General features: G+C 62.4%; 223 protein-coding genes, 1 tRNA gene and 4 pseudogenes (1 of these 228 running past the window's edge). 123 read left to right on the plus strand and 105 right to left on the minus strand.

Going from position 1 to position 220436, the window contains the following annotated elements:
• Positions 1 to 867: pseudogene (locus tag QN222_RS02630) on the minus strand (phage portal protein); the annotation flags it as partial.
• A 367-nt stretch (positions 868 to 1234) separates the two neighbouring features.
• On the opposite strand from QN222_RS02630, the gene QN222_RS02635 reads away from it, so the two are divergent.
• From QN222_RS02635 to QN222_RS02645, 3 genes are all read left to right on the plus strand, one after another.
• Complete coding sequence (locus tag QN222_RS02635; RefSeq protein ID WP_283964199.1) at positions 1235 to 1423, plus strand: hypothetical protein; 189 nt, start codon at positions 1235 to 1237, stop codon at positions 1421 to 1423.
• A 259-nt stretch (positions 1424 to 1682) separates the two neighbouring features.
• Positions 1683 to 1844, plus strand: a complete 162-nt coding sequence (locus QN222_RS02640) for a Thivi_2564 family membrane protein (protein ID WP_153437503.1) — start codon at positions 1683 to 1685, stop codon at positions 1842 to 1844.
• Positions 1845 to 2244: 400 nt separating this feature from the next.
• Positions 2245 to 2424, plus strand: coding sequence for a hypothetical protein (locus tag QN222_RS02645; RefSeq protein ID WP_283964198.1), 180 nt, complete (start codon positions 2245 to 2247; stop codon positions 2422 to 2424).
• A gap of 769 nt (positions 2425 to 3193) precedes the next feature.
• Here QN222_RS02645 and QN222_RS02650 read toward each other — a convergent pair.
• Entirely contained in the window at positions 3194 to 4636 is a 1443-nt protein-coding gene (locus QN222_RS02650; RefSeq protein WP_283964197.1) for a terminase family protein, read from the minus strand.
• Positions 4637 to 4711: 75 nt separating this feature from the next.
• Between QN222_RS02650 and QN222_RS02655 the strand changes: the two genes are divergently transcribed.
• Both QN222_RS02655 and QN222_RS02660 read left to right on the plus strand, forming a co-directional pair.
• Positions 4712 to 4957, plus strand: coding sequence for a hypothetical protein (locus tag QN222_RS02655; RefSeq protein WP_283964196.1), 246 nt, complete (start codon positions 4712 to 4714; stop codon positions 4955 to 4957).
• 705 nt (positions 4958 to 5662) lie between these two features.
• Positions 5663 to 6004 carry a GFA family protein gene (locus QN222_RS02660; protein ID WP_283964195.1) on the plus strand — a complete coding sequence of 114 codons (342 nt, stop codon included), beginning with the start codon at positions 5663 to 5665 and terminating at the stop codon, positions 6002 to 6004.
• A gap of 73 nt (positions 6005 to 6077) precedes the next feature.
• Here QN222_RS02660 and QN222_RS02665 read toward each other — a convergent pair whose 3' ends face one another.
• Positions 6078 to 6233 (minus strand): DUF3309 family protein, encoded by a 156-nt coding sequence (locus tag QN222_RS02665; RefSeq protein WP_283964194.1) that lies wholly within the window; start codon positions 6231 to 6233, stop codon positions 6078 to 6080.
• 337 nt (positions 6234 to 6570) lie between these two features.
• Between QN222_RS02665 and QN222_RS02670 the strand changes: the two genes are divergently transcribed.
• Positions 6571 to 6975, plus strand: coding sequence for a hypothetical protein (locus tag QN222_RS02670; RefSeq protein ID WP_283964193.1), 405 nt, complete (start codon positions 6571 to 6573; stop codon positions 6973 to 6975).
• A 97-nt stretch (positions 6976 to 7072) separates the two neighbouring features.
• Here the strand turns inward: QN222_RS02670 and QN222_RS02675 are convergent, their stop codons facing one another.
• Positions 7073 to 7504 (minus strand): hypothetical protein, encoded by a 432-nt coding sequence (locus tag QN222_RS02675; RefSeq protein WP_284005211.1) that lies wholly within the window; start codon positions 7502 to 7504, stop codon positions 7073 to 7075.
• A 184-nt stretch (positions 7505 to 7688) separates the two neighbouring features.
• Between QN222_RS02675 and QN222_RS02680 the strand changes: the two genes are divergently transcribed.
• The gene (locus QN222_RS02680) at positions 7689 to 8105 is read left to right on the plus strand and encodes a hypothetical protein (RefSeq protein WP_283964191.1); all 417 of its coding nucleotides are present in this window, start codon (positions 7689 to 7691) and stop codon (positions 8103 to 8105) included.
• Positions 8106 to 8258: 153 nt separating this feature from the next.
• Here QN222_RS02680 and QN222_RS02685 read toward each other — a convergent pair whose 3' ends face one another.
• Positions 8259 to 8849: a hypothetical protein gene (locus tag QN222_RS02685; protein ID WP_283964190.1), complete on the minus strand. Its 591-nt coding sequence runs from the start codon at positions 8847 to 8849 to the stop codon at positions 8259 to 8261.
• A 1243-nt stretch (positions 8850 to 10092) separates the two neighbouring features.
• On the opposite strand from QN222_RS02685, the gene QN222_RS02690 reads away from it, so the two are divergent.
• Together QN222_RS02690 and QN222_RS02695 are read left to right on the plus strand one after the other, a co-directional pair.
• Positions 10093 to 10290 (plus strand): hypothetical protein, encoded by a 198-nt coding sequence (locus tag QN222_RS02690; RefSeq protein WP_283965032.1) that lies wholly within the window; start codon positions 10093 to 10095, stop codon positions 10288 to 10290.
• A gap of 233 nt (positions 10291 to 10523) precedes the next feature.
• Positions 10524 to 12122 carry a calcium-binding protein gene (locus QN222_RS02695; protein WP_283965031.1) on the plus strand — a complete coding sequence of 533 codons (1599 nt, stop codon included), beginning with the start codon at positions 10524 to 10526 and terminating at the stop codon, positions 12120 to 12122.
• Between the two features lie 362 nt (positions 12123 to 12484).
• On the opposite strand, the gene QN222_RS02700 is transcribed toward QN222_RS02695, so the two are convergent.
• Positions 12485 to 12745 (minus strand): hypothetical protein, encoded by a 261-nt coding sequence (locus QN222_RS02700; protein ID WP_283965030.1) that lies wholly within the window; start codon positions 12743 to 12745, stop codon positions 12485 to 12487.
• A 665-nt stretch (positions 12746 to 13410) separates the two neighbouring features.
• On the opposite strand from QN222_RS02700, the gene QN222_RS02705 reads away from it, so the two are divergent.
• On the plus strand, positions 13411 to 13590 hold the full coding sequence (locus QN222_RS02705; RefSeq protein WP_283965029.1) for a hypothetical protein: 180 nt from the start codon (positions 13411 to 13413) through the stop codon (positions 13588 to 13590).
• Between the two features lie 27 nt (positions 13591 to 13617).
• Here QN222_RS02705 and QN222_RS02710 read toward each other — a convergent pair whose 3' ends face one another.
• Complete coding sequence (locus QN222_RS02710) at positions 13618 to 15348, minus strand: adenylate/guanylate cyclase domain-containing protein (RefSeq protein ID WP_283965028.1); 1731 nt, start codon at positions 15346 to 15348, stop codon at positions 13618 to 13620.
• A 294-nt stretch (positions 15349 to 15642) separates the two neighbouring features.
• On the opposite strand from QN222_RS02710, the gene QN222_RS02715 reads away from it, so the two are divergent.
• The 6 genes from QN222_RS02715 to QN222_RS02740 all read left to right on the plus strand — a co-directional run bounded on the left by QN222_RS02715 (position 15643) and on the right by QN222_RS02740 (position 21519).
• Positions 15643 to 16317, plus strand: a complete 675-nt coding sequence (locus QN222_RS02715; RefSeq protein WP_283965027.1) for a L,D-transpeptidase — start codon at positions 15643 to 15645, stop codon at positions 16315 to 16317.
• Between the two features lie 29 nt (positions 16318 to 16346).
• Positions 16347 to 16883: an OmpA family protein gene (locus tag QN222_RS02720; RefSeq protein ID WP_283965026.1), complete on the plus strand. Its 537-nt coding sequence runs from the start codon at positions 16347 to 16349 to the stop codon at positions 16881 to 16883.
• Positions 16884 to 17067: 184 nt separating this feature from the next.
• Positions 17068 to 18069, plus strand: coding sequence for a LacI family DNA-binding transcriptional regulator (locus tag QN222_RS02725; RefSeq protein ID WP_283965025.1), 1002 nt, complete (start codon positions 17068 to 17070; stop codon positions 18067 to 18069).
• Positions 18070 to 18247: 178 nt separating this feature from the next.
• The gene (locus QN222_RS02730; protein ID WP_283965024.1) at positions 18248 to 19282 is read left to right on the plus strand and encodes a sterol desaturase family protein; all 1035 of its coding nucleotides are present in this window, start codon (positions 18248 to 18250) and stop codon (positions 19280 to 19282) included.
• Positions 19279 to 19590: a MocE family 2Fe-2S type ferredoxin gene (locus QN222_RS02735; protein WP_283965023.1), complete on the plus strand. Its 312-nt coding sequence runs from the start codon at positions 19279 to 19281 to the stop codon at positions 19588 to 19590. Before QN222_RS02730 ends, QN222_RS02735 begins: the two co-directional genes overlap by 4 nt.
• 198 nt (positions 19591 to 19788) lie before the next feature.
• The gene (locus QN222_RS02740; protein WP_283965022.1) at positions 19789 to 21519 is read left to right on the plus strand and encodes a Na/Pi symporter; all 1731 of its coding nucleotides are present in this window, start codon (positions 19789 to 19791) and stop codon (positions 21517 to 21519) included.
• Positions 21520 to 21699: 180 nt separating this feature from the next.
• Here the strand turns inward: QN222_RS02740 and QN222_RS02745 are convergent, their stop codons facing one another.
• The 4 genes from QN222_RS02745 to QN222_RS02760 form a co-directional block, all read right to left on the minus strand.
• Entirely contained in the window at positions 21700 to 22335 is a 636-nt protein-coding gene (locus QN222_RS02745) for a DUF924 family protein (protein WP_283965021.1), read from the minus strand.
• Positions 22336 to 22425: 90 nt separating this feature from the next.
• Positions 22426 to 23673 carry an MFS transporter gene (locus tag QN222_RS02750; RefSeq protein ID WP_283965020.1) on the minus strand — a complete coding sequence of 416 codons (1248 nt, stop codon included), beginning with the start codon at positions 23671 to 23673 and terminating at the stop codon, positions 22426 to 22428.
• Positions 23674 to 23903: 230 nt separating this feature from the next.
• Positions 23904 to 25130, minus strand: a complete 1227-nt coding sequence (gene chrA / locus QN222_RS02755; RefSeq protein ID WP_283965019.1) for a chromate efflux transporter — start codon at positions 25128 to 25130, stop codon at positions 23904 to 23906.
• A complete protein-coding gene (locus tag QN222_RS02760; RefSeq protein ID WP_283965018.1) occupies positions 25127 to 25702 on the minus strand; it encodes a Crp/Fnr family transcriptional regulator in 576 nt (191 codons plus the stop codon). The genes chrA and QN222_RS02760 overlap by 4 nt, the downstream gene beginning before the upstream one ends.
• A gap of 70 nt (positions 25703 to 25772) precedes the next feature.
• Here QN222_RS02760 and QN222_RS02765 point away from each other — a divergent pair, with 70 nt between their 5' ends.
• Together QN222_RS02765 and QN222_RS02770 are read left to right on the plus strand one after the other, a co-directional pair.
• Positions 25773 to 26303, plus strand: coding sequence for a hypothetical protein (locus QN222_RS02765; RefSeq protein ID WP_283965017.1), 531 nt, complete (start codon positions 25773 to 25775; stop codon positions 26301 to 26303).
• Positions 26304 to 26567: 264 nt separating this feature from the next.
• Positions 26568 to 26978 (plus strand): cupin domain-containing protein, encoded by a 411-nt coding sequence (locus QN222_RS02770; protein WP_283965016.1) that lies wholly within the window; start codon positions 26568 to 26570, stop codon positions 26976 to 26978.
• Positions 26979 to 27083: 105 nt separating this feature from the next.
• Here QN222_RS02770 and QN222_RS02775 read toward each other — a convergent pair whose 3' ends face one another.
• Positions 27084 to 27911: a dienelactone hydrolase family protein gene (locus QN222_RS02775; protein ID WP_284005212.1), complete on the minus strand. Its 828-nt coding sequence runs from the start codon at positions 27909 to 27911 to the stop codon at positions 27084 to 27086.
• Between the two features lie 429 nt (positions 27912 to 28340).
• On the opposite strand from QN222_RS02775, the gene QN222_RS02780 reads away from it, so the two are divergent.
• The 3 genes from QN222_RS02780 to QN222_RS02790 all read left to right on the plus strand — a co-directional run bounded on the left by QN222_RS02780 (position 28341) and on the right by QN222_RS02790 (position 29781).
• Complete coding sequence (locus tag QN222_RS02780) at positions 28341 to 28685, plus strand: hypothetical protein (protein ID WP_283965747.1); 345 nt, start codon at positions 28341 to 28343, stop codon at positions 28683 to 28685.
• A 192-nt stretch (positions 28686 to 28877) separates the two neighbouring features.
• On the plus strand, positions 28878 to 29318 hold the full coding sequence (locus tag QN222_RS02785; RefSeq protein ID WP_283965748.1) for a DUF411 domain-containing protein: 441 nt from the start codon (positions 28878 to 28880) through the stop codon (positions 29316 to 29318).
• 250 nt (positions 29319 to 29568) lie between these two features.
• Positions 29569 to 29781 (plus strand): GDCCVxC domain-containing (seleno)protein, encoded by a 213-nt coding sequence (locus QN222_RS02790; protein WP_283965749.1) that lies wholly within the window; start codon positions 29569 to 29571, stop codon positions 29779 to 29781.
• A 22-nt stretch (positions 29782 to 29803) separates the two neighbouring features.
• Here the strand turns inward: QN222_RS02790 and QN222_RS02795 are convergent, their stop codons facing one another.
• The 4 genes from QN222_RS02795 to QN222_RS02810 all read right to left on the minus strand — a co-directional run bounded on the left by QN222_RS02795 (position 29804) and on the right by QN222_RS02810 (position 33145).
• Complete coding sequence (locus QN222_RS02795; protein ID WP_283965750.1) at positions 29804 to 30133, minus strand: hypothetical protein; 330 nt, start codon at positions 30131 to 30133, stop codon at positions 29804 to 29806.
• A gap of 198 nt (positions 30134 to 30331) precedes the next feature.
• The gene (locus QN222_RS02800) at positions 30332 to 30943 is read right to left on the minus strand and encodes a class I SAM-dependent methyltransferase (RefSeq protein WP_283965751.1); all 612 of its coding nucleotides are present in this window, start codon (positions 30941 to 30943) and stop codon (positions 30332 to 30334) included.
• Between the two features lie 136 nt (positions 30944 to 31079).
• Complete coding sequence (locus QN222_RS02805) at positions 31080 to 31484, minus strand: VOC family protein (protein WP_283965752.1); 405 nt, start codon at positions 31482 to 31484, stop codon at positions 31080 to 31082.
• A gap of 335 nt (positions 31485 to 31819) precedes the next feature.
• Positions 31820 to 33145 carry an MFS transporter gene (locus QN222_RS02810; protein ID WP_283965753.1) on the minus strand — a complete coding sequence of 442 codons (1326 nt, stop codon included), beginning with the start codon at positions 33143 to 33145 and terminating at the stop codon, positions 31820 to 31822.
• Between the two features lie 350 nt (positions 33146 to 33495).
• On the opposite strand from QN222_RS02810, the gene QN222_RS02815 reads away from it, so the two are divergent.
• The 3 genes from QN222_RS02815 (at position 33496) to QN222_RS02825 (ending at position 35369) form a co-directional block, all read left to right on the plus strand.
• Positions 33496 to 33966, plus strand: coding sequence for a cupin domain-containing protein (locus tag QN222_RS02815; protein WP_283965754.1), 471 nt, complete (start codon positions 33496 to 33498; stop codon positions 33964 to 33966).
• A gap of 252 nt (positions 33967 to 34218) precedes the next feature.
• Positions 34219 to 34608 carry an ester cyclase gene (locus QN222_RS02820; RefSeq protein ID WP_283965755.1) on the plus strand — a complete coding sequence of 130 codons (390 nt, stop codon included), beginning with the start codon at positions 34219 to 34221 and terminating at the stop codon, positions 34606 to 34608.
• A 344-nt stretch (positions 34609 to 34952) separates the two neighbouring features.
• Positions 34953 to 35369 carry a DUF1801 domain-containing protein gene (locus QN222_RS02825; protein WP_283965756.1) on the plus strand — a complete coding sequence of 139 codons (417 nt, stop codon included), beginning with the start codon at positions 34953 to 34955 and terminating at the stop codon, positions 35367 to 35369.
• A gap of 82 nt (positions 35370 to 35451) precedes the next feature.
• Here the strand turns inward: QN222_RS02825 and QN222_RS02830 are convergent, their stop codons facing one another.
• Entirely contained in the window at positions 35452 to 36078 is a 627-nt protein-coding gene (locus tag QN222_RS02830) for a TetR/AcrR family transcriptional regulator (RefSeq protein ID WP_284005214.1), read from the minus strand.
• A gap of 107 nt (positions 36079 to 36185) precedes the next feature.
• Here QN222_RS02830 and QN222_RS02835 point away from each other — a divergent pair, with 107 nt between their 5' ends.
• Positions 36186 to 36824 carry a glutathione S-transferase family protein gene (locus QN222_RS02835; RefSeq protein WP_283964276.1) on the plus strand — a complete coding sequence of 213 codons (639 nt, stop codon included), beginning with the start codon at positions 36186 to 36188 and terminating at the stop codon, positions 36822 to 36824.
• A 20-nt stretch (positions 36825 to 36844) separates the two neighbouring features.
• On the plus strand, positions 36845 to 37246 hold the full coding sequence (locus QN222_RS02840; RefSeq protein ID WP_283964277.1) for a nuclear transport factor 2 family protein: 402 nt from the start codon (positions 36845 to 36847) through the stop codon (positions 37244 to 37246).
• Between the two features lie 80 nt (positions 37247 to 37326).
• On the opposite strand, the gene QN222_RS02845 is transcribed toward QN222_RS02840, so the two are convergent.
• Positions 37327 to 38367 (minus strand): NAD(P)H-binding protein, encoded by a 1041-nt coding sequence (locus QN222_RS02845; protein ID WP_283964278.1) that lies wholly within the window; start codon positions 38365 to 38367, stop codon positions 37327 to 37329.
• Positions 38368 to 38468: 101 nt separating this feature from the next.
• Between QN222_RS02845 and QN222_RS02850 the strand changes: the two genes are divergently transcribed.
• Positions 38469 to 39062 (plus strand): helix-turn-helix domain-containing protein, encoded by a 594-nt coding sequence (locus QN222_RS02850; protein WP_283964279.1) that lies wholly within the window; start codon positions 38469 to 38471, stop codon positions 39060 to 39062.
• 33 nt (positions 39063 to 39095) lie between these two features.
• On the opposite strand, the gene QN222_RS02855 is transcribed toward QN222_RS02850, so the two are convergent.
• On the minus strand, positions 39096 to 39704 hold the full coding sequence (locus QN222_RS02855) for a LysE/ArgO family amino acid transporter (protein WP_283964280.1): 609 nt from the start codon (positions 39702 to 39704) through the stop codon (positions 39096 to 39098).
• A gap of 100 nt (positions 39705 to 39804) precedes the next feature.
• Here QN222_RS02855 and QN222_RS02860 point away from each other — a divergent pair, with 100 nt between their 5' ends.
• On the plus strand, positions 39805 to 40704 hold the full coding sequence (locus tag QN222_RS02860; protein ID WP_283964281.1) for a LysR family transcriptional regulator ArgP: 900 nt from the start codon (positions 39805 to 39807) through the stop codon (positions 40702 to 40704).
• A 194-nt stretch (positions 40705 to 40898) separates the two neighbouring features.
• Here the strand turns inward: QN222_RS02860 and QN222_RS02865 are convergent, their stop codons facing one another.
• Positions 40899 to 41300: a hypothetical protein gene (locus QN222_RS02865; protein WP_283964282.1), complete on the minus strand. Its 402-nt coding sequence runs from the start codon at positions 41298 to 41300 to the stop codon at positions 40899 to 40901.
• Positions 41301 to 41783: 483 nt separating this feature from the next.
• Positions 41784 to 42431: a TetR/AcrR family transcriptional regulator gene (locus QN222_RS02870; RefSeq protein WP_283964283.1), complete on the minus strand. Its 648-nt coding sequence runs from the start codon at positions 42429 to 42431 to the stop codon at positions 41784 to 41786.
• A 200-nt stretch (positions 42432 to 42631) separates the two neighbouring features.
• On the opposite strand from QN222_RS02870, the gene QN222_RS02875 reads away from it, so the two are divergent.
• Together QN222_RS02875 and QN222_RS02880 are read left to right on the plus strand one after the other, a co-directional pair.
• Positions 42632 to 43525, plus strand: a complete 894-nt coding sequence (locus QN222_RS02875; RefSeq protein WP_136509800.1) for an NAD(P)/FAD-dependent oxidoreductase — start codon at positions 42632 to 42634, stop codon at positions 43523 to 43525.
• 21 nt (positions 43526 to 43546) lie between these two features.
• Positions 43547 to 44020 (plus strand): isoprenylcysteine carboxylmethyltransferase family protein, encoded by a 474-nt coding sequence (locus QN222_RS02880; protein WP_283964284.1) that lies wholly within the window; start codon positions 43547 to 43549, stop codon positions 44018 to 44020.
• Positions 44021 to 44391: 371 nt separating this feature from the next.
• Here QN222_RS02880 and QN222_RS02885 read toward each other — a convergent pair whose 3' ends face one another.
• Positions 44392 to 44940, minus strand: coding sequence for a dihydrofolate reductase family protein (locus QN222_RS02885; RefSeq protein WP_283964285.1), 549 nt, complete (start codon positions 44938 to 44940; stop codon positions 44392 to 44394).
• Positions 44941 to 45222: 282 nt separating this feature from the next.
• Complete coding sequence (locus QN222_RS02890; protein WP_283964286.1) at positions 45223 to 45696, minus strand: VOC family protein; 474 nt, start codon at positions 45694 to 45696, stop codon at positions 45223 to 45225.
• Between the two features lie 579 nt (positions 45697 to 46275).
• Between QN222_RS02890 and QN222_RS02895 the strand changes: the two genes are divergently transcribed.
• From QN222_RS02895 to QN222_RS02905, 3 genes are all read left to right on the plus strand, one after another.
• Entirely contained in the window at positions 46276 to 46926 is a 651-nt protein-coding gene (locus tag QN222_RS02895; RefSeq protein WP_283964287.1) for a glutathione S-transferase family protein, read from the plus strand.
• Between the two features lie 52 nt (positions 46927 to 46978).
• On the plus strand, positions 46979 to 47362 hold the full coding sequence (locus tag QN222_RS02900) for an SgcJ/EcaC family oxidoreductase (protein WP_283964288.1): 384 nt from the start codon (positions 46979 to 46981) through the stop codon (positions 47360 to 47362).
• 89 nt (positions 47363 to 47451) lie between these two features.
• On the plus strand, positions 47452 to 47718 hold the full coding sequence (locus QN222_RS02905) for a DUF2277 domain-containing protein (protein ID WP_283964289.1): 267 nt from the start codon (positions 47452 to 47454) through the stop codon (positions 47716 to 47718).
• A gap of 39 nt (positions 47719 to 47757) precedes the next feature.
• Here the strand turns inward: QN222_RS02905 and QN222_RS02910 are convergent, their stop codons facing one another.
• Complete coding sequence (locus QN222_RS02910; protein WP_283964290.1) at positions 47758 to 47949, minus strand: DUF6494 family protein; 192 nt, start codon at positions 47947 to 47949, stop codon at positions 47758 to 47760.
• A gap of 430 nt (positions 47950 to 48379) precedes the next feature.
• On the opposite strand from QN222_RS02910, the gene QN222_RS02915 reads away from it, so the two are divergent.
• From QN222_RS02915 to QN222_RS02925, 3 genes are all read left to right on the plus strand, one after another.
• A complete protein-coding gene (locus tag QN222_RS02915; protein WP_283964291.1) occupies positions 48380 to 49180 on the plus strand; it encodes a class I SAM-dependent methyltransferase in 801 nt (266 codons plus the stop codon).
• Positions 49181 to 49420: 240 nt separating this feature from the next.
• Entirely contained in the window at positions 49421 to 49888 is a 468-nt protein-coding gene (locus QN222_RS02920) for a truncated hemoglobin (protein WP_283964292.1), read from the plus strand.
• A 274-nt stretch (positions 49889 to 50162) separates the two neighbouring features.
• On the plus strand, positions 50163 to 51905 hold the full coding sequence (locus tag QN222_RS02925; RefSeq protein ID WP_283964293.1) for an adenylate/guanylate cyclase domain-containing protein: 1743 nt from the start codon (positions 50163 to 50165) through the stop codon (positions 51903 to 51905).
• Between the two features lie 308 nt (positions 51906 to 52213).
• Here QN222_RS02925 and QN222_RS02930 read toward each other — a convergent pair whose 3' ends face one another.
• Positions 52214 to 52687 carry a BA14K family protein gene (locus QN222_RS02930; RefSeq protein WP_283964294.1) on the minus strand — a complete coding sequence of 158 codons (474 nt, stop codon included), beginning with the start codon at positions 52685 to 52687 and terminating at the stop codon, positions 52214 to 52216.
• 444 nt (positions 52688 to 53131) lie between these two features.
• On the opposite strand from QN222_RS02930, the gene QN222_RS02935 reads away from it, so the two are divergent.
• Positions 53132 to 53638, plus strand: a complete 507-nt coding sequence (locus tag QN222_RS02935) for a hypothetical protein (RefSeq protein ID WP_283964295.1) — start codon at positions 53132 to 53134, stop codon at positions 53636 to 53638.
• A 114-nt stretch (positions 53639 to 53752) separates the two neighbouring features.
• On the opposite strand, the gene QN222_RS02940 is transcribed toward QN222_RS02935, so the two are convergent.
• Positions 53753 to 54247, minus strand: coding sequence for a BA14K family protein (locus QN222_RS02940; protein WP_283964296.1), 495 nt, complete (start codon positions 54245 to 54247; stop codon positions 53753 to 53755).
• A gap of 415 nt (positions 54248 to 54662) precedes the next feature.
• Between QN222_RS02940 and QN222_RS02945 the strand changes: the two genes are divergently transcribed.
• Both QN222_RS02945 and QN222_RS02950 read left to right on the plus strand, forming a co-directional pair.
• Positions 54663 to 55217, plus strand: a complete 555-nt coding sequence (locus QN222_RS02945; protein WP_283964297.1) for a murein L,D-transpeptidase family protein — start codon at positions 54663 to 54665, stop codon at positions 55215 to 55217.
• 267 nt (positions 55218 to 55484) lie between these two features.
• Positions 55485 to 55790 (plus strand): hypothetical protein, encoded by a 306-nt coding sequence (locus QN222_RS02950; protein WP_283964298.1) that lies wholly within the window; start codon positions 55485 to 55487, stop codon positions 55788 to 55790.
• A gap of 47 nt (positions 55791 to 55837) precedes the next feature.
• Here the strand turns inward: QN222_RS02950 and QN222_RS02955 are convergent, their stop codons facing one another.
• The 6 genes from QN222_RS02955 to QN222_RS02980 all read right to left on the minus strand — a co-directional run bounded on the left by QN222_RS02955 (position 55838) and on the right by QN222_RS02980 (position 62690).
• The gene (locus QN222_RS02955) at positions 55838 to 56581 is read right to left on the minus strand and encodes a DUF1194 domain-containing protein (RefSeq protein ID WP_283964299.1); all 744 of its coding nucleotides are present in this window, start codon (positions 56579 to 56581) and stop codon (positions 55838 to 55840) included.
• Positions 56517 to 57731, minus strand: coding sequence for a septal ring lytic transglycosylase RlpA family protein (locus tag QN222_RS02960; protein ID WP_283964300.1), 1215 nt, complete (start codon positions 57729 to 57731; stop codon positions 56517 to 56519). Before QN222_RS02960 ends, QN222_RS02955 begins: the two co-directional genes overlap by 65 nt.
• Positions 57732 to 58901: 1170 nt before the next feature.
• The gene (locus QN222_RS02965; protein ID WP_283964301.1) at positions 58902 to 59516 is read right to left on the minus strand and encodes a hypothetical protein; all 615 of its coding nucleotides are present in this window, start codon (positions 59514 to 59516) and stop codon (positions 58902 to 58904) included.
• 249 nt (positions 59517 to 59765) lie between these two features.
• The gene (locus tag QN222_RS02970) at positions 59766 to 60281 is read right to left on the minus strand and encodes a helix-turn-helix domain-containing protein (RefSeq protein ID WP_283964302.1); all 516 of its coding nucleotides are present in this window, start codon (positions 60279 to 60281) and stop codon (positions 59766 to 59768) included.
• 1016 nt (positions 60282 to 61297) lie between these two features.
• Positions 61298 to 61753, minus strand: a complete 456-nt coding sequence (locus QN222_RS02975; RefSeq protein ID WP_283964303.1) for a hypothetical protein — start codon at positions 61751 to 61753, stop codon at positions 61298 to 61300.
• Complete coding sequence (locus tag QN222_RS02980) at positions 61722 to 62690, minus strand: hypothetical protein (RefSeq protein WP_284005215.1); 969 nt, start codon at positions 62688 to 62690, stop codon at positions 61722 to 61724. The genes QN222_RS02975 and QN222_RS02980 overlap by 32 nt, the downstream gene beginning before the upstream one ends.
• Before the next feature lie 960 nt (positions 62691 to 63650).
• Between QN222_RS02980 and QN222_RS02985 the strand changes: the two genes are divergently transcribed.
• The gene (locus QN222_RS02985; RefSeq protein WP_283964306.1) at positions 63651 to 64334 is read left to right on the plus strand and encodes a helix-turn-helix transcriptional regulator; all 684 of its coding nucleotides are present in this window, start codon (positions 63651 to 63653) and stop codon (positions 64332 to 64334) included.
• Positions 64335 to 64551: 217 nt separating this feature from the next.
• Here QN222_RS02985 and QN222_RS02990 read toward each other — a convergent pair whose 3' ends face one another.
• Positions 64552 to 64692: a hypothetical protein gene (locus QN222_RS02990; RefSeq protein ID WP_284005217.1), complete on the minus strand. Its 141-nt coding sequence runs from the start codon at positions 64690 to 64692 to the stop codon at positions 64552 to 64554.
• Positions 64693 to 64922: 230 nt separating this feature from the next.
• Between QN222_RS02990 and QN222_RS02995 the strand changes: the two genes are divergently transcribed.
• Entirely contained in the window at positions 64923 to 65237 is a 315-nt protein-coding gene (locus QN222_RS02995; RefSeq protein ID WP_283965464.1) for a hypothetical protein, read from the plus strand.
• Here the strand turns inward: QN222_RS02995 and QN222_RS03000 are convergent.
• On the minus strand, positions 65234 to 65419 hold the full coding sequence (locus tag QN222_RS03000) for a hypothetical protein (RefSeq protein ID WP_283965463.1): 186 nt from the start codon (positions 65417 to 65419) through the stop codon (positions 65234 to 65236). The two genes, QN222_RS02995 and QN222_RS03000, sit on opposite strands and share 4 nt — an antisense overlap.
• Positions 65420 to 65478: 59 nt before the next feature.
• On the opposite strand from QN222_RS03000, the gene QN222_RS03005 reads away from it, so the two are divergent.
• Together QN222_RS03005 and QN222_RS03010 are read left to right on the plus strand one after the other, a co-directional pair.
• Positions 65479 to 65721, plus strand: a complete 243-nt coding sequence (locus tag QN222_RS03005; protein WP_283965462.1) for a hypothetical protein — start codon at positions 65479 to 65481, stop codon at positions 65719 to 65721.
• 450 nt (positions 65722 to 66171) lie between these two features.
• On the plus strand, positions 66172 to 66630 hold the full coding sequence (locus tag QN222_RS03010; RefSeq protein WP_283965461.1) for a pyridoxamine 5'-phosphate oxidase family protein: 459 nt from the start codon (positions 66172 to 66174) through the stop codon (positions 66628 to 66630).
• Positions 66631 to 66681: 51 nt separating this feature from the next.
• On the opposite strand, the gene greA is transcribed toward QN222_RS03010, so the two are convergent.
• Positions 66682 to 67164, minus strand: coding sequence for a transcription elongation factor GreA (gene greA, locus QN222_RS03015; protein WP_283965460.1), 483 nt, complete (start codon positions 67162 to 67164; stop codon positions 66682 to 66684).
• A gap of 393 nt (positions 67165 to 67557) precedes the next feature.
• Between greA and QN222_RS03020 the strand changes: the two genes are divergently transcribed.
• Both QN222_RS03020 and QN222_RS03025 read left to right on the plus strand, forming a co-directional pair.
• Positions 67558 to 68400 carry an oxaloacetate decarboxylase gene (locus QN222_RS03020; protein ID WP_180943120.1) on the plus strand — a complete coding sequence of 281 codons (843 nt, stop codon included), beginning with the start codon at positions 67558 to 67560 and terminating at the stop codon, positions 68398 to 68400.
• Positions 68401 to 68589: 189 nt separating this feature from the next.
• Positions 68590 to 68943 (plus strand): DUF2200 domain-containing protein, encoded by a 354-nt coding sequence (locus QN222_RS03025; protein ID WP_180938104.1) that lies wholly within the window; start codon positions 68590 to 68592, stop codon positions 68941 to 68943.
• A 312-nt stretch (positions 68944 to 69255) separates the two neighbouring features.
• Here the strand turns inward: QN222_RS03025 and QN222_RS03030 are convergent, their stop codons facing one another.
• The gene (locus tag QN222_RS03030; RefSeq protein WP_284005218.1) at positions 69256 to 70491 is read right to left on the minus strand and encodes an alpha/beta hydrolase; all 1236 of its coding nucleotides are present in this window, start codon (positions 70489 to 70491) and stop codon (positions 69256 to 69258) included.
• A 753-nt stretch (positions 70492 to 71244) separates the two neighbouring features.
• Here QN222_RS03030 and QN222_RS03035 point away from each other — a divergent pair.
• The 6 genes from QN222_RS03035 (at position 71245) to QN222_RS03060 (ending at position 80530) form a co-directional block, all read left to right on the plus strand.
• Positions 71245 to 75237, plus strand: coding sequence for a DUF5801 repeats-in-toxin domain-containing protein (locus QN222_RS03035; RefSeq protein ID WP_283965458.1), 3993 nt, complete (start codon positions 71245 to 71247; stop codon positions 75235 to 75237).
• A gap of 70 nt (positions 75238 to 75307) precedes the next feature.
• Entirely contained in the window at positions 75308 to 77086 is a 1779-nt protein-coding gene (locus QN222_RS03040) for a type I secretion system permease/ATPase (RefSeq protein WP_284005220.1), read from the plus strand.
• A 3-nt stretch (positions 77087 to 77089) separates the two neighbouring features.
• Entirely contained in the window at positions 77090 to 78631 is a 1542-nt protein-coding gene (locus tag QN222_RS03045; protein WP_283965349.1) for an HlyD family type I secretion periplasmic adaptor subunit, read from the plus strand.
• Between the two features lie 103 nt (positions 78632 to 78734).
• Complete coding sequence (locus QN222_RS03050; protein WP_283965350.1) at positions 78735 to 79478, plus strand: SAM-dependent chlorinase/fluorinase; 744 nt, start codon at positions 78735 to 78737, stop codon at positions 79476 to 79478.
• Positions 79475 to 79816 (plus strand): 4a-hydroxytetrahydrobiopterin dehydratase, encoded by a 342-nt coding sequence (locus QN222_RS03055; protein WP_283965351.1) that lies wholly within the window; start codon positions 79475 to 79477, stop codon positions 79814 to 79816. The genes QN222_RS03050 and QN222_RS03055 overlap by 4 nt, the downstream gene beginning before the upstream one ends.
• Before the next feature lie 405 nt (positions 79817 to 80221).
• The gene (locus QN222_RS03060) at positions 80222 to 80530 is read left to right on the plus strand and encodes an EthD family reductase (protein ID WP_283965352.1); all 309 of its coding nucleotides are present in this window, start codon (positions 80222 to 80224) and stop codon (positions 80528 to 80530) included.
• Positions 80531 to 80749: 219 nt separating this feature from the next.
• On the opposite strand, the gene QN222_RS03065 is transcribed toward QN222_RS03060, so the two are convergent.
• The gene (locus QN222_RS03065; protein ID WP_283965353.1) at positions 80750 to 81541 is read right to left on the minus strand and encodes a thioredoxin family protein; all 792 of its coding nucleotides are present in this window, start codon (positions 81539 to 81541) and stop codon (positions 80750 to 80752) included.
• Positions 81542 to 81906: 365 nt separating this feature from the next.
• Between QN222_RS03065 and QN222_RS03070 the strand changes: the two genes are divergently transcribed.
• Positions 81907 to 82125 carry a hypothetical protein gene (locus QN222_RS03070; RefSeq protein ID WP_283965354.1) on the plus strand — a complete coding sequence of 73 codons (219 nt, stop codon included), beginning with the start codon at positions 81907 to 81909 and terminating at the stop codon, positions 82123 to 82125.
• A gap of 591 nt (positions 82126 to 82716) precedes the next feature.
• Here the strand turns inward: QN222_RS03070 and QN222_RS03075 are convergent.
• The gene (locus QN222_RS03075; protein ID WP_283965355.1) at positions 82717 to 83124 is read right to left on the minus strand and encodes a DUF1236 domain-containing protein; all 408 of its coding nucleotides are present in this window, start codon (positions 83122 to 83124) and stop codon (positions 82717 to 82719) included.
• Positions 83125 to 83542: 418 nt separating this feature from the next.
• Between QN222_RS03075 and QN222_RS03080 the strand changes: the two genes are divergently transcribed.
• Entirely contained in the window at positions 83543 to 83917 is a 375-nt protein-coding gene (locus tag QN222_RS03080) for a hypothetical protein (protein WP_283965356.1), read from the plus strand.
• Positions 83918 to 84021: 104 nt separating this feature from the next.
• Here the strand turns inward: QN222_RS03080 and QN222_RS03085 are convergent, their stop codons facing one another.
• Positions 84022 to 84258: a hypothetical protein gene (locus QN222_RS03085; protein ID WP_283965357.1), complete on the minus strand. Its 237-nt coding sequence runs from the start codon at positions 84256 to 84258 to the stop codon at positions 84022 to 84024.
• A gap of 121 nt (positions 84259 to 84379) precedes the next feature.
• Between QN222_RS03085 and QN222_RS03090 the strand changes: the two genes are divergently transcribed.
• The 5 genes from QN222_RS03090 to arsH are packed head-to-tail and all read left to right on the plus strand — an operon-like array spanning position 84380 to position 87095.
• Positions 84380 to 84739 carry a metalloregulator ArsR/SmtB family transcription factor gene (locus QN222_RS03090; RefSeq protein WP_283965358.1) on the plus strand — a complete coding sequence of 120 codons (360 nt, stop codon included), beginning with the start codon at positions 84380 to 84382 and terminating at the stop codon, positions 84737 to 84739.
• A 19-nt stretch (positions 84740 to 84758) separates the two neighbouring features.
• A complete protein-coding gene (locus QN222_RS03095) occupies positions 84759 to 85268 on the plus strand; it encodes an arsenate reductase ArsC (protein ID WP_283965359.1) in 510 nt (169 codons plus the stop codon).
• A gap of 3 nt (positions 85269 to 85271) precedes the next feature.
• Complete coding sequence (locus QN222_RS03100) at positions 85272 to 85967, plus strand: MIP/aquaporin family protein (RefSeq protein WP_283965360.1); 696 nt, start codon at positions 85272 to 85274, stop codon at positions 85965 to 85967.
• 2 nt (positions 85968 to 85969) lie between these two features.
• Positions 85970 to 86395, plus strand: coding sequence for an arsenate reductase (glutaredoxin) (gene arsC, locus QN222_RS03105; RefSeq protein WP_283965365.1), 426 nt, complete (start codon positions 85970 to 85972; stop codon positions 86393 to 86395).
• Positions 86352 to 87095 (plus strand): arsenical resistance protein ArsH, encoded by a 744-nt coding sequence (gene arsH / locus QN222_RS03110; RefSeq protein WP_283965361.1) that lies wholly within the window; start codon positions 86352 to 86354, stop codon positions 87093 to 87095. Before arsC ends, arsH begins: the two co-directional genes overlap by 44 nt.
• 9 nt (positions 87096 to 87104) lie before the next feature.
• Here the strand turns inward: arsH and arsK are convergent, their stop codons facing one another.
• Positions 87105 to 88307 carry an arsenite efflux MFS transporter ArsK gene (gene arsK, locus QN222_RS03115; protein ID WP_283965366.1) on the minus strand — a complete coding sequence of 401 codons (1203 nt, stop codon included), beginning with the start codon at positions 88305 to 88307 and terminating at the stop codon, positions 87105 to 87107.
• 1 nt (position 88308) lies between these two features.
• Entirely contained in the window at positions 88309 to 88677 is a 369-nt protein-coding gene (locus QN222_RS03120; RefSeq protein ID WP_283965362.1) for a metalloregulator ArsR/SmtB family transcription factor, read from the minus strand.
• 42 nt (positions 88678 to 88719) lie between these two features.
• Between QN222_RS03120 and QN222_RS03125 the strand changes: the two genes are divergently transcribed.
• Together QN222_RS03125 and QN222_RS03130 are read left to right on the plus strand one after the other, a co-directional pair.
• A complete protein-coding gene (locus QN222_RS03125) occupies positions 88720 to 89244 on the plus strand; it encodes a DUF6428 family protein (protein WP_283965363.1) in 525 nt (174 codons plus the stop codon).
• Between the two features lie 53 nt (positions 89245 to 89297).
• Positions 89298 to 90263 (plus strand): C45 family autoproteolytic acyltransferase/hydolase, encoded by a 966-nt coding sequence (locus QN222_RS03130; RefSeq protein WP_283965364.1) that lies wholly within the window; start codon positions 89298 to 89300, stop codon positions 90261 to 90263.
• A gap of 600 nt (positions 90264 to 90863) precedes the next feature.
• Here QN222_RS03130 and QN222_RS03135 read toward each other — a convergent pair.
• Positions 90864 to 91067 (minus strand): hypothetical protein, encoded by a 204-nt coding sequence (locus QN222_RS03135; RefSeq protein WP_283962876.1) that lies wholly within the window; start codon positions 91065 to 91067, stop codon positions 90864 to 90866.
• Positions 91068 to 91225: 158 nt separating this feature from the next.
• Between QN222_RS03135 and QN222_RS03140 the strand changes: the two genes are divergently transcribed.
• On the plus strand, positions 91226 to 91786 hold the full coding sequence (locus tag QN222_RS03140) for a hypothetical protein (protein ID WP_283962877.1): 561 nt from the start codon (positions 91226 to 91228) through the stop codon (positions 91784 to 91786).
• A gap of 366 nt (positions 91787 to 92152) precedes the next feature.
• On the opposite strand, the gene QN222_RS03145 is transcribed toward QN222_RS03140, so the two are convergent.
• The 3 genes from QN222_RS03145 to QN222_RS03155 form a co-directional block, all read right to left on the minus strand.
• The gene (locus QN222_RS03145) at positions 92153 to 93349 is read right to left on the minus strand and encodes an Ig-like domain-containing protein (protein ID WP_283962878.1); all 1197 of its coding nucleotides are present in this window, start codon (positions 93347 to 93349) and stop codon (positions 92153 to 92155) included.
• Positions 93350 to 94042: 693 nt separating this feature from the next.
• Positions 94043 to 94258, minus strand: coding sequence for a hypothetical protein (locus tag QN222_RS03150; protein WP_283962879.1), 216 nt, complete (start codon positions 94256 to 94258; stop codon positions 94043 to 94045).
• Positions 94259 to 94400: 142 nt separating this feature from the next.
• Positions 94401 to 95390: a L,D-transpeptidase gene (locus QN222_RS03155; protein WP_283962880.1), complete on the minus strand. Its 990-nt coding sequence runs from the start codon at positions 95388 to 95390 to the stop codon at positions 94401 to 94403.
• A gap of 214 nt (positions 95391 to 95604) precedes the next feature.
• Between QN222_RS03155 and QN222_RS03160 the strand changes: the two genes are divergently transcribed.
• Positions 95605 to 96714 carry an adenylate/guanylate cyclase domain-containing protein gene (locus QN222_RS03160; protein ID WP_283962881.1) on the plus strand — a complete coding sequence of 370 codons (1110 nt, stop codon included), beginning with the start codon at positions 95605 to 95607 and terminating at the stop codon, positions 96712 to 96714.
• Positions 96715 to 96917: 203 nt separating this feature from the next.
• On the opposite strand, the gene QN222_RS03165 is transcribed toward QN222_RS03160, so the two are convergent.
• Together QN222_RS03165 and QN222_RS03170 are read right to left on the minus strand one after the other, a co-directional pair.
• The gene (locus QN222_RS03165; protein ID WP_283962882.1) at positions 96918 to 98666 is read right to left on the minus strand and encodes an adenylate/guanylate cyclase domain-containing protein; all 1749 of its coding nucleotides are present in this window, start codon (positions 98664 to 98666) and stop codon (positions 96918 to 96920) included.
• 208 nt (positions 98667 to 98874) lie between these two features.
• Positions 98875 to 99789, minus strand: coding sequence for a LysR family transcriptional regulator (locus QN222_RS03170; protein ID WP_283962883.1), 915 nt, complete (start codon positions 99787 to 99789; stop codon positions 98875 to 98877).
• 125 nt (positions 99790 to 99914) lie between these two features.
• Between QN222_RS03170 and QN222_RS03175 the strand changes: the two genes are divergently transcribed.
• On the plus strand, positions 99915 to 100754 hold the full coding sequence (locus tag QN222_RS03175; protein ID WP_283962884.1) for an alpha/beta hydrolase: 840 nt from the start codon (positions 99915 to 99917) through the stop codon (positions 100752 to 100754).
• A gap of 349 nt (positions 100755 to 101103) precedes the next feature.
• On the plus strand, positions 101104 to 101394 hold the full coding sequence (locus tag QN222_RS03180) for a GIY-YIG nuclease family protein (RefSeq protein WP_283962923.1): 291 nt from the start codon (positions 101104 to 101106) through the stop codon (positions 101392 to 101394).
• Between the two features lie 315 nt (positions 101395 to 101709).
• Here QN222_RS03180 and QN222_RS03185 read toward each other — a convergent pair whose 3' ends face one another.
• The gene (locus tag QN222_RS03185; RefSeq protein WP_283962885.1) at positions 101710 to 102594 is read right to left on the minus strand and encodes an NmrA/HSCARG family protein; all 885 of its coding nucleotides are present in this window, start codon (positions 102592 to 102594) and stop codon (positions 101710 to 101712) included.
• A 98-nt stretch (positions 102595 to 102692) separates the two neighbouring features.
• On the opposite strand from QN222_RS03185, the gene QN222_RS03190 reads away from it, so the two are divergent.
• From QN222_RS03190 to QN222_RS03205, 4 genes are all read left to right on the plus strand, one after another.
• Entirely contained in the window at positions 102693 to 103619 is a 927-nt protein-coding gene (locus tag QN222_RS03190) for a LysR family transcriptional regulator (RefSeq protein WP_283962886.1), read from the plus strand.
• A 135-nt stretch (positions 103620 to 103754) separates the two neighbouring features.
• Positions 103755 to 103952, plus strand: coding sequence for a hypothetical protein (locus tag QN222_RS03195; RefSeq protein WP_283962887.1), 198 nt, complete (start codon positions 103755 to 103757; stop codon positions 103950 to 103952).
• Positions 103953 to 104157: 205 nt separating this feature from the next.
• On the plus strand, positions 104158 to 105621 hold the full coding sequence (locus QN222_RS03200; protein ID WP_283962888.1) for an amidohydrolase family protein: 1464 nt from the start codon (positions 104158 to 104160) through the stop codon (positions 105619 to 105621).
• 448 nt (positions 105622 to 106069) lie between these two features.
• Positions 106070 to 106642, plus strand: coding sequence for a hypothetical protein (locus QN222_RS03205; protein ID WP_283962889.1), 573 nt, complete (start codon positions 106070 to 106072; stop codon positions 106640 to 106642).
• 79 nt (positions 106643 to 106721) lie between these two features.
• Here the strand turns inward: QN222_RS03205 and QN222_RS03210 are convergent, their stop codons facing one another.
• A complete protein-coding gene (locus QN222_RS03210; protein WP_283962890.1) occupies positions 106722 to 107057 on the minus strand; it encodes a hypothetical protein in 336 nt (111 codons plus the stop codon).
• Between the two features lie 444 nt (positions 107058 to 107501).
• Between QN222_RS03210 and QN222_RS30350 the strand changes: the two genes are divergently transcribed.
• The 7 genes from QN222_RS30350 to QN222_RS03240 all read left to right on the plus strand — a co-directional run bounded on the left by QN222_RS30350 (position 107502) and on the right by QN222_RS03240 (position 115232).
• The gene (locus QN222_RS30350; protein ID WP_369291915.1) at positions 107502 to 107894 is read left to right on the plus strand and encodes a DUF2946 family protein; all 393 of its coding nucleotides are present in this window, start codon (positions 107502 to 107504) and stop codon (positions 107892 to 107894) included.
• A gap of 278 nt (positions 107895 to 108172) precedes the next feature.
• Positions 108173 to 108703, plus strand: coding sequence for a YcnI family protein (locus tag QN222_RS03215; protein ID WP_283962891.1), 531 nt, complete (start codon positions 108173 to 108175; stop codon positions 108701 to 108703).
• 61 nt (positions 108704 to 108764) lie between these two features.
• Complete coding sequence (locus QN222_RS03220) at positions 108765 to 110375, plus strand: copper resistance CopC/CopD family protein (RefSeq protein ID WP_283962892.1); 1611 nt, start codon at positions 108765 to 108767, stop codon at positions 110373 to 110375.
• A gap of 296 nt (positions 110376 to 110671) precedes the next feature.
• A complete protein-coding gene (locus QN222_RS03225) occupies positions 110672 to 112879 on the plus strand; it encodes a DUF3604 domain-containing protein (protein WP_283962893.1) in 2208 nt (735 codons plus the stop codon).
• Positions 112880 to 112902: 23 nt separating this feature from the next.
• Positions 112903 to 113880 (plus strand): peptidyl-prolyl cis-trans isomerase, encoded by a 978-nt coding sequence (locus QN222_RS03230; RefSeq protein ID WP_283962894.1) that lies wholly within the window; start codon positions 112903 to 112905, stop codon positions 113878 to 113880.
• Positions 113877 to 114902: a HupE/UreJ family protein gene (locus QN222_RS03235; RefSeq protein ID WP_283962895.1), complete on the plus strand. Its 1026-nt coding sequence runs from the start codon at positions 113877 to 113879 to the stop codon at positions 114900 to 114902. Before QN222_RS03230 ends, QN222_RS03235 begins: the two co-directional genes overlap by 4 nt.
• A 78-nt stretch (positions 114903 to 114980) precedes the next feature.
• Positions 114981 to 115232 carry a hypothetical protein gene (locus tag QN222_RS03240; protein ID WP_283962896.1) on the plus strand — a complete coding sequence of 84 codons (252 nt, stop codon included), beginning with the start codon at positions 114981 to 114983 and terminating at the stop codon, positions 115230 to 115232.
• Between the two features lie 313 nt (positions 115233 to 115545).
• On the opposite strand, the gene QN222_RS03245 is transcribed toward QN222_RS03240, so the two are convergent.
• The gene (locus QN222_RS03245; RefSeq protein ID WP_283962897.1) at positions 115546 to 116949 is read right to left on the minus strand and encodes a DUF1254 domain-containing protein; all 1404 of its coding nucleotides are present in this window, start codon (positions 116947 to 116949) and stop codon (positions 115546 to 115548) included.
• 507 nt (positions 116950 to 117456) lie between these two features.
• On the opposite strand from QN222_RS03245, the gene QN222_RS03250 reads away from it, so the two are divergent.
• A complete protein-coding gene (locus QN222_RS03250) occupies positions 117457 to 118533 on the plus strand; it encodes a D-alanine--D-alanine ligase family protein (protein ID WP_283962898.1) in 1077 nt (358 codons plus the stop codon).
• Between the two features lie 31 nt (positions 118534 to 118564).
• Here QN222_RS03250 and QN222_RS03255 read toward each other — a convergent pair whose 3' ends face one another.
• A complete protein-coding gene (locus QN222_RS03255; RefSeq protein WP_283962899.1) occupies positions 118565 to 119473 on the minus strand; it encodes an AraC family transcriptional regulator in 909 nt (302 codons plus the stop codon).
• 97 nt (positions 119474 to 119570) lie between these two features.
• Between QN222_RS03255 and QN222_RS03260 the strand changes: the two genes are divergently transcribed.
• A complete protein-coding gene (locus QN222_RS03260) occupies positions 119571 to 120323 on the plus strand; it encodes an SDR family oxidoreductase (protein ID WP_283962900.1) in 753 nt (250 codons plus the stop codon).
• 130 nt (positions 120324 to 120453) lie between these two features.
• Here the strand turns inward: QN222_RS03260 and QN222_RS03265 are convergent, their stop codons facing one another.
• From QN222_RS03265 to QN222_RS03275, 3 genes are all read right to left on the minus strand, one after another.
• Positions 120454 to 120891 carry a VOC family protein gene (locus QN222_RS03265; protein WP_283962901.1) on the minus strand — a complete coding sequence of 146 codons (438 nt, stop codon included), beginning with the start codon at positions 120889 to 120891 and terminating at the stop codon, positions 120454 to 120456.
• 263 nt (positions 120892 to 121154) lie between these two features.
• Complete coding sequence (locus QN222_RS03270) at positions 121155 to 121655, minus strand: DUF1801 domain-containing protein (protein WP_283962902.1); 501 nt, start codon at positions 121653 to 121655, stop codon at positions 121155 to 121157.
• A 139-nt stretch (positions 121656 to 121794) separates the two neighbouring features.
• Positions 121795 to 122691, minus strand: a complete 897-nt coding sequence (locus QN222_RS03275) for a LysR family transcriptional regulator (protein WP_283962903.1) — start codon at positions 122689 to 122691, stop codon at positions 121795 to 121797.
• A 370-nt stretch (positions 122692 to 123061) separates the two neighbouring features.
• On the opposite strand from QN222_RS03275, the gene QN222_RS03280 reads away from it, so the two are divergent.
• Positions 123062 to 123469, plus strand: coding sequence for a RidA family protein (locus QN222_RS03280; protein WP_283962904.1), 408 nt, complete (start codon positions 123062 to 123064; stop codon positions 123467 to 123469).
• 190 nt (positions 123470 to 123659) lie between these two features.
• Positions 123660 to 124241, plus strand: coding sequence for a dienelactone hydrolase family protein (locus QN222_RS03285; RefSeq protein ID WP_283962905.1), 582 nt, complete (start codon positions 123660 to 123662; stop codon positions 124239 to 124241).
• Between the two features lie 178 nt (positions 124242 to 124419).
• On the opposite strand, the gene QN222_RS03290 is transcribed toward QN222_RS03285, so the two are convergent.
• Together QN222_RS03290 and QN222_RS03295 are read right to left on the minus strand one after the other, a co-directional pair.
• Positions 124420 to 124653 carry a hypothetical protein gene (locus QN222_RS03290; RefSeq protein ID WP_283962906.1) on the minus strand — a complete coding sequence of 78 codons (234 nt, stop codon included), beginning with the start codon at positions 124651 to 124653 and terminating at the stop codon, positions 124420 to 124422.
• Between the two features lie 118 nt (positions 124654 to 124771).
• On the minus strand, positions 124772 to 126211 hold the full coding sequence (locus QN222_RS03295) for a mechanosensitive ion channel family protein (RefSeq protein ID WP_283962907.1): 1440 nt from the start codon (positions 126209 to 126211) through the stop codon (positions 124772 to 124774).
• A 178-nt stretch (positions 126212 to 126389) separates the two neighbouring features.
• Between QN222_RS03295 and QN222_RS03300 the strand changes: the two genes are divergently transcribed.
• Positions 126390 to 127253: a cycloisomerase gene (locus tag QN222_RS03300; protein WP_283962908.1), complete on the plus strand. Its 864-nt coding sequence runs from the start codon at positions 126390 to 126392 to the stop codon at positions 127251 to 127253.
• A 77-nt stretch (positions 127254 to 127330) separates the two neighbouring features.
• On the opposite strand, the gene QN222_RS03305 is transcribed toward QN222_RS03300, so the two are convergent.
• From QN222_RS03305 to QN222_RS03325, 5 genes are all read right to left on the minus strand, one after another.
• Positions 127331 to 127750 carry a low affinity iron permease family protein gene (locus tag QN222_RS03305; protein WP_283962909.1) on the minus strand — a complete coding sequence of 140 codons (420 nt, stop codon included), beginning with the start codon at positions 127748 to 127750 and terminating at the stop codon, positions 127331 to 127333.
• Positions 127751 to 127803: 53 nt separating this feature from the next.
• The gene (locus tag QN222_RS03310; RefSeq protein ID WP_283962910.1) at positions 127804 to 128163 is read right to left on the minus strand and encodes a hypothetical protein; all 360 of its coding nucleotides are present in this window, start codon (positions 128161 to 128163) and stop codon (positions 127804 to 127806) included.
• Positions 128164 to 128386: 223 nt separating this feature from the next.
• On the minus strand, positions 128387 to 129340 hold the full coding sequence (locus QN222_RS03315) for a DMT family transporter (RefSeq protein WP_283962911.1): 954 nt from the start codon (positions 129338 to 129340) through the stop codon (positions 128387 to 128389).
• Positions 129341 to 129507: 167 nt separating this feature from the next.
• Positions 129508 to 129918: a VOC family protein gene (locus QN222_RS03320; RefSeq protein ID WP_283962912.1), complete on the minus strand. Its 411-nt coding sequence runs from the start codon at positions 129916 to 129918 to the stop codon at positions 129508 to 129510.
• A 197-nt stretch (positions 129919 to 130115) separates the two neighbouring features.
• Positions 130116 to 131522, minus strand: coding sequence for a PLP-dependent aminotransferase family protein (locus tag QN222_RS03325; RefSeq protein ID WP_283962924.1), 1407 nt, complete (start codon positions 131520 to 131522; stop codon positions 130116 to 130118).
• Between the two features lie 117 nt (positions 131523 to 131639).
• On the opposite strand from QN222_RS03325, the gene QN222_RS03330 reads away from it, so the two are divergent.
• From QN222_RS03330 to QN222_RS03370, 9 genes are all read left to right on the plus strand, one after another.
• Entirely contained in the window at positions 131640 to 132056 is a 417-nt protein-coding gene (locus QN222_RS03330) for a cupin domain-containing protein (RefSeq protein WP_283962913.1), read from the plus strand.
• Positions 132057 to 132097: 41 nt separating this feature from the next.
• Complete coding sequence (locus QN222_RS03335; protein WP_283962914.1) at positions 132098 to 132553, plus strand: carboxymuconolactone decarboxylase family protein; 456 nt, start codon at positions 132098 to 132100, stop codon at positions 132551 to 132553.
• A gap of 362 nt (positions 132554 to 132915) precedes the next feature.
• The gene (locus tag QN222_RS03340; RefSeq protein ID WP_283962915.1) at positions 132916 to 133827 is read left to right on the plus strand and encodes an NAD(P)-dependent oxidoreductase; all 912 of its coding nucleotides are present in this window, start codon (positions 132916 to 132918) and stop codon (positions 133825 to 133827) included.
• 286 nt (positions 133828 to 134113) lie between these two features.
• Entirely contained in the window at positions 134114 to 134578 is a 465-nt protein-coding gene (locus QN222_RS03345; RefSeq protein ID WP_151613259.1) for a DUF6130 family protein, read from the plus strand.
• 203 nt (positions 134579 to 134781) lie between these two features.
• A complete protein-coding gene (locus QN222_RS03350) occupies positions 134782 to 136245 on the plus strand; it encodes an amidase family protein (protein ID WP_283962916.1) in 1464 nt (487 codons plus the stop codon).
• 45 nt (positions 136246 to 136290) lie between these two features.
• Complete coding sequence (gene msrB, locus QN222_RS03355; RefSeq protein WP_283962917.1) at positions 136291 to 136734, plus strand: peptide-methionine (R)-S-oxide reductase MsrB; 444 nt, start codon at positions 136291 to 136293, stop codon at positions 136732 to 136734.
• A complete protein-coding gene (gene msrA / locus QN222_RS03360; protein ID WP_283962918.1) occupies positions 136735 to 137241 on the plus strand; it encodes a peptide-methionine (S)-S-oxide reductase MsrA in 507 nt (168 codons plus the stop codon).
• A gap of 612 nt (positions 137242 to 137853) precedes the next feature.
• Entirely contained in the window at positions 137854 to 139083 is a 1230-nt protein-coding gene (locus QN222_RS03365) for a bifunctional alpha/beta hydrolase/OsmC family protein (protein WP_283962919.1), read from the plus strand.
• A gap of 180 nt (positions 139084 to 139263) precedes the next feature.
• Complete coding sequence (locus QN222_RS03370) at positions 139264 to 140073, plus strand: DUF1194 domain-containing protein (protein WP_283962925.1); 810 nt, start codon at positions 139264 to 139266, stop codon at positions 140071 to 140073.
• On the opposite strand, the gene QN222_RS03375 is transcribed toward QN222_RS03370, so the two are convergent.
• The 4 genes from QN222_RS03375 to QN222_RS03390 all read right to left on the minus strand — a co-directional run bounded on the left by QN222_RS03375 (position 140074) and on the right by QN222_RS03390 (position 145341).
• The gene (locus QN222_RS03375) at positions 140074 to 140454 is read right to left on the minus strand and encodes a YkvA family protein (RefSeq protein WP_283962920.1); all 381 of its coding nucleotides are present in this window, start codon (positions 140452 to 140454) and stop codon (positions 140074 to 140076) included.
• A gap of 104 nt (positions 140455 to 140558) precedes the next feature.
• Positions 140559 to 142613 (minus strand): SMc04171 family calcium-binding repeat protein, encoded by a 2055-nt coding sequence (locus QN222_RS03380; RefSeq protein ID WP_284005222.1) that lies wholly within the window; start codon positions 142611 to 142613, stop codon positions 140559 to 140561.
• 369 nt (positions 142614 to 142982) lie between these two features.
• Positions 142983 to 143390: a DoxX family protein gene (locus tag QN222_RS03385; protein ID WP_283962922.1), complete on the minus strand. Its 408-nt coding sequence runs from the start codon at positions 143388 to 143390 to the stop codon at positions 142983 to 142985.
• 355 nt (positions 143391 to 143745) lie between these two features.
• Positions 143746 to 145341, minus strand: a complete 1596-nt coding sequence (locus QN222_RS03390; RefSeq protein WP_284005224.1) for a winged helix-turn-helix domain-containing protein — start codon at positions 145339 to 145341, stop codon at positions 143746 to 143748.
• A 602-nt stretch (positions 145342 to 145943) separates the two neighbouring features.
• Here QN222_RS03390 and QN222_RS03395 point away from each other — a divergent pair.
• The 5 genes and pseudogenes from QN222_RS03395 (at position 145944) to QN222_RS03415 (ending at position 151865) form a co-directional block, all read left to right on the plus strand.
• Positions 145944 to 146696: pseudogene (locus QN222_RS03395) on the plus strand (SDR family oxidoreductase).
• A gap of 502 nt (positions 146697 to 147198) precedes the next feature.
• Positions 147199 to 148011 carry a methyltransferase domain-containing protein gene (locus QN222_RS03400; RefSeq protein ID WP_283965853.1) on the plus strand — a complete coding sequence of 271 codons (813 nt, stop codon included), beginning with the start codon at positions 147199 to 147201 and terminating at the stop codon, positions 148009 to 148011.
• Between the two features lie 138 nt (positions 148012 to 148149).
• Complete coding sequence (locus QN222_RS03405; protein ID WP_283965854.1) at positions 148150 to 149823, plus strand: arylsulfatase; 1674 nt, start codon at positions 148150 to 148152, stop codon at positions 149821 to 149823.
• A 177-nt stretch (positions 149824 to 150000) separates the two neighbouring features.
• The gene (locus tag QN222_RS03410; protein WP_284005225.1) at positions 150001 to 151536 is read left to right on the plus strand and encodes a winged helix-turn-helix domain-containing protein; all 1536 of its coding nucleotides are present in this window, start codon (positions 150001 to 150003) and stop codon (positions 151534 to 151536) included.
• A 122-nt stretch (positions 151537 to 151658) separates the two neighbouring features.
• Complete coding sequence (locus tag QN222_RS03415; RefSeq protein ID WP_283965704.1) at positions 151659 to 151865, plus strand: hypothetical protein; 207 nt, start codon at positions 151659 to 151661, stop codon at positions 151863 to 151865.
• Positions 151866 to 152004: 139 nt separating this feature from the next.
• On the opposite strand, the gene QN222_RS03420 is transcribed toward QN222_RS03415, so the two are convergent.
• Positions 152005 to 153174, minus strand: coding sequence for an aldose epimerase family protein (locus QN222_RS03420; protein WP_283965705.1), 1170 nt, complete (start codon positions 153172 to 153174; stop codon positions 152005 to 152007).
• Between the two features lie 156 nt (positions 153175 to 153330).
• Here QN222_RS03420 and QN222_RS03425 point away from each other — a divergent pair, with 156 nt between their 5' ends.
• Entirely contained in the window at positions 153331 to 154122 is a 792-nt protein-coding gene (locus QN222_RS03425) for a phosphotransferase (RefSeq protein WP_283965706.1), read from the plus strand.
• A gap of 215 nt (positions 154123 to 154337) precedes the next feature.
• Here the strand turns inward: QN222_RS03425 and QN222_RS03430 are convergent, their stop codons facing one another.
• The 4 genes from QN222_RS03430 to QN222_RS03445 form a co-directional block, all read right to left on the minus strand.
• Positions 154338 to 155600 carry an ATP-binding protein gene (locus QN222_RS03430; RefSeq protein ID WP_283965707.1) on the minus strand — a complete coding sequence of 421 codons (1263 nt, stop codon included), beginning with the start codon at positions 155598 to 155600 and terminating at the stop codon, positions 154338 to 154340.
• 240 nt (positions 155601 to 155840) lie between these two features.
• Positions 155841 to 156539, minus strand: coding sequence for a response regulator transcription factor (locus QN222_RS03435; RefSeq protein ID WP_283965708.1), 699 nt, complete (start codon positions 156537 to 156539; stop codon positions 155841 to 155843).
• Positions 156540 to 156576: 37 nt separating this feature from the next.
• The gene (locus tag QN222_RS03440) at positions 156577 to 157128 is read right to left on the minus strand and encodes a Spy/CpxP family protein refolding chaperone (protein WP_283965709.1); all 552 of its coding nucleotides are present in this window, start codon (positions 157126 to 157128) and stop codon (positions 156577 to 156579) included.
• A gap of 192 nt (positions 157129 to 157320) precedes the next feature.
• Positions 157321 to 158223: a LysR family transcriptional regulator gene (locus QN222_RS03445; RefSeq protein WP_283965710.1), complete on the minus strand. Its 903-nt coding sequence runs from the start codon at positions 158221 to 158223 to the stop codon at positions 157321 to 157323.
• Positions 158224 to 158376: 153 nt separating this feature from the next.
• Between QN222_RS03445 and QN222_RS03450 the strand changes: the two genes are divergently transcribed.
• Positions 158377 to 159807 (plus strand): MFS transporter, encoded by a 1431-nt coding sequence (locus QN222_RS03450; RefSeq protein WP_284005244.1) that lies wholly within the window; start codon positions 158377 to 158379, stop codon positions 159805 to 159807.
• Positions 159808 to 160100: 293 nt separating this feature from the next.
• Here QN222_RS03450 and QN222_RS03455 read toward each other — a convergent pair whose 3' ends face one another.
• On the minus strand, positions 160101 to 161531 hold the full coding sequence (locus tag QN222_RS03455; protein ID WP_283965126.1) for a PLP-dependent aminotransferase family protein: 1431 nt from the start codon (positions 161529 to 161531) through the stop codon (positions 160101 to 160103).
• A 104-nt stretch (positions 161532 to 161635) separates the two neighbouring features.
• Here QN222_RS03455 and QN222_RS03460 point away from each other — a divergent pair, with 104 nt between their 5' ends.
• The 3 genes from QN222_RS03460 to QN222_RS03470 are packed head-to-tail and all read left to right on the plus strand — an operon-like array spanning position 161636 to position 164624.
• Entirely contained in the window at positions 161636 to 162499 is an 864-nt protein-coding gene (locus QN222_RS03460; RefSeq protein ID WP_283965125.1) for a DMT family transporter, read from the plus strand.
• Between the two features lie 44 nt (positions 162500 to 162543).
• Positions 162544 to 163176 (plus strand): FMN-binding negative transcriptional regulator, encoded by a 633-nt coding sequence (locus QN222_RS03465; protein WP_283965124.1) that lies wholly within the window; start codon positions 162544 to 162546, stop codon positions 163174 to 163176.
• 59 nt (positions 163177 to 163235) lie between these two features.
• The gene (locus QN222_RS03470; RefSeq protein WP_283965123.1) at positions 163236 to 164624 is read left to right on the plus strand and encodes a M20 family metallopeptidase; all 1389 of its coding nucleotides are present in this window, start codon (positions 163236 to 163238) and stop codon (positions 164622 to 164624) included.
• Between the two features lie 121 nt (positions 164625 to 164745).
• On the opposite strand, the gene QN222_RS03475 is transcribed toward QN222_RS03470, so the two are convergent.
• Positions 164746 to 164892, minus strand: a complete 147-nt coding sequence (locus QN222_RS03475; protein ID WP_283965122.1) for a hypothetical protein — start codon at positions 164890 to 164892, stop codon at positions 164746 to 164748.
• A gap of 546 nt (positions 164893 to 165438) precedes the next feature.
• Here QN222_RS03475 and QN222_RS03480 point away from each other — a divergent pair.
• On the plus strand, positions 165439 to 165639 hold the full coding sequence (locus QN222_RS03480) for a hypothetical protein (RefSeq protein ID WP_283965121.1): 201 nt from the start codon (positions 165439 to 165441) through the stop codon (positions 165637 to 165639).
• A 104-nt stretch (positions 165640 to 165743) separates the two neighbouring features.
• Here the strand turns inward: QN222_RS03480 and QN222_RS03485 are convergent, their stop codons facing one another.
• Positions 165744 to 166373 carry a TerC family protein gene (locus QN222_RS03485; RefSeq protein WP_283965120.1) on the minus strand — a complete coding sequence of 210 codons (630 nt, stop codon included), beginning with the start codon at positions 166371 to 166373 and terminating at the stop codon, positions 165744 to 165746.
• 324 nt (positions 166374 to 166697) lie between these two features.
• Between QN222_RS03485 and QN222_RS03490 the strand changes: the two genes are divergently transcribed.
• The 5 genes from QN222_RS03490 (at position 166698) to QN222_RS03510 (ending at position 171084) form a co-directional block, all read left to right on the plus strand.
• Complete coding sequence (locus QN222_RS03490; RefSeq protein WP_283965119.1) at positions 166698 to 167468, plus strand: Stf0 family sulfotransferase; 771 nt, start codon at positions 166698 to 166700, stop codon at positions 167466 to 167468.
• A gap of 211 nt (positions 167469 to 167679) precedes the next feature.
• Positions 167680 to 168264 (plus strand): acyltransferase, encoded by a 585-nt coding sequence (locus QN222_RS03495; RefSeq protein WP_283965118.1) that lies wholly within the window; start codon positions 167680 to 167682, stop codon positions 168262 to 168264.
• A gap of 10 nt (positions 168265 to 168274) precedes the next feature.
• A complete protein-coding gene (locus QN222_RS03500; protein WP_283965117.1) occupies positions 168275 to 169045 on the plus strand; it encodes a Stf0 family sulfotransferase in 771 nt (256 codons plus the stop codon).
• A 375-nt stretch (positions 169046 to 169420) separates the two neighbouring features.
• Positions 169421 to 170035 carry an SGNH hydrolase domain-containing protein gene (locus tag QN222_RS03505; protein ID WP_283965116.1) on the plus strand — a complete coding sequence of 205 codons (615 nt, stop codon included), beginning with the start codon at positions 169421 to 169423 and terminating at the stop codon, positions 170033 to 170035.
• 71 nt (positions 170036 to 170106) lie between these two features.
• Complete coding sequence (locus QN222_RS03510; protein ID WP_283965128.1) at positions 170107 to 171084, plus strand: glycosyltransferase family 2 protein; 978 nt, start codon at positions 170107 to 170109, stop codon at positions 171082 to 171084.
• A 124-nt stretch (positions 171085 to 171208) separates the two neighbouring features.
• Here the strand turns inward: QN222_RS03510 and QN222_RS03515 are convergent, their stop codons facing one another.
• Complete coding sequence (locus QN222_RS03515) at positions 171209 to 172027, minus strand: polysaccharide pyruvyl transferase family protein (protein ID WP_283965115.1); 819 nt, start codon at positions 172025 to 172027, stop codon at positions 171209 to 171211.
• A gap of 224 nt (positions 172028 to 172251) precedes the next feature.
• Here QN222_RS03515 and QN222_RS03520 point away from each other — a divergent pair, with 224 nt between their 5' ends.
• The 4 genes from QN222_RS03520 (at position 172252) to QN222_RS30365 (ending at position 174526) form a co-directional block, all read left to right on the plus strand.
• Positions 172252 to 172377, plus strand: a complete 126-nt coding sequence (locus tag QN222_RS03520; RefSeq protein WP_283965114.1) for a hypothetical protein — start codon at positions 172252 to 172254, stop codon at positions 172375 to 172377.
• 155 nt (positions 172378 to 172532) lie between these two features.
• Entirely contained in the window at positions 172533 to 173270 is a 738-nt protein-coding gene (locus QN222_RS03525) for a glycosyltransferase (RefSeq protein ID WP_283965113.1), read from the plus strand.
• Positions 173271 to 173632: 362 nt separating this feature from the next.
• Positions 173633 to 174124 (plus strand): hypothetical protein, encoded by a 492-nt coding sequence (locus QN222_RS03530; protein ID WP_283965112.1) that lies wholly within the window; start codon positions 173633 to 173635, stop codon positions 174122 to 174124.
• 75 nt (positions 174125 to 174199) lie between these two features.
• Positions 174200 to 174526 carry a DUF2750 domain-containing protein gene (locus QN222_RS30365; protein WP_369291916.1) on the plus strand — a complete coding sequence of 109 codons (327 nt, stop codon included), beginning with the start codon at positions 174200 to 174202 and terminating at the stop codon, positions 174524 to 174526.
• Between the two features lie 6 nt (positions 174527 to 174532).
• Here the strand turns inward: QN222_RS30365 and QN222_RS03535 are convergent, their stop codons facing one another.
• The 8 genes from QN222_RS03535 to QN222_RS03570 all read right to left on the minus strand — a co-directional run bounded on the left by QN222_RS03535 (position 174533) and on the right by QN222_RS03570 (position 181391).
• Positions 174533 to 175324: a DUF1194 domain-containing protein gene (locus QN222_RS03535; RefSeq protein WP_283965111.1), complete on the minus strand. Its 792-nt coding sequence runs from the start codon at positions 175322 to 175324 to the stop codon at positions 174533 to 174535.
• A gap of 480 nt (positions 175325 to 175804) precedes the next feature.
• A complete protein-coding gene (locus tag QN222_RS03540; protein WP_283965127.1) occupies positions 175805 to 176539 on the minus strand; it encodes a pentapeptide repeat-containing protein in 735 nt (244 codons plus the stop codon).
• A 326-nt stretch (positions 176540 to 176865) separates the two neighbouring features.
• Positions 176866 to 177900, minus strand: a complete 1035-nt coding sequence (locus tag QN222_RS03545; RefSeq protein ID WP_283965953.1) for a Tim44 domain-containing protein — start codon at positions 177898 to 177900, stop codon at positions 176866 to 176868.
• Between the two features lie 308 nt (positions 177901 to 178208).
• Entirely contained in the window at positions 178209 to 179327 is a 1119-nt protein-coding gene (locus QN222_RS03550; RefSeq protein ID WP_283965950.1) for a GSCFA domain-containing protein, read from the minus strand.
• A 155-nt stretch (positions 179328 to 179482) separates the two neighbouring features.
• Positions 179483 to 179839: a hypothetical protein gene (locus QN222_RS03555; protein WP_283965951.1), complete on the minus strand. Its 357-nt coding sequence runs from the start codon at positions 179837 to 179839 to the stop codon at positions 179483 to 179485.
• A 132-nt stretch (positions 179840 to 179971) separates the two neighbouring features.
• Positions 179972 to 180727: a hypothetical protein gene (locus QN222_RS03560; protein WP_283965952.1), complete on the minus strand. Its 756-nt coding sequence runs from the start codon at positions 180725 to 180727 to the stop codon at positions 179972 to 179974.
• 290 nt (positions 180728 to 181017) lie between these two features.
• A complete protein-coding gene (locus QN222_RS03565; RefSeq protein WP_284005227.1) occupies positions 181018 to 181329 on the minus strand; it encodes a hypothetical protein in 312 nt (103 codons plus the stop codon).
• Positions 181316 to 181391 (minus strand) — tRNA-Lys (locus QN222_RS03570). Before QN222_RS03570 ends, QN222_RS03565 begins: the two co-directional genes overlap by 14 nt.
• Before the next feature lie 261 nt (positions 181392 to 181652).
• On the opposite strand from QN222_RS03570, the pseudogene QN222_RS03575 reads away from it, so the two are divergent.
• Positions 181653 to 181775: pseudogene (locus QN222_RS03575) on the plus strand (OsmC family peroxiredoxin); the annotation flags it as partial.
• A 146-nt stretch (positions 181776 to 181921) separates the two neighbouring features.
• Here the strand turns inward: QN222_RS03575 and QN222_RS03580 are convergent.
• The 3 genes from QN222_RS03580 to QN222_RS03590 all read right to left on the minus strand — a co-directional run bounded on the left by QN222_RS03580 (position 181922) and on the right by QN222_RS03590 (position 185493).
• Positions 181922 to 182731 (minus strand): endonuclease/exonuclease/phosphatase family protein, encoded by an 810-nt coding sequence (locus QN222_RS03580; RefSeq protein ID WP_283965955.1) that lies wholly within the window; start codon positions 182729 to 182731, stop codon positions 181922 to 181924.
• A 55-nt stretch (positions 182732 to 182786) separates the two neighbouring features.
• Positions 182787 to 183698 (minus strand): PhzF family phenazine biosynthesis protein, encoded by a 912-nt coding sequence (locus QN222_RS03585; RefSeq protein ID WP_283965956.1) that lies wholly within the window; start codon positions 183696 to 183698, stop codon positions 182787 to 182789.
• 238 nt (positions 183699 to 183936) lie between these two features.
• Positions 183937 to 185493, minus strand: coding sequence for an FAD-dependent monooxygenase (locus tag QN222_RS03590; protein WP_284005228.1), 1557 nt, complete (start codon positions 185491 to 185493; stop codon positions 183937 to 183939).
• A 273-nt stretch (positions 185494 to 185766) separates the two neighbouring features.
• Between QN222_RS03590 and QN222_RS03595 the strand changes: the two genes are divergently transcribed.
• The gene (locus QN222_RS03595) at positions 185767 to 186594 is read left to right on the plus strand and encodes a nickel-binding protein (protein ID WP_283963285.1); all 828 of its coding nucleotides are present in this window, start codon (positions 185767 to 185769) and stop codon (positions 186592 to 186594) included.
• Positions 186595 to 186631: 37 nt separating this feature from the next.
• On the opposite strand, the gene QN222_RS03600 is transcribed toward QN222_RS03595, so the two are convergent.
• The 3 genes and pseudogenes from QN222_RS03600 to QN222_RS03610 form a co-directional block, all read right to left on the minus strand.
• Positions 186632 to 187255, minus strand: coding sequence for a hypothetical protein (locus tag QN222_RS03600; RefSeq protein WP_283963286.1), 624 nt, complete (start codon positions 187253 to 187255; stop codon positions 186632 to 186634).
• A 99-nt stretch (positions 187256 to 187354) separates the two neighbouring features.
• Positions 187355 to 188146, minus strand: a complete 792-nt coding sequence (locus QN222_RS03605) for a hypothetical protein (RefSeq protein WP_283963287.1) — start codon at positions 188144 to 188146, stop codon at positions 187355 to 187357.
• A 214-nt stretch (positions 188147 to 188360) separates the two neighbouring features.
• Positions 188361 to 189133: pseudogene (locus QN222_RS03610) on the minus strand (DUF3604 domain-containing protein); the annotation flags it as partial.
• Between the two features lie 14 nt (positions 189134 to 189147).
• Here QN222_RS03610 and QN222_RS03615 point away from each other — a divergent pair.
• Complete coding sequence (locus tag QN222_RS03615) at positions 189148 to 189642, plus strand: peptidylprolyl isomerase (protein WP_283963288.1); 495 nt, start codon at positions 189148 to 189150, stop codon at positions 189640 to 189642.
• 283 nt (positions 189643 to 189925) lie between these two features.
• Here QN222_RS03615 and QN222_RS03620 read toward each other — a convergent pair whose 3' ends face one another.
• Positions 189926 to 190852, minus strand: coding sequence for a LysR family transcriptional regulator (locus QN222_RS03620; protein WP_283963289.1), 927 nt, complete (start codon positions 190850 to 190852; stop codon positions 189926 to 189928).
• Between the two features lie 102 nt (positions 190853 to 190954).
• On the opposite strand from QN222_RS03620, the gene QN222_RS03625 reads away from it, so the two are divergent.
• Complete coding sequence (locus tag QN222_RS03625; RefSeq protein WP_283963290.1) at positions 190955 to 191944, plus strand: zinc-dependent alcohol dehydrogenase family protein; 990 nt, start codon at positions 190955 to 190957, stop codon at positions 191942 to 191944.
• A gap of 17 nt (positions 191945 to 191961) precedes the next feature.
• Here QN222_RS03625 and QN222_RS03630 read toward each other — a convergent pair whose 3' ends face one another.
• From QN222_RS03630 to QN222_RS03640, 3 genes are all read right to left on the minus strand, one after another.
• Complete coding sequence (locus tag QN222_RS03630) at positions 191962 to 192390, minus strand: GFA family protein (RefSeq protein ID WP_283963291.1); 429 nt, start codon at positions 192388 to 192390, stop codon at positions 191962 to 191964.
• A 119-nt stretch (positions 192391 to 192509) separates the two neighbouring features.
• Positions 192510 to 193568 carry an AI-2E family transporter gene (locus tag QN222_RS03635; RefSeq protein ID WP_283963292.1) on the minus strand — a complete coding sequence of 353 codons (1059 nt, stop codon included), beginning with the start codon at positions 193566 to 193568 and terminating at the stop codon, positions 192510 to 192512.
• A gap of 148 nt (positions 193569 to 193716) precedes the next feature.
• Positions 193717 to 195159 carry an amidohydrolase family protein gene (locus QN222_RS03640; RefSeq protein ID WP_283963293.1) on the minus strand — a complete coding sequence of 481 codons (1443 nt, stop codon included), beginning with the start codon at positions 195157 to 195159 and terminating at the stop codon, positions 193717 to 193719.
• 270 nt (positions 195160 to 195429) lie between these two features.
• On the opposite strand from QN222_RS03640, the gene QN222_RS03645 reads away from it, so the two are divergent.
• Entirely contained in the window at positions 195430 to 195927 is a 498-nt protein-coding gene (locus QN222_RS03645; RefSeq protein WP_283963294.1) for a MarR family transcriptional regulator, read from the plus strand.
• A gap of 235 nt (positions 195928 to 196162) precedes the next feature.
• Positions 196163 to 196333, plus strand: coding sequence for a hypothetical protein (locus tag QN222_RS03650; protein ID WP_283963295.1), 171 nt, complete (start codon positions 196163 to 196165; stop codon positions 196331 to 196333).
• A 762-nt stretch (positions 196334 to 197095) separates the two neighbouring features.
• On the opposite strand, the gene QN222_RS03655 is transcribed toward QN222_RS03650, so the two are convergent.
• The 3 genes from QN222_RS03655 to QN222_RS03665 form a co-directional block, all read right to left on the minus strand.
• Positions 197096 to 198025, minus strand: a complete 930-nt coding sequence (locus QN222_RS03655; RefSeq protein ID WP_283963296.1) for a DMT family transporter — start codon at positions 198023 to 198025, stop codon at positions 197096 to 197098.
• A 74-nt stretch (positions 198026 to 198099) separates the two neighbouring features.
• Positions 198100 to 198675 (minus strand): TetR/AcrR family transcriptional regulator, encoded by a 576-nt coding sequence (locus QN222_RS03660; protein WP_283963297.1) that lies wholly within the window; start codon positions 198673 to 198675, stop codon positions 198100 to 198102.
• A gap of 162 nt (positions 198676 to 198837) precedes the next feature.
• Complete coding sequence (locus QN222_RS03665) at positions 198838 to 199740, minus strand: arginase family protein (protein WP_283963298.1); 903 nt, start codon at positions 199738 to 199740, stop codon at positions 198838 to 198840.
• A gap of 114 nt (positions 199741 to 199854) precedes the next feature.
• On the opposite strand from QN222_RS03665, the gene QN222_RS03670 reads away from it, so the two are divergent.
• The 3 genes from QN222_RS03670 (at position 199855) to QN222_RS03680 (ending at position 203476) form a co-directional block, all read left to right on the plus strand.
• Positions 199855 to 200787 (plus strand): LysR family transcriptional regulator, encoded by a 933-nt coding sequence (locus tag QN222_RS03670; protein WP_283963299.1) that lies wholly within the window; start codon positions 199855 to 199857, stop codon positions 200785 to 200787.
• 117 nt (positions 200788 to 200904) lie between these two features.
• The gene (locus QN222_RS03675) at positions 200905 to 201855 is read left to right on the plus strand and encodes an NAD(P)/FAD-dependent oxidoreductase (RefSeq protein WP_283963300.1); all 951 of its coding nucleotides are present in this window, start codon (positions 200905 to 200907) and stop codon (positions 201853 to 201855) included.
• A gap of 376 nt (positions 201856 to 202231) precedes the next feature.
• Positions 202232 to 203476: a tetratricopeptide repeat protein gene (locus tag QN222_RS03680; RefSeq protein WP_283963301.1), complete on the plus strand. Its 1245-nt coding sequence runs from the start codon at positions 202232 to 202234 to the stop codon at positions 203474 to 203476.
• A 235-nt stretch (positions 203477 to 203711) separates the two neighbouring features.
• Here the strand turns inward: QN222_RS03680 and QN222_RS03685 are convergent, their stop codons facing one another.
• Together QN222_RS03685 and QN222_RS03690 are read right to left on the minus strand one after the other, a co-directional pair.
• Positions 203712 to 204740: a DUF3095 family protein gene (locus tag QN222_RS03685; protein WP_283963302.1), complete on the minus strand. Its 1029-nt coding sequence runs from the start codon at positions 204738 to 204740 to the stop codon at positions 203712 to 203714.
• Between the two features lie 176 nt (positions 204741 to 204916).
• Positions 204917 to 205312 carry an Ohr family peroxiredoxin gene (locus QN222_RS03690; RefSeq protein ID WP_180938211.1) on the minus strand — a complete coding sequence of 132 codons (396 nt, stop codon included), beginning with the start codon at positions 205310 to 205312 and terminating at the stop codon, positions 204917 to 204919.
• Between the two features lie 456 nt (positions 205313 to 205768).
• On the opposite strand from QN222_RS03690, the gene QN222_RS03695 reads away from it, so the two are divergent.
• The 3 genes from QN222_RS03695 to QN222_RS03705 all read left to right on the plus strand — a co-directional run bounded on the left by QN222_RS03695 (position 205769) and on the right by QN222_RS03705 (position 210335).
• Entirely contained in the window at positions 205769 to 208210 is a 2442-nt protein-coding gene (locus QN222_RS03695; protein ID WP_283963303.1) for a phosphoketolase family protein, read from the plus strand.
• Between the two features lie 30 nt (positions 208211 to 208240).
• Positions 208241 to 209560 (plus strand): glucoamylase family protein, encoded by a 1320-nt coding sequence (locus QN222_RS03700; RefSeq protein WP_283963304.1) that lies wholly within the window; start codon positions 208241 to 208243, stop codon positions 209558 to 209560.
• Between the two features lie 172 nt (positions 209561 to 209732).
• Positions 209733 to 210335: a sulfotransferase family protein gene (locus QN222_RS03705; protein ID WP_283963305.1), complete on the plus strand. Its 603-nt coding sequence runs from the start codon at positions 209733 to 209735 to the stop codon at positions 210333 to 210335.
• Between the two features lie 74 nt (positions 210336 to 210409).
• Here QN222_RS03705 and QN222_RS03710 read toward each other — a convergent pair whose 3' ends face one another.
• The 8 genes from QN222_RS03710 to QN222_RS03745 all read right to left on the minus strand — a co-directional run bounded on the left by QN222_RS03710 (position 210410) and on the right by QN222_RS03745 (position 219237).
• Entirely contained in the window at positions 210410 to 212143 is a 1734-nt protein-coding gene (locus QN222_RS03710) for an adenylate/guanylate cyclase domain-containing protein (protein ID WP_284005230.1), read from the minus strand.
• A gap of 118 nt (positions 212144 to 212261) precedes the next feature.
• The gene (locus tag QN222_RS03715) at positions 212262 to 212996 is read right to left on the minus strand and encodes an NUDIX hydrolase (protein ID WP_283963307.1); all 735 of its coding nucleotides are present in this window, start codon (positions 212994 to 212996) and stop codon (positions 212262 to 212264) included.
• Between the two features lie 2 nt (positions 212997 to 212998).
• The gene (locus QN222_RS03720) at positions 212999 to 214105 is read right to left on the minus strand and encodes an endonuclease/exonuclease/phosphatase family protein (RefSeq protein ID WP_283963308.1); all 1107 of its coding nucleotides are present in this window, start codon (positions 214103 to 214105) and stop codon (positions 212999 to 213001) included.
• Between the two features lie 398 nt (positions 214106 to 214503).
• A complete protein-coding gene (locus QN222_RS03725) occupies positions 214504 to 215208 on the minus strand; it encodes a hypothetical protein (RefSeq protein WP_283963309.1) in 705 nt (234 codons plus the stop codon).
• A gap of 189 nt (positions 215209 to 215397) precedes the next feature.
• Positions 215398 to 216318, minus strand: coding sequence for a 2-dehydropantoate 2-reductase (locus QN222_RS03730; protein WP_283963310.1), 921 nt, complete (start codon positions 216316 to 216318; stop codon positions 215398 to 215400).
• Positions 216319 to 216396: 78 nt separating this feature from the next.
• Positions 216397 to 217176 carry an SDR family oxidoreductase gene (locus QN222_RS03735; protein WP_283963311.1) on the minus strand — a complete coding sequence of 260 codons (780 nt, stop codon included), beginning with the start codon at positions 217174 to 217176 and terminating at the stop codon, positions 216397 to 216399.
• Positions 217177 to 217273: 97 nt separating this feature from the next.
• A complete protein-coding gene (gene gfa / locus QN222_RS03740) occupies positions 217274 to 217849 on the minus strand; it encodes an S-(hydroxymethyl)glutathione synthase (RefSeq protein WP_283963312.1) in 576 nt (191 codons plus the stop codon).
• A gap of 197 nt (positions 217850 to 218046) precedes the next feature.
• Positions 218047 to 219237 (minus strand): ABC transporter substrate-binding protein, encoded by a 1191-nt coding sequence (locus tag QN222_RS03745; protein ID WP_283963313.1) that lies wholly within the window; start codon positions 219235 to 219237, stop codon positions 218047 to 218049.
• A gap of 237 nt (positions 219238 to 219474) precedes the next feature.
• Here QN222_RS03745 and QN222_RS03750 point away from each other — a divergent pair, with 237 nt between their 5' ends.
• Both QN222_RS03750 and QN222_RS03755 read left to right on the plus strand, forming a co-directional pair.
• A complete protein-coding gene (locus QN222_RS03750; RefSeq protein ID WP_283963314.1) occupies positions 219475 to 220119 on the plus strand; it encodes a lysophospholipid acyltransferase family protein in 645 nt (214 codons plus the stop codon).
• Positions 220116 to 220436, plus strand: partial view of a phosphatidate cytidylyltransferase gene (locus QN222_RS03755; RefSeq protein ID WP_283963315.1) — the start only. 630 nt of this gene lie beyond the right edge of the window; the window shows 321 of its 951 coding nt (coding positions 1–321); it begins with the start codon at positions 220116 to 220118; the stop codon falls past the right edge of the window. The genes QN222_RS03750 and QN222_RS03755 overlap by 4 nt, the downstream gene beginning before the upstream one ends.

Genomic DNA, 220436 nt, shown 5'->3' on the forward strand with positions numbered 1-220436 from the left:
CACGTAGAGCTCGTAATAATCCACCTCCTCCAGCGCCTTCGGCACCGCATCCCTTGCGGTGAAGGCATCACGCCTGCGGGTGATCTCCTCGTCGTCGCGGCCGCTGTCGCCGGCCGAGGCCGGCAGGCCTTCGATCAGGTCGCGGTCATGCCCCATGGCGATCAGGTCCGACCGGCGCATGCGCGTGGCAATGCCGGTGATGGGGCTCTCCTCGATCGAGAGCGCGTCCGGATGGATCAGGAATTCTTCGAGCGGCACCGCCGCCAGCCGCGGCGTGCCGCGCTCCACCTTGCGGCGGATCTTCACATTGTAGCTCGGCTGTTCGATCACGCCCTGAGGGGTCTGGATCTTCTCCGTCGTCTGCGACTGCTCCAGCACCTCCACGGCGTCGTCACTGACGATCTGCACCAATGCGGCCTCGTCGAGCCCGGTGTGGGTGGAGACAGCGACCGACACTTTGTTCTCGTACCACCAGCGGATCACACCGTTGCGGAGCTTCAAGGCGTCATGTGCGGCATCCTGCACGGCGTCATAGCCGTCGCTTTCGGGAAAGACGACGTAGTTGATGTAGTCGGTCGCCTGTTCCGCCGCCGCCTCGTCGCCCTCGTTGACGGGGGCGTATTCCACCACCTTGTCGTTGCCGAGGATGGTGCGGATCAGCGACGGCAGCACCTTCTTGATCGCCGCGCGGCAATCGCGCGAAACGACCTTCGAGCGGTTGGCATCCGCCGGCACGTCCTTCATCGTGCCGTCGTAATATTCCATCCCCTTGATGCGATCGACCGCGAGCACATCGCGATAGTCCTCGCAGTCCTTCACCAGTTGGCTGACAAGCTGCGCCAGCCGTTCATCGGTCATTGCGGCCATAGGAGAACCTTTCGGGCAGTAAATTTCTGATTGTCTTTGCTTGGTGTGCGCTCACGGCGCGTTTTCGCCGGCGCTGTAGGTCTTTGAAGCTACGTATCGTGCTTTCCGAAAATCGATTCCGATTTTCCGGCCGATGCGCGAGGCGGAGAGGAAGATGCGTTCAGCAAGGGACACCGGCTCACGCGGTCTCATCGCTGCAGCAGAGACCCCACTCTTCCCTGTGCGGCGAAAACGAAGTCTGCCCGGTTTGCTCTGGGAAGATGGCACGAAACTGGCTCGAAACGCGGCCGGCCTGATAAGCTAAAGTGCGATCGCAGGCCGGATGATGTTATATCTCAATGGACCGCAACATCAGAGAGGCTGATCCATGTGGCTCAAATTGCACGACAACAACGGACCGATCTTCATCAACATGGACAATGTTACGCACTTCCAGCGGGTAGAAGGGCAGCGGCGCACCACGCTCGTCACCTTCGCGCCCAACGGTGGAACCTCCGCGACGCTCCAGGTTCATGAATCACCTGACGACATCATGGAAATGCTTTGGGAAGAGTAACGCAGCTTTGCCAAGTGTCGGCATCGCCCACCGACAGATGGAGAGCGAACGAGAATGCCCCAGTCGCGCAGCGCCCGGCGCACGCGACCGGTCCATGGCAATACGCTCCGGGCTTCCAATGCAAGCGGGGGGCGCAGTGTCCCATCGCTGCGCAGCATCGGCGCAGTCAAACGTTGCCATCTTCGGTAGCAGACCTTCCCTTCCGCAAAACCTCCCATAGTTAAGCCTAATCGGAAGCTTTCATCGGGAGTACGAGGCCATGTCGATCCTCATCAGCATCTTGATCACGTTCCTGGTCGTCATCCTGGTGCTTTATCTCGTCAATCGGCTTCCGTTGGACGCACGTGCAAAACAGATCGTCCAGGCCATCGTGATCATCATCGGCATCCTGTCACTGCTCCGGTATCTGGCGGTCTTTTGATCGCGCCCACGACACGATTCGGCGCGCCGGGACTGTGCCTCGGATGGGGGACGCGCGGCGCTGCAGGCCTGTGCATTTGTATAGCTTGTGAGCCTTTGAAAAACGCGCTCGAATTGACCGGGATCGTACCGAACGTTCTCGACCGACCGACGGGCCGGTCTCGATGGGAACGCCGATTGGTCGCGCTTGCCCGCCGCCAAAAATAGCTACGAACAGACAGTGAACCGCCGGCGGCAGATGCCGCCCATCACCCGTAATCTCCGGCCATGAGCTGAGGAGCATGGTATAATGCCGTCACGTTACTACGCCTCGACCTTTGTTACCCTTGGCCACCCATCGCGCAGGAACCAGTTCCGCCGATGGCACGTTCTCGTATGTGCATAGAGTGGAGTTCGTTACGATGATTGGAAAAGATTATCGAGGGCCGGAATATCACGCTTCGACCGGCTTGCCCGTGGCCATCCTGTTGCTGTCCGTGCTCGGCATATCGGCCTATCTCTTCCTCGCAGGTTCTTTGACCAGCGAGGAGCACGCCGTTGCCAAGGTCTACTTGCCGGCGGCACAGATCCAGACGCGATGACAGGCCGTAGGCGCTTCTGCGTGATTCCTTAAATCGGGATCGATTCAGGGACAAGATCATGCAGAAACTCAAGGCTCTACAGCGGCCATTCCGCGTCCGATTGGACGCACGGCACTGTAGAGGCGAGGCTTTTGCTTCGCAGGTTCGCGAATGCCTCGAAATTCTCACATTTCGATTCCTCATGATGGGGAATGAACAAGACCGGCATCGCCTTTCTGGCGCTTATATTCATCCTTGTCGCTCTCGTTTTAAGTATCCTGGCGTTTAATCCCGAGGCAGTGGCGCCTCCGAGCAGACCGCCAATCGCTCCGAGCAACTAGAACCCAGGAAAGTGGGGCGCGGTTTTCCGTCTGGAATTGCCTGGTTCAAGGCAATTCCGGAAATGTGGGCAACGGTTCTCCATCAAGGCTGCCTACTGCATGTCTCCCAAATCAACCTCGATTTAAGGACAAAGACATGCAGCAATTCAAAGCGCTGCAGCGACCTGCGCGGCCGCTAAGACGCCCGGCGCCGTACGCCCGTTGACTGCCGCTTATGCAAACACCGGCTCAAGTAATTACGAACACCAGAGGAACGCTTGGCGAACGAAGCATGGATGTCTACTCCCTGCGGGCTAGACCCTCGTCCGCCACGCCGAAGGCGGAAATACCTCCTCCGGGTAGGGCTTATTCGGTAATCCGGAGGACCCGCCGCCAGGCATAAGCGGCAGTCGGCCGCGAGCGGCGCACCGCCCTAGCCGGTCTGCGCGGCGAAGGGAACCCCATCCCCCTCAAACAACCTTCCGGTCCGTGAATTTCCACGCCGCGGCATCGGTCTTCACCCGCGCGAACCGCTTCATCATCAGCGCATAGCGCGACGCCGAGAGAAGGTCGTCGCGTTCCTTGACGACCCGGCCGTCCTTGCGGTGGTAGAGGCGGAATTCCTCGAACCAGTCGCTCAGGGTAGAAAACACCTTCCAGCGCCCGGTCTGCATTCGCTGCAGCATGTCGGAAAGCCCGGCTTCCACGCCATTGGTGCCGTCGTCGAAGGTCGCCCGCTCGGCAAGCAGGGCCAGCCCCTGCCCGCGATATTGCGCGGCAAGCTGTTCGCCGCTCCCCTTGTCGTGCTGCAGGCCGTCATGCGGCCAGGCGAAGGGCAGCCACGCCCCCCAGGGTTTTAGCGCCGCCACATGGATGATCGGCGTCGCCTCGCGCTCGCGATAGGTTTTCGTCACATAGAAGATGTCGGCGTCCCGGTCCCAGGCGCAGGCGGCAGCGGCGAACGGATGGTCCCAGCCGAAGTCGAGCCCGCCGATCTGCACCCAGTGCTTCGGGATCTCGAAGGGATCGACGCGGATCGTCTCCTCCGTGACCGGGAAGATGCGCCCCGAACCGAGCGCCGGCACGCCCTTGGTGCGCGCCTCGCGCTCGTGCGCCGGGTAGCTGTCGATGATCCGCTGCCGCTCCTCCGCCGTGTAGTGCTCGGCATCCTCGATCGTCATGGTGATGACCTCGCGATCCGGCGACTTTTCCATCAGGTATCGCGCCACGACGCTGCTCAACCCTTTGAGCGGCGTGAAGGTGACGGCGACCGCGCCGCGCGTCGCATTGGTGCGGCTGATCCCCTCGAAATAGACATCCCCCGGCGGCTCCTCATCGAACCAGACATAGTCGACGGTGTTCGCCTGCCACTTGCCGCGACCCTGCTCGTAGGCCTTGAAGAGCAGCGTCGAGGCGCCTCCCGTGACATGGCGCACCGTCACGCTGTCGAGCGCGCCGGAAGCGCCGGAACGCCGCGTGGTCGCCTGGATCGCCGCCTTCGGAATGAAGCCAGTGCCCCAATCCTCCTCGTTGAGCGGCGGGCCGACCAGCAGCCGCTGCACACCGTCGCGCGTCAGCTCGTAGGATTCCGAGCCGGCCAGCATCACGACCGGCCTGTCGAACCGTCGCCCTCGCCACCAGTCCGGATAGCGCCCCGTCAGGTGCATCGCCGCCTCCGCCGCGCCGGCAAGCGTCTTGCCGAGCTGGTTGCCGGCCATGAACAGCCGTTCGCGCACCGTGGCACCCGCCGCATGGAATTCGCGCTGCTTCGCATAGGGCCGGTAGCCGGCGAGAATATTGGTGCGCCGCCGCCGGTCGAGTTCGGCCATCAGGACCGCCTGTTCTTTGAGCAACGCGTGGAGATCGCACGGTTGTCCGAAGGCGTCCGGTATCGCCGTCGATCGATTTGGCATTTTTTCTCCGCCGGTTCGCGCATTGTTCCATCATTGGCTCTTGCCTTTGACGAGCAGTCGTGGAAATTCCACCGAATGAGAATCAGCCGTACCTTATTGATTACGCTCTGCCTCTCGGCGCTGGCGTCCTCGTGCACCGAGACCGCCGAAGCGCCCGCACCCGTGCGCCGCTCGAAAGTGGCCGCCGCTGTCGTCGATAATTCGCCGCGCCAATGCACGACCCGCCTGACGCAGTGCTACTACGGCACCGGCCCAGCCGGCGAGCCTTGCTCCTGCTGGTCGAGCGAAGGCGCTCCCGACCACGGCATCACCACGAAGTAAACCTGCTGCAATTCAAAGTGCTACAGCGTCTTTTGCGCGTCTGATAAGACGCGCGGCGCTGTAGAGCTCGAACTGTCGCGAAAATTGCCAGGCCGTACTGCGGCCGGCGATCCCGTCACTGCAAAGATATCCAGGGAAACCGGAAACCGCACCGCGCCCCCGCGCGTCTCATCGGACGCACGGCATTTCGGCGCGCGACTGCCGCCATCAACCGGCCGTTAACCATATTTCACGTTACCGGGGGAACATCTCAATCGGCGCCACACGAATATCGTCATCGCACGCTCTGAAGGGACGGACGACAACAACGCGCTTGAAAGGGGATGGAGATGGTCAAAACTGGTCTTGGCGCTTCGATAGCTGCTCTCACCTTCTCCATTGCCGTGTCCGCGGTTCTTCATGTCGCCTTGGCCCAAAATCGAACAGAGGCCACCCCCGCCGTGTCGGCCGAGATAACCTCCTCGATCTCGAAATGAGGTGATTGCCCCGTCCGGGAAGGCCCGACTGGATGGGGCTGACGCGGTTGCCTGCGCGTCACGCGGCGCGATAGCCGCGCTGGGCCTTCGTACTTATCCTGGAAACGTCGCAACCCTCACCCCGGTTCCAATTCCGGGTTCGCTTCACACCCCTCTTGCGACACCCCTCTTGCGCTTCCTTCAGTGCTGGCCAATGCTTGAACGCGCCGGCTCACCGAAGGAGCACACCATGATCGAAGGTCATTGCCATTGCAGGTCGGTACGCATCACCGTCCCCATCCGCCCCGAGACGCTCGGTGATTGCAACTGTTCCATCTGCAGCCGGCTCGGCGCGCTCTGGGGTTATTATCCTGTTGACGACGTCACGGTCAGCGACGAGCAGAAAACGCTTGTCGGCTATGTCCAGGGCGACGCAACGCTCACCATGCATCATTGCGGGCGTTGCGGCTGCACGACCCATTGGTCGCCGCGCGGGCGCAACGCCTCGCGCATGGGTGTCAACATGCGGATGTTCGACCGGGCGGTCTGGGAGGAGATCCCACACCGATTGATCGACGGCGCAAGCTGGTAGAAGGCCCGCACCCCGCTTGTCCGCGCTCGCCGTATGCGGGCGCCCCTATCCCGGGCCTGCTCCGCGAGGCCGCTCAGATCCTTCCCATCAACAGGAGGACGACGAGCACGACCACAAGAACGCCGAGAATGCCGGAAGGGCCATAGCCCCAGGCGTTTGAATAGGGCCAGGCGGGAAAGGCGCCGATCAGAAGCAGAATCAGAATAACGAGAAGTACGGTTCCAAGCATATCGCAATCCTCCGCTTGCATAATTCGATCCGCGGATGAAATTATGCAGCAATGCAAGGTGCCGCTGTGCTATTGGCACGGGTGCGCTGACGCAGCGGGTGGTTTCTCCCTACCGAATTCCCGTAGCTGCAATAAGTTCCGCTGAAACCGCGTGACCGAGCGTCGGGTAAATCTTTTTCACCCCGCCTGCAATGCTGTCCAGTTCCGCCTCGTCCTGCAAATATTTCGATTTGTAACATCGGTAACAGCGCCGGCGCGCCAAAGATCCTTTGATGGCCTCGTTTTCAGGCCCTTGAGAACATGCTAAATTTCCGTCGGCTACAGAGGGGGAGCACCAATGCCACGCATCGCAAATCTTTACTTCAAGACCGCCATCATTTTTCTGATCGCCGGCATCTCGATCGGCCTTCACATGTCGATTTCGGGTAACCACGCGCCGACCGGTGCCCATGCACACGCCAACCTGCTCGGCTGGGTCACCATGGCGCTCTTCGGCGGCTACCACGCGCTCAACCCGCGCAAGGCCGAGAAGCGTCTGGCGATGATCCAGTATGTCGTCTACACCTTCGGCGTCGCGGTGCTGATCCCGTCGCTTTATCTGATGCTTTCCGGAAACGCGGCGATGGAACCGATCGTCGCCATTGCCTCGCTGATCGCCTTCGCCGGCGTGCTGATGTTCGCCGTCATCATCTTCTCGGGCAGCGAGGCCTCGGTTCCCGCCGGCGTCTCACGGGCGCGCTGATGCAATCGGGATGAGGTGGCCTCCACCTCATCCTACCGCAGCGGGACATCTTCCAGAATTCCAAAACTCCCTGCAACGCTTCGAATTTCTGCAGGAATCAACTCTGGTTCGACTTCGATCCGGGGCGCTGTCCGGACGATCGCCGGGTCGCCGCGGACTTCCGCGCCGCCCTGCCCTTCGCCGGCGCATCGATCAGCGGCCGGATCGTCGCGTCGAGCATGCGGATGCGCCGGACAAGCTCTTCGTCCGTCAGTTCGTCCAGCGCGTTGGCATTCGCCGAAAGGTCCTTGGGCAGGATCGAGGCCAGGAGCTTCAGATAGGACTCCGGCTTCTCCTCGCGCAGCCGCGCGATCACGTCGACACCATGCGCCTCGAAATCCGCCTGCACCGCCTCAAGGAAAGCACCGCCGAGCCGCGTGCGCGAGCCCTTCGCCGACGGACCGGCGGATTGGTCCCCATCATCGGCCGGCCCATCTGCTGGATCGTCCGGGCAAAACCCCGGGGCACTTGAAACATCATCTTCCATCACGTCCGTCGCCTCTCTTCCTTCGACTTTTGCATGGTGCGAACAGGCGCAGAAGCCGGCTCGAAGAGAAGCGTGCATCGACTATTTTCGCTACCCATAATTGCGCCAAAATCGCGACTCAGATTGCATCGCAAGCGCCCGCACGCCACGCCAAGCGTGTCACGATCCAGGAAAGCACCCCGGCACCATGCTGAAATTCATTGCCACGACCTTTCTCGCCGCCGCATCAGCCGTTTCAGCCTTCGCAGCCGGGCAGAGCGGCGAGCCGCGCTACCTCATCAAGGCGTGGATTCAGAAATACGACAAGAGCTTCGTACACGCGACCGGCTGGTGCGGCACTGGCTATCTCTGCACACTCAAGGTAGGCGAATACGATATCCGCATCCGCTTCTTCCTATCGGGTGAAAGTTACCGTTTGAGCGTGCGCGCCGCGCCCGACGACCCCGCCGCTTGCTGCGTGTTCGCCAACCGGTCGGAAGAGGTTTTCGTCAGCGGAGGATCGCCTCACGCCGAGAAGCTCTATTTTGAGCTCCCCGACGCGCTCGCGGACAAGGGCCGTGTGGAATTCGGCACGCTCTTCATCGCACTGGAGGATTTGCTATAGCGGCTACTTCATGCCTCCATCGCTCCGAAAGCTACTGCATGTCTTATTGAATCGACCTCGATTTAAGGACAAAGACATGCAGCAATTCAAAGTGCTGGAGCATCCTTTGCGCGTCTGATGAGACGCGCTGCGCTGTCGTGGTAAAGGTCGATCTCACTCCGCCCACTTAAGCAAAGCCTGCTTAAGCGTCATGGACGGGCCTTTGCCGCTGCGGACCTTTCCTTGATCCCACGAGGATTCGGCGCCGTCAACGAAACGCCCAGACGGCTCGCCGAATTTTTCGAACGTTGGCTCGTGCTCTTTGTAGAGGTTCGGCTCATTTTTGTAGGGTTCGTCGAAGACTCCCTTTCGCTCATCATCGTCCAGCCTGTTCTGCGTCGCCTGTATCGACGATATGATGCCATTCAAGGCCGATACGCCATCATTGTTGGAAACCTTCGGCACCAAGTGCTTAAGTTCCGTTTTTGCTTCTTCCAGATTCCTCTGTAAACCGCTCAGCCCCACTCGGGGACCCGCGGCGTATGCATCGTCACTCCAAGGTTCCTTCGAAAGCCTCCCAAGAGGTTTCCGTAGTCCTTCCGGAGAGTAGGCCTGCCGACCGTACAGGGCACCCTGAAGCAGACTCTCGGCATAAGCTCTCGCATCTTCCGGGCTAATGTGCCCGGCATTGGACACGGCCAGCGCCCGGCGCTCAACCTTGCCAGTCGGGGCGCCCGGCCCCAAAGAACGTTTCCAGTCACTCATAAACTTCTCCTTGATTTCCGTCCCGCACCCGCCCGGCCGTCGCGTTGCGCCTCTGGTCAGCGTCGTTCAAGCGTCTTGCGCCTTGCGATCGAGCCGGGCGGCTGCGGGGCGGCCGGTGACGCTGCCATGGCCCGGGCGCCGCGCATCCTTTCGGACGCTTCAAGGTCGCTGTTCCACGAAGGCGCATCACCGGCCGCCTACGGCGCCGCGCCGCGTCGTGGGACGCGCGGCGGCTGCCGTAATTCGTTGTTTGACGATGTTTGATAAGTTCGGGAATCGAAACGGCTGCCGAAGCAGCCGCCGCATCAGGACAAAATTCCTATCCTTGATTTACGGAATAATCCAACTCACCTGCGCGGCGCAAGAGCCGGCAAAGTGAAAAGCTTCCGATCGCCGATTTAGCGACAGCATTTTTCGCCGCCCCCGCCGCCACCGCATCCGTTCAGGCGCTCGCGGTCGGCGGCGGATGTCCATCACCTGCAGCCACCAGGCGCGGACCCATCGAGCCAGTCGGGCGGCGGCGTGCTATCAATCCCGTCACCCTGTGACGAGCACAAGACTGGTGAGTCTAGGGCATCGGCTGAGCGACAGCCGGCCATCCGAGGGACATTCGGCCGTTGATGTTCTTTGTGCGGCCGACCAAGAAGCCCTCATCCCTGTGCTCGTCACAGGGATCCAGCCACGGCGCGTCCGCGCGTGAATGACTCCGCCTCGCCGCAGATGTTGTAGCTGGCGTGGGGCGACCGTGCGCCACGGCTCAACGGACGTTACCGCGCGCGGAGACCTGTCGCTTTTTGCGCCCCTCCACTACCCCCGATCACTTCCACGCGAATCCGAAAATTTGGCTCAAACCCTTGCTATACAAACGTATATTATAATTTCCTTGCATAAGACAGAACCCTCTGCTTCAATCAAACCAGGTCGATGCTCAAGGGGCTTGGGCATGATTGGATTGGTGGCATTTCCGCAAGCAGAACGACGGGGACGAGACATCATCGCGCCTTTAGGCCGGTGGTTGGCCGTTGCGCACGCCGAGGAAAACCATTGCCTGACCTGCCGGTAAAAAAGACGTGAGCGAGGCTAGAAAAACCGGCAGGCCGACAAATATTTATACTGTAAACAGCAAGAAATGACGGTGCGGCGCATATTTTTTAGACTTTGACGAGCCCATGGCTCCCGGGCCGATACCGGGGAACCAGACAAGCCCTCACGCATTTGCCTTCCGACAGAAGGAGTTTCAGTCATGCGTAATCACTGGATCTATGTTGCCATCGGATTTCTTGCCGGCGCTGGCCTGTTTCTCACCACCTCCTGGCAGCAGCGCACGGCGCCAGCCGAAATGCCGACGGTAAAACTCGAAAAGACCGACCGCCTCCAAGGCCCCGCCGTCCAGACCTCGTTCATCATGGATCGCTTCGGCCCCGCGCACTCGGTGGAATAGGCGTCACGCACCTACAGCGCCGCGCGTCTTATTAGACGCGCAAAGGACGCTGTAGCACTTTGAATTGCGCATGTTTTTATCCTTAAATCGGCTACGATTTGAGGAAACATGCAGTATCCCCTGAATCCACAGCGATGTCGCCGGAAACGTCACACCGACTTCCGGCGGCATCGCCATTCGTTGCCTACAACCATGAAACGATCTATGGATTCCCCTACAACGCTGGGGGAATCATGGCGACGATCACTGTGAATAGCGAATACTGGCTGGATATGAGCGGCTACGACTTCAGCTGGCTCTACTACGGCGAATACTACGAATTCGGGACGACGCTCTATCTGGTCGACTACGGCGACGGCGGAGTCGACGCGTTCGGTGGCTACGGCCTCACCTACAGCGGCGCCGTTCCGATCGGCGGCACGGTCACGAGCTATGGCTATTATTACTATGGCGAGACCGCGTGGATTGCCGAAGGTATAAGCATCTCGGCCACGCGCATCGTCAATGTGGCAAGCACCTCTTCGACAGCGGACGACCTCGCCGTGATGGCTGCTGCGCTTGCCGGCAATGATACCATCCGAGGCGGCAACTACGCTGACCTTCTAGCGGGTTTCGGCGGTAACGACCTGATCTACGGTAATGGCGGCGATGACGCGCTCCGCGGCTTCAGCGGCAACGATACGCTTGATGGCGGAGTGGGCAACGACATGTTGCGCGGTGGCAGCGGCGCCGACAGGCTTTATGGCGGAGCCGGCACGGATACCGCCTCGTATATCGACGCGACAGCCGGCGTGACCGCCAATCTTGCGAGTGCAGCGGCCAACACCAACGACGCGAAGGGCGACACCTACTCCTCCATCGAGAACCTGATCGGATCAATCTACAACGACGCGCTCACGGGTAACGCCGGCGCCAACACTCTCGACGGCGACGCGGGTAACGACACGCTGGTCGGTGGCGCCGGTGCCGACAGGCTTTATGGCGGCACCGGTACGGACACTGCCTCCTATGCCGGCGCGTCGCTCGGCGTGGTCGCCAATCTTACAAGCGCTGCGGCAAACACCAACGACGCCAGGGGCGATACCTACTACGCGATCGAGAACCTCGTTGGATCGAGCTACAACGACGCGCTCACCGGCAATACCGGCGCCAACACGCTTGATGGCAGAGCTGGCAACGACACCCTCGACGGCGGGCTCGGCAACGACTCGCTGACGGGCGGCGCCGGTGCGGACAGGCTCTATGGCCGCGGCGGCACGGACACCGCCTCCTATGCCGGCGCGACCGCCGGGGTGGTCGCCAATCTCACCAGTACTGCGGCGAACACCAATGACGCCAAGGGCGACACCTATTCCGAGGTGGAAAGCCTCATCGGCACGAACTACGCGGACAAGCTCTATGGCAACGCGGTTGCCAACGGGCTGACCGGCGGCGCCGGCAACGATGCGCTAACGGGTTATGCCGGCAACGACCTTCTTTACGGCGGCGCGGGCCGCGACCTGCTTTATGGCGGCACCGGTGCGGACCGGTTCATCTTCAAGGGGACGACCGAGACCGCGGGCTCCTCCTTCGACTCGATCTACGATTTCCTTGCAAGCGAGCAGGACAGGATCGATCTTTCCGCCATCGACGCCAGCACGAAACTGGCGGGTAACCAGGCGTTCAGCTTCGTCGGAACGGCGGCCTTCAAGGGCGTGGCGGGCGAGCTTCGCTATGAAAAGCAGGCCTCCGACACCTACATCTACGCCGACGTCAACGGCGACAAGGTTGCCGATCTCAAGATCCACCTCGACGACGCCGTCACGCTGACGAGGGACTATTTCGTCCTGTAAGTTGAGGCGCCATCGCCAGACAGAACCCCGCCCCGGCGGGGTTTTTCATTGCTCGCTGCATGATTTCCTCAAACGCGGCCGAATAGAGCGCCACCCGGTCGACGGCCGGTAGCAGACGGGCCGGTATCACGATCGGAACTCCCGTCACCACGGGCTCGCGAGCGTTTGCCGGCTTCCGCGTGGTCGTGACCTGAACCTTTCCGCTCGCCAAACGTTTCCCTCCCTGCCGAAATAACGCGGAGGACTGGCAATGGTCCCTGCCCAGCGTGCCAAGATGATCGAGTGGATCGCGGTGATTGCCGCATGCGCTCTCGTTGCGGCGTTCATGGTCGCGACGCTGATCCCCTGATCAACGTCCTCATTCAGATAATGCCGGAAAATTTCCGCTGCTCGCGGATGTAGGCGATTGCAGCAGCTTGCAGAGCTCTGCACTCCTCCTCGAACCGGAGCAAGGTTTCATCGTCCTTGTCGGGAGCGCATCGCAGAGCATCGCGCCGCAAGCACGCGCGCTCGTATACCTCACATAAATGCAGAAACACGAGATCCTGCATCATCCAGGGGCTGTCCCTCAACTCCGGGGACGCCAAAAGCAGTCTGGCCATGCCTGCCTTTTGCTGATCCATGCCAAACGCCCGCATTCTTCGACGAGCCGCGAAGTGTTAACTGCCGACGCGGGAAGAAGGTTCCGGAAGCACCCAAATGCACCCGCTCAGGCGGAGGCCTTCTGCCCGCAAGGCGGGACGCTCCAAAGAAGAAAAGAAATCAAATGGATGGTTCCTTGAGACGCCCGGCGCTGCAGTCGATCGTCATTTGACAACCGCCGTGACGATAAAGGCGGCAATGGCGCCGCAAAGCGCTGCATAGGCGCAGGCGCGCAACATTTTCATTCGGCGCGTTCTCTCGCCGGTCCAATCGTAGCCCATCATGTGCTCCGAACCGCTTTACAGCGCCGCGCGTCTCATGACGCAGGAGGGTCGCCGTAATGCTTTGAATTGCCACATGATTCCGCAACCCAGCTTCGACTTGAGGAATCGTCCAGTAACTTGCCGGCTTCTTCTTAAAAAATGGAGAATCAAGGCGTGAAAATCTGCTTGATGCGTACAGTGCATTTCAGACGCGGAAAGACCGCTTCGCCCCGCGTAGCTTCGTCCTAAAATCGGCTGCAGCAATCACGCTTCAGCATTTCGCGACGGGCGCCATGCGGCCCTTCCCGTCTTGCCTTTCACCCGCGAATGCGCAAGTTACATCCAGACGGGCCCCGCCCAACGAAACTTTCGAGGATGCCGCTTTGAACTCCGACAACAAGCCCGATGCCACGATCAAGGTCGAGAAGCGATTGAACGGCCGCTGGGCCTTCGTGCTTACCTTCCGTGGCGTGACCTATCCCGCCGAGGGGCAGTTTGCCTCTGAGCTCCAGGCGCAGGCCGCGGCGCATGCGGCGAAGAAGATCCTCGAGCAGCGCCGCTGACTACCTTGACCCGACACGGCGCAGGCCTCACTCCGGCAGGCCCGCCAGTCGATAACCGTCGACAAAATACCGCCTGAGCTCTTCGTCCCGGAAGGGTTGCGATTCGGCCCACTGCCGTATCGTGAAGTTCGGGTTGTTCATCATGAACAGCTGCGCCTCCGTCCGTGCGTCATCCAGCCGTCCGAGCCGCGCCAGGCTTGCCGCGAGCAGGCGACGCGAAGTCGCCCGGTAAGTTTCCGGGCGACGCAATGTCTGGACCGCCGCCTCGTAGTCGCGGCTCGCATATTGGGCCTGCCCCAGCATCCAATAATACCAGCCCGGCGGGTGAGGATTGAGCCGGAGCGCCTTTCGGACGTGCTCGATAGCATCGCCGGGCCGGCCGGCGAGCACGATCAGGTCCGCCCGCATCGCCCAGGCGTCGGCATGGTTCGGATCGAGCCTCAGGGCGAGGTCGAACTCCGCGTCCGACTCCTCCCAGCGCCGCTCATGCCCGAGAATGATGCCGAGCACCCAGCGGTTCCCAGCGTCATTGGGGTCGAGCTCGACCGCCTTTTGTGCTTCCGCCACGGCTCGCGGCCGGTTGGGGTCGATCGGCTGATCCCAGAACTCCCAGCTCAGCCACAGGTTCAGCGCCAGCAGCCGATGTGCCTCCGCATAGTCCGGATCGCGTGCGATTACCCGCTGCAGCAGGAAGATCGCCTCCCTCGCGCTGCCGGCTGTATGCAGGCCGAGCGAACGCGCCCGGACGCAGAGGTCATAGGCCTCCATGTCCGTCGGCCTGTTTCGCGCCGGCGCGGTCGTCAATCGCCCGACCAGCGCCTCGACTATCTTGCTCGTCACCTCGTCCTGGACCGCAAAAATGTCCTCCAGGCCGCGGTCGAATCGTTCCGCCCACAGGTGGTCTCCCTGCATGGCGTCGATTAACTGGGCATTGATGCGAACGCGTCCGGCGGCGCGGCGGGCGCTGCCTTCCAGGACGTAACGAACGCCAAGCTCGCGGGCGATCCGGCGTACATCCGTGGGCCTGCCCTTGTAGGCGAAGACGGAATTGCTGGCGATGACGAACAGCCCGCTGGCCCTGGAGAGGTCGGTGATCAGGTCTTCGGTCAAGCCGTCGACAAAAACCTCCTGTTCCGGATCGTTGCTCATGTTCGCGAACGGCAGCACGGCAATGGACGGCTTGGTCGGCAGCGGCAACGGTGCCTTGGCGGCGCCATGCAGCCCCCAGCCCGAAGGCTCGATCCGGTAGACCGAAACCGGCTCGACCACATTCTTGATGGCATGCGGGCCAAGCTCGTCGAATTCGCAGTAGAGCCGCCGGCGGACCTGATCGTAGATGCTGCTCGAGACAAAGATCTCTCCCGGACCGGCCATCGCCTCCAACCGCGCGGCTATGATGACGCCATCGCCGTAGAGATCGCCGCCTTCGACGACGACGTCGCCGAGGTTGATACCGATTCTCAGAAGAATTTGCCGGTCGTCGGCCAGTCCCTCGTTGGCTGCCTGCATCCGCCGCTGGAATTCGATTGCACAGGTCACGGCGTTTACTGCGCTCGCGAACTCGACCAGCACGCCGTCGCCCATCGTCTTGACGACGCGGCCGTTGTTCTCGCGGACAAGTGGCTCCAGGATCTGCTTGCGGCGTTCCTTCAACGTCGCCAGCGTACCGCTCTCGTCGAGTTCGACGAGGCGGCTGTAACCGACCACATCGGCGGCCATTATCGCGGCAAGACGCCGTTGGGCGCGTTCTTCAGCCATTTCAAACGCCTTCGCAGAACGCAGTGCCCGGAATTGTAGGACGTCCCCGCGAAATGTCTATCAGGCGAATGGGACGGCGGCTGCTTGTGCTTGCCGGCTACGACGCCGCGCGCCTTATCAGAGGTGCAACAGGCGAACAGACCGGCCCGAGGATCGAGCGGGAGAGCGCAGCGGATCCCCGAGGGAGACCAAAACACCGTTCTACTTGCGAATGCCTAGAAGTTTTATGTTGTAGCAAATGGAAAATCTGATTTACTGCAGCCTCGCTACTTGGCTTTTCGGGGGATATTGCCGATGGGGTGGATGCGCAGGGATATTGTGCTTGGTGGTTTGGCGTCGCTTGGCACCGTGGCGGTCCAGAGACCCACATTCGCAGCGGCGTCTTCCTATTTTTCCGGCACCGCCGTCGACAACGGCGTGACCTTCCGAAGCACCAACTTTGCCAGGATCGACAACAAGTGGCGCCGCCAGGTCGTCAAGTATTTCAGCAGCGAGCCGATTGGCACCGTCGTTGTCGATACCAGGCACCATTTTCTCTACCTGATCATGGAGAACAAGACCGCCATCCGCTATGGCGTCGGCGTCGGCCGCGAGGGCTTCAAATGGTATGGCCGCGCCACGATCGACCGGAAATCGCTCTGGCCACGCTGGACGCCGCCGCCGGAGATGCGTGAGCGCCACCCCGAACTGCCTGAATCGGTCGAGGGCGGTTCGCCAAAGAACCCGCTTGGCCCGCGCGCCATGTACCTGCTTCGCGATGGTGTCGATACCGGCTATCGCCTACACGGTACGCTGGAGCCGGGCAGCATCGGCAGGGATGCCTCCAGCGGCTGCATCCGCATGTTCAACGAAGATGCAATCGATCTTTATCAGCGTTGCCCCATCGGCACCGCGGTGCAAGTCCTGCCGCACATTGCCGACCAGGCTGAAAGTGCTGCTGAGCTCAGCCAAGCAACTCCGGTCGAATGAGGCCCGGTCGAATGAGGAATGCCACCCTGATGTCTGCTTTGACCGGATACACGAGGCTGCTTGCCGCCGCGGCCATGCTCCTGACCCTCGCCGCCTGCGCCACCACTGAAATCGCCGCGCTGGAAGAGCCGGCCGCGGTACCGATGACCGGACAAACCAACGATCCGGCACCCGGTTTCGAGAATGTCGCCGCCGGCAGCGAAGAGGACTTCATCCTGAATGCCGGCCGGCGGACATACTTCACGCTGGACTCGGCCGCGCTCGACTCCGTCGCCATGGCAACGCTGGACAAGCAGGCCATCTGGCTCAACGAGAACCCGCGTTGGCTGGTCAAGCTGCAGGGATTTGCCGACGATTCCGGGTCCGCGTCAAATATGACCACGCTGTCGCAGAAACGCGCCGACGCGGCGATGGCCTATCTCGTCTCGAAGGGCGTAGATCCCAACCGCATGTGGGCCAAGGGTTACGGCAACGACCGCGAGGTGCGTGACTGCACGGACCGCTCCTGCAAGGTGCAGAACCGGCGCGTCGTCTCCAACCTGCGCACCGAGCGCGACGCCCTCTGATCGCAGGATGCCTTGCGGATAGGTCTGTGTTGCCTCCCGCAGCTTTCGCATTGTCGCGCCGCGAAAGCCGTCTGCCCGCGCGAGCCAGACCTCACCCGAGGGGCGCATCGCTGCATGTTTTTGTTCCTGAATCGGATACGATTGAGGGCACTGGGCGCATGAAGCCCGTCCGAGGGACCAGACTGTGAGCAAGCCGAATTATCGGGACATCGCCCGCCAGGCCGGAGTGGGAACGGCAACGGTCGAGCGGGTCCTGAACGGGCGGGGAGGCGTTCGCCCCGAACTGGTCGAGAAGGTAGTGGTTGCCGCGCGCACCTTGAACTATCCGCGCACGCTTCCCGACGCCCACCGGGGCCTGCTGCGCATAGAAGTGCTGATGGTTCGCCCCGAAACGACGTTCTATCGGCGGCTCTCCAAGGCGTTCGAGAGGATTGCCGCGACCATCGATCCTCTGGTGATCGTCCACCGCAGCTTCACCGAAGAGATGAAGCCGGACGAGATCGCAAGGCGCATCCAGTCCACCGACCTGCCGCGTGCCGGCCTTATACTTGCGGTTCCCAACAGCCCGCTGATCAGTGCGGCAGTGGAAGCGGTGGTCGCGCGAGGCGTGCCGGTCGTCCATGTCGTGACCCGAGCGTCCGAGAGCCAGGGGGAATTCGTCGGAATAGACAATTACGCCGCCGGGCGGACCGCCGCTCACTTCATGGCCCGAATGGCGCGGGCGGAAGGTCCGGTCATTGCGCTGTGTCATCCGATCTATCAGGTGCATCGCGATCGCATTCGCGGGTTCTCGGACTACTTTCATGAACACCCCGGCCCCATCGCCTTTGAATGGCTCGGCTTCAGTCGCGACGAAGAGCACTACAGCGCGGAATCATTGTCCATTGCGCTTGAAATGTATCCGCATCTCGTCGGGCTCTATAACGCCGGGGGCGCAAACTCTGCCCTGATAAAGGTACTGCGCCGTCATCCCCGCGGCCGGGACGTGTTGTTCATCGGGCACGAATTGACCGATTACACCAGCACCGCCTTGCGAGAGGGCATCATGGACGTGGTGCTGGATCAGGCTCCTGAGGCACAGGCCCAGCGAGCGCTCGATCTGATGCTGCGCCGCATCGGCCTGACTGCGATCGAACCGGATCACGCTCCCATTCGCTTCATCACCATCACCGCCGAAGCGCTTTGATCTGATTTGATCAAGGAAGGTTTCGGCGTCCGGAAGGCCACCTGATATTTTTCAAGTCAGGGAGGAGAGCCGGAGGGTCGATACGGATCGACACCGGATCACGGCGCGAAAGCGCGCTCTCCTTCATCCTGAAATTTGTGCGGGCGCGAGGACTTCCCTTCCGCCCAGGGAGAGCGCAATGGACGACCTGCAATATGGAACGCGCAACAAGCGCGGCGACTGGGCGCCGAACCAACCGGCTCAAACCGCGCCGCTATTCGCCTTTCCGCCCCGGCTGACGGCAATTCTGAAGTGGCTGCCACACTACTTCTTTCCGTGGAACGTGATCTTCGCAGCGTCGGCCGTGGCCTACTGGGCATGGCTGATCCCGCCGAAGGAAACAATGCAGAATTTCGCCATCGGCTGGATCGCCTGGCTCTACGCGATCAATGCGATTTGCGTCTTTTTCTTCTACGGCGCGTTCGAGCTCCATCTCTACGTCCTGAAGCGGCAGGAGAACCGCTTCAAGTACAACGGAAAGTTCCCGGCCGAGCAGAAGAGCAAGGCATTCTGGTTCGAGAGCCAGAACCTCGACAATATCCTGCGCACATTCCTGTCGGGCGTGACCGTCTGGACCGCGGTCGAGGTGGCGATGCTGTGGGCCTATGCCAATGGCTACGCGCCTTGGCTCGGTTTCGCGGAAAATCCGTGGACGCTTGCCGTGGTCGCGCTGGTGGTGCCGATCATTCACGAGTTTCACTTCTTCTGCATTCACAGGCTCATCCACACCCCCTTCCTCTACAAGTGGGTGCATTCGGTCCACCACAATTCGGTCAACCCCTCGCCCTGGTCTTCGCTGTCGATGCATCCGGTCGAGCACCTGCTCTACTTCGGAACGGCGTTCTATCACCTGGTCCTGCCCTCCAACCCGATCCTCATGCTCTATCAGCTTCACTATGCGGGCTTCGGAGCCATTCCCGGCCATGTCGGCTTCGACAAGGTCGAGATCGGCGAGGACAAGCTGGTCGATAGCCATGCCTATGCTCATTACCTGCACCACAAGTACTTCGAGGTGAACTACGGCGACGCCCTGATCCCGCTCGATAAGTGGTTCGGCACCTGGCACGACGGCTCCCCGGAAGGCGAGGCCCGCATGCAGGAGCGCTATCGCAAGCGCAAGGAAAAACTCGCGGCCCGCAAGGCTCGCGTCGAAGTCGGGGGGACCGCCCAATGAGCTGGATCTCAGCCTGCAAGCTCGACGACATCGAACAGGAAGGCGCCATCCGCTTCGACCATGGCGGGCGCACCTACGCGATCTACCGCGGGCCAGACGACAGTGTCTACTGCACCGCCGGCCTCTGCACGCACGAGGCGATCCATCTCGCGGAGGGACTGGTCATGGATTTCGAGGTCGAATGTCCCAAGCACTCCGGCGCCTTCGATTATCGCACCGGCGAAGCGCTCAGGCTTCCCGCCTGCGAGAACCTGAAAACCTATCCGGCCGAGGTGGTCGACGGAGAAGTTCGCGTGGCCCTCGGCTAATGAGGGCAAAAAAAGCATCCGCCAAAAACAATTGAGCTGCTGTCGTGCACTGTGAATGAACGCACAGAGGACGCTCTGGCGAAAGTCGGCGCAGCGGGAGCCTATCCGCATCGGGCCGGCTGGTGCTATGAGTCAGCATCCTCACGCGTCTGATTAAGACGCGTGGCTCTGGCCCAACCGTTGACGGACGAGGCGTGGATGTCGACAGCAATTGCCATTCTCGGCGGCATCGGGCTGTTCCTGCTCGGGATGACCGTCATGACCGACGGCCTGAAGGCGCTGGCGGGATCCGCGCTGCGCACCGTTCTCGGCAAGGCGGCGGCGACGCCGCTTTCGGGTGCCCTCTGGGGCGCCGTCGTCACGCTGCTGGTGCAGTCGTCGAGTGCGGTGACGATGACGACGATCGGCCTCGTCAGCGCCGGGCTCATGACCTTTCCGCAGGGGCTCGGCCTCGTGTTCGGCGCCAATGTCGGCACGACAGGAACGGGCTGGCTCGTGGCGCTGATCGGTGTGCGCGTCTCGCTTTCGGCCTACGCGCTGCCGATGATCTTCGCTGGCGCGCTGGCCAAGTTGCTGGGCAGCGGCCGGATCGCCGCGTCGGGCGGCGCGCTCGCAGGCTTTGCGCTGGTGCTCTACGGGCTGACGACCCTCCAGCAGGGCATGGGAGGCCTTGCCGAGACCCTGCATCCGTCTGACCTCCCCGCGGTGCTCGGCATGCCGGAGGTCGGGTGGGCCGCGGGATCGGTTGGCCTCATGACCCTGATCATCGTCGGCCTGGCGATGACCGCGGTCATGCAGTCGTCCACCGCCGCCATTGCCGTCACCATTTCGGCTTATTACGCCGGGGCGGTGGGCCTGGAACAGGGCGCGGCACTGATCATCGGGCAGAATATCGGGACCGCGACGAGCTCGGCATTGGCGGCTATCGGTGCAAGCGCGACGGCCAAGCGCCTCGCGCTTGCCTATGTGCTGTTCAAGGTCATAGCGGCGATCATTGCGGTCGTCGCCTTTCCGCTCACGGCGGCGCTGATGAAGGCCGCCCTCGCGTCGGTCGACGGGATGACGCTCCTTGCCGCCTACCACACGGCCTATAACGTCGTGGGGGTGGCGGTGCTCCTGCCGGCGACGCAATCGTTCACCCGCGTCGTGGAGCGGCTCCTGCCCTCGAAGCAGACGGCACTCCAGCGCGCGCTCGATCCCAGCGCGCTTGCCAGTCCCGTGGTCGCGGTCGAGACCGCCCGCCGTGTCGTGGCCGACGTCCTCACGACAACAACCACCTCGGTCTCCGGGGCGCTTTCGGGCGGGGCTCGCCCCCCAGCGCAAGGCACTGCGGCGGCCGCCGCCGCACTCGAGGAGGTGCGCGACTTCCTCTCTGAATTGAAGGAACCGCCCGAGACGGAGGCCGAGCGGCATCGCATGACGAGCACGCTGCACGCGCTCGATCACGCCTCGCGCCTCGTGGAAGTCCTGGCGGACGGCAGCCTCACAGCCCAGCCAGCCGGAGCCCTCCATGACTTCCGCGCCGCCCAACTTTGTACGAAGGCGATGCGTGCGGCGCAGCTGGTCGGCGGCTCGATAACCTCCGAAAGCGCCCTCAGCGCGCAGGCCCCACCCATCGGCTGGAACGTCTCGCCGGAAGTCGCCGCGGCGCTCGCCGAGGTGGAGGACGCAGCGAGCAAGCTTGACGCGCTTCAGCGGGACTATCGCGCCGCCACCCTCGCCTCCGTCGCGCCGGGAAAGTTGACCGCTGCGGAAGCCCTGACGAGGATCGACGCCGCGAGACGGCTCGACCGGATCGTGAACCATGTCTGGCGTTCGGCGGCGCATCTTCTGGGCCGCGGCACGCCCGACAACGCGGAAGCCGGCCCGACCCCGTCGTCCCAACCGGAAAGCACCGCCGCCGGAAGGCACGAGGACGCAGCCAGCTGACGTAGCCGGCGCGCCAATGTTCGCTTCTTGCCTAGAGCGCCGTGCGTTCAAATGAACGCACAAAGGACGCTCTAGCACTTTGATTCTAGAGCATCTTATCCGCCTTCAGCGATGCCACTTGAAAGCGGGATGCTCTACAGCCCCGCGCGCCTTGTCAGACGAGCAAAGTCGGTTGTAGCCTCAGAACGGGCGCAGGTGCGGAAACTGGCCTTCCTTAAGATAGGCCTCTTCCTCGGGGGTCGAGGTTCTGCCGAGCGCCGCGTTGCGGTGCGGGTGGCGGCCGAAGGCTGCGATGACCTTGCGCACCTCCACGGGCTGTTCGGCAGCAAACGCGTAGCCCGCTCGCAGATGCGCCGGCGCCGTGGCGAGAATGTCCTCTGCCAGCGCAATCACCCGATCGAGCCGGTCGAGATGGTCCGGACCTTCGCAATGGCCGAGCGGCAGGTTGTAGAACGTCCTGTACCACGGCGTTTCCAAGGCTTCGTAGTGGCCATTGCCGTGGCCTTCGAGCGTCAGCGCCAGCGCCTTTTCGTCCTGGGCAAAAGCGCGCGGGGATTCCCGCCATAACGAGCGCGGGAACTGGTCGAGCACGACGATCAGCGCCAGCCGGCCCTGCGGATCGTTCGCCCAGTGGTCGAATTCGCCGCCGATCGCCCGTTCTGTGGTCTCGGTGAAGCGGGCGATGATCTCCGCGTCCGCGCCGCCGCGCATCCGCCACAGCCACCAGTCGCGGTGGGTATCCGCATCCACATCGAGGTTCGTTCCCTCGGGAAACCAGAATTCCAGAATGCTGTTCCAGTCGGCGATCTTGTTCATCGCGCCCCCCCGGGAACCGAATTTCGGCCGCCTTCAGGTTGCCGTCAAGGATTTTTGCCGCGGCCGGCCAGCCGGCCGCCTCCCCCGCCGCTACGGCGAGCCCTCCCGCATCAGCGCGGCGACGACCACCCCGGAAAGGAATGTGAGCCCGGCGACCGATGTGATCGCCGCGGCAAGGCCGAAACGGTCGGCGATCAGTCCCGCGGCCAGCGCCCCGATCGCGTAGCCGAGGTCGCGCCAGAAGCGGTAGACGCTGAGCGCGCGGGCGCGCCAGGCGGGATGCGCGGCATCCGAGACGGCGGCGATCAGGCTCGGATAGACCATCGCCGTGCCGAGGCCGAGGAGGAGGCTCGCGGCCAGCCACCATTCGAACGCACGGCTCCAGGCCGTGAGGAACAGCCCGGCGGCCTGCACCCACATGCCGCAGGCGATCAGCCCCTTGCGCCCCCAGCGGTCGCTCAAGGGGCCGGTCGCGATCTGGAGGATGCCCCAGGTCGCCGGGTAGACCGCCTTGAGAACGCCGATCCGCTCGACGCCGAGGCCGAAGGAGGCGAAGAACAGCGGGAAGATCCCCCAGCTCATGCCGTCGTTGAGGTTGTTGACGAGGCCGGCCTGCGAGGCGGCGAAGAGGTTGCGGTCCCGGAAGGAGGTCAGCGTGAAGACTTCGCGGAAACCGATCGAAGGCGGCTGTTCCGGGCGCGACGAAGCCTCGAGGCGCACGTGATCGCGCGTGTCACGAACGGCGAGGAGCGAAAGCAAGGTCCCGAGGACCGCGTAGCCGATGCCGAGATAGATCGGCGCCGGCCTGAGCCCATATTCCGACGCGAGATAACCCGTGGCGAATGCCGTCAGCCCGACGGCGAGATAGCCCGCGAACTCGTTCAACCCCACCGCGAGCCCGCGTGACCTCGGCCCGACCAGATCGACCTTCATGATTACCGTCATCGACCAGGCGAGCCCCTGGTTGATGCCGAGGAGCGCATTGGCGGCAATGATCCACTCCCAGCCTGGTGCTGCGATGAGGATGAACGGAACCGGCAGGCCGAAGAGCCATCCAAGCACGAGCACGCGCTTGCGCCCCCAGTGGTCGGCGAGCTGGCCCGAGACAAGATTGGCAAGGGCCTTCACCACGCCGAAGCTGACGATGAAGGAGACGACGAGCGTCGTCGAGGCAATGTGGAACTCTTCCGCGCCGATCAGCGGCACCACCGTGCGCTCGATCCCGACCATGCCGCCGACGAACGCGTTGATCAGCACGAGCAGCGCGAACTGCGGCCAGTTCTCCGCAAGGCCGAGCCGGATCCCTGGCGTGGTCGTCGCGTCTTTCTTCGTGGTCATGGTCACGCTCCGCTACAGCAAATCTCCTCTCCCCTCATTCCTGTGCCTGTCACAGGAATCCAGCCAGCCCAAGTCCTTGGGCTGAAAAAGACTCTCCCGCCCGCGGACTTGGCCCGCTGCGGGTTCCCTGTGACAAGGACAGAGGCGAGGACGAAAAAGCATCCGCCGAACCATTACGCCACCGCGATCGCCGGTCGGCAACTGCTCGCATGGTCGCGACTGCGGTCCCCTCAGGCAAGCCCGATCAGAACGCCGCCCACCGCGGCGACGACCACCACGATCCAGGGCGGACATTTCCAGGCCATGAGGAGTACAAAGCACGTCAGCGCCAGAGCGAATTCGTGCGGGCCGATGATCGCGCTCTGCCAGACCGGCTGGTAGAGCGCCGCCCCGAGCACGCCCACCACCGCGGCGTTGGCGCCGCGCATCAAGGCCTGCGCAGTCGGCCTTGTGCGAAACGAATCCCAGAATGGAATCGTACCGACCAGCAGCAGAAAGCCTGGCAGGAAGACGGCGACGAGGGCGATGACGGCGCCGAGGAGGCCGTTCGGCTCGGGGCCGAGCACCGTGCCGAGATAGGCGGCGAAGGTGAAGAGCGGCCCCGGCACCGCCTGCGCCGCGCCGTATCCCGCGAGGAACCGGTCGGCCGTCACCCATCCGGGCTGGACGACCTCCACCTGCAGCAGCGGCAGCACCACATGCCCTCCCCCGAAGACGAGCGATCCCGCACGGTAGAAAGCATCGAAGACTGCAAGGCCCTGCGACGAGGTGGCCGCGACCGCCACCGGCAGGCCGAAGAGCAGGCAGAAGAACAGGACGAGCGCCACCCAGCCCGTGGCATGCGAAACGGGGAAGCTGACACGTCCCGAAATCGCCTCGCCCTTCGTCCGGCAGAGCCACAGTCCGGCAAGCCCGCCGGCCAGGATCGCCGCCAGTTGGCCGATCGCGCCGGCAACGAGAACGACGATCAGCACCGCGGCAAGCGCGATGCTCGCGCGTTCCCTGTCCGGGCAGAGGTTCCTCGCCATGCCCCACACCGCCTGCGCCACGATGGCGACGGCGACGACCTTCAGGCCGTGGATGATGCCGGAGGCGATCGGCCCGCCGAAGGAGGCCGCGCCGAGGGCAAACAGCACGAGCAGGATCGCCGAAGGCAGCGTGAAGGCGGCCCACGCGGCGGCCGCACCCAGGGGCCCGCCACGCAGCAGCCCAAGCGCGAAGCCGGCCTGGCTGGAGGCGGGGCCGGGAAGAAACTGGCAGAGCGCCACGAGGTCCGCATAACCCTTCTCATCGATCCAGCGCCGCCGGACGACAAGCTCGTCGCGAAAATAGCCGAGATGCGCAATCGGACCGCCGAAGGAGGTCAAGCCGAGCTTCAGGAAGGCGGCAAAGACCTCGCCGGCACTCCCCTTCCGGTGCGCCGTGCCCTCGCTCGCCTCGATTGCCGTGTCATTCATCGATCGTCGTTCCCGTTCCGAATGGATGCTCGCGAGTCGCGCGAGCGCCGTCTCGACATTTCCCGATAAAGCGCCTCCGGCGAAACGCCAATCTCTTCCGCGAGCGCTCTCCAGTCGCCCTTGACCGGCAACCTGCCATCGTTCCATGTCATCCATGCGTCGAGCCGGGCGCTGACGGTGCGTAGCGCCACGATCTCGGCCCGCTTCCTTGCGCTCTGCAGCTCGCGCGAAAGATGGATCGTCCACGCCCGTGCAAAGGCTGGATCATCGTCCAGCAGTCGTCGGACCTCGGCAACGGGCACGACGAGCGCGCGCGTCGACGTTATTGCCACCGCATCGCAATGATAACGCTCCGAAAACACCGAGGCCTCGGCGAGCACCATGCCCGGTCCCGAGCGCTGCAAAACCGCCGTGTCTCCATCCGCCTGGTAACGCACGAGATGCACACCCCCGTCCGTGACCAGGAACAGGCTCAGCACCCGGTCGTCCCGGTTGAACAGGTGTTCGCCCTTCTCGAAGGACTTCTGCGCCGTGGCCCTCGGACGAAGCTGGCTGATAATTGTTTCGAACATGATAGCTATCATGTCGGACATAGCCACCCAATGGCAAGCTCGGGCCGCCCAACAAAAATAGAGCAAGCACATGAAATTCCTGATTCCGGTATTCCTTGCCGTGGTTCTTCCCCTGCCGGCCGCGGCGCAGTCCGAACACGCCCATATGTCGCCCTATGCCGGAGAGCAGCAGCGCGAGATCAAGAGCCTCTCGCACGAGGACATCGCCGAGCTCAGGGCGGGCGGCGGCTGGGGACTGGCGAAGCCGGCCGAGCTCAACGGCGTGCCGGGACCATCGCATGTCCTCAAGATGAAGCGAGAGCTGGCTTTGACGGCGGACCAGGAGAGATCCGTGCAACGCATCTTCGAGGAGATGCAGAGCGAAGCCGTGGCCGAAGGCAAACACCTTCTCGCCGGTGAAGCGGCGCTGGACGCAGCCTTCCGCGATGGCGGGATCGAGCCGGACCACTTGCGAATGCTGCTTCGCCGGACCGAAGCGAGCCGGGCCAACCTGCGTTACGTCCATCTTTCAGCTCATTTGAAGATGGCTCGAGTGCTCACCAAGGATCAGGTGAAACGCTACAACGAGCTGCGCGGATACGGCGCCCATCCGCAGCCATAGTCAATGCTGCCGATGGCAGGTGACTCCGACGCTTCCTTCGCCGCGTCCCGCCGCCGCGTCGCTCCGCCGCAAACCAACGTATACCTAGTCTCCGGCCACCTATTCATTGATTAGATCGCAGTTGGAGCCCTACTGCATGTTTCCTTAAACCGTCGCCGATTTAAGGACAAAAACATGCAGCGGTTCAAAGTGCTACAGCGTCCTTTTGCGCGTCCAAAGCGACGCACGACGCTGTAGGTTCCGGCCATGTAGAGGAGACACCTGATGTTCAGGCCCATTGCTGCTGCCTTTTCCTTCGCATTGTTCGCGGCCGCGCCCGCCTTTGCCGACGAACCGTACAATGCCAAGATCACGACGATATTCGACCACAAGCTGCCCCATGTTCCGGGCAAGAGCATGCGGGGCGTCCTGGTGGAATACGGACCTGGCGGACACAACCCGTCGCATACGCACGCCAAGACCGCCTTTATTTCTGCGACCGTGATCCAGGGGCGCATCAAGAGCCAGGTCAATGGTGGCGAGGTCAAGATCTACAACACCGGCGAAAACTGGATTGAAGTTCCCGGCGACCACCATCAGGTCAGCGCCAATGCCAGCGACACAGAAGATGCCAAGATCCTGGCAGTCTTCGTCGTGGACACGGACGAAACCGAACTGACGATCCCCGACGATTGATCGGAAACCGGCATCTTGCCGCAGGCTCTGGGGTGCTTCTTGCGCTGTTCGGCAAAACCCCAGAGCGGTATATCGCCCGGGAATGGCGTAGTCATCAGGGCGTCCTTACGCAGTGGTCTCCTTCAGGAAATCCATTGTCCGCTCCCACGCGAGTTTCGCGGCGTCCTTGGAGTAGGTGGAGGAGACGGTGTCGTCCTCAAAGCCGTGTTTGGCACCCTCATAAATGAACGCTTGATAGCTGACCCCTGCCTTCTTCAAGGCTTCCTCGAAAGCACGCCGCTGCGGGTTAACCAGGCGGTCGTCGGCTGCGTAGTTGAGCAACAGGGGGGCGGCAATTTTCGCGACGTTTTCGAGTGGCGGGGCACGCCCGTAGAAAATCACCCCGCTCGTCAGCTCGTTCAATTGGAACATCATTCGGCCGAGGGCGCTGCCGCCCAGTCCGAATCCAATCGCCGCCACCTTGCCATTGCTCCGAGGTTGCCGTGTCAGCCAGCCCAGCGCCGAGCGGGTGTCGGCCAGCCATTCATCCCAGGTGGTCATGCCGACAACCTCGTGAGCAGGCATCGGCTCGGCCGGGGTCCCGCCGTAGCGCGAGGCATAGTCCGGTACTATCACGGCAAAGGATCCCGCTGCCGCCAGGCGCCGTGCGACGTCCTCGAAATGTGGCGTCAAGCCCAGCGCGTCATGGGCTACGATGATGCTGGTGAGCTGCCCCCTGTCGGTTTTCGGCACCGCCACGTAGCTCTGCAACCCGCCCGCGCCGTTGTCGATGGTTAGGAGCTGAACATGAACGCGAGGGTCGTCGGCAGCAACGGCAGGAGCGGCCACGGCCAAGTGAGGCAGCAGACCAATGCCGGCTGGCACCCCGCACAGGGCCAGCAGGATCGTGCGGCGGCTTATAAGGACGCCTTCATGCAAAACCTCGTTTCTCATGACTTCCTCCCCTTTTGTGGGAGTAACATTAGACGCCCGTTTCTTGGGTGCGGCCAGCGCTGAAGAGGCCAAGACTCACGCGGCTCTGCCGTGTCGATGATGCGAGGCATCGCGATCGCCGGTCCGACGCCGCCCTCGTTAATACCGCCCCGGCCGAGTACCTGTCCTCCGCCGAAGCCAGTGCGCGCTTTCGTCACGCAATATTGACAGGGCGCGCCTCTCCCGGACGTGTGCCGCGGCTTGTGTTTCACCGAATTCGGCGCAATTGTCTCTCCTGTCATGCAGCACTGGTCCGTCCGAAGGTTGCGTGCCTCCTGGAAGCGCAGAGCGCTTTTGGGACAACGGCATGCACCAAGACAAATCGTCAGCTTTCTCCTCGCGGTTTTCCTCGCCACGGGCATGGGCCTGTCTTTCGCGCAGGCGAGCGGCGTGGCCGCCAGAATGGCGACGATGCCTGAAATGGCCCAGTCGGACGCGGTCAAGTCGGACGCGGTCAAGTCGAACACCGTGAAGTCGGACACGGTCACATCCGATATGATCATGCCGGATACGGCTCAGCATGGCGACTGCCAGGATTGCCCGGACCAGCCGGACGGCATGAAGGCCATGGCCTGCGGCAATGTCTGTGCTGCCGCCGTCATCGCGCCGCTTCCTCTTGCGGCACTCGTGCCGGACGGCGAGGACCCGACTTCGATCCTCGCCCCCGATCTGTCTCTCGACGGCCGGACCCTGCCCCCCGATCCCGACCCGCCACGAACCTCCGACATCGGCTGATCCCCGGCCGTCGCTCCCCGACCGGCCGGGACGAGCGAACGCGCGCGTTCTTCGTGCCGACACGGTCTCTGAGCCGAGAACGTCGCCTTCGCCGCCGACCGGATGCTGCACGGCCTGTCATCGATCACGAGACGGCCGCGCGGCGCATGAAGCAAACGGAAGATACACAGATTTACCCCATGGAGAATTGAAATGAACCGCATGATCCGCCTCACGAGCCTCGCCGCTCTCATCGCCTTCGCCACGCCGGCACTCGCGCAGTCGCTGGACGCAACACTCTACAAGAGCCCGGAGTGCGGCTGCTGCGAGGGCTATGTCGCCTATCTCCGCGACAACGGCTTCAAGGTCGATGTGAAGGAAACCGACGAACTCGCCGCGATCAGCCACAAGGCCGGCGTGCCGGAAGACATGCAAGGCTGCCACACCACCTTCATCGACGGCTATGTCATCGACGGCCACGTGCCGATCAACGTCGTGCGCAAGCTCCTCAAGGAGAAGCCCGCGATCGCCGGCATCACGCTCCCGGGAATGCCGATGGGTTCTCCCGGCATGTCCGGCACCAAGACGGAAAAATTCGTGATCTATACCGTGCCGAAGGACGGCAAGGCGCCGGAAGTCTACGCGACCGAATGACAATCGCATGTTTCCTGGCGTACCGCGCTTCGTCGGTTGCGGTGCGGCAGGGCTTCTCCTCCGCCTCCTCATTCCTGTGCTTGTCACAGGGATGAGGCGGGTGGGTCACCGCTCAGAGAGATCAATAGACAGATCAAATGGCCTTCAGGGACCGAGGAGAAGCTCCCCGTACCGCAACCGACGAGACAGCAGTAGACTGCTGTCGTGTACTTTCAGAAGACGCGCGTAGATTGAAGCAAGTGGTACCGCGATGAATGCTGTCGTTCTCGAATCCGTGCTGACCTGCCCCGATTGCGGTTTCGCCCGGCGGGAAACCATGCCGACCGATGCCTGCCGGTACTTCTATGAATGCGCCAACTGCAAGACACTGCTGCGCCCCCGCCCCGGAGACTGTTGCGTGTTCTGTTCGTTCGGTTCGGTGAAGTGTCCGCCAGTCCAACAGCAGCTTCGATGCTGCGAGTAGGCTCAAGCCTGTTGCGGGACGGCTATACCGCGAACCGAAGAAGCCTCTTGGTTCCATAGAGCGCCCAACCAAGGCAATGGCCGAGAAAGTAGATCGTCAGAACCGTATAGGTGATCATCACCACGGTGACCGTCGTGCCGGCGTCCAGCCTGTCAAACGGCGATACCTGACGGAGCAGATCGGCCCACCAGCCAAGCTTCGGGCTCCATTCGCAGGCAACCCCGTCACAGGCCGAAACAATAAACGGCAGGGTCATTGCCGACCAGGCGAGGAAAACAAGGCCGGCGCTCTTCCAGTTGTAGCTGCGGCTGCGAAGCAGCCTGTGCACCTGCCGTCCCTTGGCAATAGTCATGGCAATAGCGGCCAGTATATAAATTGATATCTGCATCTCAGCGCCCAAGCCCACCCATGAAGAGCCACCATTAGCGGAGAGATGTTGCTGCGCGGTTCAGTCGAAAGGTAAATGGTTTATGACGAAGCATGTTCGTCTGGCCCGAAACCCGGCACTGAGCGTGTTGCCCCGGCAAGGAGTCACGGCCGGGATGTCCGGTCACTTCGGCCGTGCGCTGCCTTCGTACATGAAGGTCATCGGCTTCGGCCCGCGCATATAGCCGGTATCGACCCGGTCGATCCGAAAGCCGCCATCCTCTATCAGCGACCGGATCGGACGGTTGAGATTGCAGCCGCCGGTGATGCGCCGCCAGATCGGGTTGAGGCAATCCTGGCACCAGCGCACGCCGCGGTCGGGCGAGCGCCCATGCTCGACGAACAGCAGCCTGCCCCCGGATTTCAGCACGCGGCGCATTTCCGAAAGTGCCGTCGCCGCCCCGGGAATGGTGCACAGCGTCCAGGTCGTCACCACGGTGTCGACGCTCCCGTCATCGAGCGGGATCGCCTCGGCGGAGGCTTCGATGAAGTTGACCGGGATCGCGGAATGCGGGACGCGACGTGCCATGGCCGCGAGACTTTGCGAAGGCTCGAGCGCCAGGATTTCCCGGACCGCCGGACGGTAGTGCGGCAGGTTGAGGCCGGATCCGCTGCCGATCTCCAGCACCCGCCCTTCCGCCGCGCCGATCACCCGTTCGCGATAGGGAAGCAGGCGCTCGTTGCGCATGGAGCAATCGCAGAGTTTCGGCAGGATGACGTCGCTGTAGATGCCCATCATTCCCTCCCCGGCTACTGCATGTTGTCCGGAACTCGGTAGCAATTGCGCCCATCAACAGAATGGAGTGGGTCCGCCCGCCTTCAGCGGAGCAAACTACGCCGAGTTCACTATCGCAAACTTTCTTCGCGTTTGTTTATCGTGCTCCATTGATCTCTACGACATTCAAGTCGGGGTCGCGGAGATAGAGTTGCGGGAAACCGGCCAGGCCAGAGCGGGAGACCAGCAGGCATTTCGGATCGCCTTGCGGCAGTTCCTCCGTAAAGCCGAGGGTCTTCAGGCGCTGCATGACGCCCTCGAAATCATCGGTGCGGAAGGCAAAGTGCCAATCGTTGCGGTCGATCGCGGGGCTCTTGCGGAACGTCCCTTCGGGATGGACAACCAGATGCACCTGCAGGTCGCCACAGGCCAGCCAAGCGCCGGCTACAGGAAAATTCGGCCGCGGAATTTCCGTGAGCCCGAATACATCACGATAGAAAGGCAGCGATTTGCTTAGGTCAGCGGTGATGATCGATACATGGTGCAAGGCAAGCAGAGACATTCGTCTTCCCCTAAACCGCGAGCAGTCTTACGGATAACAAAAGCGCCTCTGAAACGCCAGTTGAGCTTTTGCTGGCACCCCGTCCGCCCTGCCGGGCATCTCCACAAGGCGAGAGATTGGCCGGGAGTGCCGTCCTCCCCGACAGCAAACACGCAAACGCCGAAATCGCCTAAAGCCGCGCGCACGGGATAGTTGGCGGAGCGGGACCGCGCTCCTTGCCGATCTCCCCCCTTGTGGGGGAGATCCACCACTCCTGCTCGAGCATCCTCCACACCCACGGCCCCAGCGCCGCACATCCCTTCAGACGCACGACGCCGTGCCATCACTCAGCGACTTCACCCTGCCCTTGGCTCAACCGGCTGCCATATGCTGACCTGCCGCGTCTCGGGCATCAGGATCAGGGCGAGCACGAAGCAGATGGCGGGAACGACGATTGGATAGATCAACGCGTAGCCGACGCTGCCCGTGGCCGCGAAAGCCGCCGAGGTGACGAAGGGCACCAGGCCGCCGCCCCAGCCGTTGCCGATGTGATAGGGCACCGACACCGACGTGTAGCGGATCCTGCCGGGGAAATATTCCGCCAGGAACGCGCCGACCGGCCCATAGACCATCCCGACGTAGCAGACGAGGATGAAGATGATGAAGATCGCGGTCGGATAGTTGATGTTGTCCGGCTGCGTCACCGTTCCAAGCCACAGATACAGCGGATAGTAGGTGATCGCGGCGAGCAACATGCCTCCGAGGATCACCGGCTTGCGGCCGACGATGTCGGAGAGCCATCCGAAGAGGATCAGGCTCGGCGTGGCAAGGAGCAGCGCTGCGCCGACGATGTAGGCCGAGCTCAGCGGGTCCACCTTGGAAACCTGCTGCAGGAAGTAGAGCGCCCAGAACTGGCCGCTGTACCAGACCACCCCCTGCCCGATCAGCACGATGGTGGCGATCCCGACATATTTGGCGTTGGCGCTCAGGAAGGCTTCCTTCCAGGGGTTCTGGGTCATCTGTCCCCTCGCCTTGATCTCCGCGAACACCGGTGTCTCCTGGAGCTGGAGCCGGATGTAGATGGCGATGGCGACCAGCAGGAACGACAGCAGGAACGGCACCCGCCACGCCCATGCCTCGAAGACCTCATTGCCGAAATAGGTGCGCGTGGCGATGACCACCGCCAACGACACGACGATCCCGAGCGTCGGAGAGGTCTGTAGCCAGCCGGTGTAGTAGCCGCGGCTTTCATCGGGCACATGCTCGGCGACATAGGTGATGGCGCCGCCATACTCCCCGCCAAGGCACAGGCCCTGGATCATCCTGAGGCCGAAGAGCAGGAATGCGGCAGTGAGGCCTATCGCCTCGTAGGTCGGGATCAGGCCGATCGCGCCGGTGCCGAGCCCCATGCCGCTCAGCGTAATCAGGAACGTGTATTTGCGGCCGACCCTGTCACCCATCCAGCCGAAGAGAAACGCCCCCAGCGGACGGATCAGGAAGCCTGCGGTAAACAGCGCAATGGTGCTCAGGAGCGCCGCGACCGGGTGCGATGGTTCGAAGAACTTGACCGACAGCACTGCGGCCAGGCTGCCGAAAATATAAAAATCATACCATTCGATGATGTTTCCCACCGACGCGGCGACAATCACGCGGCGGAAATCCGTCGGGACCTGTATAGCCATGTTTCTTCCTCCCGTTTCAACACATGGCCCCCAAAATTTTTCGAGCATCCTAACACAAATCAGGGCAAGTAAAAACCGGTCTTGCTTCGCGAAGGCGGTACGTCCCGAAGTAACGGCATCGTCATTGCAAAGCGTTACTTCGTCTATTAATGGCGCCGGTGCCGGCTTATGGAGAAGTCCAAAACCAACTTCCACGCTGGCCTACAGCGCCGCGCGTCTTATCAGACGCGCAAAGCACGCTGTAGCACTTTGAATTGCTGCGCATCCGGCGAACATCAAGATTAACCACCTCCCCGCGATATGCTATATAGACTGCAACCAACTGGGAGGGAGCCCAACTGGGGGGAGCCATGTCGACTTTCCGAAATGCAGTTGTCTCGTTGCCTGGCAAGGAACGCACGGCAAGAACGCCTTTCGGCGCAAAGGTTGTGATCCATGTCACGGCTGCAGAGACCGGAGGCGCGTTCGCGATGTGGGAAACCTTCACTCCGCCTGGCGGGGGCCCGGCTCCTCATACGCACACACGCGAGACCGAGGTCTTTCGCGTCATACGCGGTCTCTATCGCTTCCAATGCGGTGACGACGAGTTCGACGCCCCTCCGGGTGCCGTCGTCGTTCTGCCACCGCATGTGCCACACGCCTGGCGAAATATAAGCGGCGAGCCGGGCCAGATGTTCGGCACCGTCACGCCAGGTGGTTTCGAGCAGCTGTTCATCGACATCGAGGCTTCCGGTGCAGATACACCCGAGAAGATTGCGGCGATTGAAGCGCGTCTCGGGATCATCAACGACATGACGCTCGCCCTCGGGCTGAGGGCATGACCAACTTCCCTCGCCGATCGGCCTACGAGATCTTCTTTCTCAGCGGCGGGCAGAAGTGGGACGTGGATCCCGTCAGTCTGAAATTCATGATTCCGTCGAAGTTCGCAGACTATGTTTGGAACGGCTTCAGATAGACCTGCCGGCATGACCGGTCTCGGGTTCGAGCACCAGTACCGAAGAGGAGACTGACTTGCCGCCCGGATCACGCAAGCCAGCGAATTGCCCGGCGAACGAATGTGACGAGCAGCGGTGATGACAAGAGCCGAGCTTTCCGACCTCTACCGAGGCTACATTCAGTGCCTGAACGACCAGGATTGGCCGAACCTCGGCAACTTCGTTCGTGACGACGTTCACTACAACGGCAAGCGGATCGGACTCTCAGGCTATCGCAGGATGCTCGAGGGCGATTTCAACGCGATACCCGACCTCCACTTCGACATAGAGCTCCTGGTTTCCGAGCCGCCCCTGATCGCGAGCCGGCTGCGTTTCGACTGCACGCCGAAAGGCGTGCTGTTCGGCCTCCCCGTCAACGGCCGGAAGGTCCGGTTCGCGGAAAATGTCTTCTACGAATTTGTGGAGGGGCGGATCGAAAGGGTCTGGTCGGTCATCGACAAGGCTGCGATTGAGTCTCAACTGAAGTAGCGAAAAGTGTGTAACGATCTTCCGACGCAGACTCCCCTCCCTCATTCCTGTGCTTGTCACAGGAATCCAGCCACGGCGCGTCCGCGCCGTGATTGACTCCTTCTGGCAGCAGCGCAGATGCTGCAATAGCGACGCCTGCGTTGCGCGGAAGAGTCTTTTTAGCCCAAGGACTTGGGCTGGCTGGATTCCTGTGACAAGCACAGGAATGAGGTGGAAGGAGACGCCTTGCCGTAGCACAACCGACGCGCCAGTTGTTGGCCGCTGCCGTGTACTGTGGTTTCAATGAAACAAGTTCGCGTGAAGGCGCGAGGCGAACGACAACAACCACGAAGAAAGGCGACCCGATGGACGGAAAAGCAGAAGACTCTCCCTCTCGGCTGATCGATGCCAGAATCGACGAGCTTGGCGATTGGCGGGGCGAGACGCTCGCCCGGGTTCGGGCACTTATCCGGCAGGCCGATCCCGAAGTCATCGAGGAGTGGAAATGGCGAGGCGTTCCGGTGTGGTCGCATGCCGGCATCATCTGCACCGGCGAGACCTACAAGCAGGTCGTGAAGCTGACCTTCGCCAAGGGCGCTTCGCTGGAGGACCCGGAAAGCCTCTTCAACTCGAGCCTCGAAGGCAACACCCGCCGTGCCATCGATATCCGCGAGGGCGAGAAGATCGATGAAGGGGCGCTGAAGGCGCTGATCCGCGCCGCGGTGGCGCTGAACACGTCGGCAAAGGCCGCCCGTTCGCAGAAGAAACCGAAGAGCGCCTGATCTGTCTGCGCGATGGGCGCAGCCATGATGAGTTGAGACGGGATGCGGGCGGAAAACCGCATACACTTTTCCTCACCCCGCTCTATTCCGCACGTTCGCGGCGCATCTTCCCTGAGATCAGGTCGAGCGCCGCGCCGCTGAGCTTGTCGAGTGCTTCTCGCGGCTCGCCGGCGCGCGCTCGAACGGCGAGCGAATGCATGATGGCCGAGGCCACGGATGCCAGGCCGGCGGCGTCGGCTTCCGGGCCGAGCTCGCCATCGGCAATTGCCTTGCGGATCCGCTCCTCCAGGATGGTATTGAAAGCGGCGAGGCTCTCCTGCAGCACGCGACGGACGGCCGGGCGATGCACGGCCTCGACCGACGCGGTTCCGATAAGCAGGCACCCGCGTGCGGCGTCAGTCGTGGCCATGTAGACGTCCGTCGATTTGCGCAAGACCTCTGCCAATTCCGTCCTGAGCGGCAGCTTGCCGCTCAGGGTTTCTCTTAAAGCATCCACACCGGCGTCGCGGTAACGTTCGAGCGCTGCAAGATAAAGAGCCTCCTTGTCGCCGAATGCTCCGGCGAGGCTCGGCCGCGTCATCTGTGTTGCCGCGCTGAGGTCATCAAGCGATGTCGCGGCGAAACCAGCCGACCAGAAGAGATCGCTCGCCCGCTGAAGTGCCTGTTCCCGATCGTATTGCACCGGCCGCCCGCGTTTCGCATTGGTCATTTTTATTCGAACTCGCATAAAAATATTGACGTTCCCTGAATTATATGCGATCTCGTATAAATGTCGAGCAGCAGTCAGGCCCGACCTATTCGAGATTGGAGGAAGCCATGAAGCTCTATATCCAGCAGGCCGCCTGTTCCCTGTCGCCGCACATCGTCGCGCGGGAACTCGAACTTGATATCGACATCGTCGAAGTCGACCGCGGAACGCACAGGACCAGCGACGGAGAGGACTTTCTTAGCCTCAACCCGAACGGATACGTGCCGGTGCTTATGCTGGACGACGGCGAGATCCTTATGGAAGGCCCGGCTATCGTCCAGCATCTGGCCGACATGAAGCCGTCCGGCGGCCTCGCGCCTCGCGATGCCCGTGAACGCCGGCGCATCCAGTCGCTGTTGAACTTCGTCTCGAGCGAACTCCACAAGCCGATGGTCCAGATGTTCTATCCCGATTATGCCGCGGTGAAGGATGTGCTTCGAAAGCATGTCACGGCACGTCTCGACTGGATATCGACACAATTTGCCGGAGACTTTCTGACCGGCGACAGCTTAAGCGTCGCGGATGTCTATCTCTTCGTCTGCCTCAACTGGTCGCCGTGGCTGGACATCGATCTGTCGCGCTGGCCAGGGCTCGAGGCGTTCATGCGCCGCGTCGGCGCCCGTCCCGCGGTGCGTGAAGCGCTCCGGGCCGAGCGGCTCACCCACCGCGCCAATGGCGTGTTCTTCGTGCCGCGCGAAGCTGCGTGAAGCGGAACAGGGAGGTCATGATGACAAGCGATAGCTTCAAAGACCCGGCCAGCTTCAAAGATCCGGAAAGCCTACGGACCGCCGAAATTCTGGAGCGCTTCAACCGTGTGTTCCTGGACCACGACCCTGCTGCCCTGCAGGATCTCGTTGCCGATGATTGCATCATCGAAAACACCCAGCCGGCACCGGACGGCTCCCGCCATGAGGGCAAGGCAGACTGCATAGAGCTTTGGACGAAAATCGCCACGATGTCCGATGCTTACTTCGAAACCGAAAGCATCATCGCGCACGGCGATCGCGGGGAAATCCGCTGGCGGCTGATCTGGGGGCCGGAGCACCAGGATTCCGTGCGCGGCGTGAACCTCATGCATGTACGCAACGGCCGGATCGTGGAAGCCCAGGGATATGTGAAGGGCGGCTGACCTCCACATAACCAGCGAAACCAAAGTCACGTTCGGTCCCGCCTGTCAGAGAGAGACAGGCGGGATTTCTTTTGGGCGGGTTAGTCCTCCGCGACCGCCAACGACAGATGGTCCGGCGCGAGCGCGTTGAGATAGTCGCGGGCATCGAAAATCGCGCCCGGCGCCTGGGCGCCACTGCCCCGCGCCCTGCCGTCGAGAATGCGCTGGACGGCCTCTGAGATGAGCGGCGCCGAGAAGGCATAGATGTCTCGCCCCTCCGCGGCGATCCGCCGGATCTGCTCGCCCTTTCGCACGGTCGCCTCGACCAGGAAGATCTGCGCGGATCGACCGTTCTCGTCCGCGGGCTCGGGCGCTGGCGTCGCCGGGTCCCGGACGTCACTCAGCGCAGTGCGATTGAGATAGGTGCGGAGCTCGGATGAGCGCGTATGCCGCGCAATCACGACGATCTCCGAAAACGGCAGTTCGACGACCTTCTGCTGCCCGAACGGCTCCGGGAAATTCCAGTCCGCCTCGGCGGCCGGCTGAACCACCGGCACAAGCGCACCGTTGGCAACGATCATGCGCCGGGCCGTGTTCTTCGCGCCCGTTATTCGCGTGCCTTCCGTCGGGTGCCAGCTGTCGAGCGCAATCCCTACCCTGATCTCGTCGGCGCTGTCCCAGTCGCCCATGGCTGTCGTAACGAGCAGGTCGGCAAAGCCGCCGTAAAAGCCCATTGCCGGAACGAAGAGCACGCCGGCATCGCGCGCCGCCTTGTCGAATTTGTCGTAGATCGCCTGCGCGCTCGGCTGCTCGGCCGTCACGTCGAGATAGTGGATCCCCGCACGAAGCGCTGCGGAAGCGACCGCATCGGCGGTGTCGAGAAAGGGCCCGGCACAGTTGATGACCGCGGCCGCGCCCTTGAATGCCTGATCGAGCGATTCCGGGTCGTCTATCGAAGTACCCCGCACCTCGATGCCGCGATCCGCGAACTCGGCCAGCTTCGCCACGTTGCGTGCGACGGCGATCGGAGTGATGCCGCGGCGCAAGAGTTCCGAGACGACGAAACGTCCCGTATGCCCGGCAGCCCCGAATACGGCGACAGCCCGATCCTTCTCCGAAGTTCCTGATGAGTGAACAGTCATCGCCTTCCTCCACGCTACAGACCTGTTTGTTCTATCGCTACAAACAAGTCTGTAGCGTGTCAAGCAGGCTTGTGCTAGGTTACGAAAATCGGAGGTAAGCGATGGCGAAAAGCGCGGCTAGGGCGAATAACCAAGATGCTGTCGACGTGAGGGACAGGATCCTTGAAACGGCGTCGACGCTTTTTTACGCGCGCGGCGTGCGTGCCGTCGGAGTCGACCTCGTGGTCGAGGAGGCCGGCGTCGCCAAGACCAGCCTCTACCGGCATTTCGGCACGAAGGACGATCTCGTCGCCGCCTTCCTCGCACGCGAGGACCAGGATTTCTGGAGCACATGGGACCACGTGGCTGAAAAGCACGAGGATGACGCGCGGGCGGAGCTTGACGCGCATCTGGAGTGGATCGGCGAGCGGGTCGGACGGCCACACTATCGCGGTTGCCCGCAGATCAACGTTGCCGCGGAGTTCCCGGAGGCAGACCACCCGGCGCGGAAGGTCGCGGCAGCCCACAAGCTTGAAATGCGGCGCCGGCTGAAGGGGATCGCGGAGCGGCTCGGGGTCGGCCGCCCGGACGAGCTTGCCGGTCAGCTCGCATTGCTGATCAACGGCGCATTCGTCAGCTCGCAGGTTCTTGAAGCAGGCGAAGCCATTCCGCTCCTGCGGCGAACCGCGGACGCGCTGATTGCCGCCGCTGGGTAAAAAGAAAGGTCGCAGCCACCTTTCGCTACGGCATTACATCCCGCTCAACAGCCTGTAGGCGATCATCCACATGACGGCGGCGATCACGAGATCCAGCACCCGCCATGCCGAGGGCCGCGAGAATATCGGGCGCAGCCACTTGGCGCCGTAGCCAAGCGCAAAGAAGAACAGGAACGAAGCCGACATCGCGCCGGCGGCGAACAGCATTTCCTGCCCCGGAAAGCGGGTCGCAATGGTGCCGAGAAGCACGACCGTATCCAGGTAGACATGCGGATTGAGCCAGGTGAGCGCCAGGCAGGTCGCAAACGTCGGCCAGAACCGCGAAGAGACTTCTTCTCCGACCGTCAGGGCTCCGGAAGATCGAATGGCGGAACGGAGGCTTTTTGCGCCGTACCAGATGAGGAAGGCGGCTCCCCCAAATCGCATGGCCGGATCGAGCCAGGGCAGCATCGCCGCAATCTGCCGGAGGCTGGTAACGCCGAGAAGGATCAGGATGGCATCGGACACGCCGCATGTAAGGCACACGGCGAATACATGCTCGCGCCGCAAGCCCTGGCGCAGAACGAAGGCGTTCTGCGCACCGATTGCGACGATCAGGCTCAAGCCCATCATCAGGCCAGTCATATAAATTGGAAGGTTCATGCTGACGAAATGCTCCGTGAACGAGTCGGCATTTCTCTAGCGGGCGCCACGAAGTTAGTATAATTAAATCAGGTAAACCAGATTAAGAAGAACTAACGAGATGCTCGATTATCCCGCGCTTCACGCCGTTGCAACCGTCGTCCAGACCGGCAGCTTCGAAAAGGCGGCCGCCGCGTTGAACGTGACGCCCTCGGCCGTCTCGCAGCGGGTGAAGCAGCTGGAAGAACGCCTCGGCGTGGTTTTGATCGTCCGGGGAAACCCGTGCACGGCCACCGAGAAGGGAGCGTGGCTCTGCCGCCACATGGAGAATGTCGGCATGCTGGAAGGCGAGTTGATGGAGCATCTGCCGTCGCTTGCCGATCCCGACAAGCCGCGCGAGCAAGTAACGCTGCACATTGCGACCAATGCCGACAGCCTCGGAACCTGGTTCCTGCCAGCCATATCGAATTTCTCCAGGAAATCCCGCTATCTGCTGAACCTTGCCATCGACGACCAGGATCATACAGCCGAATGGCTGCAACGCGGTCGCGTGCTCGCGGCTGTCACCAGCCTCGAGAAGCCGATCTCGGGTTGTCGGCGCACGTCACTCGGAGCGCTCCGCTATCATGCGACGGCAAGCCCCGAGTTCATGGCCAAATACTTCGCCGACGGCGTCACGGCCGAGGCGATCGGGCGCGCGCCCGCCTTGACCTTCAACCAGAAAGACAGGCTGCAAAGCCGCTGGATCCGCCAGGCTCTCGGCCAGGAGCTTGCCCATCCCACCCATTGGCTGCCATCGACGCAGAGTTTCCTCGATGCGAGCCTCGCCGGCATGGGCTGGTGCATGAACCCTGCCCTCCTCGCCGCGGAGCACCTGGCTTCCGGGCGGCTCGTCGAACTCATCCCGGATACCCCGCTCGACGTGCCGCTGTTCTGGCAGATCAACCGCCTCGCCGCCGACCGGCTGACGGACCTGACGCGCGAAGTGGTCGCAACGGCGAAGTCGCGACTGCTTGGGTGAGCGCCTTTGGCCCGAAGTGGACCTCGCACGTCAGGAGGCTGAGGTCCGCATTCGGTGGAATCCGGAAGTCGAGCGGCTGGGGAACTGAAGGGCACAATGCGCCAGAGCGGACATTGCGGATGTGCTCAATAGCTGGAAATCTGCTGCGCTGTTGCGTCTACGGCACTTTCAAGTACCCATACGGGCGCGCGCGTTTAGCCGCTCAAAAACTCTGGGCGGCAATAATCCTGCATAAAATCGAGCTGGCAAGCAAACCATGCGAATGTGGCTCCCGTCGCGACGAACACGAGCGATAGCAGCGCCAGCAACACCGCTGCGATGATAGCGAGGGATGCGCCAAATATGCTCCTGGTCTGGAGAAAGTGAACGACAAGTCCGATTGGACCTGTGAGTGCGACAAGCCATCTGAGCCAATTGGAAATTGAACGGCCGCGCTTCATGGCGTCCAACTGCGCCCACCACAGCATAATAAACGTCATGACCATGGCGTTTACCAAGTTCGTCACATAGCCAGCGCCCACCGGTGTAAGCGGCGTGAGAAAACCCCAAATGATACAATAACTATAGAGGGCGAGGAGCGCTGGATTGACGTACATGCAATAAAAAATACCTTTTTGAGGCGCTGTGAAAGTTGATCGGCTATGGGTCGCGTTTTATCGGAGGGAGGAAAAAGAGAGCGCACCTGTTCAGCAGGCTCTGAGGTTAGTAGCAAAGCAGGCCGGTTCAACCAATCGGGGAAAATACAATTTTCCGCAAGGGCTGTACGAGCTTCTTCAAAAAATCGTTTAAGGGCCAACTTAGCAAGGACGGCGCTGAGGAAAACGTAGAAAAGCTACCCGCCGCGTTGAGAAATGGCGGCCTCTCCTAAAGTTACTGGAGTCCGCATTGCGCCCCATTTCCGCCATTCAGACCACCGTTGCAGCTTCCCGAAAGCTGACGGTCTGCTAAGCCGGCACTAAGGCCTCGAATGGGGTGGTAGCGGTTACGCCGCCTGTCACAGGTCCTGGAACTCCGCCCAAGGCGTTGATGTCAATGCGGGCATCCAAAATATCAAGTACTCCTTCGCGGCCTCGTCTAGGCTATCCGCCCGCGTGGTCGCTGCCACCGTGCGCGGCGATGAACATGGCGACGGCCGACCGGCAATAGGATTCGATCTCGTTATCGTCCTCTGCTCTCGCCTCATCGAAGCGTGCGACAATCAGGAGATCGGAGCCTTTGAAAAGTGCGGCAAACAAGCGGGCGGACCGGAGAGGATCGGGCACGTTCAAAGCCGCCTTCGCGTCCAACTGACGCAACAGGGCCTCGATTTGGGCGGTGATATGGGCGGGGCCGGCTTCGTAATGGATCTTGCTCAACGACTTTTGGTTCGGCGTGTCGGCCATGACCATGGCTTCGACGTTGCGGACGTCCGGGCGCAACAGCGTGCGAAGCAGCGATGATCCCACCGCCATGAGCTGATCTTCGGCCGAGCCGTCGACGCCTTCAAAAAGGGCCTGTGGTATTAACTGCTGGCAGCGGGCCGCAAAGGCCGCTCCAAACAGCGCCTCTTTGTTCTCGAAGTGCCTGTAGATGCTGAGCTTGGATATCTTCGCTCGCTGGGCGACCTTGTCCAATGTCGTCGCTTGAAAGCCCAATTCCGCAAAGAGTTCGCCCGCGGCGTCGACTATGGTTTGGCCGAGCGCCTCATTGGCGGGCCGGCCTCTCCTGCCTCGACTATTTTCGCTCACGATAATTACAGTCCTTGACAGTATCGTTATTCGTGAATTACGATACTACGCAGTCTCGGAAATTCCAAGAGGTGATTTTATCGTGTCCTCCAGATCAGGTTTGCCTTGGCCGCAAGGCGATATCCAATGCGCATCGCTGGACGATATTGCGCGCCAGGCACAGCCTAAGTCCCTCCATCAGCAATACGGAGCCCATCACCATGGATGACGTCATCATCGTCGGCGGCAGCTTTGCCGGTCTCGCCGCCGCCCTGCAGCTCGGCCGTGCCCGTCGGAAGGTCACCGTTCTCGATACAGGCCTGCCGCGCAACCGCTTCGCCGGCCACTCGCATGGCCTGCTCGGCCACGATCACAAGCCACCGCCGGATATCCTAGCCGAGGCGCGGCGGCAGTTGGCGCGTTATCCTGCGATCAATTTGGTCAATGCCCGGGCTGACAGCGTTTCCGGCGCTCTCGACGATTTCTCTGTCGTCACCGGCGGTGGCGAACGCCTTGCGGCGCGCCGCCTGATCCTGAGCTATGGCATCACCGATCAGATGCCCGATGTGCCGGGCTTTGCCGAAAGCTGGGGCACGTCCATCGTGCCCTGTCCCTATTGCGATGGCTTTGAAGTCGCAGGCCAACATTGGGGCCTCGTCTGGTCCGGCCCGCAGTCACACAACCAGGTCAGGCTGTTCCACGATTGGACCGACAGGTTGACGGTCTTCGCCGATGGTCACGACATTCCGCCCGATACCCGGGCCGATCTGGAGCGTCGCAACACACCCATCGTCGACGGCCGGATCACTGAAATCACCCGTCATGGGGGCCATAACCCCACCCTCAAGCTCAATGTCGGCCCCGATGTCGCCGTCGACATTCTGTTCGCGCATCCGCGCAACAAGCCGTCCGCAAGCCTGCATGAATCACTGGGTCTCGCCACGGTCGATACGCCCCTCGGCATCGTCCTCAAGGTCGACGAGCGCCGCGAAACCAGCATGCCCGGCATCTACGCCGCCGGCGACCTCGCCAACCCCCTCATGGCCTCGGTCACCACGGCATCATGGCAAGGCGCGATGGCGGGTATCTTCGCCCAGCAGTCGATGCTGGTTTGAGAGCACAGATTGGAGATGAGCATGGCCGTCGAACCGGACAGCGCGGGTGTGCGCTTCCCTCCGCCCTTCGTCTATCTGGGAGCGCTGCTGTTGGGGCTGGCGGCGGAGCGGTTCGTCACCCTGCGCTCTTTCGGCATCGACTGGCGGTTGCTGGTCGCGACGGGCGCGCTGCTGTTCGTTGCCGGCGCGGCGATGATGCTTTTGGCGGCGGGGCTGTTCCGACGGCTGGGCACCAACATTCCGCCGTCGCAGCCAACGACCCTCATCGCAACAACCGGTCCTTATCGGTGGACCCGCAATCCCATGTATCTCGGCATGGCGCTTATCTATGCCGGGCTTGCGATCGGCTTCGACGGGCCGATCGCCTTCGCCTTGCTCCCGTTGGTGCTGATCGCGATCCAGACGCAGGTGATTGCCCGCGAGGAGCGCTATCTCGAAGCGAAGTTCGGCGACGACTACCGCAGCTACAAGGCCGAGGTTCGCCGCTGGCTCTGACTATTTGGTCACCGCTTGCCGCCACAAATGAGCCGTCGACGCACCGCACGCCGATGTCTGCTTTCGAGAAGCGGTAACCAAGAGCGGACAGACCGCCACCGGCCCCAAAGTGGACGTTCAATGCTCGATCAGAAAATCAGGGAACGGTTCACTGCCTGCTGCACGTCTCCTTAAATCGACTTCGAGGAGATATGCAGCAATTCAAAGTGCGTCAGCAGGTCGTCTTCAATCGGACTCTCGCGGAAATGGGCACTGGCCGCCTACAGCGTCGCGCGTCTTGTCAGACGCGCAAAGGACGCTGTAGCACTTTGAATTGCTGCATGTTCTTGTCCTTTAATCGGCTACGATTAAAGGCGACATGCAGTGGTCGTTCAGTCGCGCGGCACATAGATCAAGTGAACAGTATCGTCATCGATCAATGTGCTCGACACCAGTTGCAGCGGAGGCCTGGCCTCGTGAAAGAAAGGCTTGCCTCTGCCAAGCACGAACGGCCGTACGTGAAGGTGATATTCCTCGATCAGGCCCAGCTTGGTCATAAGGCCGGCCAGTTCCGGACCGGAAACGCTGATGGTGCCGTCTGTGCGGGCAATGATCTCGCGAATCTGCGTTTCAATATCGCCGGAGATGAGCGCGGCGTTCGGGCCGACCTCCGAAAGCGTGCGTGAAACGACCCACTTGGGCAACGCCCGCCAGAGTGCCGCGAACTCTCGCAGCGAAGCATCCCACTCCGCGTGATCATCGTCCCAGTAGCGCATGACCTCGTACATCCGCCGGCCATACACGGCGCCGGCATGGTTGCGAATTGTCTCGATCCAGTAGTCAAAATGCTTCTGGCTTGGCGCAGGCATGACCAGATTTCCGCCAAGATCGTCGACATAGCCATCGATCGAGACGTTCATTCCCAGGATAAGTTTGCCCATGACCGGCCCTTTCTCACAGCGGATCTACAGATTTCCGGTGCCTTCCAGCGCCGCGCGTCCTTGGACGCCAAAATACACGACAGCCCGGTGCTGCGCATTGTCGGTCGTGGTGCCACACCGCTCTCCTCGATCCTTGTTCCTGTGCTTGTCAAAGGAATCCGGCCAGCCAAGTCTCGGCGGGAATGTCCGATCCTCGGGCGCAAGGCGGCCGCATTCCTTGCAGTCGAGCGCCTGCTTCGGGCCGCCAGCCGCCTGGCCGCAATTCGCGCAGGCGATGAAGCGTCAGCCGCGCCGTGCCGCCTCGATCGCGGCGACGTCGATTTTCCCCATGTCCATCATGGCATCGAACGCGCGCTTTGCCTCGGCGCCACCGGCCGCCATCGCTTCAGTCAGCACGCGCGGCGTGATCTGCCAGGAAATCCCCCACTTGTCCTTGCACCAGCCGCACGCGCTCTCCTGGCCGCCGTTGCCGACGATGGCATTCCAGTAGCGGTCGGTCTCCTCCTGATCGTCGGTGGCGATCTGGAACGAGAAGGCTTCGTTATGCTTGAACATCGGCCCCCCATTGAGACCGAGGCAGGAAACGCCCGCAACCGTGAATTCGACCGTCAGCACGTCGCCCTCCTTGCCGGACGGGTAGTCGCTGGGTGCACGGTGCACGGCAGTCACCCTGCTGTCGGGAAAGACCTGTGCGTAGAAGCGAGCGGCATCCTCGGCGTCCTTGTCGAACCAGAGGCAAATCGTATTCTTCGACATTTCCGTGTTCCTTTCGCTTTGAAGCAGCTACCCTGCGAAATAGGCAGCGAACCGTTATTCTCCACCCCGGACGTGGCTGTGTCGCCTACTGCATGTCTCCTTAAATCGACCTCGGTTTAAGGACAAAGACATGCAGCAATTCGAAGTGCTACAGCGACCTTTCCGCGTCTGATAAGACGCGCGGCGCTGTAGTCGCCCCCTGAGGACGGATGAAGCGATCGGTTCCCGACAGGGCGGAGGTGAAATGCTGAAAAGTTTTGCAACGCGTCGGACTCTCACACTCCCCCGGCGTCGCAAATGTGTGGCGGTGTTATCGGGACCGTTCAGTCAAGGCAGCAGAAGCGTCCATCGCACGTGGGCGATCCGCCGACGCCGATAACTTTGACGTCGCCGTCCGCGAGGATTATCTCGAGCATGCGGTGTCGGAATCTCGTTTAGCCAGTCGTCTTCAAGATGGACATGCTACTGCATGTCTCCTTAAATCGACCTCGATTTAAGGACAAAGACATCAGCAATTCAAAGTACTACAGCGACCTTTGCGCGTCCGATAAGACGCGCGGCGCTGTAGGGAGAACAGCGATGACCATCACAATTACCGCCTTTGAACGGTCGCCCGACCGCGGCAAGGGTTTGGCGCGCGACATGCGCGTTCGCTGGGCGCTCGAAGAAGTGGGCCAGCCTTACGAGGTTCGTCTTCTCTCGTTCAAGGCGATGAAGGAAGCCGCCCATCTCGCGCTTCAACCTTTCGGCCAGATTCCGACCTACGAAGAAGGTGATCTCGCCCTGTTCGAGTCGGGGGCGATCGTGCTCCATATCGGGGAGCGCCATGGCGGCCTGCTGCCGGACGATGCGAATGCCCGGGCACGCGCGATCACGTGGATGTTCGCCGCGCTCAACACGGTGGAGCCGCCGATCTTCGACCGCGCCCTCGCCACGATCCTCGAGCGCGACGAGCCCTGGTACGATCAGCGCCTGCGTTTCCTCGAGGACAGCATCCGCAAACGGCTGGCTCACCTTTCCCGCCGCCTTGGCGATGCCGATTGGCTCGACGGCGCCTTCAGCGCCGGTGACCTTCTGATGGTGTCGGTGCTGCTCAGGCTGAAGGGATCGGATATGCTGGACGAACATCCGAACCTTTCCGCCTATGTCGCCCGCGGCGAGGCGCGGCCGGCATACAAGCGCGCTTTCGACGCTCAACTGGCAGTTTTCACCGCCGCATCGACCGGCTGACAAGCTCGGCTCCGGGCTAGGAATTTAAGGAAACATGCAGCAGGAGGTTTGTATGACGGAGGACGAACGAGCGATCCGAAAGGTGGTTGAGACCTGGATGGCCGCGAGCAAAGCCGCCGATCTCGAAACCGTCCTTTCTTTGATGGCCGACGATGTGATCTTCATGGTCCCCGGCCAAGAGCCATTCGGTAGGCAGGCATTCGCTGAGGCCTCGAAAGGAATGGCAGGCATGCGGATGGAGGGCACTTGCGAAATTGTGGAGCTCCAGGTGCTCGGTGATTGGGCATTCATCCGCAGCCACATCGACATGGTGGCCACCCCGCCCGAGGGCGACGGCATCCATCGATCGGGATACACGCTGACGCTGTTACGCAAGGAAGCCGATGGCCAATGGCGGCTGGCGCGGGATGCGAACCTTCTCACCGCAAGAAACTGAGATCAGGCCGGCCTTGGGTCGAGAGCAGAACTGGCCGTTCCATTGGGCCCCATCACGCCGAGAACGAGAGAGATAACCGGGAGCAAGCCATGTGCAGAAACATCAAACCCCTGTTCAATTTCGATCCGCCGGCGACGGACGAGGAAATTCATGATGCGGCGTTGCAGTTCGTGCGCAAACTGAGCGGAACGACCAGACCGTCGAAGCGGAATGAAGCGGCGTTCGATCGCGCGGTGCATTCGATCGCGCATTGCGCCCGCGAACTCATCGATTCGCTGGAGACATCGCAACCGCCCCGCGACCGTGAGGAGGAAGCCGCGAAGGCACGCGCGAGAAGCGCAGCCCGGTTCGCGTGAGCTGCTTGCGGTTCTGCGCCCCGCCGAGCTTCGCCTGCCCTATGGAAGTTCGATCTCGCCGTCCACCACGTGGTTGAGGCCGGTGCCTTCCGCCGTCAGCGTCATGCGGACCTTCAACTTCTTGCCGCCGGTCTGCCCTTCGCGCACGGTCTCCTCGATCTTGCGCTGCGACGTGACGCCGACTTCCTTCAGGAATTTGCGGATCGACATGTTGAAGGCGTCTTCACTCATGGCGGAACTCCTCTCTATCCGGAAGGGATTGTAAGGGAAGGCAAGCGGTCAAGGAAGGAGCACGCACCGTGCGACAGAAAAAGACCCCGAGCCGGGAGGAGGCCTCGGGGTCTCTTGATCGGCCCCTTGGGAGGAGGAGCGGAACCGATCGGTTGGCTCGCGCAGCGGGAGGGGTACTGCGCGCTGTCAATCTGAAGATAGTTCATGCCCCATCATCGAATAGTTCCCTGGGTAACATCGCAGGCTTGCGCCTGTAATGGGCGATTTCTTACGTTCTCTCAAAGATCCGGGTTGGGTGGAAAGCGATCCTAGAGCGCCCTGCGGACGAATTGTTGACATACTGTCGTGGGGCTGCAAGGAAATGTCGGACGCGCATTGATCGTAAGTGCAACCAAGCATAATTTGCCCGTGTTTCAGGAGCGTCTAGGACATGCCCCCCTCCAGGCTTGCCAGGCAATTCGGGCGACAAGCCTTCGGAGAAAATCCGGCCAGCTACCATAGTTCACGTCCCGAATATCCCGACTGGGTTTACCACACCCTTTGCTCACGATGCGGCCTGGGCAGCAACACTCGGACTTTCGAGATCGGCGCAGGCACGGGAACGGCGACACGCCGGCTGCTTGATCTTGGCGCCGATCCGTTGACGGCGATAGAGCCCGACCGTCGCCTCGCCGGCTTCCTGAGGAAGCATAATCCAGACAACGCATTAAACGTACTTGCCGCCGCATTCGAGGAGGCGATCCTTGACGAGGAAGCTTTCGACCTGGGTGTGTGTGCGACCGCGTTTCATTGGCTGGATGAAGACGCGGCTCTCGTGAAGGTCGCGCGCTTACTTCGGCCCGGCGGCTGGTGGGCGGCTGTATGGAACGTGTTTGGCGACGACAGCCTCCCCGATCCGTTTCATGAAGCCACAAAGGAACTGCTAGCGCCACTCTCCAGCCCTTCAGCCGGTGAAAGAGGGATACCATTCGGGCTCGATGCTGCGGCTCGAATGGCAGCCCTGAAGAGCACGAACGCGTTTGACATCGTCGACAATTTGACGAGCCGCTGGTCCCTGGTTCTCGATGCGGACCAGACCGTCGCCTTGTACTCGACCTATTCGAACGTGCTTGCCCTTCCTGATCGCGACACCGTGCTGACCGAGCTCGGTCGTATTGCGCGCGCTGAATTTGGAGGCCGCGTCGTGCGGAACATGATTACGAGCCTCTATATTGCGCGTCGAGCAGGTTAGACCGAGGCATTCTCACTCTGCCTGAATGAACGCATCGGGTCGCGAGCAGTGCGTCGCTCGTCCGCCGAATGCCTTGAACAGCGTGTAATCACGCGCCCTCGCCTCGCCAACAGCTCTTGGCGTGACGTCCGCAATGTCTATATAACGCGGGCCGCAGATGCGGCCGAACTACAGCGCTGCGCGTCTTATCGGACGCGCAGGGGAATTTGAATTGCTGCATGTTGTGCCATAGGTGATCGAATGAACGACGAATTGCAGGCGCGAGCTGCGCACTCCGCAGCGATCCGCGAACGCGCGGAAGCAGAGATGAACGCGATCGGGATCGACCATGCGTTCATTGGTCGGTTGGTCGACACGTTCTATGCCCGTGTGCTGGCGCATCCGGAGCTTGGACCCGTGTTCGACGCAAGGCTTTCGGGGCGCTGGCCGGAGCACATGGAGAAGATGAAAAGCTTCTGGTCTTCGGTTGCCTTCCGCAGCGGCGCCTATGGCGGGAAGCCGGTCCAGGCGCATTTTGGCATCGCCAACATGAAACCGGAGCTTTTCCCGAAATGGCTGGCGCTCTTTGCCGCGACGCTTGACGACATTGCACCGAACAACGACGCGAAGGCCTGGTTCATGACCACGGCAGAGCGCATTGCGCGAAGCTTGACCCTCTCACTCTTCTACAATCCGGCGCTCGACGACCCGGCACTCAAGCGTTCCTGAATTCGGCACTTTTGCCGATGACGGATGTCCCTTTCCGGCACTGAGCGGACCTTGCACCTGAGGTCCGCGTTGGGTGGGGCTTTGCCCTTCACCTCAACCGCCGGAGTGGCATGATCGCGCTGATTGCGCACCAGCGCATTGCGTCGACCGAGGTGGTTTTGAAAGCCGGCTGGCTAAGCTGGATGCCAGTGTCCGGATCAGAAGCAGCTCAATGGACTTCTATCCAAGGCGCAAATACCATAGCCGCAGTTCCACCTCCTCGGTAGAATGCCCGATGGCCGAAGAACGCGTCCAGCGCCGTCTTGCAGCAATCGTCGTCGCGGACGTGGTTGGCTACTCGCGATTGATGGAGGAGGACGAAGTTGCGACACTGGCAGTGCTGAAGGAGCGCCGGGCGACAATTCTCCAGCCTATCGTGCGCGCCCATGGCGGCCGCATCGTCAAAGTGATGGGAGACGGGGTCCTTCTGGAGTTCCCAAGCGCGGTCAACGCCATGTCTGGAGCGATCGAGTTGCAGCGGAAGATGCAGGCCTCAAACGCTGCCATGCCGGAGGCGCGCCGTATCGTCTTGCGCATCGGAATCAATCTCGGTGATGTCGTCATAGACGGCGGTGACGTCTATGGTGACGGCGTCAACATCGCCGCAAGGCTACAAAGCCTCGCCGAGCCGGGTGCCATCTACGTGTCGGCGGGCATCCGCGATCAAGTCAAGCGGAAGCTCGCGCTTGGCTTCGATGATCTCGGGCCGAAATCCCTGAAAAACATCGCCGAAGAAGTTCATGTCTATCGCGTACTCTCCGAGCCCGCAGCCACGAAGGACCACGCAGAAAAGGCGGAGCTACCGCTGCCTGCCAGGCCGTCCATCGCCGTGTTGCCGTTCACCAATCTGAGCGGGGAAGCCGAATACGACCTTTTCACAGACGGATTGACCGAAGACCTTATTACCGACCTCTCAAGAAATGCTGGCCTGTTTGTCATCGCGCGCCATTCGACCTTCGCCTACAAGGGGAAATCGGTCGACGTTCGATTGATCGCGCGCGAGTTGGGCGTTCGCTACCTCGTGGAGGGTAGTGCACGCCGCGCCGCCGGTCGCGTGCGCATCAATGTCCAGCTCATCGACGCCGTTGGCGCAGACCACCTCTGGGCCGAACGCTTCGACCGAAATCTCGAAGACATTTTCGGCGTACAGGACGAAGTCACAGGCAAGATCGTCGAAGCCTTGGTTGGACGCCTGGCGGAATCACCGTCACGCAACCGTCCGAAGAGCCTGGAAGCTTATGACCTTTGTGTCCGTGGGCGAAGTCTGGTCTCAGCGTTCAACAGTTCTCCAGAAGCACTGCGCGAGGCCCAGATACTGTTGAACCAGGCAGTCTCCATTGACCCCGAATATGCGGAGGCATTTCGCTGGCTGGCTTTTGTTCACTGGCAAATATGGGCACAGAGCATCGATCCCACCGAAGAGAACCGCTCGCGAGCCATTGAACTGGCCCGCCAGGCGGTGGCATTGGACGAGAACGACGCCGCCAATCATTGGTTTATCGGATTTTTGTTGGCCAATGAGAAACGCTGGCCCGAGTCCGATGAAGAGTTCGCAGCCGCCTTCACGCTGGAACCAAACAATGCGGATGCCTTGGCCATCTGTTCGGAACTTGCGGCGTTCGCAGGTCGCGCATCGGAAGCGATCGAAATGATGCAGAGGGCGCTTCGACTGAATCCGCACCCGGCTGGGTGGTATTATTGGCAGCTTGGCCTCGCGCATTACGCCGCCCGCCAATATGAAGAAGCCGTTAAGATTTTGCGCATGGAGGCGATCTACCGCAGCCCCTCGCGCCGCATACTGGCGGCTAGCCTTGCCCAGCTCGGGCGCAGAGACGAGGCGATGCGCGAGGCAGCTCTTTTCATGGCGATGACCCCGAAATTCACCATCACCCACTGGGCCGCGGCACAACCCGCCCGCGATCCGGAGACAGTCCAGCGGTTCGTCGAAGGCTATCGCATGGCCGGATTGCCGGAATAGAAGCTAACGTCCAATTCCGTACGCTCTCTTGAATGAGCATCCCACAAAGCTGATCGCAAGGTCCGCTCTTGCGTCGGAAAGCGCCTTCTACAGCGCCGCGCGTCTTATCAGACGCGCAAAGGACGCTGTAGCACTTTGAAGTGCTGCATGTTTTTATCCTTAAATCGGCTACGATTTAAGGAAACATGTAGTAGGCAACGGGAGCCGACGTTAGAGATGGCTCGAGAGCGGAAACTGGCGCTTCCAGGATAACTTCCGCTCCGCGCGCAATTCGGACAACGCGCCGCCCGCCGAGTTCCCCTGCCCGCTCAATTATACGGCGAGTTGCAGGCGCGGCGCGGGCCCTCGTGCGGCTGGAAGGTATTGTCGGTCGAGCGGTAGGAAATGTAGCGCTGGCGGCACCAGCGGGCATGTGCATTGGCGTCGTAGCGGATCACCTGCTGCTGCCGGCGCACGCGTCCGGGGTCGAGCGCGGGCGGCTTCGGCCCGCCGACGGTCGCGCCCGGGCCGATGCCGATATCGTAGCGCTGGCCGCGATAGCGCGCGGCGGCGCCGGAGTTCGGATAACGGTTGACCTGGAAGTCCCGGTACTCCCGCTCGATGAAGAGCTCGTGGCGGGACATGCCCCGATAGCCGCTCCCGTAGTTGTTGCCATAGTTTCCCCTGAGCGGCACGCCCGTGCAGACGCCGATGCACGGCGTCTGGGCCGCGACCGGCGGCACGGCCGAAACTGCGGTCAGGAGCGCAAGTGCGATGGTGGCTGTAATCTTCACGGGCTTCACCTTTCCCTTCCTTCTTGAAGGAACGATTTTCGCGGAAGGATTGATCCCTTCATAATCATACACCATCACACAATGAAAGACGCGCGTTTCGGCAGCCTCTCTCGCATGGACGACCTGCTGCGTGTTTCCCCAAGTCCCACCCAGATCATAAACGTGCTCGATTCCGATAAGTTGCACGCGGGACGCGGGCGGAAAACCGTGCACACTTTTCCTCATCCCGCTCTAAGTTGCGCCGCGGGATGCTGGGCGGAAAACCGTGCACACTTTTCCTCATCCCGCTCTAGGTTGCGCCGCGGGATGCTGGGCGGAAAACCGCGCACACTTTTCCTCATCCCGCTCCAGTTTGGAAGTTTTGAGAACTATTTGGGTGAGCTTAATTACGACGCTGTTCGTATCCCGCAGAATTCAGCCTCTATCAGATCTGCTGTTTTGTTGGAGGCTGCCATGAACGATACTTGCACCCTTGCGCCGGCCTGGCATCAGGCAGCGCGGCCGGAAACGCCCGTGGGGCCGGCGGAAGTGTCGCGTCGGCAGGGCGGCCGGGCGACCCCGCGAGCCGTTGTCGTGACCCGGGACGAGCGGAAACGCCTTCGCCGGGACCTTGAGCCAAAGTCGAAGGCCAATCCCCATTTGGTCGACGATATCGGTCTCGAGCCAGAGGCCGCCGGGCCCTTCGCTGGACATGGAACGGCCAACGGTTTCCTGCGGCTTCTCGGAAGCCTCGGCACCTTGGCCGCCCGATGGAAAATGTCGGGGAGAATGCGGCGAGATGGCTCGGCAATCCCGATCGACGATTTGAGCGAAGGACAGTTGCGTGAACTGGGTATCAGCCGCGTTGCACGGAGGATGCGGTGGCTTGACGGCTGCGAGACGCAGTTCCTCATCGATTTCGAGTACCGCATCGATCCGGACGTCTCACGTGAAAGTGAGCGCTACCGCATGTATCCTTAAATCCCAGCCGATTTAAGGATAAAAACATCCAGCAATTCAAAGTGCTCCAGACGCTACCTCAGCGCGCTCGTTTGAACGCGCTGCACTCCCAGCATATGGGTCACCCATCCGCCGTCAATAGTAAGGCGAGACGCACACCTGGCGCGGACCGTAATAGGGCTGGAACGTGTTGTCGTAAGCCCGATAGGACCGGTAGCGCGCATAGCACCAGTTCGTGTGCGCGTTGCCGCCATAATAGGACTGGCGGTAATAGCGCGGCGCGTAATAGCGCGGGCGATAAGCCGGGGCATAGTAGCCCTCGTCGTAATAGGTCGGGCCGTAATAGCGCGGCTGCGCCAGCAGACCGCCGATGAGCGCACCGGCCGCGAGCCCACCGAGCGCCCAGCCCCAGTCGTCATTATCATTGTGGTGATGATGGCGGTGGCCGCCGTGATAACCGCCCCATCCACGGTTGTAGCCGCCGCGGTAACGCCTGTACTGGACCGGCTGCGCCTCCGGCACTTCGACCTTCGGCATCGCCGGCGCGGCAATGGTGGGAAACGCCATGGCCGGCGGAACGCTCGTCAGCGCCGTCGCCAGCGACAAGGCAATGATTGCTAGCCTCTTCATTGGCTTCACCTTTTCCTCCACAGCGCCGCGCATCAAACGCGATGCGCAAACGACGCTGCGGCACTTTAACCTGCTCGCATATTTTCGTCTTTAATCGGTTTTGATTCAAGGAATTACGCAAGCAGAAGGAAAGCATTCCTTTCAAATAATGGCCGAATCGCGGTGCTGTGAGACCCGCCGCGAAAAAAACATGATTTCTTGCTCGCGGGACGCCCACTCACGCCTTGCTTCCACATGCACTGGTAGAAACGGCCATCCTGTCATGGAAGGAACGCGGCACGCAAGTCGCGTGCCCCCGCGTCTCGGGCGCGCAAGGGACACTGCGGCACTTTGAATTGCTGCATGGTTTCTACCCTTGAATCGGCTAGGATTTAAGGAAACGTGCAATGCTCGACGTTCAGACGGGGCACGCGAAATGACGGTGTTAGGGATCCTGAAGAAAGCACTGCTCGCGGCGGCGCTCGTCCTCGCCGGTGCCGGAGGCTATACGCTCGCGGCAAGGCACAACGGCCCCGGCATCCCGCCGGAAATGGCGGCGCCCGAGTTGCAGGCCAAGGAAGTGGTGGTCGACAAGTCCGCACGCTCGCTCAAGCTCCTGCGCGATGGCACGGTGCTTGGCGAATATAGCGTGTCACTCGGCGGTAATCCTCTCGGCCACAAGGAGCGCGAGGGCGACCGGCGAACGCCGGAGGGCGACTACCGGATCGACTGGCGCAACCCGAATTCCGCCTTCCACCTGAGCCTCCACGTTTCCTACCCCGATGCCGCCGATGAGGCGCGCGCCGCGGCCGCAGGCGAAAGCCCCGGCGGCGACATCATGATCCACGGCCTGCCGAACGGCTGGGGCTTCCTCGGCTCGCTCCACCTCCTTCTCGACTGGACCAACGGCTGCATCGCCGTCACCGACGAGGAAATGCGCGAAATCTGGTCATTGGTCCCCGACGGCACCCCGATCCGCATCGAGGCGTGAGCGGGCGCCACCACGGCAACACTTTTTCCCCTCGCCTGGTCAAGCCGGCGCCAAGCCCACGGAACGCTCCGGGCGATACCGCGTTATTGTTTCAACCGCAGCGTTCGCCGCTCGCATGTTTGCTCGATCTGGAACCGAATTCGGGATAAACATTGAGTGGTCCGAAATGGTGCAGCGGCCTTTGCGCGAAGGCACGCGGGGCGCGCTGCAGAGCGTGCGCTCGATAGCATCCGGTGACCGGATGCTACATGGACACAGGAGTATGCCATGAGCGTTTCTCTTAAAACTATCGTCCTTTCATCCGCCCTCGTTGCAGCAGCCGCGCCGGCCTTTGCCGACGGCTACTACTATGTGGATCGCGCGCCGACAGGCAGCATCTACTACGCCGATCCGACACCGGACGTCGTCTACGTCGATCCCATGCCCACCGGCAGCATCTATTATCAGGGCTATAGTCGTCGGATACCGCCGGCGAACCTCGGCGCAGCCCGCGACCGCTACACCAACGAATACCAGGGTAGCCACCAGAACGATTATTACCTGGGCATCACACCCCCGCCGACAGCTCCCTGAGCGGGTCGTGGCGCGTTGCTAAGTATTGGATGACGCAGGCAGGTGTTTCACCGGTCCGCCGGCCTCCGCGATGCGATCTCATAGCGCGAGGCCGATGCGGTCGCCTTGCTGATTTCATTCTGGAGCTTTTTCCGCAAGGCAACGGCGTAATCATCCGCGGTCGCGGGTTCGAGCGCGAACGAGCCGCTGCCCCCGATCACATTGTCGATGAAATAGCCGAGCAGATGGTAGGCAACACCAGCTTTCGCCTGCGGTATGGCGATCGCGTTGATGATGTAGCCGCTTCTCAGCGCATCTAGCCTGCTCTGTGCGATTGGCGGGCCATCGTTGTTGGTTCCGCTGGCGGAGATGTCGATGACCTTGGTGAGCGCATGGCCGTTGTAGGCATCGAGAAGCATGCTGCCGGCGGCGATCGCCGAAGATATCGATGTCCCGCAATACGTCGAGCAACCGTCGCCGCCGGCCCCATCCCGTCGAATAACCTGGGCGGCCATCACCCCATCGGCGCGATTGCATATCACCGTCCACGGCAGCACCAGCCGCGCCAGCCCCGGGCTCGACCATTCCAGGTAGGCGATGGCGATGCAGCCGTTCAACCCCGTGGCAATGGCGGCGATCACCCTTGGCTCGGAAAGCGCGCGCGCATGCCCCTCGCGCTGCAGCCTTGCGATAGTCCGATCGATCGAGGCCGAGGCATCGACGGCAAACACGATCGCGGCATCGACGTCAGCGGCAAGCACAGGGCCGCAAGGCGCCGCAAGCAGCAGCGACAGGAAAACTAGCGCCCGCATGGTATCTCCCCCCGGGCCTGAGGCGGAATATTTTACGCCTGCGGGTCGCCGTCGCCAAGCGGCGGCGCCTTATGGAGAACACGCCGGTCAGACGCCTGTTGCGATCGACACCCGGCAGAGGGAGAACCTGAAGCTCGCACATGTCGCGCACAGCGTCGTCACTCCCCTGGTCCAGGCAATAGTTGACATCGAGCGTCACCACGTCGCGGACCGTTGCATCGCCGGCCGTGACCATGCCGATGCGGCGGCGAGCCTCAGACATGAAGCCAGCATCCTGATCCGCCGATGCGATCGCGGCATTTCGTGACATCGATCGCGTGTATTCGGACGGCCGTTCAGGCAACATCACGATTTTCTCGGATGTCTGGAACGCGGCCTCGGCGTTGCTCCCCGTCTGATGGGAGGCGCTCGGCCTGTTGCCGGCAAGGTTCGTCTGGGTCGACCAGAGGGACTGACTGTCGCTCCGCACATGGTTCGACTGAGCCACCATCACGCCGGTTGCGACCTGCGGCACCGGATTGACAGCCGGGAAGCGATCACCCTTCCTGGCGTAGGATGCCATGAGATAGGGCATATCGTTTCCGTCCGGGCGGGCGCGGCCCACATATTGCACCCGCACCGAAACCGTGCCGCGGCGCGTCAGGTCCAGCATGTCTGCTGCCTTGCCGGAAAGGTCGATGATGCGCCCCTTATGATAGGGACCGCGGTCGTTGACGCGTACGATGACCGACGAACCGTTCTCAAGATTGGTCACCCGCACGTAGCTCGGCAAAGGAAGGGTCGGATGCGCGGCGGAAAGATGATCCGGAAAGTAGACCTCGCCGTTCGCGGTCAGCCTCCCGCGAAACGCCGAGCTGTACCGCGAAGCGACGCCGTTCCTGTCGTAGTTCGGATCTTCCCTCGGATAGTAGCGCTTGCCTTTCACGACATAGGGCTTGCCGACCACATAACGGCCGCGGCCCCTCGGGCTCTTCTTGCCGTGGGCGACCCGCTGGCTCGCCTTCACGCCGTACAGCTTTTCGAGAGCATATCCCCTGCTGCTGCTCGTGTTCGGCACTTGCGTGGTGGTACAGGTGGCACAGCAGGCGCAAACCATGATGATCGCCAACCATCGTACGCCTTTGACGGCCGTACCTGCATCAATAGCCATCTGCCCAAAGCGACAGCCTTCCGTGCGTCTGCGGCAAGCCTCGACACAAACGCTCATGTAGGCTGGAGCGCCGCGCGTTCAAATGAACGCGCAAAAGACGAATCCGGAGCCTCTTTCTGCCTTAAGTGATTCCACTTGAAAGCACGATGCTCCAGGCGCTCGCAGTCTGCTGTGCATTGGGTCGAAAGACAGACGGAATAGCAGCCGAGGCACGCGTCGATGCATTGCAGCATTCTGGGACCGTGCCACGAAATTCGCTCCATCCGTGAAATGATTGCCAAATCGGCGTGGATGCCAAAAGTTCCCTCGGGATACAGGAATTTTTGCCAACGCCGCCGCCCTTTCATCCCCGGCCCTCTCCTTCCGTCATCCTCAGGCTTGCCCGGAGGATCCAAACACAGGTGGCGACCATCCCTCGCGCGGTAAAGTGGCGGCTCGGTTCTGGATCCTCGGGTCAAGCCCGAGGATGACCAAGCATGGGCGGAGCCGCCGTCAGCCGCCGGAAACTGCCGCGCGACTTTTCAGGACGACATCTCTATATTCGCGCAAGCCCTTCTCGAAGATGAGCGCAATCAGCCCCGCCTCGGCCACGCGAGTTGCAGCTCCGAACTCTCCTCCTCAGGCCTTCTCCTCCCATCCGTCATCCTGAAGCCTTCGCATTCCATCATCTTGGGCCTTCTCCTCGCGTCATCCTCGGGCTTGACCCGAGGATCCAAACACAGGCGACGGGAACCCTCGCGCGGTGCAGTGGCCCTCGATTCTGGATTCTCGGATCAACCGAGGATGACCGAGCATGGGCGGAACCGCCGTCAGTCGTCGGAAACTGCCGCGCGACTTTTCAGGACGACATCTCTATATTCGCGCAAGCCCTTCTTGAAGATGAGCGCAATCAGCCCCGCCTCGATCACGCGAGTTGCAGCTCCGAACTCTCCTCCTCAGGCCTTCTCCTCCCATCCATCATCCTGAAGCCTTCGCATTCCATCATCCTGGCCTTCTCCTCGCGTCATCCTCGGGCTTGACCCGAGGATCCAAACACAGGTGGCGACCATCCCTCGCGGTGAATTGGCCGCTCGGTTCTGGATCCTCGGGTCAAGCCCGAGGATGACCGAGCATGGGCGGAACCGCCGTCAGTCGTCAGAAACTGTCGATTCTAGGATATTATTCCTATTATCACTCAAACGGAGCACCGCCCTCCCCATATTCGCGCAGGCCCTTGTCGAAGAGGAGCGCATTCAGCCCGCGCCTCAGCCATGCGAGTTGCGGCCCCGGCATCAGCCTGAGGCCCTCATAGTCCATGACGCAGACATTGAAGACCGTGGTTTTGACCTGCCGCCCTTCCGCGCACCCGGAAAGCACGCCGTCGAGCCGCATCATCCGGTCGGCGGCCTTCAGCACCGTGCGGGCCCGCTCCTCGGTCGTCTCGCCCGGATGTCCCGCCACGCGGTCGAGCGCCTGGGCGCGCACGCTGGGATAAGGGATGCCGTTCAGGTGATAGTAGCGCGCCATCGCGATCGCATAGTCGTCGCCGGCCTCACGCTGCTCGGCGGTGATGCGCCCGTCGAGGAACAGGCGGCCGAGTGTGTAGCCGGCGAAGGCGCTCGTCGTGTCCAGCCCATGCATGCGCTTGCGCGCGGCGAGCGCCACCGCGATCGCTTGCCTCTCGCTCTCCTTTTTCGACCATTCCGGCCGGATCTTGCCGCAGGCGAAGCGCTCGGCATTCACCTTGCGCGGGCGTCCAAGCTGGGCCTTGCGCTTTGCACGCAGTTTCTGGGCTTTGCTCGTCATTTTCGGGTCCTTTCACAAGCGGGGTAGGAAAAGTGTGTGCGGTTTTCCGTCCACCCCCGCGCCAGCAAAGAAGCGGGGTAGGAAAAGTGTGAAGCGGTCTTCCGTCTGACCCCGCGCCAGCAAAGAAGCGGGGTGGGAAAAGTGTGTGCGGTCGTCGCCCGGTCGCGGTCGGAGAGCATGAATCGATTTCTCCGAAATCGCGCGCAAACGCTTGAAATGCTTGCACCAAACACCAGCGCCATAACCGGCTCAAGCATCCGCCGATCGCCGCTGCACCACACCGAGCACGGTCGTGTGCTTGCGGTGGAAGATGCGGCCGAGCAGCGGCAGCGAGAGGTCCTTGCGGGCGTCGTAGACCGCCCGCATACAGGCGTGCCTAGGTTCGACCAGCCTGCGCTCGCGGCGCACGCTGATGATGTCCTCCCAGGTGACACCGGGGAAGCGTTCGAGCACCACCGCAACGATCTCTTCTACCGGCGGCCGGTCGCCGTCCTCGGCCGCCTCGACCGGCCTTTGCCCGAGCAGCGCCTGTGCCTGGGCAATCAACCGCGCCCCGGCATCGGCAAGTTCCGTCTCGAGCGCCGCGATCCGCCGCGCCTTCGCCGCATTATCGCCCGCGAGCGCCTGAAGCCGCCTTTCGAGCTCCGCCGCCGCGGCCGCCGAAACAACCGCGTTTGCCGGCCTGACCAGCCGCTCGCGCACGGCGCTGTAATGCTGAGTGAGCCGCGCCAGTTGCGACTGCGTCCCTTCCAAATGGTTCGTCACTGCTTACTCCTGTTTTCCCTGCCGGCCTCGTTTCGCGTTTCGGCGCCTCTTGAGGACTCAATCATTTCGCCGGCTAATGTTTTTCAGTTCGGGCTGAACATCATCGGCGCCGTGGATGACTCCGTCTGGCCGCAACACAGACGCCACGAAACCGGCGCCACTATCCCGCTCCAACGCAAGATTCTCCCGCGCCCAAGGACTTGCGCGCGCTGGATTCCTGTGACAGGCACAGGAATGAGGGAGAGCGAGGCTGCGGCTGTGCAAGATCGAGCCAACCGAGGGCGCGGTGGTCGATGCTCCTTGTGTGGCCCCGTCACTCGTCATGTGTGGCACCTGAACTGCGATAGCCTGCACCTGTCTTGCGCGGCCAACCCAGCACGCCCTCATCCCTGTGCTCGTCACAGGGATCCAGCCACGGCGCGTCGGCGCCGTGAATGACTCCGTCCGGGCGCAACACGGACGCCGCGAAGCCGGCGCCGCCATCCCGCTCAACGCAAGATTCTCCCGCGCCCAAGGACTTGGGCGCACTGGATTCCTGTGACAGGCACAGGAATGAGGGAGAGCGAGGCTGACGCTGTGCAAGATCGAGCCAACCGAGGGTGCGGTGGTCGATGCTCCTTGTGTGGCCCCGTCACTCGTCATGTGTGGCACCTGAACTGCGATAGCCTCCACCTGTCTTGTGCGGCCAACCCAGCACTCCCTCATCCCTGTGCTCGTCACAGGGATCCAGCCACGGCGCGCCGGCGCCGTGAATGACTCCGTCCGGGCGCAACACGGACGCTGCGAAAGCGGCGCCACCATCCCGCTCGACGCAAGATTCCCCCGCGCGCAAGGACTTGGGCGCACTGGATTCCTGTGACGAGCACGGGAGGACGGTGCTATGGCTGAGCAAGATCGAGCCGGGGCATGTTCTGCGGTTGCTGCTCTCTGTGCAGCCAACCGGGACTCCGCCACCCCTGTGTTCGTCAAAGACATGAGGTTCCAGGTGTGAGCGGCGGCAGCCGCGCGCACCCCCATCATTGGCCCTGCTCCGGCAGGGGCGGCTCGGCCCGATCCGCGCTTACCTGCCCGCGAAAACGGGCGAGGATCGCCCGTACCCGCGCCTTGCTTTCCGGCGAAGGCTTGGGCCGCGAAAGCGCCTGCAGGGTCTCCGCCGTCGCCCGCGCCCGGGCCATGTCCTCCCTGGCGCCCAGCGCCTCCTTGCGGGCGAAGGCGGCGAGTTCTGCCGGCAATGGCATGAAGGCGGGCTTCGCGGTGGCATATTCGCCGCGCTTCAGTTTCACGATCGCCGCCATCAGCCCGCATGCCGGGACGTTCGAAAGCGCCAGCGTGTATTCGCGCAGGAAATCGGTGGGCGCGATCGCAGCCGGCGCCGCCATGCCGCCGCGCTTCAGCGCGTCCAGGCACTCGGCCACGCGCTCCGGCGGCGCCGGCCTCTGGCTATCGGCGAGCCTGCCAATCTCTTCGTTCAAGTTCGAAAGTCGTACCGGTAAAGTCGTCATTGCCTGCCCGTCCCAATGCCCTATCGAGTTCGCGCTGCACCTCGTCCTGGTGCGCCCTGAAATTGCCCTTCCCGCTCGCATCACCCGGCGGCGCCCGCCCGAAAAAGGCCCGCGGCCGGCCGGCATTGCGGATCCAGTTGCGCCAGGTCGCCTGCCAGTCGAGCTTGCTCGCCTCGCGCCCTGCCTTGGCGCGCCAGTAGTCGCGGAATTTCTCGAACTCGGCCTCCGCCTCCGCCCGGCCAAAGCCATTGCCCGCCGCGAAATCCCAGTCGGGCGCGAAAGCGTCGGGCAGCCGCGTCCCCCGCCGCCTTCCCCCGCTCCGGTTGGCCTCGCCGCGATAGGCCCGCCGATGCCCGGCCTCCCGGTAATCACCGTTGCCATGCCCCATCGGCGGATAGCCATGCCGGCACTCGGCGACCGGGCGCTCAGCTTGCGGAGACGCGCTTGGTCGTGGTTCGGCCGGCAAGATTCCGGCGGCATCGTCCCGCTCATCAGAACGCCAAAGACTTGGCCCAGCGGGACTTTGCCCCGCCTGGCCTGGAGCATTTGAGGCCCGGCGAGTGACGGCCGGCCCGGCGGCTATTGGGTTCGGGGTTGGGTTAATTTCTTTAGGGGGTGCGGGGGACCTTTCTTTATGGGGAAGGGGGGCGTCACGCTCCGTCACGCGGCTGTCACCGGCCGTCGCGTGACGCGGGCAAGCCTCGCCCTGAACTCCCTCCGCTTCCTCCCGCGCCAGCCGTTGCCGGCGGCGCTGCTGGCGGGCGCGGTCGGACGCTCGGCGCCGCTCAAGCGCGTCGAGCGCATGCGCCTCGGCGGTCGAAACCGCCGAAAGGATCATCTCCGGCGTCGCCCCTGCCTCCACCAGCGCCGCCACGATCGCCGAGATCCGCAATGCCGCTTCCCTCATCCTGCCTTCCGCCTCTCACGAACAGCGCCTTGCCGAACGCCGCTACCGTTTGAATTTCCACCTCACCCCTCGGACCGGCGCGCCGCTCCAGGAGATCACAAGAGATCACGCAAGCGCGCACCCGACCCGGGCCTGCACGGAATTCCCGTCGCGGCGCCGATTTCGCTGCGCATCCCATCGATGTTCTCGAATTCCCGCAGGCGCCGAACCGGCCGCAGGACCTCCTCCCTCACCCGCCCGGCCACGGCCGGACGACATTTGGTTCGGGTGCGAAGCCCTGTCGGTTGAGGTCCAGCCGACAGGGCTTCGCGCTGATCGCCGGGGAGGAGAGCGGCGATCAGTTCCTGCGGGGTGCAGGAAAAGTGCGGAGCGGTTTTCCGTTCGCACCCCGCATCCCAAGAACCCCCGGGGTGCAGGAAAAGTGCGAAGCGGTTTTCCGTCCGCACCCCGCATCCCAAGAACCCCGGGGTGCAGGAAAAGTGCGAAGCGGTTTTCCGTTCGCACCCCGCATCCCAAGAACCCCCGGGATGCAGGAAAGGTGCGAAGCGGTTTTCCGTCCGCACCCCGCATCCCCGTCCTCGGGAACGTGCGACGGCGCTTTCCGTTCACACCCGCACCCCGAGAAACTCGGGCGCGCGGATTTGCGAAGCGGACTTCCGCCTCCACCAGCACCTCAAAAACCGGGAAGATCGTGCGTCGCCCTTCTGCTGGCCCCGCCCAGTCCCCCGGGGCATCCAAGGGGATGCCCACAAGACTGATCTAGGGCACGGCCGAAGGCTTGAAAGGCGTAAGCCGGACGAAGGTCGGTAAAATCTTACGCTGCCGCCTCTTCATCCCTGCCTCCGTTGTTCGCGTTTCCATGTCGTCATGAATGACACCATTCGTGTTGCCATGTCAACATGATTTGTGTTATGCATGTCGCTATGTTCCGGACGACGAGCGAGGAATATGTTCCGATCCATGAGCGACAAAGCTGAAAGATTGCGCGAGGCGCGCCGCAAGGCCGGCTATCGGTTTGCCTCCGATGCCGCCAACGCGCTTGGCGTCATCGCCTCGACCTATCGCGCCCACGAAAACGGCCAGAACGACTTCGAACTCGCCGAGGCCAAGTTCTACGGCCGGCGCTTCGATGTCGATCCGCTGTGGCTGCTCGACGGCGATCGGCGGGCGGGCAGCGGCGCCGCGCCCGTGGAGCCCGTGGGCGTCGACGAGCCGAACGGCACGGATATCACCCCGGTCGTCGGCCAGGGCAAAAAGATCCCCGTCTTCGGCCAGGCCGTCGGCGGAGTGGACGGTGAATTCCTAATGAATGGCAATGTGTTGTACGAAGTCATGGCGCCGCCGATCCTCTCGGACATTTCCGGCGCCTATGCGGTCTCGGTTTCCGGCGATTCCATGTATCCGCGCTACGAGGACGGCGAGGTCTGCTTTGTCGACCCCAAACGCCCGGTGAGGCGCGGCGACTATGTGATCGCCCAGATCCGGCTCGAAGAAAACGGCGCGCTGCTCGCCTACGTCAAGAAGTTCGTCCGCCACAACACCGCCGAGCTGGTGCTCGAGCAGTTCAACCCGCCAAAGGAACTCCGCTTCGACGCCAACACCGTCCACTCGGTCCACTACATCGCGCTCGCCGGGAATGCGTGAGCGGGAGTTGGTGCGCGGCTGGGCTGCTCGGGCGCCTTCGCTCCAGCCACGGCGCCTTGGATATCAGACTCCCGCACTCGGCCGTCATCCTCGGGCTTGACCCGAGGCACCGTCATCCTCGGGCTTGACCCGAGGCACCGTCATCCTCGGGCTTGACCCGAGGATCCAAACACAGGCAGCCGATGGCGCCCTGTGAACCAAGTACGGTCGCTCGATTCTAGATCCTCGGGTCAAGCCCGAGGATGACGGAACAAGGGGAAAAGCCCGTCACCTCATCAAGCCAGTTGAGCGGCAGATAGCCGAACAATGCGCGCCTCATTCCGGTGCCCGTCACCAGCGCGCCCAAGTCCTTGGACACAAGAGACTTCCGGTTCCGCATCGTCACTGGACAATCCGTGGCGGCGGCGCGGAAGCCTCCATGCCCCCTCGCCCCGAATCCCGCATCAAACCCGAACCATGTCGGCAACACCAAAACAACACGGTACGTGTTGACACGATCCGTGTCGCGTGGAATGTTGAACTCAACACGAACAACACGCCGATGCCCGGCAGACCGGCCCATCGGAGACCGGGAGAGCGCGCGGCCGCATGTCCATCCTCACGATAAAATCCGGCCTGCACGGCCATATCGACGAACTCTTTGCCGCCGATCTCCGCCGGTCGAGTGACGCCGAGAACCAGCAGGCGCTGAAGACCTTTCTGGCGAGCGTCTATTCCAGCCTCGCCTCGCTCGCCTGGCATCTCGGCGCTGATGGCAACGTCTTCCAGCGCGAGGCCCTGCCCGCCTCCGAGCTCACCGACGACGCCTTCTTCGTGCTCAACCGCGAGCGCGAATTTTCCGGCGGCGGCACCGGCCACGGCCAGCGCCTCGTCGGTACCCACAATCACCGCCAGCAATTCTAGATTCTTTGATGACGCAATTCCGCACGGAAAACCGCTTCACACTTTTCCTGGAATTGCTTCTCAAACACACGCAATTCCGGACGGAAAACCGCTTCGCACTTTTCCTGGAATTGCTTCTCAAACATACGCAATTCCGGACGGAAAACCGCTTCGCACTTTTCCTGGAATTGCTTCTCAAACACACGCAATTCCGCACGGAAAACCGCTTCACACTTTTCCTGGAATTGCTTTGGAGTCCCCAATGCGCGCCGAAACCTATGCCGTCGTCAACCTCGCCGCCCTGAACCTGATCGAGGCGATGAGCGCCGCCTATTACGCGACCGAGGCCGAGGCCGCCGCGCGGCATGCCTTTCGGGTGAGGGAAATGCTGAAGAAGATCGCCGCCGCGCTGGAACAGGAGCACCGGCACGCCACCGTCGAGCCGGCACGCGGTGATGCCACAATCGGCGAGGCGACTAGGGGCGAGGCGGCGGCGGGCGACTAGGGGCGAGGCGACGACCGGCGCGGCGCATCTTCGAGCGACAAGAACCGCCTCCCCTTGCCTGACGCTCATATCGGACCTCCCGGCCGCCCCCGCAAGCCGGGCTGAACACAAGCCGGGCTGAACAGTAGCCGGCCCGAGGACGAGGCCCGCGATCAAGCGCCGCCGCAACCATTGCGCGCCTCTGCCGGGCCCTTCCCCAAAGAGGCCCCGCCCCACCTTGCGGCTTGACACTTGATCGGTATCAAGGCGCAAGCCTGCGGGCGGGCCTAAAAAACCTTCTTCATGGATGGTAGCCTGAGCATTCCCGGCAACGGCCGTCCGGAACCGCCCGCTGCAAGTTTCCTTAAATCCCGACCGATTTGAGGCAAGAAACACGCAGCAATTGAACGTGCTACAGTATCCTTCGCGCGGCCTCACGAGACGCGCGGCGCTGTCGTTCAGGAGGAAGTCATGTTCGTCAGGGAAATGACCGAGCAGGAATCAATCGCGCTCGTCGCCTCGGGCCGCCTCGGCCGGCTCGCCTGCTGCCGGGACGGCCGGCCCTACATCGTTCCGATCCACTACGCGCTTGCCGGCCGATGCCTCTACGGCTTCTCGATGCTCGGGCAGAAGATCGAGTGGATGCGCGACAATCCCTTGGTCTGCGTCGAGATCGACGAGCTTGTGAGCCATGACGAGTGGAAGAGCGTCGTCCTCTCAGGCCGCTACCAGGAATTGCCGGATACCGAGCAATGGCGCCGCGAGCGGCTGCACGCCTGGTCGCTGCTCGAAAAACACGTCAATTGGTGGGAGCCCGGCGGCCTGAAGCCCGGCCCGCAAGAGATCACCGATGCCGCGCCGCCCGTCTTCTATTGCATCGATATCGAGGAGATCACCGGCCGCGCGGCGATGCCGGGCGACCCGACATGACGAAAAGGGCTTGCAGAGCCCTTGCACCCTCCGGGTGGCGACACCAGCGCCCTACGCGATGGCGATGATCTCGAGCTCCTGATCGCCGACGCTCACGACATCGCCCACGGCCCTGCCCCTCAGAATCCTTGCCACCGGGGAAACATAGGAAATCGATCCGGCCTTGGGATCGGCCTCGTCCTCGCCGACGATCCGATAGGTCTGCACCCGCCCGTCATCACGGCTGAAGGTGACCGTGCTGCCAAAGGCGACCGTGTCGGTCGACGTCGGGTCAGCGACAAGCTCAGCCGTGCGAACGCGCTCCGCAAAGTAGCGCAAGTCACGCAAGGGGCTTGCGGCCTGCCGCCGCCGTTCGTTCACATCCTCGATCGCGCCTGTCGCATCATAGGCCTCGCGCGCCTGCTGCAGCTGCATTTCGAGCGCCTTCAACCCCGCTTCCGTCACGAGGTTCGGATGGGGTGAAATCGGACGGTCGGGCAGCAGGGTTTCCGCAGCCGTTTCGGCACTTTCTTCCTTGACGAAGGCAACGCTCAAGATCGGACTCCATTCAGACGCGGTGGGCTCTTGCAGCGGATGGTGCACAGCCCCTGTTGTAGCACCATGGTTGCGGCGACGATCGTCCACCTCTCGGCGGCCGGCGCCAATCAACCTTATACGATGTTTCCGATGGTCAGCGCGACTGGAATAACGCGTCCCTGGACAAGGCAGTGCCGAGCATTGTCTTCGCCCGATGGTCGATGTCCGCCTTGCGCCAGAGCGGAAGTTTGCGGCTGGGTGATCGATGACCGCTGTCGACCCGTTACTGTCGTCGGGGAAGTGCCCATTCAAAAGCCGCTTCGAGCCATTGCGGACAGATAGGCAGAGGGTTGTTCCCATTCTGTTTCAATCCGCTATTCTCACTCACGAAACCATGCGTCGGGGGAAGCGATGCTAGATCAAAACGCCAAGTTCGAGCGCCTGAAGGCACTTCATTACGGAGACAAGGCATTCGTCATCCCCAATCCGTGGGACGCCGGTTCTGCGCGCCTGCTAGCAAGTCTCGGCTTCGAGGCTCTTGCGACCACAAGCGCGGGCTATGCGTTCTCAAAAGGCAAGCTGGACTCCTTTGCCAGCCTCGGCAGGGGCGAGATTCTTGAGAACGCCGCCGAGATCGTCGGCGCGACCGATCTGCCTGTCTCGGCGGACCTTGAAGACGGCTTCGGCGCTGCGCCAGAGACTTGCGCCGAAACCATTCGTTTGGCCTGCGGAGTCGGGCTGGTCGGTGGATCAATCGAGGATGCGACAGGCAATCCCGATGCTCCGATCTACGAGCTTTCCCACGCGGTCGAACGCCTTCGGGCTGCGGCAGAAGCGGCCCGTGGTCTGCCCTTCCTGCTGACGGCACGAGCCGAGAACTACCTTTGGGAAAGGCCCGACCTGGAAGATACGATCAGGCGGCTTCAAGCCTTCTCGGCAGCGGGGGCTGATGTTCTTTACGCCCCGGGTCTGCCTGACATTGAGGCCATCCGGACCGTCTGCGCGGCCGTGGACAAACCCGTCAACGTGGTCATGGGGCTAAAAGGACGAAGCTACTCTGTTGCGGAGCTGTCGGATGCCGGGGTGCGCCGGGTCAGCGTCGGTGGTTCCTTCGCACGGGCCGCGCTCGGCGCGTTGATGCGCTCGGCCGAGGAGGTGAAATCGACCGGTACGTTCACCTATGCCGCCGATGCGCTCCCTGCCGCGATCATCGGCCAGCTCATGTCGCAAGAGAAGCGCGACGACAGGCGATGACTGCATTGTCTCACATAGCCGCCTCTCAGCACCTTCGCAACGGACTTCCGAATCCCACGCAATGCGGACCTCAGCATCCTGACGTGCGAAGTCTGCAATGGGCCAACAGCGGGAGACCTATTTGCAGCTCAATGTCGTAATCGAGCCAACAACGACCTAGCCCGGTAGGTAGCTTTGGGAGCGGAAACAATGGCAAAACACAGGATCTATACAACGAGCTTTGCAAGCGTTTACCCCCACTATGTCGCGAAGGCAGAGAAAAAAGGGCGGACCAAAGCGGAGGTCGATCAGGTCATCTCATGGCTGACCGGGTATGGTCCGAAAGAGTTCGAAGCTCAACTGGCTAGGAAAACCGACTTTGAGACGTTTTTTGCCGACGCGCCCAAAATGAATCCATCGCGAGCCTTGATCAAAGGCGTCGTCTGCGGTGTCCGCGTCGAGGACATAGAAGAGCCAACCATGCGGGAGATTCGCTACCTGGACAAGCTGATCGATGAGCTGGCGCGGGGCAAAGCGATGGACAAGATTCTGCGCGAGAATTGATGCGCCCGCCGATCTCTGTCCGCGTGACGTTCTTGCCGGCAAGGCGGGCACTCGCTTGGTGGAGACGACGCCCGCTACAATGTCAGGACGAGGAAGACCAGGAACGCGATGGGTATGGCGACCAACAAGGTGAGAAGCATCTCCGTGCCAACATTTTCCCAATAGCGCCGGCTCCAGTGTCTGCGAGGACGCCGCATCTCCGTGCCCTCCACTCTTCAGGGCATTCTACTGCGATCTCGACTGGAATTCACCGGCCTGGAGATCCCCGACGAACCGGATGGCCGCTGCGGTGGAGGTGCTTATCATTTCTTCTCAGCGGGAATGCTCGGCAGTGCGGCCGAGAATGCGCCAGAAAGGACGCTCTATTTCGACCAGCGGCCGACCGGGATCATCGGCCTTGAGACCATCCCGAACCAAAGCAGCCAGATCCTTTTGAACCGCAGGGTCGGACAGGAAATAGCTGTGCCCCGCAAAGCCGGAAATTCCCTTGTATTCGATAAAGTCGGCGATGCCCGACAGCTGCGAATTCTTCCACAGCGCGTTCGAGCCCGCCTCCTTGGAATTGATGCTCGCGCTGGTCAGACGCCCGAGTCGGACAACGCTTCCGAACAGCCCGCTTGAAATGGCAAGCGCCTGGTCGTTGGGGGATGAATATACGGTCAGATGCAGCGCACCGATGCGCGGCAACAGGCCGTAGGGGGTCGCCTTTGCTCCGAAGGGCGTATCGGGATCAGATATGAAGCCGAACAATTTTGTTGTGGCAACATCCAGATCGATGTCAGGAGCAAACAGCACGGCATTGGCGATTTTGTAGCGCTCGGCCGGCGAAGACCGCGCGGCATAGGCCTCCATTCCCAGTTGCCCAAGGGCGGACAATAGAACGTCTGCGCCGCGGCTGTGCGCGATGAAGTGGAGGCGTCTGACACCCTTGGTCGCAGAAATGATGCGAACCGCCTTCTTGACATCCGCCACTGCGAACTCGCCGGACTCGCGGTCGATATTGTAACCGTAGAACGCGCCGCCGGATCCGCCCGCCGGCCACGAAAGCGACACGCACACAAACTCCTCAGAAAGGGTGTTGCATATCTGGCCGGTGGCTTTGGCGGCATCGTCGAAACTATTGGCATAACCATGAACAAAGATGACCACTTCCTTGCGTTTCGCGGTCGCCAGCCGCCGGGCCAGCTCGCCCTGCAGCCCCGCGACCGCTCGCGCATGGGCATCTACCGTTGCGCGTGCCCGACGAGGCCCCTCAGGCGTCAGCTCGATTGGGTACGGCGATTGCGGAAATTCGCCGAGCTTGGTCGTACGTGAAACACGCAGCAATTGGTCATGCTGTCCGGCTGCCCCACCGTGGAAACGCGACCGGTCCCGAACAAGCGTGACCGAGCCGAAGCTCAGTGAATGACCCCGAAACGCGCCGTAGGAGAGTTCGCCATCGGCGGAAGCGGCAGGCGCTCGATCCGTGACGTAGAGGAGATCGAGGGGACTATCCTCTTTAACGCTGGGAGCCGCAGCCTCCGTCCCGACCCCCAGGTCGCGGACCATGTCCCTTTCGCTCAAGCAGGCCGAAAGGAGGAAAACGCAGAGTAATGTTAATAATAAAGCTGAGGCCTTTCGCAACAGCCGAGCGAATGAGTCGGAATTCGTCGACTTTATTTCGAAAAGTATCTTCATTTTTATTACAACATTACACTATACCTGCGGAGAATAGAAATTATGCAGAGCGAAAATTTACTATATGCAAAGCAGAGACATCACCTATACATTGGTTTAGCTCGCATTGAATGTTCCATCCTTGGGAGCGATGTCACGCCAACGGGGCGAGACACGACCTGCTCGTATGACATACGCGCCGGCCAATCGCCGAATGCCTACTCCGAAAGCGTTAGTTGCTAATTTAGCTAATCCTTAAGGGTAGCTTGAATAAAGCCTAAAGCAGGCGCTCCATAGTCACGACGCCGCCGCTATCTACCCAGCAAGGGGAGCAGGTAAAAGAGTCGGGGTGCGCTCCTATTCCGAGAGATGGCTGACGACCTCATCCAAGTGAGGGTGCCTTGCGCGGGATCCGCGTGAGGTAATTCAGCAATGGCAGCCGCTAAAAGTACCATCCGCGGATTATTTCAATCGTCACAGCGATTCGATTGCTGGGTTGCAATGATTTGCGGCCAGCAGCCTGCCACTGCCTCTTTCCACGATACATGACCCGTACGCGTGCGCCCCGGCGACTCCAGCGGTTCCCGCGGGAGGACCTGAACAACTGACGACCGTTGAGGCCGCTCTTTATGAGGGAGAAGAACCATGGCTATCACGATCACGCCGACTGGCGCGTTTGCCGTTCTCGATGAAACCGATGGTTTGCAAAACGCGACCGCTACACCGTCGCCCGCGGGCGACGCCGACGACAATGACATTTTGGCGAGCAGCCTGCCGACGGCATTTTCCGGCCGACTGAGCACCCTCGGCCTGACGGTGGACGAGGCCGCGCTCAGCGGCTACAACGGCGCCAACACCGGCAGTAACATCGTCAACGTCACCGGCGCCAACGCGACCAGCGACTTCTCGCTCACCGGCAGCGGTGGAGCCGCGTTCACGGACTACGAGACAGGCGCGACATCCACGTCCAGCAGCGGGTTGTTCGCGGTGGCTGATGACGGGACCGTCACGGAAGTCTTTCTCTTCGCCGATCCGACCAACAACAATATCGTGTACGGCGTGGCCGGCGACAGCGGCGACGATCCCATCGCGTTCGCGATCTATCTCGAAGAGGTCAAGACAGCCGGCATCACCACCGGCGCAAAGATGTGGACGGTGATCGCCGACGGCTACACGCTGGCGCACGGCACCGATGGCAGCAGCGTTGCCGATCATGACGATTTCGTCGACCTGACGAACAAGCTGTTCGTCGCCGCCATCTCGGAGAACGACTTCTCCTTCGCCAACGCGCCTTCCGGCCAGAACCTCTTCATGATGTTCGGAAACACGTCGCAGGCGATCCTTATCACCGGCGTGGATCCGGCCAACGAGTCGGCCGGTCAGAACGTGTCGAGTGGCAGCACCGTCAGCACAAGCCAAGGCGGCGGCCCCACCACGCTCGGCACGGACGGTCAACATATCAAGGCCCAAAAGGCTTTGGTCGTCACCTTCGTCACGGGGGCCAACGCGGACTATATCGCCGGGCCCAACGCCGGCAATAACCCTGGGCAACCTCTCAGCCCAACCGAGGCAAACGACGAGGCCAACATCGACTTCGGCGGCTATGCGCAGGACGTTACGGGCGGCTCGATCACCATCTCGCAGATGAATCCGGGCAGTGCCAACACAACCGCGACCGTGGAGATCCAGGCCTTTCTTACGACAGACGGAACCGGGAACAACTATATCGACAACGACCCGCTCGTGACCGGCGACACTGGGGTCAACATTGAGTCGGTGAGCGTTATCCGCGGAGGGGTCGACATCACCAACACTCTGGACATCGACATCGTGGGCAACTCGGCCACGATAGCGGGCGTGAAGGACGACGATGTCATCCAATATACGACCACTGACGACCACAACCGTGTGCTGGTCCGGAATGACGAGCCGGCAGGCAGCAACGTCTCCTTCGATCTCGGCGGCTTCTCGCTCAGACAGGTCGCGAGTGACGTCGAGGAGATCGGCTCGAAGGTCCGGTTCGAGGATGACGGGCCGGACGCGGTGGCGAAGGACGTGGCGGCGCCGACGGCGACGCTCGACGAGTCGCCACTGGCGCCCAACGGCGACGGAGTGAACTCGGTGACGATCACGGCGGCGACGATCGCCGCGCTCTTCGAGACCCCGGACTTCGGCGAGGACGGCGAGGGCAGCGTGAGCTACACGCTTTCGGGCACCGACGGCGCCAAGACCGGGCTGTGGCTCACCGGCGAGTCCGCGGCGGCCGACGAGATCCTGCTGGTCAAGGTCAGCGACACCCAATGGGAGGGCCGTAAAGGGGGCGGCACGGGCACCCTCGCGTTCACCGTCACGATCAATGGTTCGACCGGCGAAGTGACCGTCACCCGCAGCAGTGCGACACTCGAGCACACGACCGACGGCAGCACTGCGGCGGCGCATGACGACGCGTTGACGATGGCGGCCACCGCTAACCTGTTTGCGGTGCAGCACGTCACCGACGGCGACGGCGACACCGATAGCGCCACTGCCGTCAATCCGTTGACCCTCAAATTCGAGGATGACGGGCCGGATGTGGCGGCGAAGAACGTCGCGGGGCCGACGGCGACGCTCGACGAGTCGCCGCTGCCGCCCAACGGCGACGGCGTGAACTCGGTGACGATCCTGGCGGCAACGATCGCCGCCCTGTTCGAGACCCCGGACTTCGGCGCCGACGGCCAGGGCAGTTTGAGCTACACCTTATCGGGCACCGACAACGCGCAGACCGGGCTGTGGCTCACCGGCGAGTCCGGGGCTGCCAACGAGATCCTTTTGGTCAAGGTGAGCGACACCCAATGGGAAGGCCACAAGGGCGGCGCGGGCGGCACCCTCGCCTTCACCGTCTCGATCAACGGCACCACGGGCGAAGTGACAGTCACCCGCAGCAGCGCGACGCTCGAGCACACGACCGACAGCAGCACAGCGGCGGCGCATGACGACGCGCTGACGATGGCGGCCACCGCCAACCTGTTCGTGGTGCAGCACATCACCGACGGCGATGGCGACACCGACAGCGCCACCTCCGCCAATCCGTTGACGCTCAAGTTCGAGGACGACGGGCCGGACGCCGTGGCAAAGAACGTCGCAGGGCCGACGGCGACGGTCGATGAGTCGCCGCTGCCGGCCAACGGCGACGGCGTGAATACGGCGACGATCGCCGCGGCGACGATCGCTAACCTGTTCGAGGCCCCGGACCACGGCGCCGACGGCGCAGGCAGCGTAACCTACACCCTGTCGGGCACGGCCGGTGCAAGGACCGGGCTGTGGCTGACAGGCGAGTCCGCGGCGGCCGACGAGATCCTGCTGGTCAAGGTCAGTGACACCCAGTGGGAGGGCCGCAAGGGCGGCACGGGCGGCACCCTCGCCTTCACCGTCACGATTGACGGCTCGACCGGCGAAGTGACCCTCACCCGCAGCAGCGCGACACTCGAGCACACGACCGACGGCAGCACTGCGGCGGCGCATGATGACGCGTTGACGATGGCTTCCACCGCCAACCTGTTCGCGGTGCAGCACGTCACCGACGGCGACGGCGACAGCGACACCGCAACCGCGGTCAACCCGCTGACGCTCAAGTTCGAGGACGACGGGCCGACTGTCACCGTCGAGAACTCCAGCGGGACGTACGACGCGGGCGCCCAGGGAACCTGGAACGACAACGATCCCGGCAGCGACGGGTTCGCCTCGCTGAGCGTGAACTTTGACGGCTACGAGATCGACGACGACGGTCCCGTTACCGTCGACGCCGCGCTCACACAGACGGGCAACTTCACTTTCGACGGGTCGATCACCGATGACTTCAACGGCGACGGCACCGACGAGACCGTGGACTTCACTCTGACCTTCGATCCCGACAACGACAGCTATGCGATCGAGGTCACCACACCGCCCGGTTCGGTCAGCACATTCTCGACCGCGAACGGAAGCCTTGATGCGGGCGGGCCGGATCCCGTGCGGACGCTGACGGTCAACAGCACCGACATCGTCTTCTCCGCCGTCAATGCGACGACCAACACCAACGATATCAAGGCCTTCCTTGATGCAACCGAGGCTAACATAGAAGCAAACGCCAACTATCTCAGTTCGGCACAGATGAATGTCAGCACGGCGGGGATCGGTCTCGCCGACAACCTGTTCGAGGGTAACGCCAACGCCGGAATCGACGGTGCAACGACCCAGGGCGGCAAGATCGACGAGAGCTTCGTCGTCGACCCGCACGTTGATGTCAGCAGCATGAAGGTGATCATCAACGACCAGACGAACGGTGGCTACACCCCGGCGAGCGAGGACCTTTTCTATCGGATCTACTTCACCGATGGGACTGTCGGCACTACGACCAAGGTCGTCGCCGGAGACCTCACGGCCGCCGGCAAGGGTCTCGTCTCCTTCACGGTTGGCGATCCCGATGGACCCAACAACATCGACGCAATCCAGCTCGTGATGGGCACGGGCACCATCAAGGTTCCGGTCATAGAGTTCACCACCTCGGAGACGTTCAATCCGGAGTCGCTCCACCTCGACTTCACCGCGACGCTGTTCGACGGTGATGGCGACAGCAGTTCGGACGGGTTCTCGATAGACCTCGACCCCACGGTCGTCTGACGCGATCGCGAGCCCGCTCACGGGCGGGCTCGCATCCTTCCCAAAGGTTTCCAGTCACGGAAGGTAATCGATGCCACACGACTCCAGCACCACCCGGCTCGCGGAGGTCATGGGCGCCATACGCAGGCAGTTCCCGCTGCTGATCGTGCTGAGCTGCCTTCTCAACCTGCTGCTCCTCGCCGCCAGTATCTACATGCTGCAGGTCTATGACCGGGTGCTGTCGAGCGGGTCGCTGGACACGCTCCTGTGGCTGACGCTGATCGCGGTTTTTGCCGTCGTGATCTACGGTGCGCTCGAGCAGGCAAGGCGGGTGGTCCTCGGCCGGGCGGCCGGCTGGCTCGATGGCGAGCTCAACGTACCGATGCTGAGGCGCGCCATGGAAGTGCGGCTCGCCGGAAAGGAGGGCCGCGCCGGCACCCGTGACGTCACCGATCTGCGGACCTTCTATGCGGGCGACGCCGTGCTCGCCTTTCTCGACATGCCCTGGAGCGTGATCTTCCTCGCCTTCATCTGGGCCCTGCACCCGGCACTGGGCGTGGTTGCCACGGCCGGCGCCGTCCTCCTCGTGGGGCTCGCCCTGGCGAACGACGCACTGACACGGGACCGGCAGAAGCGCGTCAGCGCCGTCACCAAGACCCACCAGGAAAATGCCATGCGCTTTGTCGATGCCGGCGAGACGATCTCGCCTCTCGGCATGGCACGGGCAGTGCTCGAGCGCTGGCGCCGCCGCCAGGCCGAGGTGGTGGCCGAGCAGCAGCTATTGTCCGATCGGACGACCACGATCCTTTCGATTTCGCGCAGCCTCCGGCTGATCCTGCAAATCGCCATCCTGGCAGCCGGCGCCTATTTCGTCATTCGCGGCGAGATAACCGCGGGCGCCATGATTGCCGGCTCGATCGTCATGGGCCGGGCGCTCGCCCCGATCGAACGGGCGACCAGCGCCTGGCGCGCTTTCGTCGCCGCGAGGAACGCTCATGCGAACCTCAAGGAGCTCTTCGCCGGCACGTCACGCGATGCGCTTGATTGCATCTCCCTCCCCCGCCCCAAAGGCGGGCTTGCCTTCGAGACCGTGTTCTATGTCCCTCCCGGCTGCCAGGAGCCGGTGCTCAATGCCATCAGCTTCGCGATCGGCCCGGGCGAGAACTGTGCCGTGGTCGGGCCATCGGGCGCCGGCAAATCGACCCTCTGCCGCCTCGCCGTCGGCGCCTGGAAACCGAACAAGGGCCATGTGCGCCTCGACGCGGCAGACGTTTTCGACTGGGATCCGGAGGATCTCGGGCCCCATATCGGCTATTTGCCGCAGCAGGTCGAGCTGTTGCCCGGCACGGTGGCCCAGAACATCGCACGTTTTCGGGAGGTGGATAGCAACGCGCTGATCCGCGCAGCGCAAGTCGCCGGCGTTCACGAACTCATCCTCTCGCTGCCGGACGGCTACGGAACCGAGATCGCGTTGCACTCGCAGCGGATCTCACTCGGCCAGCGGCAGCGCCTCGGTCTTGCGCGCGCCTTGTACGGCGACCCCGCCTTCGTCGTGCTGGACGAGCCGAATGCGAACATGGACGAGGCTGGCGATCGAGCCCTGATCGAAGTGTTGACGACCCTCAAGCAGCTTCGAACAACCGTACTGATCGTCACGCACCGGGCTTCGGTGCTGAAGTGTGCCGACAAGGTCCTGGCGCTTCACAACGGCACCGTTGCAGCCTTCGGCCCGCGCGAGCAAATGGTGCGGCAGGTACAGCCGGCCGGATCGACGGTCACGAGGCCCCTGCCAACTCCATTGCAAGCCGCTCGTCCCGGGGAGCCATCTGAGATCGTTGACCGTGAGAACCGCCTCAAAGCGGGGGAATGAAGCATGTCCGACAAGTTGGAATTGCTTGGCATTCTTGTTGGCCGCATCGAGATGCAGCTATCCCGTACCCTCGACCGGCTGCTGGCGGGCTACGCCGCGGTGGTCGCCGCAATCCATGATCAGTTGGCGCTTGCCGGCATCACATTGAGCGAGACAGCCATTGCATTCATCATCCCGGCGACCGCGGCTATCGCTTTCTTCGTCCTCGCGCGGCTGCTGCGCCCCAGCAGGCGGCCCGGCGCCGAGACGTCCTCGGATCCGCTCTCGGCCGCCACCAGAATGCCGCGACGTCTGGGGCTCCTGGCAATCGTGCTGTTCCTTGCGGTGTTGGGCGGCTGGTCCGTGCTCGCCCCGCTGGCAAGCGCAGCACTCGCCCCCGGCGTCGTCAGCCCGGACGGGTACCGCAAGACCATTCAGCATCTCGAAGGCGGGATCATCCGGTCGATCCACGTCCGCGAAGGTGACATGGTCCGTGCCGGAGATCCGCTGATTACCCTCGATAACACGAAGGCCCGGTCCCAGGACGCGGAAGTCCGGGAGCGACTTCTGCACGCCCTGGCGACCGAGGCCCGACTCGAGGCCGAGCGCACCGACGCTGCCGAAATCAGCTTCCCCGATTTTCTCGTTCACAGCAGTTCCGCGGACCTGCAGCCATTGATGGAGGGGCAGCGGCAATTGTTCGTGAGCCGGCAAGGAGCGCATCAGGGTCGCATCAAGATCCTCCAGGCGCGCATCCGCCAACTCGAGGAGCAGAACGCCGGTCTGCGGGAGGTGATCGCCGCCGAGGCCGATCAGATCGCATTGGTAGACGAAGAGATAATGGCCGCGCAGGAGCTCTTCGACAAGCATCTGGAGCGCAAGCCGCGAATACTGGCGCTCAAGCGTCATCGCGCCGATATCGCCGCCGCGAAGGCGGCCAACCGGGCGAAGATCGCCGAGAACGCGCAAGCCATGGGCGAAACCAATCTGCAACTGCTTACGATCGACGAAGAGCGCCAGGAAAAGCTCGGTTCGGAACTTGCCGAGATGCGCCGGATCCTGGCGGAGCTCAAAAGCCAGCTGCCGTCGCGCGAGGACATACTCCAGCGCACGGTCATCCGCGCTCCCGTTGCAGGCATCGTAATGAATCTCCACGTGACGACGGAGAGCGGCGTGATAGAGCCGGGACAGGCGCTGCTCGACCTCGTTCCGAATGACAGTGGAGTGGTCATCGACGCCCGGGTTCGACCGACCGACATCGAGCGCATCAGGCCCGGCATGTCCGCCCGCGTGATCCTCACGGCCTACCGGCAGCGCAGCCTGCCGCTCATTCATGGCCGGCTGCGCTCGATCTCAGCCGATGCGATCGCCGATGAACGCACGGGCGTGACCTATTTCCTCGCGAAAGTGGCGGTCGCTCCGGCGGATCTCGCAAAGCTCGACGATGTGCACCTCATTCCCGGCATGCCGGCCGAGGTGATGCTGATGGACGGCGAACAGAGCCTGTTCCACTATCTGCTTAACCCGATCCTCGACAGCCGCCGGCGAGGCCTCATCGAAAACTGAGACGCCACCTCGCAGCGACCGTTTTCCAAGGGCCAGCGCTGCTGCATGTTTCCTTGAATCGATTCCGATTTACGGAACCATGCAGGAGGCGCAAGCTGGTCGGATGATCGTGCTGTTTACGGATTTCGGCCTCAGCGGGCCCTATACGGGGCAGATGAAGGCCGTGCTGCATCGGGAAGCGCCAGGCATTCCCGTCATCGACCTCTTCGCCGATGCACCGGCCACCAATCCGGCAGCATCGGCCTATCTGCTGGCGGCCTATGCCGTGTGGTTTCCAGCCGATACGGTCTTTCTCTGCGTCGTCGACCCGGGCGTCGGCGGCAAGCGGCCGGCGGTGGTCGTGGAGGCCGATCAGCGATGGTATGTCGGCCCAGGAAACGGCCTGTTCGAACTGGTCCAGCGGCGCGCCGGAAAGACGCGCTCGTGGGAGATCGACTGGAGGCCTGAACAACTGTCGGCCAGCTTCCACGGGCGCGACCTGTTTGCGCCGGTGGCGGCGATGCTGGCGCGCGGCGAGCCGTCGCCCGCCCGGCCGCGCGACGATTTCGATCGGCGGCCGGACTGGCCGGACGACCTTGCCGAGATCATCTATCTTGATCACTACGGCAATGCCATGACCGGGCTCCGGGCGGCCATGCTGCCGCCCGATGCGAAACTTGCGGTATCCGGCCGAGAGTTGGAGCGGGCCGGAACGTTCAGCGACCGCTTGCAGGGCAGCGCGTTCTGGTACGAGAATTCGAACGGGCTTGCCGAGATCGCGGTGAACCAGGGCCGCGCGGACCGGGAGCTTGGCCTCGCGGTCGGCAGCCCGGTGGAAATCGCCTCTCCAGAAAGGAGGACCTTATGACCGAGAATATCGCTAAGAAGTCCTGCACGCCCTGCCGTGGCGGCATACCGCCGCTGACCAGGGACGAAGCCGCCGGCTATCTTTCGCAGACACCAGGCTGGGATCTCCTGGACGACGGACATCTGATCCGCCGCAAGTTCGAGTTCGACGATTTCAAACAGGCGCTGGCCTTCGTCGACGAAGTCGGCCGGCTGGCGGAGGACGAAGGGCATCACCCCGACGTCTGCTTCGGCTGGGGCCATGCGGAGGTCTCGCTGTGGACCCACAAGATCAAGGGCCTGCACGAGAACGATTTCATCATGGCGGCGAAGATCAACGAGCTGCAGAAGGCATCCTGAGTTTCCGGTGAGGCCGGCCAGTAAAAGTCGGCCTTTTCCGCGACTGCGCCCTTTCGGAAATTGCTGCAGCGTCCGTTGCGCGCCTGACAAGACAGCGCGGCGATGTCGCTCGCCCCAATTTGTGCGAAGACGCGGATCCGCAGGCCGGACGTTACCCCGGCGGCTATCACCCTGACCAGCCGGCGCGCGTCGCCGGGCGGTCGTTGGCGTGGCTCCAGAGTGCTTCACCAGGAAATGCTCCTCTGCGGACCAGTGACGCAAGTAGCACTCACATACCCGGCGGCAACCTGTCCCGCCCGAGAGCCCGCAGAGTGCGACCCCTAAGCCGCCGTTGCCACCACTGAACGTCCCAGTCTAAGTTTGGGCGTCGGAATTTGATTGGCAACCTTCCCAAGGAGGAAACTGATGGCCAAGCTTCTCGTCCTTTACAGAATGCCCAAGGACACTGCGGCTTTCGACCGATACTACCGCTCCACCCACATTCCCCTGGCCAAGAAGCTGCCTGGTCTCAGAAAATACGAAATCAGCAGTGGCGGGGTTTCGACCCCCGCCGGCGCGGCCGATCTCCACCTTGTCGCCACGCTTCATTTCGATTCGATACCCGACATCCAGCGCGCGTTCGCATCACCGGAGGGTCAGGCCGCGGCTGGAGATCTGGCGAACTTCGCAGACGGCGGCGTCGATCTTTATTTCTTTGATTCCGAAGAGGTTTGATTCATTTGCACGACGGCCGGGGCACCTACAGCGCCGCGCGTCTTATCAGACGCGCAAAGGTCGCTGTAGCACTTTGAATTGCTGCATGTCTGTCCTTAAACCGAGGTCGATTTAAGGAGACATGCAGTAGAAACTCCCCGAACCGGTATCGGTCAGCCTTCGGTTGGTCGCCGACCGACAGTCGCTGCCCGGTCGGCCCCTCCGAAGCGGCCTCGCTCGTCACTTCTTCTCCGCGTCCTGCTTGCGCATCGCCGCCTCGCCGGCGTCCGACACCTCGACCCATTTCCTGTCGGGCGCGGCATCGGCGACGTAGCTGTCGTGCCAGTTCCACCACTTGTAGGTCGGCGTCTGGGGATAGCCCTCGGGCGAGTCCTCCCAGACCTCCTGCCGGCCGAGCGGCGTGATGTCGAGGTAGTTCCAGGTGCTGCCCATCTGCTCGTCGCCGCGGTTGTTGATGAAATAGGTGCGGAAGATGCGCTCGCCGTCGCGGTAGAACACGTTGGTGCCGTGCCATTCGTCCACGCCGAAATCGGCGTCGAAGCTGTCGGTGATGGTGAACCACGGCATCTCCCAGCCCATCCGCGCCTTCAGCCGGGCGATTTCCGCCTGGGGTGCGCGCGAGACGAAGACGAGCGTCGTGTCGCGGGCGTTGAGGTGGGCGACGTGGGCCACCTGGTCGGCGACCAGGGAGCAGCCGCGACAGGCGTGCTCGGGCCAGCCGAACACGCCCGGCTCGTAGAAGGCGCGGTAGACGATCAACTGGTGCCGGCCGTCGAAAAGGTCGGCGAGGCTGACCTTGCCGTCAGGCCCCTCGAACACGTAATCCTTCGTCACGGCCATCCACGGCATGCGCCGGCGCTCGGCGGCGAGCGCATCGCGGGCGCGGGTCTGGGCCTTTTCCTTGACGAGCAGCTTCTGCCGGGCCGCCTCCCACGTCTCGGCCGGTACGACCGCTGGCGTGTGCATGGCAGGCTGTCCGTCTCTCCGTCCGTTCTCGGCTGGCGTAGTCATTGCTCTTGAACCTCCTGATCTTGGGGCGAGATCGCCCGTTGTTGTCCGTAGGGACAGTCTGGCTCCGGATCGCGAAGGGTGCGAGTAACAAGTGTGTCACCATTTTGATGGCGCCGATTTGCAACCGCGGCGCGTGCATAAGCGGCCCCCGGCGCCGGTAAGACGGCATTGGCGGGCTTGTCATCGCGCGTTCCGGCCATACCTTTATTAACGCACACAACCGGAAGAACGGCGCGTGTGACACACTGATTAATATTTTTAATAGCCAGCGCCCCGCACGAGAACGCATCATCTGGCCATCCGCGGGAATATTCAGGGCCCCGCTGATGTCATAGCGCTGTCGCGCCAACGGAGGAAGATGCGCTATGCCGATCCGACCCCACATTCCCCTGCACGATGTCGACATGCTCAGCGCGGTGTTCGAGGAGTTGCTGGAGGATCATCAGATACTCCGCGCCAGCACCGTGGCGGAGGGCACCCTAACCCGCCTGATCTTCAACTACGACCTCGGCATTCGCGATCCGGCGCTATTGAAAGTGCTCACCGTGCCTTTCCTGCGCCAGCGCCTCTCAGGAACGCAGTGATCGCAACAGGGATCGCCTCGACCTCCCCTGTCCAAAATCCAGGCAGGAGCGGGATACCTCTGCGCTCTCCGCCCGCCACCTTCATCCCAAGCGGCCATTACCGCACAAATCATGAGAAAAGTCCCGCTGACTATTGGGATGATATAGAGCACTACTAAAGGGAAATTCCTGGAAGCCGGACTGCACATCCCGCACAAGCGGGGTCCCGTGCGCTTTTTCTGCCGAAGGGCCCCCGCTCTAAATCAATTCTGAAATAAATTTAGGTTTGTGTCGGTGCATGCCGCCCGGCACCCTCCCAAAGATTGGGAAGTATCGTCCTCCATCACCCCGTGGTCCATGGACCTTAGTCCCAGCGCGATTGGACAAAGGTCCCATATTCGATTTTGGCATGAACTTGCAGGACGAGCCCGCCAGGGCGGCGGGCTCCGGTTGATGGCTACAGCGCCAACGCGACCTATCAGGCGCGCAAAGGACGCTGTAGCACTTTGGTTCGCTGCATGGTTTCGTCCTTAGATCGGCGACGATTTAAGGGAACATGCAGCAGAGGTTGTCCGGATGATCGCGCCGAACGCGGCGCTTCAGGTCGGTCGGTCAGTTGACGACCTGAACCACGGTGCGCGACCTGGGTTCGACGATCACGCGCTGATTGTTGACGACGGCCACCGAGTATTCCGGAGCGTCCGGGATGGGAGTCAGCACGACCGTCTCGGGAAGAGGCTGGCCGACAACGACCCGTTCCTGAACGACGACCGAAGGCGGCGGTGGCATCTGTTGGACCATGGTAATCACCTTCGGCGGTGGCGGTGCCAGCGCGCCGCCAAGTGCGCCGCCGACAACCGCGCCGACGCCTGCGCCGACCGGGCCGCCGATAATGGCGCCCGTCGCGGCGCCACCGACGATACCCGTAGCGGTGCTGCGATTACCGTCGTTATTGTTCTGAGCGATCGCGGGGCCGCCCAGCAGGGCAGCTGCCGCAGCGATGAGTATGAGTTTTCTCATTGGTCATCTCCTTCGTTGGATGAAGGGTCAACGACCTCCCGGGAAAACTGTTCCAGCCGCAGGACTTAAGTCCGACAGGGGATGCCAAAGGTCCTAGGACGGTTGCGGGCCTTCCGCATGAAACATATGGTGACAACAGAGCGTCGACGTCACCGATAGTCCCCGACACCGCAGTCGGCGCGAAAAGGTCCCAGAGCCACCGCGATTGTCCCTTCTTAACCGCTCTGGGACCCTCTTTTGCCTTACACGACAGCGCCGGCCGCCCTATTGGGCGCCACAAGTAGACGACTGTGGTAACGTTCTATGCAGCAGGCCCTTGAACAGTTGCAGTTCCGAGCCTGTCACAACCGGCGCAAAAATGATAGCTTCCCCGCCGTTCACCCTACAGGAGTGCCCTCCAGCTACAGGAGCGAGAAAGATGTGCGCAGGCGCGATGCTCGATGATGCTGCGACGGGCCCTTTCTGGACGCCGCCATTGCCTGTCGACCGGGACAAGCTCACCCCATCGATCCTGCGCGAGCTCGATCGGCGAGGCGAACGCCAGGCCTTCAAGGGTTACGTGCTGCAAATCTATGACGCACCGGACGGCAAACCGTCCGGCGTGTTCGAAATCGCCTTCTGTGCGAAGACCGGGATGGCATGCGCGGTTTACGAGTCCGAAGCGCCGGATAAGCGCGACGCGAAGCGGCGCGTCGTCGTGATGACGGAGCCTCACTGGCTCGCCGCCGCCACGCCGCGGGATGCCGCCGGGACTTTCTTCCAGTTGCTCGTGGACACCGCCCCGGAGGCTTGAACGCGGCCAGCACCCGAGACTTGCAGCCCCGCACATCCTATCGGTCGCTCAGAGGCGCTGCAGTACGGGCCGTATGTCGGCACGCCTTTATCCTGCCGCGGCATTCATTCGCGCCGCTTGCGCACGGCCAATCCTATCTCCGCAAGCGTTCCGAGCGCGACAGCGAACATGATCCAGTAAAGCCCTTCATCCAGGGCCTCGCCCAACGACGAAACCGTCGTGAACCACGACACGACATCCGGATCCAGATACCCCGTCGAGATGACCAGCCCCAGCACGATCTCCCAGACCCCGGCCACCAGCGTCACGATTGCCACAAGGCGAGCAGCGTATGAAAACACCGTTCCACCTCCTCCCTGTTGTCTCAGAAGAATACAGCGCCGCGCGTAGTTGCTGAACTCCACCCGGCGCTACCATAGCGCCCGGCATTGACTCGACACATAAATCCACTATTCTGGATTTATGGATGAACAACAAACGATCGCCGCGCTTGCGGCACTTGCGCAACCCACGCGCCTGAGGGTGTTCAGACTGCTGGTCGAGCGCGAACCCGACGGCATTGCCGCCGGCGAGCTGGCCAGGCTGGTTGACGTGCCGCAGAACACCATGTCGGCGCATCTTTCGACGCTCGCCCAGGCGGGACTGGTCCGAGGCGAGAGGCAAAGCCGGTCGATCATCTACCGCGTCGATCTCGACCGGTTCCGCGCGGTCGTGCTCTATCTGCTGCAGGACTGCTGCGGCGGCCACGCGAGCCTCTGCGCCCCTTTGATTTCCGATTTGACCCCATGCTGTCCTCCCGGGGAGGAGACGCGCACTCGTTGAGCCAGCTTGGAGAAAGCCGATGATCGACAAAGTCTACAACGTCCTCTTTCTATGCACGGGCAATTCGGCTCGCTCGATCATTGCCGAGACCATTCTCAACCGGCTCGGGATGGGCAGGTTCAAGGGCTATTCGGCAGGATCGCATCCCAAGGGAGAAGTTCACCCGTTCGCCTTGCAACTCCTCAAGGGACTGAATTTCGACACGTCCTTCGCACGCTCCAAGCCATGGGACGAGTTCGCGGCTCCCGATGCGCCGCAGATGGATTTCGTCTTCACCGTCTGCGACAAGGCGGCGGCCGAAGCCTGTCCGGTCTGGCCAGGGCAGCCGATGACCGCCCATTGGGGAGTCCCCGATCCGGCGTCGGCCGTGGGCAACGAGGCCGAGCGGCACTTTGCCTTCGCCGAGAGCTACCGGATGCTCAACAATCGCATTTCGATTTTCACCAGTCTGCCAATGACGAGCCTCGACAGGCTTGCCCTGCAGAGGCGACTTGACGAGATCGGCCGCGACATTCCGAAAGCAGGCTGAAGCATGGCATTCGACCTGAAACGCCGCGTCGCGGCAGAGGCCCTGGGAACGGCCATCCTGGTCGCTACTGTCGTCGGCTCCGGCATCATGGCAGATCGCCTGTCGGACGACGTAGCGGTTTCGCTGCTCGGCAATACCATACCGACGGGAGCGATCCTCGTCGTCCTGATCAGCATTCTCGGGCCGATCTCCGGCGCGCACTTCAATCCGGCAGTGACGCTGGTGTTCGCGGCCAGGCGGGAGATCGAAGCATACGCGGCGGCGCTTTATGTGGTTGGACAGGTTGCGGGCGGCATTGCAGGAACGCTGGTAGCCCATGCCATGTTCGACCTGCAGATGTTCCAGATCTCGGAAACGGTGCGGACCGGCACCGGCCAATGGATCGCCGAGGCTGTCGCCACCTTCGGCCTGGTCTTTACGATCCTCGCCGGACTGCGCTTCCGAGGCGATTCCATCCCTTGGCTCGTCGGCCTTTACATCACGGCAGCCTATTGGTTCACGGCTTCGACATCGTTTGCGAACCCCGCCGTCGCCATCGCCCGCGCCTTCTCCGCCACCTTTTCCGGCATCCGCCCGATGGATGTGCCGGGCTTCATCATCGCCGAAGTCCTCGGCGCGCTCGTCGCCACGGCCGTCGCCGCTTGGATGCTCACCGAGCGATCCTCTATTTCCGCAATAACGCCCAAGGGAGCCCAATGACCATGGACGTCACCATCTACCACAATCCCGCATGTGGGACTTCGCGCAACACCCTGGCGCTGATCCGCCACGCCGGCATCGAACCCACGGTCATCGAATATCTGAAGACGCCGCCGAGCCGGAAGGAGCTTGCCCAAATGATCCGTGATGCCGGCATTTCCGTCCGCGAGGCCATCCGGGAGAACGGAACCCCCTACCAGGAGCTGGGCCTCGACAACCCCGCGCTCTCCGACGACCAGCTTCTGGCCGCGATGCTCGAGCATCCGATCCTCATCAATCGGCCGTTTGTCATTACGCCGATCGGCACGCGGCTGGCGCGGCCGTCCGAAGCCGTGCTCGACATCCTGCCGGCCGACGCCTTCAAGGGGCCGTTTGTCAAGGAAGATGGCGAAGCAGTTCTTGACGCGGAGGGTCGGCGCATTGGCTGATCTTCCCTCCGCTGATCCGCGCCATCTCCGCATGCCGGACATCGATGCGCTGCGGCCGCCATTCTCGACCCATCCGCCGCGGATCCTGATCCTCTACGGGTCGCTCCGCGAGGTGTCGTATTCGAGGCTGCTCGCCGAGGAAGCTGGCCGCCTGCTGGAGCACTTCGGGGCCGAGGTGCGCTTCTTCAACCCCTCCGGGCTGCCGTTGCCGGACGACGCGCCGGCCAGCCATCCCAAGGTACAGGAACTGCGGGAACTCTCCGGATGGTCGGAAGGCCAGGTCTGGGTGAGCCCGGAGCGCCACGGGACGATCACCGGGATCATGAAAGCGCAGATCGACTGGATACCGCTCTCGATCGGCTCGATTCGGCCAACACAGGGCAAGACCCTCGCCGTCATGCAGGTGTCGGGCGGCTCTCAGTCCTTCAATGCGATCAACACGCTCCGCCTGCTCGGCCGCTGGATGCGCATGATCACCATCCCGAACCAGTCCTCGGTGGCCAAGGCCTTCCAGGAGTTCGACGCGAACGGACGCATGAAGCCGTCTTCCTACTACGACCGCGTCGTCGATGTCTGCGAGGAACTCGTGAAGTTCACGCTGCTTACCCGCGACGCCTCGGCGCACCTTACCGACCGCTACAGCGAACGGAAGGAAGACGCCGTCAAACTGGAAAAGCGGGTGGCGCTGAAATCGATCTGACGCGCACGCTCACGACGTTGCGGTGGCCGTGCGCTTGGCGGCAGACGCCACCGCGACAAAGGCCGCCATGCCGACTGCGCCAAGGCACGCATTGGCCATCAAGGCGACGTTGCTTCCGAAACGCTCCATCAACACGGAGAAAACGAACGGTGCCATTGCGCCCGCAGCCAGCCGTGCGGCGGCCATGCGGCCAGTTATCGCTCCGTAGCCCCCCGATCCGAACATCCAGAGTGGCAGGGAGCCCTGCGCGATGCTGTTGATGCCCGACCCAAGGCCAAGACAGATCGCGAAAGCCACGGCCCCGGGCAGCCAGGTTCCGGACAGGCCGAGGATAAGGACGCCGGCGACGATGAGCGCGGCGGACAGCGTCGCGAGCGCAGGTGGCGGCAGGTTTTTGCCGAATGCCATGTTGATCAGCCTGCTCAGGACCTGCGAGGGCCCGAACAGCGACCCGATCACGACCGCTGCCGTCCCGAAGCCGATCGCCCCCAGCATCGGAACCATGTGGGTCAGCATCGCCGAAAGCGTGAACCCCTGCAGGGCAAAAGCCAGTGACACAAGGAGCATGCCGCGTCGCCTGACCTCGACCGGAAGTGCGCCGACAACCACGTGCCCATCCCTGCCGGTGAATTTGGCCGCTTCGGACCTCCTGCTCCACATGATCCAGTAATGAAGCGGAAGGCAGACGATCAGATTCAACGCCGCGTAGGCGATGTAGATTTCCCGCCAGGAGAAATGCTCGTGAAGGCTCGCGGCGATCGGCCAGAAGATTGTCGAGGCGAAACCCCCGATCAGGGTGAGACAGGTGATGCTGCGTGAAGCCGCCATTGGGCGGCTTTCCACGAGCGCCGCGAAAGCCGCCTGGTACTGCACCATGCCGGATGCAACTTCCAAGAGGACGATGGAGAGTGCGAACACCGCGATCGAGGGCGACCAGGCGCACAGCAGGAGGGCGAGCGCCGAGATCGCCGAGCCGATAGTCATGACCATGGCCGCGCCCAACCGATCCATCCATCCCCCGACGAATGGAGCCGAAAGCCCGCCCGCAAACAGCGAGGCGGAAAAGACGCCGAACACCTGCTCGACGCTCAGCCCGAGGTCGCGCGCCATTCCTGGCGCGAGGATGCTGAAGCTGTAGTAGAGCGTGCCGTAGCCGATGATCTGGGTTAATCCGAGCGCGGCGACGATGGCCGCAGGGACGCCGGGCTTCATATCAGACATTCTTGCCTTCGGCCGACGCGGAAGACGGCGCACAGCAACCGTCGTCGGCGCCGGTCAATGGCGCGAGCACGCTGGGGTGCCCGACGCAGCAATCCTCCATCAGGAACTTCACAAGACCGGACAGCGCATCGTAGCTGGCTGTGTAGACGATCGAGCGGGCCTCCCGCCTCTGTGCGATCAATCCAGCCCGCTCCAGCTCCTTCAGGTGGAAGGAGACGTTCGAGGGCGAGACGCCCATCGTCTCCGCGATCGCGCCGGCGGCCATGCCCGCGGGCCCCGCCACGACGAGCGTCCTGACGATCCCCAACCGGGTCTCCTGAGACAATGCGGCGAATGACATCAGGGCTTGACGTTCTTCCATATTTCAAGAATCCTAAAAATGTTGAAACGAGGAATAACCGAAATGACGCTGATCGACAATAGCCCGCATGCGCAAAGCGACATCACACTTGGATCGCTGCTCGAGCGGCTGAAGGAAACCGCGGCGAAACCGCTCGTCTTCGAATATGACGGAAAGATCGTCCGCCCCGGATATCACGTCACGGAAGTAAAGGCCGGCCAGTTCTCCGCCCTCGACTGCGGCGCGAACCCCGAGGCATGGACGGAAATCTTCGTCCAGTTGTGGGACGTCGACGGCGGCGAACGCACGCACATGCCAGCGGGAAAGTTCTCGGCCATCATCAGGAAGGTCTCCGAACACGTCGCCCTCGACGGATCGGCCAGACTGACGTTCGAGGTCAGTGATGGCGTGAGCCCGATGCAGCTTTACTGCGCAGACGAGCCGGTCGAGCGGGACGACGTTCTTTTCATTCGCCTGTCGCCCCGACCCGCGAGTTGCAAGCCCCGCGACCGATGGCTCGCCGAGCAGGCCACACCCTCGCAATCGAGTTGCTGCGGCCCCTCGAACACGTCGAAGTGCTGCGCATAGCCGGGCGGCGCTGTAGCGTTGCCATCAGCGGAATTCGCTCCCTATACTCCGCCATGGAGAAGACCTTCGTCTCAGCACGGGAGGATCGGCCCGGGGAAGACTGGCTTTCCCGGTTCGCGGCGGGTCGGGCGGAAGCAGAAAGCTGGTATTTCGGCCGGGCGGTGACTTCGAGACCCATCGCCCCCAGCGTCAGGGAGTGTCGCGCTGCGCTTGCGCAGCACATGCCCGAGCTCATCCCGCACTATGAGCACGTCTGCGCCCTCGTCGGCGACGACGAGCTCGCCCATCGGGTGCTCAGCCACTACCGTCCCGCGCCGGAGGGCTATGGCTGCAGCCAGGCGGTCTGGCTCGGGGACGAAGGTCCGGCGCTCATCCGCAACTTCGACTATCCGCCCGACATCGTCTCGGATCGCTTCGAACTCACCGCATGGTCGGGCCTCAAGGTGATCGCGAAGGCGCAGCGGCCTTGGGGAGGCTGCGTCGACGGCATGAACGAGGAAGGGCTGGTCGCTAGCGTCACGCTCGGCGGCGGCCGCGTCCAGGGCCGCGGCTTCTCGATCATTCTCATGATCCGCTACGTGCTCGAAACCTGCTTCCGCGTCAGCCAGGCGGTCGACGCCCTTTGCCGCATCCCGGTGGCGCTTGCGCAGAACGTCACCCTGCTCGACCGATCGGGCACCTACGCCACCCTCCTCCTCGGTCCCGGCCAGCGGCCGGTCATCACCCGGCTCAAGGCCTGCGCCAACCATCAGCGCAGCGAACGGGGGTCGCCAAATTCGCTGGCGCGGCAACAGGCGCTCCTGCAGGCGCTCGCGGAACCCTCGATGTCGCTCGAGGGCCTGACCGACCGCTTCCTTCAGCCACCGGTCCATGCGCGAAATCCGCGCTTCCCGACCCTCTACACCGCCGTCTACCGGCCGGAGGAAGGCCGGGTGGATTATGTCTGGCCCGGCAAACGCTGGTCCCAGGGCTTTGCGCATTTTCAGCCGGGCGAGTACACGCATCACTATGGATGCTGAAAGCTCAGCATTCACGGCACCCGCGCGCCATGGCTCTCCGTCAATGCCGTACTCCACGGTCATTCCCATATTCCACCGTCATCCTCGGGCTTGACCCGAGGCACCGTCATCCTCGGGCTTGACCCGAGGATCCAAACACAGGCAGCCAGTGGCGCTCGCGAGACCGGAGTGGCGGCTCGCGTCTGGATCCTCGGGTCAAGCCCGAGGATGACGGACTTGGGGGGAAGGCCGGCGACCGAATGCGCCGCCAACCGGCCTCGAACCGGCGGCGACCTCGCCGCATATGCCGATGTCCGCTCGATCGCTGCACGACACTGGCAACCGTCCCCTTCGACACCAGGATACGACCACCTAATTTTCGCTGTTTGACCCCCTAATTTTTTCACTAATTCAACGGCGCTGCCTCGGTGGCAATATATTAGCGCCTGGAAATATTCTGCCCGCATTCGCCCGCGCCGCGTCCGGCCCCTCCCGAAACGGACGGCCTGCAGGGCGAACTTAGAGAAGCGCCGGCTTCCTGTGGTGATGGGGGCTTTTTCGTATCCTTAAAGCTTCGCAACGGCTCGCAGCGGCGCTGGCATTTCCTCCAGGAGGATCATTTCAAATGTGCAGCAAGGCAAACGATTCCTTGGAGAATTCCTGACGCCATAGCGCCTCGCAGATGCGTGTTCCGACCCACATCCCACGGTCCGCCGCAAGAGGAAAGCGCTCCAGCGAGGCACCGCTGGCGAACAAGAAATATGATTTCGATTCCGAAACGATCATGGCATTGTAGCGCAGCCGCGTAGCAGGTTGCGGCGCCATCCTTCCCTCCCCAGGAAACCGCGGAACCGCCAAAGGACGGGGGTTTGTCATGGACCAGCAGCACCTGCAACGACTCGAACGCAAGGTTTCCGACGCTTCTCTAAAGACGACTTCTGCGCTAGGTTAGCCGGGCCGGCCGCTCACAACAGGAGGTGGCCATGAAATGGCTCTTTACCCTCGCGTCGGTAACGTTAGCGTTCTCATCCCCCGGCCTCGCCGGTGAACTTACGGCGGAAGTTCCCAAGGGAGATCCCGAGTTCATAGCAAAGGCGATGTCCGCTGCCCCGGCGGATATCGGGAAGAATGCCACAATCATTCGGATAGGTGATGGCTTCAAGACCACCGCCATCAGGACCGGAACAAACGGGTGGACTTGCGCCGTCGATATGAGCGGCGAGCCGTGGTGTACCGATCCCGTCGGGCTTGAATGGTTCAGGGCGATTTTCACCAAGGCCGAGCCGCCGGACAAGACCGGCTTCGTCTACATGTTTGCCGGAGACCTGGGCACCAGCAACCATGATCCTTATGCGACTGACAAATCGCATTGGGTTCAGACGGGCCCGCATGTCATGATCGTCGGGAAGGCAGCGCACGAGATGGCGGCCAGTTATCCGCACGAGGTGGACGCCAATCCAGCGCATCCCTACGTGATGTTTCCGGGTACCAAATATCAGCACCTGATGCTCCCTGCCGACATGGGAACAGGCCACGGCCAGTAGCAGCCTCCACCGCCGCGTCCTGGCCGGCCGCGGCGGATTTCCTCGCCCTGCTCAGCCTTCGGCCCGATCACAGCAGCGACGGAAGAACCTGACGACCGGCGCCCGCGATGGTGTTGGCGTAGATGTTCAGGAGTGGCGGCAATATACGAATTTTCCTTCAAGCGGCGAACCGCAGACCGTCGCCTTCAACTTCGTCATGCCCTCATGCAGCTTCCGAAGCGCCGTGATGAAGCCGGGATCGATGGCGCAGGGACCTGCCTGTCGTTCAGGACCTGTGACAAGTACAGGAATGACGGGGGCTCTAGGGAAACCTGCAACAGGCAACGCATGGCCCGACCGGTCGCCGGGCCATGCGGTTGCCGGGCTTCAGGCCCAGTAGTTGTATTCGAGCTGAACGGCGACGGTGGAACCGTTCGCGACCTGCTGGCTGAACGTACCGTTGAAGGCAATCGTACCGTCTGCGAAATCGGTGTCGCTGAGGACCACTGTCTTCGAATAAGGGTTCAGCGTTTCCGTGGTGCTGCTGTTCGAGTCGCTGCCGACGATGCTGAACGAGCCACTGTCGACCGTGCCCCCGAGGCTCTCTCTTATGCTGTTCAGATCGGCATCCCCGCTCACGGTGACGATGCCATCGAAACCGTCCACATCGACAGTGAAAGAGCCCGAAAACGACCGTTCCGTGGTGTCGCCGCCGACTTTCTCGAAGGTGAAGGACTCGGTGCCGGTATAGATGTCCGCAGAACCGGCTATTTCGATCGTCAGCGCGTTGGTGGTGGTGCCGCCCTGGCCATCTTCGATCGTGTAATTGACGACGACGGTGAGCGTCTCGCCGAGCTTCAGATCGATTGCCCCTCCGGGCTGAAGATCCGGGTGCGACGTGTCGACCGTTACGATGTTGTCCACGACCGTGATGTAACCGGGAGGCGTGGTGGACCCGGTGCCGCCGTCAACGGTAAAGCTCAGGCTGCCACCGACGACGGAAAGCGTGTCGCCGTCCGGATCCGAAGCCGTTGCCAGGAGGTCGATCGGAGACGCCGCAACATCTTCGGTCAGCTCCTTCAGGATCGGTTCGGCACTCGGAGGCTGGTTGTCGACGGACCAACCGGCATCGTAGTCGGCCGGCTCGCGCGTGTCCGTGTAGAACTCCCGGGTGTGATAGATCGTGTCGAGCTTCTTGCCGCTCGCCTGCACCGTCGACCAGGTTTCCGTGTCGATCCCGGTGAGGATGGCGGTCAGGTCGATTTCAACGCCGTTGACCAGCATCGTCGGCGCCGGATTCGTGATGCTGGCGCCGTCGACAGCGCCGACCTTGCTCTGGGCGGCGGCGAAGAGGTCCGAAAGCGTGAAATCTCCGGCGATGACCGCGGCCTTTACCGCAAGCGCGTCATCGACCGAAAGGCCGCCCTGATTGGCCAGGAAGCCGATGTAGTCGGCGACGGTTACATCTTGCAGCGCTTCGGTAAGCGCCTCGGTGTAGCTGGACGAGAGCTGTCCCTGCGCGGATTGGCTGAGGCCGGAATCATAGGTTCCGTCCGTCATGAAGCTTGTCGTGAAGAAACTCATGCTACTTGCCCCCTGGCTCCGATGCTGGTGCATCGATCGATGCCTGTATGAGTGTGTTCAAAAAATTCAGTTACCTTTCCCGTCCTCTCGAGCGCCCCCGCGTTCTCTAAGATTTGGGAAATTCGTCGCGACTAATTCGCGTTCTCGAAAGGGTGGAAACCGGCCAATGGCGGCCGGTTTCCCCTCGCTGAAGCCGGAGCCCCTCATCGGGCGAATACTCTACACACGCTTTCGCCCTCCCCGACCAGCGCGTTCAAAATGGCTGGCCCGGCAAACATGTTGAAAATTTATCTTGATTCCCCCTCAGCCGCGCTCACGCTCGCGCGTCGGCTTCCGCAGTAGAATCCCCTATCCCCTTCTACCTCTTACCATATTCCATAGTTTAAGAAACGAATATTTCTGAGTAGTACTTTAATTCGAAAGGAGTAGATTTAAGCCGTCTCGCATTTCAACCATTTGACGGTGAGACAATCTATATCGAAGTGCTTTCCGCTTGTCGTTAGCTCTGCGTCCGGGAAATTATCGCCGCGTACATTATCGCTGTGACGACGGGAACATGGCTGGGGCCGGTCGGCCGCGCGGCGCCAGCAGTTGGTCACCGCGCATTCGTCCCTCCGGACGGCTGACCCGATACGATTGGCTGGGCCTGAGACATACGGAACGTTCCCGGCCCACATCCATCGCTGCGTGGCGCTACCAATTGCCGGGATCCGCCGTGTGGTCGACACTGGCAAACTCGTCGGCCTTTTCCCGGTCCAGCGTCAGACCGGTTGCGGTCCCTGTCTCATCCGCGACTGAATAGTTGAGCGGCGCCGGCGCTTTGGTCAGTTCCTGATACATCAGCAAGGCAGCCTCCTCGGCAGTGTCGGCCTCGAACTCTTGCCTGACGGTGACGGTGAACTTGTGCATGGCCTTGACCTCGCCTGTGCTGGTTGGACCGCTCGCGCTGGTGCCGATGATCCAGTTCTCGCTACTGCATGTTCCTTAAATCCTACCCGATTTAAGGAAACATGCAGTAGGCCGCATAGAGAAGCTGCTGCCGCATCACTCTTCAGTCGGTGAACTCGACGACGACGCCCGGCTTGACCATCGCCGCCAGTTCCTCGGCATCCCAGTTTGTAAGGCGTACGCATCCATGTGACCCCGCCTTGTCGACGAGCGACGGTTCCGGCGTGCCGTGGATCCCGTAGGTTGGTTCGGTCAGGTCGATCCAGACGCTTCCCACTGGGTTGTTGGGGCCGCTGGGCAGCGTCAGGCGCTTGGTGTTATCGCCCTGCTTGAAGTTGAGTTCGGGGTTGTAGACGTAGACGGGCTTTCGACCGACGCCTTTCACCTTGTGCGTGCCGGAAGGCGAAGGCGTCTCATCGCTGCCGATCGTGGCGGGATAGACTGCAATCAGCGAGCCGTCTTCCGCGAACGCCGCGACCTGGCCCGCGCGCCTGCGCGCCTCGATCCGTTTGACCCTGCCCTTGCCCTCCTTCGCGGCGCCGGGCATTGCAACCGACACCGTATCCCCAACGGCAAACGCCGAGCCCGGATTGAGCGCCTTCAAAAGGTCGATGTCCATGTGGAACCGCTCGGACAGCCTCTCCGCGACGCTCGTATAGCCAAGGTGCTTCATCTCGGCCTGCTTGGCGTAGTCTTCGGGGATGCGCTCGACCAGATCCTTGGCATCCTCTTCAGTGACTCGATAGGGCTCGATGGCGGGCTTGTCGTCCGGAAGGCGGCCGATGAGCTCGGGGTCCGGCTTTCCATCGACGGGAAGATGCTGCATGGCCTCGAACCCGGCGATCGCTTTGGTGACGTTCTCGCCATAGTAGCCGTCGATCACGCCGGGGGACGAACCCGCGCGGTCGAGAAGCACCTGGAGATGGACGATGGCGGGTTCCGGTTTGGGCGAGTCCTCGGCCGGCCGTTCCTGCGGGATCGAGGCGAGCGAAGCCTTGTTAATGGTTTCCGGCTGAAGCTCCTCAGCACCGGCGGTGCCGCAGAGACCCAATGTCAACGATGCTGCGAAGAAAGCCATGCTCTTCATGAACATCACAAATCCGCAGCGCCCGAACTTGTTCCACCGCGGGTTCTGGGGAGCGCGGCGCAGCGTCTCCCCGAAAACACGCGCTGGCCCGCCCCTCGCCCTTAAATCCTGGCGGATTTCAGGTTAGAAACATGCGGCAATTCGCAGTGCTCCAGCGCCCTTTGCGCGTCTCAACAAACGCGCGACGCTGGGGCGGACCCGAAGCGAGGACGAAGCCATCATGCCCGAGACCCGCCGCAAGCTGACGACGATCTTTTGCGCCGATGTGCAGGACTATTCGCGCCTGATGGGGGCGGACGAGGAAGGCACGCTCGCGACGCTGAAGCGCTATCGCGATGCCATGGCACGGCTGATCGAGACGCATCACGGCCGCATCGTCAACACCTGGGGCGACGGGCTGATCGCCGAATTCCCGAGCGTGGTCGAGGCGGTGCGCGCCGCGATCGACGTCCAGAACGAACTTGCGGGGCTGAATGCCGAGCGGCCGAGCGACACGCAGATGCTCCTTCGCATCGGCATCAATCTCGGCGACGTCATCGCCGAGGGTGACGACCTCTATGGCGACGGCGTCAACATCGCCGCCCGCCTGCAGGCCACGGCGCCGGCCGGCGGCATCGTCATCTCCAACACCGTCTACGACCAGGTACGCAACAAGGTCGCCGTCAGCTTCGATTTCCTGGGTCAGCTCGAGGTGAAGAACATCGAGGGCGGAGTCGCGAGCTACGCGGTCAGGATCGGTGCCCGCGATGACAGCAGGCAAGACGGCATTCGGGAGAGCGAGCCCGCGCGAGGAGGCACGCGGCAGGCTGGTCCGCCGCAAGACGCCTACGGGAACGGCGCGGCGGCGCCCGGACGCACCCGGGACCGACACCCGACTCCGGGCGCAGCACCGACGCAGCCGCCCGCCGGGGCAGGCGGTACACCCCGGCACGAAGCGTCAGCCGCATCTTCCGCCACCTGGGGCCGCGAACGCGCTCCCGGTGGCAACCGGCCGCAAGCCCCTTCCGGGACGACCTCCGCGGCAACGTTCGGCAACCGCAAACTCGCCGTCATCGCCGTGATCGCCGCCGCCCTCGTGGCGATAAACCTCCTCACCTGGGACGGTGTCCTCTGGGCCGTCTGGCCGCTGCTCGGCCTTGCGATCGTCTATGCCCTCTTCTGGCTGCGCCGGAGAAAGGACATCAACCGCACCCTCGGCCTGCTTGCCATCGCGGCCCTCACCGTCGTCGCCGTCAACCTCCTCACCTTCGACGGAATCTTCTGGGCCGTCTGGCCGCTCCTCGGCCTCGCCATCGCCGCCGCGCTCCGCTGGGTGCTGCGCCGGGGGTGAGCCGGTCACCTTACCCTCCCTCGTCCCTGTGCCGTCACAGGGATCCAGCCACGGCGCGTCGGCGCCGTGAATGACTCCGTCTCGCAGTGCAGATGCTGCGAGAACTGTGCCCGTTTCTAGAGCGTCTTTTGTGCGTTCATTTGAACGCACGGTAGGCTTTCGGCCCCAAAAGGGGACCGAGACTGAATCTCAAAGGGCACCGGTTAGAGAGGCAGCGGTATCTTCTTGAGAGCGTTCGCCAGCGATTGCATTGACGCGGGTCGAAAAGGCCCCATTCGAGTGAAGGCGTTGATTGTGAAAGACGGTGCGAGTTCGATAAGGCGCTTTGCCGCCGCTCGTGCCGCGTCGAAATTGCTCAACTCAACATATGCCGCCGCGAGGTAGGCGTAGGCGACGCTGAAGTTCGGGTTCGCGCCAGCGGCGAGCGCTGCATAGGTGGCGGCCTCCTCGAACCGGCCACTGAACCAGTAGGCCAACGTCAGCGCACAGTACGGGTGATAGTTCAAGGGATCGAACGGACTGAGCCTCAACGCAAGCAGTGCATGCTCGATGGCTCTTTCATTTCGCTGGCTATGGGCATTCACCAAGGCACTGAAGCCGTATGCGAGCGCCGAATTGTGATTGAGCTCCAGCGACCGATCCAGAACAATAATGGCCGCGTCGTAGTCATGCGTGAGATTGGCCTGGACAAAGGCGGCGATGCTTAGGACCTGCGGGTCATCGACGCCAAAGTTGAACGCAGCATTGCAGTGTTCTAGCGCGAGGGATTTATCTCGTTCATCGAGGCCACCGCGAAAGTAACTTTGCTCACGGCACCACGCCGCATAGGCATGTGCAAGTGCATAGTTCGGGTCGCGCTTCAGGGCCTCCTCCAACAGCTGCAGCGCTTTTTGGGTTTCAGCAGGTGAATTCGCATGGGTGTGGGGAAGTGCTTTCAAATACAGATCGTAGGCGTCTAGTGCATCTGGCCGTTTTCGGAGCGCGCGTTCAATTTCAGCGCGGCGCATTGACGGCTCCAACGCACCGACGATGCTCGTTACGAAATGGTCTTGAAGGTCAAACAAGTCCTCGGCGAAGCCCTCGAGCCTATCCGCCCATACATGAGTCGCACCCGTCCCCTCCACAAGCTGTCCCGTGATGCGGATTCGGTTGGCAGATTGTCGGACGCTGCCTTCAAGCACGTAGCGTACGCCCAGATCTCGTGCGACTTGCTTCACATCGACCGACCTGCCTTTGTAGGAAAAGCTCGAGTTACGCGCGATCACGAAGAGGCTGTGAATTTTGGCCAGTTCAGTAATGAGATCGTCGACCAGGCCGTCGGCAAAATAGTCTTGCCGCGGATCGCCGCTCATGTTTTCAAACGGCAACACCGCAATTGACGGTCGTTTCGGCAGAGCAAAGGGCGTGTCGATCAGGTTGGCTGCATTCGGCATCTGCGTCTCTAAATGAAGCTGATAGACGCGGATCGGTCGGGTGATGTTCTTGAGGTGCTGGTCTCCGGTGTCTTCGAACGCGATATCCAGCCGTTCTCGGACAAGATCGCGCACTGCGGCCGACACGGCGATGCCGCCTGGTCTTGCAATCCCCTCCAGCCTTGACGCAACGTTCACGCCGTCGCCGAAAATGTCACCGTTCTCCAGGATGACGTCTCCCAGATTGATGCCGATCCGAAATTCAATGCGGCGATCTGGTGGGATTGGGTCATTACGAACAATCATCGCGCGTTGTATGTCGACAGCGCACGCCACCGCGTCCAGTACACTTTGGAACTCGGCGAGAATGCCATCGCCGATGAGTTTGACCACCCGGCCGCTGTGCTCTGCAATCTTTGGGTTCAGGAGCTCGCCTTGGTGAGTCATCAACGAAGTGAGCGTGCCGGGTTCATCGGCCTCCATGAGCCGACTGAAGCCAACGACGTCAGCGGCGAGGATCGCTGCCAGCCTACGCTCCATAGACGCTCTCCTACGGATTGCATCAGGCAACATACCATAGAAGTAACGAAAAAGCCCCGGTAGGGGAACCCGGGGCTTAAGGTCTTTCGCCCATTGGGAGGGGGCCGGTGTGGGCGAAATGCGGGAAGAAAATTTCCCGTCTGACTTGAGTTTGCCACCGGGCCATCGCATCTCAAAGTAGCGAAAATTAGCCATGCCTTGCGCGTTCTCACCCCACCGCAACCTCCTCCAGCCGCTCGCGCAGGCGCGGTGCCGCAAAATCGAGGAAGCTGCGCATTTTGAACGGCAGTTCGCCTCGTCCCTGATAAAGAATATGGACCGGCAGCGGTGCCGGCTCGAAGGCCTGCAGCACCACCTGAAGCAGGCCCTCGTTCACCGCCCGCGCGGCCTGGTAGGAGAGAACGCGGGTCACGCCGACGCCGGCGATTGCTGCGTCCAGCGCCGCCTCCGCCGTATTGACGCAAAGGCGCGGACGGATCTCCGCGACCTGCTCGCGCGCGTTGCCGCCCTTGCCGAAGGGCCAGGGGTTCGGCGACCCCATCATGTCGAAGGTGACGCAGGGCAGCCGCTCGAGGTCCGCCGGGCTTGCCGGAACGCCATGGCGCTCGAAACAGCCGGGGCTTCCGCAAACCACGCGGCGCACGGAACCGACGCGCCTTGCGACCATCGTGCTGTCGGGCAGCGCGCCGATGCGAACCGCGAGGTCGATATCGTCCTCGAGCAGGTGCACGTTGCGGTCGGACAGCAGCATCCTGACATTGATGTCGGGATAGAGCGCCAGGAACGCGCTGACGACCGGCAGGACATGCAGCCGGCCGAACACGATCGGCGTCGTCACCACGAGTTCGCCCTTCGGCGCGCTCTGCTCGCCCGCCGCCTTCCGCTCCGCATCACCCACCTCTTCGAGGATGCGCTTGCAGGACTGGAAATAGTCATTGCCCGCATCGGTCAACGTCAGCTTGCGCGTGGTGCGCGTCAGCAGCCGGGTTCCGAGGTGGTCCTCGAGTTCGGCGAGCTTTCGGCTAACGCTCGGCAGCGGCATGTTCAGGCGGCGGCCGGCACCGGTGAGGCTGCCCGCCTCCACCGCCGCAACAAGGATCGACATCGCTTCGAAACGGTCCATGATTATCTCAATTTGTGAAACTATGCCTCTTGAACGTAGGCGATTATCGCACCTGCTGGAAGATCATATCTTGCCCGCATCCCTCAACGGCGCCCGGCAAAGTCCGGCCAGCAAGGAGAAAGACGATGACCGAGATCCACTATCGCAGCACCGACGTCGACGGGCTGAAGATCTTCTATCGCGAGGCAGGCGCGCCGGGTGCGCAGAAGCTGCTGCTGCTGCACGGCTTTCCGACGTCGAGCCATATGTTCCGGGACCTGATCCCGCTGCTTGCCGACCGCTACCACATCATTGCGCCCGACCTGCCGGGCTTCGGCCAGTCGGACGACCCGAAGACAAACAGCTTCGACTCGATCGCCGAGACGATCGAGCGTTTCACCGAGATCGTCGGCTTCGAGCGCTTTGCCGTCTACGTCTTCGACTATGGCGCGCCGACCGGCTTCCGCCTCGCCGTCCGCCATCCGGAGCGGATCACCGCAATCATTTCCCAGAACGGCAACGCCTATGTCGAGGGCCTTAGTGAGGACTGGAATCCGATCCGCGCCTATTGGCAGGAGGCCTCGGACGCCAATCGCAACGCACTCCGCATGATGCTGAGCCCGGAGACGACCCTCTGGCAATATACGCACGGCGTGCCGGACGCCACGAAGGTCTCGCCGGATGGCTACACGCTCGACGACCATTACCTCGGCCGCCCCGGCGCCGCCGATGTCCAGCTCGACCTCTTCGGCGACTACAAGAGCAATGTCGCGCTCTATCCGGTGTTCCAGGAGTATTTCCGCACTCACCGGCCGCGCTTCCTGGCGGCCTGGGGCCGCAACGACCCCTTCTTCCTGCCGCCCGGCGCCGAAGCCTTCAAGCGGGACAATCCGGAGGCACAGGTGATCTTCTTCGACACCGGCCACTTCGCATTGGAAACCCACGCCAGGGAAATCGCCGCCGCCATCCGGGACTTTCTCGGCTGACTGCTCGATTCGGTTGGCACAACCCGGCGCTGGCAGGTGCGGAGCAACACCCTCCCGGCACAATGCCGGCCGCTCGATCGCCCCTCTCCCCGGCCGTCTTCAGCGCCGCAGCGTCACCCACGGGCAACAAACTCTCCCTCATTCCTGTGCTTGTCACAGGAATCCAGCCGCGCCGCGTCGGCGGCGCGAAAGACTCGCAGCCACCAGTGTAAGCGAACGTGACGACACCGGACCGTCGCCAAGCGTCCTCCAACACACGACTGTTACAGCCACCCCTGATGTCTCACTTCCCGCCGCCATCGGCAACTTTTGCTTGCTTGTTCAAAACCACTCAATCACCATCAGCAACATGAAAGGCTATGTCTACATCCTCGCGTCGAAACGAAACGGCACGCTTTACACGGGCGTGACGCGCGACCTGGCCGGCCGTCTCTTTGAACACCAGAAGGAACTCACACCCGGCTTCACATCGAAATACGGGGTCAAAACGCTCGTCTGGTTCGAGGAATTCGACCTGTTGACGGCTGCCATCACGCGGGAAAAGACGATCAAGAAATGGCCGCGGCAATGGAAGCTGAATCTGATCGAGGCCACGAACCCGGAATGGCTGGACATTTCACATTACCTGCATGGTCTGTGAGGTCGGGCTTCACGTCGGTGCGCTAATGTACCGACGGCGCCGGAGTCTTCGGCGCCCAAGGACTTGGGCGCGGCTGGATTCTTGTGACGAGCACAGGAATGAGGGAGAGTTTGTTGTCCGTGGCTGTCAACCTCCGGCGCCGTCGGACGCGCCACCCCTCATTCCTGTGACGAGCACAGGAATGAGGGTGAGTGGGGACGGCCGCGCACAACAAACTCAACTGACTTGATGACGGGCGCCGCATCGGTTCATTGCGCTGCCCGTCTCGATACCGACGGCCCGCGCATCGCGCGGCAAAGGTCGCCGCCGAGGAACTCAGCTGGCAGTTGCCCGCTCAAGTGCACTCCAATCGTAGGCGCGCGCCCAGTCCGCAAAGCTCAGCCAGTGAACCTCCGGAAACTCCCGGCGCAGTGCCGCGATGTCGGCGTCGTAGCCGACGCGGTCGAACCATTCGAACATGAGCGCCGCATCCTCGCTTTGCTGGCGAGCCGTGGCGAGCGGGATTTCCTGGTAGTGGATGGGGCGGCCGATCGCCTGCGAGAGGATATCCGCCTGCTCTTCGCCGGTGAGCTCGTCCCCGGCGATATCGAAGCGCGTGCCGAAGACATGCCCGCGCCGCTCGACCAGGGCGGCGACGAAGGCCCCGATGTCCGCCAGCGCCACCAGCTGCAGGAGGCGGCGGGCGGGCATCGCAAAAGCATAGGTGCCCTGGCGCAGCGCACCGATCGACCACGGCGCGACGATATTCTCCATGAAGGCGACCGGCGCGCTGATCGTGTAAGGGATGCCGAGTTCGGCGACATGCTTCTCGACGCGATACTTGCTTTCGAAATGCGGGATGCCCGTCTTCTTGTCGGCATCGGCAACGGACGAATAGATCAGGTGCCCGACGCCGGCAGCCTTCGCCGCATCGGCGGCAATGATCCCCTGGCGGGTCTCCGCCTCCGTCCCGGCCTCGTAGCTGTTGCCCATCAGGTACATGGTATCGACGCCGCTTGCGGCCTTCACGATGGAGGCCGCGTCGCCGAGATCACCGGCCACGACCTCGGCACCGGCAGAGGCCAGTTGCCGCGCGGCATCGCTGTCGGGCTTTCGCGTCAACGCCTTGACGCGGTGTCCCCTCGACAGCAGCGCGTGCGCGACGGCGCCTCCCTGCTGGCCGGTGGCGCCGGTGACGAGAACGTTTCGCTTTGTGGTCATGTGTCTGCTCCTTGGTTTTCAATAGAGCGAAGTTAGGGTCTGCCGCTTTGGTCCATAATGGCCTATAATCGGGAAACTTTGTCCCGGATGCGGATACAATGCTCGACCTTAACGATATCGTGGTCTTCGCTCGCGTCGTCGAAGCCGGCAGTTTCACCGCTGCGGCGCGCCAGCTCGGCATGCCCAAGACAACCGTCAGCCGTCGCATTGCCGCGCTCGAGCGTGAGGTCGGGGTCCGCCTGCTCCAGCGCACGACGCGCAGCCTCAACATGACCGACGCCGGGCGTCTCTATTACGAGCAGAGCAGCCAGGCGCTGAGGACGATAGAGGAAGCCAATCTGCGCCTCGCGGAAGCGAGGGCGGAGCCGTCAGGCACAATTCGCATTTCCGCTCCCGTCGGCTTTGGCGGCCATTTCCTGACCCGCGCCGTGGTCGACTTTCTGGCAATCTATCCGAAAACCAAGGTCGAACTGCGCCTGACCGACGACAATCTCAACCTGGTCGAGCACGGCATAGACCTGGCTTTCCGTACCGGCATCCTCGCGGACTCCACGCTGATCGCCCGCAAGCTGGGATCCACGCACAGGCTGCTCTGCGCCAGTCCCAACTATGTTGCCCGCTCAGGGGTTCCGGACGGACCGGCAGATCTCGCCCGCCATGAGTGCGTCATCGCCGGCCCCTCCGCTGCCAGCGCCCACTGGCTGCTGGACGGGCCGCATGGCCAGGAAACAGTCACCGTGGCTGGACGCTTCGCCGCCAACGAGATGCAGGCGGTCGTTGCCGCGGCGATCGCTGGCTACGGCATCGCCCAGGTGCCGCAGGGGATGGCCGAGGCGCTTGTCACCGAGGGGCGATTGCGCCGCGTTCTCCACGATTACACGACGCCCGCCGGCGGCCTCTATGTCCTTTACCCGAGCAGTCGGCACCTTTCGCCGCTGGTCAAGGCATTCATCGAGCTTGCGGCCGAGCGATGGAGCGCCGCCCGAGCCGGCGAGACGGACAAGGCCGTGGCCGTCTTTACCTAGGCTGTCGTGGGCGTGAGCACGCCGGTCGCTCGAAAGCCCCCCGGCACAAGGTATGCGTGTCCACTTTTGCTCGACCGGGGCGCGCTGACGTTGTATATAGAAATGAGGTGGCTCCACGTGACGGGGAGGTTCGTCATGGCCTTAGAGGAAGAGAAGTCCAACCTGTTTTTCGGCAAGGTCGGCGGATTGATTTTCGTCGTAATCGGTTTCCTCCTGGCGGCGTCAGGCTACCGCTACGGGGCGGCAGGCTATATGACCGCAGGCGTCGTTTTCATCGCGATCGGGATCATGCTGCTGATGGGCAAGGTCCTCCGTCGCAATCAACACAAGTAGACCTACAGCGCGGCCTTTCATTTTCCTTGGATCGCACCGATTTAAGGACAAAAACATGCAGCAATTCAAAATGTTACAGCGCCCTGCGCGCGTCTGATCAGACGCGCGGCGCTGTAACGGGCTTGGCGGATGCTCCTGCGCCCTCAGGTGGAGGAGAAGCCTTGCCGTATCGCCACCGAAGGAAGCATGCAGGAGGGAGAACGGCATGTTTGACTGCTCGGCGGCAACGACGGCGACACCCGGCCACGTTGGATGCCTCTGCCACGGGCCCGAAATCCGATACATCGCCGAGCGCGTCAAACTTCGGTTTTCCCGGCGCGACTTCATGACCGGAATAGCCGCAGCGGCGACCGGCGTCGGCCTCGGAACCACCGCTTCGGCGCAACTGCAGCCGCCTCCCCCGGCAACGGCGCGGCCAATCCTCTTCACCAACATCCGCCTCTTCGATGGCACCTCTCCGACCCTTCGCGAGGGCGTGCGCGTGCTCGTCGAGGGCAACCGGATCAAATCGGTCGAGGATGGCGGGGCGGAGGCACCCGAGGAAGCGATGACGATCGACGGCGCCGGCGGGGTATTGATGCCGGGGCTGATCGACGCCCACACACATTTGACCTTCTCGTCCGTTCCCCTGGCGGTGGCGCTGACCGCCGATCCCAATTATCTGGCGTTGCGCTCGGCCCGGACTGCCGGCGATTACCTGATGCAGGGGTTCACCTCCGCGCGCGATGCCGGTGGACCCGTATTTGCGCTGCAGCGGGCGATCGACGATGGCACGATCGTCGGTCCCCGCATCTGGCCGGCCGGAGCGATGATCTCGCAGACGTCCGGCCACGGAGACTTTCGCACCCGTCACGATCTGCCCCGCGAAGACCGCGACCAGCTGCATTTTTCCGAGCGCAGCGGAGCGGCCGCGATCGCCGATGGGGTCGACGAGGTGCTGCGGCGAACGCGCGAGCAACTCTTCCTCGGCGCCAGCCACATCAAGGTGATGGCGGGCGGCGGCGTCACCTCCGACCATGATCCGCTCGACTCCACGCAATATACCGAAGCCGAGCTCCGCGCGGCAGTCGATGCGGCGGCGGGCTGGAACACTTACGTGACGGTGCACGCCTATACGCCAAAGGCGATCCGGCTGGCGATCGCGGCAGGCGTCAAATGCATCGAGCACGGGCACCTCGCCGACGAGGACACCGCGAGACTAATGGCGGAAAAAGGCATATGGTGGAGCCTTCAGCCTTTCCTGGATGACGAGGACGCCGCACCATTTCCGGAGGGGTCGCCGCAACGCTTTTCCCAGATGCAGGTCATCAGCGGCACGGACACCGCTTACGAACTGGCGAAGAAGCACGGGATCAGGACGGCGTTCGGGACCGACACGCTATTTTCGGAAAGGATCGCGGCCCGCCAGGGAGCGCAGCTCGCCAAGCTCACCCGGTGGCATGCGCCGGCGGAGGTGCTGAGGATGGCAACGGCGGACAATGCCGAACTGCTCGCACTTTCCGGGCCGCGCAGCCCCTACACCGGCAAGCTCGGCGTCATCGAAGCGGACGCGCTCGCCGATCTGCTGGTGGTCGGAGGAGACCCTCTGGCGGACATCTCGCTGATCGCCGACCGGAACAATCTGAAGCTCATCATGAAGGACGGAAAGATCTACAAGAATACGCTTTGACCGATGTCCTTCGTCGTCGGCGATGATGCTTTCCGTCTCAGTTTCCAGAGCTGTAATTTAGGCGACATACAATGTCTGGTAGTGTCTGTCAGCGCGTGCTACCGTCGAAAATGCCAAGAGGGAAATAGGAGGCGATTATGGAAATGGCCTATCCCGTTCGCACAGGTAGACACTTCCAATAGTGTATCGAGGGGAGCGGAATTCCATTCCCAAATCGAGGGAGGAGCGGCCCTCAGGCCGGAGACGGTGCAGTATCAACGAGGTTTGGATCAGGCCAGATTCGCCAAGCTATGTCGCGTCAGGCCGTTGCGATGGTCGACTGGTCCACAGATGTTCTCGGTGTCAGGTAGCAAACGCCACCAGCGCAGGGGGCAGCATTCGGCCCATTGCGGTCATTCCCATGTCACATGCCGCAAATAGGTGACGTCCTGACCTCCGGGAGATTGCGATGATTGCTATACTTGGCATACACGGTTCCGCGCAGCACCCGGAGGTCATTAGCGAATTCACCAATCGGCTTGCGCCACAGCAGCCACGTTGCAGCCCGCGAGGAACATTTGTGGATGGTGAAGGCTTCACTTTCTTCAAAAGGCGATCGGATCGCTCCATACCTCACGAAGAACTTATAGCTCTCGCTAGGAAAAGCATATCTGCCGACGGTTTCGTGGTCGCTTGCGGCCTAAAAGACATGCTCGTTGTCGGGTATTCCAGCGGAGCAATTTTCGGAACCGCACTTCTTGCGCTCGCACCAGAAAATTTCGTTGGAGCTATATTGCTGCGGCCCCAGCCAATCTCAGACGATTTCACTTTTCCAGAATTGTCAGGCAAGCCTGTGCTTATCATTTCGGGTCTGCATGACAACAGGAGAGAGCCACAGCACGCCTCCCAAGTAGCGGACCAGCTTATCGCCGCGAACGCAGTGGTTACCCACCACGCGCTCGATGCGGGCCATGGATGGGCCCCAAACGACGATGATCTTGTGCTCGCTCGTTCGTGGATGGATGAGTACTTCCCAACCTGAGTTTCCCCGTAACCTTCCGAGCGATGACTGCTGTTGGCCCATCTCTGCCATGGGGCCGAGGTGGGCCCTTTGCGCCATATCAGACACTGTCGGTTGCAGTAGTCAGGTCGCGTTCAACATACTGATCAAGATGCCGAAGCCACTTACGCTCGATGGCGGCTTCGATGTCGATATCATTTGCGCGCAGGTACAGGACGAATTGCCCGAACAAATCGGCGGCTTCGTTCTCCAATGCTTCGCGGGTGCCTCCTGATCCATCCGCGTTTGGTTTAGCTCTGCCGGCTGTCAGTTCGCCAAGTTCCTCCGTCAGCTTCAGCAGATACCAGTCCGCGCTACGCGGGATATTGTGCACTCGTGCGTAAAGCTCTCCGACTTGACCTATCCGGTCGCTCAGCTCTTTGAATGTGGCACTCATTCGATCCCCGGCAGCAGTGTAATGACTCAGTCGAGTGACGCTACCAAGGGTTTGCGACACGGCGGTTGCAATGGCCGCAAATGGCGCATTCCGGACGTCCCCACGTTTGGCGGAGATTGGAGGCATTTGCTACGTCAGTTCGGATGTTTTCCGTCGGGCTCCGGTAATCTTCGAGCCGATGGGGACGTGGCGGAGATAGCCTCTGGCGACGTCTTCGGGAGCCAGGCTCGGCGGATGAACATATCGGCGGGTGCTTCGCTCCTCGCCTGGCCGCCTGGGCGGAAGCGCAGGACGCCAGGGGTTCCGTCTCCCGTAGCGACGCCTCTTCTTTTGCATCACGCGTACGTGGCACCCGAATGCCGGCCATTTTCCTCGATCTGTTTGATCGAGAGCATATTCAAGTGAAGTCTCTGCTGGTAGACGGATGATCGATCGGAGCAAATGATGCTGAGGCACCTGCGCAGTAGAAAGAGCATATGGGTGGCGCTTGTCGCCGCCTGCCTGCTCGTTCTGCAGGCTGCGAGCGGAGTTGCGGCCAGCCCCGCACCGATCGGGGTGGATAGTTTCGGAAACCCGCTTTGCATCTCGGACGCGAACTCAGGGCACCACGGCCACGACGAGCAGGCGCCAGCGAACGATCACTCGGGAAAGCAGGACTGCTGCACCCTTGCTTGCGGGATGTTCGCCCATCCGGCTATCCCGGGGAGACAGCTTTACGCTTTTGACGCGCCGTCTGCGGCACTCGTCACTCTCCCTGTAGCAAGGGATGATCCCGACCTACGGCAACCGCTGGAAGAATTTCAGGGAAGCCCCAGGGCGCCTCCGCGCAAGGCGTAAAAATATCTGCACCACGCTGATTTCGCGAACGTATAGTCGCATCAGCGCATCCAATCCAATATGAAGCCGACCAACTGCGCCTGGCATCCGCAGGCGTAAGACGCTCGGCATCTTGTCAGGGCCTACTGCATGATTCCTTCAATCGGGATCGATTTGAGGAAAAATCATGCAGCATTTCAAAGTGTTACAGCGACCTTGGCGCGTCGTTTGGACGCGCGGCGCTGTAGGGCCGCTTAGATAACCGCCGGGCGCAACCGCCGGCGACATGGAGACGAAATATGTTCAAGACGTTCATTACGACCGCAGCCATTCTGGCTCTCGGAACCAGCGCGGCGCTGGCGCATGTCAGCCTGCAGGTCAAGGAAGCGCCTGTCGGCTCGACCTACAAGGCGATCCTGCAGGTGCCGCACGGTTGCGAGGGCAAGCCGACGACGACCGTCCGGGTGCAGATCCCCGAAGGCGTCATTGCGGTCAAGCCACAGCCGAAGGCCGGCTGGACCATCGAGAAGGTCACGGGCGCCTATGCGAAGTCCTATGACAACCACGGCACGCCGACCAGCGAGGGGGTGAAGCAGGTCATCTGGAGCGGTGGAAACCTGGCCGACGACGAGTATGACGAATTCACCCTGCGCGTCTTCCTGACGCCCGATCTCAAGGCCGGCGAAATGCTGTATTTCCCGGTTGTGCAGGAGTGCCCCGGTGGCCTCACCGAGCGTTGGATCGAGATTCCGGCTGCCGGCCAGTCGTCCGACGACCTCGAATTGCCGGCGCCGGGTCTGAAACTGCTTGAAAAAGCCGCTGGACACTGAGCACTTGTGCCAATGAGCCGGCGCTTCGACGCCGGCTCCCTTTCGACCTCAGGATCATCCGGTGAATACGCTCCCGGTCATCAAATTCCCGCCCGGCCTTGGCCGGGTAACGATCGCCGTCCTGGCCTGGCTTTTCCTGGCGACGGCGGCCCTTGCCCATGCGTCGCTGACCGCGACCGCCCCGCGAGACGGTGCCGTCCTTCCCACTGCCCCCGCAACGCTTGCGCTGTCGTTCAGCGAGCCGGTCTCTCCTCTGACACTGAAACTGGTCAAGCCGGATGGCTCCACGGTCGCACTCGAGCGGTTTACCCTCCGGGATCGCACGGTGGAGATCGAGGTACCGCCCGACCTTTCCACAGGCACGCACGTCCTTTCCTGGCGGGTCGTCTCCGAAGACGGACATCCGGTCGGCGGCTCGATCGTCTTTTCCATAGGTTCCCCAAGCAGGTCGGCGTATGCCGGCGAAGCGATCGACTGGCAGGTGCGCGCCGCGCTCTGGACGAGCCGGATAGCGCTTTATGCCGGCCTCTTTTTCGGCATCGGCGGCGTCTTCGCCTTGAGCTGGTTCCTGCAAGGCGCGCGAGCCGGGCTCCGGTTCATTGCGGCAATGCTTGGCATCGGGCTCGCAGGCATCGCTTTGTCCGCAGGCTTTCAGGGACTGGACGCGCTCGGCATGCCGCTCCCGGCCTTGGCCGAGCCTCGGGTGTGGTCGGCCGGGCTTGGAACGAGTTTCGGCAAGACCGTTATCGTGATGGCCGCCGCGCTCGCCCTTGCAGGCGTTGCGCTCGTCTCGCGCCGGCTGCAGCTCGCGCGGTGGATTTCACTCACGGCACTGATCGCGGGTTCGCTGGCGCTCTCCTTGAGCGGCCACGCCAGCGCCGCCGAGCCGCAATGGCTGATGCGCCCGAGCGTCTTCCTGCATGCAATCACGATCGCGCTCTGGGTCGGCGCCCTGGTGCCGATCGCAAGACTGCTCCAGGCCGGCCACGCACATGCGCTCAAGGCCCTACATCGCTTCTCGGTTTTCATTCCCTTCTCGGTCGCGCTTCTCGTGGCGGCGGGCCTCGTGCTGCTGATCGTACAGGTGGGGCATCCCTCGGCACTCCTCGACACGGCCTATGGCAATATCTTTCTGGTCAAGCTCGCTCTTCTCCTCGTTCTTTTCGCTCTGGCAGCAATCAACCGATGGCTGCTGACAGCCCGCGTCGAAGCCGGCGACCAAGGCGCCGCCCGGTATCTCGTGCGCTCGATCGCTGCCGAGACGCTGCTGGTGCTGCTGGTTTTCGGCGTGACGGCTTCGTGGCGTTTCACGCCGCCGCCGCGAGCGCTCGTGACGGTCGCCGCGGAGCCCGCCTCGGTCCACATTCACGGGGAAAAGGCGATGGCGGAAATAACGATCACGCCCGGCCGACCGGGACCGGTCGATGCCTCCGCCCTCGTCATGGACGGCGATTTCTCCGCCCTCGACCCGAAGGAGGTCACCTTCGTCTTTTCCAACCCCTCGGCCGGTGTCGCCGAGATAAAGCGCAAGGCCAGCAAGGCGGCGGACGGAACATGGCGCACCTCCGATCTCCTCCTGCCCCTCCCCGGCCTCTGGAAAATCAGGCTCGACATATTGATCAGCGATTTCGAGATCACCCGGATCGAGGGGGAGATCCAGATCGGGCCGTAGCTGCAAGCTGCCGATATTGGGCCACTTCCAGACCTCTACTGCTAACGCCACAAAGGGCGCGTTTCGACCCTATGCGGACCTCGGTATGCCGCTCATGAATGACGCGGTTTGGCCCAATGCGGCCAATGGTGCTCATTGCGAGCGCTTGGTCTTCGGAGTTCTATTCGGCGGCCGGGGAGTTGGGGCTATTGTCGTTGACTCTTAAATCTGTAACAACTAGCCGCGATACTACTTTTCATACCCATACAGCTCGCATTGCAATTCACCGCAACTTACGCCGAGGAAGGATGCGTTCTATGTGCCGGATGAACAGAAAAACTTTGTTGCTTTCTTCAACAATCCTCGCCTTAGCCGCCACTTCCGTCGCCGCGCAGGAACGCCACGCTTTTTTTGGCCAGACCCACCAGCACACGAGCTGGTCGCTGGACGCGTATATCATCGGTAACACGGTCACCGGCCCCGAAGAAGCCTATCAATACTCCATGGGGCAGCCGATCAAACATCCGGCGGGCTACGACGTGCAGATCAAGACGCCGCTGGATTTCCAGGGAGTCACGGATCATTCGGAGTATGTCGGCGTCGTCCGACTTGCCAACGATCCAACCTCGTCGATCAGCAAACTTCCGGTTGCGGCGAAGCTGAAGGTCACCAAAGACAACGGTCCGATCAAGATCTTTCAATGGATGGCTGGAAGCATCGCCAGCGGCAAGCCGATCTCGGAGCTGTTGGACCCAAAGCTCACCGGTTCGGTGTGGAGCGAGAACACTGCCATCGCCGAAAAATACAACAAGCCAGGGCAATTCACGACCTTCTGTTCATACGAGTGGACGTCGATGCCTAATAACCAGAACATGCATCGGAACGTGTTCTTCAAGGATTGTGCAAAGCTTCCCGAGGCTCCGTTCACCGCGATTGAGTCCGACCATCCGGAGGACCTCTGGACCTGGATGGACGGTCAGCGCAAGGCCGGGAACGATGTGCTCGCCATCTCGCACAACGCCAACCTGTCCAACGGCATCATGTTCCCGACCGATGTGGACAGCAAGGGCAATCCGTTGGATGCGGCCTGGGCACAGCAGCGCATGACCAACGAGCCGCTGACGGAGATCAAACAGGTGAAGGGCGTCTCGGAAACGCATCCCGATCTCTCGCCCAATGATGAGTTCGCCAACTACGAGATCATGAACTACCTCATCGGGCTTGATAACAGCACGTCCAAGCTTCACGGCAGCTACACCCGCGAGGCCTATCAGAACGGCCTGGCGATGCAGGCGACACGTGGATACAACCCGTACAAATTCGGTGTGGTTGGCGCAGGGGATTCGCACAACACCGCCACCGCCTACTCGCAATCGAATTTCTTCGGTGCCCATGGCCTGACCGACGCGACGCCAGCGGCGAGATTGGCCGGGAAGGTCGAATCGGGCATGAACATCCTGCAAACCGGAACGTCGGGGCTCACCGTCGTCTGGGCAGAGGAGAACACCCGCGAGTCGATCTTCGCCGCGATGCAACGCAAAGAGGTCTATGGCACGAGCGGCGTCCGCATCCAGGCAAGGATGTTTGGTGGCTGGGAGTATGACAAGGGACTTCTGGCCGATGCCGACTGGGTGAAGACGGCCTATGCTGGTGGTGTGCCGATGGGCGGTGATCTGCCGGCGGCCGAGGGCAAGGTTCCCTCCTTCGTCGTAGCGGCGGTCAAAGACCCGGCGGACGGAAATCTCGACCGGATACAGATCATCAAGGGATGGACAAAACACGGTCAGATTTTCGAGAAGGTTTTCGACGTCGCCTGGTCTGGTGATCGCCAGCCCGATCCCGTGAGCGGCAAGCTGCCTCCAGTAGGCAGCACCGTCGATATCACCAAGGCAACCTACACGAACGACATCGGTTCGGTGGAACTCAAGGCGGTGTGGGCCGACCCGGACTTCGATCCCGGCCTGCACGCTTTCTACTATGCACGCGTCCTGCAGATTCCGACGCCCCGCTGGAGCACCTACGATGCCGTGAAACTCGGTATCCTGCCGCCAAGCAACGCGCCCGCCACCGTGCAGGAACGCGCCTGGACCACACCGATCTGGTACACGCCAACGCCAGCAGCAATCGCAAGAGGCGAACGAGGCCTGACCGTCGACGACTTGACCAAAGGGGGCTCCACGGCCCTGACCGACGATCAGCTAAAGCAACTCGTCGTCGGCAAGACTTTCAACGTACGTAATACGGTGACGGGCGAGAACCTCCAGGTCTTGTTCGGTGAAAACGGACAGCGCATCGTGACGCAACTCAACGATGGCCCGCCCAAAACGGAAGACCTGCTGCAGGTGATGCACACGCGTATTTCGGGATCGACGGCGGCCTACGAAATCCGTGATGGTCACATCGTCACGACCATCGAAGGGACACCGTTCGAACTGACCGTCTACACTTCCGGCGACAAATACATCGCTGCCCGCAGCAATGAGTTCGGCTACGCAAATTACGAGGTGCAGGCCGTGATGCAGTGAGGAAGGTGTCGGGAGGGGTTGCCATGAAACTGTTTCCGATTGCACCTGAACCCGCTGCTAAACAAGACGATGTCGACGACGTGGTGAAAACCAAGTGGCAAAACGTTCTCCGCGAACCGCTGCTGCACTTCCTCGTCGTCGGTTCCCTGCTGTTCGGCGGCTACCACTTCCTCAATCCCGGAGAGGAAGAGGGGGTAGATACGCGGAAGATCGTCTTGACCAAGGACGATGTGCGGCAACTGGCGATTAGCTGGCTGGCGCAGGGACGGTCGGCTCCCACGCCCGAGCAGATCATGGGTCTGGTGGATCAGAAGGTGACCCAGGAAATCCTGTTCCGCGAAGCCGTGGCCCTTGGGCTCGACCGCGACGACGAGGTGGTGAAACGCAGGCTCGCCCAGAAGATGGACTTCCTTGCCGCCGATGTGGCGGCATTGCAGGAGCCGACCACCGAGCAACTGAACACCTGGTTCACGGTCAACTCGGAGCGCTTCGCCCTGCCTGCACATGCAAGCTTCCGGCATTTGTATTTTTCGCCAGACAAGCATGGCAAGGCAGCCCGCGAGGCTGCGGCGGCCGCGCTCGCGACAGTCGGCGGGCGGCCGCCGGAGAATGTTGCCGCCGTCGGCGACACCTTTATGTTCCAGAACCATTACCGGGACGCCACCCCGGAACAGATGGCGAAGGAGTTCGGGCCAGCATTCTCCGAGGCGTTGTTCCAACTTACACCCGGCAAATGGGAGGGACCTATTCGATCTGGATATGGATGGCACCTCGTCTGGATCGACGCCATGGACCTCGGCCGCATTCCGGCGTTTACGGAGGTCATTCCCAGCGTCAAAGCCGGGTGGATAGAAGACCAATATCGCGAGATAAAGCGCATCGCGTTGGATGAGATGCGGTCCCGATATGTCGTCACCGTGCCTGAGATCAACGCCAGCGACCTCCGAGACCTGCAGGTATCTGCTGGAAGCAGCGCTCAGTTCGAGGTGCCCCCACAATGAGCTTCCGAACCGTGCTGCCATCGCCGCCATGGCGTTTGCTTGGCTGCCTCGCCCTGGCCGTTCTTGCATTGACGTTGAACGCTTCCGCCCACGAGATACGGCCCGCCTACCTCCAGATCGAAGAAACGGGGTCGAGTCGTTACACGGTCACCTGGCGCACGCCCATCCTCTCCGGAATGCGCCTTCCGGTCGTCCTGCGATTTCCGGCGGGCGTGCGCGACGTGACGGCTCCGGCTGTCCGCGCTCTTCCGGATTCGCTTGCCGAAACGCGTCTGATCGAGACGACCGATGGAAGTCTTTCCGGCAAGCGGATCGAGTTTGTCGGGCTCGAAGCGACAATCACCAACGTCTTGGTGCGCGTGCACGTGCGTGGAGGCCCGGCCGCCATCAAGATGGTCCACCCGTCCCAGCCCTGGGTCGAGATTGCCGCTCGGCCGGAACGTCTCCAGGTCGCCCGGTCCTTCATCCATCATGGCATAGAGCATATCCTGTTCGGCTACGATCATTTGCTGTTCGTTTTGGCACTGATGCTGATCGCCCGCGACTGGCGAGCGCTTCTTCTGACCGTCACAGCTTTTACGGTGGCGCATTCGATCACCCTCACGCTGGCAACGCTCGGGGTCGTTCACGTTCCGGGGCCGCCGGTCGAGGCGGCAATCGCCTTCAGCATCCTCCTTCTCGCTTGCGAGGTCATTCGCATCCAACGCGGTCAAACCAGCCTCTCCGCGCAACGTCCCTGGATGGTCGCCTTTGCTTTTGGTCTGTTGCATGGTCTTGGCTTTGCGGGAGCGCTCGCGGACCTGGAGGTTCCGGCAAGTGATATCCCTCTCGCCTTGCTGTTCTTTAATGTGGGTGTGGAGGTCGGACAGTTGATGTTTATCGCGGCGGTGATCGCGGCTGTTCGACTTGTGAGATTGGTACGATATCCAACTTACGTCGGCCGCCATGCGCTTTTAGCTGCGACGTACATGATTGGAGCGTTGGCATCGTTCTGGTTCGTTGAGCGCTTGGCGACATTCTGAGGAAAACTCTTCCCTATCACTGATTGCCGCCTAATGTCGGTTTGTGGAGCAAAGTCGTCGTCCGGCCGACCGGGACCGGTGGAAGCATCCGCCCTCGTCATGGACGGCGACTTCTCCGCCCTCGACCCGAAGGAGGTCACCTTCGTCTTTTCCAACCCCTCGGCCGGTGTCCCCGAGATAAAGCGCAAGGCCAGCAAGGCGGCGGACGGAACATGGCGCACCTCCGACCTCCTCCTGCCCCTCCCCGGCCTCTGGAAAATCAGGCTCGACATATTGATCAGCGATTTCGAGATCACCCGGATCGAGGGGGAGATCCAGATCGCGCCGTAGCCGCAAGCCGCCGATATTGGGTCCACTTCCAGACCTTTACCGTTAACGCCACAAAGCGCGCGTTTCGACCCGTTGCAGACCTTTCGAAGGGCTGACGGAAGGTCCGGACACAGCGACTTTCGGACCTTAGATCATTTCATTGTTTCATTGAAACAGTGAAATGATCTAACTCGTTGAAACTACGCAATTCCGGACGGAAAACCGTTAAACACTTTTCCTGGAACTGCTCTAACACCTCGCCACCCACCTTGTGCGGCTGGGCTCCGAAAATGCGAGGATCATGCTGAGACGGGGAGCGGTCCTCCGCAAAACCTCACTGCGCTCTGGTCATCGGCGGCTGCTTCCATGTGCCGTTGAGCGCCTCTTCCTTCGGCCAGTAGAGGCGCATCGAAATCCAGAACGGACCCTTGGGCGCAGGAAGCCAGTTCGGTTCCTTGTCCTTGCCGGGCGATTCGCGCTGCACATAGAAAGTAAGGCCGCCGTCGGCATCCGTCACGAAGTTCGGCATCATCGGGGAGTTCAGGAGATAGCGATCAACCGGGTTGTCGACGAGCAGGCTCGACGGAAGCTCGTACATGGTGATCGACCAGAACGCATGGACGGGGGGCAACTGGCCGGGCGCGAAGTGAAGGGTATAATCATGGGTACCGTCCAGCTTCTGCCCGTCGGCATCAACTGTATATACCGGGTACATCGCTTCTTCCTTGGCATTGCCGTAAATGCCCATGACGGCGCCTGCCATCCGATAGAGATAGTTGTTCTTCAGGAACTCCCGTGTGCCGAACAGATCACCGGCAGTCACCTCATCCGCATCGATCCGTACCTTCAGCTTTGCGAATTCCTCCCAGGCATCAGCCATCCCACCTTCCACAGCAGATTTCAGTTCCGGCGGCAGCTTGCCGACGTCAAACGTCTTGCCCGCGCCGACACCGACTTTGGCAAAACGTGCCATCAACTCGGTCTCGGAAGGATTTGTGGGGCAGAACTGCAGAATGAAGTTCAGGACGTTGAAAAATTCCGGTGACGTCCTCTGTTCGGCCGGGGTCAGCGGCTTGATGAAATCGATCGCCGGTGCCGCCGCCGGCGCGGGCTGGCCGAGGAAGGCGGAAAGCGGCTCCGCCTTATAGCCGGCCTGGATCTTCTTCACATTGTCGAGGTCGCCGGGACTAAAAAGCTGGGTTCGATAGCCGGCCAGCACGAATTCGGTCTCTGAGCGGATGACTTCTTTCACACCTTGGGGCTTTTCGCCCTTCCAGCCGGGTCCAGCGATCATGAAGCTGCCGCCATCATTGCCGGTAGCGCGGCTGCCGATATAGTCGAAGGAGAACGTGTACGCATCGATAAGCTGGATGCTGAAATAGCGGTCCTTCTCTATCGGCGGGACGGTGAGCACGATCGGTTCCGTGCGCAGGTCCATTCCGACAAACGAATAGGGCGTATCCGAATTGGGAGTCTGGATAGCCGTGTCGGCCGGTGTGTACACGCGGGGGATGTTGACGAGTTCGTTCCACGGCGCCTTGTATTCGGGACTTGTGGTATCCACGAAATAGGCATGCATGATGCGGTAACTGTCCACTATCGGGTAGCCGTAAATGTAGGCTTCCTTGGCGATGGCGCGGGCCTCGGTGGGCGTTACATCCTGGGCTTGAGCGCTGCCATATGCCAAGGCGAGGAAGCCAGCAGCGATTGCGACCGCGATCCTTGTGAATTGTGACATTGGCGTTCTCCTTTAGAAGCAAAGGACACCGCCGACTATCGGACCGTGTTGGACGACATTGTATACGAGGTCGTCATTGTCCCAGTCGACAGTTCGCGGCCGAAGACACCGACACCTTGCAAGCCGCCAATAACAGTGAAATGCAGCAGAGACTCCCCCCGGCAACGGCATCTGTCGGCATCCCTCGCGCCCAAGATGAAGCTAGGTCGCTTCCTCCGAACGCATCTTCACCGGCAGGATAATCGTGTCTCAATTACACCAGTTGCTTACATGCTAATACTCATCCTACACCGGGAGGAGAGGAGTTGAAATAAAAACACAACAGAGACACGGTAGCTCTTGTGAAATGCTTCGGATCGACCAGAAGTCGAATTGCAGGAGGCCCTGGCAGCCCCTGCTGCAGTCCGATGCGCTGACTTGCGGACGGCCCCGCAATCTTCTCCTTAAATCGGTCGCGATTTAAGGAAATGCAGTAGCCATACAAACCCAATTCCGTGGGAGCTTTTCGTGGCCACTTCTTCGAACAGACTGCGCCTTGCCGTGCTCTTCGGCGGGCGCTCCGCCGAGCATGACGTTTCGGTGCTTTCGGCGACCAATGTCATGCGCGCGCTGGAACCCGAAAAATATGACGCCGTTCCCATCTTCATCACCCGCGACGGGCAATGGCTGCTGAGCCGTTTCGAAAATGGCACGCTCTCAAAGCCATCAAGCGGCACGGAGGTCTCGCTCGTGCCGGGCGGCAAGGGACGCATGCTGGCGATCCCGGCCGATGGCGCGCCCCATGCGCTGCCGGAGATCGGTGCTCTCTTCCCGGTGCTGCATGGCCTCCATGGCGAGGACGGTGCCGTGCAGGGGCTTGCCGAGGTAGCCTGCGTGCCGCTCGTCGGCTGCGGCATCCTCGGTTCAGCCACCGCGCTCGACAAGGACATCGCCAAGCGGCTCCTCAACGAGGCGGACCTGCCGACCGCTCGGTCCGTCACCATCCACCAGGGCGCAGCACCCGCCTTTGCCGAGCTTCAACGCGCGCTCGGGCTTCCGCTTTTCATCAAGCCCGCACGCCAAGGCTCCTCCGTCGGCGTCAGCAAGGTTGCGACCGAACAAGACTACGCGACCGCACTCGAGGAGGGGTTCAGGCACGACCGCAAGCTCCTGGCCGAAGAGTTCATCCGCGGCCGCGAGATCGAGTTGAGCGTGCTGGAGGATCCGGAAGGCGGCCTCTTCGTCTCCCGTCCCGGCGAGATCGTGCCGGCCGAAAGCCACGGTTTCTACAGCTACGACGCCAAATATATCGACGAAGACGGCGCGGCGCTGAAAGTGCCGGCGGAGCTGCCGGAAGAGCTCGAAGTCCGCATCCGCGCGACGGCGGCAATGGCCTTCCGGGCGGTCGGCTGCGACGGCATGGCGCGCGTCGATTTCTTCCTGACGCCGGACATGCGCTTCCTCATCAACGAGCTCAACACCATTCCCGGATTCACCGATATCAGCATGTATCCGAAGGCGATGGCCGCAAGCGGCGTCGGCTATGCCGAGCTTATCGACCGGCTGGTCAAGCACGGGCTGGCACGCGCTGGTCTAACCCATTGAAATTGCGCAATTCCGTAACCGCTGTTGAGCCTTAATCGCTGCTTGGGATGCTGCGAGCATATCGAGCGGGTGGCATGCCTGCATATCGCGCAAAGGCAACGCTGAAAGCGCTTGCCGATCCGTAACCCACGCGTTCGGCCACCTGATCCATGCCCAATTCACGGCTGCGCAACAGCTGCTTTGCAAGAGCCATGCGCCAAGCCAATAGATATTCCATTGGAGGTAAGCCGACAATGCGGCTGAACCGGGCAAAGAAAGCCGAGCGGGACAGAGCCGCTTCGGCAGCGAGGTCCGAGACAGTCCAAGGATGTTCTGGGCGCGCATGCAGGGCATGAAGCGCGGCCGCCAAGCGTTCATCGGCAAGGCCGCGGCTCAAGCCCGGCGCGGCTGTCGTTTCCGTGCCGGATCGCAATGCCTCGATCAACAACACCTCCAACAGCCGTTCCAACACGAGTTCGCGCGCCGGCCGCCGTTCGCGCGTTTCCTCGCCCACCAACTGCATCAGCGTGGCAAGCCGGGGTTCGCCACGAACGAGAACCACATCCGGCAAGAGAGAGACAAGCAGGGCCGTATCCGGCGCGCCGAAGCTGCAATGCCCGATCCGCATGCGCAGATCGGCAGGCCCGTTGTGGCGTCCGACACGGAAATGCCCGTCGCGGACCTGCGTCGGGATCATGGTGGAGAGATCGGCCGGCGCATCGATACTCTCGTTGACCAGATCGCGCATCGCCGGCGCAAGGACGAAGTCACCGGCCTGGAGGACGAACGGTGGATGACTGCCGAACTTCACGCGGCAAGTCCCTTCGAGGATCGCGCAATAGAATGGCTCGCCGGTGGCTTCACGATGAATTCGCCAGGAGCCGGCACACTCCACCAATTTCGAAAAGCGGGCGGCAGGCTGTAGCAGCGTGACAATTTCTGCAAGCGGATCGACGGCCATATTCAGGACTAACGCTAAAGGAATGAAGACTATCGCCTATATTAAGTCCCGCATGCGGTCACTACCATAGGCTCATTCATTTTGTACGGAGATGCCTATGCCTACGATCTTGATTACCGGTTGCTCGTCCGGCTTCGGTCTGGAAACCGCGAAACTGTTTCTCGAACGGGGGTGGGACGTGATCGCGACGATGCGTACGCCCAACGCGGAGTTGCTGCCTGCCTCCGATCGCCTGCGGGTGCTAGCACTCGACGTCACCGATCCGGCAAGCATCGCGCAAGCTGTAGACGCGGCAGGCCGTATCGACGTGCTGGTCAACAACGCCGGCTTCGGTGCGCCATCACCGGTCGAATTGACGGCACCCGAGACAGTCCAGGCGCTTTTCCAGACCAATACGATCGGGACGCTGGCGATGGTTCAGGCCGTCTTGCCGCAGATGCGTCAACGGAGGTCAGGCGTTGTCATCAACGTCACGTCTACGGTGACGGTGAAGACGCTGCCGGTGGTCGGGGTGTACCGGGCGAGCAAAGCGGCGGTAAACGCCTTCACCGAGTCCCTTGGGGTGGAGGTGGAGCCATTCGGGATACGCGCGCATATCGTTCTACCGGGACGCTCACCGGAAACGCGCTTCGGGGCCAATGCCCGCCCACACCTGCGCGGTGTGAATGACCCTGACTACGCGTCGCTGATCCAGCAATTCGTGAAGAACGCGCAGGACGACACGGGTCCCGTAACCAATGCGCCCGACGTGGCGGAGGCGGTCTGGAAAGCTGCAACCGATCCGTCCGCCCCGTTGCGTATTCCGGGCGGTGCGGATGCCGAGCTTTGGATGGCCGAGGCAGGTATGTAACCGGAACGGCCGCCGCAGGAAAGGTTCCGTCATCGCGCGCGGCATACATCGAGAGGAATGCGCTGCCGCCTGGCGAAGCGCATTCCCCCCGGCGTTTGTGGACAATCGAACAGGTGGTTCTTCATTGCGCTCAGCCGAGTTCTTGGGCGAGTCCGATGAGAAGCCCTTCAGGCCCACGGATGTAGCAGAGCCGATAGGCGTCCTTGTACTGGACGACTTCGCCTACGAGCTGCGCGCCGCGCGTGCGGAGCCTTTCAAGCGTCTCGTCGATGTGGTCCACCGTGAACATGACGCGGAGGTAGCCCAAGGCGTTGACCGGGGCGTTCCGGTGATCTGCGACGACAGGCGGCGCGAGGAAGCGGGAAAGCTCGAGCCGGCTGTGGCCGTCCGGTGTGCGCATCATGGCGATCTCGACACGCTGATCGCCCAGTCCGGTGACACGCCCGGCCCATTCTCCTTCGATCGTGGCCCGCCCTTCGAGCTCGAGGCCGAGTTCGCGAAAGAAATCAATCGTCACTTCGAGGTCTTCGACGACGATCCCTACGTTGTCCATCCGCTTGAGCGCCATGTTTCCAATCTCCAGGGTGCAGTTTCGATCTACAAGGTGTCTCCTACAGCGCCGTGCGTCCTTCAGGACGCACAAAGGACGCTGTAAGTCTTTGAATCTACGCATCGTGCTTTCCGAAAATCGATTCCGATTTTCGGGCCGATGCGCTAGAGCAATTCCAGGAAAAGTGTGTAACGGTTTTCCGTCCGGAATTGCGTAGTTTCAAAGAGTTAGACCATTTCACTGTTTCAATGAAACAATGAAATGAGCTAAGGCAGTCTGCGCTATGTCATCCAGCCCGGCAGCTCGGATGCCTGCCGGATCCAGCTTGCGACCAGCTCCTCGTCGAGTTGCTCGCCCTCGTGGATGTGGAAATAGCGCGTGTTCTTGTCCTTGGACTCGACCGGAGGCAGAGGACTGAGCGACGCGCCGCGGAAGAACGTCACCTTGATGTACTTCGTGAAGCAATGATAGGCGAGGAACCAGCCCTGGCCCTCGACGCCATAGAAGGGCGAGTTCCATTTGACCGCCTTCTTTACGCCGGGGACCGTGCGCGCGATGAGCGCGTCGAGGCGGCGGCCGGTGTCGCTCTTCCAGCCCGGCATGGCGGCGATATAGGCCTGCACCGGAGCGTCGCCGTCGCCCTTCGGGATCTGCGGGTTGCCGCCTGAAAGCAGGGTCGGCTTCGCATCCTTGGTCGCTGCGGGCTTGCGGGCCGACGGCTTGGCGGCCGACTGGCGCGGCTTGGCGGCCGTCGTTGGCTTGCTGGAGGTCCTCTCGGCCATAACGTTCACTCCACTGATCGACGGAGGTTACTTTAGGGCGCGAACGCAATTTGCCCAGCGCCTTACGGTAAAGCGATCGAGCAATGATCCGAAATTTGCGCCAGTTTTCTCGCCGTGGGTCGGGAGCGAGCCCGATGATTCAGCGCCCAAGCTCATCGACCATGAGGTCGATGAAGCGTCTCACGCGCGGCTCCAGGAGACGCTTGCTGGGATAGATCGTCACGATCTTTGCATCGTCGGTCTCGAGATCGGATAGGACCGGCCGGAGGCGACCCGCAGCCATGTCCGCCGCGACCAGAAAGTCCGGAAGAAACGCGATGCCGAGGCCCGCAATGGCGGCATCCCGGATCGCCTCTCCGCTATCGAGCCTCAGGCGGCTGCGGCCCTGGGCCTTGACCCACGCACCTCCTTCCCCGCGCAAGCGCCAGCTTTGCCGCTGGTTGCGACTGCTGAAGATCAGGCAGTCGTGTGCTGCGAGATCGTCCATCACCAACGGCTCGCCGCGCTCGGCGATGTAGGACGGCGCGGCACAGAGCACCGCCTTGTATCTGGCGACCACCCGCGAGACGAGCCGCGTGTCCGAAGTCGTAACCCCGATCCTGACCGCCAGATCGAAGCCTTCCTCGACGATGTCCGCCACGCGATCGGTGAAGCTCACCTCGACCTGGATCTCGGGCCAGGCCGCAAGGTATTTTCCGATGAGAGGCAGAACCAGAAGCCGCCCGAAGGCATCGGGAACGGTGAGCCGCAGAACCCCGCGTGGCATGCCGCTCTGCCCGGCAACGCTCGCCTCCGCTTCGTCGATCGAGGCGAGAACCTGCAGCCCGCGTTCGTAGAACACCCGCCCTTCCTCCGTGAGGCTCAGCGTTCTCGTCGTGCGGTTCAGGAGGCGCGTACCGAGCCTGTTTTCCAGGCGGATGACGGCCTTTCCCGCCGCCGACCGGGACAGGCCCATAGCCTGCCCTCCGGCGACGAAGCTCCCTCCGTCGACGACGGCCATGAACACCTGAATGTCATTCAGATTCGCACGCTGCATGATGCAACTCCAAAGTCTCGACTACGGCAGAGGCTCATGCTGCCGCGCATGTCTCTAAAGCGCGTCGCGTTCAAACGGCCTCATGCGACGCGCTCTAGCTCTTTGTTTCATGCATGTCGTTGTCTCAAAACCGCTGCACACTTTTGAGCGACATGCATAGTACGACCTGTGGATGCAAGCGATTCAAGCTGTGACGTCGCCGGGCGGGCTTGGCGTCGCGCGTGTCGCTTCTGTGTGGACGTCCATTCGTCAATCAACCGGCTATAAGGACCGACGCCTCGTCGAGGGCTGCGGACCCGCCTGCCAACGGGTTGCTGCCTTCGAGCACGTCGCCGCCGAGGCAAGTCATTACCATAGGAAGGAAGCCGAAATGGCACAGTCACTGACGCGTTTGAATCCGCCTGCCCTGCCCGATGCGGGTGCGCTCGGCTACTCGCAGATCACAACCGTGGAGCCGGGCCGGCTTGCCTTCATTTCCGGGCAGGTCGCCTGGCGCCCAGGCGGCGAGCCGGCGCCGGATGGCCTCGCGGAACAGGCGGAACTCGTCGTCGCCAACGCGAAGGCGGCTCTCGACGCCATAGGCGCCTCGCCGGAAGACCTCGTCATGGTGCGCGTCTACATGGTTGATTTGACGCCCGGGCGCATCGAGGAGCTGATGCCATATCTGAGTGCGTTGTTCGACGGCGCGCAGCCGAGCCTCACGGGCGTCGGTGTCGCCGCTCTGGCCGCGCCCGACTTGCAGCTGGAAATGGAAATGATCGTTCGACTGCCGTCGTGAGCGGCCGCCTCGCATTGGGCAGGTTTGATCGCACCACGCCGCGCTGTCTTTGGCCCGCCGCCTTGAGTGCCCGGGTCTGCCTGTGGTAGCCCTTGGGAAACGAGAATGCGTCCCCGATGGCGCAGTCTTCGCGGCTTAAGCGGTTGATGCGCTGCCGCCTGTTTCCGTCGATTCCGCCCGGAGGCATCTTATGGCCGAGGTCCTGCTGTTTCATCACGCACAGGGGCTGACCCGCGGCGTCCGCGCCTTCGCCGAGGAGCTACGGCAGGCCGGGCACACCGTGCACACGCCGGACCTGTTCGACGGGCGCACGTTCCAGAGCATCCCAGAGGGTCTCGCCTACATCGAAGAGATCGGCTTCGACGAAATGCGCGAGCGCGGCGTCCGCATCGCCGACGACCTGCCCTTCGATCTCGTCTATGCCGGGTTCTCCTTCGGCGTGCTGCCGGCCCAGAAACTCGCACAAACCCGGCCCGGAGCCCGCGGAGCGCTGCTCTTCCACTCCTGCCTGCCGATCAGCGGCACCTGGGCCTTCGGGCCATGGCCGGACGGCGTCCCGGTTGAAATCCACGGCATGGACAACGACCCGATCTTCGTCGGCGAAGGCGACATCGACGCTGCCCGCGAGGTCGTCGAAAAGGCTAAGGACGCCGCGCTTTTCCTCTATCCCGGCGACCAGCACTACTTCGCCGACAGCTCGCTCCCGTCATACGACGCCGACGCCGCCGCGCTGCTGACCCGGCGGGTGCTTGAGTTCCTGAACCGGGTCTGAAGCGCCGGCGCCCTTATCCCGCGTCTCAACTTATTGGAATCGATCGCGCGCGCTCAGCACTATCTGAAAGCGCAGAGATGAATAGTGGCACCTGCGAACGTGCGGCGTCGCCGCCGGGAATGCACATCATGAAAGCACTGAAGGCGACAGGGTCTAACCATTCTCGAAGACGGATCGATCAGGTCTTCCCAACGGCTAGAGTTTTCTCCTGAACCAACCGGTCAAGTTCCATTTTGTGCGCAACGTACGATTGTTCGAATGTCTCAAGGACCTCATGTGCCAAGGAGGCATCCAAACCGTCCCGCTCAAGTTCGGCGACGATTCTGCGCTGGTTCTCGACGTGGCGGGAAGCTTCGGCCAAGTGCCGCTCTGCCTCCGCGAGATGGCGTTCGATGATGGCGAGTTCGTCCATGCTGCATTAACGCACGATCCGGGAAAAGGCTTCATCGGACAGTCGCCTGAGCAAGAACATTGACGAAGCGGTGGCCAGATGCACCGCCGGGACTGCACCGTTCCTGCATCGCGCCAGCCTACCGTCCCAGGAAGCCGTGAACCCTCCGCAGGAAGGCACGCTTACCCTCGGCAGGCCCATGGCCGACCCGCGCATCCCCCGCGAGGCCGCAAAGGTGGCGGGCAAGGTCGGTCTGGAGGTTTGGATTGTCTCGCAACAGGGACTTCACGGCCAGGCTGTCGATCTCATAGGCCTCGACCCCGGTCAGCGCTTCGAATGTTGTCGGTTCGCCGTCGATCGCGTCGGTCTGCCCGAATATCGCGCCGCATCCCAGTCGCGTGACCTCCGCGCCCTGGCGATAGGCCGCGACGGCTCCCGAGCGGACAAGCATCACGCTTGAGCTGCTTTCCGCTCGATCGAGCACGAGCTCTCCGGACCGGTATCGCCGCGCCCGCGCCGCGGCTTCAAGCTTCGCCAGCTCTTCCGGTTTCAGGTCGGCGAAGATCGGGCTGGTCTGAAGCAGGTCCTTCGCCGTCTCCGCGGATGCCGGCTTTGGAACGGCGCTCTCCGTGAGAACGCTGGCCGTTGTTGGCAGGGCGAGCGACAGGTCCATAGCCGCGCATTGCCGGTAGACGAGATCGATGAGTTCGTTTCGGGCAGGAGTCCGGTCGGCGGGATGCCTGACACGGTATTGCAGCTCGACCTCGACCGCCATGGCATCGACGCCCTTGAGAGCGACGATCGGAGCAGGATCGTGAACGATGTAGTTTGCGCCGATCATTGCCCGCCGCATGACCTCGGCGACAAAGGACGGCGGATGTGTCGCCCTCACGCGGAGCGTCAGGACCTGCTGGTGCGTCTCGTCAGGACGGGTGATGTTGGTGAGCCCGACCTTCGCCAGCACGCTGTTCGGCAAGACGACGATGTTGTTGGCCGGCGTCAGGACATGGGTCGAACGCCAGGTGTTCTCGACCACCCGCCCTTCAACGCCATCGGCAAGGATGATCCAGTCACCGATGCCGTAAGGGCGTCCCAGCGTCAAAGCCACGCCGGAAAAAACGTCGTTCAGCGTGCTCTGCAAGGCAAGCCCGAGTATGATCGCGATGACGCCCGAGGTCGCGACCAGTGTTCCGATCGCAATGCCGAACACGAAGGAGAGGATGGAGAGCGTCACCCCGAGATAGACGACGGCGACGAACAGGTCCTGAAGCAGCCGCGCTTCGAGCGGCCTGCCATCCAGCACGATGTAGATGCGGATAAAGCCGATGGTGGACCAGGCCAGATGGACCCACCACAAAATCTTGGCGGCGATGAGGGTACCGCCGACTTCCTGAATCGGCTGAGATTTGAACGGAGAAATGCCGTTTCCGACCATTATCGCCGTCATGGTCAGGAAAAATGCGATCTGAACCACCAGCCGCCCATTCGGACGGCCGCGCCCCTGCAGATGCCAGATAACAATGCTTGTGACACCCAGCGCGATAACCTGGACGAGAGGCGAGACAAGCAGATCGAACATTCGCGGAAATGCCTTCTGAAAGCGGGTCGGGCGGCTCGGCGCTTATGCGTGTCGACGGCGAAGATCGCAACCTATCCTTTTGCAGCACCGGTTGTCGTTCGCGCCTGCATATTGCGGGCAAGAATTCCTGGCAGGATGGCATGAACAAGATGGTTGACGCGAGCAGATGGAGGCGCGCTTGCGGGCGGGTATCATTCTACTTTCGGCCGGATTCACGCTTGCGGCCAGCATCGTGATCGCAGACGTTGCGGCACCCGGGCGACGGGTCGCGGCGGAATCGATACGGGAATTCGCGGTTCCCGAGGCCAACCAGGGGGTCGGCGTGGATGCGGATCACTTCTACGCCGTCGACAACCGCATGATCGCCAAATACGACAAGGCGAGCGGCGAGCGGGTCGCTGTTTTCGAAGATCAAAAGGATGGCCCGATCAAGCACCTCAACAGCGCCGTGGTGGTTGAAGGGGAAATATACGCGGCGCACTCGAACTTTCCCGATTGGCCGGCGGCCAACTCGGTCGAGGTCTTTGACGCAGCAACCATGCAGCACCTCGACACCTATGCCCTCGGAATCGATCGCGGCTTCTTTACATGGCTCGATTATCACGACGGCTCATGGTGGGGAGCATTCGCCAATTACAACCGGAAATTCGGCCACGGTCCTTTCGCCTATGGAAACAAGGACAACACGCAAGTCGTCCGCTTTGACCGGGACTGGCGGATCGCCGAGGCCTGGGTTCTGCCGCATGAAGTGCTTGAGAAGTTCGGGGACATGAGCAATTCGGGCGGATCCTGGGGACCCGGCGGCAGGCTCTATTTGACCGGGCACGATGCCGCTGAGGCGTACGTGATGGAGCGTCCGGAGACCGGCTCTGTCCTGAAATGGATCGCGACGGTGCCGCTGAAGAACACCGGCCAAGGCATTGCCTGGGACCGCTCGACGCCGGATGTGCTCTATGGCATCAGCCGCGGCGAAAGCCCCGCAGATAACCACGTGACGGTGAGCCGCATGGTGCTCGGGCAGCAAACAGCCAGATCTCATTAGCCGGTCGACGGGATCAGCCTGCGGACGGCTCCACGCTTCAGGCGTCATGGCTGCCGGAAGAAGCGGCGCCCGAGAGGCTAGCTGTTCTTCTGCCGCGCGTCTTCGATGTCTTCGGGTTCTGCGTCGTCGATCTCCGCAAGGCCGTCTGGAGCCCGGTGGTCGGAATGAAGCAGTCCGTCCAGTTTTGCGTGGATCGCCTGGGTGTCGCCGTGCTCGGCGCGCTGAATGATCAACGTCATGACCCACACGATAAGCGTCGCCAGGCTGTGCATGTCGAAGGTCTCGGGCTCAAGGATCAGCCACAGCACACCATAGGCTATGACAACCAGAAACGCCGCGGGCCGAGCGGTCGCAGCCGCCAGTACGCTGAGTGAACGTCGTATCGGATCCCGTATCATGGAGAATGCAACGGCCAAAGCCGGTATCGGGTTCCGAAAGATCCGCTTGCGAGCGTGGACAGCGCCGCCGGTGGCGCTACGTGCATGCTCCAACCTCATTCGGCACCACAGCTCCGACCTGGGCGCGTCACGGCGCAGCGACGCTCCCCGTCCTAGCCTTGTTTGATCAGCTCGACGCTGACCTCGCCATCCGCCGTCACCGTGCAGGCGATGGTGGCGGAGCGCGGCTCGATGCCGCCCTGGCGTAGGTAGTCGATCTTGACCGCCAGCGTAGCGGTCCGCGCGCCGCCCTCGCCTGCGCTCACCGGCTCGGTCAGGCTGGTTTCGATGGAAACTGGATTGTATTGCGAGGCCCATTGGGCGATCGCCTCGTTGCAGCGGGTGACGGTCGGCTGGTCAGCCGCCGAAATGCCGTGGCTAACCGGCGTCACCGGTTCCGGCAGCAAGTCGGCCGCGAAGGTTGGGACGGTAAGCAAAAGTATTGCTGCGCTGAGCACTCTGATCCTGTGCATGATCGGTCCCCCTCTTTTCGAGAGCGTGATCGTTCGCACCCGCGGCGCCCCTCGCCCCGGCAGCTCCGATGCTCTCTCCGGCACGATAAACCTTGACCGTGCCGATGGGAACGGCATTGGACAATTCGAGCATTTCTCGCGTCCGCCTGCGGCGCCAGCACCGGAGATGACGGCACAGATGGTGGCGGCACAGTTCCCGGCCGTATCGAGAGTCCGAGAAATGTTAAGCCACTGCCGATTGCCTGCCCGCTCCATGGAAGACCCGGACTGCGGTCAAGACACCGGCGGTCAGAATAGCTATTCCGGCAATCTCCAGCAGCGTTGGCGAACGGCCATGCACGGCAAGGCCGAATAGCGTACCGAAGACTGTTTCCGACACGATCAACTGGGCGGACAGAGCGACAGGCAGCCGCTGCGAGGCAATCGTCCACGCCCATGCAGCGCCGACCGAGGCCAGAAGCGCCAGACCCGTTCCCCACAGGTAGAGAGGAACAGCGACGTCCCAGCCGAGACCAAGCCGCGGTATCTCGAACACGCCCAAGGCAAGACCAACAGGCATGAAGGCAAGCGTCTCGATCCCGCCGCCGGTCATGATAAGTGCGGTCCAGAGGACTGGATCCATGCCTGGACGTTTGGCAAGGGCACTCTCATTGGCAATGCCGAACCACGTCCACAGCAATACGGCGGCGATCGCCAGCGGAATGCCGATCGCGAGTGATCCCGTCGTCGCTACACTAGCCAGATCGAACACACTGACGTTGACGAGGGACAAGCCGACGACAGCCAATGTGAGCGGCAGGATCAGGGAGCTCCAGCCCACGCTTCTCTGGCGCAAGTTGCCGACGATCGCCAGCACGACGGGCACGAATGCCAGAAATGCCGGCGCAATCACGGGACCCGCAAATATGGCCGCGCCGGCGACGGTCAGGAAATAGCCGAGATACCCGATGAAACCAAGCCAGGCTGTCGTCAACAGGTCGCGAAACCTTAGTCCGCGCAGGGCTTTTCTGGTGAATGCCAGAAATCCCAGGCCTAAAACGCCGGAGATCACGAACCGGAACAGCGCAAAGTCGAAAACCGAGTAGTCGCCTATGACGAAGGGGACGACAAAATTCAGCGACCACGCAAAGGCGGCAAAGAGCGCGGCGGCGACGCCGATCATCATGGAGCTCGTCATTGAAGCACCTGGGCTCAAGGATTGTTGCGTGTTTGTGGAGGAGGCAATTGCTCGAACTTTCGATCGAGCAATCGGTCTGTGGAGCAATTCCAGGAAAAGTGTGTAACGGCTTTCCGTCCGGAATTGCGTAGTTTCAAAGAGTTAGATCATTTCAATGATCTAATCTCTTAGGCTTCATCCGGGCCGGCGCGGAAGACGAGCAACTTGTTGCCGTCGAGATCGCGGAAATACGCGCAGTACGGACCATCCTCGTTCGGGCCACGCGGCCCCGGCTTGCCCTCGTCGGTCCCGCCAAGCTTCAAGGCAAGCGCGTGCACCTCATCGACGTGAGCACGAGAGCGGGCGCTGAGCGCAACCATGTTGCCGTTGCCGATCGTGGCGCCTTCGCCATTGAAGGGATTGGTCACGCCGAACTCGAGACCCGTCGTGCCGAAGTAGATTGCCCTGCCGGGCTGTTCCAGGATGCGTCCGACGCCGAACAGGGCGAACAGTTTGTCATAGAAGTTTGCGGCAGTGGCCAGATCGTTGGTCCCTACGACGGCGTGTCCCAACAACTGATGTGCGGCTTTGGCGGCCATGATTTCTTCCTTTGTGCGGTTCGTCTTCGCCGAGGCTTCCTGCCCTTTCGGCTGATGACGCACAAAAGCGCGCTGTTCGTGTCTGGGATGTTTCGCCGCTGCCGCCGTAATGTAGGAGAACGTCAAAACCGACGTATCTCGATACACTCTGGTACGAATAGTCCGGCACGCCAGCCGACCAACTCATTCCCTCTTCGTCACGTGAAGCGTCCGATGATCCCCTGCAGGCGCTCCCAGGATCTTGCGAGCTGCCGTTGCGGAGCCGTCGCGAGGCCCAGAAGCAAACCGGGTTTTGCAGAAGCCGGCGACGCATACCAGACCGAGAGCGGTGCCGGTGCCATTCCGAATGCCAGCGTTTCCCTGGCGATGGCAATGTCCGGCGCGCCGTCCGGCAGCCGCAGCAGCACGGCCAGGCCGGTAACAGTCGCCTCCGCGGCGCCCGGCGTGAGACACTTCAACAAGGCGTCGCGCTGGGCGGCATAGACGCGTTTCGTGCGCCTCAGATGCCGCATGTAGTGGCCTTCGCGCATGAACTCGGCGGTTGCGAGTTGCACCGCCGGCCCCGGAGGCGGCGCGAGGCACGCCGCGACCTCCGCGAAGCGAGGTGCCAGCGCGGGCGGCGCGACGAGGAAACCGAGTCTCAGCGCAGGGCTGATGGTCTTGCTGAAGGAACCGATGTGAATGACGCGCCCGGCGCGGTCTAGCGAGGCGAGCGCGGGTGCGGCGCGGCCATCGAGCTGCAATTCGCTCAAATAGTCGTCCTCGATCACCCAGGCTTCGCTCCGAGCCGCCCAGTCGAGGAGTCGCAGTCGCCTTGCCAGCGAAAGCGCAGGCCCGAGCGGCGCCTGCTGCCCCGGCGTCACCACGACCAGTGCCGCGTCCGGGGCATGGCGCATGCCATGGTCGACATCGATGCCGTCCTGATCGACGGGAATCGGCACGAGCGACAATCGCGCAAGTTCCAGCCCGCGCCGGCTGAACGGAAAACCGGGATCCTCAACCCAGGCCTTGCGCCCCTCGAGGCCGAGCACGCGGAGCGCCAGTCCGAGGCCGTTGGCGTAGCCGCCGGTAATGATGACCTCGGATGGCGAACACTCGATGCGGCGCGCGACAGCGACATAGGCGGCGATTTCCCGCCGCAGTTCCAGTTCGCCGCGCGGGTCCGGATAGATCGCGGGCGCGCTCGATTCCGCGCGGACGGCCTGCGAGCGGATTCTGGCAAAGAGCGTCGCGGGAAAGGTTTCCTGCGCAGGCACGCCCATCTGGAAGATCGCGGGGCCTGCCGTCATCTCCAGATACTGCTCCATGAACGAGCCGGGATCGGGCGGCTGTTCGACCCGGGCGATGGCGGCAGGCTGTTCCGCGACGCGGGTTCCAGCCGCGCGCGAGGCGACGATGAGTTGGGCGGCGGTGAGCTTTTCATACGCCGTTCGCACCGTGCCGCGGGCGACGCCGAGCTGGGCTGCAAGGTCCAGCCAGGACGGCAGACGAGCGCCGGGCGCAAGCACCCCGCTTTCGATCGCGGTGCTGATGCCTTTTCGTATCTGCTCTGCCAGTGGCGTCTTCGCAGACCGGTCGAGCTCCAGTTTCAGCGGCTGGTCCATGCTCTCTTGGTACACGATTTTTGCCGGTTCTTGGTGCTTTTTTTAGAACCAGAAGACCGTCATTTCTAGGCGGCAACGAAGAAACGTCATCATGACCATGAGCAAAGGAGAACCGTCATGACGATACGATCTGTAATTGGCGCTGCCGGCGCCGCCATCGCAATCGCCATCGCAATGCCTGCCGCAGCGCATGACCTCGGCGAAACCGTTACGCCCCATTTCGAGAAGGCGATACCCAACATTCCGGGCAAGACGCTGAGCGCACTGATTGTCGACTATGAGCCGGGTGGGACCTCGCTTCCGCACGACCACGCAAAGTCGGCTTTCATCTTCGCCTACGTAATCTCCGGAGAAATCGCGTCGAAGGTGAACGACGGCCCGACTGAGACCTTCCGCGCCGGCGAGAGCTGGTACGAACCGCCGGGGTCCGCCCATCTCGTCAGCCGCAATGCGAGCAAGACCAAGCCCGCAAAGCTGCTGGCGGTCATCGTCCACGACAGCGGTGAAAAGAACATCACCACCCCCCGCGACTGAACCGGCGTTCAAGAAACGAAACGCCTTTAAGGACAAAACACGTGAGCAAGCGCCTCGACTACAACCAGATCGCACCAGCCGGCGTCAAAGCCCTCGGCGGAGTCTACGGCTATATCATGCAGAGCAGCCTGCCTCCGGTGCTGGTCGATCTGGTCTATCTTCGTATCTCGCAGATCAACAACTGCGCCTACTGCCTCGACATGCACACGCGTGACCTCATCAAGAAAGGCCAGACAATCGAGAAGATCGCGCTGGTGCAGGCTTGGGCGGAAGCCGGCAATCTCTTCGACGAGCGCGAGCGGGCCGCCCTTGCCTGGGCCGAAACGGTGACGCGCGTGGCCGAGACCAACGTGCCGAACGACGCCTACGAAGCCGTGCGTGCGGTGTTCGACGAGCGCGAACTCGTCGATCTCACGATCGCGATCGGTCTGATGAACACCTACAATCGGCTGGCGATCAGTTTCCGCAATACGCCACAGGCTGCGCTGGAAAAGTAACCGGTGCCGCCATCGAGGCGCACCAGATCACCCACGACAAAGTGTCTAACGACTTTCCGTCAGGAACTGCGTTATTTCGATGCGTTAGATGCATTTCGCGGCCTCACCGTACAGCACGCGACCTAGCGTGAGGGGTTTGGCGCATGCCTTTCCGCCCTCATCCCTGTGCTTGTCACAGGGATCCAGCAGCGCCGCGTCCGCGGCGCGGAAGAGTCCCTTCGGCCCAAGGACTTGGGCCGGCTGGATTCCTGTGACAGGCACAGGAATGAGGGGTGGGAGACGCAGCAGTCTACGATGCAGCGGCAGGCTGCTACCGTGTACAGCGGCTCAGCTTGAAATGCCGTCAAACCAAGGAGTTGGCAATGAAAATATTCATCGCAGGTGCTACGGGTGCCGTCGGTTTGCCGCTGGTGCGGGCGCTCTTGACGCTGGGCCACCAGGTCACCGGCATGACGCGGCCCGGTCGGGGGGCGGATCGGCTACGCGAGCTCGGGGCCGGAGTGTCTTTCGCCGATGCGTTTGACCCCAAGGCGGTCCATCGCGCGATCGAGGCGGCAGCGCCGGACGTGGTGGTCGATCAGCTCACCTGGCTTCCGGCCGACCCCGCCGAGATCATCAAGGCCATGCCCAACGATACCCGCCTTCACCGCGAGGGCGGCGCCAATCTGCTCGCCGCGGCAGAGGAACTGGGCGTTCGCCGCTTCATGATGCAGTCTCGCGGGTTCTATCTGGAGGCTCCGGCAGGAGCGCTTGCCGACGAGACCGCCAGGCTGAGGTACGACGCGCCCGGCGAGATCGGTGAAAGCACGCGCACAATCGGCGCCTATGAGGACCGGGTGCTCGCCTCGCCATCGCTTGACGGCGTCGTGCTCCGCTACGGCTTCTTCTACGGCCCCGGTACCTGGTACCGGCCGAACGGGGCCATCGCCGAGCAGGCCCGCAAGGGCGAGTCGGCGATTATCGGCGAAGGAAACGGCGTCTGGTCGTTCGTGCACATCGACGACGCGATCGCCGCGACGGTCGCATCGCTTAACGCCGAGCCGGGCGTCTACAATGTCGTCGACGACGATCCCCTGCCCGTCGTCGAATGGCTGCCCGCCTTCGCCCGCTGGGTCGATGCGCCGGAGCCCAAGCGCGTGAGCGTGGAAGACGCGCTGACAGCGGCGGGCGAGGAAGCGGTCTACTACCATACCCGCCTGACCGGCGCCTCCAACAGCCAGGCGAAGACAAAACTCGGCTTCACGCCACGGCGGCTGCTGTGGAAGGACGCTTGACGCTTTGTCATTCCTGGAAGGCGTCGGTGGTATTGGATCGGCCTTGCTCCTACATAGCGATACAGTTTGCGAGCATCCGAACACATTCAAGATACGAGCATGCGTCAGTCTCGCCCAACGGTTCGGACCGACCCGCGAGCCGTGAGACCGAAGCATGACATGGGATCCTTCGCTCACAACGTGAAAGAGAGCCTCCCGAGACGTCACTATTCGGTCCTTCGCCTGCCGGGCCCATGTTTATGTCCGGCATGAGGAAATGGGTCTCTGAACCAGAGGAACGACTGAAATGATCCTGCTCATCAAGACCCTTGCCGCCGCCACCGCCGCTACCGTGCTCGCAACCGGCGCATTCGCCCAGAGCGCGCGGGAGATCCGCGGCCCTTCACCCTATGTTGCCGTCGAGAACGAACCCGCGCCTAAGCTGATCGTAGACCCCCCGCTTCCTGAAGGGATTGCCCAGGGCGTCTACTGGGCTCAGTACCGGGTGGAGAACCTACGCATCGTGCCGGTGTTTGGGGCGGGCGCCGTCGACGTGTCTCCACGCATCGGACATCTCCACGTTATCGTCGATGACCTGCCGTGGTGGTGGGCGGACGCGAGTGACAACAACACCGTCGATATAGCCAATTTCCCGCCCGGCCCGCACAAGGTGAATATCCGGTTGGTCGACGCCAATCACAACGTGATCCCCGGGCAGGAGGTGACGCACACGTTCACCGTCCCCGACACGGCGGCTCCTCACACGCACTGAGGATCGCTCTCCGATGCGCTGCCGCGCAGTTGACAACTGCGCGGCCCCTGAACGTGACGGCCTCCGGCACGTTGGTCGTCCTACAGCGCCGCGCGTCTTATCGGACGCGCAAAGGACGCTGTAGAACTTTGAATTGCTGCATGTCTTTGTCCTTAAATCGAGGTCGATTTAAGGAGACATGCAGTGGCTAAAGTGAGGTTATCATGCACGAGAACGAAGTCTTCGTTAGAACAGATTCGAAGCCGGCAGCGGAAGGGCTCACCGGGCTTGGCATCGTCGCAGCGGCTGCTGCCGTTCGTAACGGCGATATCTCGTCGGAGTCCTATACGGCCGCTCTCCTTAAGCGCGCCCGGACGCACTCCGATCTAAATGCGTTCATTACGGTAGACGAAGCAGCTGCGCTGGCGGCGGCCAGAAATGCGGACAAGGCACGCGCCGCTGGTTCCACTGCTCCCCTTCTCGGCGTTCCGTTGGCGATAAAGGACAGCTATCTGACTCAAGGACTGCGGACGACGCTTGGAGTGCGGAATCTGGAAGGTTTCGTGCCGGAAAAGGACGCCGAGGTCGTTGCCGCGATAAAGGATGCTGGCGGCATCGTGCTTGGCAAAAATAACCTCGTTGAAATGTCCTACGGCTTGACCGGCAACAACAGCACCTATGGTCAGGTGAAAAACCCCCATAACCGCAATCATGTCTCTGGGGGCTCCTCCAGCGGGGCGGGCGCGTCCGTCGCGGCTCGAATCGTCCCCGCCGCCTTGGGGGGCGATACGGTAGGTTCGATCCGAGTGCCTGCGTCGCTGTGTGGCGTGGTTGGCTTCAAGCCGACGACGGGGCGGTGGCCAGGGAACGGGGTCGCCCCGATCTCTCATACCCTCGATACGACGGGTGTGCTTGCGCGCAATGTCGAAGACTGCGCCCTGATCGATCAAATCGTCACGAAGGCTGAAGCGACCGCAGGCTCCGATCGGTCTGACCTGAAGGGTGTCAGGTTGGCCTATGCGCCTCGGCAATATCTTGATTTGGTCGAACCTGACGTCGAGGCGCATTTCAAAGACGCGGTACGGCGGCTACGCGAGGCTGGCGCCGAGATTATCGAGATTGACCTCGGAGAAGACTTCTCCTCGATCACCGAAAGGGCAACGTGGAACATCTTTTTCCATGAGACGATGGAAGCGGTCTCAGGATTTCTTCATCACAACGGCGTTCCAACTTCGTTCGACGCAATCTATAACGGCTTGAAACCCGGTCTGAGAGAAGCTTGGGGGCACGTCGTCTTGCCGATCGGACGTGGATATATTTCCCGCGAGACATATGAGGCAGCACTGACACGCGATCGTCCGGAAATCCAACGTCGATTCAGCGAAGCCTTTGCCCGCAGCGGGGCTGTCGCACTTCTCTTTCCAACGACACCCTGCACGGCACCATTGATCGAGCAGCAGTCGAAGTTCTCAATCGCGGATCAGGAGGTCAGCGATCTGGTTCTGGCAAAGAACACCGTCGCCGCGAGCCTGGCCGATTTGCCGGGCATCAGCATTCCTACGGGCCTGTCTAAAAACGGGCTTCCGCTAGGGCTCGAGATTGACGGTTCGCACGGGCGTGACAGCAGCCTCCTCGAACTCGCACGTCGTGTGGAAGCGGCCGTCGGGATGCTGCCATCACCTAGCTGAACGATCGGCGCTGCTCGATCAAGATCTAAACAACGGAGACAGGCAATGAGCTATAAGAAGACCGACGAAGCGGTCAGCAAGCTGACACCCGAGCAGTTTCGGGTGACCCAGCAGAACGGCACCGAGCGCCCCTTCACAGGCGAATATAATGACAACAAGCGGCCGGGGATCTATGTCGACATCGTTTCCGGCGAACCGCTGTTCGCCTCGGCCGACAAGTTCGATTCCGGTTGCGGCTGGCCGAGCTTCACCAAGCCGATCGTGTCGGCAAACGTCAAGGAACTGCGGGATGATTCCTATGGTATGATCCGCACCGAGGTGCGCTCTCTGCATGGCGACAGTCATCTCGGCCATGTGTTTCCCGATGGGCCCCGGGACCGGGGCGGCTTACGTTACTGCATCAATTCCGCCTCCCTGCGCTTCATTCCGCGTGAGGAAATGGAGGCGGAGGGCTATGGCGCCTATATCAACCAGGTAGAGGATATCTGAATGACCGAGAGAGCTGTTTTGGCCGGTGGCTGCTTCTGGGGGATGCAGGACTTGATCCGCAAGCTTCCCGGCGTCGTCGAAACCCGCGTCGGCTACACCGGCGGCGACGTGCCGAATGCGACCTACCGCAATCACGGCACCCACGCCGAGGGCATCGAGATCATCTTCGATCCCGAGAAGACCAGCTACAGGCGGATTCTGGAGTTCTTCTTCCAGATCCACGACCCGACCACGAAGAACCGGCAGGGCAACGACATCGGCATGTCCTACCGCTCGGCGATCTATTACACCGACGACGAGCAGAAGCGGATCGCCGAGGACACCATCGCAGACGTCGAGGCCTCGGGCCTGTGGCCGGGCAAGGTTGTGACCGAAGTCGAGCCGGTGGGAGATTTCTGGGAAGCGGAGCCGGAGCACCAGGATTACCTGGAGCGCTTCCCAAACGGCTACACCTGCCACTTCCCCCGCCCCAACTGGGTCTTGCCCCGGCGATCGGCGGCCGAATAACCGGCCGCCTGTCTCCGGCTGCGGAGATTGCTGTTGCGTTCAAGTCAACTCCAATGCCCGGCGGTGACGCCGGGCATTGGACGAGGCATGCGGATGCATTCTTCGCCCTCATCCCTGTGCCTGTCACAGGGATCCAGCCACGGCGCGTCCGCGGCGCGGAAGAGTCTTTTCGGCCCAAGGACTTGGGCCGGCTGGATTCCTGTGACAGGCACAGGAATGAGGAGGTTGGGGGGTAACGGCTGAGCAAACAACGAGAGATGTTCGGGCATCGATGCGCCAGCCACCAACCACCGGCGCTCCGTCATCGAGGCTACATGGATGCACTGCGCACCAACACGCTCCCTCATCCCTGTGCTCGTCACAGGGATCCAGCAGCGCCGCGTCCGCGGCGCGGAAGAGTCTTTTCGGCCCAAGGACTTGGGCCGGCTGGATTCCTGTGACAGGCACAGGAATGAGGATGCGACGAGAAGCCTTGTCGCACAGCAACCGACGAGCCAGCAGCAGGCTGCTGTCGCGTCCTGTAACGCCTGAAAAGAAGCGCAAAGGTGTAGGTACCCGGTCGCCCCGTTGCAGATGTAGAATGGGCATTTCCTTATAGCAAAGGAGCGCACCATGGCCTTCAACACGCAACGGCTCCAGTTTCCCGGTCATTCCGGCGCCACGCTTGCCGCCCGCCTCGATCTGCCCAACGGGCCATTGCGCGCCTACGCGCTTTTTGCCCATTGCTTCACCTGCTCCAAGGATTTTGTAGCAGCACGCCGCGTTGCGGCCGAGCTCGCGCGCGAAGGCGTCGCCGTTCTGCGCTTCGATTTCACAGGGCTCGGATCGAGCGGCGGCGAATTCGCCTCGACGAATTTCTCCTCCAATGTCGCCGACCTGCTTTCGGCCGCCGACTATCTCCGCCAACACTATGAGGCACCCTCGTTGCTGATCGGCCACTCGCTCGGCGGCGCAGCGGTGCTGGCCGTCGCCAGCAGCATTCCCGAAGTGCGCGCCGTAGCCACGATCGGCGCACCGGCCGATGTCGGCCACGTCTTGAAGAACTTCGGAGCAAGCCTCGAGGAAATCGAGACAAGCGGCGCGGCGCAAGTCGATCTTGCCGGGCGCACCTTCCTCATAAGAAAGCAATTTGTCGAGGACGCGCGTGCGCACCGCATCAAGGACGCTGTTGCGGCACTGAAAAAGCCCCTCCTCGTCCTTCACGCGCCGCTCGACCAGACGGTCGGAATCGAGAACGCCACCGAAATCTTCCTCGCGGCCAAACATCCCAAAAGCTTTGTCTCGCTCGACAAGGCCGACCACCTGCTCACCGACCCTGAGGACGCAGCCTTCGCGGGCCGAATGATTTCGGGTTGGCTGACGCGCTATCTCGCCGCCGACACGCCGCAGGGCACGGAGCCGATCGAACATGTCCGTGTGATGGAAACGGGCGAAGGCAAGTTCCAGAACGCGGTTCAAGCCGGCGGCCATCGGCTTTTTGCCGACGAACCCGAAACCGTGGGCGGGCTCGATTCCGGCCCCTCGCCCTATGATTTCCTGGCGATCGCGCTTGGCGCCTGCACCTCGATGACGCTGCGCCTCTATGCCGATCACAAAGGGCTCGCGCTCGGGCGCATCGGCGTCGACGTCTCGCACGCCAAGATCCACGCCAGGGACTGCGAGGAATGCACCGAGTCGGAGCGCAGCGGCAGCGCCAGGATCGACCATTTCGAGCGCGTCATTTCCGTCGGCGGCGAGGTCTCGGAGGAGCTTCGCGCCAAGATCGTCGAGATCGCCGGCAAATGCCCGGTGCATCGCACGCTCGAGGCTGTGGCGAAGATAAAGACCGTCGTGAAGTCATAAGCGCGTCTGATAAAACGCGCAGCGCCGTAGGCGACAGCACGATTGCTTCGGTTGGTGAACTGGTGTGGCTGCCGCTCTCCACGAACGGCATGGCATGTGGTTCCGTTCATCCGGCGGCTAACGCGCCCCGGCTATCCTGTGGTACTCTCCTGCGAGGACATGATGAGGGGGCCTGATGCGATGTTGCGCGTGTTGGCGTTGATCCTGTTTCTTGCCGGAATTGCGATGCAGGCGGCCGCCGCGCCTCCGGACGCGGCGCCTTCGGATGTCGACCTGGAACTGGTACTGGCGGTCGACATGTCGGGCTCGATGGACATGGAGGAGGCACGTGTGCAGCGCCTTGGCTACCTGGGGGCGCTGAGGCACCCGGACTTCATCAACGCCATCAAGGGCGGTTACCTCGGACGGATCGCCATCAGCTATTTTGAATGGGCGGGACTGGTGAACGAAGAGTCGGTGCTGGACTGGCAAGTGATCGCGGACGCCGCGGACGTCGAAGCCTTCACCGCCCGGCTCGAAAGCCGCCCGGTCGGCACGCGGCGCGGCACCTCCATCTCCAACGCCATCCTGTTCGGGACCAACCTGATCGAGTCCAACGCCTATTCCGGGGCGCGCCGTGTCCTTGACCTTTCCGGCGACGGGCAAAACAACACCGGACCGCTGGTAGCACCCGCACGGGCCGCCGCGCTGGAGCGCGGGATCATCATCAACGGATTGGCGATCGTGATCAGGCCCTCCAATTCGGGCGTTCCGCTCGATCAGTATTATTCGGAATGCGTCATCGGCGGCCCTGGCTCCTTCATGATTCCGGTGCACGAGACGGAAGACTTTGCGATCGCCGTTCGCCAGAAGCTGCTCCTGGAGGTGAGCGGCCGCACGCCCCGATGGGCTCCCCGGCTGGCCGCTGCGACACCCCCGGTCGATTGCCTGATCGGCGAGAAGCTCAATCCGAACTTCATCGAGCGGGTGTTTCCGGAACTGAATCGGTAGTCAGATGTCGCCGATCACCATCCAGACGATGAGAGCCGCGAGCAGAAGCCATATCGCGACGATCGCGACCAGCCCGCCTCGACTGGTGGGGCGCTCGGTGCGCTTCGTTGCCTCGACGCGCAATTGCGCCAGAACGTCGTCCGGGATCAGCCTGATGACGGCGATGATGCCGAGCGGGACTATGACAAGGTCGTCGAGATATCCGAGGACCGGAACGAAGTCGGGTATCAGGTCGATCGGCGACAGGGCATAGGCGGCGACCGCTCCGGCGGCAAGCTTCGCATACCAGGGAACGCGCCGGTCACGCGCCGCCAGCCACAGGACGACGACGTCCCGCTTGATGCCTTTTGCCCATTTCTTTGACCGGTCCAGCCACTGCATGTCGCTCCTGCATGCCCTCAAATCCTGGGCGATTCAAGGTTAAAAACATGCAGCAATTCAAAGTGCTACAGCGTCCTTTGATCGTCTCCGCACGGCCACCGGTTTCAGACGATGCCGAATATCACGTCGCCGGCCGTGAGAGCCCGAAGGGAAACGCCTTCGATCAGCAGCCCGTGGGTGTCGGAGCCATTGAAGGCGACGTACACGCCGGAGGCCGTGTCCGTCGAGGCTGCGAGAAAATCGGCGTAATTGCGGATGCCGGTATTTTCCTGCGCGGTATCAGAGAACGCCATCACGTCGCCGCTCCGGGTTTCGAAGTCGCGGATGCGGTCGATGCCCTGTTGATCCGGGCTTTCAGTGGACCAGAGAAACGTGTCCGCGCCGCTGCCGCCGACCAATATGTCGGCCCCGTTTCCGCCGCTCAACAGATCATCCTGGGTCCCGCCATCGAGAAAATCCTCGCCGTCGCCGCCGAACAGCCGATCGTTGTTCGAGTAGCCCCGCAGCTCATCGTTCCCGCCCCGACCTTCGAGAAGATCGTTGCCGCCGAGCGCATCGAAGGCATCGTCACCGTCTGCACCCCGCAACACGTCGTTCCCGATCCCGGTCGAGACCCTGAAGTTTTCGACATTGGCAAAGGTCAAGCCGGTCTGGGTCGCCCCCCGCATGGCGTCGAAATCGGTCGCATCCGGAGAAGCGCCAAGCTTCAATTCGAGCTGGTCGCGCCCGTCGCCGCCATCGACCTCTCCCCTGAAATAAGCGATGAACGAGTCATTGCCGGTCCCCCCGAGCATGACCGATCCATCGCCGAGACTGCCGCCGCCGGGAGTGGCGGCCCGGATCCAGTCGTCGCCGGCGCCGCCATCGAGGATGTCGTTGCCGCCATCGTTGGCGAGCGAGTCCTTGCCGTCGCCGCCGAAGGCAACGTCGTCGCCGACGCCGGTCGATATCGTGTCGTTTCCTTCGCCGCCGTCGATGCGGTCGTTGCCGCCTTCACCATTGAGCCGGTCACCGCCGGTACTGCCTTCGAGGCGGTCGTCGCCAGCGCCGGCATCCACCATCACATAGTCGAGATTACCGCCGATTACCGTGTCATTGCCGCTGCCGAGCCCGATGCTGGCACTCTCGATGCCGCGGAATATCGTGCCCGTGGATGTGCGGCCGATGCTGAAATCGATGGTGGCGTCGCTCAAGCGCACCCTTTCCTCGATCCGGACCCAGTCCTCGCCAAGCCCGCCATCGACCTCGGCGGAATAGAGCGTCGTCGTGATGCCGTCGTTGCCGGCACCGCCGAAAAGGCGGTTTGCGCCGCGCCCGTCGACGATCAAGTCGTCCCCTGCCCCCGCATCGACGAAGTCGTTTCCAGCTTGCGTCTGGATGACGTCTCTGCGGACGGTCCCCTGGATGCGATCGTTTCCGCTTCCCGTCATCAGTACGATCTCTTCGATATCGTAGTGCCGGACGAAAAGATGCCGCTCGTCGACCGTCTGGTATCCGATGATGCCGTGACCGTTCTCGCCGTTGAACACGACCTGGTCCGAAACCGCGGAGAGATCGATCGTCAGTCTATCGTCGCCGGTGCCGCCGAAGACGGTGCTGCCCGTTTCGACGAGGATAAAGCGGTCGTTTCCCTCGCCGCCGTCGAGGCGGTCATGGCCGCCCGTATTGGTGATGGTATCCTGCCCGGCTCCCCCTTCGACGACATCGTCGCCGGCGCCGGTCGAGATGGTGTCGCTGCCCACCGTTCCCCTGATGCGGTCGTTGCCGCTTCCCGCCGTGAGCCTCAACCACTCGGTATCGTGGAAGAAGATGTGCCGTTCGTTGGCGCTGCGGTACCCGATGATGCCGTGACCGCTCTGCCCGTTGAACTCCAGCCGATCGGAAGCCATCGAGAGATCGATGATCAACCCGTCAAAGCCAACCCCTCCGGTCACGGCGCCACCCGTGCCGACGAGGACGATCTGGTCGTCACCCGTGCCGCCATCGAGACGGTCGTAGCCGCTCGAGCTCGTCAGGATATCCCATCCGTCACCACCGTCGACAAAGTCATCGCCGCCGCCGGCATCGATATTGTCCCAGCCGGGAAGTCCCCAGATGTAGTCGGTGTCGTCCGAGCCTTGCAACACATCACCGGAATACGAGCCTTCGATCTTGGCCATGTCGCCATCCTCCGCGCCCTGCTCGCGCTGTAAATATAGTTTGCGAGTGCAAATATAATACAGCGCCGACGCAAAGGTATACATATGAGCGCAACGAAGCAACATTATATTATTTCACCAATTCGAGTAATTTGTTTCGAAAATAATATTAGCATTCGCGCAATACAAATAAGTCGAGCGGCGTGGCGGTAAAATCTGACGCTTGGTTGGCCTGGCGGATGCTTTATTCGCCTCATCCCTGTGCTTGTCACAGCGACGTCCGCAGCGCCGCGGTTGCGGCGCGGAAGAGTCTTTTCAGCCCATGCAGCAATTCGGAGTGCTACAGCGTCCTTTGCGCGTGATAAGCCGCGCGGCGCTGTAGGGCGCCATTCAGGGTGTCGCGAGGCCGCTACCGCGTCGAGCGGCATCCACGCTCCATGGCCCGCCGCCCGCGAAGAAGAAGTAGAGGAAGATGAAGCAGTAGAGGATCGCCGTATCGCCCTCGTTGATCACTGGATAGAAGTTCTGCGGTGCGTGGGCCATGAAATAGGCGACCGCCATATTGCCGGACAGAATGAACGCGACCGGCCGGGTGAAGAGTCCGATCGCCAGCAACATGCCGCCGACCACCTCGATGAGGCCCTGAACTAATAAGAGCCCCGATAGCTGCATTGGCTCCGGAGCAGGCGGGAAATTGAAAAGCTTCTGGGTGCCGTGCTCCAGGAACAGTAGCGCCGTCGTGATCCTCACGACACTTAACCATTGTGGCGCCCACCCTGAGATCCTGTCGAAATTCATCACATCGCCTTCCTCATGACCAACCGGAGGTCCTGGTCCGGTTGGGTGACTCCGCTCGCAGCGCCCACCCCGGGAAGACTATGATGCAGAGCGAGGCGCGAATCCAAGCAAACGCAAGTCACAGTCGCGTGACATCCGCGCAGCGCCAGGACCCGCGCTCTGGACATTCCTCGACACCTACCCCAGGGCCAGGCTCAGCAACGGGTCGAGGTGTTATTTCGTGCCCGGTGGCGCGAAGGGACAGCGTGTCCGCGCAGGCCCGTTCCGGACGTCTTGCTAGGGGACGCCTCAGCTTGGGCGGGCGATGGTGCGGCCTTCCCGAGTGCGATTTACGCGGCCACGCACTGTGCCACCGTCACTCCGGCAGCCCGGCCAACCGCAGCCCATCGGCGAGCCGCGCCAGATCCTCCGGGCGATGGATCGGCATCCAGTCCCGAATGTTGGAGACGCTGAGGGATGGGTCGAGCGCGCGCAGCCGCTGCATTGCCTGCCGTGCCTCCTCGGGGCGCCCGGCAAGCCCGTGGCTTGCCGCCACCACGACGGCCGCGGGGAGCAAGCTCGGCAGGTTCCCCAGCGCCTTCTCCGCCCAGGCCGAGGCGATATCGAAGCGCCCGGCAAAGAAATGTGCCAGCGCCATCCCAACCTGGATCCGGAACATTTCCGGATCCAAGGGACTGAGCCGCACGGCGTGTGCCAGGTGCTCGATTGCGGCGTCGGTTTCACCGCGAAGAGCCCGTAATGTGCCGCCGAGGAACCAGGCCGGGGCGAGGTTCGGATTGAGAAACCTTGCCCTGTCGAGGAAAGCAATGCCGCCGTCGAGGTCACCGGTGAGATGGGCGAGCGCATGCCCGCCTCTCGTCAGCGCCACCGCATCGTCGCGGCCGAGCTCCATCGCAAGCCGCGCCAGCCGCGCACCCTCGGCGATCTCTTGGCTGCGGTCGGTCATCCAGCCATTCACCTTGCGCCAGAAATGGCACCAGGCCGCCATGCCATAGGCGGACGCAAATTCCGGATCGAGCTCGGTCGCCCTGTAGAACAAGGGCAGCGCCGCCTCGATCGCCTCGCGGGTGCCGCTGTGCAGCTTTGCCATGCCGCGCAGGTAATAGTCGTAGGCGTCGAGGCTCTCCGTCGGCTTACGCTTGGCGCGCTCGATCTCCGCCCGCTCGAGCTGCGGCGCGATCGCGCCGACGACGCTTTCGGCGATCTGGTCCTGCAGCTCGAAAATGTCGTCGAGCATGCCTTCGAAGCGCTCCGCCCAGAGATTCGTGCCGGTCGTGGCGTCGATGAGCTGGCCGGTGATGCGCACCTTGTTGCCGGACTTGCGCACGCTCCCCTCCAGCACGTAGCGCACGCCAAGCTCCCGGCCGATTTCCTTCACATCCACCGCCCGGCCCTTGTAGGTAAAGCTCGAATTGCGCGCGATGACGAACAGCCAGCGCATGCGCGACAGGGCAGCAATGACGTCCTCCACCACGCCGTCGGCAAAATATTCCTGCTCGGGATCGCCGCTGAGGTTGAGGAACGGCAGGACGGTGATGGAGGGCTTGTCCGGCAGGACGAGTGCCGGCGGCGGTTCCCTCTGTTCGCTGGAGCCGTGCTCGATGACGCCTCGCCCGTCGGGCTGCCGGACGTCCCCGATCTCGTCGACGCTGATCTCGCCGACGAAGCGAAAGCCCTTGCGGGCGACGGTGCGGACCAGGCGCTGCTCCTCGCCGCTGTCGCCGATTGCCTTGCGAACCGCGTTGATGTGGCTGGTGATGGTCGATTCCGACACGATCCGGCCGCCCCACACAGCGGCGAGCAGGTCGTCCTTGCTGACGACTCGGTCGCGGTTCCTGACGAGATGCAGCAACAAATCGAAGACCTGCGGCCCGACGGCGACGACTTCCGCGCGCAACGTAAGCTCCCGGCGCTCCGGATCGAGCGCGTAGTCTCCAAACACGAACGGCACGTCGGTATCCCTCGGCGAATGCTTCCGTCTCTTGATAGCACGGCAGCGCGTGCTTAGGGCGATTCCGGGAGAAGTGTGTAGCGGTTTTCCGTCCGCAGCTCCGAAGATAAGAGCATCCGGTGCCCATCGAGCGACAGCAGGTAATTGGGTTTCGCGGATGCTCTTTTCGCCCTCATTAAGTCAGTTGAGTCGTGACGCACGGCCGTCCCCCATCCTCCCTCATTCCTGTGCTTGTCACAGGAATCCAGTGCGCCCAAGTCCTTGGGCGCGGGAGAACCGTGCGCGACTGAAGCGGAACCACAACTGTGGCAACATCTGTCTTGCTGCGAGACCGAGTCGTTCACGGCGCGGACGCGCCGTGCCTGGATTCCTGTGACAAGCACAGGAATGAGGGACGGAGGAGAACCTTGCCGTGGCACAACTGACGAGGCGCCGTACGCTGCTGTCGTGTGCTCTGCCATCCGGCAAAGCCGTCTTGGACGAATAACCAAGCTTCCCTCAAGCTCAATTCAAGCCCGCGGCAAGGACTTCCCTTAAGCGCCGAGGCACTCTCCACCCACATCGACGGCAATGGTTGCGGTCGGGAGAAAAGGAGAGAAGCCATGAAGATCGTCGTCATCGGGGGCACCGGCCTCATCGGATCGAAGCTTGTGAAGACCCTCAAGGAGCGCGGCCATGAGGCAATCGCCGCCTCCCCCAATACCGGCGTCAACACCATCACCCGCGAGGGCCTTGCCGAAGCGCTCGACGGCGCCGACATGGTCGTCGATGTGGCGAACGCCCCGGTATGGGAAGACAAGGCCGTGCTCGAGTTCTTCGAAACGTCGGGCCGCAACCTGCTGGTCGTGTAATGAGCCGGCGGCCACCGAGACCTAGTCGCAAGTTCCATCGTCGGCAGCGAGCGGCTTCCGGAGAACGGCTACTTCCGGGCGAAGGTCGCACAGGAGAACCTCATCAAGGCATCCCGCATTTCCTACACCATCCTGCGCGCCACGCAGTTCTTCGAGTTTGTCGGCGGCATTGCCCAGTCGGCCACCGTCGGCGAGGAGATCCGCGTATCGCCGGCGCTGTTCCAGCCGATCGCGTCCGACGACGTGGTGGCGGCGCTCGCCGAAGTCACGCTCGCAGCCCCGGTCAACGGCACCGTCGAAGTCGCCGGTCCAGAGGCGATCCCGCTCGACGAAGTGGTCAGGCGCTTCCTGAAGGCAACTGGGGACACGCGCAAGGTCGTGCCGGACGTCCACGCCCGCTACTTCGGCGCCGTCCTCGACGACCAATCGCTGACACCCGGCCAGAACCCCCGCCTCGGATCGATCCGCTTCGACGACTGGCTCGCCCAGCCAAAGGCTCAGTGAGCGGTCATTCGTGCATGTCGCCCAAACGTGCGCAGCGGTTGTGGGAAAAACAGGGGCTGACCACGTCCGCCACCGAGTGAGCAGGCCCCTCGAAGCAAAGCCCTGGCGGAAGGCTCCCGCCGCCAGGGCTGGTTCAGTGCCGGCGGCAGGGTCCGCTCCGTGCTCGCCTCAAAGCGCGCCTCCGCGAAGCGGCGTCAAACGCGCCGGCATTCGGCCGTCAACGCGCCTTAAAGCGCCGAAAGGCGTGTCGATTACGATGCCCTCCGCAGTTCTCCGCCATACCCCGTATGCCTGTCATCCTCGGGCTTGACCCGAGGATGACAAAGAGTGAAGCCCGAGGATGACAGGGCAAGACGCGCATCTCTCTTGGTCCTACGGCGAGCACAGAAATGAAGATCGGGTGGGCTTACCGCATCGATAACAGAAGCGTGGCGGAGATGATCGCAACACGTCCTCCCGCAACCAAAGCGTGGTATAGTCATGCTTTGCGGGGGGCCGATCCATGTTCACGCAAATGACCTTCAAGGCGCTCGAACATCGCGGCTGGAGCGAGCGCGCCCGGATCTATGATCACTATTCGGGCCGGTTCTGCCGCTTCGGCATAGCAGCGCTGATCGATGCGGCCAGGATCAGCCGCGGCCAGTCGACGCTCGATGTCTGTTGCGGCACCGGAGAGGCAAGCCTGGCGGCCGCCGCGCGCGGCGCGATCGTCACCGGCATCGACTTTTGCGAGGAAATGATCGCGGAGGCGAAAGCGAAGGGCAGCAACGTCAATTTCCAGGTCGGCGATGCCGAGGCGCTCATCTTCGAGGACGCTGCCTTCCATCGCGTCATCAACAATTTCGGAACACTGCATCTCGCCGACCCGGACAAGGCGATCGCCGAGGCCGCGCGGGTGCTGAGGCCCGGCGGCCGCTACGCCTACACCGTCTGGCGCGGCCCAGACGTCTCGCCGCTGTTCCGCATCCTTCCGGAGGTCGTCAGCGCCCACGGCACGCTCGATGTCGACCTGCCGCCTGCGCCGCCCTTGTTCCGTTTCGCCGAGCGGGAGGAAGCGATGCGGGTGCTCTCGGCAGCGGGCTTCACCGACATCACCTTCGCCGGAATACCCGCCACCCTCGACTTCCCGCTCGCCGAGCTTTCCGACTTCTTCCACCACGCCTTTGTCCGCTCGACGATGGTGCTGGAAAGGCAGGAGCCGGCGGCACGGGCCCGGATAGAACAGGCGCTTGGAGAAAGCTTCCAGCCCTTCACCGAGAACGGCGTCGTCCACCTGCCGCTCCCTGCCCTCGTCGTCAGCGCCACGCGCGCCTGAACGACCCTGAACGAGCCCGCAAGCTGCCGCGCGAGAGGCCAGGACCCCCGCGCGTAACTGTTACGTACTTGGCTGCCCGCGATCGTTGCCTCACCATCCACCCGCCTGAATTGCGATCGCCTGACAAGGGAGAAAGCCATGAGCAAGCTCAACGGTAACAACAGCGGTGCCTCGGCACCGGGAAACGACCCCGATGCGCTCGGCGTCAGCCGCCGCGACCTTCTTCTCAGCGGAACGATATTCGCGGCCGCATCCGTTGTTGCCGCCGGGGCGACTACGGGCACCGCAAAGGCGCAGCAGCAGCCTGCGCCCTCTGGCGCCAAGCCGCCGAACATCCTGGTCATCTTCGGCGATGACATAGGCATCCCGCAGATCAGCGCCTACACCATGGGGCTGATGGGCTACCGCACGCCCAACATCGACCGCATCGCTGCCGAGGGCGCGATCTTCACCGATTCCTACGGCCAGCAGAGTTGCACGGCAGGGCGTGCTTCGTTCATCCTGGGGCAGGAACCGTTCCGGACAGGCCTGCTGACGATCGGCATGCCCGGCGATCCGCACGGCATCCAGGACTGGATGCCGACGATCGCCGACGTGGTGAAGACCAAGGGCTATGCGACTGGCCAGTTCGGGAAGAACCACCTGGGCGACCGCGACCAGCACCTGCCGACCAATCATGGCTTCGACGAATTCTTCGGCAACCTCTACCACCTCAACGCAGAAGAGGAGCCGGAAGGCTATTTCTATCCGAAGGATCCCGACTTCAAGAGGAAATACGGCCCCCGTGGCGTTATCCATTCCTATGCGGACGGCAAGGTCGAGGATACTGGGGCGCTCAATACCAAGCGCATGGAGACGGTCGACGAGGAGTTCCTGGCGGCCGCCAAGGACTTCATCGACCGTCAGGCCAAGGCGGACAAGCCGTTCTTTGTCTGGTTCAATTCGACGCGCATGCACGTCTTCACGCACCTGAAGCCGGACTCTTTAGGCAAGACCGGCAAGGGCATTCACGCCGACGGCATGGTCGAGCATGACGGCCATGTCGGACAACTGCTGCAGCAACTCGACGATTTGGGGATCGCCGATAATACGATCGTGCTCTACACCACGGACAACGGCGCCGAGATCGCGCTGTGGCCGGACGGCGCGATGACTGCGTTCCACGGCGAGAAGGGCACCACCTGGGAAGGCGGCATGCGCATTCCGATGATGGTCCGCTGGCCTGGCGTCGTCAAACCCGGAACCCAGATCAACGATCCCGTGACGCTGATGGACTGGATGCCGACATTGGCGACAGCAGTGGGCATCCCCGATCTCAAGGAGCAGATGAAACAGGGCTTCCAGTCCGGGACCAAGAATTTCAAGGTCCATCTGGATGGCTACGACCTCACCCCACTCCTCAAAGGCGAAGCCAAGACACCGCCGCGCGACACGGTCTATTATTTCGACCAGGGCGGCAATCTCAACGCCATCCGCTGGAACGACTGGAAACTGAGTTTCGCCACCGCCAGCCACGGCAATATCGCCACGGCGACACGCGAGGTGCCAAGCTGGGCCCTGATCTCGAACCTGCGAATGGATCCCTATGAGAGGGGCATGGAAGAGGGTGGCGGAGCCACCGACTTCCTCGCCCGGAACATCTGGCTGCTGGTTCCCATCCAGGGAAAGATCAAGGAGTTCTTCGCTGACTTCGACCAATACCCGTGGCAAGCGGGAAGCTCTCTCAACGCCAGCGGCATCAACTACGCGACCTTGCAGCAGCAGGCGGCGCTGAAGCGCCTCAACGAGCTGGAAAGCCTGATGCCGCGGTGAACCGGATCTCCATCCCGCCGACGGCATCTGCCGGCGGCGGGAAGCATTGACGTTGCGTGAACCGCCATACCGGCTTTTCACCGGCCACTGTCTACCCTCGTCGTCAGGGCCGCATTTGCCCTCGGCCGAGTCGGCACCCCGTTTCCGCCCGACGACCGATCGGCTATATTTTCGCGCATGATGGAGTCGCGGCGTGCCTTCGGCCAGTTTGTCCTCGATCCCGCCCGCGGCCGCCTGCTGCGGCATGGCGAATCCGTCGCTCTTGGCCAGCGGGGCCTCGCGCTTCTCGAAGCGCTGCTCGACGCCTCCGGCGGTATCGTCTCCAAGGCGGAGCTGATGGAGCGTGGCTGGCCCGGCACCATCGTGGAAGAAAGCAATCTCACCGTGCAGATCGCCGCACTTCGCAAGGCGCTCGGCCCAGCGCCGGGCGGGCAGGAATGGATCGCGACCGTACCACGCGTCGGCTATCGCCTTGTCCAGCCGCCGACGAGATCCGCCGGCGCGGAGGCCCTCCTGCCGGCCCGCCCTGCCCTCGCGGTCCTGCCATTTACAAACCTCGGCGGCGATCCCGGCCAGGACTATTTCGCCGACGGCGTCGTGGACGACATCATCACGGCGCTCAGCCGTTTCCGAAGCTTTGCGGTGATTTCCCGCAACTCCTTCTATGCCTACAAGGGCAGCGTCACCGATGTGCGCCAAGTGGCGAAAGACCTCGGCGTCGGCTACGTGCTCGAAGGCAGCATAAGGCGCTCGAGCAACCGGCTGAGGATCGCGGCGCAGTTCGTCGATGGCGGCAGCGGCGCGCATCTCTGGGCTGAGACGTTCGACGGCGAGCTCGACGATGTCTTCGAGTTCCAGGACCGGATCACCGAAAGCGTCGCGACGCTGATCGAGCCGCATATCCAGACGGCCGAGATCGAGCGTTCGCGGCGCGAGCGCCCGGGCAGCGTCGCCGCCTACGACATCTACCTGCAGGCGCTGGCAAAGATCTCCACCGAAACGGAGAAGGACAATGCCGAGGCCTATGCGCTGCTCAGGAAAGGCCTCGAACAGGATCCCGACAATGCGCTTCTGCTTGCCCATGCCGCCTGGGCGCTCGAACACCGGCACACCATGGGCTGGCCGCCGCTCGGCCCCGACGATGTAGCCGAATGCTCGGCACTCGCGCGCCGCGGCCTCGAACAGGCGGCCGGCGACGCCATGGTGATGGCGCATTGCGGCGTCGCCCTGCTCCAGACCGCGAGGGACTACGACTGGGGCGTGGCAGTGCTGCAATCGGCGGCCGAGGCCAACCCCAACAACCTGATGGTCGTGGTTCGGGCGGGCATCGGCCATCTTCACTGCGGCAGCCTCGATCAGGCGCTTGCCCATTTCCAGCGGGCGAACCGGTTGACCCCGGGTGATCGCGGCGCGCATTTCTCGCTTTGCGGCATCGCCTATGTCGAGATGATGCGCCGCAACTATCCCGAAGCGCTTGCCTGGGCCGCCCGTGCGCACGCCGGTAACCCGAATTTCGACCCGACCCTCTGGGCGCTGATCGCGGCCAACGCCCATCTCGGCCGCATGGAAGCGGCACATCGCTATCTCGACGAGCTGAGGAAGATCGCCCCCGGCATCACCATCGCCCGAATCCGCGCCGGCCAACCCGCCAAGGACGCCAGAATTACCCCAGTCTTCGAAGGCCTGAGCATAGCCGGCCTCGAGGAAGGCTGACGCGGCAGGTTCGTTGCGTTTCGCAACTTTTCGCAACTTTTTGGCGGCGGCCACAGGACCGGAAGCACTCGGCTGGCCGAAAATCTCCTCACAACCCCGACCGGCGCATGAGGAGAGCGAAAATGATCTCGACCTTGACGATCCTTTCCCTCGACCAGGGCAACATCTATTCGCCGCCGCCCGACCGGGACGATGAGACCACGGAGATTGAAGGTCCGCTGAATACGCCGGCGGCGGAACCGCTGCGTGTCTCCTTGAGAAACAGGATCACAACGCAATTTCAAATTCTTGCGGCGGCTTTCTCACACCTTGGAAGACGTAGCGCGTAGCAGGCGCAGCGCCGCTCGAGACTTTCATCATGGTCCACCGAGCGGCGGCTTTCGAGTGTTTTCCCGCCGTTCATCCCAGTGCCCATCCGGGCGGCAGCGTTGCAGCGCACGCATAGTGTGCCTACAGCACCTCCACCACCTAAGACGCATCGGTGGAGAACTTATGTATCGTTGTCGACTTCAGCGTCTCGCCCGGTTTCAGCACCGTCGTAGGAAAGGACGACTTGTTCGGCGAATCCGGGAAGTGCTGCGTCTCGAGGCAGAAGCCGTCGGTCTGGCGGTATTGCTGACCGGTCGGGCCAACAAGCGTCGAATCGAGGAAGTTGCCGCTGTAGAACTGGACGCCAGGCTCAGTGGTCGAGAGCTCCATGATCCGGCCAGAGCGCGGCTCGTAGACACGCGCGGCCAGCGAAAGCCCAGCACTCGATCGGTTCAGCACGTAGTTGTGATCGTATCCGCGGCCATAGACCATCTGCGGGTCTTTCGAGCGGATACGTGCGCCGATTGGCATTCCTTGGCGGAAGTCGAACGGCGTGCCGGTCACGGAGGCGAGCTCTCCGGTCGGGATCAAGGTCGCATCGACCGGCGTGTAGCGATCGGCGTTGATCGTAAGGATGTGATCGCCAATCCCACCCGCGCCGTCGCCGGCGAGATTGAAGTAGGAGTGACTCGTGAGATTGACTGCGGTCGGTTTGTCCGTCGTCGCCTCGTAGTCGATGCGCAGTTCATTGTCGTTGGTGAGGGTATAGACGACCTGGACCGTGAGCGTGCCGGGATAGCCTTCCTCGCCATCCTTGCTCGTGTAGCTGAGCCGCGCTGCGGCCCCGCTCACGTTGGTCAGCGGCTCGACCGCCCAAACGGCCTTGTCGAAGCCTTTGTTGCCGCCATGCAGGCTATTCGGCCCGTTATTGGCGGCGAGCTGGTACTGGGTGCCATCGAGCGTGAACTTCGCGCCGCCGATGCGATTGCCGTAGCGCCCGATCAAGGCGCCGAAATAGGGGTTCTTGGATTCATAGTCGGCGAGTTCCTTGAAGCCGAGCACGATGTTGTCGAGCTTGCTCCAGCGGTCGGGCACGTTGATTGCCGTGATGATGCCGCCATAGGCGATGAACTTGACGGACGCACCCTTGTCGTTGGTAAGCGTGTAGAGATCGACGGCTTTGCCGTCCTGCGTTTTTCCGAATGGCGTCTTGTCCACAGAGCCGGCTCCGGCGCTTGTTCCCGTCAGCAGCACCGACACTCCGAGCACGGCCGCGCTGAGCACTGATCTATGCCACGTACGCGACATGTTGGGATCGACATATGTCATGGTTTCCTCCCTCGATCCGCGCAAAAAACCAATTCTAAACTCATCGGGCTATCAAGGTAAGCGCGTCTTGGTAGAGGCTGTACAACAGACCGGTGCTTGAAAAGCGCGTGCAGCAAGCGCCCTTTCGCTCAACCGCCCTGCTGCTATCATCCGCGCATGACGAAAGAAACTGATGCCACGCCGCTTACCGGCGGCGAGAGAACCGCTGTCAGCCGACGAGGTGAAGTCGTCATCCGGGAGACCGGCCCCTGGGCCTGTTCCGTCCATTCTCTGCTGCGCCATCTGGAGGATGCCGGCTTCGCGGGCGCGCCCCGCGTCGTCGGAGACGGTTTTGACGAAAAAGGCCGTGAAGTCCTCACCTATGTCGAAGGCGATGTCATCAGCCCGGCCCCGTGGTCGGACGAGGCCATCCACGCGTTGGGCGAACTCGTGCGTCGGCTGCACGACGCGACCGCATCCTTCCGGCCCCCGGCTGATGCCCTCTGGCGCCCCTGGTTTGGCCGGATGGTCGGCACGCCGGACATCATCGGGCACTGCGATGCGGCGCCCTGGAACGTGGTTTCGCGGGACCGGAAACCGGTCGCGCTGATCGACTGGGAGGCGGCGGGGCCTGTCGACCGGCTGACCGAGATCGCCATGGCGGCCTGGAACAACGCGCAGCTCTACGATGACGACGTCGCCGAGATGAACGCCCTGCCCGACGCCGGGCATCGCATGCAGCAAGTGCGCCTCTTTGCCGACGGCTACGGGCTACCGGCCGACGCGCGGCATCGGCTCGGCTACAGGATCATCGAACTTGCGGCCGAGAGCGCTGCCAACGAGGTCGTCGAGCAGCAGATCACGCTGGGGACCGAAATCGCTCCGCGCGTCTGGGGCATCGCCTGGCAGACCCGCAGCGTCGCCTGGCTGATCCGCAACCGTGATGCCCTGGAGAAGGCGTTGCAGTGACGCCGTCAAGGTAGTCACACGATCGGGTTGAAGGCTCGACGTCGCCCGCATTACATCCGGTCGTCACGACTTCCAGGCACAAAACACTCAAACAGTGCCACTCTTCCGGGAGAAGCCACCCGCGACGGCTCGAGCGCCGGCGCCTGTGCGACGACTGCATGTTTCCTTAAATCGCAGGCGATTTAAGGAAACATGCAGTCATTCAAGCGGGCACATCAGTTCGTCTTGTGGGCGGCCCGATTAAGTGGAAGCGTCACGACAAAGCACGCGCCGCCGGTCGATGGGGCTTCGTAGCGGACCGCGCCGCCGTGGCGGTCGGCGATCTGGCGCACCAGCGCCAGCCCCAGGCCCCAGCCGCCCGCGGCCTCGCCGCGCCCTGAGGGCCGGTAGAACGGCTCGAAAACGCGCGTTCTCTCGCTGTCCGGTATGCCCGGGCCGTGGTCGCGGACGCTGAGTTCCACCTCGCTGCCCAACTGCGCGACGGTGGCTGTGACTGGCGGGCCCCCGTGGCGCAGCGCGTTCTGCATGAGATTACGCACGAGCCTGCCGAGCAGGCGCGCATCGCCCGTGACGGTCGCGGCCGTACCGGAGACCTCGACGCCATTGCGCGCCCCTTCTTCCGAGACGAGGGCCAGTAGGTCGACGGGCTCGGGCCCATCGAGCCGCTCGACGTGGTCGAGCCTGCTTGCCAGCAGGATCTCCTCGACAAGCGTGTCCAGCTCGGCGAGATTGCGGACGATCTCCTCCTTGCGGTTTTCGCCCGGCGCCTGCTCATAGAGGTCGATCGCGATCCGCAGGCGTGCAAGCGGCGAGCGCAATTCGTGACTGGCATTGGCGAGCAGGGAGCGGTGTGATTTGATTAATCGCTCGACATGATCGGCGGCCTTGTTGAAGCTCTTCGCCACTGCCGCCACTTCGTCGCTGCCGTCCGCCGGCACGCGCGCCACGAATTCGCCCCTTCCCCAGGCATCCACGCCCACCCGTAACCGCTCCAGCCGTCGCGTCAGGTGGCGCACGACTGGATAGGCGGCGAGCCCGATGACTCCAGCGATCAACGCCAGATAGGCGAGCGGATTACGGCCGGCCGGCCGGATGGGCCGCTCCATGCGGGCGGCCACTGCGCGGCCGTCGGGCAACTCGGCCACCGTGCTGTGAAAATTACCGCTACCGCGGCGCCAAGGCCCCTCGGAAAGCTCGCGCGGCAGCGGCTGGCCGGCGCTCGCGATCAGCCCGCCGCGCGGATCGTAGACCGCTATGTCGGCGTCGAAGGCCCGTGAAAAACGCTCCAGCGTCGCCTCGAGCGATCGCTGGTCCATGTCGGGCGGAATGAGCGCGGCGACGAACCGCGCGCGTTGGCTTTGCCAACTCAACTCCTCCTCTCCCTGCCCCAGCCACACGAAGGCCGCGCTGGCGACGGCGACCGCCGCAAGACTCGCCAGCAGCGTCAGGTAGATTTTCAGGAAGAGCCGGCTGCGCATTTCTCTAGTCTCTGGTTTGAATGCATGTCGTTGTCCCAAAACCGCTGCACACTTTTGGGCGACATGCTTTGTTTGAATCCATGTCGTTGTCCCAAAACCGCTGCACACTTTTGGGCGACATGCATCTTGGTTTCACGCATGTCGTTGTCCCAAAACCGCTGCACACTTTTGGGCGACATGCTTCTTGGTTTCACGCATGTCGTTGTCCCAAAACCGCTGCACACGTTTGGGCGACATGCTTTATCTCTCGTCGTCCTGGAAGCGGGCGAAGACATAGCCGGCACCGCGCACGGTGATGATACGCTTCGGATGCTTGGGATCACTCTCGATCGCCGCCCTGATGCGGGAGATATGGACGTCGATGGAGCGGTCGAAGGCCTCCAACTCCTCGCCCTTGACCGTATCCATCAACTGCTCGCGCGTAAGCGTGCGGCCGGCATTTTCCGCAAGTACCACAAGCAGGTCGAACTGGTAGCTGGTCAGCGCACATGCGCGCCCGTCGATCCTGACGGAGCGGGATCCCGGATCAATCTCCAGCCGACCGAAGCGCAAGATCCGCGAAACCGCCGTGCTGCCGTTGCGGCGGCGAAGGATCGCCTTCAGCCGCGCCAGCAATTCGCGCGGATTGAAGGGCTTGGGCAGATAATCGTCGGCCCCGAGTTCCAGCCCGACGATGCGGTCTGTCTCTTCGCCCTTGGCCGTGAGCATCAGGATCGGCACGTCTGACACCGCACGCATGCGTCGGCAGGTCTCGAAGCCGTCAAGGTCCGGCAGCATGACATCGAGGATCACGGCGTCCGGCGCACGGCGCCCGAGGTCGGCGAGACCCGCCGTGGCCGTCGCGGCGGTGTGGACCGTGTAGCCATTCCCGGAGAGATAGTCGGCAAGCATGGCGGACAGGCGCGTGTCGTCGTCAACGATCAAGACCCTTTCCGCCATTTCTTGCGCTCCTTTCAGCCGCCTAACCGACTCAGTCTTACCACCGCCCGTGGCCTCTGCGCTCCTTCAAATGCTTGACGAGCTTGGCGCGCTGCTCCGGCGTCAGCACTTCGGCAGCGTCGAGGAGCGCAGTCGTCATTTTGCGCGAGGCCTCGTCTATGGTCGCGATGCGCTCGCTGCGCAGCTTCTCGGCCGCGGCGCGATCCAGGGTCGGCGCGCCGAGGAGTTCGATAACTTCCTCACGCGTCTCGCGGAAGTCCCGGAAAGTCGGCCTGATCTCGCCGCGCGCCTTGTCGATAATGTCCCAAAGCTTGTCTTCCTGCTCGGGCGTCGTATCGAGTTCATCAAACATGGAGTCGATCCGGTGTTCCATAAAGCCGCCACCTCCCATATGCGCGTGCATCATGTGACCGCCCATGCCGAACCGGCCCATGCCGAAGCCGAAATCGTCGCTGCGCGCGGCGGCAAAACCGACCGCGCCGACAACAGCGACGGTTGCGAGGCCACCGATCGCGGCGCGCCGCCCCCATCCTTTCGAAGCGGGTTCGCCAGCGGTCGGGCTCACCAAGTTCTTGTCCTCGTTTTCCATAGTCAGTCTCCTTTCACTCCGCAGCACCTGCTGCAATGGAGCAAAGCTAACCGGGCAACGTTTCGAGCGTTCTCGGCGGATGTAAAGAAATGTAAAGCCCGAGCATTAGGTCAAATGCTTGAGCGTGTGTCCGAAGGCGGCGGCGTTGCGTGGAAATCGCCTACTCTTACCTCCGGCGTCCTCGCCCGCCGATCAACCCGCCCCTTGCCTGCCGCAAACCTCGCGCACGCATCCGCGCAGCCAGCGGTGGGCCGGGTCGGCGTCTAGCCGCGGGTGCCAGAGCATCGAAACCGTGATTTCCCGTGTGAACACCGGCAGCGGAAAGCTGTGCATCCCGGCCCTGAGCGCCCCGGTGTGGCGCTCGGGAACGCTGGCAATCATGTCGGAAGCGCGGGCGAGCGCCAGCGCTGCGGCAAAGCCGCCGACAATCGTGACGATTTCGCGTTGGAGCCCGAGCGCCTCCAGCGCTTCGTCGAGCGGCCCCTTGTCGAGACCTCGCCGCGAAACGAGGACATGGCGGCCGGCCGCGTAACGGGCGGCGGTCACCTCGCCCTCACAAAGCGGATGTCCCATGCGCACGACGCCGACGAACTTGTCCCGGAAGAGCGCCTGTGTGCGTACCTCCGGACTGGTCGCCTCCCCCACGACGCCGGTTTCGAGATCGACGGTCGCCTCGCGCAGCGGTCCGCTGCCCCGGTCCGGCTTCGGCACGAAGCAGAGCCGCACGCCGGGCGCCTCCCCGCCGACGCGGGAAATGAGATCCGGCCCGAAATTCTCCACGAAGCCATCGCTGGTCCTCAGAACGAAGGTTCGCGTCAGCCGTTTGAGATCGAGCTTTTCCTGGGGTCTCAGTACCGCTTCCGCCTCCTCGACCAGTCGCCCGACGCGCTCGCTGAGCTCGAGCGCGCGCGGTGTCGGCACCAGGCCGCGCCCGGCCCGGACAAGCAGCGGATCGCCCGTCGCCTCGCGCAGCCGCGCGAGCGCCCGGCTCATCGCCGACGGGCTGAGCCGCAGCCGCTTGGCCGCGCGGGCAACGCTGCCTTCCGAAAGCAGCACGTCGAGAGTGGAAAGGAGGTTGAGGTCGGGCTTCGTCATGGCCCGACTATAGCGGACAGTGACATGGCGTCAAACGCACGAATGAGGTGCAAATGATGCGCGTTCCGCTATGTCATGCGAAAAGCTACCTTCCAGCCAGCCGTTCTAAAGCCGGAAAAGGAGTTCATGCCGATGACAATCACGACGCGACCAATGGAGGCGATCGCCGAAGGGGGCGAACGGACGCCCTCCTTTCGCTGGGCGCTTGCCGCCCTTTCCCTCTCCATGCTGCTCTCTTCGCTCGGCACCAGCATCGCCAATGTCGGCCTGCCGGCTCTGGCCGAAGCGTTCGGCGCCTCATTCCAGGCGGTGCAATGGGTCGTGCTCGCCTATCTTCTCGCCATCACCACGCTCATCGTCAGTGTCGGGCGGCTCGGCGACATGGTCGGCCGCCGCCGTCTGCTCATCGCCGGCATCGCCCTCTTCACCTTTGCTTCCGTGCTTTGCGGCGTCGCGCCCACGCTCTGGATGCTGATCGCGGCGCGGGCCGTGCAGGGCCTCGGCGCCGCGATGATGATGGCGCTTGCGATGGCGCTCGTCGGCGAGACGGTGCCGAAGGCACGGACCGGCAGCGCCATGGGGCTGCTCGGAACGACATCGGCGATCGGCACCGCCCTCGGTCCCTCGCTCGGCGGCCTCCTGATCGCCGGCCTCGGCTGGCGGGCGATCTTCCTCGCCGGCGTGCCGCTCGGCGTCCTCGCATTCTTCCTCGCTTGCCGCAGCCTGCCCGCGGACCGCGAGAGACCCAAGGATCGGACGGGCTTCGACACCACCGGCACCGTGCTGCTGGCGCTGACGCTCGCCGCCTACGCGCTCGCCATGACGATCGGACACGGCAGTTTTGGTCCACTCAACATCGGCCTGCTGTTGGCGGCGATCTTCACCGGTGCCCTCTTCCTGTTTACCGAGACGAGAACGGCTTTCCCCCTGCTCCGCCTCGCAATGTTCCGCGATCCGGTGCTCTCCTCCGGCCTCGCCATGAGCGCGCTCGTCTCGACGGTGATGATGGCGACGCTGGTGGTCGGACCGTTCTATCTTTCCCGCGGGCTCGGGCTCGATGCCGCGCTCGTCGGCCTCGTCATGTCCGCTGGCCCAGTCGTTGCGGCACTTGCCGGCGTCCCCGCCGGCCGCCTTGTCGACCGGCTCGGCGCGCAGTCGACGACCGTCGCGGGGCTCGCCGCGATCGGCGCCGGCGCGTTCCTCCTCTCGCTGCTCCCGGCAGGGTTCGGCATCGCCGGCTATGTCGCGCCGATCATGATCGTTACCGCCGGCTATGCCCTGTTCCAGGCGGCCAACAACACCGGCGTCATGAAGGATGTCGGGCCTGGCGAGCGGGGCATCGTCTCCGGCATGCTCAACCTTTCGCGCAACCTCGGCCTCGTCACCGGCGCCTCCTTCATGGGCGCGGTGTTCGCGCTTGCCTCCGGCACGAGCGAGATCACCGCGGCAGCCCCGGAGGCCGTTGCCGCCGGCATGCGCATCACCTTCTCCGTCGCCGCGGTCCTGATCATCGCCGCACTCGTCGTCGCCGTCATCAGCCGCGCTTTCGCAAGCCGCGCTTCGGTTGCTGGCGATGCAGCATGAAGTCGCTCGGACGGAGGCTCGTCGGCTCCTTGATCACCTAATTTTCGCCATTTGCCCCTAATTTTCAGTATTTCAACGGCGCCGCCTCGGTGGCATTATATTAGCGTCGGGAAATATTCTGCCCGCATTCGCCCGCGCCGCGTCCGGCCCCTCCCGAAACGGACGGCCTGCAGGGCGAACCTAGAGAAGCCCCAGCTTCCCCTAATGGCTGGGGCTTTTTCCTATCCTTGAAACTCAGCAACCGGCTCGAACCGGCGCTGGCCCTCGGACCGGCGCTGGCCCTCGGACCGTCGTTACGGCCGCACCAAAAACGCCGGCGATGCCCGCCTGTCGATTGCGCGCCCGAGCGTCTGAAACACCCGATCGTCCAGGCACTGCGAAACATTGAACCGCATGAACGCCTCAGCGGACTGGGAAAGGCTGAAGGCATTGCCGGGCGCCAGCACCACGTTCTCGGTCAGGGCTTCCTGGGCAATGTCGGCGGCGTCGAGCCCCGCGGGCAGCCGGCACCAGAGAAACATGCCCGACTGCGGCTCCAGCCAAGGCTCGATGCCAAGCTTTCTCAGCCGGGAGCCGGTCTCGGCCATGGCGCGCGAGAGCCGCGAGCGAAGCGCCTCCATGTGCTTGCGATAGCCGCCATCCCTCAGCACGTTGTAGGTGAGCTCAGCCGAAAGGCGTCCGCCGCCGAACGCGGTGGCGATCTTCAGGTCCGCCAGTCCCTCGATCCATTCCGGACGCGCCGCGATGAAGCCGCAGCGCGCCGAGGCCGACAGTGTCTTCGAAAAGCTGCCGATGTGGACGACGCGGCTGAGGCCATCGAAGGCCGCCAGTCTTGGCGCGGGCGTCAGCTCGAAATCCGCAAAGATGTCGTCCTCGACGATGGTGAGGTCGAACTGGTCCGCGAGCTTCAGCACCCGGTGGGCAACGACGGGAGAAAGAACCGCACCGGTCGGATTGTGGATGGCGGAATTGGTGATGTAGAGGCGCGGCCGGTGCTCCGCGACCACCTTGGCGAATGCTTCGATGTCCGGCCCCGTGGGCGTATAGGGCACGCTGACGATCTTGGCGCGGTGGGCGCGCAGCAGCGCGTGGAAATTGAAGTAGCACGGGTCGTCGACAAGCACCGTATCGCCGGTTTCGAGGAAGAAGCGGCACAGGAGATCGATCGCCTGCGTGCCCGACTCCGCCAGCATGATGCAATCGGGCGAGGCTTCGATCCCGCGCTCCATCATGCGCCGCGCAAGCAGTTGCCGGAGCGGAGGAAATCCGAGCGGCGTCCCGTAGTCGGTGAGCGCGGCGTCCTCCGCCCGCGAAAGGCCGCGCAGCCCTTTGCGCAACGCCGCCTCCGGCATCCACGACGGCGGCAGCCAGCCGCAGCCGGGCTTGAGCGTCGCATCGCTGCTTTCGAGCGACTGCCGGGAAACCCATAGCGGGTCGACGGCACGGTCGAGCCGCGGTCCGATCTCCGCCAATGCCAGAGGCACGACCTGCCCGGAAACGTAAAAGCCGGAACCAGGTCTCGACGCAATCACCCCTTCGGCAACCAAGCGCTCGTACGCATCCACCACCGTCGAGGTCGAGACCTGCATGGTCGTGGCGAAGGCGCGGACCGACGGCAGCTTGCTCCCCGGCGTCAGGCTGCGATTGGCGATGCGCTGTCGGATCGCGCCCATCACCGCCGCAACGCGTGTGCCACCACCCTCGGCTGTCGCTGCGATGCCCATCTGTACTGCTCCACGATGCATAACAGTTTTGTCTAACTGTACTGGATTGTCTCTGGCGGCACCAGCCACTTCGGCGGATACCGGCATTGAAAAAGGAGAAGGCTATGGAAAAGACGACGAGCGGATGGATCAACGGGTTTCTCGGCGTGCTGATCTTCAGCGGCTCGCTGCCCGCGACCAGAGCCGCCGTGCTCGATTTCGACCCGGTGTTCCTGACCGTTGCGCGGGCCGGCATCGCGGGCCTGCTTGCCCTGTTCCTTCTTCTTGCCTTCAGGGAAAAGCGGCCCACAACCGACCAGCTCTTCTCCCTGGCAATCGTCTCCCTCGGCGTCGTCGTCGGGTTTCCCCTGCTGACCGCCTTCGCGCTTCAACACGTGACATCGGCGCACTCGATCGTTTTCGTCGGAATGCTGCCGCTCGCGACCGCGACTTTCGGCGTGCTTCGTGGCGGCGAGCGCCCTCGCCCCGCCTTCTGGATGTTTTCCGTCGCGGGAAGCCTGCTGGTTATCGGCTTCGCGCTCGCGCAGGGTCTCTCGGCCTCGCCCGTCGGTGACGCCCTCATGCTCGCTGCAATCGTCGCTTGCGGGCTCGGCTATGCCGAGGGGGCGAAACTGTCGCGCACCCTTGGCGGCTGGCAGGTGATCTCCTGGGCGCTCGTCCTGTCGCTCCCCGTCATGCTCTCGATCGCGCTCGCCCTGATGCCGTCGTCATTCGCTGAGGTGGGTATGCCCGGCTGGCTCGGTCTTGGCTATGTTTCCCTGTTCAGCATGCTGATCGGCTTCATCTTCTGGTACCGCGGCTTGGCGCAGGGCGGCATCGCGGCGGTCGGGCAATTGCAATTGCTGCAGCCGTTTTTCGGACTAGCCCTGGCCGCGACCTTGCTTCATGAAGAGGTGAGCCTCACGATGCTCGTGGTGACGGTCGCGGTCATCCTCTGCGTCGCCGGCGCACGCAAGTTCGCGAAATGAGCGATGCTGTGCTTGAATGCCGCCAGCAATAGGAACCGGACTCGATGTACACACCGCCAGCCTTCAGAGAGGATGATCGCGCCGCACTCCATAGGATGATGCGCGAGGCGCGGCTTTGCCACTTCGTGACGGCCACCGCAGATGGCCTGATCGCGACGCCGTTGCCGTTGATCCTCGATCCGGACGAAGGCGAGCATGGGACGCTGCATGGCCATCTCGCCAGGGCCAATCCGCAATGGAAGGCCCCGCCGATCGGCGATGCCATGGCGATCTTCATGGGGCCGGATGCCTATATCACCCCCTCCTGGTACGCGTCGAAACGCGAGCACGGCAAGGTCGTCCCGACCTGGAACTATGCGGCGGTGCATGCCTATGGACCGGTGGAGTTTTACGACGATGCTGAGCGCTTGCTCGAGGTCGTCACGCGGCTGACCGATCTTCACGAAGGGCCGCGCGCCGATCGGTGGGCCGTCACCAATGCGCCCGAAGCATTCGTTCAAGCACAGCTCAAGGGCATCGTCGGGCTTAGAATGCCGATCACCCGGATCGAGGGCAAAAGCAAGATGAGCCAGAACCGCCCCGCGGCGGACAGAGCCGGCGTTGCCGAGGGCCTGGCAGGCAGCGAACGAATTTCGGACAGGGCCGTCGCAGGTTTGATTCCGACTGACAGCGAATAAGACGCTCCGTAGTCACGGGTAAGCATTCCGCCGCGCTACTTCCGGTGGTATGTTGAGGCATGACCCGCGATGCAGCCATAGCGAGAGCAGAGGCCTACTTCGATTCCGGTGCTTTCCGCGATGATCTCGCGCGTCGCGTCACCATGCCGACGGAGAGCCAGAATCCGGATCGCGCTCCAGTGCTGGCGGACTATATCGAAGCCGAGATCAAGCCGGCCTTCGAAGCACTCGGCTTCGCCTGCCAGACACTGTCCGAGGGCAACTGGCCTTTTCTCTACGCCGAGCGCATCGAGGATCCGGCAAGGCCGACTGTGCTCGGCTACGGTCACGGCGACGTGGTTCGCGGCCTCGAAGATAGCTGGAACGAAGGCCTGTCCCCATGGCGGATGACGGAACACGACGGCCGATGGTACGGACGCGGCGTCGCCGACAACAAGGGGCAGCATTCGATCAACATCGGGGCGATCAAGGCTGTGCTGGAGACGCGCGGCAGACTTGGCTTCAACGCCAAATACCTGATCGAAATGGGGGAAGAGCGGATCTCGCCGGGCCTTCGCGAGCTGGCCGCCACCCACAAGGACTTGTTTCGAGCGGACGTTCTGATCGCCTCGGATGGACCACGTCTCTCAGCCGCGCGGCCAACGGTGTTCCTGGGGTCGCGCGGCGCCGTCAGCTTCGATGTCTGGATAGATGCGCGCGAGGGCAGCCATCACTCCGGCAACTGGGGCGGCCTTCTTTCCGACCCGGCGATTGAGCTTGCGCACGCTCTTGCAAGCATCACCACCCCGACGGGTGAGATTCTGATTCCAGAATGGCGTCCGGAGGGTATCCCCGAGGATGTCCGGCGCGTACTTGCCGATTGCCAGCTGGAACCGAGCGCCGGCGATCCCGACATCGATCCCGATTGGGGCGAACCCGGTTTGACGCCGGCGGAAAAGCTGTTCGCCTGGTGCTCCTTCGCGATCCTCGCCTTCGAAGCGGGGAACCCGAGGACGCCTGTCGGCGCCATTCCGCCGCGGGCCTGGGCGCGGTGCCAGTTGCGCTTCGTCGTTGGCGTCGATGCCGAAGATATCCTTCCGGCGCTCAGACGGCACTTCGACCGCCACGGCTTTTCCCATGTGCGCGTCGCTCAGTCGAACGACGCGGTTTTTCATGCGACACGGTTGGATCCCGGTCATCCATGGGTCAATTGGACGGTGGACTCGATTGTTCGCACCACCGGCAAGAGACCGGCCATCCTGCCGAACCTCGGCGCATCGCTGCCGAACGACATTTTCGCCGATATCCTGGAACTCCCGACCGTGTGGGTCCCGCGTTCCTATCCCGGGTGCTCCCAGCACGCGCCGAACGAGCATCTTCCGCTCGTGATCGCCCGCGAGGGTCTGGCGCTTATGGCCGGGATCTATTGGGATCTCGGCGAAGCGGGCGTGCCGGGACAACATCAGTAGCGGTTGCCGAGTGATGCCAGCCGACTTGGCGTGAAGCGGGCGCGGGTCATTGTGCGCCGTCCGCTGCGACGCCGATTGCTCATGCTGTCACCCGAGGCCGCCCCGTAACCTGATGGCGACATCAAGGTACGCGCATCTGCGGATTGGTTGATGCAGTGGTCTCATTTGATATGCCCGTCGCCGGCTCCAGCCAGTCGACCACAGCTATGGCGAGGGCGAGAGCAATGGCCGGCGCTGCGAGCGCTGCCAGGAACGCGAATCTCTTCATTGCCGGCATCCCGGAAAGGCATGGTACAACAAGATAGGCCGTGGTTGGGGAGGAACTCCTCGCTCGGTTGCAAGAAGGTTTAGGGCACTCATCCACCGAAAGTATCAGACCTAAGTCCGATGCGGCGTGCCAAAGGTCTGATACCCGTTGCCGAGTGTTTCTCCGGGTGCATATTGCGGCACGTAAACGCCTGCGGAATCAACGGCTAGCCCCCGCCGCCGTAGGCGTGAGAGGTCCCAGAGCGATGCTCCCCGCCCCCTTTTGCACCACTCTGGGACCTTCCATGTCTTGCGCTTCAGTGCCGAGCGTCTGTCAGGCGCGCAAAGACGCCGTAGCCCGTCCAATTGCTTCGTCGGTAATCGGGTAACGGCGCTGCAGTTGCTCCCTTCGCATGGGTCGGCCTGGCCTCGCCGGCCCGATGGCCCGAGACGAATGTTCTGACGCACGCCACATTTCGGGCGCATGCTATGAACATCGGTGGCAAATGACACGGGCGCCCACTGGCTGAGAGATACGTGCACTTTCGCCCCAACAGGAGCCGCGGCCATGTCTCCCTCTCGCGACTTTCAAACCGGCCTCATCCTACCGGCCGACATCGAATTTCTTCAGGGCGTTTTCAATTCCACACTGGAGGCGAAAAAACTCCCGTGCACCAGTCCTGAAGCAGAAGCGCTCGCCAAGAGGCTCTTTACCCTCTACCAGGCGGGCGTGAGGAGCCCTGCGGAACTGAGCGCGTTGGTGGCGTAGCCGAGAAGCTCCCTGCCTGACGGCATGATCGCAATGCGCCACAGCGTTTGTGCGTCTGATAAGACGCGCGGGGCCGGTTGCCGGCCCCGCGTGGGTAACGAAGATCAGCCCGCGATCGCCGCGACGACCGGGACGACGTGCGGCCAGACCTCGAGCGATCCGCGATAGATCATGTCGAGCGCGACATAGAGGATGATCGCCAGACCGATGTAGGCGATCCAGTGGTAACGGTTGAGCAGCTTGGCAATGAGGCCCGCGGCAACACCCATCATCGCGATCGAGAGGATGAGGCCGAACACCAGCACCGTCGGATGCTCGCGAGCAGCACCTGCAACCGCAAGCACGTTGTCGAGCGACATGGAGACGTCCGCAACGACGATCTGGATCGCCGCCTGCATGAAGGTCTTCTTATGCGGCTCTCCATTCCCCTCGTCCGCGCCTTCACCCTGGGCGGCACGCAGTTCGCGCCACATCTTCCAGCAGACCCAGAGCAGCAGGATGCCGCCGGCGAGCAGCAGGCCGATGATTTCGAGGAGCTGGACGGTCACACTGGCAAGCGCGATGCGGAGAACGGTCGCGGCGAGAATGCCGACCAGGATCGCCTTCTTGCGCTGCTCGGTCGGAAGCCCGGCGGCGGCAAGGCCGATGACGACGGCGTTATCCCCGGCAAGCACCAGGTCGATGACAATAACCTGCAGAAGCGCCAGCAAGCCGGCAGACGTAAAAATTTCCATGATGTGTTGATCCCCACTGAGCAAAGCGGCTCGGCATCGCTACGGATAAATCATCGATCGATCAAGTGGCGATGCCGGTCTCAATCAAAAAAACTGGAGTGCGCCGCCACGGACGCGCTCGCGCGGCTGGCGCGCGATGCTATTGCCGGGCTTTCCAAGGATGCCAGCAGTGAAGGCCGCTCCCGCGCGCTGTTGCGTGTTTGCGTCGATCAACGACTGCGCACCCGTTTTCTCCAGAGAATCGGACCGGGGCGGCAGAAAATTGCCCAGATTGACCCTTAGCCGCGCATTTCAGGTTTAGTGAGACATAATATAGGGGACCTGATGCGCGGATATTTGATCCTCTCCGAAGCAAGAAGCGGCTCCAGTTGGCTGAGCACTCTCCTCGGTCATTCCGGCGAAATGGGATTGCCGGCCGAGTGGCTGGCCCCGAAGGCCCATCGCCTCGATGTCAACGCCCTGCCTTTCGACGCGTTCTTCGGAGAAATCATCGGGAAATGCTCGACCGCGAACGGAGCGTTCGGCATGAAGATCTTCCCGAACCAGCTTTTCGTCACCCAGGAGCGCTGCGGCCGGGACTTCATCCGCCATTGCCTTTCCGAGCATGAGACGGCGCTGGTCTTCCTTCGGCGCAGGGACACGTTGAGGCAGGCGATTTCCTTCGCGCGGGCGCGGCAGACGCGGGCCTTTGCCGCCCACCACGGAGCAAAGGCGGAGCCGCGCTACGACTTCGAACAGATCGCCCGCTGCTTCTTCTATATCCGGGAAAGCTACAATTTCTGGCAGAGTTACCTGGAGCTCCTGGGCGCGCCGTTCACCGAATTTGCCTACGAGGATCTTGCCGCCGACCCGAACCCTTTCATCGCGCATATCGCGGAACACCTTGGCGTTACCGCTCCGGCGAGGGCCAAAACGACAATGGCCGTTCAACGCGACGGCCTGACGGAGGAATGGATCGCGCGCTTCAACGAAGATTGCCGGTCGGGAAACATGCTCAGGGCCTACGACCGTCGCGAGCACATTGCCGGCAAGATGCGCAACTTCGCGAAACTGGCGTCCGGCAAGCTCGAGCCGCGATATCCGTTCGCGTTTTAGCGGACTACAGCGCCGTGCGCCTTTTCAGACGCACGAAGGACGCTGTAGCACTTTGAATTGCTGTCCTTAATTCGGCTACGATTTAAGGAAACATGCAAGCAGGGCGGCGCGTCCGCGCCGCGATCGACGTGCGGTCGCTTCGACGCACGGCGGATGTTGCGGGCGGCTGGCGTCTCTGCAACACTTGACCGATTGCAGCCGGAGAGCGGGTATGACGCTTGGCGAAATTCGGGCATTGCTGCTTCAGCTCCGCTATTGGGGGCGCCTCGAGATCGGTGGCAAGTTCCGCATCGACGGAGGCATAATAAATCCGAACAGGGGCAAGATCCGCATCGGCCGCAAGGCGGAAATCAAGCGCGGCGCGATCATCGATGCCAATGACGGCTTCGTCACCATCGGCGATCATTTCAGCCTCAACCCGTATTCGATACTTTATGGCTCCGGCGGCCTGACGATCGGCAACTGGGTGCGGATCGCCGCCCATGTGGTCGTGGTCCCGGCCAATCACGGCTTCAGCGATCCCAATGTTCCGATTAAGAAGCAACGCGAGACGAGACTGGGGATCGTCATCGAGGACGACGTCTGGATCGGCGCCGGAACGGTGATCCTTGATGGCGCGCACATTTCCCGGGGGTGTGTGATCGGCGCGGGCAGCGTCGTGAGGGGCCGAACGGACCCGCTCGGCATCTATGCCGGAGTTCCCGCGCGAAAAGTGGGTGTCCGCGGAGAGAAAAGACCCATTGCCGATGCACGCGGAACGCCCCGGAATCCGACGCTATCGCGCAACAAGGACTAGATGAGGATTCATGCGTGGTTATCTCCTTCTGACCGAGGCACGAAGCGGATCGAACTGGCTCGGGTCGCTCATCAATCAGTCGCAGGACATGGGCAGATCCACCGAGTGGCTGTCGCCCAAGCTTCACGGTCTCGATATGGGCGCCCTCTCATGGGACGCCTTCTTCGCGGAAGTCATCCGGAAGTGCTCGACCCCGAACGGCGTGTTCGGCATGAAGATCTTTCCGAACCAGCTTTTCGTGACGCGCGAGCGTTACAGCCGGGATTTCATCCGCCATTGCCTTTGCGAACATGAGACAGCGATCGTCTTTCTCCGACGCAGAGACACGCTGAGGCAGGCGATCTCGTTTGCGCGGGCAAGACAGACACGCGCTTTCGCCGCCCACCACGGGGCAAAGGCCGAGCCGCGCTACGACTTCGAGCAGATCGCCCGGTGCTTCTTCTACATCCGCGAAAGCTACGGTTTCTGGCAGGGCTACCTGGATCTCCTCGGCGTGCCCTTCACCGAATTCGCCTATGAAGACCTCGCGAACGATCCGAGCCCCTTCATCGCGCATATCGCCGGGCAGTTGCGCGTCTCCCCGCCGGCCACGGCTGAGACGACGATGACCGTCCAGCGCGACGACCTGACGGAGGAATGGATCGCGCGCTTCAACGAGGATTGTAGCTCGGGGGATCTGCTCAAGGCTTACGATCGCCGCGAGCACATTCCGGGCAAGATGCGCAATTTCGCGAAACTGGCGACCGGGAAACTCAAGCCGCGCTATCCCTTCGCGTTTTAGATCATTTCATTGTTTCATTGAAACAGTGAAATGATCTAACTCGTTGAAACTACGCAATTCCGGACGGAAAACCGTTACACACTTTTCCTGGAATTGCTCTAGCCGACGGGGCGCGTGCTTCGCGTGCCGCCGCCTGCCACGCAACACGCGTGCTTGCGATGGTTGCGCGAGCTACCATTTTTCCCCAACTTTTCCGAGTTTCCCGAGCGCGCGCCCCGCTCGGGCCATGGCTTCGTTTCCAATGCCGTATTACGGGCGATAACCCCTCGGATACGGATCTCCCCCAGGAATGCAGTACAGACCTATGGTACCTGGCGATATGTCGAAACGCCCTTCCGCGATTGCCGCCGTTTTGGACGGCAACCTGTCTTTGCGATGACCTTGACGGCCGGTACCGCCGCGGTCATCGCGGAGACGGTTTTCCTTCGCGGCAAGGGCCGCACAGGTTCAAGCCCCGAGCTTGTCACGCAAAACTTCCAGTCGACGCTCGCCTGGCTGCGCTCGATCGGGCTCCAGCCCGTTGTCGTAAGTCCGCCTCCGAGGGACGGGCGCAATACCGGACTTTGCGTGGCGCGGGCACGCTTGCTTGGGCTGCCTTCCGGAGATTGCGATCTGCCGGTTGCGGCGGTCGAGGCACATGACAGGGAGGTCCGATCGGTGCTGGCCAGCGTGGCTGCGGACTTTCCCGTCCTGAATTCCACCGATTATCTTTGCGACGCCGTCAATTGCCGGGCGGAAGAGGACGGCGTCGCGATCTATGAGGACGACGGGCATTTTTCGCAGCAGGGCTCCCGGCATATCGGCGGAACGCTGGATTTCTCCCGGGCCTTCGCAGCCGCAGCCGAGCATGGCTGCGAGCAAAAGCCCGGCGACAACCGGTCCGCGCCGCGCGGGAATTGCGGATTTGAGCCGCCACGGGCTGCCGAGTTGAATTCCGGTCATGATCCCGATAAACGCAGCTATCGCAGCGGCACCTGGAGCGGATTTTGAAGGACCTTCACTACCCCTTTCGTCTTCTTGACCATGAGAGCGGGCGGGGCCAGCGAAGCCTTCTCGACCGGATCGTCACCCGGTATGAGACCTTCAAGCTGGCGGCGCGTGAGCGCAAGCGGAAGCGGGACATCGAAATGTCGTGCCTGAACGAGGGCGGCGCTCGGCCGCTCGGCCGCGACGACATTCCGGTCGTCTTCAACACGCACAACGACGTGAAGCTGATGCCGTCCTTTCTCGCTCACTACAGAAGGCTCGGCGTTTCGCGCTTCATCTGCATTGACGATGTGTCGTCCGACGGCACGCGCGAATATCTCAGCTCGCAGCCGGACGTTGACGTCTGGAGTTCGCCGTTGCGCTACCGGGACGCCCGGCGCGGGCGCGAATGGCGCCAGACGCTGTTCGCGCGCTACGGCAAGGACCGGTGGTATCTCAACGTCGATTCGGACGAATTCCTGATCTACGACGATTGCGAACGCCAGCCGCTCCGCAATCTCATCCGTGCGCTTGAAGCGCGCGGCGAGAAGCGCCTCGCTGCGCCCATGCTCGACATGTACCCGGTCGGCCCGCTCGGATCAGCGGCACTCGACAGCACGGATGCACGGATGCCTTGGGAGATCGCCGACCACTTCGATGGCGCCGGATACGAGATCACCTATACCAAGCGGGCGATCAGCATCACCGGCGGGCCGCGCAAGCGGAAGTTCGCGCACGTGCTGGAACTCATGAAATATCCGCTGATCTTCTGGGACAGGGAATGCAACCTCGGGGTCAGCATTCACCAGCCGCTTCCCTGCGAGCGGAATTTTCCGGCGATCTCCGGCGTGTTGCTGCACTTCAAGTTCTTCTCCGACTATAAGGAGAAGATCGAGCACGCGGTGACGGACGGACAATATTTCGACGGCGCCGCCGCCTATCGCAGGATGCTGGACGATCTGCAGAAATCCGGCGATTTCAACTTCCAGAGCCCGGATTCCGTGCGGTTTTCCGGCTCAAGGCAATTGCGCGACCTGGGTTTCATCGCCCCGATCGCGTTCACGTCGGACTAGCCGGCTGAGGCCTGCCTACAGCGCCGCGCGTCTTATCAGACGCGCAGAGGACGCTGTAGCACTTTGAATTGCTGCATGTTTTTATCCTTAAATCGGCGACGATTTAAGAAAACATGCAGTGGCCTCAACGGAATGGAAAGGACCGCAACAAGCAGTCAATCGTCTCGGCGGATGGGACCGCGGGCGCGTTGCCAGCCTTGTCTGCTCCGCCGGCCGTTAGCAGGCTATCGAAATCGACGGGACCGGGGAGAGGCGCGCCGCGAAAGCTGAAGTAATCCGCAAATTTGAAGCCGTCGCCCTTTATCTTGCCGTGGGGCTCCATCCAGATCGAGGGCACGCCATAGGCGTCGGCGACGATGAGGCCGTGGAGGCTGCTGGAGATCACCAGGTCGCTGGCGGAGATCGCCTCGCAAATCTTTTGCGGGTCTCCGAGGAGGTTGAGGACTCTCCAGTGGCTGGGCAGGGACGGTCCGTAGCGCTCCAGAAAGGTCTGGTATGTAACGAAGTGCGGGATGACCACGACTTCCGACGTCGCCGCATTCTTCTTGGGCCAGATCAGCGGCAGCAGGATCGCCGGATCTCCGAGCGCAATGTCGCGGTCGGGTGCAATTCTTGCCTTCGACAGTTCGCCGCGCACCGCGTCAAAGACGAGGCGCTGCGGCCACAGCGCCGGCGTTCCGGTGTCCATGAAACCGGAGCCCCAAACGCGCAGTGTTCGCCAGGGGCGCTTGCGCCAGAACGCGTATTTCTTGCGGTTGTACCGATAATAGGCGTCGATGATGCTGCCGACACCGATGAGTTCGGCCCGTGCCGGTTCGACATAGACCGGCTCGACGGAAAAAAGGTTCTGGAGAATATCGGCCATCAGGTTGTCGCCGAAGTTCTCGATGGTCTTGCCGAAGCTCTCGCCGACGGTGGCGGAGAAGACTTTCACTTTGCGCACGCGAACTCCCATGAGGCCAGATAAAGCGCGCCAAGGCGCGCGCAAACCTCCATTTCAGGATTGCTGATCGAGTCGTGATACCGGAATCTTGATCCCATAGGAAGGCTGAGGCCGAAGAGTGGCACCGACCCGCATGATGCTACCGGAACCTCTGACGTGATCGGGCGCTTCGCTTCCGCATTGCGGGATGCAGATCCATGCCGCTCTGACCGGGAGGGCGCGACATGCCGTTGCGGGATGGCTATGTGATCGTGATCGGGACGAAGCTCGATCATTTTCGGGACGACCCCGATGATTTGGGGCGCTATTATCACGGCAAGCTTTTGGAAATCGTCTGGGCACTGTTGTAGTAGGGAACTGCGATACTTGCGCGAGCCATGCTTTCCCTGTTGCACGCCCTTGTTGAGTTGCTTATATAAGCGGCGCTTGATCATCCGCTGCTCAGCCACACGCCGCCGGCGTTGATAAGCGTGTACGCCACCCGCCTCAACGCAAGGCTGCACCCATGCCGAAAATTGACGTTTGCATCGTCGCCGCCCGGCGCCCCGATCTGCTCGCCGCGACGCTCGAGAGCCTGTCTAAGCGGATGCTCGACCACTTCGAGATCGAAAACATCCATATGAACCTCGATCCGATCTTCGGGGACGACGACGCGCACGCCGCCTGCCTTGAACTGGTCCGGAAACAGTTTCCCGCGGCGATCGTCTTCGAGCCGGAAACCGCGAGCTTCGGCGGCGCCGTCCGGCGGCTCTGGTCGGCTACCAGGGCAGATTTCGTGCTGCACCTCGAAGACGATTGGGTCGCCCTGGCCGATATCGGCGCAAACGTCTTCGCTGCCTTCCGAGATCCCGCGATCGCGCAAGTGTCGTTCCACACCGCCGAGCAGAAATGGGACATCGCCAAGAAGGGCCATTTTCACAAGCGCAACGAATATATGCGGCTGTTCGGCATCAAGATCCCGAAGTTCACCGCCTTCCCGATCTTCACCACCTCGCCGTCGCTTCTCAGAGGTGAGTTCGCGCGGGATTGCGCGCGCCTCATGGACCCGGCGAAGGATCCCGAGAAACAATTCTACTACGGCGTGAACCCGACGCTGGAAAAATACGTCCGCAACAAGAAGAGCTATATTTTCTCTCCCGAGAAGCGCCCCGTCATCAAGGACATCGGCCGCGACTGGCAGAAGGAAAAGAACATCAAGAAGGTCATCCGCGACGCCCATTCGGTCTGGGAGACAATTGGATAGCCTTCCTCTCGCGGAAATGCGCGAGTTTTACGCGCCGCCGACTCAGCGCTTGGGATCGTTCCCGCTTGTGTTTATCAACCCGATGCCGCGTCTCCTCCGTGACACCGCCATTGCAACTCTATCCAGCCACGGCGCGTCGGCGCCGTGATCGAATCGGTCCAACCTGCAACTCCGCCCACCAGTTTGTTCCCTTGGAACGTTCGACAGCACCCGCCGTGACGTCTACTGACTCCCCGCCTTGCGTAACGCCGTCTTTGTACGTCCTGCCGTCCGGGGTTATCGTTACCCGGCGATGCGACTGCATCCTCTGTGGCGGACTGCGCAGCAAGACCTAATCTCCGGCGACGACGCGAGTGCTCACGATGGAAGACGTCAGCGAAAGATCCTACGAACGCTTGGCGCCGTCAGACTTGGAAAGGATCGCAGCCGTCGCGTTTCGCACGCTCAGCGCCATCTTCGATCGTGCGCCGGTCGCTGGGCTTTATCGCGACCGCCTGCTCCTCATCGCGCTGGCCCAGGGCAGTGCGCTGCATTATCTCAACGGCACGAACGGGCTGAAGGACATCGACGTCTGGGCCTTCTTCGCGGCGGGTCTTACCAAGCCGTTTCCGCACCGGAAGCGCTGGTGCGTGGATTTCGGCCCGTCCCGCTTCGGTCGGCACCCGGCCGATCTCGGCTACTCCGGCCGCCGTCTCGACCTCATGGGCCGGTCGATCGCCGCTACCGTCGGCGAGCCGCCCCAACAGTCCGTACAGCGATGGCTCGCTTCGAAAAACCGGTCCGCGATTGAACTTCGCAAGAAGCCGATGTTTTTGCTGTTTCCGGATGCGTTCTTCGGCGAGCGGCTCAATTGAGCAATTCCAGGAAAACTGCGAGTTATGTGGATGCCACATGGTCGCCGGTATGGCCATTGCGAACGTCAGCCGTCAATGCTTTCATGCGGTCATGAGCACCGCGTCCGCAAAAGCCGCGATTTTTTTAGCGAAATCATCGCTCAGGGCATCGTTTGGTCGATTCGAGATGACGGGGGATTCCCCACGTCAACGAGTCCGTTCGGCGTGACGGCAATACCGTTCTGGCCTTTGGAAAGCAGGGCTCAAAAAGTCATCGACAACGTTGGCGCGTATCGCGGCTTCCGAACGTGCCGACTTGAATTGTCAGAATTCATGGAGCGCTGGCTCCTCCCGGAAAAATGCCTAGCGATCTTCCGCCCAAGGTTTCAAGGAGTTGGAACCATTCCTTCAGCAAAGCATTGAAGTGACCTACCGGCCGATCGCGCGCTCCTGCAGTTCCTCGCCGATGAAGCAATTATAGGGTTGACCATACTGGACGGGGCTCAGCCTCGGCTCTTCCTGCCAGCTCACCTTCAGTCCGGAAATCTCGATCACGAGCTTGGCGAGGATCGCCGCCGCAAACTCGTCGATGTGCTTCACCTTCAGGAGAAAGGATCCAGGGCCGCCAATGACGCACTCGCGATAGTAGGCGTCGAGATCCGGGATCGACGTCGTGTCCGGGTCGCTCCGCAGCATGATCGGAAGGCCGTCGATCGTGATCCCCTGTCCGATGGTGTTGTTTCGCGCGAGAGGCGCCGGCGCGCCGGCATTGTTGGGTCCGTCGCCCGATATGTCGATAACGCGTCGCCTCGCCTGAAAGGGGCTTGTCTGGAAAAGCGCGCGGCCGACGGAGAGCGTGTTCGAGATCGAGGTGAAGCCGATGCGCCGCATCGGTTGGCGCTCTAGGGTCTCGGCGAATTCGTGCGCGGTCTCGGCGTCGTAAAGCAGCGTCCACGGCATCACCTGAACCGCCTTGCCGCCCCATTCGACATAGGTGACGGCAATCTTTCCAAGCGGCCCGCCACGCAACGCCGTGATGACCTCCGGACTGCGGAAGGCCTCCACATAGCCGGCCCGCTGGACGCTCAACTCCTCCGGCTCCATCGAATAGGAGACGTCGACCGCAACGACGAGCTCGAGATCGACGGTAACGGGTTCAGCGAGCCCGGGGCCGCCGAGAAGGCAGAGAGCAGCAGCAAGCGGCAATCGGCGTTTCGTCATGGCGGTTACCTACTGCTTGTTTCCTTAATCCTAGCCGATTGACGGATAAAAACATGCAGAAATTCAAGGTGCTACCGCGTCCTTGCGCCTATGATGAGACGCGCGGCGCTGTAGCCCCGATGGGATCCATTTGGATTACAGCACGAGCTTCAAATTTCAGGAAGCAGCAGTTGTCAACGGAACGGCTACGGACCTGCAGAAAAGACGATTTCCATGACGCTACTCACCGCCATTTCATATTCCGCCGTCCTCGCGCTTGACCTGGCTTGACCCGAGGATCCAGCGCCTCGGGAACCGAAAATGGGGTCGATTCTGGATCCCCCAGGCCAAGCCCGAGGAAGGCGGAACAAGAGGAAAGTCCAGCACCAAACAGCGGGCCGGAGGACCCGCCCGAGCCTGCATTCGCGCTCTCCGCCGGCGGAGCGTTCCGCCGCGCTGTGGGCAATCATCTGCCGCGTCCGGCGCGGGAAAAAACGCCCGTCAGTCGTCGTCGGCCGGGCACGGCCATTTGGCGGGAACTGCAAGGCCGGCCGGCAGCTTCGTCGCGGCGTCGCCGCAGGCAAGGTCGACCTGCTCCTGTTCGAGCCCGGTCGCGGCCGAAAGGTCGAGGCCTTCTATCCTGGTCAGGAACAGGAAGGCGCGGTCGAAATCGATCGGCCCTTCGAAGATCGCGCCGCTGAGATCGGCGCGAGAGAGATTGGCCATTGAAAAGCGGGTGCCCGTCAGCACGGCCTCATGGAAGTTGGCGCGCCCGAGCTCGGCTTTCTCGAAATCGGCGCCCGCCAGGCGCGCGCGGCTGAAGTCGGTGCGCTGCAATTCGGAGCTTACGAAGGTTGCACCCTCGGCGGAAATGCCGGAGAAATTGCCGCGGTAGGCCTCGACCCGGGTGAAATTCGCCTTGTCCGCGATAGCGCCGGCGAGCGAGGCGCGCATCAGCGTCGCCTTTTCGAGATTGGCGGAGCGAAGCGTGGCGCCCCTGAGGTCGGTCAGCGTGAAATCGGTGTTGGCCAGGTTGCTCCCCTCCAGATCGCTGCCGCCGAGCATCAGCAGCCGCTTGTTGCAGTCCTGCCAGTCCGTTTCCGGTCCGGCCGAACTCTTGCAGTCCGCTGCCCCGGCGAAGGTCGAAGCCGCCACAGCGAGAAGGAAAGCTGCCGCGCCAAGCAAAAGCGACGATGCGCGCCCCGCCGCTGTCGGATGGTCCGGTGCTCCTCCCATCGGCGAAATCAAACCGGCCGAACCTTCCAGCGTCTTACCAGCGATGTCCATCCCGTTGCTCCAACGCCCGCAGCGAAAAGAATTTTATAGCAATTCAAGGCGTTACGCCGGTCATTGCCCAACAGAAAAGACACGCAATGATCGCCTTCGTCAAGACCGCGCATGCGCCCGGACGCATGTCCCGGGCGGTGGCGGCGCGCCGAGCGCCGGCGCGATTTTACGCTCAAGCCGGGCCGGGCTTAAGCGAATAAGCGATCGACGGTTAACGAAATCGGGAATGCCGGCGCCGCTACAGCGCCGTGCGGTCGGAACGGCGAAGCCAGCCCTCAGGCCTGGACGCCCTGGATAGCCGAGACCTGCCATTCCCCGCCGGGCTTGCGCAGGAAGGTCCAGAGCTCGACCGCCTCGGTGAGCTTGTCGACGTCGCCGCTGACGACGCGGCCGGTCGAGCGGTCGCGCATCACGTCGATGCTCTCGTAGCGCATCGCGACGGTCGCATAGTCCATGCCGTTCTCGCGCCAGGCTTCGGCGACATCGCCCTGCACGAGATGAACGTCGCGAACCTCGTTCTTGACGCCGCTCGTCGCGTTCTCACTGAGTTCCTCGGCAAGATAGGACATTGCCTCCGGCGTGGTCAGTCGACGCAGCGCCGCATAGTCCTCGGCACCATAAGCCGCCTGCACCTCCTTCAGCATCGCCTCGAAGCGGTCGAGGTCGCGCTGGGTGACGCCGATTTCATCCGTTTCGCCGGAGGCGGCTGCGGACGATTGCGCGGAGCCGGAAGCCGCGGTCGCAGTCTGCCCGTTCGAGCTCGCGCCCCTGCCCGCTCCCTCGCCTATGGGCGGAATGCGGAAAGACGGCGCGCCCGAAGAGGCAGCGGCCGACGAGCGGGCCGAGGCGCCTGCGCCCGAATAGGCCGGGCGCTGGTTGCCACGGAAGAACCGCATTGCCAGCGAAACGAGAACGACGATCAGGCCCACCTGCAGGAGAAGGCCGAGGAAGCCGATGCCACCGCCAAGGCCGTGGCCGAGCAGCATGCCGATCAGGCCGCCCATCATCAGGCCGCCGAGCATCGAGCCGCCGAAGCTATTGAAGAAGCCCGGCCTCCGGTTCGTCATCGGGTTTTGCGCCGCGGGGTTGTTCGCGGGATTGGTCGCCGAATTCGGACGCGGCGTCATCGTCCGCTCGATCGGCGCGGCATTGGTCGGCGCCGTGCGCGTGACCGGCGCTGTGGAAAAGGTACGGCTGCCGCGCGAGCCGAAGCCGCCGCCGGCCCGCCGTGCCTCGGCCACGTCGACCACCGTCATCATGACCGTGAGGCCAACCGCGACCATCGCCAGAACTCGTCCAAAACGCTGCATGCCATTCATTCCCGTTGTTTCCTCCCCGCTGTTTCTTTGGCCGGTGTCCCGGCCACGAAAGGCCATATAGCGATTGCGGGCGCCAAGTTTAAGGGCCGCGCGCAGATTTCCATGCCCTACCGACTGCAGCACGGTGAAGCACAACGGTCGCTACAGCACGTCGACTGCTGCATGGTTTCGCCCTGGACCGCCCTGATTCATGTCACTACACCGGCAGCCATCGCCGCCTAGCGTGCCGCCCTTGCGGGCCGGGTCGTCTCTTGGCCCAAACAAGCGCGCTTTCGCATTTGTGGCGTCCAGAATTGCGCCTAGCGGGACTTCGCGCTCGACTTGCGACCGGTAAGACGCCGGACGACCGCGCTGAACCTCGAGGCAAGTCTTGCGTGCGAGAAAAGGGCATGGCCGTCCAGGGTATTGGCCGACTGCAACCGGGCGGCCTTCAGCACCTTCTCGGCCTGCTCGATCGTTAAGTCGGTGTTGCAATAGGTCGCCTGGAACAAATTCATGACCGCCGGCACGATCATGTTCTGCAGGTGCCTGCCGTCTTCGACGAACCGGTTCGGAAACGTTTCGTTCACGATCTCGTAGGCGGGGAAATAGTAGAGGCGGCCCGCCCATTCGTCGCCGCGCTCTCGGACCGTCTCGTCGACGGCGGCCCGGATGATCGCCTTGGACGCCGAGTTGGCCGTCAGGCAGGCGACCGGTCGGAATGTGGCGACCAACGGAATCGGCGACACGGTGACGACGATCTTCGCCTGGGGCACGTGCTTGCCGATCAGGTCGATGATCTCCTGGATGCAGGCCTTCGTCTCGCCGAAGGTGCAAACGCGGAACTTGTGCCGGCTCGGATCGTAGTGCTTCATCGGAACAGCGCGCCAGAAAACGCCGCCGGTCACCTCGTCGTACCAGATCTCCGACAGGCCGAACGTCAAAATGAAAACGTCCGTCTTCAGGAACACGTCCCGGGTGCGCTCTCGGATTTCTTCCGTCAGGTCGAATTCCTCGGCCTTGTAGCCATGCCAGAGGTTTGTCGGCGGCGCTATGCCTTCGAGCGCCCAGCGGAATTGCTGGACAATCGAGTGGACATTGACCAGGCCCTCGCCCATCGACGAGATGTAGATGTCGCGATCTCGGTTCTTGGAGACGTCGAACCCCAGCTTCGCAAGATGCTTGCTGATGTTCTCGGCAAAGCACGATCCGAAGGCGGTAACGTTCGTCGTAGGAGAGATGAACGGCTTCTCCGGCGCCCAGCCCTTCAACAGGAAGCGCCACGCAAAATCATCCTTCACGTGATCGGAGCCATACGGATTGAAGTTGCTCGCACTGCCCCGGAAAAAGGATGACCCCATCTTCTTGGGAGCCTCACCCGCTGGGACGACGGAGACCGTCTCCTGGAAACCGGAATGGTCTATCGCCTTGATCGACATGATTGCCCTCTTGCCACGTGGCCGCGCGTGGAACTTATTAAAGTGGCCTTTGTGAGGCAACAGCCCTTGCGCAAGAATAGTAACGATCCGTATTGCATCTTGGCCGATCGAGGAAGATGGAGATTGGTGGATCCAGGTGGCGTAGGCACTCGACCCTAGCCACGGATAACCCAGGCCCCGAGCACAAGCAGGATAAGCGGCGGGCCTAGCAGCATCCCGCCGAAAAGCAAAGCCGCATTCTCGACCCGCCTGCCGGTTCGAAGTCGGCTGCTGATCTCGTCTGGCACGGCGACGCTGGCGCTTCCGGATGCGGCGGCCTTTTCCCTTATGGCCGTTGCCTCTTTCTCGGCTTTCCAGCCATCCGCGACCACTACCCAGGCCCTGACGAAGATGGAGCCTCCGTCTGTCACGTCACGGCGCCGTCCTTCAACTTCCACGTAGGCGACCAGTGTCAGCACCCAAAGCGCGGAAACGATCAACCACAGGCGAAAGAGGCCACGTAGGATAGTCATCTTGTGCCCTACCAATGAGCCCAAGAATACCAACAGTAGCGACAGATGGCGACTACTCGCATTCGGGAGTGAAGACGCAGGCGCGCATGCTCGGCTCGTCGCTGAAAACATGTCGGAGCGGGACAGAAAAGATCAAGCCGACAGAACATTCACCTCTGCCGCCGCGAGGCGACGATAAAGCCGGCGGCGGCGCACGATTGGCCACCAGTCATAGAGAAAGATTTCGAGAGCCCGCCAATTGGCCACCCAACCGAAAATGACCAGGCTTTCGCTGAACACGCGCGAAAAAGTGGCGGCCTCCGAGGCGTTGTCGACCAGTTTGCTCGCGATGAGACTGACGGCCAGGATCGGAATGCCGATGAACAAGGATCGCCGCCCCTCTCTGAGAAGGTCGCGCAGTTCCCGGCGCGCCTGATTGGCGCGGCTGTTGAAATTGTATCGAACTGCTTGCTGCACGGCATGCGTTTGGTCCGAATTCACGTCCCCAGGCGGCAATTGGACGACAATCTCGATGGGCAGGTTCCCCGGCGCTTCCTGGGCCCATTCGACGATGAACCGCTCGGCATCGTCGTCCAGATCGCGTTCCCGAAATGGCGTTGGATCGAGCGAATTGAAAAGGCGTGCTACCTGATCGACTCGAATTAGGATCGTGTAGCGGTGATCTGGCGTCGGCATGATGCTTTTGTATGCTCCTCCGCTCAACCAGAGCGTCATCCTCCTGCGGGTGCAGTGGCAGCGATGATAGCCGATAGCGCTGCCGCGTTGCAGACGCCAAAACGCAGCCTGATCCGGCAAACGCGAGAAGGCGAGATCGGAAATACACAAGTTGGGAGAACGTCCAGACGCAGCCCCTTCAAACAAGCCAGACAACAGCTCGAATGCCCTCATGGTCCTTGGGACTGGGTCTCGGCATCAGCACACACCTTTCAGCAAGAAAGAGTCGTGTGCTGCGCGCCTGAGCTGGTGCTCGACGGGGTCGGCGTCCTACTTCTCGTCAGTTGTTTTGGGTGTCGTCGTTCACGCTTTGCTTGCCTTTGGCGCGTGCCTGCGCGAACATCCCATGCCGGGCGTTTTTTGGAACTGGCATGAGTTAACCTTGGGAGATGCTCATGGATCTAAGCAAGATGATGCTTAGGTCTTCACTCGTCTCATTCGTGCTTGCTCTGGCGCTGGCGGTATCACCGGTAGCGGTTCCGCCTGACGCAAGCGCTCAAACCAACATCAACATCAACATCGGGATCGGCAGCAGCCTCGATCGAGGTCGAGGAATAACCTGCAGACAGGGGGAACGACTGCTCCGCAATCGCGGCTTCCATGATGTTCGTCGGATCGACTGCCGTGGCAGGTTCTTCATCTATCGCGCTTGGCGCGGCAACACACGCTTCGAGATCGCAGTTCGCCAACGCGACGGCCGCATCGTCGACATGGAGCGCATCGGACGCCGGAGATAGAAAGGATTGGCTTCTTTGAGGTTTTTGGTGGGTGATCACGGGCTCGAACCGTGGACCCGCTGATTAAGAGTCAGCTGCTCTACCAACTGAGCTAATCACCCGTCCAGAACCGCGTCGCTGCGGTCTGGTGGGGCGTATAATGGCGTTCGCCCGGCTTGTCCAGCACCCTTTGCAAAATTTTTGGGAAATTTTTCAACGGCTCACAGCGTAGCGGCGAAGCCGGTGCTGCGGGTGGCGTGCACGACGCCGGCTGGCCTTTTCCCGTCGTCGGGGCGGCGCGGCGCGTGCGCGAAATCGCTCACACTCATCCCCGTCCTGCTCTAGACCGCGTTCAGCGGGCCGGCGTTCTGGAGGAGCAAAAAATGGCGTCCATGACGGTTGAATTGCGCAATATCGAAGGCACGGAGGCGGCGATCGGCTGGGGCAGCAGCCACATGGTCGTGGTCGATCGGCCGGAGGGCAAGGCGGGCGGCCGCGGGCAAGGCCGCCCCGCGCTCCTCCTTGCTGTGACGAACACAGGAATAAGGGCCGGACGCAAAGCCTTACTGCACCGCAACCGAAGCGTAGTGGCCGCTGTCATATACCCGTGCCGCACCCGAAAGGACATGCGGCGCTCTCGCCCGCCGCTCGCCTACCCCACTTCGGCGAGCAGCGCCCGATGGTCGGAAACTTCCTGCTTGTCGACCACGTCGAAGCGGAGCACCTTCACCTCTGGCGTCACCAGCAGGTAGTCGGCGAAGCGGTTGTCCTTTTCATAGTAAGAGGTCCGGGTATCCGTGAAGCCGCGTGACGTCACGAGATCGGTAAGCCCGAGCTTTCCCAGCACGTCGAAGGTCTCGCTTCCCGGCAGGACGTTGAAGTCGCCGCAGACGACCAGCCGCTCGTTCTCGTGCCGGACCCGCTCCACCAGGCGCACCAGTGCCTCCGCCTGTGCCCGGCGTGCCGGCGTGTCCTCTTTGCCGGCAATGTCGCGCAGGCCATGCATATGGGCAACGGTAATGGTGAAGCCGTCCTCGTAGTTCATCAGCCGCAGGCAATGGGCGTTTCGCGCGCGTGGATGCGCGCCCCAGCCGTCGGCCGAAAAGCCGCCATGGACGAAGTCGAGCGCCTGGCCGATGACCGGCAAGGACTTGCGCACGAAGGTCGCGAGCCCGAACTCGGAGAGAACCACATCCTCGCCGTCGGAGAGCTCGCCCCTCGCAGTCGGGCAAAAGAACCCGTCATGCCCCGGAAGCACGGCGGCGATCGCGTCGAAGAGATTGGCGCGCTGCGGCAGTTCGAGCCCGCGATCCCGGTAGACCAGCCAGTCCGCCTTGGAGCCGGCCGTACGCGTCACCTCCTGCAGGCAGAGCACATCCGGGTCGATCTCCGCGAGATAGCGGATCAGCGGCGCATACACCCGGCCGCCCCACGCATTCAGCGAAACTATGCGCAATGCCATGCCCTTTTGCTCCTTCAGCGCACCGATGAGCCCGCGCCTTGCTGTGAGAGGAAAATCAGACCGCCAGCTCGCCGCCAGCGACCTTGACCGCATGCCCGCCGATGCGGGCGGTCGCGATCTTGCGGCCGGCTACGTCGAGATGGAGATGGATGAAGGACGGCCGCCCCATCTCCACCCCCTGCTCTATTAGGATCGGATGGTGCCCGTCGACCAACTCGTCGAAGAGGTTGATGGCGCCGGCAAGGGCAGCGACCGCCGAGCCGGTCGCCGGATCCTCCCGCATCTCGGCATTGAACATGCGGGCGTGGAAGCGCGCCATGTGGTTGACGCCGCCACGGCAGTAGAGATAGGCGCCGGCCAGCCTGCCCTCGGCCAGCGGTGCAAGCTGCTCCCAGCGTTGCGCGTCGAATTCTACCGCCGCCACCGCGCCGACGTCGTGCAGCGGCACCATGACGAAGGGCACGCCTGCGGTCCAGAACGAGATCACGTGGTTCTCGAAGCCGATCTGCGTTGCCTTCAGGCTCAGTGCGTCGGCGATCGCCTGCTTGTCGAAGCGCGCGTCGAGCCGGCCCGGCTTGCGCGGCAGGTCGAACTCGGCAAAGGTCGCCTCCCCCGGCTTCAGCCGCACCGCCGAGCGCACCGGACCCACCCGTTCCTCGAGCACCTGCATCAGGTCGAGCGGCTTGCCGTAGTCGCCATGGCTGGCTTCCGCCAACGCCACGGCGGCGCCGACGGTCGGATGGCCGGCAAAGGGCAGTTCATGCACGGGCGTGAAAATCTTCAGCCGCGCCGAATGGGCCGCACTTCCCGGCCGCTGCACGAACACCGTTTCCGAAAGATTGAATTCCTGGGCAATCGCCTGCATGGCGCCGTCGCTCAGGTCGTCGCCATCGAACACTACGGCGAGAGGATTGCCCTCCAGACGCTTCTCGGTGAAGACATCGTAGATCGCGTAGCGCCGTGTCATTCATCCCCCTCGCCGGTACCGCATGTTTTCCTAAATCGGAACGATTCAAGCAGAAAATCATGCAGAAATTCAAAATGCTACAGTTATGGAGAACCGACCGGCCCTGCGAAGGAAATCACGCGCATTTCAGTATCGTGTCGCACACACGAAGTCATCCGCAGGCATCGCGGCGCTCCACCACAGACCTTGCAATGCCATCGCGCGCGCGGCAAGGCAAAATTGCGCGCGAACAGGCGCCTCACTGCGGTCCGCGCGCCGCTGTATCAATCTTGATGGCGAACTCCTCGATATAGCTTAGCAAAGCTGCCGGGTCTTGCGCTTCAATCGCGACCGCCACGTGGCCGTCCGGGCGCAGCAGATAGGCGGCGTCGCGCGTCAGGCCCACCTCTCCCGCGGCCGGCGTCCAGGCGAAGGCGTGGATCGGAATCCCGGTCGCAGCCAGCGCCGCGCGGAAGGTCGGGCTTGCCGCGCCATAGACGTGGATTTGCCAGTCGAGCGAGCAAAGCGGCGCGAAGTTGTCGCCCGCCGACCCGTCGACATGAACCAGCCCCTCGACGTAGGGCAGCCGATCGCCGCCGCGCACGCGTCCGGCCGCGCCGCGGCTGAGGATGCTATTCCCATAGGCGATGCCGATCTGCGACACCGTCCTGAAGGCAAGCCGCGCGCCCGCCCTGTTCGCGACGAGGAGCGCGATCATCTTCGGCAGGAGGTAGCGCCGCCAGAGGCCGACGAGCGCCGAGCGGCTGGTGATCACCCGGAACACCTGGTCCGTGGTCTTGATCAGCCGCCGGGCAAACACGATCCGCTCCGGTTCGTAGCTGTTGAGCACCCGCGGGTCCCCGCGCCCGCCGAGGACGGCGGCGAGCTTCCAGCCGAGGTTCACCGCATCGCCGATGCCGGTGTTCATGCCCTGCCCGCCGGCCGGGCTGTGGATATGGCCGGCGTCACCGGCAAGGAATACCCGGCCCACGCGAAAATGCTCGGCAACCCGGTGGTGCAGCCGATAGGTCGAGAACCAGTTGACCGCCTTGACGGTGACACCGGTGATCCGCTCGACTTCGGCGCGGATCGTCTCGAAGCCTATCGCCTCGCTCGCCGCATGGTCGCCCGGCACGACGCCGATCAGCCGCACCGAGCCCGACTGGCGCACCGGCAGAACGATCGCGAAGCCGTGCGTATCGAGGCAGACGTTGAGACCGTTCGGAGCATTCCTCGCCTCGACGTCGGCGACATAAAAGCACTGCTCGTAGGTGCCGCCCGGAAAGCCGAGCTTCAGGCCGTGGCGCACCGTGCTGCTTGCGCCGTCCGCGCCACAGAGAAAAGCGGCCCGGATGACCTCGGTCTCGCCGTCCTTCATGACGGTCGCGCTCACGCCCGCGGCATCCTGCTCGAAGCCGACGAGTTCGGCCCGTCGCTCGACGGCAGCGCCTGCCTTTTCAAGATGGTCGATCAGGATGCGCTCGTGGATGTCCTGCGGCAGCGCGAAGGCGAAGGGATAGGGGCTGAGCCCGGCGCCGAAATCTCCGAGCTTCAACGTTGCGGCGGTCCCCGAGGGCGTGCGCACCGCCAGCCGCTCCACTCGGATGCCGGCCGCCAACACGTCGTCGGCGATGCCGAACTGGCGGTAGAATTCGAGCGTGCGCGCCTGCACCGCGATCGCCCGCGAGGTCTCGCCCGGCGCGGCCGCCTTGTCGATGATCTTCAAATCGACGCCGAGCCGCTTCAGCCACAGCGCCAGGACGAGCCCCGTGGGCCCGGCGCCGACGATCAGAACCTCAGTCTCGGAAGTCTTCATCGAACCTACCTTCCAAGGACTTGGGCTGGTTGGCAACTGTGACAAGTATAGAGATGAGGATGGGATGAGATGCCTTGCTGTACCGTAGCCGGCGGGGCAGCAGTAGGCCACTGTCGTGTACCGTGATCAGACGGCAAGGCACGGTGGCACTCCACGCACCCGCAAGCAACGAGTCTCGCCGCGGCTGAGCGACACTCGGGACTTTAGCGATTGCTCAACAATGGGATCACACATAAACTGCAGGCGCGAGATGAGGTAGTAACGGGGGCGATAATGGCCATCTTCATGGACCGGCATGACCTCAAGGGGTACACGGCGGCCGATGTCGCAGAGGCGCATCGCAAGGATCTCGAAATCCAGGACCAGTACGGCGTAAAATTCCTCACCTACTGGTTCGACCAGCAGCGAGGCACCACTTTCTGCCTCGTCGACGCCCCGGACAAGGAAACCGCCCAGTGCGTGCATCGCGAGGCGCATGGCCATGTTGCCGGCGAGATCGTCGAGGTCGCGCTTTCGGCGGTCGAGGCTTTCCTCGGTCGCATCCAGGATCCGGAGCCGCCCGCGGACCATCCGCAGGACAATAGCGACTGCGGGCATCGCGCCATCATGTTCACCGATATTGTCGGCTCCACGGAAATGACGGCGCGCCTCGGCGACCGCATGGCCACTGAACTGGTGAGGGCACACGATTCGATCGTGCGCAGGTGCCTGAACGACCTTGGCGGGCGCGAGGTGAAGCACACCGGCGACGGGATCATGGCGTCCTTCGCGTCGACGAAGCACGCCGTTGAGTGCGCCACCGCGATCCACCGGGATTTCCAGCGCTACAACAGCGGAAACGCCGAACCGATCCACATCCGCATCGGCATCGATAGCGGAGAGCCGGTCGAGGACAGCAACGACCTCTTCGGCACCACCGTACAACTCGCGGCCCGCCTGTGTTCGGCTGCCGCCGCGGACCAGACCCTTGTTTCGGAGAATGTCTACCGCGAGCTTGGCAGCCCTGACGCCTTCAGCGCGATGAAACGTCGGCGGCTCAAAGGCTTTTCCCGGCCCGTTGCCGCATTCGAATGCGCCCCGGCAGGGTCTGGAAAACGATAATTTTGAGCCGAATTGGCTCAAAATTACGTCGCGCGCATTAGTCTGGCGGGCTGCCGCGCGGCGGCCCCTCGATCGCCTTTCCAAGCCGATCCAACTCGAGTGAGTAACAGAACAGTCCGAATAAGACAGCCCCGACCCCAAGCGCCTTGATGAGTGCTTGTCCAAATGGAGGAAACACGGCCAACTCAGGCAAATGCCTGAAGAAAATCGCGGAAAAAAATGCCCCGCCGAACAAGAAACTCAAGCGACCGACAAAAAACAAGAGATGCGCAACAAAGATGTTGTGGAACGGGGCTTTGACATCGACCCAATGCAGCCTTGCCCAATAGCACGCCTGGAGAACAATAGCACCGGCAATTACGGAAATCTGAGTGGATGGAGCTATGTCCTGTTCCTGACCGAGATTGGTTACCAGGTTGTAGAAGATTGGAAATACCAGCCACAACAAGAGAAATGCGGCTACGGATTGAGCGATAAGAAGAAATAGATAGACGAAGGCATTTTGTGACCTGGACATCGGCAAGCGGCCACCCCCAACCTCTTCCTTATAGCCTGTGCGACGATCGCGCCAAAACGCTCGATTGGCAAAGCGATAGCTGCGGCGATGGCCACAGCGGAGGCTGCAATCCTGATGTTGTGCCGCGCAGGCCCTTTGTGGCATTGGAGCGCCGTGCGTTCAAGCGAACGCACAAAGGACGCTCTCGCACGTTGATTCGGGAGCATCTTATCCGCTTCAAGTGATTCCACTTGAAAGCGGGCTCTAGAAGCGCAGCACAAGCCCGAGAATCGGACCCTGCTGTACGACATCGAAGACGAATCCGTCGTTACTATAATCGACGCCCAGGGCCCGATAGCCTGCCACTGCCGAAAATCGATCGCTGAAACGGTAACCTATCGTCGCTGCAACGTCCCAGTCGATGTCGGCTCCGCCAGCACCAACAAGCCCCCACCCGGTCAAATAGATCTCAGGCGTGATCGAATAGGTCGCGCGCAGGCCGCCCACGGCATCCACCCATGTCGCGCCATCGCTGCGCGAAACTCCACCGCGGATACCCCCGTTGAGGGAGACTTCGGTGTCGACTGACCATACCCTGGCACCGCCGACGACCTCCAGACGGCCGGAACTGTCATCGATGAGCGCGTAGCCCGCGCCGAGCAGACCCGCGAATGTCTCTGTTGAGACCTCGACATTCGAAGCCAGAATGCCGAGCGGCGTGCCTTTCTCCCCGGAAATCTTTGCATAGATGAAATCGGCAAAGATGCTGTAACGGTCGTAGCGCGCTTCCGCGATCGCCATGGCGCCAAAGTCAAGATGGTCGAAGATATCGCTGAAACTCGCATCCACCTCGGTCGGCGGCAGCCCGAACACCCCGGCATCCCCCGATATTCCCGCCATCCAGAAATAAGGAGCGATGGTAAAGGTCCATCCCTGCTCGGTCTCAACCTGCTTCGCCGCTGGCGCAACCGGCGAGTAAATGTCGGCAGCAATGGCGCTCCCGGCGTGCAGAACACCTGCGACACAGGTCAGAGCAAAAGCAAAGCCAAGTTTCATCGTTCCCCTCCAATGGATCTTGCTTAAGCAGTCGGCCCCACTACCACTTCCCAGGTTTGATCATGGTCGAACGCACAGATTCTGCCAATTGTTTTCTCGCACCATCGTCCAGATCGGCGCGCGGATAGCGCTTTGCCGTATCACCTCCCGTCGGAGGCGACGGGCTGCGCCAGACAGAGGATCGTTGCCGTGCACTCCTGCCTATTTGCAATAGCTACTGTGCCGGCCTGTACCAGATCGGCGACGTGTAGGCCCGCTCCGTGACGGTCATCGACGTGCCCGGTAACGGCCTCACGCCGAATCGCTTTGCATCATAGGCGGTCCAGCGCGGCGTCGGAATCTCGATCACCCGGCCGTAGTAGAAGGCAGACTGGGTGGCGTCGAACTCCGGGTCCGTCCAGACTGCGATGAGTTCTGGGGCGCCGATCGTGTTGGTCCAGGTCGCGTTCGCCTCGTCCACGGTATTGCCGACCGGTGGAAGCTTGCCGTCGCCGCCCGGCTTGCGATCGCCGGACCAGGCGACGTCATAAATTTTCTCGTGCAGGTTGCCATCCTTGTCGAGCCAACCCTTGACGATCTGGTAGCGGTCGAGGTTCGCCCCGATCGGATCCTTCAACGCGGCAACAAGGAACGTCGGTGCCTTGCCTCCCGGCGCCGCGCGGAGGTCCCCACCCATCGGCACGCCCTTGCTATAACCGACCTGCGCCGGCAGGCGATTCTCGGCATCCTGCTGCACGAAATCCCAGCCGCCGAAGAAGCGCACGATCATGCGGGGCCCGTGGTGGCATAGGTCTCCTTGCGCTCCATCGCGTCCCACAAGGATTCACGGGTATTTTCGCTCGCCCAGACCGCCGCATAGCCGGAGGCGGAAACCTCCCAGTCCATGACTTTCACGCCGGTCTTGGGATTGTCGACAAACGCCTCCATCATCCGGCGCGGGCTCGGCTCCTGCGGCACGGTCTTGCCGAAGAAATTGTCCTCCTCAACCGTCTCGCGAGGAGTTGCGCGGCCTCGTCCTAGATCTCAAGGAAGAGCTGCTGGCCCGCGAGGCGCGGGAACTCGGCCTCGACGCGGACGATACCGTCGTGCGCCGCCGGCTCGCGCAGAAAATGACCTTTCTGATCGAGGGCACCGCGCGGATTGCCGAGCCGACGGAAGGCGAACTGCGGGCGTTCTACGATGCTCATCGGGAGAAGTTCGTCCGGCCGGGCCGGGTTTCCTTCGAGCATATCTTCTTCGACCGTCGCAAGCGAAGTGATGCCGCGGCCGACGCCCAGCGGCTGCTGGTAAGGCTTGCCGCGTCCGACGCGCTTGCGCCTGCGGCCGAGGAGGGCGACCGAGGGATGGGTTCAGGCACGGATCACGTTCAAACGGATCTCGTCAATGTAGCTTCGCGAATGCTGTCGCTTCCGTCACAGCGTCCCTGGGAACTGAACCAGTCAAGGATAAAGACAAACAGAAGATTTGAAATGTTGCGGCACTCATCGGGTCGATGAAGCGGCGCACCCGCAACAATACCGGATACGCGTGAAAATCTGATGTATTTCGTTTTTTTGCTATCGCTTATAGTGTACCAAACCACGGAAAAAGCCGAGTGCCTTTGACCTCTGAGCCGCTTTCATTGAAGCATGTCAAGGGGTTCGTGATCAGCGCCTGCTGCATGTCTTTGTCCTTAAATCGACCTCGATTTAAGGACAAAGACATGCAGCAATTCAAAAGTGCTACAGCGACCTTTGCGCGTCCGATAAGACGCGCGGCGCTGTAGGCCGCTTGTCTTCATCAACTCCCCGCTCGCGTCATGAACTTGGGCAACTGGGCCGCCAGCGCATCGACCGCAAATCGCACCTTCAGCGGCAGATGCGGCGTCTGCAGCCAGAGCGCATAGTTGTCGTAGTGCAGCCCGGGCTGGTCGGACAGCAACGGCACGAGCGCGCCCGCCTCAATGCGCTTGCGGACGAGCCAGCCGGGAAGCCAGGCAAGCCCCATGCCGGTGACGGCGGCATCGGCGATCGCATCGAGATCGTCGAGGCGCAGGCGGTTGAGCGGCGTCACCTCCGCCGGAGCCCCATCGTCGCGCGGGAACAGCCAGGGGTGAACACGGCCTGACCGGCTGTAGATGATGCCCTGGTGGCTGCCGAGATCCTCGATCAGCCGTGGCCGGCCGTGCCGGTCGAGATAGGATGGCGAGCCGCAGACGACCATGTGATGGCGCGCGATGCGGCGCATGATCGTCCCGGTGCGGTCGCCGAGATTGCCGCTGCCCGCCCCAAGGCTGCGGATTGCGAGGTCGTAGCCATCGCCCGCGAGGTCGGCGAAGCCATCGCTGAACGACAGGTCGAGTTCGAGCGCCGGATGTCGCTCGGCAAGCTTGAGGAGGATGGGGACGACACAGCACCGGCCGAACAGCGCCGGCATCGTGACCCGGAGCCGTCCGCGCGGCTCGGAAAGGTGGTCGGCCGCGAGCGCATCCGCGGCCTCGGCTTCGGCAAGCACCACGCGGCAGCGCTCGTAATAGGCGCGCCCGAAGTCCGTCAGGCTCTGGCGCCGCGTCGTGCGGTTGAGGAGGCGTACGCCGAGCCGCTCCTCGAGGAAGCGGACGTGCTTGCCGACCATCGGTCCAGACAGTTCGAGCGCGCTCGCGGCAGCCGCAAACGAGCCGAGGTCGACGGCTTTGACGAAGACGGCCATGCTCGCGAGGCGATCCATATTCAAAACTCCGGGTTTCTACTGTCCTGCACATCAAGCTATTTATCCGCCAAGAGCGCGTTGGCATAGCTCATTCAGTTCAATTGTTTTGGAGTTGTGCCGATGGTCCGTGTCGTCCGCTTTCATGAGCTTGGTGGTCCCGAAGTCCTGCGCATCGAGGACGTCGATGTTCCCGCGCCTGGCCCGGGCGAGGTCCAAATCCGGGTCAAGGCGCTTGGCCTCAATCGGGCCGAGGCGCTGATCCGCGCCGGCGCCTATATCGAGACGCCCACCCTGCCCTCCGGTCTCGGCCTCGAGGCGGCAGGCATCGTCGAAGCCCTCGGCGAAGGCGTGGAGGGTTTCGCACCGGGCGACGCCGTCAGCGTCGTCCCGCCGCCGTCGATGGTCCGCTGGCCCGCCTATGGCGAGCTTGGCAATTTTCCGGCGAGGCTCGTCGTCAAGCACCCGCCATCGCTCGGCTTCGAAGCGGCGGCCGCCGTCTGGATGCCCTATCTCACTGCCTATGGCGCGCTGATCGACATCGCCGGACTGCGCCGGGGAGACTTCGTCGTCATCACCGCCGCATCGAGCAGCGTCGGGCTCGCCGCGATCTCGATTGCCAACAGGGTTGGCGCCACCCCGATCGCCGTCACGCGGACCTCCGGCAAGAAGCAGGCCCTCATCGAATTCGGCGCCGCTCATGTCATCGCTTCCGTCGAGGAGGATCTGGGAGCCCGACTGGCAGAGATCGCCGGCCCGGCCGGCGTGCGCGTGGTGTTCGACGCTGTCGGCGGCCCGGCCTTCGAGCCGCTGACGGCCGCGATGTCACGCGGCGGCATCCTGATCGAATATGGCGGCCTGAGCCCCGAGCCCACGCCCTTCCCGCTCTTTGCCGCATTGAGCAAGAGCCTGACGCTGCGCGGCTATATCGTCCACGAGATCATCGGCGATCCGGCACGGCTGGACCTCGCCAAGGCCTTCATCCTGGACGGGCTGATGGACGGTTCGCTCCGGCCGGTGATCGCCAGGACCTTTCCGCTCGAAGAGATCGTCGATGCGCATCGCTTTCTCGAGTCGAACGAACAGTTCGGCAAGATCGTCGTGACGGTCTGATCGCGCGGCGGCGCGCCTCAATCGTCGGGAAAACACTCGTATTGCGGCAGGTCGTCGGTGATCTCAAACCATTCCGCCTTCGATCCGACGAAGATATGCGCCGAGGGCCGGATCGCCGGTGCGTCGACGAGCGTGCCGAGCGTCACATGCGCATAGGCGCCCTCGCGCACGACGGAATAAAGCAACGAGCCGCAGGCGGCACAGTGGACGTCGTGTGCCTCGCCCTCATCGCCAAAGATCAGGCGCGCGTCTTCGCCCCGAACGAGGCTGAGGTCGCCGCGCTTGACGCCGGCGAACGGCTTGAAGGCCGAACCGGTGGCCCGCCGGCAATTCGAGCAATGGCAGTTCATCGCATATTCGAACCGGTCCGCCACCCGGTATTCAATTGCCCCGCACAGGCATCTGCCGGTCAGCATCCGGGCGGTGCCGAAACTCGCGTCAGCCATGGCCTCCTCCTGTCTTCGGCCGGCAGGCTACATGACGCGGGCCCGGGTCGGCAACCGGGTCAGCCCGCTTGTTTCCAACCTCGCCATGCGGGCGTCAGTCGCGGGCGACGATCGCCGCTTCAAGCCCTCGGCGTCGGAACGGCTTGATCGGCGTCCACATCCTCGCCCAACAATTCCGAAACCCACTTGCTGGACGGATGCTGGCTGCAGAAGGTCAACAGCGCGATCGTTATGGGCACCCCGATGAAGGCGCCGAAGACGCCCCAGAGATAGCCCCATAACAGAACGGAAAACAGGACAATGACGGGTGAAACGGACAGCGCGCTGCCTGCGACTCGTGGCTCGACATAACTGCTCACAACGAACTGAATGAGATTCAGTCCCACGAAGACCAGCAAGACGCTTTCCGCGGTGCCGAACTGGATAAGGGCAAACAGCGTCGGGAACAGGGTGGCGAAGAGCGGTCCGAGAAACGGGATGTAGTTGAGAGCGAACGCAATGAAGCCCCACTCCTCGGCGAGATACAGCCCGACGGCGCGGGCGAAAAGCCAGACCAGAAGCCCGGTGACAACGCTCATCGCCGTCCTGATCATCATGTAGCGGCGGATCTTCAAGGCGGTTAGTCGGCTGCCATGAAGAAGCAATGCACTGGCGGTCCGGTTTCGCAGCGCCCCGATCCTGCGCTCGAACGCCTCGACCTCCATCAGCCCGAGCAGGACATAGACGAGAGCGATCAGCCAGAAACTGAAAGTGCTGTTAAGGCGGCCGCTTACCGTCTGTACCGTACGCAGAATCCAGCCAACGCCGAAGTTATCCGACCAAAGTACGGCAACGACGACGCCACGTTCCTCGAGCCAGAGGCGAACGTCGTCATAGAACTGCTGAAAACGCGCGGCATCCGCGATGATCCACCGGCCGACCTGCCCGAATGCCCAGGCTATGAGCCAGCCGAATGCGAGGAAGGCTAGCACGACCAGCAGGAAGCTGATGACGAACGCCAGATAGTGAGGGAGCACGACCTGCAGCCGGCGCTGCACCGGCCAAACCAGCGCAATGATGAACAGCGCGAAAGCAACTGGGGCAAAAACCGAGCTCGCCACCGAAAGCATCGCGACGAAGAGCACAGCCGCGATCAGAATTTGGGTGGTGTAAATTGCCTTGGATCCTGCGGCCCGCACGCTCTCCACCTTCCAGATAATTCCACTCGTCTGTCGCGACGTCAGGGCGATCGCTCTCCCGGAGGCGTACCGCATGTCGAAAGGACGCACCGGCTGCGGCGGTCACCGATGGAGCGCCAGATGCAAAGGAACGAGAGCGCGTGACAGCTCACAGCGTGTTCTTGTGGATCCTGCCATCTTTCATGATGACGACCAGGTTCTTTGCCGGGTCTTCGATCAGGTGAATGTCCTCGAGCGGATTGCCATCCAGAACCAGCATGTCCGCGAACGCGCCTTCCTCTATGACACCCAGTTTGCCGGTATAGGGTGTGCGAAGATTGGAAAGTGCAAGCAGCTCCGCATTGACCGATGTCGCCATCCGCAGCGTTTCGGCGTTTGTGTACCAGTTGCTGAGATGGGTCAGCATGATGCCCTGGCGCGGCGTTACTTCAGGCGAGAACAGGATATCCGACCCCCACGCCGCCTTGATCCCGTGCTTCCGAATAAAATCGTAGATCTTCGGAGTCCCGGCGAAGACCTGCAGCATCCGTTCGGCGGATGGTCCTGTCTGCTGGGCGACATCCTCCGTCGACAGGAAAGGCTGGGTGCTGAGCCAGACCCCCTTGTCGGCCATGATCCTTGCGGTCTCTTCGTCCATCAGATGGGCGTGCTCGATGCAGGCCGCTCCCGCCGCGATGGCGCGCTGGACGGTGTTCGGGGCATAGGCATGAACGGTGACGTAGGTGTTCCAGTCCCGGGCAACGTCGATCGCCGCACGGAGCTCTTCCTCGCTGAACGTGGACATGTCGAGCGGACTGCGCGGAGACGACACACCGCCGCCCCCTACGATTTTGACCTGCGAGGCGCCCTGGAGCAGTTGCTCCCGTACGCGTTGCTTCAAGCCTCCGATGCTGTCGGCGATCGCTGCGGCGCCCACCAGCTCGCTCACGCTGAGCCGCCCGGAGTCGGGCGGAATCTCGCTCGGCATGCGAAGGTCGCCATGCCCGCCGGAGGTGGTGATCATCGCACCTGACGGAAAGATGCGGGGACCAGGTATGACACCGCTGTCGATCGCTTGCTTGAAGGAAAAGACCGGACTGCCCAGGTCGCGTACGGTGGTAAAGCCGCGCATGAGGGTCCGCTCGGCTTCAGCCGTGGACGCGGAGAAGACGAAGCCGGGATCGCCGGTCGCTATGACCGCCAAAGGAACCGCTGCATACAACGTGTGCCAGTGCGCATCGATCATGCCTGGCATCAGAACGCGATCGCCGCAATCTATGACGGTTGCATCGGACGGCGGATCGTTGTTGGCCGTATCGATCGACGCGATCCGGTTGCCCTCGATCAGGATCTGAACCCCTGCCCGCAGTGAATCGGACTTGCCATCGAAGAGCCGGGCCTTGCTGAAGAAAACCTTGGAGGCCTGTCCTGACGCCTGAGCGAAGGATGCCCCGGGCACCACCCCGGCGATTGCCGCCGCTCCGGCCCCCGCGAGAAAGTTCCGTCGCGAAAACGCATCGAGACGACGTGAGGCTTGTTGGAGAACGGGACTGGAGCACCCGCAACCGGCGCCGTGAGCAAGGTGTTGATACTTCCTGCCTAACCGAAGCATGGCATCCCCCTCACTTGCGTGCTGCAAGAAGACGGCCAGCAATCTAACATTGTACTCGCGCGGAATCCACCAGAGCCGGCAACACTGACGCGTGATGTTTTGTCCGATCGAGCATCACGACTGTTTTGGGCGCGCCCATGGAGGCTTCTGACGCTCCGATCGCCGCGGCGCTTGCTACAGATTGCTCGAACCCGCGTCAACACCATTGCGATATAATCGGATCCGATTTATATAAGACCCGACAGCAAAGAAAGCGGATTGGATATGCTCATGACCCCTTCCCAGACAGCAAAGAAGCCGGGTGCGGCCACGACCGCTCACCCGCAAGTGGGCAAGGAAAAACCGAAACTGGCGAATTTTCTGTGCTTCGCGATCTACTCGGCAAATCTTGCCTTCGGCCGCGCCTACAAGCCGCTCCTGGATGAGCTTGGCCTCACCTACACCCAGTACATCGCCCTGGTGGCACTCTCGGAGAAGGACGACCAGACGGTCGGCGAGCTCGGTGAAAAGATGTTCCTCGAATCCAACACGTTGACGCCGATCCTCAAGAAGCTCGAGCAGATCGGCCTCATCAGCCGTCGCCGCGACCCGGAAGACGAGCGGCAGGTTCGGGTGAGCCTGACACCCGCCGGCCGCAGCCTTGCAGATGCCGATCCCGGCGCGTCGTTGACGGACGCCACCGGGCTCGGAGAAGACTTTGACGAGGTACAGCAAAGCGTGGCGAGACTGCGCGACAACCTGATGCGCGCCGCACAGGGCAAGCCGTAACCGGCCGATCGGCCGTTCCTTCCATGCCGCGGAACAAAGTGTGAGCTTCGGTATTTATAGGAGGTCGTCCTTTATCCGAGGTCGGCGTACACGTCACACCGAACAGCAGCAGTGTCCGCAATGCGGCGGGCACTGCCGGATTGCGGCAATGTCTCTAGTGCGCAACGGAAGAGCCAGACTCGCATTGGCTCTACCACGTCATCGACAGCAGCTTCGTGCCCTCAAGGACCGGGAAATGGAAGACCTGTTCGAGGCCTATGCTCTTGCTTCAGGGGCCATTGAAAGCTTGCGCAACGAGTATCCGCTACGGCAGGAACTGTTGCTCGAATACCAGAACCTGTGCCTCGACATGCAGGCCGAGGTCGTAGCCTTCCTGGAAGGCGGCCCCACTACCGCCAAAAGATGAGTGACAGCCCCTCCGGCGTGGACAAGCATCTATCAAGCCATCGGCAGATTTAACCCCAACGCGTTAGCAAACAGAGCCCCCAGTCATCTCTCAGGGGCTCTGCTCTAAATTGCTACTGAAAAGGAATGGGTAATGGTATGACGCTACAAAGTTGTAGCCGAATCATTTTGCCAAACTAAAATTGCATGTCTACTAGCCTATAAGGATTATTGCGCGAGAGCTGGCCGTGCCGAAGCTCGTCTGCGTTTGCGCCGCGGAAGTTGGGTGAAAAGGAGCCCGCCATTTGGAATGATCGGGAAACCGGCGGGCCCTGAGTTTGACGCCAATTATGTTGGCGACCCAATCGTGCCAGAATTGGCCGATTTGTCTACTAACCGATGGGGCTAGATCAACCCGTGCTTGCGTCGGCAATGGAGTTACCTACGCCAGCGTGCTCGCTGTTCGAGGCGACGAGAGCTATCATGCGAAAGAATGAAAGAAGCCCACCTCCGGGGAAGTGGGCCCTGAAAACGTTCTAAAACCACTTAACAATATGGCTACAACCTGCCAGATTTTTTCTCGTTTTCCAGTAACATTTTAGGGGTAATCGCAACCTGGCGTGCCCACCCGTCGGAGTGGCCGCTCACCTCTTCCCATATTCGATGAAGACGTAGTCCCTTGACTTCGCAACCTCACGACACGCACACCCGCACTTGGCGTCGTTGCTGTGCACGGAGGCGGTAGGTCTTAGCTCTCGGGGCCTCGTTGGACGGAGCCGGTTGCCTATGCCGCATGAGCCGGCTTTTGCGATCGCGCGACGATGATAATGCCGATCAGCGAAACGATCAGTCCGCCGGCCATCGCAAAGGACAAGGGTTCGCCGAACATCACCCAGGCCCAGATCATCGTCACCGGCGGGCTGAGATAGAGGATCGCGGTAACCCGGGCCGGAGAGGATTTGCGAAGCGCGATGTAATAGAGGCTCCATGCGCCGAAAGTCGCGACGAAGACGAGCCAGAGAATGCCGCCGATAAAGCCCGTGTCGAGCACGGGGAGAATGCCTCCTTCGTGCCAGGCGAACACGGCAAAGATCGCGGCCGCCGCAAGGCATTGGATGCACAGGCTCTGGTAGACGGGCATGGAATTGGTCGGACTGCGTTTCTGCAACAGCGTTGCCATTGCGAGCGAAAGCGTGCCGAGGACAGGCAGGCCATAGGCCCAGAGCGGTACGTCGCCCATATTGAGCGACCAGCCAGAGGCGATCAACACGCCGGCCATGCCGAGGATGGAGCCGAGCCACTGGCGCGCGGTCAACGCCTGCCCGAGCACCGGCCAGGACAATAGCGCTACCGCCAGCGGCAGCATGTCGGCAATGAGGGCGACGAGGCCCGTCGGCACGCCGTAGGAGATCGCAAGCGCGAACCCGGCGAGGTAACCGGACATCGCCAATGCGCCGAACAGCATCTGCGACAAGGCGTCTTTCCACCGGATCGCCGGCCCCGTGGTGAGTGCGAAGGGAAGCAAGAGCAGTCCTGAGACCAGGCTTCGCCACAAAAGGATCAGGAAGATCGGCGCGTGGTCGATCGCAAACCGGATGCCGACAAAGCCGGCGCTCCAGGAAATCACCAGAGCCGCTTCGAGGATGACCAGGATGAGAACGGCCGAGCTTCCCCTCCTCGGGCGGCACGGGGCCGTGACGACAGCTTCACTCATAGATTGGGGTCCGTTTCTGCCGGCAGCAGTTGTGAGAAATTCGGAGACCTGAGCGCAAGGGAAGAACGTCGCCCTCAGAGCCGTTCCAAAATCGAGTTGGCGATCTTGCGGGCCGTCTTCAGCCGTGCGTCATGCCCGTCGAGGCCGGCACGCGACATCGCGCCTTCGAGTAGAAAGGACAGATGTTGGGCGGTGTCGTCGATCGAGACGCTGGCTCCCGGCCGCATCTCGAGGAGGTGTTCCTTAAACAGCCGCTCCACCTCTTCCTTCTGGAAGGCGACCACCGCCCGGCCGGGATCGCCCACGGGAAGCTCCGCGGCGGCATTGAGAAGCCCGCAACCCCGAAATCCCCACTCATCGGCAAGCGCCGCGTGGTCCACATACGAGTCGAAGACCGCCAGGATACGCTCCTGCGGTGTCGTCGCATTCCTCAGCCGCTCCTGATAGACGTCCCGCCACTCATCGAGACGTCGCTGCATATACGCATTGACGAGATCGGCCTTGGACGAAAAATTGTTGTAGAGGCTCATTTTCGCGACGCCCGCATGGGCGGTGATCGCATCGATCCCCGTCGCCCCGACACCCTCACGGTAGAACAACTCCGCCGCGGCATTCAGCAGGCGCTCCTTGGCTGGCGTTTTCTCGGTCACGTCGTCTCTCCAGTTAATAGGTAGACCGATCTACCTATTTTGATGATCTGTCAAGCCTGTTGGATTGCAATTTGCCGGTGTCGCGGGGGGGACGAGAGCGAAACGAGGAGGCGGGGCATTCACAACCCCGCCTGTAACTCAGCGATCTACCGCTTGCCCCAACTATCGTTTGCCCAAGAGCGGAAGTGTCTGCAGCGACTTCGACAGTTGGATCGCACTCCACGGCATATATTCGGCGATCGCCAGCCCGACGACGTCGGCTTCGGCATCCACGGCCCTGAGAATCCTTGCGACCTCCTCGAAGCGCATCCGGCCCTTGGCGATGCCGTCAAAGGCATTCGGCTTGGCGGCGGGATCCTGGGAAAGAAGGAAGTCGTAGAGCGTAGGATCGAGCACATCCAGATCGAAATGCACCGCGACTTTCTTCGCACCGGAAGCGCGCAGCCAGTCAAGGACGGGCTCCGGAGAGCCGGCCAGGTCTTCCGGGCTGAGACGCGTCACACCATGCTTCGCAATGAAGTCTGTTTCGAACGGCGTGGTCTCGGTCAGACCGACATAGAGGATCTGGCGCGCTTGCGCCGGCTTCGGGACGGCGGCCACAAAATCGGGATCGCCTATCCCCATCAGCATGGCGAGCACATGCGCATGGGCATTTCGGAACTGCCCTGCCCCCATCACGTCGGGGTGCGCATCCACCCACAGAACCGCCAGATCGTCGCCATAGCGCTCGTTGAGATAGGCAACCGGCGCGAGATTCACGAGGCAGTCGCCTCCGAGAGTGACGACAGCATCGGGACTGTGTCGGCGGATGGCCGACGTGGCCGCCGCAACGAGATCCAGAAGCGGTTGGCGGGAAACGATGCCTTCATCGACCGGCCGCACATCGTCATGAGCTTCGGGCACCGCAACCGTTTCTTCCGGTCCAAGCGGTTCCGGGGCTATTGCCGCAAGAACACGCGCGCCTATTCTGTAATCGGGGTGGTCGCCGCCCTGCCATTGAGGCAGGTTCAGGCGCAGAACCTTCTTCGGATCGATTGTCATCGTCTCACTCTTTCCTGTCAGCATCGACACTCCCCTGTCGGGAGCAGGAAATAGCTGGTGATTGAAATCGGAAACAAAATGGCTCATCTGTGACATATCTGTCCACAAGCATGGACAATCCCCACCTGGAGAAACACGATGAACCAGTTGCTTGCGATGCGAGCCTTCGTGCGGGTCGTTGAATCCGGCTCTTTCCGGGGCGCTGCCAACCAGCTTCTGGTACCGCGCTCGACCGTCAGCAAACTTGTGACGGATCTCGAAAAGCATCTCGGGACCAAGCTGATGCACAGGACCACGCGCAGCATCGTGGTGACCCCGGAAGGCGAGGAATATTACCGATATGCCGCGCGTCTGGTCGCGGAAGTCGACGAGGCCGACAGCGCCGTGCGCGGCAAGAAGGTGACGCCCAGGGGCCATCTTCGCATCGAATCTCACCCGACATTCGCGCAGAATGTTCTGATACCGCATCTCCCGGATTTCCATCGGCAATATCCGCAGATTTCGATCGCGTTGGGCATTGGCAATCGAACTGCGAACATCATGGGCGAAGGCGTCGACTGCGCCATCCGGGCCGGCGACATCGGCGACGAGTCACTGGTCGCACGACATCTGTTCGATGCCGAGTTCGCCACATGTGCGTCGCCGGCCTACCTGGAGCGGATGGGGGTGCCCGCGTCTCCGGAAGATCTCGACAAAAAACACGTCAAGGTCGGCTTCTTCTCACACGCCGACGGCAGGATGAAGCCTCTGGTCTTCACCAAGCCGGACCGCAGATACGTCGTCAGCGATCTGCAATTCTCGGCCAATGAAGACAATGGCCAGATCGCAATGATGCTGGCCGGGATGGGCGTAGGCCAAAACCTGAGGCCGTTCCTGCTGCCCTATCTGCAGTCGGGTCAACTGGTCGAGGTCCTCAGCGAATGGAGCCAGCCGCCCCTGCCTTTCCATGTCGTTTATGCGTCCGGCAGGCATCAGAGCACCAGGCTGAAGGTCTTCATCCAGTGGCTCGTACAGCGCTTTGGAAAAACGAGCAGGTCTCCCGCAGCCAGCTCCGCCAGGTTAACTGCCTGATATCGCCTACCCGAAGGCACGGCGGGCCATGGAGCAAATTGTAACAATTGATGTTGCAAAAAGCTTCGCACGCGCTATACGCTCGCGGGCGAACGGAATTTTGATCGAGAGAGTGGTATGGACCTTGTTGTGGACGCGGCAATCGTCGGCGCGGGTGTCGGAGGCCTGAGCGCCGCTTTGTTCCTCGGCAGAGCGGGCCGGTCGGCGATCGTATTCGATGGAGGCACAACCCGAATCGAAAGCGTTGAGGAAGTCCGCGAATATCTCGGCTTCGACGGGTTGCCGCCCAAGGAACTTCTTTCCCGAGCCCGCGCCGAGGTTCACAAATATGGAATCGAGATCAAACGCGAGCGGGTAGCGTCCGTGACGCCACGCGCCGACGGACTTTTCGCGGTGTATCACGGCCATTCGGTGACGTTTGCTCGCACTGTTGTTCTTGCAACCGGGCTGATCGACAAGCTGCCTCCGCTTTCGGGATTGCCCAAGGCCTGGGGCCGAGATCTTCGCGTCTGCCCATGCTTCGATGGCTATGAGGTGCGAGGAAAACGCTTCGTGGTCTTCGGAGTGCCGAAAAGGCTGCTCCACCTGGCATCATGGGTTTGGATGTGGTCCCGCGATGTGACGTTGGTTTCGGAGCATGCGTTCACGGACCCCGAGCTCGATCGCCTGCGGCTTCTGGATATCGATGTGATCGTCGACGAGGTGACGGGACTGAGTCACAGCGGCGAGCGGCTTGAAGCGCTCATGACACGCAAGGGCAAATCGATCGCTTGCGACGCCGCCTGGATTGCCGCTGACATGGTAGCGGCGTCCGATCTCGCCGCGAGCTTGTGCGATGTCGACGAAATGGGATTGGCGCGGGTCGACGGCGCTGGACGGACAAGCAGACCGGGGATCTTTGCCGTCGGGAACGCTGTCGATCCCGCCGCCCATCTCGCTCACGCATCGGCTGCCGGCACAAATGTTGGCCCGCATATCGTCATGTATCTGCTGGAGAGAGAAATAGAGCGGCGAACGGCCAATCAGAAGGACGCCGATTCAGCTGACATTTCACAAAGCGTGCCATGAGAACCGACAGCCGCTTGTCTCACGTCTTTCACACGACGGCCGAAGACCATGAGCAGCCACTCCCCAGGCTTTCCACTTTGGGCGCGACATGCATTAGACGCGGACGGCAAGAATCCGTTTTCGAAACCGTCGCCTGATTTCGCGTATCGCCTGCGTCGTTTGGGAAGGCGAGAAAACCGCACGTTGTTTTTCCGCTCGCATCCCGCGCTCCAGCCTGATAAAATCAATCACGAGACGCACCGGTATCGGGCGCTTCGCTCTACACTGCATGCACATTGATGGCCGTTGGGCCTCAGATTTTTTATTTTAGCTTTATCATATTAGATCAACATTTTTTATTGGTCGGTATCGCGAGTACCGCCTCAGAGAGGCGAAAATGATAATAGATGTTATTGGCTATGCTAAAGAATTTGAGAAAATTCGGGAAAATTGGAACAGGGTATATCTTTCAGATCCAGAATTTCATCCCTTACTCTCCTGGGCCCGGCTGAACGAATACTTGTCCTGCCGGGAGCAATGGTTCATTCTGGCCTTCGGGCAGGAGCAGACTGACCAGCGCTACGACGCTTTTCTGCCGCTGGAGGTTACGACTCTCCAGGATAACGACACGGGGCTTTTCTCGGACCAGCTTCTGATAATCGGCAATCGCGACAGCGCCGAGAGTGGCTTCCTCTGCATGCCCGGCCTGGAGAACGAGGCGGCAGATGCCTTCGCCGGCTTCCTCATGAGCGAAAGTTGGACGAGCATGCGGTTCGAGCGTTGCGAGCCCTCTTCCGCCAGGCTCGAACACTTGCTGCAGGCGTTTCCCGACGGGCCGCTTGCCCGAAGCTCCGAGGATCGAGCGAGGGGCGAGATCGACAAGGATCCGGTTCACAGCGTGCTTATCAGAACCCGGACGGGCCGAAACCTGCATGACAGGCTGAACCGCCGCAGCGTCGGCTTCGTGTTCGAGCGGGCGATGGCGCTGCATGGCGAGGGCAAGCTCGACGCGGCGGAAGCGGGATATCGTCAAGTGATCCGTACCATCCCCGGCCATGTGCAAGCCCGCTACGCACTTGCGCAGCTCTGCAGCGACAGGGGCGACCACGCCGAGGCGGAATATCTCTATCGCGGGCTGTTGGCGGCGCTTCCCGACGCCGACGAAATCCTTCATCGGCTTGGCGACACGCAAATGGAGCAGGGCTCCTATGGCGAGGCAAGTAAAACCTTCGAGAAGCTCGTTGGGCGGCACCCCCATCGGGGCATCCTGCGCTACAAGCTCGCGGTCACGCGTCTTGCCGCCGGCCGCAGGGATGCCGCCATCGCAGCCTTTCTCAGTTTCGACGAGGTCGCGTCCGACGACTCGGACCACATTCGCTGCAAGCTGAAAGCACGCGAGGTCCTGCGCCGGCTGGAACCCGTCTGCGGCATGGAGGAGCAGGAAGAGGTGCAACAGCAGCGGATTTCGTTCGAGCCGACCGGCCTGCTGTTCGGCTACTCGGTTCCGGTCGCCGTGCCTTCGGCGCGCTTCCAGCCACTTGCGCCGTGGTTGCTCGAGCCTTCTCTTCCCAGCGGCGCCTGGGCGCACCTGCACACCCGATCATGTGAGCACGACTGCAAGGGCTCGAGGCTGAAGCATTAATGCATGTCGCCCAAAGTGTGTTGGGGCAACGGCATGCTCAAAAACAAAGATCTGAAGCGCGTCGCGTGAATACGTTTGAACGCGACGCGCTTTAGCATGTCCGGTACCGGGGCGCCATTAAGCCGTTCGGGGGAACCACGCCGCTTGGCCGTTCCCACCCGATTCCGGACGCGAGCGGCATGCTACCGAGCGGGGCGATCTCCTCCCAATTCGGCTCGCTCGCCCATGGCTTCACCTACCACGACAACGCCGCGGCAAGCTCGCCTGCCTCCATCATCTCGGCCGCCTTGGCGTAGCCGCCGTCCATGCCGTCGAGGAAGTGCAGGTGCGAATCCGGCCGGCCGGACGGCACGAGGCAGGTCATCAGCGCGTGGGACTGGCGATGCAGTCCGAAGTTGACCTCGCCGCGCGCCTTCGCCGCGGCAAGGATGGCCTCGACCGCATCGATCTGTTCGGCCGTGCAGTCGAGCGTCAGGCGCAAGCAATCGTCGTATTTGCGGAAGTCCGAGTTGGAGGCAACCTCCGACCATTGTTTCGGATCGACATAGGTCGTTTTGTCCTTGGGAACGCCCATGTCCTTGGGCACCGGATGCGATGCGTCGTCGAAAACCGCAAGCATGCGCCGCGCAAGCGCAGCAAAGACGTCGGGGCCCGTATGCTCATAAGGTTCGACCAGCAGCGACAGGATCTCGCCCTGCTGGCTCGCGAACGGAGTCCATTCGCACATGAGTCCGGTCAGGTCCGGCTTCGTCGTGTACCGGCCCGGCTTGACCAGATAGCGCCCGTTCTTGATCTGCTCTTCCGCCCATTTGAGCCCGCCACCCGAAAACATCGCATAGGTGGCTTTTTCCGAGGCGGCATATCGGGCGACACGCACGTCGCGCCCGCCGGCGCGGATTTCGCTGACCGGCAGCAAGCCAATTCGAAGATTGAGACCAAGATTGGCTCTGGCAAAGTCCGCGACCTGTCGCAATGCCGACGTGGCGACCATGAAGCCTTCTGGCGGCAAGGCAAATGCAGCGCCGTCGCCACGAAACACGAAGGGGAAATCGAAGGCGCCCCAGGCGTTGCCGAGTGCGGCAATGATCGACGCGCCGGCGTAGTTGACGTCCTCATAGCGGCCCGATCGGATCGCCGACGTCGAGCCGACAACATCTGTTATCCCGACCAGCCAATCATCGGGCAGCGGCTCGTAGATCGACGGATCGAGCACAAGCGAAAACTCGCGATAGGATTGCGGTGGCTCTGCGCGGCTGTCGGTCATTGCGTGTTTTTCCCTTGTGGTCGTATCAGCAAGGCGTCGGGTCCGCCTACGCGAGCGGTTCGCTGCTTCGTTGAACCAGCGAACCGCTCTATTCTTTGAACTCACGCAATTCCGGACGGAAAACCGCTACACACTTTTCCTGGAATTGCTTGAGAGGCACACCCGACCGATCCCGTTCAGATGAGGCTGGTGGTCACGTCGATGTTGCCGTGCGTCGCCTTGGAGTACGGGCAGATCCCATGCGCCGCCGCGAGCAACTCCTCACCCAACTCGCGATCGATACCCGGCAGGCTGACGTTGAGACGTGCCCGCAGGAAGTAGGAGCCGTCGTCGACATTCAGATCGATCTCGGCATCGACCTCGGGACCCGCCGGTAGCTTGACGTTTCTCTGCGAGGCGGCGAGCTCGATCGCTCCCATGTAACAGGCCGACCAGGCGGCGCCGAACAGCTGCTCGGCGGCGGGATGCGGCTGCGACAGCTTCAGGTCAAGCTTGCCGTCGCTGCTTCGTGTGCCGCCATTGCGGCCACTGGTGTTGTGGGTCTTGCCGGTGAAAATAAGCTTCTCGGTCATTGGGAAATCCTTTCTCTATCCACGTTAAATCGGATCCGCTTCAATCGGATGCGCTGTAAATACGTGAGAGGAATGCCCGTGTCAAGCGGTTTCGATTTACTCGGATACGATTTATTTATTGAATAGCATCGCGGGCTACGCACCAGCCCCCAGGCGTGCAAGGCCCGTTCGGATTTCTTCTGTGCCCGGAGCGCATTTTGTGCGAAATTGGCTCTGCCCATTCCGAAGGCATTACAGCTGCTGCATATTTCCTTAGATCGGAACTGAATTAAGGATAAAAACATGCAGCAATTCAACGTGCTACAGCGTCCCTTGCGCGTCTGATAAGGCGCGCGGCGCTGTAGGGGCCCGCAGCGGATATGGAGGATATGCCGCTGCCGCGCGTTGTGAGTTTCGACGTCCGCATCCCGTAAATCGTAGCACTGTCACATTCCGACTTTCGCTCAGGAGGGTTAGATGTCTACGCTTGAGACCGCACAAGAAATCCGAACGGAGACCCCGCTCTCGCCTGATGAGTTGCATCTCATCGATGCTTACTGGCGAGCTTCCAACTATCTCTCGGTCGGCCAGATATACCTGCTCGACAATCCGCTCCTCAAAGAGCCGCTGAAGCGCGAGCACATCAAGCCGCGGTTGCTCGGCCATTGGGGAACCTCCCCCGGCCTCAACATGCTCTATGTGCACCTGAACCGGGTGATCAAGCGCGACGACCTCAACATGATCTACATCATCGGCCCCGGCCATGGCGGGCCGTCACTCGTCGCTCATGCTTACCTCGAAGGCACCTACAGCGAGGTCTATCCCAATATCAGCCAGGATGCGGAGGGTTTGAAGCGGCTGTTCAAGCAGTTCAGCTTCCCCGGCGGCATACCGAGCCATGTCGCGCCTGAGACGCCCGGCAGCATCCACGAGGGCGGCGAGCTCGGATATGCGTTGAGCCATGCCTATGGCGCCGCGTTCGACAATCCCGACCTGATCGTCGCCTGCGTCGTCGGCGACGGGGAAGCCGAAACCGGGCCGCTCGCTACCGGATGGCAGGGCAACAAATTCCTCAATCCGGCCCGCGACGGCTGCGTGCTGCCGATCCTCCACCTGAACGGCTACAAGATCGCCAACCCCTGCTTCCTCGCCCGCATCCCAAAGGAGGAGTTGCAAAAGTTCTTCGAGGGCATGGGCTACAAGCCCTATTTCGTCGAAGGACGCGACCCGGAGGACGTGCACCGGCAACTGGCCGGCGTGCTCGACACCGCCACCGCCGAGATCCGGAAAATCTGGGCCGATGCGCGAACCAACGGCAATCTCAAGCGTCCGGCATGGCCGATGATCGTCTTCCGGACGCCAAAGGGCTGGACATGCCCGCCGGAGATTGACGGCAAGAAATGCGAGGACTACTGGCGGTCGCATCAGGTGCCCATGGGCGAGATGGACAAGCCGGAGCATCTCCGCATCCTCGAACAATGGATGAAGAGCTATCGGCCCGAGGAGCTTTTCGACGACGCCGGCCGGTTCAAGGCCGAGATCGCATCGCTCGCCCCGGCCGGCCGTCGCCGCATGAGCGACAATCCGCACGCCAACGGCGGACTGCTGCTGCGTGATCTGAAAATGCCGGATTTCCGCGACTATGCCGTCGAGTTTTCCGGCCACGGGGCGACGGTGGCCGAATCCGCCCGCGTGATGGGCACGTTCCTGCGCGACGTGATGAAGCTCAACATGGAAGCCAGGAACTTCCGCCTGTTCAGCCCGGACGAGAACAACTCCAATCGCTGGCAGGATGTGCTGCAGGTGACCAACCGCTGCTACATGGCGGACATCTATCCGGAGGACGACCATCTCTCGCCGGACGGCCGTGTCATGGAAGTGCTGAGCGAGCACCAATGCCAGGGATGGCTGGAAGGCTATCTGCTCACCGGCCGCCACGGCTTCTTCTCCTGCTACGAGGCCTTCATCCACATCATCGACTCGATGTTCAACCAGCACGCCAAGTGGCTGAAGGTGTGCAACGAGATCCCGTGGCGCAGACCCATCGGCTCCCTGAACTACTTCCTGAGCTCCCATGTCTGGCGGCAGGACCACAACGGCTTCAGCCATCAAGACCCCGGCTTCATCGACCACGTCGTCAACAAGAAGGCGGACGTGATCCGCGTCTACCTGCCGCCGGATGCAAACACCCTGCTCTGCGTGACGGACCACTGCCTGCGCAGCCGCGACTACGTCAACGTGGTCGTCGCCGGCAAGCAGCCGGCGCCGCAATGGCTGACCATGTCGGAGGCCGTGCGGCACTGCGCCATGGGCGTCAGCATCTGGGACTGGGCGAGCAGCGACCAGGGCAGCGAGCCCGATGTCGTCATGGCCTGCTGCGGCGACGTTCCGACGCTCGAAACGCTGGCGGCGGTGCAGCTGCTCCGCGAGCATCTGCCCGAATTGAAGGTCAGGGTCGTCAATGTCGTGAACCTGATGAAGCTGCAGCCGGAGAAAGAGCATCCGCATGGGCTGTCGGACCGCGATTTCGACGGGCTTTTCACCCGGGACAAGCCGATCATCTTCGCCTTCCACGGCTATCCGTGGTTGATCCATCGGCTCACCTATCGCAGAACGAACCATGACAATCTTCACGTGCGCGGCTACAAGGAAGAAGGCACGACGACGACCCCGTTCGACATGGTGGTGCTGAACGAGCTCGATCGCTTCCACCTCGTCGAGGACGTCATCGACCGGCTGCCGCAACTCGGTGCCCGTGCTGCCTATTTCAAGCAGGCGATCCACGCGAAGCTGATCGAGCATCGCGAGCATATCGAAAAGTACGGCGACGACATGCCCCAGATCAGCGGGTGGAAGTGGGGCGCGAAGAGCACCCCGCCGGCCCGCCCGAGGACATCGACCGAGGGAGACAACGTCTGAGCGATACTGTTGCCGTAGCGGACCAGCAATATGTCACGAATGCTCTCGATCGCCCCCAAGCTGCAGAGCATGCCGACCGAGCAGGACCTCGGTCGGCTGCAGTTCACTTCGCTCCTCTATTACCTCCACTCCACCAACCCGGATAACGGCCTCGTTCGCGACAAGACCGCGCCCGACGCGCCGGCGAGCATCGCGGCGATCGGCATGGCGCTGGCGACGCTTCCCGTGGTCGTCGAGCGCGGCGTCCTGATCCGCAAGTTCGCGGCCAAGCTCGCCCGCAAGAAGCTGGCGTTCCTGCTGGCATGCCCCCAGGGACCGGAGCCCGACGCGTCGGGCTACAAGGGCTTCTTCTATCATTTCCTCGACATCGAGACCGGCCGCCGGGTCTGGCAGTGCGAGCTGTCGACGATCGATTCGGCCTTCCTCTTCGCTGGAGCCCTGACGGTAGCCGCCTATTTCGACGGGGACAGCGCCGACGAGGTCGAGGTCCAGTGGCTTGCCAACACCCTCTACGAACGGGCCGACTGGAACTGGGCCTGCGACCACGGGCTTACCTTGACTCATGGATGGCGGCCGGAGAGCGGGTTCATCCCCTATCGCTGGCGCGGTTACGACGAGGGCCTGCTGCTCTACATCCTCGGATTGGGATCGCCGACGCATCCGCTGCCGCCCGAAGCCTACGCTGCCTATACGGAAAGCTACGAATGGCGAAACATCTATGGGCGCGAGCTGCTCTATTCGGGACCGCTCTTCACCCACCAGCTCTCGCACATGTGGATCGACTTCCGCGGCATCCGCGACGAATTCATGCGCCATCACGACAGCGACTACTTTCAGAACAGCCGCCACGCGACCTATGTCCAGCGCGAGTACGCCATCCGCAACCCGCTGAACTTTGAGGGCTACGGCGAGCACTGCTGGGGCTTCACCGCAAGCGACGGCCCCGGCTGGATCAAGAGAAATGTCGATGGCGGGGAAAGGGAGTTCTACGACTATATCGCCCGCGGCGCCCCCTTCGGACCGGACGACGGCACCGTCTCGCCCTGGGTAGTCGTGGCGTCCCTGCCCTTCGCTCCTGAGATCGTCATTCCGACCGTCTGGAATTTTGCGAGAATGCCGTTGGGAATGACCCGCCTCTACGGCTTCAAGCCATCCTTCAACCGGACTTTTGCAGTCGAAGACAGCGACCCGGGCTGGTGGGTAAGCCCTTACCACTTCGGCATAGACCAGGGCCCGGTCGTGCTGATGATCGAAAACTACCGCACCGGTCTCCTCTGGAACATCATGCGCCACTGCCATCCGATCGTCGCCGGACTGCGCCGGGCGGGATTTACCGGCGGCTGGCTCTGAGGGCCTGCGGGGTTGCCGGCTTGAATCTTTTACTTCGCAGTTTGCCACCACCTGCGAGCGGGTCCCTGAAGCGAACCTTGCCATAGGCGGACCGACCGAAGATTGGTATATTAGATATTCGGCAACCTTCGGGCGCCAAGGACCAACCGAAGCGTGCCGGGAGGGGGCTTTCATGGCTTTGGACATCATCGGGGCCGGCTTTGGCCGCACCGGCACGCATTCGCTCAAGCTGGCGCTGGAGCAGATCGGGTTCGGGCCATGTCACCACATGAGCGAGGTCGGCCGCAGCCCCGAGCAGAAAGCGCTATGGCGCGCCGCCGGCAAGGGTCAGTTGCCAGACTGGGACGAGGCCTATGCGGGCTATCGTTCGGCGGTTGACTGGCCGACAGCACATTTCTGGCGCGAACTCAGCGCCTATTATCCCGATGCGAAGTTCATACTCACCGTTCGCGACCCCGAAGCCTGGCACAGGAGCGTCATGCAGACGATCGGGCCCATGTCGGATCCGGCTACGAACGACCCGGCCTCCTTCGGAGTGGCGGTGGTTGGACAGACCGTTTTCGGCGGGCACATCGCCGACCGCAGTCACGCAATCTCCGTTTACCAGGCTCATAATGCGGCGGTGAGAAAAGCGCTGCCCGCGGGGCGCCTTCTCACCTACGAGGTTTCCGACGGTTGGGAGCCGCTTTGTTCCTTTCTCGAAGTGCCGGTTCCCTCCCAACCCTTTCCGCACAGCAATTCGACTTCGGAGTTCCGCTCGCAGTTGGCGCGATGAAGTGCACCGGAGACAGGTGCAATTGCCTTGGGCGGCCGGTGTTCCGCTGCACCTCCAGCAATTGCCAACGAGGCTCACTCCGGCAGGCCCGCCTTCAGCAGTCCCTCGCGGAACACTTCGCGCTGCTCGGGCCGCTCCAGGAGCAGACCGCGCATGATGAAGTCCTCAGTCGAAAAGTCCGGGCACAGCTTTAGAAGGCGCGCCTTCGCCGCGTCGGTCGCGGCCGCGTTCCCGGACTGCGCGTAGCAGGCGACCAGCCGTGCACAGGTGAAGGGGCCGGGATTGGGCAGTTCCTTGAGCGCTGCCGCCGCTTCGTCGTATCGCCCGAGAATGTAGAGGGCGTTGCCAAGGGTAGCGCTGTACCATGGCGGCGGGAACGGATTGAGCCGGAATCCCTCGTCGATCCATCGCATCGCCTCCTCGATCTTGCCGCGCCGCGCGAGCAGCCCGCCCATCTGCACCAGTGTGTTCGCATCATTGGGATTGAGTTGATAGGCGCGGCGATAGTGCCGTTCCGCCAGATCGAACTCTCGACGGTTCGTGTGAATGAGCCCCAGCAGGCGCTCGCAGCCGCTCTCGCCCTCGTCGAGCAGCACCGCCTTTCGCGCGAGCGCGAGCGCAGCATCGAGAATGTCGGGTGGCGCGTTGGCGTAGCCGTGAAGCGCGATCGTGCTCAGCGCCAGATAAGCGTGGGCGAGCGCAAATTGCGGGTCACGCTCAAGGGCCGCCTCGAACATCATGTGGGCCTGCCGGTTGTCGTCGGCGCCATAACCACGGATGTGCACGACGCCGCGCAGGAAGAATTCGTAGGCCGCAAGGCTCCTCGTCGGCTTGCGCAGCGCCTGTCGGACATCGGCACTCTCGATCTGCCCGACGAGGGTCGAGACGATCATCCTCGTCACCTCGTCCTGGACCGCGAAAATATCGGTGACGCTGCGGTCGTAGTGTTCAGACCACAGATGCTTCGCGCTGGCTGCCTCGACAAGCTGCGCCGTGATGCGGATCCGTTCGCCAGACCGTCGAACGCTGCCTTCGACCAGATAGGTGACGCCGAGCCTGATGCCGATCTCCCTGAGCCCCACCTCCTTGCCGCGAAAACTGAAGGAAGAACTGGCAGCGATGACGGAGAGCGAACGAAACCGGGCAAGGCCGCCGATGATATCCTCGGTAATGCCGTCGCTGAAGAAATCCTGGTCCGGCGAGCCGCTCAGGTTCTCGAACGGCAGGACCGCGATCGACGTTCTCGCCGCCGGCGATGACGTCGATGGCCCGGCCATCGGCGCGTGCCCCCAGTGCCAGACGTGGACGGGCCGCACAATGTTCTTCAGCGCTATCTCGCCGCCGTCCCGGAAATCCGAACGGCACCTTACGCCGAGTTGCCGGTGAACGATATCGGCGATGCAGATGCCGCCCGGCTCTGCGGAGGCCTCCAGGCGGGCGGCGACATTGACGCCGTCGCCGAACAGGTCGTCCCCCTCGATGACGACATCGGCAAGGTTGATCCCGATCCTGAAAAGGAGGCGATCGTCGAGCACGACGTCCTTCTGATCCGACACCAGTTCTTCCTGAAGCGATATCGCACAGTCCACCGCCTCGACGGCCGAGCTGAAGACGACGAGTGATCCGTCGCCCATCAGCTTCACGACGCGGCCGCCGCGTGCGGCGATGTTCGGCGAGAGAATGGAAGCCTGCAACCGCTTCACGGCCTCGATCGTGGCGGTTTCGTCGGCCTCCATCAGGCGGGAGTAGCCGACGATATCGGTAGCCATAATGACCGCAACTCGCCGTTCGACGCGCTCGTCCACCATCCCGCCTCCACACGCAGCACGTGACACCTTAGCCCGTCCTCACGGACGCCGGAAGAGGTAACGGAGCGGGGACCGAAGGTGCTGAGCCGATTGCTTCCGCGTACGGCGCGCTGCGTGCCTACCGCGTCTTCGCAAAGAGCCATTCAAGGATCGGCGGGATGAAGTCCGGATAGTTGTGCGCCTCGGGATCCGGCCCGCGGATCGCCACCGCCTCGTCGATTTCCGGATGCGGGTCGGTCGCGACATGCTCGGCCACCTTCGCCACGATTTCGTCGGCCGTCGCCGCCAGCCGGTGGATGCGGAAAACCGTGAGGGTGCCGTTCATGTGCACCGCCTGGTAGCCGGGCTCCGCTGTTGCGTCGGAGAGCTGGATGCCGGTCTCCTCCCGCACCTCGCGCGCAATGTTGCCGTCGAGGTCGCAGCGCCCGTCGATGATATCCTCGGGCTCCAAGGAGCCACCGGGGCTGTAGACGCGCCCCGGATTGGCCGTATGGCTGCCCATGCGAATGGCGATCATCGCACCGTCCGAGGAAAGGATGAGCGGCATGCCGAAGATGTGCAGGGCCCCGGGGCTGCGGCTCCTTCGCCACCAGAGAAAGGTGGAATACGGAACGACATGGCCGGTCGCGGCAATCCGCCCGTCCTCGATGCGGATCGCCCGCTGCAGCACCATCCTGCCGTCGAAGAGGTGCGGGTTGGCGGCAATCTCGTGCTGCCAGCTTTCCCGCGCGCGCTCCGCCTCGGTCACATGGTAGGGATGTTGCTCGGGGGAAACATCGATCCGGACTGCCGAGATCGGGAAGATCGTGCCCTCGGCGGGCCATTCGGCGCGGTTACTTTGAACAAGGCTCATGGTCAGATATCCAGTGTCATCGCGACCGGGCAATGGTCGGAGGCCTTCGGCCGGTCCCAACCGGTGCGCGGGTAGCGTTCCACCTCCTGCCCTTCCGGAAAGATCGTTCGGAACGGCTGGCCGGCGCGAATGATCTCCGGCGCCCGGCTCGCGTTGCGGCTGGCGAGCGCGGGCGACAGCCAGATGTAGTCGAGCTGGCAGAGGTGCCGCTCCGCCGGCCCACGGCTGTGGAACAGCGTCCAGCGGTCGAGTACCGGCCGGCGCAGCATCGGGTTTTCGACAAAGCCGTCGAACGAGAGGATGTCGAGCGCACTCTCTGTCTCCTCGCTCGGCACGAATTCGTAGCCGTCGCGTCGGTCGCCACGGATCTCCACCTTCTCCTGATAGTCGTTCATGTCGCCGCAGATCGCGAACATCTTGTCGGCAGTGCGGCCCCGCCCGAAGCGGCTTTCGATGATGTGGCGCACGGCCTTGGCCTCGGCAACGCGGAGCGGCATCGTCGCCTGCCGGCCGTCGAGCCCCTCGCGCGCCGGCCCCATCGACTTGAAGTGCACGACATAGAGCGTCAGCGGCCGGCCGCCGATCCTCAGGTCCACCTCCAGGCAGTCGCGCTTGAAGATGCGGTCGCCCGGCCGGTTGGTTTGCGCCAGCTCGTCGTTGAACAGGTCGAGATCGGCATAGGTGAGCCCCGCATGGCTCTTGACGTCGAGGCACTCGATCGGCTGCCCGTCGCGCGTCTCCTCGCGCATCAGCACGGCAACGTCGATGCCGCGCGAGTCATTACCCTCGATCAGGTATTTCTGCCGGTAGCCGTTGCCGACCATGCGGAAGAGATAGCCGTATTCGAAGGCCTGCAGCGCCGCCATGTTGTCGGCCTCCTGCAGGCAGAGGATATCCGCATCGCAGTCGGCGATCGCCAGCGCCGACATCTGCCGCGTGTCGTCCGTATGCGCGATCGTGCGCGCCTCCTCCAGCCGCTGATATTCCGCCTCGCTCCTGACGTCGAACAGCCTCAGCACCCGATCCTGCTTCAACTGGTTGCGAAAGCCGGAAAAATCGAAGCGGCTCATGAGGTTTTCGATATTGAAGGTGGCAAGGCGAAGCGACATCAGGCAATTCCGGTGTGAAATTGCCGCGGAGCTTACTGCATGATTCTTTAAATCGGAATCGATTTAAGGACAAAATCATGCAGCAATTCAAAGTGCTACAGCGACCTTTGTGCGTCCGATCACTGTACACGACAGTAGCCAGCTTCTACCTCGTTGGTTGCGGTACGGTAACGCATCTCCTCCTGCCCTCATTCCTGTGCTTGTCACAGTTGCCAGCCAGCCCAAGTCCTTGGGCTGAAAAGACTCTTCCGCGCCGCAGACGCGACGCTGCTGGATTCCTGTGACAAGCACAGGAATGAGGGCGAAAAAAGCGTCCGCCAAGCCAATTGAACTACTGTCGTGTACTGTGGCGTCCGATTGGACGCGCGGCGCTGTAGAGCCCTCGCTCGCAGTGTATCCTAATCGAGCCAGCCGAACTTCTTGAGCCAGGTCGAATTCCATTCCATCAGCGCGTCCTGCGCCTCTTCATAGTAACGCGACGCGACCTCGTGATCCCGCGTCGCCCATTGCAGCTGATCACCTTCCGCCTCTGCCAGTCCACGAACAGCCTGCTCGTAAGCATCCTCCGCCTCTTCCAGATCCTCCTCGAGGTAGCGGGACGAACTGTAACCGGTGATATCGGCGATGTTGTGCAGGATCTTGCTATCGAAAATCTTGTAGCCGACGAAGATCTCACCTTCCGCAAAGCGGTCGCGATTGCTCCTGATCGTCATGGTGATCGCGTTGGCAATCGCTTCTTCCAGCGGCATTCCCGGCTGGTTCGCCTGCTGATCCATGATCCTCGCGGCAAAGGCCTCGCGATTGGACTCGATCACCTTCTTCAGCGTCTCCTTGATATTTGGATCGCTGGACTTGAACTTCTCGGAGTCGATGAATTTCATCGCGATCGAGACGAGGGAATCCTGCTTCTCTGCGAGATCCAGCAGCGCGCTGTTGACGGCTGCGACTGCTTGCGTCTGAGCGGCGCTCGGCTCGCTCGACACCTTGTTAGCCGCCTCCAGCAGCGGATCGGCCGCGCTCGGCGGCTTGTCATCCGCAACTCTGCTTTGCTGTAAAATCAGGAGGGCCGCGGTGTTGTCGGAGACGGATGATACTGAGGTCATTGCCTGTTCCCTGTTGTAGGGGACCAGTCCGCGCTCATGCGGGCGATTCCCACTCTACGAAACCGGCGTTCACGCAGGCATGGTTGCAGTGGAGCAACCCTAGATTGCTTTGGTTAACAAAGATTGAAGCGCAATCGAGGCTCCGCCGCCCCATCGCTACGGCCCCACTTGAACCGAAAAGGGGGCTCCTTACCGCGCCGGCGCGCCATTCGCGTAAAGATGGAGCGCCCGGTAAACCGCCGTATGCGCCGGAGTCGGCACGCCGAGTTCCTGACCAAGCGCGTGCATCCGGCCCGACAGCCATTCGAGCTCGATCCGCTTGCCGCGCTGAAGGTCACTGGCCATGGAGGACTGCGTTTCCGGCGGCAACATCTGCCACAACGACGTCGTCTGCTGCACGTAACCCTCCGGCATCGGGTGGCCCTTGGCCGCGGCGATCGCCATGCCCTCGTCGCGCAGTTGCTCCAAGAATTTCCGGCCCTCCGGGTCGGCGACGATCGCGCCGATGCCGGAGCGCATCAGGCTGGTGCCGCCGGCAAAGGCGGCAAGGGTCACGAACTTCATCCACAGCACCGGCTCGACATCGTCGACCACCTGGAGGGAGATTCCTTCGGCACGCGCGCAGGCGTCGCGGAAGGCGGCGATCATCAGGTCGCTGCGCCCGCCGACCGTCATCTGTGTCATCCCGCTTGTCTGCTTTATCAGGCCCGGCTCTTCCAGATAGGTGGAAATATAGATGGCGCCGCCGACGACCTGCGAGCGCGGCACCGAGCGCGCGAGGATATCGACCCCGTCGACGCCGTTCTGCAGCGTCAGGACGATCGTCTTCGGCCCGATCATGGGGACGATCGCGGCCGCCGCTTGCTCGCTGTCGTAGAGCTTGACCGCGAAGATCACGAGGTCGACGACGCCGACCTCGGCGGGATCGTCAGTGGCGTTGACGCTCGGCAGGCTGACATTGCCGAGCGGGCTTTCGAGCCTGAGCCCCCGGCTGCGCATCGCGTAAAGATGCTCGCCGCGCGCGATGAAAGTGACGTCCTCGCCCGCTTTTTGAAGCCGCAGGCCGATATAGCCCCCAATGCCGCCCGAGCCCATCACCGCGATCCGCATGGCTTTCCCTCCCCGCGCTCTTCTTCGCGCAAGATATCAGTTTCGCCTTTCGGCGGCACGGTCAAATTATGCCTCTCCTCAAGCGACGGACCAGCCACCATCGACAAGGAGATTAAGCCCTGTGATCAGCGAAGCGGCCGGCGAAGCCAGGAAGACGACGGCGCCGACGACGTCGTCCGTGTCGCCGATCCGGCCGAGTGGAATATGGCCGAGCGTCCGCTGGTAGAAGTCCTTGTCCGAGAGCGCCGGCTTCGTCCCGTCGGTCCAGATGAAGGTCGGGGCGACGGTGTTGACGGTGATGCCGTGGCGCGCCCATTCGGCGGCGAGGCAGCGGGAGAGATGGTTGATCGCCGCCTTGCTCGTGCAATAGATCGCCTCGCCGCGCAGCGTCACCGTGCCCGCCTGTGAGCTGATGCTGATGATGCGGCCGGCCTTCTGGGCGATCATCTGCCGGCCGACCGCCTGGGTCATCAGGAAGGTGCCCTTGACGTTGACGTTCAGGATCTCGTCGAGATCGGCCTCGACGACGTCCTCCGCCAGGTTGCCGGGCGCGACGCCGACATTGTTGACGAGCACGTCGATCCGCTCGAACATCGCGATCGCTTCGGCGACCGAGGCGTCGATGTCGGCGCGTTTCGAAAGATCGAGCCGCACGGGAAGGACTTTCCGTCCCATCTCCCGGATCTCGCCGATCAGTTCCGCGGACGCCGCGCTGTCGCGCAGGCCGAGCACGATGTCCGAGCCCGCGGCCGCACAGGCGAGCGCGCAGGCGCGGCCGATCCCGCGCGAAGCGCCCGTCACGAAAGTCACCTTGCCGGCAAGGCTGAAATCCGGCGCATGCTTGAGTTCGTTTCCCACGGTGCCCTCCTCCAGCAATTCGCGGGCAATGAATGGAGCGAAGCGGAGAAACTCCAGCGCCGGTCGAAATCGGCTGTGATCCCGCCCACAACATCGCTCACTGTTTCAGCGCGCCGCTCTTCTTCGCCACCCAGGTGGCGACGTAGTCCATCAGCTCGGGCGACAGGCAGTCATAGGGCTCCAGCCCGATCCGCCTCAAGTGATTGCGCACGCCGTTCATCTTCGCGGGATCGACGCCGCTTTCGATGATCGAGGAAACGAAGGCGGCAAAGCCCGGTTCCGGCCAGCCGCTCTCCTCGAAACGTTCGGGATGAATGAAGTCGAGACCCTGGAACGGGTGCTCGCGCTCCACCGGTCCGTACATGTGCACGCCGCATTCCTTGCAGGCGTGCCGCCGGATAAGCGCGCTCGGATCGACGATTTCGAGCTTGTCGCCGTTTTCGGCGACGGTGATGCTGTCATGCGGTGCAACCGCAACGATCGAGAAGGCCGCCCCCTTCGGCTTCCAGCACTTGGTGCAGCCGCAGGCGTGATTGTGGGCGATCCCGCCGTTGACGCGGACCCTGACGGGACGGTCCTTGCAGGCGCAGACCAGCGTCCCGCCGCTGAAGGTGGCGCTCCCCTTGGCCATGCCGGCGTCGAGATAAGGGTGCAGTGCAACGGGAATTTCCATGTTTTCCTCCCTTAGATCACGATGATTGTCTCGCCGGACGCCCCCCGTGCCGGCGGCAACCTCATGTTTCATTCTCCCCTTCTGGAATATACCACCGCATCTGCAAGATTGTCTCCGGGAGCGCAGGCGACGCGTGGCAATCCGGAGGGCTCGCCGTGGTAACCGCGAGGATTGCACCCCGCACACGACGCTTGCGTCTATTGGGGAACCGGCGCCGGGCAAAGCCTGCTGTCGTTGGAGGACATCGGCCCGAAACTCTCCTCGGGCTGGCGGCATTCGATCTTCGTGCCCACGACACTATCCCAGCCGTCCATGATGATCTGCCTCGCCCTTTTTTGCTCTTCGGCACTTGGAAAGGCAGGATCGGCATAGCCCACACCGCCCTCGAACGGCGGCAGGCGGTTGCGCAGTTCGGCCGGTACCTTTTCGTTGCGCACGAGGTCCGCAAGGCGGATCGGCGAACAATGGCCCTTCAGGAAGGCGAGCTGCGCCTCGTCCGAGTAGAGATATTCCATCCACAGCCGCGCCGCATGCGGGTGCAGAGCCCGGGCGCTGATCGCCTGCACGTAGATACCCGCGACGGCGCCGGTCTTCGGCTTGACGATTTCGACCTTGGTTTTCCCCGCAAGGCGGTCGCGGTCGCCGCGCGCCAGATAGTCCCATCGGATGAGGATCGGCGTACGGCCGTCGGCCAGCGAGCGGTAATCGCCGACGATCGGAACGAAATTGCCCTTGCCGTGGAGATTAGCGAAGAACTTGAGCCCCTGATTGGCGGCTTCCTCCCTATTCCCGTTCGCGGCCGAAAGACCCGCGGCGAACACGCCCTGGATCGCCTGGTTCGAGAAAATATCGCCGGCGAGGCCGACAGCGTTCCTGTATTCGGGGGCGAGAAGGTCGGACCAGTCCTTGGGCAGCTTGGCGACCAGGTTCGCGTTCACCTCGAAAGCGAGCACACCGTAGTAATCGCCGTACCAGTACCCGTCCGCGTCCTTGGCGGCCTCCGGGATCGTGTCCCAGGTAGAGACCTTGTAGGGCTGCAGCAGACCCTCGCTCTTCGCCGCCGGGGCGAAGGCGAGACCGATATCGATCACGTCCGGCATCTCCGCGCCGGCCTTGCCCGGCTGCGTCGTGATGGCCTCGATCTCCTTGGCGGACGGAGCGTCGGGCTGGAGCTCGTTGACGCTCAGCCCGTATTTCGCGGCAAAGCCATCGATGATGTCGCCGTATTCGCACCAGTCGCGCGGCAGCGCGATGACGGTGAGCTGCCCTTCTTTTTTGGCGGCCGCCACCAGTTCATCCATAGCGTCAGCGGACGCCGTCGGGGCGAATGCCACAAAGGCACGCGCCGCAGCCGCCGCCAGGATTATCGCATACCACCTTCGTCTCACGGCCCGTCCCTCCCCCGAGCTTATGGACAGCGGCTGGAAGAATTTTAGCACCTTCTAAAAGCCTCAGAAAGCGCTCGTCGCATCGTCCGCTTCGCACCAAACAAGGCATCTTCCCTGCAGCAACGGCCGTGCTACAGTTTGCGTTACAGCGCCGCGCGTCCAACCGGACGCGCAACGGTCGCTGTAGCACTTTGAATTGCTGCATGCGTCATGGGGCTGACGGGGGGTGAAATCCGGATGAAGGCTTTGGTTGCGAAGGTCGCTGCGGCTGCCTTCGTTCTGTTTGCCCGCGCGATAACCGCGGTTCGCGCCATCTGGCCGGAAGAAGGATTGCCGGCCAAGCCTTGCGTCTATTTTGCCAATCATTCGAGCCACGGCGATTTCGTCCTTGTCTGGGCCGTGCTGCCGCCGAGGCTCAGGCACCGGACCCGCCCGGTGGCAGGCGCCGAATACTGGCTGAAATCGCATACCAACGCCTTCATCGGGCGCGACGTCTTCAATGCAGTGCTGATCGAGCGTGAGCGGGAGAAGCGGACGCAGGATCCGGTCGCCCTGATGGTCTCGGCAATCGATGACGGCTCGTCGCTGATCCTCTTTCCCGAGGGCACGCGCAATCAGACCGAGGAAAGGCTGCTCCCCTTCAAGAGCGGCATTTTCCATCTGGTCGATCAGCGCCCGGAGGTCGATCTCGTGCCGGTATGGATCAACAATTTGAACCGCGTCATGCCGAAGGGCGAGATCGTGCCGATCCCGCTGATCTGCACCGTCACCTTCGGCAACACGCTCCGCGTCGCACCCGGCGAAGACAAGGAAGCATTTCTCGAACGGATGCGTGCCGCCCTCCTGGCGCTTGCTCCGAAACCGGCAGGGAGCGGCGAATGACTGCGGCAAGCTCCGATCTCGTCACCCTCGTCCTCGGCATCTTCGGCGTGCTGATCGTCGCCTCCGCGGTCGGCTGCCTGCTCGAGCGGCGTCTCGCGACCGACGGACCGAACGCGGCGGTCGAAAACCTCAATGCCCGCATCCGCGCCTGGTGGGCGATGGTCATCCTGATCGGCCTCGCCTTCATCGCCGGCCGCGTCGGCGTTCTCTTCCTCTTCGCCTTCTGCTCCTTTGCGGCGCTCAGGGAATTCATCACGCTGATCTACACCCGGCGCGCCGACCACTGGGCACTCGCCTCGGCCTTCTTCCTGGTCCTG

Source organism: Sinorhizobium sp. 6-70, from assembly GCF_030124375.1.
In the GTDB taxonomy this organism is placed as follows: domain Bacteria; phylum Pseudomonadota; class Alphaproteobacteria; order Rhizobiales; family Rhizobiaceae; genus Sinorhizobium.

What these genes read in the sequence shown, in the direction of transcription:
- QN222_RS02635 (WP_283964199.1), top strand. Translation starts at nt 1,235, where the DNA reads ATGTGGCTCAAATTGCACGACAACAACGGACCGATCTTCATCAACATG.
- QN222_RS02640 (WP_153437503.1), top strand. Translation starts at nt 1,683, where the DNA reads ATGTCGATCCTCATCAGCATCTTGATCACGTTCCTGGTCGTCATCCTG.
- QN222_RS02645 (WP_283964198.1), top strand. Translation starts at nt 2,245, where the DNA reads ATGATTGGAAAAGATTATCGAGGGCCGGAATATCACGCTTCGACCGGC.
- QN222_RS02650 (WP_283964197.1), bottom strand. Translation starts at nt 4,636, where the DNA reads ATGCCAAATCGATCGACGGCGATACCGGACGCCTTCGGACAACCGTGC.
- QN222_RS02655 (WP_283964196.1), top strand. Translation starts at nt 4,712, where the DNA reads ATGAGAATCAGCCGTACCTTATTGATTACGCTCTGCCTCTCGGCGCTG.
- QN222_RS02660 (WP_283964195.1), top strand. Translation starts at nt 5,663, where the DNA reads ATGATCGAAGGTCATTGCCATTGCAGGTCGGTACGCATCACCGTCCCC.
- QN222_RS02665 (WP_283964194.1), bottom strand. Translation starts at nt 6,233, where the DNA reads ATGCTTGGAACCGTACTTCTCGTTATTCTGATTCTGCTTCTGATCGGC.
- QN222_RS02670 (WP_283964193.1), top strand. Translation starts at nt 6,571, where the DNA reads ATGCCACGCATCGCAAATCTTTACTTCAAGACCGCCATCATTTTTCTG.
- QN222_RS02680 (WP_283964191.1), top strand. Translation starts at nt 7,689, where the DNA reads ATGCTGAAATTCATTGCCACGACCTTTCTCGCCGCCGCATCAGCCGTT.
- QN222_RS02685 (WP_283964190.1), bottom strand. Translation starts at nt 8,849, where the DNA reads ATGAGTGACTGGAAACGTTCTTTGGGGCCGGGCGCCCCGACTGGCAAG.
- QN222_RS02690 (WP_283965032.1), top strand. Translation starts at nt 10,093, where the DNA reads ATGCGTAATCACTGGATCTATGTTGCCATCGGATTTCTTGCCGGCGCT.
- QN222_RS02695 (WP_283965031.1), top strand. Translation starts at nt 10,524, where the DNA reads ATGGCGACGATCACTGTGAATAGCGAATACTGGCTGGATATGAGCGGC.
- QN222_RS02700 (WP_283965030.1), bottom strand. Translation starts at nt 12,745, where the DNA reads ATGGATCAGCAAAAGGCAGGCATGGCCAGACTGCTTTTGGCGTCCCCG.
- QN222_RS02710 (WP_283965028.1), bottom strand. Translation starts at nt 15,348, where the DNA reads ATGGCTGAAGAACGCGCCCAACGGCGTCTTGCCGCGATAATGGCCGCC.
- QN222_RS02715 (WP_283965027.1), top strand. Translation starts at nt 15,643, where the DNA reads ATGGGGTGGATGCGCAGGGATATTGTGCTTGGTGGTTTGGCGTCGCTT.
- QN222_RS02720 (WP_283965026.1), top strand. Translation starts at nt 16,347, where the DNA reads ATGTCTGCTTTGACCGGATACACGAGGCTGCTTGCCGCCGCGGCCATG.
- QN222_RS02730 (WP_283965024.1), top strand. Translation starts at nt 18,248, where the DNA reads ATGGACGACCTGCAATATGGAACGCGCAACAAGCGCGGCGACTGGGCG.
- QN222_RS02735 (WP_283965023.1), top strand. Translation starts at nt 19,279, where the DNA reads ATGAGCTGGATCTCAGCCTGCAAGCTCGACGACATCGAACAGGAAGGC.
- QN222_RS02740 (WP_283965022.1), top strand. Translation starts at nt 19,789, where the DNA reads ATGTCGACAGCAATTGCCATTCTCGGCGGCATCGGGCTGTTCCTGCTC.
- QN222_RS02745 (WP_283965021.1), bottom strand. Translation starts at nt 22,335, where the DNA reads ATGAACAAGATCGCCGACTGGAACAGCATTCTGGAATTCTGGTTTCCC.
- QN222_RS02750 (WP_283965020.1), bottom strand. Translation starts at nt 23,673, where the DNA reads ATGACCACGAAGAAAGACGCGACGACCACGCCAGGGATCCGGCTCGGC.
- chrA (WP_283965019.1), bottom strand. Translation starts at nt 25,130, where the DNA reads ATGAATGACACGGCAATCGAGGCGAGCGAGGGCACGGCGCACCGGAAG.
- QN222_RS02760 (WP_283965018.1), bottom strand. Translation starts at nt 25,702, where the DNA reads ATGTTCGAAACAATTATCAGCCAGCTTCGTCCGAGGGCCACGGCGCAG.
- QN222_RS02765 (WP_283965017.1), top strand. Translation starts at nt 25,773, where the DNA reads ATGAAATTCCTGATTCCGGTATTCCTTGCCGTGGTTCTTCCCCTGCCG.
- QN222_RS02770 (WP_283965016.1), top strand. Translation starts at nt 26,568, where the DNA reads ATGTTCAGGCCCATTGCTGCTGCCTTTTCCTTCGCATTGTTCGCGGCC.
- QN222_RS02775 (WP_284005212.1), bottom strand. Translation starts at nt 27,911, where the DNA reads ATGAGAAACGAGGTTTTGCATGAAGGCGTCCTTATAAGCCGCCGCACG.
- QN222_RS02785 (WP_283965748.1), top strand. Translation starts at nt 28,878, where the DNA reads ATGAACCGCATGATCCGCCTCACGAGCCTCGCCGCTCTCATCGCCTTC.
- QN222_RS02790 (WP_283965749.1), top strand. Translation starts at nt 29,569, where the DNA reads ATGAATGCTGTCGTTCTCGAATCCGTGCTGACCTGCCCCGATTGCGGT.
- QN222_RS02795 (WP_283965750.1), bottom strand. Translation starts at nt 30,133, where the DNA reads ATGACTATTGCCAAGGGACGGCAGGTGCACAGGCTGCTTCGCAGCCGC.
- QN222_RS02800 (WP_283965751.1), bottom strand. Translation starts at nt 30,943, where the DNA reads ATGGGCATCTACAGCGACGTCATCCTGCCGAAACTCTGCGATTGCTCC.
- QN222_RS02805 (WP_283965752.1), bottom strand. Translation starts at nt 31,484, where the DNA reads ATGTCTCTGCTTGCCTTGCACCATGTATCGATCATCACCGCTGACCTA.
- QN222_RS02810 (WP_283965753.1), bottom strand. Translation starts at nt 33,145, where the DNA reads ATGGCTATACAGGTCCCGACGGATTTCCGCCGCGTGATTGTCGCCGCG.
- QN222_RS02815 (WP_283965754.1), top strand. Translation starts at nt 33,496, where the DNA reads ATGTCGACTTTCCGAAATGCAGTTGTCTCGTTGCCTGGCAAGGAACGC.
- QN222_RS02820 (WP_283965755.1), top strand. Translation starts at nt 34,219, where the DNA reads ATGACAAGAGCCGAGCTTTCCGACCTCTACCGAGGCTACATTCAGTGC.
- QN222_RS02825 (WP_283965756.1), top strand. Translation starts at nt 34,953, where the DNA reads ATGGACGGAAAAGCAGAAGACTCTCCCTCTCGGCTGATCGATGCCAGA.
- QN222_RS02830 (WP_284005214.1), bottom strand. Translation starts at nt 36,078, where the DNA reads ATGACCAATGCGAAACGCGGGCGGCCGGTGCAATACGATCGGGAACAG.
- QN222_RS02835 (WP_283964276.1), top strand. Translation starts at nt 36,186, where the DNA reads ATGAAGCTCTATATCCAGCAGGCCGCCTGTTCCCTGTCGCCGCACATC.
- QN222_RS02840 (WP_283964277.1), top strand. Translation starts at nt 36,845, where the DNA reads ATGACAAGCGATAGCTTCAAAGACCCGGCCAGCTTCAAAGATCCGGAA.
- QN222_RS02845 (WP_283964278.1), bottom strand. Translation starts at nt 38,367, where the DNA reads ATGACTGTTCACTCATCAGGAACTTCGGAGAAGGATCGGGCTGTCGCC.
- QN222_RS02850 (WP_283964279.1), top strand. Translation starts at nt 38,469, where the DNA reads ATGGCGAAAAGCGCGGCTAGGGCGAATAACCAAGATGCTGTCGACGTG.
- QN222_RS02855 (WP_283964280.1), bottom strand. Translation starts at nt 39,704, where the DNA reads ATGAACCTTCCAATTTATATGACTGGCCTGATGATGGGCTTGAGCCTG.
- QN222_RS02860 (WP_283964281.1), top strand. Translation starts at nt 39,805, where the DNA reads ATGCTCGATTATCCCGCGCTTCACGCCGTTGCAACCGTCGTCCAGACC.
- QN222_RS02865 (WP_283964282.1), bottom strand. Translation starts at nt 41,300, where the DNA reads ATGTACGTCAATCCAGCGCTCCTCGCCCTCTATAGTTATTGTATCATT.
- QN222_RS02875 (WP_136509800.1), top strand. Translation starts at nt 42,632, where the DNA reads ATGGATGACGTCATCATCGTCGGCGGCAGCTTTGCCGGTCTCGCCGCC.
- QN222_RS02880 (WP_283964284.1), top strand. Translation starts at nt 43,547, where the DNA reads ATGGCCGTCGAACCGGACAGCGCGGGTGTGCGCTTCCCTCCGCCCTTC.
- QN222_RS02885 (WP_283964285.1), bottom strand. Translation starts at nt 44,940, where the DNA reads ATGGGCAAACTTATCCTGGGAATGAACGTCTCGATCGATGGCTATGTC.
- QN222_RS02890 (WP_283964286.1), bottom strand. Translation starts at nt 45,696, where the DNA reads ATGTCGAAGAATACGATTTGCCTCTGGTTCGACAAGGACGCCGAGGAT.
- QN222_RS02895 (WP_283964287.1), top strand. Translation starts at nt 46,276, where the DNA reads ATGACCATCACAATTACCGCCTTTGAACGGTCGCCCGACCGCGGCAAG.
- QN222_RS02900 (WP_283964288.1), top strand. Translation starts at nt 46,979, where the DNA reads ATGACGGAGGACGAACGAGCGATCCGAAAGGTGGTTGAGACCTGGATG.
- QN222_RS02905 (WP_283964289.1), top strand. Translation starts at nt 47,452, where the DNA reads ATGTGCAGAAACATCAAACCCCTGTTCAATTTCGATCCGCCGGCGACG.
- QN222_RS02910 (WP_283964290.1), bottom strand. Translation starts at nt 47,949, where the DNA reads ATGAGTGAAGACGCCTTCAACATGTCGATCCGCAAATTCCTGAAGGAA.
- QN222_RS02915 (WP_283964291.1), top strand. Translation starts at nt 48,380, where the DNA reads ATGCCCCCCTCCAGGCTTGCCAGGCAATTCGGGCGACAAGCCTTCGGA.
- QN222_RS02920 (WP_283964292.1), top strand. Translation starts at nt 49,421, where the DNA reads ATGAACGACGAATTGCAGGCGCGAGCTGCGCACTCCGCAGCGATCCGC.
- QN222_RS02925 (WP_283964293.1), top strand. Translation starts at nt 50,163, where the DNA reads ATGGCCGAAGAACGCGTCCAGCGCCGTCTTGCAGCAATCGTCGTCGCG.
- QN222_RS02935 (WP_283964295.1), top strand. Translation starts at nt 53,132, where the DNA reads ATGAACGATACTTGCACCCTTGCGCCGGCCTGGCATCAGGCAGCGCGG.
- QN222_RS02940 (WP_283964296.1), bottom strand. Translation starts at nt 54,247, where the DNA reads ATGAAGAGGCTAGCAATCATTGCCTTGTCGCTGGCGACGGCGCTGACG.
- QN222_RS02945 (WP_283964297.1), top strand. Translation starts at nt 54,663, where the DNA reads ATGACGGTGTTAGGGATCCTGAAGAAAGCACTGCTCGCGGCGGCGCTC.
- QN222_RS02950 (WP_283964298.1), top strand. Translation starts at nt 55,485, where the DNA reads ATGAGCGTTTCTCTTAAAACTATCGTCCTTTCATCCGCCCTCGTTGCA.
- QN222_RS02955 (WP_283964299.1), bottom strand. Translation starts at nt 56,581, where the DNA reads ATGCGGGCGCTAGTTTTCCTGTCGCTGCTGCTTGCGGCGCCTTGCGGC.
- QN222_RS02960 (WP_283964300.1), bottom strand. Translation starts at nt 57,731, where the DNA reads ATGGCTATTGATGCAGGTACGGCCGTCAAAGGCGTACGATGGTTGGCG.
- QN222_RS02965 (WP_283964301.1), bottom strand. Translation starts at nt 59,516, where the DNA reads ATGACGAGCAAAGCCCAGAAACTGCGTGCAAAGCGCAAGGCCCAGCTT.
- QN222_RS02980 (WP_284005215.1), bottom strand. Translation starts at nt 62,690, where the DNA reads ATGAGGGAAGCGGCATTGCGGATCTCGGCGATCGTGGCGGCGCTGGTG.
- QN222_RS02985 (WP_283964306.1), top strand. Translation starts at nt 63,651, where the DNA reads ATGAGCGACAAAGCTGAAAGATTGCGCGAGGCGCGCCGCAAGGCCGGC.
- QN222_RS02995 (WP_283965464.1), top strand. Translation starts at nt 64,923, where the DNA reads ATGTCCATCCTCACGATAAAATCCGGCCTGCACGGCCATATCGACGAA.
- QN222_RS03005 (WP_283965462.1), top strand. Translation starts at nt 65,479, where the DNA reads ATGCGCGCCGAAACCTATGCCGTCGTCAACCTCGCCGCCCTGAACCTG.
- QN222_RS03010 (WP_283965461.1), top strand. Translation starts at nt 66,172, where the DNA reads ATGTTCGTCAGGGAAATGACCGAGCAGGAATCAATCGCGCTCGTCGCC.
- QN222_RS03020 (WP_180943120.1), top strand. Translation starts at nt 67,558, where the DNA reads ATGCTAGATCAAAACGCCAAGTTCGAGCGCCTGAAGGCACTTCATTAC.
- QN222_RS03025 (WP_180938104.1), top strand. Translation starts at nt 68,590, where the DNA reads ATGGCAAAACACAGGATCTATACAACGAGCTTTGCAAGCGTTTACCCC.
- QN222_RS03030 (WP_284005218.1), bottom strand. Translation starts at nt 70,491, where the DNA reads ATGGTCCGCGACCTGGGGGTCGGGACGGAGGCTGCGGCTCCCAGCGTT.
- QN222_RS03035 (WP_283965458.1), top strand. Translation starts at nt 71,245, where the DNA reads ATGGCTATCACGATCACGCCGACTGGCGCGTTTGCCGTTCTCGATGAA.
- QN222_RS03040 (WP_284005220.1), top strand. Translation starts at nt 75,308, where the DNA reads ATGCCACACGACTCCAGCACCACCCGGCTCGCGGAGGTCATGGGCGCC.
- QN222_RS03045 (WP_283965349.1), top strand. Translation starts at nt 77,090, where the DNA reads ATGTCCGACAAGTTGGAATTGCTTGGCATTCTTGTTGGCCGCATCGAG.
- QN222_RS03050 (WP_283965350.1), top strand. Translation starts at nt 78,735, where the DNA reads ATGATCGTGCTGTTTACGGATTTCGGCCTCAGCGGGCCCTATACGGGG.
- QN222_RS03055 (WP_283965351.1), top strand. Translation starts at nt 79,475, where the DNA reads ATGACCGAGAATATCGCTAAGAAGTCCTGCACGCCCTGCCGTGGCGGC.
- QN222_RS03060 (WP_283965352.1), top strand. Translation starts at nt 80,222, where the DNA reads ATGGCCAAGCTTCTCGTCCTTTACAGAATGCCCAAGGACACTGCGGCT.
- QN222_RS03065 (WP_283965353.1), bottom strand. Translation starts at nt 81,541, where the DNA reads ATGACTACGCCAGCCGAGAACGGACGGAGAGACGGACAGCCTGCCATG.
- QN222_RS03070 (WP_283965354.1), top strand. Translation starts at nt 81,907, where the DNA reads ATGCCGATCCGACCCCACATTCCCCTGCACGATGTCGACATGCTCAGC.
- QN222_RS03075 (WP_283965355.1), bottom strand. Translation starts at nt 83,124, where the DNA reads ATGAGAAAACTCATACTCATCGCTGCGGCAGCTGCCCTGCTGGGCGGC.
- QN222_RS03080 (WP_283965356.1), top strand. Translation starts at nt 83,543, where the DNA reads ATGTGCGCAGGCGCGATGCTCGATGATGCTGCGACGGGCCCTTTCTGG.
- QN222_RS03090 (WP_283965358.1), top strand. Translation starts at nt 84,380, where the DNA reads ATGGATGAACAACAAACGATCGCCGCGCTTGCGGCACTTGCGCAACCC.
- QN222_RS03095 (WP_283965359.1), top strand. Translation starts at nt 84,759, where the DNA reads ATGATCGACAAAGTCTACAACGTCCTCTTTCTATGCACGGGCAATTCG.
- QN222_RS03100 (WP_283965360.1), top strand. Translation starts at nt 85,272, where the DNA reads ATGGCATTCGACCTGAAACGCCGCGTCGCGGCAGAGGCCCTGGGAACG.
- arsC (WP_283965365.1), top strand. Translation starts at nt 85,970, where the DNA reads ATGGACGTCACCATCTACCACAATCCCGCATGTGGGACTTCGCGCAAC.
- arsH (WP_283965361.1), top strand. Translation starts at nt 86,352, where the DNA reads ATGGCGAAGCAGTTCTTGACGCGGAGGGTCGGCGCATTGGCTGATCTT.
- arsK (WP_283965366.1), bottom strand. Translation starts at nt 88,307, where the DNA reads ATGAAGCCCGGCGTCCCTGCGGCCATCGTCGCCGCGCTCGGATTAACC.
- QN222_RS03120 (WP_283965362.1), bottom strand. Translation starts at nt 88,677, where the DNA reads ATGGAAGAACGTCAAGCCCTGATGTCATTCGCCGCATTGTCTCAGGAG.
- QN222_RS03125 (WP_283965363.1), top strand. Translation starts at nt 88,720, where the DNA reads ATGACGCTGATCGACAATAGCCCGCATGCGCAAAGCGACATCACACTT.
- QN222_RS03130 (WP_283965364.1), top strand. Translation starts at nt 89,298, where the DNA reads ATGGAGAAGACCTTCGTCTCAGCACGGGAGGATCGGCCCGGGGAAGAC.
- QN222_RS03135 (WP_283962876.1), bottom strand. Translation starts at nt 91,067, where the DNA reads ATGGCGCCGCAACCTGCTACGCGGCTGCGCTACAATGCCATGATCGTT.
- QN222_RS03140 (WP_283962877.1), top strand. Translation starts at nt 91,226, where the DNA reads ATGAAATGGCTCTTTACCCTCGCGTCGGTAACGTTAGCGTTCTCATCC.
- QN222_RS03145 (WP_283962878.1), bottom strand. Translation starts at nt 93,349, where the DNA reads ATGAGTTTCTTCACGACAAGCTTCATGACGGACGGAACCTATGATTCC.
- QN222_RS03150 (WP_283962879.1), bottom strand. Translation starts at nt 94,258, where the DNA reads ATGCACAAGTTCACCGTCACCGTCAGGCAAGAGTTCGAGGCCGACACT.
- QN222_RS03155 (WP_283962880.1), bottom strand. Translation starts at nt 95,390, where the DNA reads ATGTTCATGAAGAGCATGGCTTTCTTCGCAGCATCGTTGACATTGGGT.
- QN222_RS03160 (WP_283962881.1), top strand. Translation starts at nt 95,605, where the DNA reads ATGCCCGAGACCCGCCGCAAGCTGACGACGATCTTTTGCGCCGATGTG.
- QN222_RS03165 (WP_283962882.1), bottom strand. Translation starts at nt 98,666, where the DNA reads ATGGAGCGTAGGCTGGCAGCGATCCTCGCCGCTGACGTCGTTGGCTTC.
- QN222_RS03170 (WP_283962883.1), bottom strand. Translation starts at nt 99,789, where the DNA reads ATGGACCGTTTCGAAGCGATGTCGATCCTTGTTGCGGCGGTGGAGGCG.
- QN222_RS03175 (WP_283962884.1), top strand. Translation starts at nt 99,915, where the DNA reads ATGACCGAGATCCACTATCGCAGCACCGACGTCGACGGGCTGAAGATC.
- QN222_RS03180 (WP_283962923.1), top strand. Translation starts at nt 101,104, where the DNA reads ATGAAAGGCTATGTCTACATCCTCGCGTCGAAACGAAACGGCACGCTT.
- QN222_RS03185 (WP_283962885.1), bottom strand. Translation starts at nt 102,594, where the DNA reads ATGACCACAAAGCGAAACGTTCTCGTCACCGGCGCCACCGGCCAGCAG.
- QN222_RS03190 (WP_283962886.1), top strand. Translation starts at nt 102,693, where the DNA reads ATGCTCGACCTTAACGATATCGTGGTCTTCGCTCGCGTCGTCGAAGCC.
- QN222_RS03195 (WP_283962887.1), top strand. Translation starts at nt 103,755, where the DNA reads ATGGCCTTAGAGGAAGAGAAGTCCAACCTGTTTTTCGGCAAGGTCGGC.
- QN222_RS03200 (WP_283962888.1), top strand. Translation starts at nt 104,158, where the DNA reads ATGTTTGACTGCTCGGCGGCAACGACGGCGACACCCGGCCACGTTGGA.
- QN222_RS03205 (WP_283962889.1), top strand. Translation starts at nt 106,070, where the DNA reads ATGATTGCTATACTTGGCATACACGGTTCCGCGCAGCACCCGGAGGTC.
- QN222_RS03210 (WP_283962890.1), bottom strand. Translation starts at nt 107,057, where the DNA reads ATGAGTGCCACATTCAAAGAGCTGAGCGACCGGATAGGTCAAGTCGGA.
- QN222_RS30350 (WP_369291915.1), top strand. Translation starts at nt 107,502, where the DNA reads ATGCTGAGGCACCTGCGCAGTAGAAAGAGCATATGGGTGGCGCTTGTC.
- QN222_RS03215 (WP_283962891.1), top strand. Translation starts at nt 108,173, where the DNA reads ATGTTCAAGACGTTCATTACGACCGCAGCCATTCTGGCTCTCGGAACC.
- QN222_RS03225 (WP_283962893.1), top strand. Translation starts at nt 110,672, where the DNA reads ATGTGCCGGATGAACAGAAAAACTTTGTTGCTTTCTTCAACAATCCTC.
- QN222_RS03230 (WP_283962894.1), top strand. Translation starts at nt 112,903, where the DNA reads ATGAAACTGTTTCCGATTGCACCTGAACCCGCTGCTAAACAAGACGAT.
- QN222_RS03235 (WP_283962895.1), top strand. Translation starts at nt 113,877, where the DNA reads ATGAGCTTCCGAACCGTGCTGCCATCGCCGCCATGGCGTTTGCTTGGC.
- QN222_RS03245 (WP_283962897.1), bottom strand. Translation starts at nt 116,949, where the DNA reads ATGTCACAATTCACAAGGATCGCGGTCGCAATCGCTGCTGGCTTCCTC.
- QN222_RS03255 (WP_283962899.1), bottom strand. Translation starts at nt 119,473, where the DNA reads ATGGCCGTCGATCCGCTTGCAGAAATTGTCACGCTGCTACAGCCTGCC.
- QN222_RS03260 (WP_283962900.1), top strand. Translation starts at nt 119,571, where the DNA reads ATGCCTACGATCTTGATTACCGGTTGCTCGTCCGGCTTCGGTCTGGAA.
- QN222_RS03265 (WP_283962901.1), bottom strand. Translation starts at nt 120,891, where the DNA reads ATGGCGCTCAAGCGGATGGACAACGTAGGGATCGTCGTCGAAGACCTC.
- QN222_RS03270 (WP_283962902.1), bottom strand. Translation starts at nt 121,655, where the DNA reads ATGGCCGAGAGGACCTCCAGCAAGCCAACGACGGCCGCCAAGCCGCGC.
- QN222_RS03275 (WP_283962903.1), bottom strand. Translation starts at nt 122,691, where the DNA reads ATGCAGCGTGCGAATCTGAATGACATTCAGGTGTTCATGGCCGTCGTC.
- QN222_RS03280 (WP_283962904.1), top strand. Translation starts at nt 123,062, where the DNA reads ATGGCACAGTCACTGACGCGTTTGAATCCGCCTGCCCTGCCCGATGCG.
- QN222_RS03285 (WP_283962905.1), top strand. Translation starts at nt 123,660, where the DNA reads ATGGCCGAGGTCCTGCTGTTTCATCACGCACAGGGGCTGACCCGCGGC.
- QN222_RS03290 (WP_283962906.1), bottom strand. Translation starts at nt 124,653, where the DNA reads ATGGACGAACTCGCCATCATCGAACGCCATCTCGCGGAGGCAGAGCGG.
- QN222_RS03295 (WP_283962907.1), bottom strand. Translation starts at nt 126,211, where the DNA reads ATGTTCGATCTGCTTGTCTCGCCTCTCGTCCAGGTTATCGCGCTGGGT.
- QN222_RS03305 (WP_283962909.1), bottom strand. Translation starts at nt 127,750, where the DNA reads ATGAGGTTGGAGCATGCACGTAGCGCCACCGGCGGCGCTGTCCACGCT.
- QN222_RS03310 (WP_283962910.1), bottom strand. Translation starts at nt 128,163, where the DNA reads ATGCACAGGATCAGAGTGCTCAGCGCAGCAATACTTTTGCTTACCGTC.
- QN222_RS03315 (WP_283962911.1), bottom strand. Translation starts at nt 129,340, where the DNA reads ATGACGAGCTCCATGATGATCGGCGTCGCCGCCGCGCTCTTTGCCGCC.
- QN222_RS03320 (WP_283962912.1), bottom strand. Translation starts at nt 129,918, where the DNA reads ATGGCCGCCAAAGCCGCACATCAGTTGTTGGGACACGCCGTCGTAGGG.
- QN222_RS03325 (WP_283962924.1), bottom strand. Translation starts at nt 131,522, where the DNA reads ATGGACCAGCCGCTGAAACTGGAGCTCGACCGGTCTGCGAAGACGCCA.
- QN222_RS03330 (WP_283962913.1), top strand. Translation starts at nt 131,640, where the DNA reads ATGACGATACGATCTGTAATTGGCGCTGCCGGCGCCGCCATCGCAATC.
- QN222_RS03340 (WP_283962915.1), top strand. Translation starts at nt 132,916, where the DNA reads ATGAAAATATTCATCGCAGGTGCTACGGGTGCCGTCGGTTTGCCGCTG.
- QN222_RS03345 (WP_151613259.1), top strand. Translation starts at nt 134,114, where the DNA reads ATGATCCTGCTCATCAAGACCCTTGCCGCCGCCACCGCCGCTACCGTG.
- QN222_RS03350 (WP_283962916.1), top strand. Translation starts at nt 134,782, where the DNA reads ATGCACGAGAACGAAGTCTTCGTTAGAACAGATTCGAAGCCGGCAGCG.
- msrB (WP_283962917.1), top strand. Translation starts at nt 136,291, where the DNA reads ATGAGCTATAAGAAGACCGACGAAGCGGTCAGCAAGCTGACACCCGAG.
- msrA (WP_283962918.1), top strand. Translation starts at nt 136,735, where the DNA reads ATGACCGAGAGAGCTGTTTTGGCCGGTGGCTGCTTCTGGGGGATGCAG.
- QN222_RS03365 (WP_283962919.1), top strand. Translation starts at nt 137,854, where the DNA reads ATGGCCTTCAACACGCAACGGCTCCAGTTTCCCGGTCATTCCGGCGCC.
- QN222_RS03370 (WP_283962925.1), top strand. Translation starts at nt 139,264, where the DNA reads ATGTTGCGCGTGTTGGCGTTGATCCTGTTTCTTGCCGGAATTGCGATG.
- QN222_RS03375 (WP_283962920.1), bottom strand. Translation starts at nt 140,454, where the DNA reads ATGCAGTGGCTGGACCGGTCAAAGAAATGGGCAAAAGGCATCAAGCGG.
- QN222_RS03380 (WP_284005222.1), bottom strand. Translation starts at nt 142,613, where the DNA reads ATGGCCAAGATCGAAGGCTCGTATTCCGGTGATGTGTTGCAAGGCTCG.
- QN222_RS03385 (WP_283962922.1), bottom strand. Translation starts at nt 143,390, where the DNA reads ATGAATTTCGACAGGATCTCAGGGTGGGCGCCACAATGGTTAAGTGTC.
- QN222_RS03400 (WP_283965853.1), top strand. Translation starts at nt 147,199, where the DNA reads ATGTTCACGCAAATGACCTTCAAGGCGCTCGAACATCGCGGCTGGAGC.
- QN222_RS03405 (WP_283965854.1), top strand. Translation starts at nt 148,150, where the DNA reads ATGAGCAAGCTCAACGGTAACAACAGCGGTGCCTCGGCACCGGGAAAC.
- QN222_RS03410 (WP_284005225.1), top strand. Translation starts at nt 150,001, where the DNA reads ATGATGGAGTCGCGGCGTGCCTTCGGCCAGTTTGTCCTCGATCCCGCC.
- QN222_RS03415 (WP_283965704.1), top strand. Translation starts at nt 151,659, where the DNA reads ATGATCTCGACCTTGACGATCCTTTCCCTCGACCAGGGCAACATCTAT.
- QN222_RS03420 (WP_283965705.1), bottom strand. Translation starts at nt 153,174, where the DNA reads ATGACATATGTCGATCCCAACATGTCGCGTACGTGGCATAGATCAGTG.
- QN222_RS03425 (WP_283965706.1), top strand. Translation starts at nt 153,331, where the DNA reads ATGACGAAAGAAACTGATGCCACGCCGCTTACCGGCGGCGAGAGAACC.
- QN222_RS03430 (WP_283965707.1), bottom strand. Translation starts at nt 155,600, where the DNA reads ATGCGCAGCCGGCTCTTCCTGAAAATCTACCTGACGCTGCTGGCGAGT.
- QN222_RS03435 (WP_283965708.1), bottom strand. Translation starts at nt 156,539, where the DNA reads ATGGCGGAAAGGGTCTTGATCGTTGACGACGACACGCGCCTGTCCGCC.
- QN222_RS03440 (WP_283965709.1), bottom strand. Translation starts at nt 157,128, where the DNA reads ATGGAAAACGAGGACAAGAACTTGGTGAGCCCGACCGCTGGCGAACCC.
- QN222_RS03445 (WP_283965710.1), bottom strand. Translation starts at nt 158,223, where the DNA reads ATGACGAAGCCCGACCTCAACCTCCTTTCCACTCTCGACGTGCTGCTT.
- QN222_RS03450 (WP_284005244.1), top strand. Translation starts at nt 158,377, where the DNA reads ATGGAGGCGATCGCCGAAGGGGGCGAACGGACGCCCTCCTTTCGCTGG.
- QN222_RS03455 (WP_283965126.1), bottom strand. Translation starts at nt 161,531, where the DNA reads ATGGGCATCGCAGCGACAGCCGAGGGTGGTGGCACACGCGTTGCGGCG.
- QN222_RS03460 (WP_283965125.1), top strand. Translation starts at nt 161,636, where the DNA reads ATGGAAAAGACGACGAGCGGATGGATCAACGGGTTTCTCGGCGTGCTG.
- QN222_RS03465 (WP_283965124.1), top strand. Translation starts at nt 162,544, where the DNA reads ATGTACACACCGCCAGCCTTCAGAGAGGATGATCGCGCCGCACTCCAT.
- QN222_RS03470 (WP_283965123.1), top strand. Translation starts at nt 163,236, where the DNA reads ATGACCCGCGATGCAGCCATAGCGAGAGCAGAGGCCTACTTCGATTCC.
- QN222_RS03475 (WP_283965122.1), bottom strand. Translation starts at nt 164,892, where the DNA reads ATGAAGAGATTCGCGTTCCTGGCAGCGCTCGCAGCGCCGGCCATTGCT.
- QN222_RS03480 (WP_283965121.1), top strand. Translation starts at nt 165,439, where the DNA reads ATGTCTCCCTCTCGCGACTTTCAAACCGGCCTCATCCTACCGGCCGAC.
- QN222_RS03485 (WP_283965120.1), bottom strand. Translation starts at nt 166,373, where the DNA reads ATGGAAATTTTTACGTCTGCCGGCTTGCTGGCGCTTCTGCAGGTTATT.
- QN222_RS03490 (WP_283965119.1), top strand. Translation starts at nt 166,698, where the DNA reads ATGCGCGGATATTTGATCCTCTCCGAAGCAAGAAGCGGCTCCAGTTGG.
- QN222_RS03495 (WP_283965118.1), top strand. Translation starts at nt 167,680, where the DNA reads ATGACGCTTGGCGAAATTCGGGCATTGCTGCTTCAGCTCCGCTATTGG.
- QN222_RS03500 (WP_283965117.1), top strand. Translation starts at nt 168,275, where the DNA reads ATGCGTGGTTATCTCCTTCTGACCGAGGCACGAAGCGGATCGAACTGG.
- QN222_RS03505 (WP_283965116.1), top strand. Translation starts at nt 169,421, where the DNA reads ATGACCTTGACGGCCGGTACCGCCGCGGTCATCGCGGAGACGGTTTTC.
- QN222_RS03520 (WP_283965114.1), top strand. Translation starts at nt 172,252, where the DNA reads ATGCCGTTGCGGGATGGCTATGTGATCGTGATCGGGACGAAGCTCGAT.
- QN222_RS03525 (WP_283965113.1), top strand. Translation starts at nt 172,533, where the DNA reads ATGCCGAAAATTGACGTTTGCATCGTCGCCGCCCGGCGCCCCGATCTG.
- QN222_RS03530 (WP_283965112.1), top strand. Translation starts at nt 173,633, where the DNA reads ATGGAAGACGTCAGCGAAAGATCCTACGAACGCTTGGCGCCGTCAGAC.
- QN222_RS30365 (WP_369291916.1), top strand. Translation starts at nt 174,200, where the DNA reads ATGCTTTCATGCGGTCATGAGCACCGCGTCCGCAAAAGCCGCGATTTT.
- QN222_RS03535 (WP_283965111.1), bottom strand. Translation starts at nt 175,324, where the DNA reads ATGACGAAACGCCGATTGCCGCTTGCTGCTGCTCTCTGCCTTCTCGGC.
- QN222_RS03540 (WP_283965127.1), bottom strand. Translation starts at nt 176,539, where the DNA reads ATGGGAGGAGCACCGGACCATCCGACAGCGGCGGGGCGCGCATCGTCG.
- QN222_RS03545 (WP_283965953.1), bottom strand. Translation starts at nt 177,900, where the DNA reads ATGCAGCGTTTTGGACGAGTTCTGGCGATGGTCGCGGTTGGCCTCACG.
- QN222_RS03550 (WP_283965950.1), bottom strand. Translation starts at nt 179,327, where the DNA reads ATGTCGATCAAGGCGATAGACCATTCCGGTTTCCAGGAGACGGTCTCC.
- QN222_RS03555 (WP_283965951.1), bottom strand. Translation starts at nt 179,839, where the DNA reads ATGACTATCCTACGTGGCCTCTTTCGCCTGTGGTTGATCGTTTCCGCG.
- QN222_RS03560 (WP_283965952.1), bottom strand. Translation starts at nt 180,727, where the DNA reads ATGAGGGCATTCGAGCTGTTGTCTGGCTTGTTTGAAGGGGCTGCGTCT.
- QN222_RS03580 (WP_283965955.1), bottom strand. Translation starts at nt 182,731, where the DNA reads ATGGCATTGCGCATAGTTTCGCTGAATGCGTGGGGCGGCCGGGTGTAT.
- QN222_RS03585 (WP_283965956.1), bottom strand. Translation starts at nt 183,698, where the DNA reads ATGACACGGCGCTACGCGATCTACGATGTCTTCACCGAGAAGCGTCTG.
- QN222_RS03590 (WP_284005228.1), bottom strand. Translation starts at nt 185,493, where the DNA reads ATGAAGACTTCCGAGACTGAGGTTCTGATCGTCGGCGCCGGGCCCACG.
- QN222_RS03595 (WP_283963285.1), top strand. Translation starts at nt 185,767, where the DNA reads ATGGCCATCTTCATGGACCGGCATGACCTCAAGGGGTACACGGCGGCC.
- QN222_RS03600 (WP_283963286.1), bottom strand. Translation starts at nt 187,255, where the DNA reads ATGCCACAAAGGGCCTGCGCGGCACAACATCAGGATTGCAGCCTCCGC.
- QN222_RS03605 (WP_283963287.1), bottom strand. Translation starts at nt 188,146, where the DNA reads ATGAAACTTGGCTTTGCTTTTGCTCTGACCTGTGTCGCAGGTGTTCTG.
- QN222_RS03620 (WP_283963289.1), bottom strand. Translation starts at nt 190,852, where the DNA reads ATGGATCGCCTCGCGAGCATGGCCGTCTTCGTCAAAGCCGTCGACCTC.
- QN222_RS03625 (WP_283963290.1), top strand. Translation starts at nt 190,955, where the DNA reads ATGGTCCGTGTCGTCCGCTTTCATGAGCTTGGTGGTCCCGAAGTCCTG.
- QN222_RS03630 (WP_283963291.1), bottom strand. Translation starts at nt 192,390, where the DNA reads ATGGCTGACGCGAGTTTCGGCACCGCCCGGATGCTGACCGGCAGATGC.
- QN222_RS03640 (WP_283963293.1), bottom strand. Translation starts at nt 195,159, where the DNA reads ATGCTTCGGTTAGGCAGGAAGTATCAACACCTTGCTCACGGCGCCGGT.
- QN222_RS03645 (WP_283963294.1), top strand. Translation starts at nt 195,430, where the DNA reads ATGACCCCTTCCCAGACAGCAAAGAAGCCGGGTGCGGCCACGACCGCT.
- QN222_RS03650 (WP_283963295.1), top strand. Translation starts at nt 196,163, where the DNA reads ATGGAAGACCTGTTCGAGGCCTATGCTCTTGCTTCAGGGGCCATTGAA.
- QN222_RS03655 (WP_283963296.1), bottom strand. Translation starts at nt 198,025, where the DNA reads ATGAGTGAAGCTGTCGTCACGGCCCCGTGCCGCCCGAGGAGGGGAAGC.
- QN222_RS03665 (WP_283963298.1), bottom strand. Translation starts at nt 199,740, where the DNA reads ATGCTGACAGGAAAGAGTGAGACGATGACAATCGATCCGAAGAAGGTT.
- QN222_RS03670 (WP_283963299.1), top strand. Translation starts at nt 199,855, where the DNA reads ATGAACCAGTTGCTTGCGATGCGAGCCTTCGTGCGGGTCGTTGAATCC.
- QN222_RS03675 (WP_283963300.1), top strand. Translation starts at nt 200,905, where the DNA reads ATGGACCTTGTTGTGGACGCGGCAATCGTCGGCGCGGGTGTCGGAGGC.
- QN222_RS03680 (WP_283963301.1), top strand. Translation starts at nt 202,232, where the DNA reads ATGATAATAGATGTTATTGGCTATGCTAAAGAATTTGAGAAAATTCGG.
- QN222_RS03685 (WP_283963302.1), bottom strand. Translation starts at nt 204,740, where the DNA reads ATGACCGACAGCCGCGCAGAGCCACCGCAATCCTATCGCGAGTTTTCG.
- QN222_RS03690 (WP_180938211.1), bottom strand. Translation starts at nt 205,312, where the DNA reads ATGACCGAGAAGCTTATTTTCACCGGCAAGACCCACAACACCAGTGGC.
- QN222_RS03695 (WP_283963303.1), top strand. Translation starts at nt 205,769, where the DNA reads ATGTCTACGCTTGAGACCGCACAAGAAATCCGAACGGAGACCCCGCTC.
- QN222_RS03700 (WP_283963304.1), top strand. Translation starts at nt 208,241, where the DNA reads ATGTCACGAATGCTCTCGATCGCCCCCAAGCTGCAGAGCATGCCGACC.
- QN222_RS03705 (WP_283963305.1), top strand. Translation starts at nt 209,733, where the DNA reads ATGGCTTTGGACATCATCGGGGCCGGCTTTGGCCGCACCGGCACGCAT.
- QN222_RS03710 (WP_284005230.1), bottom strand. Translation starts at nt 212,143, where the DNA reads ATGGTGGACGAGCGCGTCGAACGGCGAGTTGCGGTCATTATGGCTACC.
- QN222_RS03715 (WP_283963307.1), bottom strand. Translation starts at nt 212,996, where the DNA reads ATGAGCCTTGTTCAAAGTAACCGCGCCGAATGGCCCGCCGAGGGCACG.
- QN222_RS03720 (WP_283963308.1), bottom strand. Translation starts at nt 214,105, where the DNA reads ATGTCGCTTCGCCTTGCCACCTTCAATATCGAAAACCTCATGAGCCGC.
- QN222_RS03725 (WP_283963309.1), bottom strand. Translation starts at nt 215,208, where the DNA reads ATGACCTCAGTATCATCCGTCTCCGACAACACCGCGGCCCTCCTGATT.
- QN222_RS03730 (WP_283963310.1), bottom strand. Translation starts at nt 216,318, where the DNA reads ATGCGGATCGCGGTGATGGGCTCGGGCGGCATTGGGGGCTATATCGGC.
- gfa (WP_283963312.1), bottom strand. Translation starts at nt 217,849, where the DNA reads ATGGAAATTCCCGTTGCACTGCACCCTTATCTCGACGCCGGCATGGCC.
- QN222_RS03750 (WP_283963314.1), top strand. Translation starts at nt 219,475, where the DNA reads ATGAAGGCTTTGGTTGCGAAGGTCGCTGCGGCTGCCTTCGTTCTGTTT.